This window comes from Citrifermentans bemidjiense Bem, assembly GCF_000020725.1.
GTDB classification, from domain to species: domain Bacteria; phylum Desulfobacterota; class Desulfuromonadia; order Geobacterales; family Geobacteraceae; genus Geomonas; species Geomonas bemidjiensis.
Genome location: NC_011146.1, coordinates 2,613,127 through 2,843,061, shown reverse-complemented (window position 1 = coordinate 2,843,061; position 229,935 = coordinate 2,613,127). Strand labels below are relative to the sequence as shown.

209 protein-coding genes, 3 tRNA genes, 1 pseudogene and 2 riboswitches (2 of these 215 cut by a window edge) are annotated in these 229,935 nt (G+C 60.3%); of the genes and pseudogenes, 155 read left to right on the top strand and 58 right to left on the bottom strand.

The genetic code is table 11. From position 1 onward, the window contains the following. The 5 genes in view from rnhA to GBEM_RS12240 are tightly spaced (at most 58 nt apart) and all read left to right on the top strand, a layout consistent with a single transcriptional unit that may run on beyond the window. A protein-coding gene (gene rnhA / locus GBEM_RS12260; RefSeq protein WP_012530884.1) for a ribonuclease HI crosses the window boundary here: on the top strand, positions 1 to 436 show its 3' portion. 11 nt of this gene lie to the left of the window's left edge; 436 of the gene's 447 nt are visible here — the last part of the coding sequence; its start codon lies beyond the left edge, outside the window; it ends in the stop codon at positions 434 to 436. Positions 437 to 465: 29 nt separating this feature from the next. Further along, positions 466 to 771, top strand: a complete 306-nt coding sequence (locus GBEM_RS12255; protein ID WP_012530883.1) for an HNH endonuclease — start codon at positions 466 to 468, stop codon at positions 769 to 771. 26 nt (positions 772 to 797) lie between these two features. Further along, the gene (locus tag GBEM_RS12250) at positions 798 to 1,418 is read left to right on the top strand and encodes an HAD family hydrolase (protein ID WP_148212911.1); all 621 of its coding nucleotides are present in this window, start codon (positions 798 to 800) and stop codon (positions 1,416 to 1,418) included. An 18-nt stretch (positions 1,419 to 1,436) separates the two neighbouring features. After that, positions 1,437 to 1,889: a tetratricopeptide repeat protein gene (locus GBEM_RS12245; RefSeq protein ID WP_012530881.1), complete on the top strand. Its 453-nt coding sequence runs from the start codon at positions 1,437 to 1,439 to the stop codon at positions 1,887 to 1,889. A gap of 58 nt (positions 1,890 to 1,947) precedes the next feature. Next, the gene (locus tag GBEM_RS12240) at positions 1,948 to 2,328 is read left to right on the top strand and encodes a VOC family protein (RefSeq protein ID WP_012530880.1); all 381 of its coding nucleotides are present in this window, start codon (positions 1,948 to 1,950) and stop codon (positions 2,326 to 2,328) included. Between the two features lie 85 nt (positions 2,329 to 2,413). On the opposite strand, the gene pfkA is transcribed toward GBEM_RS12240, so the two are convergent. From pfkA to GBEM_RS12225, 3 genes are all read right to left on the bottom strand, one after another. Beyond that, positions 2,414 to 3,373 carry a 6-phosphofructokinase gene (gene pfkA / locus GBEM_RS12235; RefSeq protein ID WP_012530879.1) on the bottom strand — a complete coding sequence of 320 codons (960 nt, stop codon included), beginning with the start codon at positions 3,371 to 3,373 and terminating at the stop codon, positions 2,414 to 2,416. Between the two features lie 142 nt (positions 3,374 to 3,515). Further along, positions 3,516 to 4,820, bottom strand: coding sequence for a replication-associated recombination protein A (locus tag GBEM_RS12230; RefSeq protein ID WP_012530878.1), 1,305 nt, complete (start codon positions 4,818 to 4,820; stop codon positions 3,516 to 3,518). Next, the gene (locus GBEM_RS12225; protein WP_012530877.1) at positions 4,820 to 7,318 is read right to left on the bottom strand and encodes a glycogen/starch/alpha-glucan phosphorylase; all 2,499 of its coding nucleotides are present in this window, start codon (positions 7,316 to 7,318) and stop codon (positions 4,820 to 4,822) included. The genes GBEM_RS12230 and GBEM_RS12225 overlap by 1 nt, the downstream gene beginning before the upstream one ends. 137 nt (positions 7,319 to 7,455) lie before the next feature. On the opposite strand from GBEM_RS12225, the gene GBEM_RS12220 reads away from it, so the two are divergent. The 4 genes from GBEM_RS12220 (at position 7,456) to GBEM_RS12205 (ending at position 11,857) form a co-directional block, all read left to right on the top strand. Further along, positions 7,456 to 8,322 (top strand): NAD(+)/NADH kinase, encoded by an 867-nt coding sequence (locus GBEM_RS12220; protein ID WP_012530876.1) that lies wholly within the window; start codon positions 7,456 to 7,458, stop codon positions 8,320 to 8,322. Positions 8,323 to 8,326: 4 nt separating this feature from the next. Next, entirely contained in the window at positions 8,327 to 9,988 is a 1,662-nt protein-coding gene (gene recN, locus GBEM_RS12215) for a DNA repair protein RecN (RefSeq protein WP_012530875.1), read from the top strand. Continuing rightward, a complete protein-coding gene (locus GBEM_RS12210) occupies positions 9,985 to 10,434 on the top strand; it encodes an N-acetyltransferase (protein WP_012530874.1) in 450 nt (149 codons plus the stop codon). The genes recN and GBEM_RS12210 overlap by 4 nt, the downstream gene beginning before the upstream one ends. A gap of 82 nt (positions 10,435 to 10,516) precedes the next feature. Next, positions 10,517 to 11,857 (top strand): TldD/PmbA family protein, encoded by a 1,341-nt coding sequence (locus GBEM_RS12205; RefSeq protein WP_012530873.1) that lies wholly within the window; start codon positions 10,517 to 10,519, stop codon positions 11,855 to 11,857. 66 nt (positions 11,858 to 11,923) lie between these two features. On the opposite strand, the gene GBEM_RS12200 is transcribed toward GBEM_RS12205, so the two are convergent. The 4 genes from GBEM_RS12200 to GBEM_RS12185 all read right to left on the bottom strand — a co-directional run bounded on the left by GBEM_RS12200 (position 11,924) and on the right by GBEM_RS12185 (position 16,408). After that, positions 11,924 to 12,208: an ArsR/SmtB family transcription factor gene (locus tag GBEM_RS12200; RefSeq protein WP_012530872.1), complete on the bottom strand. Its 285-nt coding sequence runs from the start codon at positions 12,206 to 12,208 to the stop codon at positions 11,924 to 11,926. A 68-nt stretch (positions 12,209 to 12,276) separates the two neighbouring features. Then, on the bottom strand, positions 12,277 to 13,257 hold the full coding sequence (locus GBEM_RS12195) for an ABC transporter ATP-binding protein (RefSeq protein WP_012530871.1): 981 nt from the start codon (positions 13,255 to 13,257) through the stop codon (positions 12,277 to 12,279). Beyond that, positions 13,254 to 14,216 carry an ABC transporter ATP-binding protein gene (locus tag GBEM_RS12190; RefSeq protein ID WP_012530870.1) on the bottom strand — a complete coding sequence of 321 codons (963 nt, stop codon included), beginning with the start codon at positions 14,214 to 14,216 and terminating at the stop codon, positions 13,254 to 13,256. The genes GBEM_RS12195 and GBEM_RS12190 overlap by 4 nt, the downstream gene beginning before the upstream one ends. An 80-nt stretch (positions 14,217 to 14,296) precedes the next feature. Then, positions 14,297 to 16,408 carry an HD domain-containing phosphohydrolase gene (locus GBEM_RS12185; RefSeq protein ID WP_012530869.1) on the bottom strand — a complete coding sequence of 704 codons (2,112 nt, stop codon included), beginning with the start codon at positions 16,406 to 16,408 and terminating at the stop codon, positions 14,297 to 14,299. Positions 16,409 to 16,743: 335 nt separating this feature from the next. Between GBEM_RS12185 and GBEM_RS12180 the strand changes: the two genes are divergently transcribed. The 19 genes from GBEM_RS12180 to GBEM_RS12095 all read left to right on the top strand — a co-directional run bounded on the left by GBEM_RS12180 (position 16,744) and on the right by GBEM_RS12095 (position 37,944). Next, entirely contained in the window at positions 16,744 to 17,853 is a 1,110-nt protein-coding gene (locus GBEM_RS12180) for a SpoIID/LytB domain-containing protein (protein ID WP_012530868.1), read from the top strand. 1 nt (position 17,854) lies between these two features. Beyond that, positions 17,855 to 18,880, top strand: coding sequence for a tRNA preQ1(34) S-adenosylmethionine ribosyltransferase-isomerase QueA (gene queA / locus GBEM_RS12175; RefSeq protein ID WP_012530867.1), 1,026 nt, complete (start codon positions 17,855 to 17,857; stop codon positions 18,878 to 18,880). 97 nt (positions 18,881 to 18,977) lie between these two features. Continuing rightward, positions 18,978 to 20,096: a tRNA guanosine(34) transglycosylase Tgt gene (gene tgt, locus GBEM_RS12170; protein WP_012530866.1), complete on the top strand. Its 1,119-nt coding sequence runs from the start codon at positions 18,978 to 18,980 to the stop codon at positions 20,094 to 20,096. Between the two features lie 146 nt (positions 20,097 to 20,242). Further along, complete coding sequence (gene yajC / locus GBEM_RS12165) at positions 20,243 to 20,563, top strand: preprotein translocase subunit YajC (RefSeq protein WP_012530865.1); 321 nt, start codon at positions 20,243 to 20,245, stop codon at positions 20,561 to 20,563. Between the two features lie 36 nt (positions 20,564 to 20,599). Beyond that, positions 20,600 to 22,198, top strand: coding sequence for a protein translocase subunit SecD (secD, locus tag GBEM_RS12160; protein ID WP_012530864.1), 1,599 nt, complete (start codon positions 20,600 to 20,602; stop codon positions 22,196 to 22,198). Positions 22,199 to 22,209: 11 nt separating this feature from the next. Next, entirely contained in the window at positions 22,210 to 23,115 is a 906-nt protein-coding gene (secF, locus tag GBEM_RS12155) for a protein translocase subunit SecF (protein WP_012530863.1), read from the top strand. 9 nt (positions 23,116 to 23,124) lie between these two features. Continuing rightward, complete coding sequence (locus GBEM_RS12150; protein WP_012530862.1) at positions 23,125 to 23,697, top strand: tetratricopeptide repeat protein; 573 nt, start codon at positions 23,125 to 23,127, stop codon at positions 23,695 to 23,697. A 251-nt stretch (positions 23,698 to 23,948) separates the two neighbouring features. Beyond that, on the top strand, positions 23,949 to 25,310 hold the full coding sequence (gene recJ / locus GBEM_RS12145; RefSeq protein ID WP_226373859.1) for a single-stranded-DNA-specific exonuclease RecJ: 1,362 nt from the start codon (positions 23,949 to 23,951) through the stop codon (positions 25,308 to 25,310). Continuing rightward, a complete protein-coding gene (locus tag GBEM_RS22195) occupies positions 25,273 to 25,659 on the top strand; it encodes a hypothetical protein (protein WP_226373858.1) in 387 nt (128 codons plus the stop codon). The genes recJ and GBEM_RS22195 overlap by 38 nt, the downstream gene beginning before the upstream one ends. Next, the gene (locus GBEM_RS12140) at positions 25,653 to 26,552 is read left to right on the top strand and encodes a cation diffusion facilitator family transporter (RefSeq protein ID WP_012530860.1); all 900 of its coding nucleotides are present in this window, start codon (positions 25,653 to 25,655) and stop codon (positions 26,550 to 26,552) included. Before GBEM_RS22195 ends, GBEM_RS12140 begins: the two co-directional genes overlap by 7 nt. Positions 26,553 to 26,688: 136 nt before the next feature. Continuing rightward, complete coding sequence (locus GBEM_RS12135; protein WP_012530859.1) at positions 26,689 to 27,531, top strand: cytochrome c3 family protein; 843 nt, start codon at positions 26,689 to 26,691, stop codon at positions 27,529 to 27,531. A 259-nt stretch (positions 27,532 to 27,790) separates the two neighbouring features. Further along, positions 27,791 to 29,170 carry a serine hydrolase domain-containing protein gene (locus GBEM_RS12130; protein ID WP_012530858.1) on the top strand — a complete coding sequence of 460 codons (1,380 nt, stop codon included), beginning with the start codon at positions 27,791 to 27,793 and terminating at the stop codon, positions 29,168 to 29,170. 232 nt (positions 29,171 to 29,402) lie between these two features. After that, complete coding sequence (locus GBEM_RS12125; RefSeq protein WP_226373857.1) at positions 29,403 to 30,170, top strand: metallophosphoesterase family protein; 768 nt, start codon at positions 29,403 to 29,405, stop codon at positions 30,168 to 30,170. 32 nt (positions 30,171 to 30,202) lie between these two features. Further along, positions 30,203 to 31,378 (top strand): glycoside hydrolase 100 family protein, encoded by a 1,176-nt coding sequence (locus GBEM_RS12120; RefSeq protein WP_012530856.1) that lies wholly within the window; start codon positions 30,203 to 30,205, stop codon positions 31,376 to 31,378. A 98-nt stretch (positions 31,379 to 31,476) separates the two neighbouring features. After that, positions 31,477 to 32,061 carry a LemA family protein gene (locus GBEM_RS12115; protein ID WP_012530855.1) on the top strand — a complete coding sequence of 195 codons (585 nt, stop codon included), beginning with the start codon at positions 31,477 to 31,479 and terminating at the stop codon, positions 32,059 to 32,061. A gap of 21 nt (positions 32,062 to 32,082) precedes the next feature. Continuing rightward, positions 32,083 to 32,946 carry a TPM domain-containing protein gene (locus GBEM_RS12110; protein ID WP_012530854.1) on the top strand — a complete coding sequence of 288 codons (864 nt, stop codon included), beginning with the start codon at positions 32,083 to 32,085 and terminating at the stop codon, positions 32,944 to 32,946. Then, positions 32,946 to 33,593 (top strand): TPM domain-containing protein, encoded by a 648-nt coding sequence (locus GBEM_RS12105; RefSeq protein ID WP_012530853.1) that lies wholly within the window; start codon positions 32,946 to 32,948, stop codon positions 33,591 to 33,593. Before GBEM_RS12110 ends, GBEM_RS12105 begins: the two co-directional genes overlap by 1 nt. A 151-nt stretch (positions 33,594 to 33,744) precedes the next feature. After that, positions 33,745 to 34,623 carry a response regulator gene (locus tag GBEM_RS12100; protein WP_012530852.1) on the top strand — a complete coding sequence of 293 codons (879 nt, stop codon included), beginning with the start codon at positions 33,745 to 33,747 and terminating at the stop codon, positions 34,621 to 34,623. A gap of 249 nt (positions 34,624 to 34,872) precedes the next feature. Then, complete coding sequence (locus GBEM_RS12095) at positions 34,873 to 37,944, top strand: ATP-binding protein (protein WP_012530851.1); 3,072 nt, start codon at positions 34,873 to 34,875, stop codon at positions 37,942 to 37,944. Here GBEM_RS12095 and GBEM_RS12090 read toward each other — a convergent pair. The 3 genes from GBEM_RS12090 to GBEM_RS12080 are packed head-to-tail and all read right to left on the bottom strand — an operon-like array spanning position 37,915 to position 41,782. Beyond that, positions 37,915 to 39,075: a DUF819 family protein gene (locus GBEM_RS12090; RefSeq protein ID WP_012530850.1), complete on the bottom strand. Its 1,161-nt coding sequence runs from the start codon at positions 39,073 to 39,075 to the stop codon at positions 37,915 to 37,917. The two genes, GBEM_RS12095 and GBEM_RS12090, sit on opposite strands and share 30 nt — an antisense overlap. After that, positions 39,072 to 40,178, bottom strand: coding sequence for a dipeptide epimerase (locus tag GBEM_RS12085; RefSeq protein ID WP_012530849.1), 1,107 nt, complete (start codon positions 40,176 to 40,178; stop codon positions 39,072 to 39,074). Before GBEM_RS12085 ends, GBEM_RS12090 begins: the two co-directional genes overlap by 4 nt. A gap of 35 nt (positions 40,179 to 40,213) precedes the next feature. Then, the gene (locus GBEM_RS12080) at positions 40,214 to 41,782 is read right to left on the bottom strand and encodes a hybrid sensor histidine kinase/response regulator (RefSeq protein ID WP_012530848.1); all 1,569 of its coding nucleotides are present in this window, start codon (positions 41,780 to 41,782) and stop codon (positions 40,214 to 40,216) included. A 408-nt stretch (positions 41,783 to 42,190) separates the two neighbouring features. Between GBEM_RS12080 and GBEM_RS12075 the strand changes: the two genes are divergently transcribed. Beyond that, positions 42,191 to 42,373, top strand: a complete 183-nt coding sequence (locus tag GBEM_RS12075; RefSeq protein ID WP_012530847.1) for a hypothetical protein — start codon at positions 42,191 to 42,193, stop codon at positions 42,371 to 42,373. Positions 42,374 to 42,468: 95 nt separating this feature from the next. On the opposite strand, the gene htpG is transcribed toward GBEM_RS12075, so the two are convergent. Next, positions 42,469 to 44,403 carry a molecular chaperone HtpG gene (htpG, locus tag GBEM_RS12070; RefSeq protein ID WP_012530846.1) on the bottom strand — a complete coding sequence of 645 codons (1,935 nt, stop codon included), beginning with the start codon at positions 44,401 to 44,403 and terminating at the stop codon, positions 42,469 to 42,471. 479 nt (positions 44,404 to 44,882) lie between these two features. Between htpG and trpE the strand changes: the two genes are divergently transcribed. The 6 genes from trpE to GBEM_RS12040 all read left to right on the top strand — a co-directional run bounded on the left by trpE (position 44,883) and on the right by GBEM_RS12040 (position 55,018). Then, the gene (trpE, locus tag GBEM_RS12065; RefSeq protein WP_012530845.1) at positions 44,883 to 46,358 is read left to right on the top strand and encodes an anthranilate synthase component I; all 1,476 of its coding nucleotides are present in this window, start codon (positions 44,883 to 44,885) and stop codon (positions 46,356 to 46,358) included. 320 nt (positions 46,359 to 46,678) lie between these two features. After that, on the top strand, positions 46,679 to 48,133 hold the full coding sequence (locus GBEM_RS12060; protein ID WP_012530844.1) for a sigma-54 interaction domain-containing protein: 1,455 nt from the start codon (positions 46,679 to 46,681) through the stop codon (positions 48,131 to 48,133). Between the two features lie 449 nt (positions 48,134 to 48,582). Beyond that, positions 48,583 to 51,597: an L-glutamate gamma-semialdehyde dehydrogenase gene (pruA, locus tag GBEM_RS12055; RefSeq protein WP_012530843.1), complete on the top strand. Its 3,015-nt coding sequence runs from the start codon at positions 48,583 to 48,585 to the stop codon at positions 51,595 to 51,597. Between the two features lie 528 nt (positions 51,598 to 52,125). Then, positions 52,126 to 53,106, top strand: coding sequence for a class 1 fructose-bisphosphatase (locus GBEM_RS12050; RefSeq protein WP_012530842.1), 981 nt, complete (start codon positions 52,126 to 52,128; stop codon positions 53,104 to 53,106). A 99-nt stretch (positions 53,107 to 53,205) separates the two neighbouring features. Then, complete coding sequence (locus GBEM_RS12045) at positions 53,206 to 53,448, top strand: hypothetical protein (protein ID WP_012530841.1); 243 nt, start codon at positions 53,206 to 53,208, stop codon at positions 53,446 to 53,448. A gap of 121 nt (positions 53,449 to 53,569) precedes the next feature. Then, positions 53,570 to 55,018: a sigma-54-dependent transcriptional regulator gene (locus tag GBEM_RS12040; RefSeq protein ID WP_012530840.1), complete on the top strand. Its 1,449-nt coding sequence runs from the start codon at positions 53,570 to 53,572 to the stop codon at positions 55,016 to 55,018. Positions 55,019 to 55,134: 116 nt separating this feature from the next. Here the strand turns inward: GBEM_RS12040 and GBEM_RS12035 are convergent, their stop codons facing one another. Continuing rightward, a complete protein-coding gene (locus GBEM_RS12035) occupies positions 55,135 to 56,178 on the bottom strand; it encodes an HD domain-containing phosphohydrolase (protein ID WP_012530839.1) in 1,044 nt (347 codons plus the stop codon). Further along, positions 56,175 to 58,496 carry a PAS domain S-box protein gene (locus GBEM_RS12030; RefSeq protein WP_012530838.1) on the bottom strand — a complete coding sequence of 774 codons (2,322 nt, stop codon included), beginning with the start codon at positions 58,494 to 58,496 and terminating at the stop codon, positions 56,175 to 56,177. Before GBEM_RS12030 ends, GBEM_RS12035 begins: the two co-directional genes overlap by 4 nt. Before the next feature lie 264 nt (positions 58,497 to 58,760). Between GBEM_RS12030 and fliK the strand changes: the two genes are divergently transcribed. Both fliK and GBEM_RS12020 read left to right on the top strand, forming a co-directional pair. Further along, positions 58,761 to 59,711, top strand: coding sequence for a flagellar hook-length control protein FliK (gene fliK / locus GBEM_RS12025; protein ID WP_012530837.1), 951 nt, complete (start codon positions 58,761 to 58,763; stop codon positions 59,709 to 59,711). Continuing rightward, positions 59,704 to 60,006 carry an EscU/YscU/HrcU family type III secretion system export apparatus switch protein gene (locus GBEM_RS12020; protein ID WP_012530836.1) on the top strand — a complete coding sequence of 101 codons (303 nt, stop codon included), beginning with the start codon at positions 59,704 to 59,706 and terminating at the stop codon, positions 60,004 to 60,006. The genes fliK and GBEM_RS12020 overlap by 8 nt, the downstream gene beginning before the upstream one ends. A gap of 112 nt (positions 60,007 to 60,118) precedes the next feature. Here the strand turns inward: GBEM_RS12020 and purN are convergent, their stop codons facing one another. Together purN and purM are read right to left on the bottom strand one after the other, a co-directional pair. After that, a complete protein-coding gene (purN, locus tag GBEM_RS12015; protein WP_012530835.1) occupies positions 60,119 to 60,733 on the bottom strand; it encodes a phosphoribosylglycinamide formyltransferase in 615 nt (204 codons plus the stop codon). 15 nt (positions 60,734 to 60,748) lie between these two features. Beyond that, on the bottom strand, positions 60,749 to 61,795 hold the full coding sequence (gene purM / locus GBEM_RS12010) for a phosphoribosylformylglycinamidine cyclo-ligase (RefSeq protein WP_012530834.1): 1,047 nt from the start codon (positions 61,793 to 61,795) through the stop codon (positions 60,749 to 60,751). 167 nt (positions 61,796 to 61,962) lie between these two features. Between purM and rimI the strand changes: the two genes are divergently transcribed. From rimI to GBEM_RS11985, 6 genes are all read left to right on the top strand, one after another. After that, positions 61,963 to 62,388 (top strand): ribosomal protein S18-alanine N-acetyltransferase, encoded by a 426-nt coding sequence (gene rimI, locus GBEM_RS12005; RefSeq protein WP_264175514.1) that lies wholly within the window; start codon positions 61,963 to 61,965, stop codon positions 62,386 to 62,388. Next, positions 62,378 to 63,187 carry a dihydroorotate dehydrogenase electron transfer subunit gene (locus tag GBEM_RS12000; RefSeq protein ID WP_012530832.1) on the top strand — a complete coding sequence of 270 codons (810 nt, stop codon included), beginning with the start codon at positions 62,378 to 62,380 and terminating at the stop codon, positions 63,185 to 63,187. The genes rimI and GBEM_RS12000 overlap by 11 nt, the downstream gene beginning before the upstream one ends. Before the next feature lie 2 nt (positions 63,188 to 63,189). Further along, positions 63,190 to 64,107, top strand: coding sequence for a dihydroorotate dehydrogenase (locus GBEM_RS11995; protein WP_012530831.1), 918 nt, complete (start codon positions 63,190 to 63,192; stop codon positions 64,105 to 64,107). Beyond that, positions 64,107 to 65,141 carry a KamA family radical SAM protein gene (locus tag GBEM_RS11990; RefSeq protein WP_012530830.1) on the top strand — a complete coding sequence of 345 codons (1,035 nt, stop codon included), beginning with the start codon at positions 64,107 to 64,109 and terminating at the stop codon, positions 65,139 to 65,141. Before GBEM_RS11995 ends, GBEM_RS11990 begins: the two co-directional genes overlap by 1 nt. 338 nt (positions 65,142 to 65,479) lie before the next feature. After that, positions 65,480 to 65,635: a hypothetical protein gene (locus GBEM_RS21480; RefSeq protein WP_012530829.1), complete on the top strand. Its 156-nt coding sequence runs from the start codon at positions 65,480 to 65,482 to the stop codon at positions 65,633 to 65,635. Positions 65,636 to 65,654: 19 nt separating this feature from the next. Continuing rightward, positions 65,655 to 66,047 carry a TraR/DksA family transcriptional regulator gene (locus GBEM_RS11985; protein WP_012530828.1) on the top strand — a complete coding sequence of 131 codons (393 nt, stop codon included), beginning with the start codon at positions 65,655 to 65,657 and terminating at the stop codon, positions 66,045 to 66,047. 89 nt (positions 66,048 to 66,136) lie between these two features. Here GBEM_RS11985 and GBEM_RS11980 read toward each other — a convergent pair whose 3' ends face one another. The 3 genes from GBEM_RS11980 to GBEM_RS11970 form a co-directional block, all read right to left on the bottom strand. Next, the gene (locus GBEM_RS11980; RefSeq protein ID WP_012530827.1) at positions 66,137 to 67,228 is read right to left on the bottom strand and encodes a dethiobiotin synthase; all 1,092 of its coding nucleotides are present in this window, start codon (positions 67,226 to 67,228) and stop codon (positions 66,137 to 66,139) included. 155 nt (positions 67,229 to 67,383) lie between these two features. Continuing rightward, positions 67,384 to 69,312 carry a SpoIIE family protein phosphatase gene (locus tag GBEM_RS11975; protein WP_012530826.1) on the bottom strand — a complete coding sequence of 643 codons (1,929 nt, stop codon included), beginning with the start codon at positions 69,310 to 69,312 and terminating at the stop codon, positions 67,384 to 67,386. A gap of 159 nt (positions 69,313 to 69,471) precedes the next feature. After that, positions 69,472 to 70,029: an HD domain-containing protein gene (locus tag GBEM_RS11970; RefSeq protein WP_012530825.1), complete on the bottom strand. Its 558-nt coding sequence runs from the start codon at positions 70,027 to 70,029 to the stop codon at positions 69,472 to 69,474. Positions 70,030 to 70,256: 227 nt separating this feature from the next. On the opposite strand from GBEM_RS11970, the gene GBEM_RS11965 reads away from it, so the two are divergent. After that, entirely contained in the window at positions 70,257 to 71,630 is a 1,374-nt protein-coding gene (locus tag GBEM_RS11965; protein WP_083770251.1) for a sigma-54-dependent transcriptional regulator, read from the top strand. On the opposite strand, the gene gptM is transcribed toward GBEM_RS11965, so the two are convergent. Then, positions 71,624 to 72,964 carry a geopeptide radical SAM maturase gene (gene gptM, locus GBEM_RS11960; RefSeq protein WP_012530823.1) on the bottom strand — a complete coding sequence of 447 codons (1,341 nt, stop codon included), beginning with the start codon at positions 72,962 to 72,964 and terminating at the stop codon, positions 71,624 to 71,626. The two genes, GBEM_RS11965 and gptM, sit on opposite strands and share 7 nt — an antisense overlap. 103 nt (positions 72,965 to 73,067) lie before the next feature. Next, positions 73,068 to 73,187: a geopeptide gene (gptA, locus tag GBEM_RS20755; RefSeq protein WP_012530822.1), complete on the bottom strand. Its 120-nt coding sequence runs from the start codon at positions 73,185 to 73,187 to the stop codon at positions 73,068 to 73,070. A gap of 187 nt (positions 73,188 to 73,374) precedes the next feature. On the opposite strand from gptA, the gene GBEM_RS11955 reads away from it, so the two are divergent. The 5 genes and pseudogenes from GBEM_RS11955 (at position 73,375) to GBEM_RS21795 (ending at position 77,643) form a co-directional block, all read left to right on the top strand. Beyond that, a complete protein-coding gene (locus tag GBEM_RS11955) occupies positions 73,375 to 75,156 on the top strand; it encodes a TonB-dependent receptor plug domain-containing protein (RefSeq protein WP_226373856.1) in 1,782 nt (593 codons plus the stop codon). Next, on the top strand, positions 75,144 to 75,995 hold the full coding sequence (locus GBEM_RS11950) for an ABC transporter substrate-binding protein (RefSeq protein WP_012530820.1): 852 nt from the start codon (positions 75,144 to 75,146) through the stop codon (positions 75,993 to 75,995). Before GBEM_RS11955 ends, GBEM_RS11950 begins: the two co-directional genes overlap by 13 nt. Before the next feature lie 8 nt (positions 75,996 to 76,003). Next, positions 76,004 to 76,621 carry a hypothetical protein gene (locus GBEM_RS21800; protein WP_226373855.1) on the top strand — a complete coding sequence of 206 codons (618 nt, stop codon included), beginning with the start codon at positions 76,004 to 76,006 and terminating at the stop codon, positions 76,619 to 76,621. Then, positions 76,585 to 76,665 (top strand): annotated as a pseudogene (locus GBEM_RS22035) (hypothetical protein); the annotation flags it as partial. The gene GBEM_RS21800 and the pseudogene GBEM_RS22035, both read left to right, overlap by 37 nt. 33 nt (positions 76,666 to 76,698) lie before the next feature. Beyond that, on the top strand, positions 76,699 to 77,643 hold the full coding sequence (locus GBEM_RS21795) for a sensor histidine kinase (protein WP_264175513.1): 945 nt from the start codon (positions 76,699 to 76,701) through the stop codon (positions 77,641 to 77,643). Here the strand turns inward: GBEM_RS21795 and GBEM_RS11940 are convergent. The 7 genes from GBEM_RS11940 to GBEM_RS11910 form a co-directional block, all read right to left on the bottom strand. Beyond that, positions 77,575 to 77,874: a hypothetical protein gene (locus tag GBEM_RS11940; protein ID WP_012530818.1), complete on the bottom strand. Its 300-nt coding sequence runs from the start codon at positions 77,872 to 77,874 to the stop codon at positions 77,575 to 77,577. The genes GBEM_RS21795 and GBEM_RS11940 overlap by 69 nt on opposite strands. Positions 77,875 to 78,136: 262 nt before the next feature. Beyond that, positions 78,137 to 78,508 carry a response regulator gene (locus GBEM_RS11935; protein ID WP_012530817.1) on the bottom strand — a complete coding sequence of 124 codons (372 nt, stop codon included), beginning with the start codon at positions 78,506 to 78,508 and terminating at the stop codon, positions 78,137 to 78,139. Further along, on the bottom strand, positions 78,483 to 79,592 hold the full coding sequence (gene cheB, locus GBEM_RS11930; protein ID WP_012530816.1) for a chemotaxis-specific protein-glutamate methyltransferase CheB: 1,110 nt from the start codon (positions 79,590 to 79,592) through the stop codon (positions 78,483 to 78,485). The genes GBEM_RS11935 and cheB overlap by 26 nt, the downstream gene beginning before the upstream one ends. A 28-nt stretch (positions 79,593 to 79,620) precedes the next feature. Continuing rightward, complete coding sequence (locus GBEM_RS11925) at positions 79,621 to 81,660, bottom strand: hybrid sensor histidine kinase/response regulator (protein ID WP_012530815.1); 2,040 nt, start codon at positions 81,658 to 81,660, stop codon at positions 79,621 to 79,623. Next, a complete protein-coding gene (locus GBEM_RS11920) occupies positions 81,661 to 83,397 on the bottom strand; it encodes a methyl-accepting chemotaxis protein (RefSeq protein WP_012530814.1) in 1,737 nt (578 codons plus the stop codon). It lies immediately after the preceding gene. A 44-nt stretch (positions 83,398 to 83,441) separates the two neighbouring features. After that, positions 83,442 to 83,975 carry a chemotaxis protein CheW gene (locus tag GBEM_RS11915; RefSeq protein ID WP_012530813.1) on the bottom strand — a complete coding sequence of 178 codons (534 nt, stop codon included), beginning with the start codon at positions 83,973 to 83,975 and terminating at the stop codon, positions 83,442 to 83,444. A gap of 34 nt (positions 83,976 to 84,009) precedes the next feature. Next, complete coding sequence (locus tag GBEM_RS11910; RefSeq protein WP_012530812.1) at positions 84,010 to 85,854, bottom strand: CheR family methyltransferase; 1,845 nt, start codon at positions 85,852 to 85,854, stop codon at positions 84,010 to 84,012. Positions 85,855 to 86,397: 543 nt separating this feature from the next. On the opposite strand from GBEM_RS11910, the gene wecB reads away from it, so the two are divergent. After that, positions 86,398 to 87,489 (top strand): non-hydrolyzing UDP-N-acetylglucosamine 2-epimerase, encoded by a 1,092-nt coding sequence (gene wecB, locus GBEM_RS11905; protein WP_012530811.1) that lies wholly within the window; start codon positions 86,398 to 86,400, stop codon positions 87,487 to 87,489. An 8-nt stretch (positions 87,490 to 87,497) separates the two neighbouring features. On the opposite strand, the gene GBEM_RS11900 is transcribed toward wecB, so the two are convergent. Then, positions 87,498 to 88,070 carry a class I SAM-dependent methyltransferase gene (locus GBEM_RS11900; RefSeq protein WP_012530810.1) on the bottom strand — a complete coding sequence of 191 codons (573 nt, stop codon included), beginning with the start codon at positions 88,068 to 88,070 and terminating at the stop codon, positions 87,498 to 87,500. 332 nt (positions 88,071 to 88,402) lie between these two features. On the opposite strand from GBEM_RS11900, the gene GBEM_RS11895 reads away from it, so the two are divergent. Together GBEM_RS11895 and GBEM_RS11890 are read left to right on the top strand one after the other, a co-directional pair. Beyond that, a complete protein-coding gene (locus tag GBEM_RS11895) occupies positions 88,403 to 88,963 on the top strand; it encodes a M23 family metallopeptidase (RefSeq protein WP_012530809.1) in 561 nt (186 codons plus the stop codon). A gap of 454 nt (positions 88,964 to 89,417) precedes the next feature. Then, the gene (locus tag GBEM_RS11890; protein ID WP_012530808.1) at positions 89,418 to 89,711 is read left to right on the top strand and encodes a hypothetical protein; all 294 of its coding nucleotides are present in this window, start codon (positions 89,418 to 89,420) and stop codon (positions 89,709 to 89,711) included. Between the two features lie 94 nt (positions 89,712 to 89,805). Here GBEM_RS11890 and GBEM_RS11885 read toward each other — a convergent pair whose 3' ends face one another. Next, positions 89,806 to 90,141 (bottom strand): GNAT family N-acetyltransferase, encoded by a 336-nt coding sequence (locus tag GBEM_RS11885; protein ID WP_012530807.1) that lies wholly within the window; start codon positions 90,139 to 90,141, stop codon positions 89,806 to 89,808. A gap of 139 nt (positions 90,142 to 90,280) precedes the next feature. Beyond that, complete coding sequence (locus tag GBEM_RS11880; RefSeq protein WP_012530806.1) at positions 90,281 to 90,799, bottom strand: nitroreductase family protein; 519 nt, start codon at positions 90,797 to 90,799, stop codon at positions 90,281 to 90,283. A gap of 253 nt (positions 90,800 to 91,052) precedes the next feature. Between GBEM_RS11880 and GBEM_RS11875 the strand changes: the two genes are divergently transcribed. The 10 genes from GBEM_RS11875 (at position 91,053) to GBEM_RS11835 (ending at position 103,394) form a co-directional block, all read left to right on the top strand. Beyond that, positions 91,053 to 91,934 (top strand): universal stress protein, encoded by an 882-nt coding sequence (locus GBEM_RS11875; protein ID WP_012530805.1) that lies wholly within the window; start codon positions 91,053 to 91,055, stop codon positions 91,932 to 91,934. 246 nt (positions 91,935 to 92,180) lie between these two features. Beyond that, complete coding sequence (locus GBEM_RS11870; protein ID WP_012530804.1) at positions 92,181 to 92,753, top strand: TetR/AcrR family transcriptional regulator; 573 nt, start codon at positions 92,181 to 92,183, stop codon at positions 92,751 to 92,753. A 207-nt stretch (positions 92,754 to 92,960) separates the two neighbouring features. Continuing rightward, positions 92,961 to 94,262: an efflux RND transporter periplasmic adaptor subunit gene (locus GBEM_RS11865; protein ID WP_012530802.1), complete on the top strand. Its 1,302-nt coding sequence runs from the start codon at positions 92,961 to 92,963 to the stop codon at positions 94,260 to 94,262. A gap of 130 nt (positions 94,263 to 94,392) precedes the next feature. Continuing rightward, positions 94,393 to 97,551 carry an efflux RND transporter permease subunit gene (locus GBEM_RS11860; protein ID WP_012530801.1) on the top strand — a complete coding sequence of 1,053 codons (3,159 nt, stop codon included), beginning with the start codon at positions 94,393 to 94,395 and terminating at the stop codon, positions 97,549 to 97,551. 2 nt (positions 97,552 to 97,553) lie between these two features. Then, a complete protein-coding gene (gene adeC / locus GBEM_RS11855) occupies positions 97,554 to 98,978 on the top strand; it encodes an AdeC/AdeK/OprM family multidrug efflux complex outer membrane factor (protein ID WP_012530800.1) in 1,425 nt (474 codons plus the stop codon). A gap of 139 nt (positions 98,979 to 99,117) precedes the next feature. Continuing rightward, entirely contained in the window at positions 99,118 to 99,249 is a 132-nt protein-coding gene (locus GBEM_RS21950; RefSeq protein WP_012530799.1) for a hypothetical protein, read from the top strand. 71 nt (positions 99,250 to 99,320) lie between these two features. Continuing rightward, positions 99,321 to 100,307 (top strand): TAXI family TRAP transporter solute-binding subunit, encoded by a 987-nt coding sequence (locus GBEM_RS11850; RefSeq protein ID WP_012530798.1) that lies wholly within the window; start codon positions 99,321 to 99,323, stop codon positions 100,305 to 100,307. A 22-nt stretch (positions 100,308 to 100,329) separates the two neighbouring features. After that, positions 100,330 to 101,622 (top strand): alpha/beta fold hydrolase, encoded by a 1,293-nt coding sequence (locus GBEM_RS11845; RefSeq protein WP_012530797.1) that lies wholly within the window; start codon positions 100,330 to 100,332, stop codon positions 101,620 to 101,622. Next, a complete protein-coding gene (locus GBEM_RS11840) occupies positions 101,619 to 102,407 on the top strand; it encodes an MlaA family lipoprotein (RefSeq protein WP_012530796.1) in 789 nt (262 codons plus the stop codon). The genes GBEM_RS11845 and GBEM_RS11840 overlap by 4 nt, the downstream gene beginning before the upstream one ends. 36 nt (positions 102,408 to 102,443) lie before the next feature. Next, positions 102,444 to 103,394, top strand: a complete 951-nt coding sequence (locus GBEM_RS11835; protein WP_012530795.1) for a hypothetical protein — start codon at positions 102,444 to 102,446, stop codon at positions 103,392 to 103,394. 24 nt (positions 103,395 to 103,418) lie between these two features. On the opposite strand, the gene GBEM_RS11830 is transcribed toward GBEM_RS11835, so the two are convergent. From GBEM_RS11830 to GBEM_RS11820, 3 genes are all read right to left on the bottom strand, one after another. Further along, a complete protein-coding gene (locus GBEM_RS11830; RefSeq protein ID WP_012530794.1) occupies positions 103,419 to 104,150 on the bottom strand; it encodes an SDR family oxidoreductase in 732 nt (243 codons plus the stop codon). A 76-nt stretch (positions 104,151 to 104,226) separates the two neighbouring features. Then, positions 104,227 to 106,149: an FUSC family protein gene (locus tag GBEM_RS11825; RefSeq protein ID WP_148212909.1), complete on the bottom strand. Its 1,923-nt coding sequence runs from the start codon at positions 106,147 to 106,149 to the stop codon at positions 104,227 to 104,229. Then, a complete protein-coding gene (locus GBEM_RS11820; protein ID WP_226373854.1) occupies positions 106,146 to 106,520 on the bottom strand; it encodes a MarR family winged helix-turn-helix transcriptional regulator in 375 nt (124 codons plus the stop codon). The genes GBEM_RS11825 and GBEM_RS11820 overlap by 4 nt, the downstream gene beginning before the upstream one ends. A 304-nt stretch (positions 106,521 to 106,824) precedes the next feature. Next, positions 106,825 to 106,902, top strand: a riboswitch (cyclic di-GMP riboswitch). A 109-nt stretch (positions 106,903 to 107,011) separates the two neighbouring features. On the opposite strand from GBEM_RS11820, the gene GBEM_RS11815 reads away from it, so the two are divergent. After that, positions 107,012 to 107,320: a hypothetical protein gene (locus GBEM_RS11815; protein WP_012530791.1), complete on the top strand. Its 309-nt coding sequence runs from the start codon at positions 107,012 to 107,014 to the stop codon at positions 107,318 to 107,320. Positions 107,321 to 107,478: 158 nt separating this feature from the next. Here the strand turns inward: GBEM_RS11815 and GBEM_RS11810 are convergent, their stop codons facing one another. After that, positions 107,479 to 108,858, bottom strand: a complete 1,380-nt coding sequence (locus GBEM_RS11810; RefSeq protein WP_012530790.1) for a rhodanese-like domain-containing protein — start codon at positions 108,856 to 108,858, stop codon at positions 107,479 to 107,481. Positions 108,859 to 109,040: 182 nt separating this feature from the next. On the opposite strand from GBEM_RS11810, the gene GBEM_RS11805 reads away from it, so the two are divergent. From GBEM_RS11805 to GBEM_RS11735, 15 genes are all read left to right on the top strand, one after another. Next, positions 109,041 to 110,390: an MATE family efflux transporter gene (locus GBEM_RS11805; RefSeq protein WP_012530789.1), complete on the top strand. Its 1,350-nt coding sequence runs from the start codon at positions 109,041 to 109,043 to the stop codon at positions 110,388 to 110,390. Positions 110,391 to 110,770: 380 nt separating this feature from the next. Then, on the top strand, positions 110,771 to 111,463 hold the full coding sequence (locus GBEM_RS11800) for a phosphoadenylyl-sulfate reductase (RefSeq protein WP_012530788.1): 693 nt from the start codon (positions 110,771 to 110,773) through the stop codon (positions 111,461 to 111,463). Positions 111,464 to 111,537: 74 nt separating this feature from the next. Continuing rightward, the gene (gene cysD, locus GBEM_RS11795) at positions 111,538 to 112,443 is read left to right on the top strand and encodes a sulfate adenylyltransferase subunit CysD (protein WP_012530787.1); all 906 of its coding nucleotides are present in this window, start codon (positions 111,538 to 111,540) and stop codon (positions 112,441 to 112,443) included. After that, the gene (gene cysN / locus GBEM_RS11790) at positions 112,443 to 114,098 is read left to right on the top strand and encodes a sulfate adenylyltransferase subunit CysN (RefSeq protein ID WP_012530786.1); all 1,656 of its coding nucleotides are present in this window, start codon (positions 112,443 to 112,445) and stop codon (positions 114,096 to 114,098) included. Before cysD ends, cysN begins: the two co-directional genes overlap by 1 nt. Positions 114,099 to 114,370: 272 nt before the next feature. Next, positions 114,371 to 114,673 (top strand): hypothetical protein, encoded by a 303-nt coding sequence (locus tag GBEM_RS11785; protein WP_041262740.1) that lies wholly within the window; start codon positions 114,371 to 114,373, stop codon positions 114,671 to 114,673. Between the two features lie 190 nt (positions 114,674 to 114,863). Then, a complete protein-coding gene (locus GBEM_RS11780) occupies positions 114,864 to 115,202 on the top strand; it encodes an ArsR/SmtB family transcription factor (protein WP_041262739.1) in 339 nt (112 codons plus the stop codon). 60 nt (positions 115,203 to 115,262) lie between these two features. After that, positions 115,263 to 116,318 carry an ACR3 family arsenite efflux transporter gene (gene arsB / locus GBEM_RS11775; protein WP_012530783.1) on the top strand — a complete coding sequence of 352 codons (1,056 nt, stop codon included), beginning with the start codon at positions 115,263 to 115,265 and terminating at the stop codon, positions 116,316 to 116,318. Positions 116,319 to 116,331: 13 nt separating this feature from the next. Beyond that, positions 116,332 to 116,760: an arsenate reductase ArsC gene (locus tag GBEM_RS11770; RefSeq protein WP_012530782.1), complete on the top strand. Its 429-nt coding sequence runs from the start codon at positions 116,332 to 116,334 to the stop codon at positions 116,758 to 116,760. Further along, complete coding sequence (locus tag GBEM_RS11765) at positions 116,757 to 117,392, top strand: cation transporter (RefSeq protein ID WP_012530781.1); 636 nt, start codon at positions 116,757 to 116,759, stop codon at positions 117,390 to 117,392. The genes GBEM_RS11770 and GBEM_RS11765 overlap by 4 nt, the downstream gene beginning before the upstream one ends. A 388-nt stretch (positions 117,393 to 117,780) precedes the next feature. After that, positions 117,781 to 118,083: a hypothetical protein gene (locus GBEM_RS11760; protein WP_012530780.1), complete on the top strand. Its 303-nt coding sequence runs from the start codon at positions 117,781 to 117,783 to the stop codon at positions 118,081 to 118,083. Continuing rightward, entirely contained in the window at positions 118,080 to 122,852 is a 4,773-nt protein-coding gene (locus tag GBEM_RS11755; protein WP_012530779.1) for an Ig-like domain-containing protein, read from the top strand. Before GBEM_RS11760 ends, GBEM_RS11755 begins: the two co-directional genes overlap by 4 nt. Before the next feature lie 45 nt (positions 122,853 to 122,897). After that, positions 122,898 to 123,392, top strand: a complete 495-nt coding sequence (locus GBEM_RS11750; RefSeq protein ID WP_012530778.1) for a pilus assembly FimT family protein — start codon at positions 122,898 to 122,900, stop codon at positions 123,390 to 123,392. Beyond that, on the top strand, positions 123,349 to 123,768 hold the full coding sequence (locus GBEM_RS11745; protein ID WP_012530777.1) for a hypothetical protein: 420 nt from the start codon (positions 123,349 to 123,351) through the stop codon (positions 123,766 to 123,768). The genes GBEM_RS11750 and GBEM_RS11745 overlap by 44 nt, the downstream gene beginning before the upstream one ends. A gap of 5 nt (positions 123,769 to 123,773) precedes the next feature. Then, positions 123,774 to 125,027, top strand: a complete 1,254-nt coding sequence (locus tag GBEM_RS11740) for a PilW family protein (protein ID WP_012530776.1) — start codon at positions 123,774 to 123,776, stop codon at positions 125,025 to 125,027. Then, a complete protein-coding gene (locus GBEM_RS11735) occupies positions 124,979 to 125,665 on the top strand; it encodes a hypothetical protein (protein WP_012530775.1) in 687 nt (228 codons plus the stop codon). The genes GBEM_RS11740 and GBEM_RS11735 overlap by 49 nt, the downstream gene beginning before the upstream one ends. 159 nt (positions 125,666 to 125,824) lie before the next feature. On the opposite strand, the gene GBEM_RS11730 is transcribed toward GBEM_RS11735, so the two are convergent. Then, positions 125,825 to 125,911, bottom strand: a tRNA-Leu gene (locus GBEM_RS11730). 191 nt (positions 125,912 to 126,102) lie between these two features. After that, positions 126,103 to 126,591 (bottom strand): ferritin-like domain-containing protein, encoded by a 489-nt coding sequence (locus tag GBEM_RS11725; protein ID WP_012530774.1) that lies wholly within the window; start codon positions 126,589 to 126,591, stop codon positions 126,103 to 126,105. A gap of 87 nt (positions 126,592 to 126,678) precedes the next feature. Here GBEM_RS11725 and GBEM_RS11720 point away from each other — a divergent pair, with 87 nt between their 5' ends. Continuing rightward, positions 126,679 to 126,897, top strand: coding sequence for a hypothetical protein (locus GBEM_RS11720; RefSeq protein WP_041262738.1), 219 nt, complete (start codon positions 126,679 to 126,681; stop codon positions 126,895 to 126,897). Between the two features lie 8 nt (positions 126,898 to 126,905). On the opposite strand, the gene GBEM_RS11715 is transcribed toward GBEM_RS11720, so the two are convergent. From GBEM_RS11715 to gap, 6 genes are all read right to left on the bottom strand, one after another. Next, positions 126,906 to 126,992: transfer RNA gene (locus tag GBEM_RS11715), tRNA-Leu, on the bottom strand. A 145-nt stretch (positions 126,993 to 127,137) separates the two neighbouring features. After that, a tRNA-Leu gene (locus GBEM_RS11710) sits at positions 127,138 to 127,224 on the bottom strand. A gap of 62 nt (positions 127,225 to 127,286) precedes the next feature. Next, positions 127,287 to 127,685 carry a preprotein translocase subunit SecG gene (gene secG, locus GBEM_RS11705; protein ID WP_012530773.1) on the bottom strand — a complete coding sequence of 133 codons (399 nt, stop codon included), beginning with the start codon at positions 127,683 to 127,685 and terminating at the stop codon, positions 127,287 to 127,289. A 67-nt stretch (positions 127,686 to 127,752) separates the two neighbouring features. After that, a complete protein-coding gene (gene tpiA, locus GBEM_RS11700; RefSeq protein WP_012530772.1) occupies positions 127,753 to 128,508 on the bottom strand; it encodes a triose-phosphate isomerase in 756 nt (251 codons plus the stop codon). Between the two features lie 193 nt (positions 128,509 to 128,701). Next, positions 128,702 to 129,901, bottom strand: coding sequence for a phosphoglycerate kinase (locus GBEM_RS11695; RefSeq protein ID WP_012530771.1), 1,200 nt, complete (start codon positions 129,899 to 129,901; stop codon positions 128,702 to 128,704). Positions 129,902 to 129,993: 92 nt separating this feature from the next. Further along, positions 129,994 to 130,989: a type I glyceraldehyde-3-phosphate dehydrogenase gene (gene gap / locus GBEM_RS11690; protein WP_012530770.1), complete on the bottom strand. Its 996-nt coding sequence runs from the start codon at positions 130,987 to 130,989 to the stop codon at positions 129,994 to 129,996. Between the two features lie 282 nt (positions 130,990 to 131,271). Between gap and GBEM_RS11685 the strand changes: the two genes are divergently transcribed. From GBEM_RS11685 to GBEM_RS11640, 10 genes are all read left to right on the top strand, one after another. Beyond that, on the top strand, positions 131,272 to 133,356 hold the full coding sequence (locus GBEM_RS11685; RefSeq protein ID WP_012530769.1) for an ATP-binding protein: 2,085 nt from the start codon (positions 131,272 to 131,274) through the stop codon (positions 133,354 to 133,356). A gap of 118 nt (positions 133,357 to 133,474) precedes the next feature. Further along, positions 133,475 to 134,248: an MBL fold metallo-hydrolase gene (locus tag GBEM_RS11680; RefSeq protein ID WP_012530768.1), complete on the top strand. Its 774-nt coding sequence runs from the start codon at positions 133,475 to 133,477 to the stop codon at positions 134,246 to 134,248. A 186-nt stretch (positions 134,249 to 134,434) separates the two neighbouring features. Then, positions 134,435 to 135,730, top strand: a complete 1,296-nt coding sequence (gene purB / locus GBEM_RS11675) for an adenylosuccinate lyase (RefSeq protein ID WP_012530767.1) — start codon at positions 134,435 to 134,437, stop codon at positions 135,728 to 135,730. Then, positions 135,723 to 136,811, top strand: coding sequence for a mechanosensitive ion channel family protein (locus GBEM_RS11670; RefSeq protein ID WP_012530766.1), 1,089 nt, complete (start codon positions 135,723 to 135,725; stop codon positions 136,809 to 136,811). Before purB ends, GBEM_RS11670 begins: the two co-directional genes overlap by 8 nt. Then, complete coding sequence (locus GBEM_RS11665) at positions 136,795 to 139,785, top strand: phosphoribosylformylglycinamidine synthase subunit PurS (RefSeq protein ID WP_012530765.1); 2,991 nt, start codon at positions 136,795 to 136,797, stop codon at positions 139,783 to 139,785. The genes GBEM_RS11670 and GBEM_RS11665 overlap by 17 nt, the downstream gene beginning before the upstream one ends. Before the next feature lie 87 nt (positions 139,786 to 139,872). After that, a complete protein-coding gene (locus GBEM_RS11660) occupies positions 139,873 to 140,697 on the top strand; it encodes a phosphoribosylformylglycinamidine synthase subunit PurQ (RefSeq protein WP_012530764.1) in 825 nt (274 codons plus the stop codon). Positions 140,698 to 140,865: 168 nt separating this feature from the next. After that, positions 140,866 to 142,290 (top strand): amidophosphoribosyltransferase, encoded by a 1,425-nt coding sequence (gene purF / locus GBEM_RS11655; protein ID WP_041263222.1) that lies wholly within the window; start codon positions 140,866 to 140,868, stop codon positions 142,288 to 142,290. After that, positions 142,290 to 142,838 (top strand): orotate phosphoribosyltransferase, encoded by a 549-nt coding sequence (gene pyrE / locus GBEM_RS11650; protein ID WP_012530762.1) that lies wholly within the window; start codon positions 142,290 to 142,292, stop codon positions 142,836 to 142,838. Before purF ends, pyrE begins: the two co-directional genes overlap by 1 nt. Before the next feature lie 220 nt (positions 142,839 to 143,058). Continuing rightward, complete coding sequence (locus GBEM_RS11645) at positions 143,059 to 143,748, top strand: YkgJ family cysteine cluster protein (RefSeq protein WP_012530761.1); 690 nt, start codon at positions 143,059 to 143,061, stop codon at positions 143,746 to 143,748. A 3-nt stretch (positions 143,749 to 143,751) separates the two neighbouring features. Then, the gene (locus tag GBEM_RS11640; RefSeq protein WP_012530760.1) at positions 143,752 to 144,297 is read left to right on the top strand and encodes a YaeQ family protein; all 546 of its coding nucleotides are present in this window, start codon (positions 143,752 to 143,754) and stop codon (positions 144,295 to 144,297) included. Positions 144,298 to 144,410: 113 nt separating this feature from the next. On the opposite strand, the gene GBEM_RS11635 is transcribed toward GBEM_RS11640, so the two are convergent. From GBEM_RS11635 to GBEM_RS11625, 3 genes are all read right to left on the bottom strand, one after another. Beyond that, a complete protein-coding gene (locus tag GBEM_RS11635; RefSeq protein ID WP_012530759.1) occupies positions 144,411 to 145,145 on the bottom strand; it encodes a DUF72 domain-containing protein in 735 nt (244 codons plus the stop codon). Positions 145,146 to 145,162: 17 nt separating this feature from the next. Beyond that, positions 145,163 to 145,711, bottom strand: coding sequence for a phosphatase PAP2 family protein (locus GBEM_RS11630; RefSeq protein WP_012530758.1), 549 nt, complete (start codon positions 145,709 to 145,711; stop codon positions 145,163 to 145,165). A gap of 240 nt (positions 145,712 to 145,951) precedes the next feature. Beyond that, a complete protein-coding gene (locus tag GBEM_RS11625; protein ID WP_012530757.1) occupies positions 145,952 to 146,974 on the bottom strand; it encodes a cytochrome c3 family protein in 1,023 nt (340 codons plus the stop codon). A 148-nt stretch (positions 146,975 to 147,122) separates the two neighbouring features. Between GBEM_RS11625 and GBEM_RS11620 the strand changes: the two genes are divergently transcribed. The 11 genes from GBEM_RS11620 (at position 147,123) to GBEM_RS11570 (ending at position 157,957) form a co-directional block, all read left to right on the top strand. Further along, complete coding sequence (locus tag GBEM_RS11620) at positions 147,123 to 147,662, top strand: DUF4124 domain-containing protein (RefSeq protein ID WP_012530756.1); 540 nt, start codon at positions 147,123 to 147,125, stop codon at positions 147,660 to 147,662. 87 nt (positions 147,663 to 147,749) lie between these two features. Then, entirely contained in the window at positions 147,750 to 148,580 is an 831-nt protein-coding gene (gene nadC, locus GBEM_RS11615) for a carboxylating nicotinate-nucleotide diphosphorylase (protein WP_012530755.1), read from the top strand. Beyond that, positions 148,577 to 149,560 carry a biotin--[acetyl-CoA-carboxylase] ligase gene (locus GBEM_RS11610; RefSeq protein ID WP_012530754.1) on the top strand — a complete coding sequence of 328 codons (984 nt, stop codon included), beginning with the start codon at positions 148,577 to 148,579 and terminating at the stop codon, positions 149,558 to 149,560. Before nadC ends, GBEM_RS11610 begins: the two co-directional genes overlap by 4 nt. 107 nt (positions 149,561 to 149,667) lie before the next feature. Next, positions 149,668 to 150,432, top strand: coding sequence for a type III pantothenate kinase (locus GBEM_RS11605; RefSeq protein ID WP_012530753.1), 765 nt, complete (start codon positions 149,668 to 149,670; stop codon positions 150,430 to 150,432). 150 nt (positions 150,433 to 150,582) lie between these two features. Then, positions 150,583 to 152,688: an elongation factor G gene (fusA, locus tag GBEM_RS11600; RefSeq protein WP_012530752.1), complete on the top strand. Its 2,106-nt coding sequence runs from the start codon at positions 150,583 to 150,585 to the stop codon at positions 152,686 to 152,688. An 87-nt stretch (positions 152,689 to 152,775) separates the two neighbouring features. Next, the gene (locus GBEM_RS11595) at positions 152,776 to 153,903 is read left to right on the top strand and encodes an SPOR domain-containing protein (protein WP_012530751.1); all 1,128 of its coding nucleotides are present in this window, start codon (positions 152,776 to 152,778) and stop codon (positions 153,901 to 153,903) included. Between the two features lie 6 nt (positions 153,904 to 153,909). Further along, positions 153,910 to 154,848 carry a hypothetical protein gene (locus GBEM_RS11590; RefSeq protein WP_012530750.1) on the top strand — a complete coding sequence of 313 codons (939 nt, stop codon included), beginning with the start codon at positions 153,910 to 153,912 and terminating at the stop codon, positions 154,846 to 154,848. Positions 154,849 to 154,864: 16 nt separating this feature from the next. Next, positions 154,865 to 155,734, top strand: a complete 870-nt coding sequence (locus tag GBEM_RS11585) for a GTP-binding protein (protein ID WP_012530749.1) — start codon at positions 154,865 to 154,867, stop codon at positions 155,732 to 155,734. Positions 155,735 to 155,741: 7 nt separating this feature from the next. Continuing rightward, the gene (locus tag GBEM_RS11580) at positions 155,742 to 156,425 is read left to right on the top strand and encodes an MgtC/SapB family protein (protein WP_083770312.1); all 684 of its coding nucleotides are present in this window, start codon (positions 155,742 to 155,744) and stop codon (positions 156,423 to 156,425) included. Between the two features lie 38 nt (positions 156,426 to 156,463). Then, positions 156,464 to 157,000, top strand: a complete 537-nt coding sequence (gene rbr / locus GBEM_RS11575) for a rubrerythrin (RefSeq protein WP_012530747.1) — start codon at positions 156,464 to 156,466, stop codon at positions 156,998 to 157,000. A 141-nt stretch (positions 157,001 to 157,141) separates the two neighbouring features. After that, positions 157,142 to 157,957 carry a cytidylate kinase family protein gene (locus GBEM_RS11570; protein WP_012530746.1) on the top strand — a complete coding sequence of 272 codons (816 nt, stop codon included), beginning with the start codon at positions 157,142 to 157,144 and terminating at the stop codon, positions 157,955 to 157,957. Between the two features lie 196 nt (positions 157,958 to 158,153). On the opposite strand, the gene GBEM_RS11565 is transcribed toward GBEM_RS11570, so the two are convergent. After that, positions 158,154 to 159,011 (bottom strand): PHP domain-containing protein, encoded by an 858-nt coding sequence (locus tag GBEM_RS11565; RefSeq protein WP_012530745.1) that lies wholly within the window; start codon positions 159,009 to 159,011, stop codon positions 158,154 to 158,156. Between the two features lie 142 nt (positions 159,012 to 159,153). Between GBEM_RS11565 and GBEM_RS11560 the strand changes: the two genes are divergently transcribed. The 6 genes from GBEM_RS11560 (at position 159,154) to GBEM_RS11535 (ending at position 164,454) form a co-directional block, all read left to right on the top strand. Beyond that, positions 159,154 to 159,378 carry a hypothetical protein gene (locus tag GBEM_RS11560; RefSeq protein ID WP_012530744.1) on the top strand — a complete coding sequence of 75 codons (225 nt, stop codon included), beginning with the start codon at positions 159,154 to 159,156 and terminating at the stop codon, positions 159,376 to 159,378. Position 159,379: 1 nt separating this feature from the next. Continuing rightward, entirely contained in the window at positions 159,380 to 160,042 is a 663-nt protein-coding gene (locus GBEM_RS11555; RefSeq protein WP_012530743.1) for an endonuclease III domain-containing protein, read from the top strand. A gap of 133 nt (positions 160,043 to 160,175) precedes the next feature. Continuing rightward, positions 160,176 to 161,033 carry an NAD(P)-dependent oxidoreductase gene (locus tag GBEM_RS11550; protein WP_012530742.1) on the top strand — a complete coding sequence of 286 codons (858 nt, stop codon included), beginning with the start codon at positions 160,176 to 160,178 and terminating at the stop codon, positions 161,031 to 161,033. Positions 161,034 to 161,563: 530 nt separating this feature from the next. Beyond that, positions 161,564 to 163,363, top strand: a complete 1,800-nt coding sequence (gene ftsH / locus GBEM_RS11545; protein WP_012530741.1) for an ATP-dependent zinc metalloprotease FtsH — start codon at positions 161,564 to 161,566, stop codon at positions 163,361 to 163,363. A gap of 194 nt (positions 163,364 to 163,557) precedes the next feature. Beyond that, the gene (locus GBEM_RS11540) at positions 163,558 to 164,034 is read left to right on the top strand and encodes a YehS family protein (protein WP_012530740.1); all 477 of its coding nucleotides are present in this window, start codon (positions 163,558 to 163,560) and stop codon (positions 164,032 to 164,034) included. A 24-nt stretch (positions 164,035 to 164,058) separates the two neighbouring features. Then, positions 164,059 to 164,454, top strand: coding sequence for a hypothetical protein (locus GBEM_RS11535; RefSeq protein ID WP_226373853.1), 396 nt, complete (start codon positions 164,059 to 164,061; stop codon positions 164,452 to 164,454). Here the strand turns inward: GBEM_RS11535 and GBEM_RS11530 are convergent. After that, positions 164,451 to 165,116, bottom strand: coding sequence for a hypothetical protein (locus GBEM_RS11530; protein WP_012530738.1), 666 nt, complete (start codon positions 165,114 to 165,116; stop codon positions 164,451 to 164,453). The two genes, GBEM_RS11535 and GBEM_RS11530, sit on opposite strands and share 4 nt — an antisense overlap. Positions 165,117 to 165,303: 187 nt before the next feature. Between GBEM_RS11530 and GBEM_RS11525 the strand changes: the two genes are divergently transcribed. From GBEM_RS11525 to gltX, 25 genes are all read left to right on the top strand, one after another. Next, positions 165,304 to 166,098 carry a dienelactone hydrolase family protein gene (locus GBEM_RS11525; RefSeq protein WP_012530737.1) on the top strand — a complete coding sequence of 265 codons (795 nt, stop codon included), beginning with the start codon at positions 165,304 to 165,306 and terminating at the stop codon, positions 166,096 to 166,098. Positions 166,099 to 166,417: 319 nt separating this feature from the next. Continuing rightward, entirely contained in the window at positions 166,418 to 167,683 is a 1,266-nt protein-coding gene (locus tag GBEM_RS11520) for a metallophosphoesterase family protein (protein ID WP_012530736.1), read from the top strand. Further along, positions 167,674 to 170,637 (top strand): AAA family ATPase, encoded by a 2,964-nt coding sequence (locus GBEM_RS11515; RefSeq protein ID WP_012530735.1) that lies wholly within the window; start codon positions 167,674 to 167,676, stop codon positions 170,635 to 170,637. Before GBEM_RS11520 ends, GBEM_RS11515 begins: the two co-directional genes overlap by 10 nt. A 13-nt stretch (positions 170,638 to 170,650) precedes the next feature. Then, on the top strand, positions 170,651 to 171,547 hold the full coding sequence (locus GBEM_RS11510; protein ID WP_012530734.1) for a DMT family transporter: 897 nt from the start codon (positions 170,651 to 170,653) through the stop codon (positions 171,545 to 171,547). A gap of 234 nt (positions 171,548 to 171,781) precedes the next feature. After that, complete coding sequence (locus GBEM_RS11505; protein ID WP_012530733.1) at positions 171,782 to 172,462, top strand: site-2 protease family protein; 681 nt, start codon at positions 171,782 to 171,784, stop codon at positions 172,460 to 172,462. A gap of 43 nt (positions 172,463 to 172,505) precedes the next feature. Then, entirely contained in the window at positions 172,506 to 173,489 is a 984-nt protein-coding gene (gene trpS, locus GBEM_RS11500) for a tryptophan--tRNA ligase (RefSeq protein WP_012530732.1), read from the top strand. 328 nt (positions 173,490 to 173,817) lie between these two features. Then, positions 173,818 to 174,675, top strand: a complete 858-nt coding sequence (locus tag GBEM_RS11495; protein WP_012530731.1) for a segregation and condensation protein A — start codon at positions 173,818 to 173,820, stop codon at positions 174,673 to 174,675. Further along, entirely contained in the window at positions 174,665 to 175,243 is a 579-nt protein-coding gene (scpB, locus tag GBEM_RS11490; protein WP_012530730.1) for an SMC-Scp complex subunit ScpB, read from the top strand. The genes GBEM_RS11495 and scpB overlap by 11 nt, the downstream gene beginning before the upstream one ends. Positions 175,244 to 175,305: 62 nt before the next feature. Beyond that, positions 175,306 to 176,106: an AmmeMemoRadiSam system protein B gene (gene amrB / locus GBEM_RS11485; protein WP_012530729.1), complete on the top strand. Its 801-nt coding sequence runs from the start codon at positions 175,306 to 175,308 to the stop codon at positions 176,104 to 176,106. Continuing rightward, positions 176,106 to 178,733 (top strand): A-adding tRNA nucleotidyltransferase, encoded by a 2,628-nt coding sequence (locus tag GBEM_RS11480; protein ID WP_012530728.1) that lies wholly within the window; start codon positions 176,106 to 176,108, stop codon positions 178,731 to 178,733. Before amrB ends, GBEM_RS11480 begins: the two co-directional genes overlap by 1 nt. 268 nt (positions 178,734 to 179,001) lie before the next feature. Further along, a complete protein-coding gene (locus tag GBEM_RS11475; RefSeq protein ID WP_012530727.1) occupies positions 179,002 to 179,385 on the top strand; it encodes a hypothetical protein in 384 nt (127 codons plus the stop codon). Between the two features lie 206 nt (positions 179,386 to 179,591). After that, a complete protein-coding gene (locus GBEM_RS11470; RefSeq protein WP_012530726.1) occupies positions 179,592 to 180,632 on the top strand; it encodes a DHH family phosphoesterase in 1,041 nt (346 codons plus the stop codon). A gap of 53 nt (positions 180,633 to 180,685) precedes the next feature. Beyond that, positions 180,686 to 181,828: an aminotransferase class V-fold PLP-dependent enzyme gene (locus GBEM_RS11465; protein WP_012530725.1), complete on the top strand. Its 1,143-nt coding sequence runs from the start codon at positions 180,686 to 180,688 to the stop codon at positions 181,826 to 181,828. A gap of 146 nt (positions 181,829 to 181,974) precedes the next feature. Continuing rightward, on the top strand, positions 181,975 to 183,297 hold the full coding sequence (locus tag GBEM_RS11460) for a PhoH family protein (protein ID WP_012530724.1): 1,323 nt from the start codon (positions 181,975 to 181,977) through the stop codon (positions 183,295 to 183,297). Positions 183,298 to 183,374: 77 nt separating this feature from the next. Further along, positions 183,375 to 184,403 (top strand): tRNA (adenosine(37)-N6)-threonylcarbamoyltransferase complex transferase subunit TsaD, encoded by a 1,029-nt coding sequence (gene tsaD, locus GBEM_RS11455; protein ID WP_041262736.1) that lies wholly within the window; start codon positions 183,375 to 183,377, stop codon positions 184,401 to 184,403. After that, positions 184,403 to 185,230, top strand: coding sequence for a 16S rRNA (adenine(1518)-N(6)/adenine(1519)-N(6))-dimethyltransferase RsmA (rsmA, locus tag GBEM_RS11450; protein WP_012530722.1), 828 nt, complete (start codon positions 184,403 to 184,405; stop codon positions 185,228 to 185,230). Before tsaD ends, rsmA begins: the two co-directional genes overlap by 1 nt. Positions 185,231 to 185,291: 61 nt before the next feature. After that, the gene (locus tag GBEM_RS11445; RefSeq protein WP_012530721.1) at positions 185,292 to 186,644 is read left to right on the top strand and encodes a UDP-glucose dehydrogenase family protein; all 1,353 of its coding nucleotides are present in this window, start codon (positions 185,292 to 185,294) and stop codon (positions 186,642 to 186,644) included. A 140-nt stretch (positions 186,645 to 186,784) separates the two neighbouring features. Beyond that, positions 186,785 to 187,720, top strand: a complete 936-nt coding sequence (locus tag GBEM_RS11440; RefSeq protein ID WP_012530720.1) for a UDP-glucuronic acid decarboxylase family protein — start codon at positions 186,785 to 186,787, stop codon at positions 187,718 to 187,720. Between the two features lie 3 nt (positions 187,721 to 187,723). Continuing rightward, the gene (locus GBEM_RS11435) at positions 187,724 to 188,110 is read left to right on the top strand and encodes an FtsB family cell division protein (protein ID WP_012530719.1); all 387 of its coding nucleotides are present in this window, start codon (positions 187,724 to 187,726) and stop codon (positions 188,108 to 188,110) included. Continuing rightward, on the top strand, positions 188,107 to 188,277 hold the full coding sequence (locus GBEM_RS21475) for a hypothetical protein (RefSeq protein ID WP_012530718.1): 171 nt from the start codon (positions 188,107 to 188,109) through the stop codon (positions 188,275 to 188,277). Before GBEM_RS11435 ends, GBEM_RS21475 begins: the two co-directional genes overlap by 4 nt. After that, positions 188,274 to 189,938 (top strand): arginine--tRNA ligase, encoded by a 1,665-nt coding sequence (gene argS / locus GBEM_RS11430; RefSeq protein ID WP_012530717.1) that lies wholly within the window; start codon positions 188,274 to 188,276, stop codon positions 189,936 to 189,938. Before GBEM_RS21475 ends, argS begins: the two co-directional genes overlap by 4 nt. Before the next feature lie 9 nt (positions 189,939 to 189,947). Further along, positions 189,948 to 190,718, top strand: a complete 771-nt coding sequence (locus tag GBEM_RS11425) for an SPOR domain-containing protein (protein WP_012530716.1) — start codon at positions 189,948 to 189,950, stop codon at positions 190,716 to 190,718. Between the two features lie 70 nt (positions 190,719 to 190,788). Beyond that, positions 190,789 to 191,631: a response regulator gene (locus GBEM_RS11420; protein WP_012530715.1), complete on the top strand. Its 843-nt coding sequence runs from the start codon at positions 190,789 to 190,791 to the stop codon at positions 191,629 to 191,631. Between the two features lie 83 nt (positions 191,632 to 191,714). Then, complete coding sequence (locus tag GBEM_RS11415) at positions 191,715 to 191,903, top strand: DNA gyrase inhibitor YacG (RefSeq protein ID WP_012530714.1); 189 nt, start codon at positions 191,715 to 191,717, stop codon at positions 191,901 to 191,903. A 68-nt stretch (positions 191,904 to 191,971) separates the two neighbouring features. After that, entirely contained in the window at positions 191,972 to 193,375 is a 1,404-nt protein-coding gene (gene gltX, locus GBEM_RS11410) for a glutamate--tRNA ligase (RefSeq protein WP_012530713.1), read from the top strand. A 195-nt stretch (positions 193,376 to 193,570) separates the two neighbouring features. On the opposite strand, the gene GBEM_RS11405 is transcribed toward gltX, so the two are convergent. Next, positions 193,571 to 193,738 carry a DUF362 domain-containing protein gene (locus GBEM_RS11405; RefSeq protein WP_012530712.1) on the bottom strand — a complete coding sequence of 56 codons (168 nt, stop codon included), beginning with the start codon at positions 193,736 to 193,738 and terminating at the stop codon, positions 193,571 to 193,573. A gap of 235 nt (positions 193,739 to 193,973) precedes the next feature. Here GBEM_RS11405 and GBEM_RS11400 point away from each other — a divergent pair, with 235 nt between their 5' ends. Further along, on the top strand, positions 193,974 to 195,239 hold the full coding sequence (locus tag GBEM_RS11400) for an acetate kinase (RefSeq protein WP_012530711.1): 1,266 nt from the start codon (positions 193,974 to 193,976) through the stop codon (positions 195,237 to 195,239). Between the two features lie 126 nt (positions 195,240 to 195,365). Here the strand turns inward: GBEM_RS11400 and pta are convergent, their stop codons facing one another. From pta to GBEM_RS11380, 4 genes are all read right to left on the bottom strand, one after another. Further along, on the bottom strand, positions 195,366 to 196,367 hold the full coding sequence (pta, locus tag GBEM_RS11395) for a phosphate acetyltransferase (protein ID WP_012530710.1): 1,002 nt from the start codon (positions 196,365 to 196,367) through the stop codon (positions 195,366 to 195,368). Between the two features lie 89 nt (positions 196,368 to 196,456). Continuing rightward, on the bottom strand, positions 196,457 to 196,954 hold the full coding sequence (gene mog / locus GBEM_RS11390; protein ID WP_012530709.1) for a molybdopterin adenylyltransferase: 498 nt from the start codon (positions 196,952 to 196,954) through the stop codon (positions 196,457 to 196,459). 23 nt (positions 196,955 to 196,977) lie between these two features. Continuing rightward, the gene (gene moaC, locus GBEM_RS11385) at positions 196,978 to 197,454 is read right to left on the bottom strand and encodes a cyclic pyranopterin monophosphate synthase MoaC (RefSeq protein ID WP_012530708.1); all 477 of its coding nucleotides are present in this window, start codon (positions 197,452 to 197,454) and stop codon (positions 196,978 to 196,980) included. A 1-nt stretch (position 197,455) separates the two neighbouring features. Then, positions 197,456 to 198,667: a molybdopterin molybdotransferase MoeA gene (locus GBEM_RS11380; protein WP_012530707.1), complete on the bottom strand. Its 1,212-nt coding sequence runs from the start codon at positions 198,665 to 198,667 to the stop codon at positions 197,456 to 197,458. A 74-nt stretch (positions 198,668 to 198,741) separates the two neighbouring features. Next, positions 198,742 to 198,862: riboswitch (molybdenum cofactor riboswitch) on the bottom strand. Between the two features lie 328 nt (positions 198,863 to 199,190). Here GBEM_RS11380 and moaA point away from each other — a divergent pair. Continuing rightward, positions 199,191 to 200,171 (top strand): GTP 3',8-cyclase MoaA, encoded by a 981-nt coding sequence (gene moaA, locus GBEM_RS11370; protein ID WP_012530706.1) that lies wholly within the window; start codon positions 199,191 to 199,193, stop codon positions 200,169 to 200,171. A 56-nt stretch (positions 200,172 to 200,227) separates the two neighbouring features. Then, entirely contained in the window at positions 200,228 to 200,659 is a 432-nt protein-coding gene (locus tag GBEM_RS11365) for an MOSC domain-containing protein (RefSeq protein WP_012530705.1), read from the top strand. Here the strand turns inward: GBEM_RS11365 and GBEM_RS11360 are convergent. Together GBEM_RS11360 and GBEM_RS11355 are read right to left on the bottom strand one after the other, a co-directional pair. Next, a complete protein-coding gene (locus tag GBEM_RS11360) occupies positions 200,656 to 202,641 on the bottom strand; it encodes a cache domain-containing protein (protein ID WP_012530704.1) in 1,986 nt (661 codons plus the stop codon). The two genes, GBEM_RS11365 and GBEM_RS11360, sit on opposite strands and share 4 nt — an antisense overlap. Continuing rightward, positions 202,638 to 204,008, bottom strand: a complete 1,371-nt coding sequence (locus GBEM_RS11355; RefSeq protein WP_012530703.1) for a sigma-54-dependent transcriptional regulator — start codon at positions 204,006 to 204,008, stop codon at positions 202,638 to 202,640. The genes GBEM_RS11360 and GBEM_RS11355 overlap by 4 nt, the downstream gene beginning before the upstream one ends. 268 nt (positions 204,009 to 204,276) lie before the next feature. Between GBEM_RS11355 and fdnG the strand changes: the two genes are divergently transcribed. The 6 genes from fdnG to GBEM_RS11320 all read left to right on the top strand — a co-directional run bounded on the left by fdnG (position 204,277) and on the right by GBEM_RS11320 (position 211,957). After that, positions 204,277 to 207,306, top strand: coding sequence for a formate dehydrogenase-N subunit alpha (gene fdnG / locus GBEM_RS11345; RefSeq protein ID WP_012530702.1), 3,030 nt, complete (start codon positions 204,277 to 204,279; stop codon positions 207,304 to 207,306). Next, a complete protein-coding gene (locus tag GBEM_RS11340) occupies positions 207,303 to 208,142 on the top strand; it encodes a 4Fe-4S dicluster domain-containing protein (RefSeq protein WP_012530701.1) in 840 nt (279 codons plus the stop codon). The genes fdnG and GBEM_RS11340 overlap by 4 nt, the downstream gene beginning before the upstream one ends. After that, a complete protein-coding gene (gene nrfD, locus GBEM_RS11335; RefSeq protein ID WP_012530700.1) occupies positions 208,143 to 209,354 on the top strand; it encodes an NrfD/PsrC family molybdoenzyme membrane anchor subunit in 1,212 nt (403 codons plus the stop codon). It begins immediately after the preceding gene. A 224-nt stretch (positions 209,355 to 209,578) separates the two neighbouring features. Next, positions 209,579 to 210,985: a formate dehydrogenase accessory sulfurtransferase FdhD gene (gene fdhD, locus GBEM_RS11330; protein WP_012530699.1), complete on the top strand. Its 1,407-nt coding sequence runs from the start codon at positions 209,579 to 209,581 to the stop codon at positions 210,983 to 210,985. Positions 210,986 to 211,078: 93 nt separating this feature from the next. Continuing rightward, entirely contained in the window at positions 211,079 to 211,252 is a 174-nt protein-coding gene (locus GBEM_RS11325; RefSeq protein ID WP_012530698.1) for a twin-arginine translocase TatA/TatE family subunit, read from the top strand. A gap of 246 nt (positions 211,253 to 211,498) precedes the next feature. Beyond that, the gene (locus GBEM_RS11320) at positions 211,499 to 211,957 is read left to right on the top strand and encodes a bacteriohemerythrin (protein WP_012530697.1); all 459 of its coding nucleotides are present in this window, start codon (positions 211,499 to 211,501) and stop codon (positions 211,955 to 211,957) included. Positions 211,958 to 212,052: 95 nt separating this feature from the next. Here the strand turns inward: GBEM_RS11320 and GBEM_RS11315 are convergent, their stop codons facing one another. Further along, positions 212,053 to 212,817, bottom strand: a complete 765-nt coding sequence (locus GBEM_RS11315) for an SDR family NAD(P)-dependent oxidoreductase (RefSeq protein ID WP_012530696.1) — start codon at positions 212,815 to 212,817, stop codon at positions 212,053 to 212,055. Between the two features lie 287 nt (positions 212,818 to 213,104). On the opposite strand from GBEM_RS11315, the gene GBEM_RS11310 reads away from it, so the two are divergent. From GBEM_RS11310 to GBEM_RS11285, 6 genes are all read left to right on the top strand, one after another. Beyond that, positions 213,105 to 213,947, top strand: a complete 843-nt coding sequence (locus GBEM_RS11310; protein WP_012530695.1) for a DUF302 domain-containing protein — start codon at positions 213,105 to 213,107, stop codon at positions 213,945 to 213,947. Positions 213,948 to 213,977: 30 nt separating this feature from the next. Beyond that, positions 213,978 to 214,328 carry a DUF488 domain-containing protein gene (locus GBEM_RS11305; protein ID WP_012530694.1) on the top strand — a complete coding sequence of 117 codons (351 nt, stop codon included), beginning with the start codon at positions 213,978 to 213,980 and terminating at the stop codon, positions 214,326 to 214,328. A 48-nt stretch (positions 214,329 to 214,376) separates the two neighbouring features. Next, positions 214,377 to 216,323 carry an aconitate hydratase gene (locus tag GBEM_RS11300; RefSeq protein WP_012530693.1) on the top strand — a complete coding sequence of 649 codons (1,947 nt, stop codon included), beginning with the start codon at positions 214,377 to 214,379 and terminating at the stop codon, positions 216,321 to 216,323. Then, the gene (pdhA, locus tag GBEM_RS11295) at positions 216,307 to 217,284 is read left to right on the top strand and encodes a pyruvate dehydrogenase (acetyl-transferring) E1 component subunit alpha (RefSeq protein WP_012530692.1); all 978 of its coding nucleotides are present in this window, start codon (positions 216,307 to 216,309) and stop codon (positions 217,282 to 217,284) included. The genes GBEM_RS11300 and pdhA overlap by 17 nt, the downstream gene beginning before the upstream one ends. A gap of 345 nt (positions 217,285 to 217,629) precedes the next feature. Continuing rightward, on the top strand, positions 217,630 to 218,070 hold the full coding sequence (locus tag GBEM_RS11290; RefSeq protein WP_012530691.1) for a response regulator: 441 nt from the start codon (positions 217,630 to 217,632) through the stop codon (positions 218,068 to 218,070). A gap of 243 nt (positions 218,071 to 218,313) precedes the next feature. Continuing rightward, entirely contained in the window at positions 218,314 to 218,724 is a 411-nt protein-coding gene (locus GBEM_RS11285) for a bacteriohemerythrin (RefSeq protein ID WP_012530690.1), read from the top strand. Here the strand turns inward: GBEM_RS11285 and GBEM_RS11280 are convergent. Continuing rightward, positions 218,721 to 219,947, bottom strand: coding sequence for a sensor histidine kinase (locus GBEM_RS11280; protein ID WP_012530689.1), 1,227 nt, complete (start codon positions 219,945 to 219,947; stop codon positions 218,721 to 218,723). The two genes, GBEM_RS11285 and GBEM_RS11280, sit on opposite strands and share 4 nt — an antisense overlap. Before the next feature lie 234 nt (positions 219,948 to 220,181). Between GBEM_RS11280 and GBEM_RS11275 the strand changes: the two genes are divergently transcribed. From GBEM_RS11275 to GBEM_RS11255, 6 genes are all read left to right on the top strand, one after another. Continuing rightward, positions 220,182 to 220,832: a response regulator transcription factor gene (locus tag GBEM_RS11275; protein ID WP_012530688.1), complete on the top strand. Its 651-nt coding sequence runs from the start codon at positions 220,182 to 220,184 to the stop codon at positions 220,830 to 220,832. 587 nt (positions 220,833 to 221,419) lie between these two features. Further along, positions 221,420 to 221,728, top strand: a complete 309-nt coding sequence (locus tag GBEM_RS20750; RefSeq protein WP_012530687.1) for a hypothetical protein — start codon at positions 221,420 to 221,422, stop codon at positions 221,726 to 221,728. Positions 221,729 to 222,225: 497 nt separating this feature from the next. Further along, positions 222,226 to 223,212: an alpha-ketoacid dehydrogenase subunit beta gene (locus GBEM_RS11270; RefSeq protein WP_012530685.1), complete on the top strand. Its 987-nt coding sequence runs from the start codon at positions 222,226 to 222,228 to the stop codon at positions 223,210 to 223,212. 9 nt (positions 223,213 to 223,221) lie between these two features. Continuing rightward, positions 223,222 to 224,664 carry a dihydrolipoamide acetyltransferase family protein gene (locus GBEM_RS11265; RefSeq protein WP_012530684.1) on the top strand — a complete coding sequence of 481 codons (1,443 nt, stop codon included), beginning with the start codon at positions 223,222 to 223,224 and terminating at the stop codon, positions 224,662 to 224,664. A gap of 254 nt (positions 224,665 to 224,918) precedes the next feature. Then, positions 224,919 to 225,314, top strand: coding sequence for a response regulator (locus GBEM_RS11260; protein ID WP_012530683.1), 396 nt, complete (start codon positions 224,919 to 224,921; stop codon positions 225,312 to 225,314). A 386-nt stretch (positions 225,315 to 225,700) separates the two neighbouring features. Continuing rightward, on the top strand, positions 225,701 to 226,198 hold the full coding sequence (locus tag GBEM_RS11255) for a hypothetical protein (RefSeq protein WP_012530682.1): 498 nt from the start codon (positions 225,701 to 225,703) through the stop codon (positions 226,196 to 226,198). Between the two features lie 8 nt (positions 226,199 to 226,206). On the opposite strand, the gene GBEM_RS11250 is transcribed toward GBEM_RS11255, so the two are convergent. Further along, on the bottom strand, positions 226,207 to 227,265 hold the full coding sequence (locus GBEM_RS11250) for a rhomboid family intramembrane serine protease (RefSeq protein ID WP_012530681.1): 1,059 nt from the start codon (positions 227,263 to 227,265) through the stop codon (positions 226,207 to 226,209). Positions 227,266 to 227,686: 421 nt separating this feature from the next. Here GBEM_RS11250 and GBEM_RS11245 point away from each other — a divergent pair, with 421 nt between their 5' ends. Then, entirely contained in the window at positions 227,687 to 228,082 is a 396-nt protein-coding gene (locus tag GBEM_RS11245) for a pyridoxamine 5'-phosphate oxidase family protein (RefSeq protein WP_012530680.1), read from the top strand. A 3-nt stretch (positions 228,083 to 228,085) separates the two neighbouring features. On the opposite strand, the gene GBEM_RS11240 is transcribed toward GBEM_RS11245, so the two are convergent. Further along, positions 228,086 to 228,271 (bottom strand): putative signal transducing protein, encoded by a 186-nt coding sequence (locus tag GBEM_RS11240; RefSeq protein ID WP_012530679.1) that lies wholly within the window; start codon positions 228,269 to 228,271, stop codon positions 228,086 to 228,088. Between the two features lie 476 nt (positions 228,272 to 228,747). Here GBEM_RS11240 and GBEM_RS11235 point away from each other — a divergent pair, with 476 nt between their 5' ends. Both GBEM_RS11235 and GBEM_RS11230 read left to right on the top strand, forming a co-directional pair. Next, positions 228,748 to 229,107, top strand: a complete 360-nt coding sequence (locus GBEM_RS11235; RefSeq protein WP_012530678.1) for a response regulator transcription factor — start codon at positions 228,748 to 228,750, stop codon at positions 229,105 to 229,107. A 559-nt stretch (positions 229,108 to 229,666) separates the two neighbouring features. Then, a protein-coding gene (locus GBEM_RS11230; protein WP_012530676.1) for a hypothetical protein crosses the window boundary here: on the top strand, positions 229,667 to 229,935 show its 5' end (the start). The gene runs 673 nt beyond the window's last position; 269 of the gene's 942 nt are visible here — the first part of the coding sequence; its start codon is at positions 229,667 to 229,669; its stop codon lies beyond the right edge, outside the window.

The following is a 229,935-nucleotide window of genomic DNA, read 5'->3' as shown; positions in this document are numbered from 1 at the left end:
GATCTTTTGCGACGGGGCCTGCAGCGGCAACCCCGGGGTTGGCGGGTACGGCAGCATTCTGCGCTGCGGCGAGACGGTGAAGGAGATCTCCGGCGCCGAGGGGGACACCACCAACAACCGGATGGAGATGAGCGCCGCCATCGCCGCGCTCGACGCGCTGAAGCGCCCCTGCCAGGTGGTGGTGACGACCGATTCCCAGTACCTGGCCAAGGGGATGACCGAATGGCTTTCCGGCTGGGTCAAGCGTGGGTGGGTGAACTCGAAAAAGGAGCCGGTCCTGAACCGCGACCTCTGGGAGCGGCTCCTGGAGCTCTCCCGGGTGCACCAGATCCGCTGGGTGTGGGTGCGCGGCCACAACGGCCACGTGGAAAACGAACGCTGCGACGAACTGGCGCGCGCCGCCATCGACAGCTACCGCGCAGGCAGCGCCAGGTAGCGCGGGAATCACCGAACAAAGGAAGCTGATTGGACTACTTCATCATCGAGGTCTCCGAGGAGGAGATCCGCAGGGAACGTGAGAAGGCGCGCGAACTGCGCCGCAGCCAGTGGTGGAAAAACCGGGTGGGCCGCGGCGCCTGCCACTGGTGCGGGGGGAAGTTCCCTCCGGCCGAGCTTTCCATGGATCACGTGGTGCCGGTGATTCGCGGCGGGAAGTCGACCCGCGGCAACGTGGTCCCCGCTTGCAAGGAATGCAACAACAAGAAGAAGCACCTGCTCCCCATCGAGTGGGAGGAATACCTGGAGACGCTTGCCGGGAATAAGCAGCAGTGAAACGGGCCATGCCCGCGGAGAATATCTTGAGAAAAGAAACCAAGGCGGTCATTTACGACTGCGACGGGGTGCTGTTCGACTCCTTCGAGGCGAACTACGCCTTCTACGGGCAGGTGGTAGAGCACTTCGGCAAGGCCCCCCTGGACCGCGGCGACGCCGAGCTGATGCGGATTCTGCACACCTACTGCAACAAGGACGTGCTGTCCCACATCTTCGCCGGAGAAGAGCGGATGGGCGAGGTGCGGGCTTTCTCGGCCAGTATCGACTACAGGAAGCTTTTCCCCCTGATGGTGATGGAGGAGGGGCTGCGCGAGACACTGGAGGCGCTGAAGGGGAGGGTGGAGCTTGCCGTCTGCACCAACAGGGCAAGCTCCATGGACATGCTGCTGGAAAGCTTCGGGCTTGCTCCCTATTTCAGCTGTGTCATGACCGCCGCGCAGGTGCAAAACCCGAAACCACACCCGGAGCCGCTTTGGAAGGTGCTGGCTCAGTTCGGGATCGCCCCTGAAGAGGCGCTCTTTGTCGGGGATTCCGAGGTGGACCGCCAGGCAGCCGACGCTGCCGGCGTCCCGTTTATCGCCTACCGCGGCGGGATGCGCGCGCTGGCCAGGATAGAGAAGCACCAGGAACTGCTGTTACTGCTGTAGTTGCCGGAGGTGGGACCGATGGAGCTTATGCCGCAGGATGATCAGGGGAGACTTTGCCAGCGTGCGCTGGAGGCGCTGTCGTCGGGGGACCCCCAGGCAGCCCTTCCCCTTTTGGAGCGGGCCTTCAAGGTGCAGGACAACCCAGCGCTGCACTCGTACCTGGGGTACTGCATCGCCAAAGAACGGGGGCAGGTGAGGAAGGGGCGCGACCTCTGCCTCGCCTCGCTGGAGATCGAGCCGCAAAACCCGGCCCACCACCTGAACCTCGCCAGAGTGCTCCAGATCGCCGGGCAGAAGCCCGAGGCGATCGCGGCCTTGAGAAAGGGGATGGAGTCAGGGGGAAGCCCCGAGATCGTGGCGCTTTTGAACGTGCTCGGCACCAGGAAGCCCCCGCCGCTTAGGTTTTTGTCGCGCGACAACCCGCTCAACAAGTGGATCGGCATCCTCTTGGGGCGGGTCGGGTTGCGCTGAGAGGCTCCTCCCATATACTTTGATGCGGCTTGACAGACCTTTTTAAGGGGGTGATCAAATGGCCGATCAATTCAAGGAGCAGGGGGCGTTCAGCTGGTTGGAGCTGAGCACGCCGGACCTAGCCGGGTCGCGGGCCTTCTACAGCCGGCTCTTCGGCTGGAAGACCGAGCCTTGGAGCGGAGCGGAGGATTACGCCCTGATCAAGGTGGGGAGCCGCGAGGTGGGTGGGATGACCCCGTTGCGCCCCGGTCAGCGCAAGCCTGCCGGCTGGGGGGCCTACGTGACGGTAACCGACGTGGACGCGACCGCCGCCAAGGCGGAGGAGCTGGGGGGGAAGGTGCTGGTCCCTCCCACGGAGATCACCCGGGTGGGGCGCTTTTGCGTGATACAGGATCCGCAGGGGGCGGTGATCACCGCCATCACCTACCGCCGCCCCTAGCTAGCCTAGGGGAATCTGAACAAAAAAGGGGAGCGCCGCTTGCAGCCGGCGCTCCCCTTTCGTTTGTGTCTCTCCCGAACCGCAGCTAGATGCCGAGGATCAGCGACATCTCGTGCAGCTCGTCTTGCTGCCTCTTCTCGCTTACCACCACCGTCTCCAAAAGGGTCGGCACGATCGCGTTGCAGCAAAGCCCCACCATCTTTCCCATCTGCCCGGCCAAGAGGTTCTCCACCGCAGCGTGCCCGAACCTGCTTCCCAAGAGCCGGTCGAAGACCGAAGGGGCGCCCCCCCTCTGGTAGTGGCCGAGCACGGTGACCCGGGTCTCGAAGCCGATGGCGTCCTTGATGTTGTCGGCTATGTTCTGGGCGCGCCCGGCCCCTTCGGCCAGGATGATGATGGCGTTGCTGCGCCCTTCCTCCCAGCGGTGCCTGAGCTGGTTGCAAAGATCGGCTACGTCGCACTCGACCTCGGGGACTATGGCGTACTCGGCGCCGGTGGCGATGGCTGCCATGCTGGCGAGATACCCGGAATTCCGCCCCATCACCTCGATGACGAAGGCCCGGTCGTGCGAGCTCGCCGTGTCCTTGATGCAGTCGACCGCATAGATGATGTTGTTGAGTGCAGTGTCCACGCCGAGCGCCATGTCGGTGAAGGGGATGTCGTTGTCGATGCTGGCCGGTATGCCGATTACCGGCACCCCCATGCGGTGCAGCGCCAGCGCGCCGTTCAAGGAGCCGTCCCCCCCGATGACGATCAGCCCCTCGACCCCGAACTCCTCCAGGTGGCGCACCGCCTTCTCCCTCCCCAGGACGGTGCGGAATTCCTCGCTTCTGGCCGATTGCAGGAAGGTACCCCCGCGGTGCAGGATCCCCGCCACGTCTTTGGTCTGCATTTCGAGGAAGTCCCCCTTCAATAGCCCCGCGTACCCCTTGCGGAAGCCGAGCACCTGTACCCCGTGCCCCAGGGCGGTCCTGGTCGCGGCCCTGATGGCCGCGTTCATGCCTGAACAGTCCCCGCCGCTGGTGAGTATCCCTATCTTTTTCATCCGTGACTCCGCCCGGAATTAATGGGCTCTCCCCAGCATCTTCATGATCCGCAGGAAAGCCTGGTTGAATATATCATGGGGGAAAACGATTACAACAGCGGGCGGGACTTTAATGAGTAACTCAAGACCGCCAGAAGAGGGGTCACCCCTTCTCCCGCTCGCCGCGGATCCACTCCATCCGCTCCTTGATGCTCTTCTCGTAGCCGCTCTCTTTGGGGGTGTAGAAGCGCCGCCCGGCGAGCGCCTCGGGGAGGTAGTTCTGCCGGACCACCCCTTGGTGGTCGTGGGGGTAGAGGTACCCCTTGCCGTAGCCCAAGCCCTTCATGAGCTTGGTCGGGGCGTTCCTGATCTCCATCGGGACCGGCTGCGCCCCGCTCTTTCTCACCTCGGCGAGCGCCTCGTTGATGCCGTTGTAGCTGGCGTTGGACTTGGGTGCGGTGGCGAGGTAGGTGACCGCCTGCCCGAGGATGATCCTTCCCTCCGGCATACCCACCAGTTGGAATGCCTGCAGCGCGGAGACTGCCAGCTGCAGCCCGCGGGGATCGGCGTTCCCCACGTCTTCCGAGGCGAAGATCACCATGCGCCGCAGTATGAAGATGGGGTCCTCTCCCGCCTCCAGCATGCGTGCGAGCCAATAGAGCGCCGCGTCCGGGTCGGAGCCGCGCATCGACTTGATGAAGGCGGAGATGACGTTGTAGTGCTCCTCCCCCCCCTTGTCGTAAAGGAGAGGCTTCTTCTGCACCGCCTCGCGCGCGCTCTCCAGGGTAATCTCCCCTTGGTGCGCCAGGCGCGACGCTGTCTCAAGCGTGTTCAAGGCCACCCGGGCGTCGCCTGCGGCCTGCTCCGCCATGAAGGCGAGCGCCTCGGCGGTGGCGCTAAGCTCCAGCTCCCCCAGCCCCCGCTCTCGGTCGGCGAGTGCGTTTTCCAGGATCTTCAGCAGGTCTTCGTCGGATAGCGGCTGCAGCACCAGGACCTTGCAGCGGGAGAGTAACGGTGCGATTACCTCGAAGGAGGGATTTTCCGTGGTGGCGCCGATGATGGTGAAGGTGCCGCGCTCGACGTGGGGGAGAAAGGCGTCCTGCTGGCTTTTGTTGAAGCGGTGGATCTCGTCCACGAAGAGGATGGTCCGCTTACCCTGGTACTTCAGGGTATCCTCGGCCTCCTTGACCACCTCGCGGATCTCTTTGATGCCGCTCATGATGGCGGAGAAGAAGATGAAGTGGGAGCGGGTGGCGTTGGCTATGATGCGGGCCAGCGTCGTCTTGCCGCTGCCGGGCGGGCCCCAGAAGATGAGCGAGGTGAGGCGGTCGCTCTCGATCAGCCGGCGCAGCATCTTCCCTTCGCCGACGAGATGCCCCTGCCCCAGGTACTCCGCCATGCTGCGCGGCCGCATCCGCTCGGCCAAAGGCGCGAACTCTTCCCTGTTGCCGTTGAAGAGATCCTCCATCAATGCCTCTGCAGCTCTACGGCACCGGGAAGGATGTCCACCGGCTTGATCCCCCAGATCTCGCGGGCGTACTGGTCTATGGTCCGGTCGCTGGAGAACTTGCCCATGCCGGCGCAGTTGAGGATGGCCTGCCGGGCCCACTCGTCCTTGCGGCGGAACAGCTCTCCCACCTCCTGCTGGCAGGCAACGTAGGCTGCGTAGTCGGCTAACAGCATGTAGTGGTCCCCCAGGTTCAAAAGCGATTCGGTGAGCGGGGTGAAGAGTTCGGGAGCCCAGGGGGAGAAGTACCCCGAGGCGATCATGTCCAAGACACGGCGCAGTTCGCGGTTGTTGTTGTAGTACTCGCGCGGGTTGTAGCCGCGGGCGCGCAGCTCCGCCACTTCCGCTGCGGTCATGCCGAAGATGAAGATGTTCTCCCTCCCCACCTCCTCCATGATCTCGATGTTGGCGCCGTCCAGGGTCCCGATGGTGAGCGCGCCGTTCAGTGCGAACTTCATGTTGCCGGTCCCCGACGCTTCGGTGCCCGCGGTGGAGATCTGCTCGGAGAGGTCTGAAGCTGGGAAGATCTTCTCGGCCAGGGTGACGCCGTAGTTGGCAAGGAAGACCACCTTGATCCTTCCCGCCACGTCCGGGTCGCGGTTCACCACGGCGGCGACCGCGTTGATGAGCCGGATGATCAGCTTGGCGGTGGCGTAGGCCGGTGCGGCCTTGCCGGCGAAGATGAAGGTGCGCGGCACCACGTCGGCCTTCGGGTTGTCCTTGATCCGGTTGAACAGGGTGATGATGTGCAAAACGTTCAAAAGCTGGCGCTTGTACTCGTGGATCCGCTTCACCTGCACGTCGAAGAGCGACTCAGGATCCACCTCGATCTGGTTATGCTGCAGGATGTAGCGGCAAAGGCTCTCCTTGTTGCGCCGCTTCGTCTGCTGCCAGCGCTCCAGGAACTCCGGGTCGGAGGCAATGGCGCGCAGCTTTTCCAGCTCGTATAGGTTTCTGGTCCACCCTGAGCCGATGTAGTCGTCGATCAGCGATGAGAGCAGCGGGTTGCTCATCTTGAGCCAACGCCTTTGCGTGATCCCGTTGGTCTTGTTGTTGAACCGCTCCGGGTACATCTCGTAGAAGTCGCGGAAAAGTTCGTTTTTCAGGATCTCGGTGTGCAGCGCCGCGACGCCGTTCACCGAGTGGCTCCCGACTATGGCGAGATGCGCCATGCGGATCTTCCTTTCCCAGTGCTCTTCCACGATGGACATGCGGGAGAGCCTTTCCGCGTCGCCGGGGAAGCGCTCTCGGATCTCCTTCAGGAAATACTCGTTGATCTCGTAGACGATCTGCAGGTGCCGGGGGAGTATCTGCTCGAAAAACCAGACCGGCCACTGCTCCAGCGCCTCGGGGAGTATGGTGTGGTTGGTATAGGCGAAGGTTTTCCTGGTGATGTCCCAGGCGTCCTCCCATTCCATGTTGTGCAGGTCGATCAGGACCCGCATCAGTTCCGGGATGGCGAGGGTGGGGTGGGTGTCGTTCAACTGGATGGCCACCTTTTCCGGGAGCTTCTTCATGTCCGAGTGCTTCTTCTTGAAGCGGTAGATCACGTCGTGCACCGTGGCCGAGGCGAGGAAGTATTCCTGCTTGAAGCGGAGCTCCTTTCCCTCGATGACGTTGTCTGCAGGGTAGAGGACCTTGGAGATGGTCTCCGACTGCATCTTCTTTTCCACGGCGCGGATATAGTTCCCCTCGTTGAAGAACTTCAGGTCGAATTCGCGGCTGGATTTGGCGGTCCAAAGCCTCAGCGTATTGACGCTGTGGGTCTGGTAGCCGGGGATGGGGGTGTCGAAGGCCATGGCCATGACGTCTTCGGTGTCGACCCACTCGCGCAGGAGCCTGCCGTTTTTATCGAAGGTGGTGATGACGCGCCCGTAGAATTTAACTGTGTGCAGGTGCTCCTGGCGGTCCAATTCCCAGGGGTTTCTGTAGCGCAGCCAGTTGTCGGGGATCTCCATCTGGGCGCCGTCCGCTATGTGCTGGCGGAAAATGCCGTACTCGTAGCGGATGCCGTATCCGTAGGCGGGTATGGACATGGTGGCCATGGAGTCGAGGAAACAGGCGGCGAGCCTTCCCAGGCCGCCGTTGCCGAGCCCCGCGTCCTGTTCCTCGTCGAGGGTCTCCTCAAAGTAGTTCTCGCCCAGCGAGTCGAGCGCTTCCTGGAAATCGTCCCACATCCCCAGGTTGATGAGACTGTTTCCCAGGGTTCTCCCCATCAGGAATTCCATCGAGATATAGTAGACTCGCTTGTTGTCGGAGTTGTAATATGCCTGCTGGGTGTCAAGCCATCGCTCAACCAGTTTGTCGCGCACGGCATAGGCTAAAGCATTGAATCTGTCGTACTTCGTAGCGGAGTACTTGTCCTTACCCAAGGTGTATTCCAAATGCTCAAGAAAGGATTTGATAATGAGCATCTTCTGGTCAAGGGTTTCGTTCAAGCCCATTTGATCTTCAGTCATGAGTCACCCTGCTTTTGCCTGTAGTTTGCTGTAGGAATGGTGTTTGTAGCTGTGTCTTTCCGTGCCAGTTTCCGTTGGACATGATACTACATCTGTGCTAGTAAATCCTAAATTACATTACAAGTAAAGGCCTCCTGATGAAAAAAATCGCCATTTTTGCCAAAGTCCACGACCCGCGTGCGCTGGCTGTAGCGGAGGAGCTGATCGAGTGGCTGGCGGCACGCGGCGTGACCGCGCACGTCGAGGAGCATCTTTCGAAAAGGCTCAGGCGCACCACCCTGGCCGAGAGTTCTGAGAGTACGGAAATCGCGGCCGACGCCGATCTGGTGGTGGTTTTGGGCGGCGACGGCACCCTCATCGCCGCGGCGAGGCTCGTCGGCGAGCGGGACGTCCCCATCCTGGCGGTGAACCTCGGGAGCCTCGGTTTTCTCACCGAGATCACCCTGAACGAACTCTACCCCTCGGTGGAGCGCTGCCTGGCAGGCGACTTCGAGGTGAGCGAGCGGATGATGCTGATGGCGAGCGTGGAGCGCTCCGGGGAAGTCGTGGAACTGCACCGGGTGCTGAACGATGTGGTGATCAACAAGGGGGCCTTGGCGAGGATCATCGACATGGAGACCTCGGTTAACGGCCGCTACCTGACCACCTTCAAGGCCGACGGTCTGATCGTCTCCACACCGACCGGCTCCACCGGCTATTCGCTCTCGGCGAACGGCCCCATCCTGCACCCGGAACTCGAGTGCATCTCGCTCACCCCCATTTGCCCGCATACCCTCACCAACCGCCCGCTGGTTATGGCCGCGGACGCGCACATCGCCATCAAGCTTAAGTACGCACCGGACGAATCGGTCTTTCTCACCCTCGACGGGCAGGTGGGGATGAAGCTCCTCTCAGGCGACGTGGTGCAGATCACCAAGGCGGCGCATGTGACCCGCCTGATCCAGTCCCGCAGCAAGGACTACTTCGAGGTCCTGAGGACCAAGCTCAAATGGGGCGAGAGGTGAGGCGTTGCTGAGAGAACTGCAGATAACGAACCTGGCCATTATCGAGAAGCTGCACGTCGAGTTCGCCCCGGGGCTAAACATCCTCACCGGCGAGACCGGCGCGGGCAAATCGATCATCATCGACGCGGTTAACCTGATCCTCGGCGGGCGCGCCAGCTCCGATCTGATACGCTCCGGCGCCAGGGAGGCCTCGGTCGAGGCCGTCTTCGACCTCGCCGGACGCGAGGCTCTGCTGGCCACGCTTTCCGACGCCGGGATCGATTGCGACGGCGAGCTCCTGGTGCGGCGCGTGGTGCAGCAGGGGGGGAAGAACCGCGTCTTCATCGGCGGCGGCCTCGCCACCACCTCGGTCCTCTCGGACCTCTGCCGCAACCTGATCAACATCTACGGCCAGCATGACGCGCAGACACTCCTTAAGACGGAGAACCACCTGCGCCTTCTGGACGGCTTCGCCGGGTCGCTTTCCCTGCGCGAGGAGTTCGCCTCCCGTTTCGAGGCCTACCAGGCGGCGAAGAACGAACTGGCGGCGCTGGAAGAAGGGGAGCGCGAGGCCGAGCGGCGGCTGGACCTCCTGACCTTTCAAAGCGCCGAGATCGGCGACGCGAAGCTCCACCCCGGAGAGGAGGAAGAGCTTGCCGAGGAGCGGCTGAGGCTCTCGCACAGCGGGAAGCTCCTCTCGGTAAGCCAGCAGGCGTTCGAGACGCTTTACGGCGACGACGCGGCCCTGCTGGGGGGGCTGCGCCGCATCATCGGGACCGTCGCCGAGGCGGGATCCCTGGACCACGCCCTGGCGCCGGTTGCCGAGACGCTGGAGGGGGCCTACGCGCAGCTGGAAGACGCGGCGCTCACCCTGCGCGACTACGCCGCGTCGGTCGAGGCGGAGCCGGGGAGGCTGGAGCAGTTGGAAGACAGGCTTGACGCCATCAACCGTTTGCAGCGAAAATACGGGGCTTCCATCGACGAGATCCTCGCCTACCAGCGCGACGTGGATGCCGAGCTTGAGACCCTTGGGAACCGTGAGCAGGCAAAAGGCGAGCTGCAGGAGAGGATCGCCGTCCTTGAACGAGAGCTCGAACTTTTGGGGGGCAAGCTCTCCAAGGCGCGCGAGAAGGGGGCTGCCGGGCTGAAGACGGGGATGGAGCGGGAACTCTCCGAGCTCGCCATGAAGAATGCCCTCTTCGAGACCTCCTTCGAGCGCAGCAGCGAGGCGAGGAACTACGGCTTCGAGCGCTGCGAGTTCCTCTTCTCCCCCAACCCCGGCGAGCCCCCGAAGTCGCTGGCGAAGATCGCCTCGGGAGGGGAACTTTCCCGGCTCATGCTCGCCTTGAAGCAGCTTCATCCCGACTCCGAGGTTCCGACCCTTATCTTCGACGAGGTTGATACCGGGATCGGGGGGGCCACCTCGGCGCTCATAGGCGAGAAGCTGAAGCGGGTGGCCAAGTCACAGCAGGTGCTGGCCATAACCCACCTGCCGCAAGTAGCAGCCTTCGCCGATATGCACCTTAAGGTGGAGAAGGGGGTGAGCGCTGGGCGGACCGCCACCAGCGTCGAGTACCTCGACCCCGAGGCGCGGGTGGCGGAAATAGCGCGCATGCTGGCGGGCGCGCGGGTCACCGAGAAGACCCTGGAGCACGCCAGGGAGATGATTCAGGAGGCAGTTAGATGATCAGAAAGGCAAAGATAAGCGACGTAAAAGAAATCCAGAAGCTCCTCACCAGCTTCGCCAGCCGCGGCGAAATGCTCTCGCGCTCCCTCTCCGAGTTGTACGAGGCGTTGCGCGATTTTTACGTCTTCGAGGAGGAGGGGATGCTTTTGGGAACCTCCGCCCTGCACATAGTCTGGGAAGACTTGGCCGAGGTCCGTTCCGTCGCCGTCGCCGAGAGCGCAGGAAGGCGCGGCATCGGCAGCCAGGTGGTCGGCGCCTGCATCGACGAGGCGCGTACGCTCGGCCTCAAAAGGCTCTTCTGCCTCACCTACAAGCCCGATTTCTTCGCCAAGTTCGGCTTCAAGATCGCCGACAAATCCGAGCTGCCGCACAAGGTGTGGGGAGACTGCATCAAGTGCGTGAAGTTCCCCGACTGCGACGAAATAGCCATGGTGCTGGATCTTTAAAGCAGAAGCGGGGCTAGGGGCTAAAAGGCCCCCAACCCCCAGCCCCTAGCCCCTGCCTTTGCCCCGCCTTCAGAGGTTAAACATGGAACTAGCCAAGCACGCAGACGCAGTCGAACTGCTCCTCAAGGGGCGCAACCTGGATGGGTACGAGATATTCGTGTCGCAGTCGCGGGACCTTTCCATCGAGGCCAAACAGGGGCAGGTGGACGCCTTCCGCGCCGCTGAGCCTTTCGGGGTGGCGGTCCGGTTGAAGGTCGGCGACGGACTCGGTTTCTCCTATTCCACCAGCATGGATCCTGCAGCGCTCGCCATGATGGTCGACGGCGCCCTGGTGGCGGCCCGCATGCAGACGCAGGATCCCGGCTACACCCTTGCCGCGCCGGCGATCAGCTACCCTGAACTACCCTGGCTTTACGATCCGGAACTTCCCGCCGTGGACGAGGAGCTCAAGGTGGCGCGCGTGTTGGAATTGGAGCGGCTGGTGCTGGCCACGGACCCGCGGGTAAAAAGGGTGAGAAAGTGCAGCTACGGCGAATCGGTCTACTCCAGCTTCATCAGGAATTCGCTGGGTCTTGAGAAGGGGTACCGCGGCAGCTACGTGACCTGCTCCGCCTCGGCCGTGGCAGAGGAGGGGGGCGACGCGCAAAGCGGCTGGGATTTCGCCTTCTCCCCCTCTTTCTCCGGCATCGACATCGAGGCGGTGGCCAAAGGGGCGGGCAGCAAGGCGACGGCCTTACTGGGGGCGCGCAGCATCCCCGGCATGCGCTGTCCGGTCGTCCTCGACAACCACGTCGCCGCAGGCATCGTCGAGCTCTTGGCCCCCTCCTTCCTCGGGGAGGCGGTCCACAAGGGGAAATCGCTCTTCATGGGCAAAGAAGGTGAGCAGGTATTCTCCGAACTGGTCACGCTGCACGACGACGGCCTTCTGCTCGACGGGACGGGAACCGCCCCCTGTGACGGCGAGGGTGTGCCGCAGCGGGATACGCCGCTTGTGACCGCCGGGGTGCTGCAGGGGTTTTTGTACGACAGCTACTGGGGGAAAAAGGCTGGGAAATCCTCTACCGGCAACGCCCAGCGCGGAGGCATTAAAGGGGCGCCCCGCGGCGGCGCCAACAACCTGATGATAGATCCTGGCCAGGCGAGCCTGGAAACGCTTCTGGCCGGTGTCGAGCGCGGGGTGCTGATCACCGAGGTGATGGGGATGCACACGGCCAACACCATCTCGGGGGACTTTTCCGTGGGGGCCTCGGGTTTCTATCTGGAGCGCGGGGAGATTCTCTATCCGGTGAAGGGTATGGCACTGGCGGGGAACCTGATGCAGCTGTTCAAGGGAGTGGACCAGGTGGGAAGCGACCTCCGCTTCTTCGGCGGTGCGGGGGCGCCGTCGCTTAGGATCGCGGAGCTGGAGATCAGCGGCAGCTAAGACGCATGAAAAGGCCGCACCTGTAAAGGGTGCGGCCTTTTTTCATTTCTTCAACCGCCGGGAAGCTTAGGGCTCTTGGTGCAGTATCTCGATCAACCTGCGCACGAACGGGCTCACCACGGCGTAACGGACCTCGACGCCGTCGCGGGTACCCTCTATGATCCCCTTGTTCTTCAAAAGCGCCAGGTGTTGGGAGACCGTCGCCTGCGGCAGCCCCAGGCACTCCCAGATGTGTTTGACGTTGCACTCCTGCGTGCAGAGTCCAGCCACTATTTTGAGGCGGATCGGGTGCCCGAGCACCTTCAGCATTTCCGCTTCCTTGCCATAATCCTTCGTCTTGTCGAATGCCACGTGTATCCTCCGGTAGATTCTTCTTGGGCTAATCTATATATACTGATGGGGCTTGTCAAGGAAAGCTTCTAGGAGCGGTAGATCCTTTTGCTGAAGTGGCAGGCGGCCCGGTGGCCGGGCTCCTTCTCCAAAAGCTCGGGGCGCTCCTCGCTGCAGATCGCCTCCGCATAGGGGCAGCGGGTATGGAAGGGGCACCCTGAGGGGGGGGAGAGCGGGGAGGGGAGTTCCCCGCGCGCTACGACGTGCCTGCTCTTTTTCTGCGGGTCGATGCTCGGTATGGCGCTTAACAGCGCCTCCGTGTAGGGGTGCAGCTGCTTCGACAGTACGTCGTCCCGGCTCCCGGACTCCACGATCCGTCCCAGGTACATGATGACTATCCGGTCGCTTAAGTGCCTCAACACCGAGAGATCGTGGGTGATGAAGAGAAACGACAGCCCCAGGTCCTTTTTCACTTCCTGGAGCAGGTTGATGATCTGAGCCTGGATCGAGAGGTCGAGCGCAGAAACGGGCTCGTCGGCGATGATGAGCCGGGGCGAAACAGCGAGAGCTCGCGCTATCCCGATGCGCTGGCGCTGGCCGCCGGAGAACTGGTGCGGGAAGCGCGAGAGCGCCTCCGGGGGAAGCCCCACCCGTTCCATCAGGCGGGCCACCCGCTCGCGCCGTTCGGAAGGGGTGCCGATGCCGTGGATGTCGAGCGGCTCCCCGATGATCTGTGCCACGCGCATCCTGGGGTTCAGCGAGGAGAAGGGGTCCTGGAAGATCATCTGCACTTCGCGGCGGTACTGGGCGAGCTCCTCCCTGTTCATGGCAAAGAGTTCGCGGCCGCCGTAGCGGATCGACCCCTCGCTAGGGGGGATGAGCCCGGTCAGAAGCCTAGCCACGGTGGACTTGCCGCAACCCGATTCCCCGGCAACCCCGAGCGTCTCGCCCGGGAAGATCTCGAGGTCGACGCCGGCTACGGCGGTCAACTCCCTTTTCTCAGCCAGGAAGCCGCCGCGCACCGGAAAGCGCTTGACCAGTTTTTCGGCCTGCAACAGGGGCGCGGTCATGGCGCTTTCAGGCAGCGGACCAAGTGGCCCGGGCCTGCCTCCTTCATCTCGATCATGTGTTTCGTGCAGCGCTCCTCGCCGATGGGGCAGCGCTCCCTGAAGGGGCAGCCGGTGAACTCGCCCTTTAAGTCCGGGACGTTTCCGGCGAAGGTGGCGAGCTTTTCGCCGGGCTTCCCGGACTCGGGGAGGGAGGCCAAGAGCCCACGGGTGTAGGGGTGCAGCGGGTTGGCGAAGAGATCCGCGGTGGGGGCGCTCTCGACGATCTCGCCGGCGTACATGATGGCGGTCCGGTCGGCGCGTTCGGCGACGATACCGAGGTTGTGCGTGATGAGGATCATCCCCATCCGGTGCTCCGCCATGAGCCGGTCCAAAAGCTCGAGGATCTGGGCCTGGATGGTGACGTCGAGCGCGGTGGTCGGTTCGTCGGCGATCACCAGTTCCGGCCTCAAGGCGAGCGCCATGGCGATCATGACCCGTTGCCGCATGCCGCCGCTTAGCTGGTGCGGGTAGTCCTTCATCCGCTCCATCGGGGCGGGTATGCCTACCTCGGAGAGGATCGCCGCCGCCTCGCGCTCGGCCTGCTTCTTGTCCAGCCCGCGGTGTACCCGGAGCCCCTCAGCCACCTGGTAGCCGATGGTGAAGACCGGGTTCAGCGAGGTCATGGGATCCTGGAACACCATGGCGATCCGGTTTCCCCTGATCTCCCGCATCCGGTCCTCGGAAAGATGCAGAAGCTCGATCCCCTTGAAGCGGATCGAGCCTGCCGTGATCCTACCCGGAGGGGGGACCAGGCGCAGCACCGAGGCCGCCGTGATGCTCTTGCCGCAGCCGGATTCCCCGACCAGGGCGAGGGTCTCCCCCGGCTCCATGGAGAGGTCGACCCCCCGCACGGCCCTGAGGACCCCGGACTTCTGCGCAAACTCGGTGCAGAGCCCTTCTATTTCAAGTAAAGGCGACAAAGGCACTCCCGTAGCCGGGCTTTCCCGTCAGGCGTCGCGGGAACCGGTATCGGCAAAAGTAAACTTTCTACAACTTGCCGTCAAGGGCCAACGGAGGTCAGGGGTCCGCCGGCAGGCTTGCCAGGGAAAGGAACCACGTTCAACCCCGGGGTTTCCTCGCGCTGCGGCAGGAAGTTGGGTGTCTTCAGGAGCTTGATGAAGATAGGGACCAGGGCGGGGTCGAACTGGGACCCGCTGTTTTCAGCCAGTTCCGCGATGGCGACCTCCAGCTTCAGCGCCTTGCGGTAGGGGCGGTCGGAGGTCATGGCGTCGAAGGCGTCGGCGATGGCGAGAATGCGCGACTCCAAAAGAAGCTCCTCGGCGCGCAGTCGGTTCGGGTAGCCGGTGCCGTCGTAGCGCTCGTGGTGCTGGCCGATGCAGAGCCTCACGTCGTAGAGAAACTCGATAGGTTCCAGGATCTTCATCCCGATGGTGGGGTGCTGCTGCAGCTCGGCCACATCCTCGCTGGTCAAGAGCGCCTCCTTGTGCAAAAGGGAGAGGTCGATCCCGATCTTGCCGATGTCGTGCAGGATGGCCGCACGCTCGATCACCTTGAGCCGGTTCTGCGGCAGTTCGAGCTTGCGCGCCAGGGCGAGCGAGAAGCGGGTGACCCGCTCGGAGTGGCCGCGGGTGTAGCTGTCGCTTGCCTCGATGGCGGAAACCAGCGCTTGGATGGTGTTCAAGTAGGTCTTTTGCTGCTCGTCGTAGAGCATCGCGTTTTTGATGGCGATGGAGGCTTGCGCTGCGATGGTTGACAAAAGCTCCAGTTCCTCGTGGTTGTAGACCGTGTTGTCCAGCTTGTTGACCACGGCGAGGGTGCCGATCATCTCGTCCTTCACCATGAGCGGCGCGCAGATCAGGGTCTTGCGCTCGAAGCCCAAGGGGCTGACCGGATCGAACTCCGGCATCTGCGCGATGTCGGTGATGAGCAAAGGCTTGCAGTTCTGGATCACCCAGCTGGAGACGCTGGAGGGCTTCATCGGCACGCGCATCGCCTGGACGTTGGGGTTTCTGTGCCCGACCAGGTTGATCACCTTCAGGTCGCCGTGGAGCGCGTCGTAAAGGATGATGTATCCCACCTGGGCCTGCAGGGTGTCCATAGTGGTCTTCACCACCAGCTGGTACAGGTCCTCGACCTCGATGGTCGAGTTGATGGCGAGCCCGAGCCGGTACAGGGTGGAGAGTTTCGCCACCGCCTTCTCCAGGTTGGTGTTCTTGTCCTCCAACTCCCCCGCAAGGTCCGCGATCTTGTAGTTCGCCTCCTCGATCTCCTCGATCCGCTCCTCCAGGTTCACGTTCAGGTTCTCGATCTCGCGGATCTGCTCCTCGAGCCTGCCGTTCAACTGGTGGGTCTCGCGGTGGAAGGCGAGCTTCTCCTGCGCCCGTGCCAGCTCCCGCTCATGCGCCACGGTGGATTCCATCAAGGAGGCGAGGGTCCTTACCATGTGGTTGAAGCTCTTGGCGAGAGTCTGCATCTCAAGGCTTGAGGTGAGGTTGATCTCCTGGCGGAAATCGCCACCCTCCACCTGCTGCATGCAGCGGATCAGCCTGCGGATCGGCTTCTCGACGTAGATGACCAGGAAGATGAAGATGGTGGCCACGGTCAAAAGGACCAGGAGCAGACTGGAGAAGACGGCCAGGTCCCTTTCGCGGGAGATGAAGCCGTTCATGTAGTCGAGGGAGAGCTTGATTTCCAGAAGCCCCAGGCTTTCCTTGCCGGCCGGGTGGCATCTGAAGCACTGGGGGGCGTTGAAGATACGGGCGTAGGAGACGAAGACCCCTTGGGAAGGGAAAAGGGTCATGTTGCGCGACTGCGATTGCTTCTCGCCCAGCTCGGGGATCTTGCTCCCGACCTCGGCGCGGTCAGCCGAGATGAGGATCTTTCCCTCTGCGTCGACGATCCTGATGGATTTGACGAACTCCCTGGACTTGATCCGCTCGAAGATGCTCCCCACTTCGTCGGAGCGGCCGGAGAGCATCGCGTTCGCCACGCTGCTTTTGATGGTTTCGATCAGTACCGAGGTGTTCCGGTTGGCGATCTCGTGCAGCATTTCCTTTTGCTGCTGGAAATTGAGGTAGGCGACAGACGAGATGATGAGCACCAGTATCAGGGCCACCAAGGTTAGGATCTTCATCTTTAGGGAGTTGAACATATATATCCGGACTTCTTGGTTGAACGCTAAATGACCAGTCTCATCAGCGATATAGCCTGTTTTTGCGTTTCTGGCAACAGTTATTTCCCTCTCCGGGTCCCGCTGGGAGGGCGAAAAGAGTGGCCAGTTCGCAGCTTTAGCCGCCCCTGGCACGACGGTGGAGCTGCCGGGGCGGGTCGCCGCGGCGCTCTAATGAGAAAGCAAGCAATTCACTTGCCAATCCGCGCTCCAGGCCGTTTCGTTAGAACGATAAAATTATTGACTTTGCCGGTGATTCCATGGTTTATATCTAGGGCTTTTCACGGTGGGGTAAACAGCTGTTGTATACGGAAAATATGAGTCTCTTTAGGGCGTTGATCATACTGGTAATTTGCCTCGCGGCCGGCGGCAGCGTGGCGGCGATGCGTCCGGAGACGGTCAGGGTCGCCCTCTCCAAGGGTGTCGATAGCGTCAGGATCGACGGCTCCGGCGTCCTTCTGACGGACGGCCGCGGCGAACCTCTCGACCTGGAAATGCCCCTTGAGGTGAAAAGATCTTTTAGCGGCGTGTCGGTCAACGGCAAGAGCGTCGACCGCCTGATCGCCGTGGCTCCCGGCAGGCTCAGCGTCAACGGCAAGGGTTACCGCGCTGTAGTGGAAGTGAGCCCCGCGCAGAAGGGGCTTTTGGTGGTGAACGACCTGCCGCTGGAGGAGTACCTGGTTGGCCTCATCAACTGCGAGATCTCCTCGGCCTGGCCCATGGAGGCCGTGAAGGCGCAGGCGGTGATCGCCCGTTCCTACGCCGTTTACCAGATGCAGGCCAGGCGCGGGGCTCCCTACCAGCTGGAGTCGAGCGTCATGGACCAGGTCTACGAGGGGGCGGATGTCGAGGACAGCCGTGCTGCCAGAGGCGTCGAGGAGACCGCCGGCCAGGTGCTCACCTACGAAGGCAAGACCATCCAGGCCTTCTACCATTCCAACTGCGCCGGGCACACCGAGAATTCCAAAAACGTCTGGGGGATGTCGATCCCGTATTTGCAGGGAGTCGCCTGCCTTTACTGCGGCGAGTCCAACCCCATCAAGTGGGAACTGAAGCTCCCCCTGAAGAAGGTTGAGTCTGCGCTCCGTGCGGCGGGGTACCAGGTGGCGGGGATAAGGGAGTGCCGGGTGCGCGGCAGAAACGATAGCGGGCGCGTGCAGGACGTCTTGGTCGACTCCTCCCGCAGCAAGGTAGCAGTCCCAGGCGTCGCCTTCAGGAAGGCGCTCGGCTACGGCGCCGTGAAGAGCACCAACTTCGAGCTGCGCCAATCGGGTGACGAGCTTTTGGTCGTCGGTTCGGGTTCGGGCCACGGCGTGGGGCTCTGCCAGTGGGGCGCCAAGGGGCGCGCCATCGAGGGGTTCGATTACCGCGAGATACTCAGTTACTACTATCCGGGCGTGAAGCTTGCGGGCGGGTACGGTCGATAGCATGTTTCTTTCCGATTTCGATTACGAACTTCCACCGGAGCTGATAGCGCAGCACCCGGCGAGCCGCAGGGACGCCTCCAGGCTTTTGACCCTTGACCGCTTAAGCGGCGCCATCGGCGAGGCAACCGTGGCCTCTATCGCCGCGCAGTTCCTCCCGGGCGATCTCCTGGTCTTGAACGACACCCGGGTCATCCCGGCGAGGCTGCACGGTCATAAGGAATCGGGGGGGGCTGTAGAGATCTTCCTGGTGCGCCGGGTCGCAGGGGAACCGGAGTGCTGGAGTTGCCTGATCAAGGCCTCCAAGAGTCCCAAAAACGGTTGCCGAGTGGTGTTTCCCGGCGGGGTGACCGCCACGGTGCTAGAGCGCGACGGCGGCGACTGGCGGGTCCTCTTCGAGGGGAGCGACGACTTCATGGCATGGCTGGAGCAAACCGGCAGCATGCCGCTTCCACCCTACATCAAGCGGGCCCCCGAAGGTGAGGACCTGGAGCGTTACCAGACAGTGTTCGCGCGCGAGAAGGGTGCCGTAGCCGCCCCGACAGCCGGGCTGCACTTCACCCCGGCGATCCTGGACGAGATCAGGGGGCGCGGCGTCGAGATCGTCTCCGTCACCCTGCATGTGGGGCTTGGGACCTTCATGCCGATCCGGGTGGAGGACCTCTCCGAGCACACCATGCACCGGGAGCTTTACCGGATCCCGCAGGAAACCGCCGCCGCGATCCGCCGCACCAAGGAGCGGGGGGGTAGGGTGGTGGCCCTGGGAACCACCTCGCTCAGGGCGCTGGAGCATGCGGCGGCCTCAGGGGAAGTAGCAGCCGGCGAGCGCGAAGCGGATATTTTTATCCTTCCCGGTTACCGGTTTAGGGTTGTCGACGCGTTGATAACAAATTTTCATCTCCCCAAATCGACTCTCTTTATGCTAGTGTGCGCATTCGCCGGGAAGGAGGCGATGCTGGAAGCCTACCGCGAGGCGGTTTCCCGGCGCTTCAGGTTCTTCAGCTACGGCGACGCCATGTTCATCGGTTAACGGAACTCTTCCCCACAGAGGGAAGCACTCCAACCCTTGCCCCCTCGCGCCGGGGGAGGGGGGAGTAAAACGAATACAAGCAGCAAACGGGATATTTTTGGCAGCTATCAGCTTCGAACTCATAAAGAAGGACCCGGGCTCTCTGGCCCGCCTAGGCTCTCTGACAACAACGCACGGCAGCATCCAGACCCCGATCTTCATGCCGGTCGGCACGCAGGCGACGGTAAAGGCGATGACGCCCGAGGAACTGGTCGAGGTAGGCTCCCAGATCATCCTCGCCAACACCTACCATCTGTACCTGCGCCCCGGCCATGAACTGATCGCGCGCCTGGGCGGCCTGCACCGCTTCATGCACTGGGACCGTCCTATGCTCACCGACTCCGGCGGCTTCCAGGTCTTTTCCCTGGGGGAATTGAGGAAGATCTCCGAGGAGGGGGTCAACTTCCGCTCCCACATCGACGGCTCCCGGCACTTCATCTCGCCCGAGGTCTCCATCGCCATCCAGGAGGCGCTGGGCGCCGACATAGCCATGTGCTTCGACGAATGCCCCCCGTATCCGGCCGAGTATTCCTACGTGCAGAAGTCTTTGGAACTCACCACCCGCTGGGCGCAGCGCTGCAAAAACGCGCACCAAAGGCCGGACCAGGCCCTTTTCGGCATCGTCCAGGGGGGGATGCACCCCGAGCTTAGGCGGGAGAGCGCCAAGCAGATCACCGACATCGGTTTCGACGGCTATGCCCTGGGGGGGCTCTCCGTCGGCGAGGAGAAGGAGGTCATGCACCGTATGATGCATGAATGCTCCGACATCCTCCCCGAGAACTCCCCGCGCTACATCATGGGGATCGGCGCACCCGAGGACCTGGTGGAGGCGGTGAACGCCGGCTTCGACATGTTCGACTGCGTCATGCCGACCAGAAACGCGAGAAACGGCGCGCTCTTCACCAGTTTCGGCAGGATCAACATCAAGGCGGCCGTCTTCGCGGAGGACCAGTCCCCGATAGACCCCGCCTGCAGCTGCTACGTCTGCAGGAACTACAGCAGGGCGTATCTGCGCCATCTGTACCGCAGCCAGGAGATACTGGCCTCCCGGCTGAACAGCTGGCACAACCTGCACTACTTCCTCGATCTGATGGCGCAGATGCGCGCCGCCATCGGGCGCGGCGAGTTCTCAAGCTTCAGGAAGGATTTCTACGCGGCGAGGAGTCAGCAATTGTAGTTCAACAAGAAACGAGAAAGGCCCTCCCCCTCCCTTGACGGGCCTGCGCGCCGAAGCGCTACGGCTCGCGAAGGCGGGAGGGGGCCAGAGCTTTATCGCCATTTGCTATGAAAAGAAGGATGTAATTCAAATCCAGGAGGTAACACATGTTTGGTGTGGCGGTTGCAAATGCGGCTCAGGACGCGGGCGCGCAGGCAGGAGGGATGATGGCGCAATTCCAGGGGTTGATCCCGCTGGTATTCATGTTCGCCATTTTCTACTTTCTGCTGATCAGACCCCAGCAGAAGAAGGCCAAGGAACACAGAGCGCTTTTGGACGCCCTGAAAAAAGGGGACCAGGTAGTGACCGCCGGCGGCATGCACGGCAAGGTGACGGCCCTCGACGACCAGGTGGTGACCCTGGAGATTGCCCCCGGCGTCAACGTCAGGATCAACAAGGGTTACATTGCATCTATCAAGCAGGACTAGTGCACTGATCCAATTTTTCCGAAAGGAGCTTTTCCCATGAAGGGTTATACCTGGCGCATCTCTTTAATTCTCGTCTTTATCATCGCCTCGTTCGTCTACCTGACGCCGACGCTTGTCGACACGCTCCCCTCCTGGTGGAGCGGGCTGCTCCCCAAGGACAAGATCCACCTGGGTCTCGACCTGCAGGGGGGTACCCATCTGGTAATGGGGGTCGAAACCGAGAAGGCCGTCGAAGGGTCGCTTGACCTGATCGCGACCGACCTGGAAGACTCGCTTACCCAGCAGAACCTCCGCTACAAGAGCATCGCCCGCGTCGGCAACGACAAGGTGCAGCTCACCCTGTACGATCGCAGCAGCGCCGACACAGCACAGGCGCTGATCAAGAAGAAGTACCCCGACATGCAGACCCTCCCCGCTACCGATGAAGGGGGCTTCATCGGGATGCAGGTCCGCATCAACGAGAAAGAGGCACAGGTGCGCAAAGACCGCGCCGTGGCCCAGGCCCTTGAGACCATCAGGAACAGGATCGACCAGTTCGGCGTCTCCGAGCCGGTGATCCAGCGCGAGGGGCTGACCAACATCGTGGTGCAGCTCCCGGGCATCAAGGATCCCAAGCGCGCCATCGACCTGATCGGCAAGACCGCCCGCCTGGAGTTCAAGCTGGTGGACGAGACCATCAACGCCGCCACCGCCACCGCTTCCGGCCTTCCGGCGGACGACGAGCTCCTCTACGAGAAGAAGACGGACGCGACGACCGGCGCGGTCTCCGAGACCCCGATTGTGGTCAAGAGGAAGGCGATCATCACCGGCGACCTCCTGACCGATGCCCAGATCCGCATCGACTCCCAGTACAACCAGCCCTACGTCGCCATCGACTTCAACTCGACCGGCGCCCGGCTCTTCGACCAGGTGACCGCGGCCAACGTCGGCAAGCGTTTCGCCATCGTGCTCGACAACAACGTCTACTCCGCCCCCGTGATCCGCGAGAGGATCTCCGGCGGCAGCGCCCAGATCTCCGGTTCCTTCACCGAGAAGGAAGCGGCCGACCTCGCCATCGTTTTGCGCGCAGGTTCGCTCCCCGCGCCGGTCAAGATCCTGCAGAACGTAACGGTAGGACCTTCCCTGGGTAAGGACTCGATCCACAAGGGGCTCATGGCCGGTCTCATCGGCGTTTTGCTGGTGGTCGGCTTCATGGCGATCTACTACAAGATTTGCGGCATGGTCGCCAACTTCGGGATGGTGCTCAACATCCTCTTCCTGATGGGTGCTCTCTCCGCGCTGGGCGCTACGCTCACCCTCCCGGGCATCGCCGCTATCGTCCTTCTGGTAGGCATGTCGGTCGACTCCAACGTCCTCATCTTCGAGAGGATCAGGGAGGAGCTGCGGCTCGGCAAGACGCCGCACGCGGCGCTCGACTCCGGCTACGACAAGGCGTTTCTCACCATCATGGACTCGCACGTGACCGCCCTGATCACCGCGGCAGTGCTCTTCCAGTTCGGCACCGGCCCGGTCAAGGGGTTCGCGGTCTCCCTGAGCCTCGGTATCATCATCAACCTTTTCACGTCGCTCGTCTCCACCAAGGTCATCTTTGACGCCTACCTGGAGCGTGCCCACGTGAAGAGACTCAGCATATAAGGGGGAGACCAATGGAACTTCTGAGAAATACCAACATAGATTTCATGGGGTTGAGGAAGATCTCCTTCATCATCTCCGGCATCGTCGCCATCGTCGGCATCCTCGGCGTCATCGCCATCGGGCGCGGCACGGCCAACATGGGGATCGACTTCTCCGGCGGCATCGCCATGCAGGTGAAATTCAACCAGCCGGTGACCACGCAGGGCGTGCGCGACGCGCTTAGCAAGGGTGGCATCCACGAAGTCGAGCTCCAGGAGATTACCGGCGGCAACCAGATCCTGGTCAAGATGCACAAATCCGAGAAGTCGGCGCAAAACGTCGAGGACGCGCTCAAACAGAATCTGGCCGGCAATGCCTTCACCGTGGAAAGCTCCACCGAGATCGGCCCCTCCATCGGTGAGAAACTGAAAAAGGACACCCTGATCGCCGTGGCGCTCTCGATGCTCGGGATCATCCTCTACATCGCCTGGCGCTTCGACTTCAAGTTCGGTGTGGGCGCCGTCGTCGCCACCATGCACGACGTTCTCGCCATGATCGCGGTCTTCTACGTGCTGCACAAGGAGGTCAACATCCTCCTGATCACAGCGGTCCTCACCATTGCCGGCTACTCGCTGACCGACACCGTCGTCGTCTTCGACCGTATCCGCGAGAACATGCACAAAAGCCTCAAGGATCCGATGTTCGTCATCTTCAACCGGAGCATCAACGAGACGCTTTCGCGTACCATCATCACCTCGGTCACCACTTTCCTGTCTGCTGTTTCCCTCTACCTCTTCGGCGGCGAGGTAATTAACGACTTCGCCTTTGCGCTCGTAATCGGCGTGCTGGTGGCAACCTATTCATCCATTTTCGTCGCCAGCCCGATCGTCGCGCTCTGGGAGAAATCTTCGGAAACGCCGGAAGCGAAGGCGGCCTAAGGAGGCATCGTGAGCAAGGAAAATTTACTCACCGTAGCAGTGGCTCTGATCGTCGGCATGCTCGGCGGCTACATCATCTTCAACGTGGCCGGCAACAAGAACCTTCCTTCCAACGCGGCTGTGCCGCAGGGAACAGGTTCCCCGACCGATTACCAGCGGCGCATCGTCGAGGCCGAGAAGATCGTGGCTCAGGACCCGAAAAACCTGCAGGCATGGTCCCAGCTCGGCAACGACTACTTCGACACCGACCAGCCCCAAAAGGCGGTCAACGCCTACGGGAAGGTGCTGGAGCTCGATCCCAACAACGTGAACGTCATGACCGACCAGGGGATCATGTACCGCAAGATCGGCTGGTACGACAAGGCGATCGCCAACTTCGAGAAGGCTCAAGCCATCGACCCCAAGCATCTGCAAAGCCTATACAACCTGGGCGTGGTCTACTACATGGACCTGAAGCAGTACGACAAGGCCAAGGCGGTCTGGACCAAGTATCTGCAGTTCGACTCCACGAGCCCCACCGCCCAGCAGATCAAGAACGACATGGCGAACCTGACCCAGATGCCTGGGAGCTTCAAGAAGTAGGCGATAAGGACCAAGAAGAAAACCCGCTCCGGCGGGTTTTTTTTTGCTCGTCTCAGTCACCTCGCGCCTGGAGGCACAGGCGACGCATAAGAGGACAGGCACCTTCGGCTGAAGGGGGACAGGCACCTGCGGAGCCTGTCCCCCTCGGCGAATATTTACACATTAAGTTCGCGCCCCCCAGGTCCTTATGCTATTATTCCCCCTGGCTTAAGGCCTGCTCACTCGCGGGTCCGCGGCACCACGGAGTTCCGATGCAACCAATCACCCACAAAATCTGGAGGCCGCGCGAGGCTGATCCCGGCGTCGTGGACGCGCTCACCCGTTGCGGTTTCCCGGCTCTTTTGGCGCGGCTTCTGGCCAACCGCGGCATCGACGGGGAGACAGGGGCGAAGGCCTACCTGTCGCCGGTACTTTCCGGTCTGGAAAACCCCTTGCTGATGAAGGGGATGGCAGAGGCGGTTGAGCGGCTCGCGCTGGCGCGCACACGCAGCGAGCGTGTTTGCGTGCACGGGGACTACGACGTGGACGGGGTAACCGCCTCCGCCCTTTTGATCAGCTTTTTCCGGGCCGTCGGCATCGACTGCTTTCCCTACATCCCGAAGCGCTTGACCGAGGGGTACGGCCTCTCCCCGCAGGGTGTCGCCGCTGCGGCCAAGGGTGGGGCGACGGTGCTGGTCACCGTGGACTGCGGCATCACCTCGATCGACGAGGGGCTCCTTTGCCGCCAAAGCGGCATCGATCTCATCGTTACCGACCACCACGCACCTGGCGAGCGGCTCCCCGAGGCCCTCGCCGTGATCAACCCGCTGCAGCCCGGCTGCCGTTTCCCGTTCAAGTCGCTTGCCGGCGTCGGGGTTGCCTTTCACCTTCTGATCGCGCTCCGCGCGAGACTGCGCGCCGACAACTGTTTCACTGCCGGAGAACCCGACCTCAAGGAGTATCTCGACCTGGTGGCGCTTGGCACCGTGGCGGACGTGGTGCCGCTATTGGGCGCGAACCGCATCCTGGTGAGCTACGGCCTGAAGCAGCTGTCGGCCGGGTCCCGGGTCGGTATCGCGGCGCTCAAGGAAGTGGCCGGCGTTACCGGGGAGGTCGGCTGCGGCGCCGTCGGTTTCCGGCTCGCGCCGCGCATAAACGCGGCCGGGCGCCTGGAGGACGCGGCGCTCGGGCTGGAGCTCCTTTTAACCGGCGACCGCGACCGTGCCCGCGAGATCGCGGCTCTCCTCGACGACAGCAACGGCGAGCGCCAGGCGCTGGAGCGAGCCACACTCGAAGAGGCGCGCGCCATGCTGGAGCAGGGGGCCTGCCGGGGGAGAAAGAGCATCGTCCTTGGCTCCGACCTCTGGCACCCGGGGGTGATCGGCATCGTCGCTTCCCGCATCGTCGAACTCTTCCACCGCCCGGTGATCCTCTTCGCTTTCGAGGGTGGGACCGGAAGGGGATCGGGGCGCAGCATCTCGCGGTTCCACCTGTTGGAAGCCATCCGCAGCTGCGGCCAGCACCTGCTCCGCTTCGGGGGGGCACAGCCACGCTGCGGGGCTTTCCATAGCCGAGGAGGCACTGGACTCTTTCAGCTTGAGCTTCGAGGAGGCGGCCCAGGCGCTCGACGATGAGGCCCTTACCCCCACCTTGGCCTACGACCTGGAACTCCTCCCGGGTGCGGTGGACGAGGCGCTCGTTTCCGAGCTGGAGCGGATGAAGCCGTTCGGCATGGGGAACCCCGAGCCGCTCTTCCTGATGAAAGGGGTGCGCGTGGAGGATTGCCGGGTTCTGAAGGGGGGGCATTTGAAGCTCAAGGTGGTGCACGGCGGGCGCGCCTTCGATGCGATCGCTTTCGGTCTTGCCGACAAGGGGGGGGCGCAGCGCGTCGACCTGGTCTGCTCCCCCGGGATCAACGTCTGGAACGGCAAAAAGAGCCTGCAATTGACCGTAAAGGATCTGCGCGAGGTGCATGAGTGCTGAGAGGGGAGCGCTTCAACAAGGCCGACCGCGCCATCAGGATCGGCTTCTGGCTCAACGCCGTGCTCATGGTCATGAAGCTGGCCGCCGGCCATTACGGCGACTCCGAGGCGGTCTTCGCCGACGGCGTCGAAAGCGCCTGTGACTTCATAGCGATCGGGATGACCCTGGTCGCGCTCAAGCTCGGGCGCAAGCCCTACGACGAAGACCACCCCTACGGCCACGGCAAGGCGGAAAGCCTCTCGGCCATCTTCGTCTCCGTCATCATCGGCGCTACCGGCGCCTGGATCCTCTACGGCTCCATCTCCACCATGGTGCACGGGACCTATCCCAAGCCCGCTTTGATCGCAGTCCTGGCTGCCGCGGTGACCATCGTTATCAAGGAACTCCTCTACCGCTACTCGGTGCGGGTGGGTCGCTCCCTGGGGAGCCCGGCGCTCTTGGCCATCGCCAAGGACCACAGAAAAGACGCCGTCACCTCGGTCGCCACCCTGATCGGCGTCAGTTTCGCCTACTTCGGCGCCTCCGTCATGGATCCCATCGCCGCCGGAATCACCTCCTTCTTCATCTTCAGCATCGGCTACCAGACCTTCCGCTCCTCGGCCCACGAACTGATGGACGGCCAACCCGAGCAGGAACTTTTGCGCGCCATAACGCTTTTGGCCGAGAGGGTGGAGGGGGTCGACCAGGTGCACGAAATAAGGGCCAGGCACTCGGGGCAGTTCCTCATCGTCGATCTGAAGCTGGACATGGACCCCGAGATGACGGTGAAGCGCTCGCATGCCATAGCCACCCAGGTGAAGGAGGAGATTTTCGACCAGTTCAACAACGTAGGCGACGTGATGATACACATAAACCCTTCCGACGAGCCGCACGAGGATCTTAACCGCCTCTAGAGCCTTTCTATCAGTCATCCCCACCGGTTTCTCAATCAATTAAGATTTACCCAAACAACTTTCTTGACACAGAGTCCGCTTAGGTAGTATTACGATCAGTCGGATTGTGAATACATTGTTATCTTTTGGAGGGGAGATGAAGAAAAAAGTATGTAGCGCGCTGGCGCTGTTGCTCCTGGGAGTGATATTCGCCGCTTCCACCGCCTTCGCAGCCAAGGTTGCGACCGTAGATATCCCGGTAAAGGCTGAGCTTTATGCCACCGCGCCGGCTCCGCTGACCCCCGACCAGTGCGCCCAGTGCCACACCTCGGTCTTCGGCGCATTGAAAAACGCAGGTGGGAGGCACCGCTTCGACTGCCAGCAGTGCCACAAGACCTTCCACGCGTACAACCCGAAGAAGGGGAACTACGACGAGATCATGCCCAAGTGCGCTTCGTGCCACACCGAAATTCACGGGCCTGCCAACAAGGACTGCTCCGCCTGCCACAACCCGCACAGCCCCGGCAAGGTAGCCATGACCCCGAGGCTCACCAACACCTGCGCCACCTGCCACCCGGCGCAGAAGGAAGAGCTGGTCAAGTTCCCCAGCAAGCACAGCAAGGTTTCCTGCGACAGGTGCCACACCTCGCACGGCTACATCCCCAGCTGCTTCAACTGCCACAAGCCGCACTACAAGGATCAGCCCATCGAGACCTGCGGCAAGTGCCACCCGGTTCACCAGCCGAAGAGCATCCATTACCCGACCAGCGAGCCGGCACAGACCTGCGGCTCCTGCCACGGCAAGATCTTCGAAAAGTGGAAGAAGACCCCGAGCAAGCATGCCAAGGTCAACTGCGCGACTTGCCACAGGGACAAGCACGGCTACGTGCCGCAGTGCACCGAGTGCCACAAGGCGCCGCATCCGAAGTCGATCCTGGATCGCTTCCCGAAATGCCTCGGCTGCCACCTCGACGTGCATGACCTCCCCAGCATGAAGTAAGGGGGCTGGCCACAGCCAAAGCAGCAAAAAGAGGCCCCGGGGCATGTTCCCGGGGCCTCTTTTATCTTCTCCCTCCTCAAGTACCCCTGTACCATGCCGATAAGTGACTCACGTCACATTATTTTCACGTCCGCTCCTGTATCGTAGCCGCAAGTCGATCACCTCACTCGGTGTTCTTCTTGCAGGGCATGACTGAAAGATCTTCTCGAAGGGTTACGCCGCTGCCGGCGACACAGACACAGAACATACAAGGAAGCACGTGCGCGCTATCATCCTGATACTCATGCTGTTCCCGTTGCTGGTTCCCCAGGATCTCCTCGCCGCAGTGGAGCCCATTCCCCCGGGGCTGGTCTCCAACATAGACCTGTTGCTGGAAAGGGCCATGTCCGAGAAACTCATCGTCGGCGGAGTCGTGGTGGTCGGCAATCATGAAGGGATATTGGCTACGGCCTCCCGCGGTCAGCTCAATTCCGACCCTGGCGCCGAGCCGATCACGGATCGCACCGTGTTCGACCTCGCCTCCCTCACCAAGGTGGTGGCCACAACCCCTGCCGTCATCAAGCTCCTCGACGAGGGTAAGATCAGCCTGACCGACCCGGTTTCCCGCTGGTTCCCCGAATTTGCCGGCTCTCAGCTCACCGTGCTGCACCTCTTGACCCACACCTCCGGCCTTGCCGACTTCCAGATCGGCTCCATCCAGGGGGCGATCCGCAAGGCCGCGGCGCAACTGGCCCGCAAGAGCCCGGGTACCTCTTTCGACTACGCCGACATCAATTTCATACTCCTGGGCGAACTGGTGCACAGGGTTTCCGGCGAGACGCTGGACCTCTTTTGCAAGGAGCAGATCTACGAGCCTTTGGGGGCCAAGGCGACCCAGTTCCTCCCGCCGGCAGGGCTCGTTCCCGAGATCGCCCCCACCTCCGGCAACCGCGGCGGAGTGGTGCAGGATGAGAACGCGAGGCGCCTCGGGGGGGTGGCAGGGCACGCCGGCGTGTTCAGCTCGGCGCACGATCTCTCCCGCTATGCGCGGCTATTGCTTGGCAAGGGGACCCTGGACGGAAAGCGCATCCTGTCCGAGCAGGTGGTCGCCCAGATGATCACTCCCTACCTCTGCAACAACGGGCGCGTAAAGCGCGGCCTGGGATGGGACATCTCCTCTCCCTTCTCGGCCCCGAAAGGGAACTTTTTCTCCGACGCCTCCTTCGGACACACAGGTTACAGCGGCTCCTCCATCTGGATCGATCCCGAGCAGGACCTCTTCGTGATCATGCTGACCAGAAGGTCGGATTACCACAACGTAAAAAATTTCAACCAGTTGCGCAGGGATGTCTCCACCTACGCCTCCGCAGATTTCAGGTCGCCAGGAAGCGGCGAGGCGCAGCCCGTGCCCGTGGCGGAACTGCCGCAGATCAAGAACCGCGTGCTGGTGGCGTCCGCGGCCGAGGCGATCGAAATCCCGGTCCGGCGCAGCAAGGTATCCGCACGCTCCAAGTGGGGCGTCGACCGGCGAGCCGCCAAGTGCGAAACCAAGAAGAAGGACCGGCACCTAGCCAAGGCGCGCTCCGGCCACAGGAACAGCCGCATCGCCAAGCTGGCCAAGAACGAGTCAGGGAAGAAGCGGCGCCTCGCCAAGAGCTAGCGGCCGCTCTCCCGGTAAATTTATGCCGACATAGGCGTTGCCTGCTGGTCCTATCTGTGTTACTTTTACCCTCCGTTAAAAAACACCTATTGAACCTGGGGCTTCGTCGTCAGTAGTATTTTCCACATCGACGCCCCTGCTTCAGTCACCCCTCGAAGGCTTCCTGACAACAATGACCTTCTCCTCCTTAAGAGCATCCGTACCTCTTTTAAAACGCCTCTTCCTTGCACTGTTGCTGGTCCTGCCCGCCTACCAAACCTGCCAGGGCCAGACGCTCTACGAGCATTCCAGCGAACTTCTGGCGGCAAGGGCACGGCAGGTCCTTCCTGACGACTACAGCTTCGTGGTCATGGGCGACAGCCGCGACGGTGAACGCACTTTTTTGCAGGTGCTGGCATTGGCGCGCTCCTACAGCCCTCTATTCATCCTGCATGCCGGCGACTACTCCAACAAGGGAAGCGAGGCTGAAACCGCCAACTTCCTGTCGCTGTTGCGGCGGAGCGTACCCGAGCTCCCGGTGTTCGTCGTGGTCGGGAATCACGAGGAGCGCGAAGTCTTTGCGAAAGAGGTAGGGCCGTTAAACTTCACGCTCGATATCGCCAGGCTCGGTCTCAGGCTGGTGGCGCTCGACAACGCTGACAGCGCGCTGCGCCCAGCCGAGCAGGAGCGCCTGCGCCGCGAAATCGCCTCCGGCCCGGCCACCGTTTTCGTTTCCATGCACGTCCCCCCTCAGACCGAGCGCTGGCGCGGGCACACTTTCACCCAAGGAGTTGAGCAACTCGAAAAGACCCTGGCGGGAAGCAGGGTGCAGGGACTCTTCTTCGCCCATTCCCACCTGTACGACCGCTCCGAGTTCGCCGGCATCCCCGCCTTCATCACCGGCGGCGCCGGCGCTCCCCTGGTCTGGTTCACCCGCCACGGGGTACCGGTCAACCACATCCTGTTGGTGCGGGTGAAAAAGGGTAGGGCGAGTTACCGGATGGTGCCGCTTAAGGGGTGACTTTTACTGCCGCTGGAGAAGAGGGAAAGGCGATGGACCATGAACTGCTGGCGGAGTGCTACCGCGAGGCGCTGGCGCTTTTGCGGGAAAATTCCACGCCGGCCGGCATCCTTGCCTCGGGGAGGAACCAGAGGTCCGAGGGGCGCAACTATACCAGCATCTTCGGCCGCGACGCTTCCATCTGCGCTTTGGGGATGGCGGTGTCGGGAGACGAGGAGTTGCGGCGCATAGCGGCAGAGGGGCTTCTGACCCTGGCCCGGTACCAGGCCGGCAACGGCCAGATACCGAAGTACGTGAAGCCGGAGCTGGGGGAGGCTGACTTCTGGTACTCCGGCTGCATCGACGCCACCTTGTGGTGGCTCATCGCCATTCGCTTCGTGGACCGCGTTCTTCCCGAAGGTGGGCTTGGAGCGCGGCTCGCCCCTCAGACCGACCTCGCCCTTTCCTGGCTCCAGTGCCAGGAACACCAGGTCTGGCGCCTGCTGCAGCAGCTGGACGCAAGCGACTGGGCCGACATCATGCCGCGGGCGGGTTACGTCCTCTACACCAACGTCCTTTGGTACTGGACCAAGACCCTCTACGGCCTCCCCTGCGCGGCAGAGACGAAAGAGTACCTGAACACGCTCCTTTCCCCCTTTGGCCGAGTGGTCCCTACACACAAGCGCGCCCGCCTGCTGGTCCACTACATCCGCAACCGCTGCAAGCCTTCCCCCTTTTATCTCAGCTTCGTCAACTTCTCCGACTGGGGCGAGGAGATCGACATCTTCGGAAACATCATGGCGCACCTGCTCGGGGTGAGCCCCCCCTCCACCGGCGACAAGGCGGTCGAAGCGATCTTGGCCCTGAAGGCGAACCAGCCGCACCCCGTCAGGGTGGTGGGAGACCCGATCCGGCCCGGCTCCAGGCTTTGGCGCCCCTACATGCAGCGCCACCGGCAGAACCTCGCCTGGCAGTACCATAACGGCGGCGCCTGGCCCTTCGTCGGGGGATTCTGGGTGCTGCTCCTGGCGCGCCTGGGGCGGACCAGGCAGGCGTGGTCCGAGCTGGAGAAGCTGGCCCGCTCCAACCGGGTGAACGGTTGGGAATTCAACGAATGGTTCCAGGGGGAGACGGGCGAGCCTATGGGCATGCCCCGGCAGTCCTGGAACGCCTCTCTCTACGTCCTCGCCTACCGCACCCTCGCCGACGGCACGCGCTACCTCCCCTGAACCCTCGCCGCGATCCTTAATAATTTTCTAGGAGAGGGTGGCTTTTCCTCCAGGTCATGATTATTATTGTGCTCATGATAATCAAGGAGGATGAAAACATGAAAAGACCGATCCTAATGATACTGGCCCTGCTGACGCTCCTGGGGCTTTCCGGTTGCGGCTACAACACGATGCAGGCCAAGGAGGAGGCGGTTTTCGCAGCCTGGGGGGATGTGGAGGCCTCATACCAAAGGCGCGCCGACCTGGTGCCTAACCTGGTCGAGGTGGTGAAGGGATATGCGAAGCACGAAGCCGAGACCCTTACCGCTGTCACGGAGGCCCGGGCCAAGGTGGGGTCGGTTCAGGTGACCCGCGACGCCGTCAACAGCCAGCAGGCGATGCAAAATTTCCAGCAGGCGCAGTCGCAGCTTTCCGGCGCCCTGTCCCGGCTGATGGTGGTCGTGGAGCGCTACCCCGACCTCAAGGCCAACCAGAATTTCATGGACCTGCAGAACCAGCTGGAGGGGACCGAAAACCGCATTAACGTGGCGCGGGTGCGCTACAACCAGTCGGTGCAGGATTTCAACACCACCATACGCAGCTTCCCCAATTCGCTCACCAACTCAGTCCTGTTGCACCTCGCACGCAAAGAGCCGTTCAAGGCCGAAGAGGGGGCCAAGACGGCCCCGAAGATCAAGTTCTAGACTCTCATCGATCGAGGCGGCATGAAAAAGTTCCTTTTCCTCATCTGCGTTCTTTTGTTCGCGACCCTTTGCCAGGGGGTGGAGGTTCCGCCGCTCAAGGGTTACGTGAACGATTACGCCGCCATGCTTTCGCCGGCGGCGGCGCAGCAGCTGGAAAGCGAGCTGGCCGCCTTCGAAAGAAGCGACTCCACCCAGATAGTGGTGCTCACCATCCCGAGCCTGGAAGGAGAGGTGCTGGAAGAGTACTCCATCAAGGTGGTGGAGAACTGGCGCATCGGTCAAAAGGGGAAGGACAACGGCGCCCTGCTCCTGGTGGCGAAAAATGACCGCAAGGTGCGGATCGAGTCGGGGCGCGGGCTGGAAGGGACGCTGACCGACCTCATTTCCGGCCGCATTATCCGCAACGAAATCACCCCTGCCTTCAAGAGGGGCGAGTATGACCTGGGCGTCACCCGCGGCGCGGAGGCCATCATGGCGACCGTGCGCGGCGAGTACCAAGCGGAACCAAACGACCTGCGGCACGGGAAGAGGGGGGCCAACCCCATTTTCACGCTGCTCATCTTCGTGCTGGTCGCCTCGGTGTTCCTGGGGGGGATCTCCAGGATCCTTGGCGGGATGGCGGGCGCAGTCGGCGTCCCGGTGGCGGCTTTGCTCTCCTTCGGGGTGACCTCCCTGCTCCTTCTGGGCGGACTTGCCGTTGTAGGCTTTCTCTTGGGGCTATTCGTCTCCTTTTTGTTCGGCTCAGGGGGTAGGGGAGGGTTCTCGGGTGGCGGGCCTTTCTTCGGCGGTTTCGGAGGCGGAGGGTTCGGCGGCGGTTTCGGCGGGGGGGGATTCTCAGGAGGCGGCGGCAGCTTCGGCGGCGGCGGCGCTTCGGGAGACTGGTAATGGACCTATCGCAGGCGCAACATGCAGAGGAGTTCTTCTCCCCCGAGGAGAAGGAGCGGATCCGCGAGGCGGTAGCGCAGGCGGAGAAACGCACCAGCGGCGAGATCGCCACCATGATCGTGTGGGCCAGCGACCGCTACCGGGAGGCCGAGGCGCTAGGTGCTCTGCTTTTGGCGGGGCTCGTCGCGGTGGTGGCGGCGGTAGCCATAAGGCACGTGACTATCTGGAGCTACATTCCCTTGGTTTTCCTGCTCTTTTACCCGGCACTGAAGCTCTTTCATCGTTTCCCAAGGCTGAAGCTTTCCTTCGCAGCCGCGGGGCGCGTGGCCGACGCGGTCAGCGAAAGGGCGCTGGTCGCTTTCTACCAGCAGGGGCTGTACCGGACCAAGGAAGGGACCGGCGTCCTCATCTTCATCTCCCTTTTGGAGCGCAAGGTCTGGATCCTGGGGGACCGCGGCATCGACCAAAAGATCCCCCAAGGGGAGTGGAACAACTTGGTGGACGAACTCGCCCAGGGGCTGCGCCAGGGGAAAGCCGCTGACAGCCTCTGCCAAGTGATCGCCAGCTGCGGCATTGAGCTGGCCAAGCATTTCCCCCGCCATAGCGACGACCAGAACGAACTCCCCGACGAGATCATCGCCTCGTGACCTTTCCCCTTTCCCACCAGCTGCAAAAATTGCATTGACTTTCCCTCGCTATCCCTCTCATTATGATGACTCGGGCCGCGCTGCCATGAGCGTAGCCGGCCGTGAAAATCACCGCGCGGTTGCCTGAGAGGCAGCTGCAGGAGCAGAAAGCATGTCCGCCGACATCGAGTCTTTGAACACCACGCCGCAAATCCGCAAGCCGCTGGGAGAAATCTTCGTGGAGCGGGGGCTTTTAACCAAGGTATCGGTTGATCGCCTGATCGATCATGCCAAGAGCAAAGGGATCCGTCTCGGTGAGCTCTTGGAGGTGATCGGGCTGGTTTCGCCCGAAGAACTGGCCGAGGCGCTGGCTATCCAGTACCGCTGCCGCAAGATCTCCGATTTTTCCAAGTACGCCTACTCCCCGGCAATGCTGCGTATGATACCGATGGAGATGGCGGTGAAGCACACCATTTTCCCGTTGAAGATGGACGACGGGCGCCTCGGGCTCGCAGTTGCCGATCCGACCACGGACGAGCTTTTCCAGCAGATCGCTGCCATGCACAAGGTCAAGCTGATCCTTTACGTCGCGACCCGCATGGAGATAAACCGCGCCATCGCCAAGCACTACCTGGGCCAGCCGGTAACGGGCCCAGAGGGAAAAACCATCCTGCTCGTCGAGGATGACCAGCTCTCCCGCGAGATGGTGGCCAAGATCCTGATCAAGCACGGATGCACCGTTGAGACGGCCATCGACGGCATGGATGCCTTCGCCAAGATCTTCGCCTTGAAGCCGAAGCTGGTGATCACGGACAAGGTGATGCCCAAACTCGGGGGTTACGAGTTCCTTTACGCCATCCGCAACATCCCGGAGTTCCGCTACATGCCGGTGATCCTGATGACTGCCGCCGCCACGCCGGACGAGGAAAAGGAGGCCCTGGAGAGGGGGTTCTTCGACTTCGTACTGAAACCGGTCAAGGAGATCGGGCTTATGACCCGGGTGAAAAGGGCCTTCCAGAGCAGGGAAGCCTTGTACGGCAAGACCGCCTAGCCTCCCGCCCCCCATTTTCCCGCCCAGCCTAGAGGGGCCGCGTCTTTTACGCGGCCCCTCTTTTTTCGCTCCTTTCCTCTTGTTTCCTTCCTTTTTTATCGGCTAGTACATCCCTCAGTCATGCATGCGATTTCTCCTAATGAGACAGCTTCCTGCGCCGATGAGTAGGTAAACGCGCAATTCCGTCAATTCTCGATCGACCGGCCGAAGCCGCGGCTCTTTGTAGCCGCGGCTCCATCGGAGTACTCCATGAACGCTGCACCATCGCAGAGAAACAACAGGCAATCCGGCAGGAACCTGGTGGTCTGGACCGCCTCGGTGGTCCTGCTGATAAACCTGTTCCTGGCGCTAACGGGTTTCTTCTCCCTCTGGCAGAGTAGGGAAACTTACCTCGGCAACGCACAGGTACAAAGCGACAACCTCTTGCAGGCGCTTTCCTACAGCATCGCAGGGGTACTGGAGTCTGCTGATATCGCGCTTTTGTCCATGGTGGATGAAGTGCAGCAGGAGCTGCAGCAGGGACGAGTCGAGGAAGGGGAGCTGAACAGTTTGCTGGCGGGGCAGCGTTCCCGGCTGCCGATGCTGGACAGCATGCGGATCGCCGATGCCCAGGGAAATATCCGCTACGGCACCGGGGTGCAGGCGGGCACCTTGAAAAACGTCTCGCAGAGAAGCTACTTCAAGAAACTGGCCACCGATCCGAGGGCGGGGCTGGTGATTTCGGAACCGATCCTAGGGCTAATCAGCGGCAAAAGGGTCCTTATCCTCGCCCGAAGGGTGGAGCGATCTGGCGGCGCTTTTGCCGGCGTGGTGTACTGTGCCATCGATTTGGAGCGTATCCGCGGCATGCTCCTGCCGATGAAGGTGGGCTCCCACGGCACAATTACTCTCACCGACGCGTCGCTGTCCGCCATCGTGCGGCATCCGCAGGGTACGGATGCCGGCGCCGTAACGGGGCGAAAGGGGGTGCCGGGCGAGATCTGGGACCAAATCGCCCGGGGGCGCGAGAGCGGGAGCTACTTTGGCGAAAGCGATGCTTGGGGCTCCCCCAGGCTCGCATCCTTCCGCAAGGTCGGCCGGTTTCCCCTGTACCTCTCCCTGGAGCTGGCGCCTGAAGACTTCCTGGCCCGCTGGCGCGGCGAGCTGCTCCAGATCAGCACCATGGTCTGCGTATTCCTCCTGGTCACCCTGATCCTTTCCAGGATCATCTACTTGAGGTGCCTTCGGCAGGCAGCGGCGGAAGACGAGCTGACTCAGGCCAAGGAGGAACTGGAGCTGCGGGTGGCTGAGCGGACGGCCGAGCTGCATCTTGCCAACCTGAAGCTTACGACCGAGCTAGCCGAGCGAGAGCGGGCTGAGAAGAGGGAGCGCGAAGGGCGCAACATGCTGGCACAGATCATCGACACCATCCCGCAGTCCGTGTTCTGGAAGGACCGGGAGAGCATCTACCAGGGATGCAACGCCGTCTTTGCCAAGGGGGCCGGGGTGGCACACACCGACGAGATCAGGGGCAAGAGCGACTTCGACCTTCCCTGGCTGCGCGAGGAGAGCGAGGCGTACCGCAGCGACGACCGCGCGGTCATGGGGCAAAACCGCGCCAAGTTCCACATCATCGAGCAGCAGCTGCAGGCGGGTGGGAGGCGTATATGGGTGGATACCACCAAGGTGCCGCTTCTGAACGAGCAGGGAGAGGTGGCCGGGATACTGGGAGTGTACGAGGACATTTCCGAGCGAAAGGCGGTCGAGGAGTCGCGCGACAAAGCGCTGGCACTGGTGGAGTCCCTCTTAGCCGCATCGCCCACCGGCATCCTGGTCTACGAGGGGGCAAGCGGCTGCTGCGTCATGGCGAACCAGGCGATGGCCGCGATGGTGGGGGGGACCCGGCAGCAGATACTGACCTTGAACTTCAGGGAGATTGAGCTCTGGCGGGAGGCGGGGATTCTCCAGCTTGCCGAGCAGGTCCTCTCCGACGGGCGGACACGGAGCATCGAAGTCTGCGCGCAAACGAGCTTCGAAAAGAGCATCCAGGCCGAGTTCCTCCTCTCGCGCTTCGAGGTGGAGGGGCGTTCGCACCTCATGTTCATCGCGGTCGACATAGCGGCGCGAAAGGGGCTGGAGGAGGAGAAGCGGCAGATCCAGGCCCAGATGCTACACGTGCAGAAGCTGGAGAGCCTGGGGGTTTTGGCCGGCGGCATAGCCCATGACTTCAACAACATCCTGATGGTGGTGTTGGGCAACGCCGACCTTGCCTTGATGCGACTTCCCGAAGGGACCCCGGTGCGGGAAAACCTGCAGCAGATCGAACAGGCCGCGAGCAGGGCCGCGGACTTGGCTCAGCAGATGCTGGCCTACTCCGGGAGAGGGAATTTCGTGATCCAGAAGCTGGATCTGGCCCAGACGGTCAAGGAGATGGCTCAGATGCTCGAGATCTCCATCTCCAAGAAGACGCAGTTGCATTACGATTTCGCCCCCGACCTCCCGGCCATCAGCGGCGACGCCACGCAACTGCGCCAGGTGATCCTGAACCTGGTGTTGAATGCCTCCGAGGCGATAGGCGACAACATCGGCGTGATAGCGATCAGGACCGGCTACCTGGAGTGCGACCGCGCCTACCTCTCCGAAACGTGGATCGATGACCGCCTCCCCGAGGGCCCCTACCTGATGCTGGAGATCTCCGACAACGGCTGCGGCATCAAGAAAGAGATCATCCCCAAGATCTTCGATCCGTTCTTCACCACCAAGTTCACCGGCCGCGGGCTCGGCATGGCCGCGGTGCTAGGCATCGTGCGCTCGCACAACGGCGCCATCAAGATCTACAGCGAGGAAGGGAAGGGGAGCACCTTCAGGCTGCTGCTCCCGTGCATGTCTGCGCAGGGAGAGGCCCTGCAACCGGCGGCGGAGGAGGGTCTTTGGCGCGGCAGCGGCACGGTGCTTTTGGCCGACGACGAGGAATCGATCAGGGCCCTGGGGCAGGAGATGCTGGAGACGCTAGGATTCCGGGTGCTGACGGCCTGCGACGGGCGCGCGGCGGTCGAACTCTTCAAGGAAAAACGGGAGGAGATCGTCTGCGTGGTCCTGGACCTTACCATGCCGGAGTTGGACGGCGAGCAGGCCTTTACCGTACTGCGCGAAATGGAGCCGGGGGTGAGGGTGATCCTTTCCAGCGGTTACAATGAGCTGGAGGTGAGTCGGAAGTTCGAAGGCTGCGGGGTTTCCGGGGTAATGCAGAAGCCGTACAAACTGGCGGAGATGAGCAGGAAGCTGCGACAGATACTGGAGCCGGAGGAGGGCTCACAGGAGGCGGCAGAGCTGGGCGGCTAGGATGCCGAGCCAGGTGCCGACGATGTTACCCAGGATGGCCAGAAGCAGCCCCACCGAGGCGAGGCCGGGATGGTACACCTCGGCCACCACCGGCGCGGAGGCGACGCCGCCGACGTTGGCCTGGCTTGCTGCGGCTACCAGGAACATAGGCGCCTTCAAAAGGCGCGCCCCGACCAGCAGAAAGACGGCGTGGACCGCGACGATGACGAGGCCCGCGCCGATAAGCACCAGCGCCGAGCCGATGTCCGCGACCGACGCCTTGGCCCCGATGGCGGTGAGGACGAAGTAGAGGAGATCGTAGCCGGTCCGCGAAGCGCCGGAGCGCTCCAGGCGGCGCAAAGGGGAGAAGGAGAGGAGTATCCCCAAGAGGGTCACGATCATGATGGTCCAGGTGTAGCCGGTCAAGATGTCCTTTACCCGGGGCATCTGTTCGCCGATAAGGTGCGCGCCCACCCCGCCTGCCAGGGCTACGGCGAGGGATATCGCTATCCCGCTCCAGGTGCGGCCGCCGGCGGTGGCGAGGTACTGCACCGCCTCTTCCCCCAGGTGATCCAGCGTGGCTCGGTTCGAGCGGTTCCAGCGGTCGAAGGCAGGCTGCAGGCCGACGATGGCGATCATGAACCCCATCCAGAGGTAGGGGACCACCGTGTCCACTATCACCATGGGCGCGAAGACCTCGTCGGGGACCGAAAGCGCCTCCTTCACCGCGATCATGTTGGCGCTGCCGCCGGTCCAGGAGGCGGATATCGCCCCGAAGCCGGACCAGAACCGGGCTCCGATCACCGGCTCGAAGAGGGAGAAGGAGAGGGCCGCGCCGGCGATGATCCCGGCCGCGCCGATGAAGAACATGGCGATGGCCGTGGGGCCAAGCCTCAGGATCGCCTTGATGTCCACCGGCAAAAGGAGCAGCACGAGACTTGCGGGGAGGAGCCAGCTGGTGATGAAGCCGTAGACCGGGCTCTTGGTTGCGATGAGCCCGAAGGTCGCCGCCAGCATGGGGAGAAAATAGATCCAGAAGACCGAGGGGAGCAGGTCGAAATAGCGCCTGGTCCGCTCGTGACGCGACAGCCACAGGACCAGGGCCTCGATGGAGATCAAGACGGCTACGATGAGAACCGGGTTGCTGATCATGAAAAACGGGGCTCGACTCCGATGCCGGGGCCGGCGTCGTGCAGGTCGAAGCGCCCGTGCTCGTCGAGGTAGGGGGAATGGGCCAGCTCACCCTTCAGGAAGAAGGTGGTGTCCATATCCAGATAATCGAAGCAGGCGAGCCCCGCTGCGAAGTGAGCCGACGCGGTAACCGCCAGTGCGCTCTCCATCATCGCTCCCAGCATGAGCCGGATCCCGCGGGAGGCGGCTAACCTCGCGATCTCGGCTCCTTCCAGAATCCCGCTTTTCATGAACTTCACGTTGATGGCGCTGACCGCGTTGCTGTCGATGGCGCGCCGGGCGTCGGCCAGGGAGCCTACGCTCTCGTCGGCGCAGACGAGTGTTTCGCTTCCGGTAAGCGCCGCGGTGATCTCGCTGAGACCGTCCCAATCCATTTTGGGCACCGGCTGTTCCAAAAGGACCGGCCGCACCCCTTTCGCGGCCAGCCGGTCCAGAAAGGCCAGCATGGAGCCGGCGCTGAACCCCATGTTGGCGTCCAGGATGATCTGGCTATCCGGCGCTATCTCGTGCACGGCAAGCACGCGTGCCAGGTCGAGCTGCTCGTCGCGGCCGATCTTGATCTTGAAGGCCTTGAACCCGCGCGAGGCGAACTCCCGGGCGGTGGCCCTGGCCTCGTCCAGCGAGCCGATGACGACCGTTATGTCGGTGGAGAAGGCGAGCCGCGGCTCCAGGGCCGCCACCGGGGCGAAGAGGCGGTAAAAGGGGATGCCGCGCACGCGCGAGGAGAGGTCCAATAGCGCCATCTCCAGCGCCGCGAGCCCTGCGTGGTTGCCGGCGAAGGCAGCCGCGAACTGCCGGCAGGCGCTCTCCGCGTCATCGACGGTTTGACCGCGCAAGGCGGCCGCTGCGTTTTGAAGGTTCGCCAGCGTTCCCGGCACGGTCTCGCCGGTGATGTGCGAGGCGACCGCGGCCTCGCCGTAACCCGACACGCCGTCCCGCGTGGTGAGCTTGAGGAACACGTTCTCCAGTTCGTCGTGCTGCCCTGTGGCGATCCTGAAAGGGGAGGCAAGCGGCGCCCGTATCACCGAGGCGACGGCATCTTGTATCTGAAAGGAAATATCCATCTCTGTGCCTCCTTGGATGTGGCTCCGGAAAACTCCTACCTGATAACCCTGCGCAGCGCGTCCATGTCGAAAGGTTTTTGCAGCACTCCCTTCACCCCTTTTCCTTCGAAGCGGCGCGCCACCTCGTTTTCGCTGTAGCCGCTGGTGATGACTACCCTCACCGACGGGTCGATTCCGCGCAGCTGCTCGTAGGTCTCCTCGCCGTCCATGACCGGCATGGTGAGGTCCAGCATGACGAAGGCCCAGTCGTCGCGCTGCAGGTAAAGCCCGAGAGCCTGATGGCCGTCGCTTGCAGGGATCACCTCGTACCCGAGCCGCTCCAGCATGGCGCCCACCAACAGGCACACCTCCTCTTCGTCGTCGACCAAAAGCACGGGGCCCATCCCCATCGGTTCGGAGGCACGCTCGGCGGGCTTGGCGGCCGTCAGCACATCCGCGTCCACAGGGATCAGCAGCGTGAAGGCGGAGCCTTTCCCCACGTCGCTTTGCAGCCGCATCCCTCCTCTGAGCCCCCTGACCACGCCGAGGATGGCCGCCATACCCAGCCCTCGTCCGGTAGCGGGGAACAGGCGGTCGAAGAACCGCGCCCTCGTTTCCTTGTCCATGCCGTAACCCGTGTCACTCACCGACAGGCTCAGGTAGCTGCCTGGGGCGAGTTCCTCGCTGCAGCGGAACTCGGCAAGCTCTTCCTCACGGTAGTGCCTTTGCGAGGTGGAGACTTTGATCTTGCCTACCTCGTTTCCGAGCGCTTCCGAAGCGTTCAGGACCAGGTTCATCACCACTTGGCGCACCTGGACCGGGTCGGCGCTGAAAAGGCCCAGCGGCCGGGAGAGCTCCAGGCGCAGCGTTGCCTTCTTGGAGATCGCAGCCTGCAGCATATCCGCCATCTCCTCCACCAACCGGTTCAGATCTATCGGTTCGGAGGAAAAGGTGCCTCTACCCAGGTAGAAAAGCATCTGCTTCAGGAGGGCCGCAGCGCGGTGGGAGGCCCGTTCCACCCGGCGCAAGTTTTCGCAGGCAGGGGCCCCGGGGGTGAGCTGCATCAGCGCAAGCTCGGTGTTTCCCATGATGGAGGTGAGTATGTTGTTGAAATCGTGTGCGATGCCGCCGGCGAGGACTCCGAGGCTTTCCAGCTTCTTGGCGTGGTGCACCTGCAACTGCTTTTGTTCCTGTTCCCGCTCGGCGGCCGTCGCGGCGACAGCCTGCTCCAGGCGCCTGAGCTTCGAGATGTCCCTCAGCGTGACCAGGACGGCGAGGGGGGCGCCCCCTTCTTCATCCCGCAGCGGTATCGCGTTCAGGTTGATCCAGAGCGGAAAAGGTTCTCCCTCCTGATGCACCGAGGCGACGAAATCCCGGACCTCCTGTGCGCTCTCGAGGGCGAGCGCAGCGGGGTGCTGGTCGGGCAAAAGCTCCTCGCCGCTCTCACCGGCCAGGTGCCAGCAAGGCGAGGGACCGCAGCCGGCAAGGAACTCCTCACGGGTCAATCCGAGCATGGATAAGGCTGCAGGATTGACGTCGACCATGGAGCCATCCGCGCTTTGCAGATAGGCACCCAATTCCATGTTCTGGAACAGCGTCTTAAACCCCTTCTCGATATCGCTCATTTCACCACCCTTTCGCTATCTGGCGTGATGGTACGGCTTGTCGCTGCCTGGACCGTATGAAAGCCAGAGGAATATATGGCAAATCTCATGGGTTGTAAATTAAAAACAATGGAAAGACAGGGGGATGAGGGCGTCCGATTTTTCATTATGTTCAATTTCCCGACACTTTAATGGGAGGGATGTGTCGGAATCTTTAACATATCGGCCGCGAGCTGCGGGAGGCTTCCTGCTTGGGTAGGGGAAAGCCCACATTTTCAGCCCCTTGAGAGGGAGCGAGGATCTTGGGGATAATATGATTTCTGGCACTGTCTATGCTGACTATAAATTCATTCTTGCCCGGGACCCTCGAAGTTGCCGGAGGGAATCAGCGACCAGAGTGATCTCTGGAGTGAAAAGGAGGTGGCCAGTATGAATCATCTAAGTTACGGCCACGAGTGCATCATCTACTTACTAGCAACAATGACCGCGTCTTACCTGTTCCTAGACGTGTTTCCTGCGCTGTTCCAGCGGCTGCGCAAAGCGTTTGTGACGGCGCCGATACCTGCCAGTGCAGCCTTCTTCCTGATGGTCTCGGCCTATTTTCTCCTGTAAGCCTGGCTGTCCGTCTCTATAGCCAAGGGGCTAGGCCCCTGAATATGGCAAAGCCGGAGGGACCTTGTGTCCCCCCGGCTTATTTTTATCTTCCCTTATTTCCCGCCGACGACCATCAACTCGCTCACCAGCTTGGTGAAGCGGAGCGGGTCCTTGATCGGGGACCCCTCGGTGAGGAGGGCCTGATCGAAAAGGAGCTCGCTGTAGTCCTTGAGCTTCGGGTCGGCCTTGTCCTTTTCGTACATCGCCGTCATGACCTGCAGGATCTGGTGGTCCGGGTTTAGTTCCAGGATCCTCTTCGCTTCCGGGACCTCCTGGTTCATCGCCTTGAGGATCTTCTCCATGTTGGCGTTCAGCCCCATCTCGTCGGCCACCAGGCAGCAGGCGCTGTCGGTCAAGCGGGAGGAGAGGCGGACTTCCTTCACCTTCTCCTTGAGGGTCTCCTGGATAAACTCCATGAGGCTCCCGTATTCCTTCTTCGCCTCCTCCTTCTTCGCTTCCTTCTCCTTCTTCTCCTCCTCGGTGTCTATCTCCAGGTCGCCGCGGTCGATCGCTTTCAGGTGCTTCTCCTGGTACTCGGTGATTGCCTGCACCACCCACTCGTCGACCGGGTCGATCATGTAGAGGACTTCGTAATCCTTCTTACGCAGCGCCTCCATATAGGGTGAATTCTCCACCGCCTCGCGGGACATGCCGGTGATGAAGTAGATCTCCTTCTGCCCCTCGGGCATGCGCTCCGCGTACTCCTTGAAGGAGACGTACTTCCCTTTCTCGGTCTTGGAGCTCTCGTAGAGGAGGAGGTCCTGGATCTTCTCCTTGTTGGCGTGGTCGAAGTGGATCCCTTCCTTGAGCACCGGGCCGAATTCCGCATAGAACTTCAGGTACTCCTCGAAGTTCTTCTCCTTCATTTCGGCCAGGGTGGAGAGGATCTTGCCGACCAGGGACTTCTGGATCCGCTTGATCTGCACGTCCTCCTGCAGGATCTCGCGGGAGACGTTGAGCGGCAGGTCCGAGGAATCGACCACACCCTTGATGAAGCGCAGGTAGTCGGGGAGCAGCGCCTCGCAGTTGTCGGTGATATAGACCCGCTTCACGTAGAGGTGCACCCCTTTCTTGTGGTCCCGCAGGAAGAGGTCGTAGGGTTTGTGCGAAGGGATGTAGACGATTGCCTTGAACTCGCTCACCCCTTCGGCGGAGTAATGGATGGTGGAAAGCGGCTTGTCGTAGTCGTGGGAGATGTGCTTGTAGAACTCGTCGTACTCCTCCTCGGTGATCTCGCTCTTGGACCTGGTCCAGATCGCCTTCATGGAGTTGAGGGTCTCCTCCGTGGTCTTCTCGATGGTCCCGCCACCCTCGATCACCTTACCTTCGGCGTCCTTCACCGGCTCGGTGCGGGTGATGTCCATGACTACCGGGTACTGCACGTAGTCGGAGTACTTCTTCACGATGGAGCGGATCTTCCACTCGTCGAGGAACTCCTTCATTTCGTCTTTGAGGTGCAGGACGATCTCGGTGCCGCGGGTCTCCTTTTCGCACTCCTCGATGGTGTAGCTGCCGTCGCCGGTCGACTCCCAGCGGCAGCCGAACTCCTTGCCGCCCGCTTTCCTGGTGGTAAGGACGACCTTGTCGGCCACCATGAAAGAGGCGTAGAAGCCGACGCCAAACTGCCCGATCAGCTCCGGGTTGTCGGCGAGGTTCTGCTCCTTCAGTGCCGCCACGAAGCTCTTGGTGCCGGATTTAGCGATGGTGCCGATATTTTCAGCCACCTCGTCCATGCTCATGCCGATGCCGTTGTCGGTGACGGTGAGGGTTCCCGCTTCCTTGTCCGCGTGGAGCTTGATCTTCCAGTCGGAGTTCCCCTCCAGGAGTTCCATGTTGGAATGGGATTCGAACTTTATCTTGTCAATGGCGTCAGAAGCGTTAGAGATCAGCTCCCGGAGGAAGATTTCCTTGTTGGAATAGAGGGAGTGGATCACCAGGTCCAGGAGTTGCTGAACCTCGGTCTCGAACTTTTTGACGGTCTTGGTCATGGTGGTAGTGATCTCCTTTGGGAAAGTAATTGGACCCGCAGAACCTAATCACTGCAGTTCCGTATTTCAAGGGGGGAGGAAAGAAAAACCGAAATACATAAGCAAACCATTGGCAAGGAGAAAATCTGAGGACATCTGAGAAACCTGACTGAAGGAGAAAACCTGACAAACCAAAACGTTTGAAAGTGAAAAACCTGAAGCTTCTGCGAACACAAGGGTTAAGGTTCCGGTTTTAACCCGCTGTTGAATTTGGGCATGTGGTTCTCTCAGATGTTGACGGTCCTCAGATTTCCTCAGATGTTCTCCTTGTTAACGGTTTTAAGGTTTGGTTCTCTCAGATTTTTCTCAGTGGCTAGAGGTTTGAGGGTTTTGGTTTTGACACTCCCCTGGCGAATATGTTAATAAAGTCGGGCTTAAATTCTTTCCCGGCAGGGAGATACGTCCCGTTCCTTCCTCCTTGCCCACCCCCAAGGAGCCCCATGTACTATCCCGATTTTGCCTCGTTCCAAACCCTTTCCACCAAAGGCAACCTCATCCCGGTCTACAGGGAAATCCTGGCCGACCTGGATACGCCGGTCAGCGCCTTCAAGAAGATCGACGACGGCCGCTACGGCTTTCTCCTGGAGAGTATCGAGGGGGGCGAGAAATGGGGACGCTACACCTTCCTCGGTTCTTCGCCGGCGGTCGTGATCCGCGGCAAGGACAATTGGGTGGAGATCGTGGAAGGGGGGGAGGTGCGGCGCGTCGAGGTGTCGGATCCCCTCAACTACATCCGCGACTACATGGCCCGCTATCAGCCGGTGGAGGTCCCTGGCATCCCGCGCTTCTTCGGCGGCGCGGTCGGTTATCTGGGGTACGATGCGGTCAGGCACTTTGAGACGCTTCCTGACAGCAATCCGAGCGACATCAACACCTACGACGCCAACTTCATCATCACCGACACCATCCTCATCTTCGATAGCCTGAGCCAAAAGATCAAGGTGGTATCCAACGCCCATGTCGACGGCGGTACCTCGCTTCAGGCCGCCTACGACGACGCCATAGCGAAGATCGAGGGGCTCATCGCCCGCCTGAAGGCGCCGCTTCCCCCGAATGAGAAGAAGCCTTTTAACGGGAAGGTGGAGTTCAGCTCCAACGTGAAACCGGAGGAGTTCGAGGCTGCGGTCACCCGCGCCAAGGAATACGTCAGAAACGGCGACATCATCCAGGTGGTACTCTCCCAGCGATTTTCCGGCGACCTCACCGTCGAACCGTTCGACATCTACCGCGCGCTCCGCACCCTGAACCCGTCCCCGTATATGTTCTTCCTCCGCCTGGACGAGACCCTGGTCGTGGGCGCTTCCCCCGAGGTGATGGTGCGTAAGGAAGGGGAGATGGTGGAACTAAGGCCCATCGCCGGCACCCGTCCCCGCGGCGCGACCACCGCGGCCGACGAGGAACTGGCGCGGGACCTCCTCGACGACCCCAAGGAGCGCGCCGAACACGTCATGCTGGTCGACCTGGGAAGAAATGACCTGGGGCGCGTCTGCAAGATCGGTAGCGTCAAGGTCACCGAGCTCATGATAATCGAACGCTATTCCCACGTGATGCACATCGTCTCCAACGTGCAGGGGGAACTCTCCCCGGGGCAGGATGCCTTCGATGTCGTGCGTGCGACCTTCCCCGCGGGGACCCTCTCCGGAGCCCCTAAGGTGCGGGCGATGGAGATCATCGACGAGCTGGAAGGAGTGCGGCGCGAGGTGTATGGCGGCGCCGTCGGCTACTTCTCCTTTTCCGGCAACATGGACATGGCTATCGCCATCAGGACCTTGGTCATAAAGGACGGCAAGGTGCATCTGCAGGCCGGCGCCGGCATCGTCGCCGATTCCGACCCCGCAGCCGAGTACGTCGAGACCGTCAACAAGGCGAAAGCCGTGGTCAAGGCCATCGAGATGGCGGAAAAGGGACTGGATTAGAAAAAAGGGGGACAGGCTACTTTTTCGAAAGATAAAGTAGCCTGTCCCCCTTTGGCTTTTAGGACTCGTCTATAACTCGTATAGCCCTGTTTTTCTTGTTATCCTCCGCCTCGCGACACTAGGGCGGTCTTTAAAAAGGCTATTTGCCTGCAAATTCAACAGTTTAGCCGGAAAAGGCTGAAAAGGGGACAGGCTACTTTTTGAAAAAATAAAGTAGCCTGTCCCCTTTTCCTTTTTTGTTGTTATTCGTTATTGCATATCTAATGCATTCATGCATAATGCCTGTCGGCGATACTCTCAGCCCCAGTTTAGGAGAGACGATGACTGACCCGGTTATGGAAAATCTTTCTACGCTCGATCTCGAGGAGATGGCGCGCCAGATGCGGGCGTTCCAGGATCTGACCCGCGAGCTGGATGCGATCATCGATTCGTCCTCGGACGGCCTCTGGATCTGCGACGCCGAGGCCCGAGTCATCCGCATCAACCCTGCCTCGGAGCGGATCAACAACATAAAGGCGTCGGAAGTTGTCGGCAAGAACATGCGGAAACTTCTGGATGAAGGTTTCATAGACCGCTCGGCGGCGCTCGAGGCGATCACCACCAAGAAGGTGGTCAGCCAACTGCAGAACAGGGAAGGGCGCAAGCTCATCTCGACGGGGACTCCGGTTCTGGACGCAAACGGCGAGGTGATCCGGGTCGTGGTAAGCGAGCGGGACATCACGGAGATCGATAACTTGCAGCGCGAACTGGAAGAGCAGGAGGCGCTGCGGGATCAGTTCCGTAACCACATGCTGGAACTTCAGCAGGCAGACGTGGCCTCCAAGAGCGTCGTCGCCCGCAGTCCGCTGATGGTGAACGCCCTGAAGCAGGCGCTTAAAGTGAGCGCGGTCAACTCGACGGTGCTGATTCTCGGGGAGTCGGGCGTTGGCAAGGGGCTCATTGCCGAGTTGATACACAAGAATTCCACCAGGGCCGACAAGCCTCTCATCGAGATAAACTGCGGTGCCATACCGGAGTCGCTGATAGAGTCGGAGCTCTTCGGTTACGAGAAGGGAGCCTTTACCGGTGCGCAGACGACTGGCAAACCCGGCTATTTGGAACTTGCCGACGGCGGCATCCTGTTCCTGGACGAGATCGCGGAGTTGCCGCAGTCGGCGCAGGTGAAGCTGCTGCGCTTCCTCGAAAACGGGAAGGTGATCCGCTTGGGAGGGACCAAGGCCAGGCATCTGGACGTCCGCATCCTGGCGGCGACGCACCGCAATCTGGACGAGATGGTGCGGCAGGGAAGCTTCAGGCTGGACCTTTATTACCGGCTCAACGTGATCCCCATCAGCGTTCCGGCTTTGCGCGAGCGGCGGGACTGCATTTTGCCGCTGGTAAGACACTACCTGGAACTTTTCGGCGCTCGCGACTCCATTCGCAAGCGTATCACCCGTGCCGCCTCCGATGCGCTTCTTGCCTACGACTACCCGGGAAACGTGCGTCAGTTGATGAACGTCTGCGAGCGGCTCGTGGTCATGGCGGAAACGGACCTGATCGACGTGAAGGATCTCCCTGCTGAGATCTCTGCCGGCGCCGGTAAGCCGACCGCGGTGGCCGGGGTCTGGCAGGAGGATGTGCCGCTGCAGGAGACGCTGGATCAGGTCGAGAAGGCCGTCCTGGAAAAGGCGCTGGCCAAACACCGCAACCAAATGCGCATGGCTGAGGTTCTTGGGGTGAACCAATCGACCATTGCAAGGAAACTTAGGAAATACAAGCTGATTAACCCCAATTGACCTGAACCCCAATTGACAATTGACGATTGACAATTGACAATTGACAAAGCAAGGCGAACACCACGAACTTCAATTGACAAAGTAAGACAACCACCATAGCTTTCTCAGCGGTTCACCTTTATTTGCTGGTTATGCATGCCTGCATAATGTTGTTTCCTCTTCCCCCCTTGATCCGCTCCCAGCGCTCTTCTCTCAGCCTCTCGCCTCCAATTTTTTCACAGTGGTTCTTCCTCAACAAGATCACATCACGTGACCTTTGCCGCGGCAACAACGCTGTTGCAGCAACGGGTTAGCCGAGAGGCGTCGGCTCGCCTTGGATTGTAACTACCCCGCGCTCGTCCTCTTTGACTTTCATCCCTCATTGGCCGTAAACGGCTGGCATGGCTTGTGCTCTTAATAAGAGAGTTTATGATTACCTTCAGAAATACCTGTCATAAAGGAGCCTTAGGATGAATAACAGCGAACTGAACAATCGAGTTGTGGCAAGGGGCAAGGAGTTTTTCTCGACCATCTCCGGCGAGAAGCCGTCTCTCTTTAATAAGGGCGCCTGGATGGGCAAGGTCATGGATTGGAGCATGCAGAACGAGACCTTTAAGATCCAGATGTTCCGCTTCGTCGACGTCTTCCCGTCTCTCACCACCGGGAAACTGCTGACGGACCACATCCGCGAATACTTCGGCGAGGAGAAGGATATGCCTCCGGTTCTCTCCACCGGCGCCAAGGTGGCGGGCATGCTCGGCTCCTTCGGCGGTGCGGTCCTCAACAAGTTCCTCACCACCAACATTCAGGAGATGGCCCGTCAGTTCATAGTCGGGGAGAACACGAAGGAAGCGATCAAGAACATGGAGCGCCTGAGAAAGGACGGCTTCGCCTTCGTCGTGGACGTGCTGGGCGAGGCGACGCTTTCGGAGAAGGAAGCGGATATCTACATGAACACCTACCTGGAGCTTCTGGACTCGCTCAAGAAGGAATATAAGGACTGGAAACCGCTGCCGGGCAGGGGAGGGGAGGCCGGCCTCGATTGGGGTCACGCTCCAAAGGTGAACGTTGCGGTCAAACCGACGGCGCTTTTCTGCCTCGCCAACCCGCAGGACTTCGAGGGCTCGGTGGTCGCCATTCTGGAGCGCGTGCGCAAGATCGCGGTGAAGGTCATGGAGCTGAACGGCTTCCTCTGCATTGACATGGAGTCTTACCGCCACAAGGACATCATCATCGAAGTCTACAAAAGGCTGAAGCTCGAGTACCCGGCATACCCCCATTTCGGCCTCGTGCTCCAGGCATACCTGGTGGACACCGACAAGGACCTTCCCGAACTCCTCGCCTGGGCGCGCCAGAACAAGGTGCAGATCTCGATTCGCCTGGTGAAGGGGGCGTACTGGGACTATGAAACCGTGAAGGCCAAGCAGAACGACTGGAAGGTTCCGGTCTGGACCATCAAGGCGGAGTCGGATGCGGCTTACGAGCGACAGGCCAGGATGATCCTGGAAAGCTCCGACATCTGCCACTTCGCCTGCGCCTCGCACAACATCAGGACCATCTCGGCGGTTATGGAGATGGCCAAAGAGCTGAACGTGCCGGACGAGCGCTACGAGTTCCAGGTGCTTTACGGGATGGCGGAGCCGGTCCGCAAGGGGATACTGAAGGTTGCCGGCCGCATCCGCCTCTACTGCCCGTATGGCGACATGGTCCCCGGCATGGGGTACCTGGTCCGGCGTCTGCTGGAGAACACGGCAAACGAGTCCTTCCTGCGTCAGAGCTTCGCCGAGGACGCGCAGATCGAGAAACTCCTGGAGGACCCGGAGGTGACCGCCGAGCGTGAGCGTAAAGCGCGCGCCGCGAAGCACAAGGCTATAGCGAAAGGCCCCGGCAACCTGGCGCCATTCAACAACGAGGCGATGGTGGACTTCACCAGGGCCGACCATCGCGCTGCGTTCCCGAAACAGATAGCGGAGGTGAGGAAGCAGTTGGGCAAAACCTACCCGCTCTTCGTCAACGGGAAGGAAGTGAAGACCGGCGACACCATCGCCTCGGTCAACCCGAACAACCCTTCGGAAACGGTCGGCATCGTCTGCCAGGCGGGGACCAAGGAAGTGGGCGATGCAATCGCCGCCGCCAAGGGTGCTTTCCCGGCATGGCGCGACACCGACATCAAGCTCCGCGCCGAGTACCTCGTCAAGGCTGCCGCCGCGGCGCGCCGCAGGATCTTCGAACTCTCCGCATGGCAGGTGCTGGAGATAGGCAAGCAGTGGGACCAGGCCTACGCCGACGTCTGCGAGGCGATCGACTTCCTCGAGTACTACGCCCGCGAGATGATTGCCTTGGGCGCCCCCAAGCGCATCGGCCACGCGCCGGGCGAATTGAACCACTACTTCTACGAGCCCAAAGGGGTGGCCGCGGTAATCTCTCCGTGGAACTTCCCGCTGGCGATCAGCATGGGCATGGTTTCGGCGGCGATCGTTGCCGGCAACTGCGTGGTCTTCAAACCCTCCGGCCTTACCTCGGTCATCGGCTACCACATCGTGGAACTCTTCCGCGAGGTAGGCCTTCCCGACGGCGTCTTCAACTACACCCCCGGCCGCGGCTCGGTGATGGGGGATTACCTGGTCGACAGCCCTGACATCAGCCTGATCGCCTTCACCGGATCGATGGAAGTCGGTCTGCGCATAATCGAGCGCGCCGCCAAGGTGTATCCTGGGCAGGAGAACGTGAAGAAGATCGTCTGCGAGATGGGAGGCAAGAACGCCATCATCATCGACGATGACGCCGACCTGGACGAGGCGGTGCCGCACGTGCTCTACTCCGCCTTCGGCTTCCAAGGGCAGAAGTGCTCCGCATGCTCCCGCGTCATTGTCCTCGACGCGGTCTATGACAAGTTCGTGGAGCGCCTGGTCTCCATGGCCCAGGCGACGCTTGTCGGCCCCTCTGAGGACCCGGCCCACTATATGGGTGCCGTAGCCGACGACAAGGCGATGAAGACCATCAAGGAATACGCGGAGATCGGCAAGAAGGAGGGTCAGCTCCTTTACGAGAGCAAGGTCCCGGCCGACGGCGGCTATTACGTCCCGATGACCATCATCGGCGGCATCAAGCCCGAGCACAGGATCGCGCAGGAAGAGATCTTCGGACCGGTCCTGGCCGTCATGCGCGCCAAGGACTTCGACCAGGCCATCGCCTGGGCCAACTCCACCAAGTTCGCACTGACCGGCGGCGTCTTCTCCAGAAGCCCCGAACATCTGGCGCAGGCTCGCAAGGAATTCCGGGTCGGCAACCTGTACTTAAACCGCAACAACACCGGCGCCCTCGTCGGCCGCCAGCCCTTCGGCGGCTCCAAGATGTCCGGCGTCGGCACCAAGGCTGGCGGACATGACTACCTGCTGCACTTCATGGACCCCAGGGTCGTCACCGAGAACACCATGCGCCGCGGCTTCGCACCGGTCGAGGAGGACGACGACTGGGTCGCATAACAGCTTCCGTCTAATCGGGGATAACGAAGCGCCTGCACCTTGTGGAAAGGGGCAGGCGCTTTTTCTTTGCCATTGCCTTTTCTGGCTCTCCCCCTCCCTTAACGGGAGGGGGCAGGGGGGGGGTGAACTTGCCGGCAGCGCAAAATGTGGCACCTACCCCCACCCCCTAACCCCCTCCCTCGAGGGGAGGGGGACTTGTTGATCTCGTTCCCAAGGTCCACCTTGGGAACGCAACGCCCGCCGAAGCTCAAGCTTCCCAAGATGCACTGCATTGAGAACACTCTTTGGTGCACCTACTCTCGAGGGAGAGGGATGAATGACACACAATGGAACTGCTTTCTCTCACAGTTTCATGCTTTGACTCAATCAGAGAAAAATGTAGACGGCATCGCAACAGATTCCTTTGTTTAATGCTGACTTAAGTGCTTGCTCTGCCTCGCGGTCCGGCCATTTTTTCCTTGATTTATACAGGCATTTGACATACTCTACGTGGCCGTAAAATAATTTTAATTTAATCTGGAGGGAGCCATGTCTAATGCACCGGGTACGTCCAAATTCCAAATAGATCTGCGCCGCCATCTGCGTGCCCAGAACATTTGCGATAACCTCGTTCACCTCATGTGCGAAATTGCCGAGGCCAGCAAGTACGTCATCAACGCCGTACGCACCGGTGACCTCGGCGTCGCCGGTACCTCCAACTTGTACGGCGAGGAGCAACTCGCGCTCGACGTACTCTCCGACCGCATCATGCGCAAGCGCCTGATCCACTCCGGCGTGGTCTGCAACATCGCCTCGGAGGAGATGGACGAGATCTACCAGTGTCAGGCCAGCGCCGACGGCCTCTATTCCGTCGCCTACGATCCGCTTGACGGCTCGTCGCTCGTGGACGTGAACCTTGCGGTAGGTACCATCGTCTCCATCTACGCCGGCTGCGATCTGCTCCAGCCCGGCCGCAATCAGGTCGCCGCCATGTACATCCTCTACGGACCGAGGGTTTCCCTGGTCTACACCGTGGGCGACGGGGTGCACGAGTTCACCATGAACAACCTGATGGAGTTCACCCTGACCCGCGAGAACGTCAAGATGGCTCCGGAAGGGAACATCTACGCCCCCGGCGGCCTGCGGAACAAGTACAACGCCGGCGACGAGAAGTTCATCCGCCATCTGGAGGAGAAAGGGTGCAAGCTTCGCTACTCCGGCGGCTTCGTTCCCGATATCAACCAGGTCCTGATGAAGGGGAAAGGGCTCTTCATGTACCCGGCGCTGAACGGTTCCCCCAACGGAAAGCTGCGCGTCCTTTTCGAACTGAACCCCATGGCTTTCATCATCGAGCATGCCGGCGGCGCCGCCAGCAACGGCAGCATCCCGATCCTCGACATCGTTCCCGAATCGCTCGACCAGAGGGCGCCGATCTACATCGGCTGCAGGGAAGACGTAAAGACCGCGACCTCGTTCGTCAACGGCGGCAAGCAAGAGGTCAAGATGGCAGGCTCATTTGTAAACGGGTAGAGCTTTGTTGTAAGATGGACCGTCCCGAGGCAACTTTTCCCTAAAGTTGTCTCGGGAAAGGTCGATAGTAATTAATTAGTAATTCTCAGAGGTAACATGATGGAAACACAACCCGCAACAAAGAGGCTCTGCAGCGAAATTCAACTCTTCGACCTTTGCGACCTTGACACCTGTACCTGCAAGGACGGCCGCTACTGCACCAACCCGGCGATCCTCGAACGCTTCGAGGCTATAAAGGAAGAAGACGAACGCACTCACTACGTAGCCGAAGAGTATGAAGAAGAAGACGAGGACGCTGAAGACCTTGACGGACATGATGACGACTACGAAGAGGATGAGTAGCAACAGCCTCGTTCATTGATCATGTAAACAAGAGAACCGCTTACCTCAGGCGGTTCTTTTGGTTACTGCCTGACACTTCCAATCCTAATGCGATCGTATAACAGCCCATCGGGGGACGGCCATGACTGCAAAATTGCTCATATTGGATGACGATCACGACATCCTGCTCATGCTGAAGAGCGTCTTCGCGGGCGAAGATTACGAGCTGCTGTTGGAAAGCGACAGCGAAGGGGCACTAAAGCGCGTCATCTCGGATCGTCCCAATGTGGCTATCATGGACATCAGCCTGCCGCAGAAGTCGGGCATCGAGGTGCTCAAGGAAGCGAAGAAGATCGACCCCGGCCTCGCCGTCATCATGGCCACCGGCTACAAGACCACGCAAAACGCCATCGAAGCGATGAAACACGGCGCCTTCGACTACGTCACCAAGCCCTTCGACATGACCAAGTTAAAAGGGGCGGTGAAGAAGGCCCTGGAGTGCAACCTTCTGAGCCGCAAGGTCCGTTACACCCGTGAACGCCCGCAGGTCGAGGAGGATCTCACCGAGGACCTGATGATAGGTTCCTCGCCGGAGATGATCGAGATCTGGAAGATGGTGGGGACCGTGGCCGATTCCGACGCGACCGTGCTGATCCAGGGCGAGTCCGGAACCGGGAAGGAACTGCTGGCGCGCGCGGTCTACAACAACTCCAAGAGAAAGAACCGCCCCTTCCTGGCGGTAAACTGCGCCGCACTCCCCGAGGCGCTGCTGGAGTCCGAGCTTTTCGGCCACGAGAAGGGAGCCTTCACCGACGCCCATTCCCGGAGGATCGGGAAGTTCGAGCAGTGCAACGGCGGCACCATCTTCCTCGACGAGATAGGCGAGATGAGCCAGGCGAACCAGGGGAAGTTCCTGCGGGTCCTGGAGAACCAGGAGTTCGAGAGGGTAGGTGGGAACGAGACCATCAAGGTGGACGTCCGTGTGATCGCGGCGACCAACAAGAGCCTCATCACCAACGTCAAGGAAAAGACCTTCCGGATGGACCTGTACTACCGCCTGCGCGTGGTGAACTTCTTTCTGCCGCCGCTGCGGGACCGTGCCGAGGACATACCGCTCCTGGTCGAGCTCTTCGTGAAGAAGTTCTCCAAGAAGTACGGCAAGAACATCAAGGCGGTGGCGCCCGAGACCCTGGCGATGTTGACCTCGCACCCGTGGGAAGGGAACATCAGGGAGCTGAAGAACGTCATCAACTCGGCCACCGTCTTCTGCCGCGGCGACATCCTGGTTCCCGGAGATTTCGAGTCGTTCCTGACCGCCAAGGCCGGCTTCAAGGAGGTCGACCTAGAGGCGGCCGGCGACGACTACTACGAGGTCTTCTGGAGCATGCTGGAACCGGTCTTTGACGGGATCTGCCAGAAGAACAAGGGGGCGATCTACGAGAGCGTCAACATGGGGCTGGAGAAGGCCCTGATCCACATGGCCATGGAGAAGAGCAACAACAACCAGGTCTTTGCCGCGAAGCTCCTGGGCATCAGCCGCAATACCCTGAGGGACAGGCTGGAGCGCTATCGCATAGGCGCCGCTGACTAGAAGCTGGCCGTAGCACTGCCGCAAGGCGGGTACCTGATAAAGAAAAGCCGGAATGAACCCCACACTGGGTTCGTTCCGGCTTTTTTCGTACTGCGCTCGGTAAGAAGGGAGAGTCGTTACAGTTTCTTCCCCGCCGCGCTTTCCCACTCGTCCTTCGGAATGCTGAGGAACAGATCGACCAGCTCGGGATCGAACTGCTTGCTGCGGCAACGCGTTACTTCGTCCAGAACCGCCTCGAAGGTCAATGCCTTGCGGTAGGGCCGGTCGGAAGTCATGGCATCGAGCGTGTCCACCAGGGCGAAGATGCGCGCGCTGATCGGGATGTTTTCCCCTTCCAGGTTGCCCGGATAGCCGTTTCCGTCCCAGCGCTCGTGATGATGCAGCACCAGTTCCGCCGCCCCGGCGAAGTACCGGATGCCGGACAGTATGTCGAAGCCGATGCTGGGGTGCTGGCGCATGATCTCCCACTCCGAGTCGTCTAGCTTCGCGGGCTTCAACAGGATGTTGTCGGAGACGCCGATCTTTCCGATGTCGTGCAAAAGCGCGCCTTTGCCTATGATGATCAGCTCGTCCTCGCTGATCCCCGCGGCTTTCGCCAAAAGCCTGGCGTAGGACATGACCCGCTCGGAGTGGGATCCCACTTCCTTTTCCCTCGCGTCCAGCGCCCTGATCAGCGCCACCAGCGTGTGTTCGTAGGCGAGGTTGATCTCCCCCATCACGGTGCGGATCACCTCGGTCTGCTCGCGCACCTTCTGTTCCAGGTTCGCCTGGTATTCCTTGTTCTCCAGCACCAGCCTGCGTTTTTCCAGGGTGTTCTTCACGGTGAGGAGCACCCGGTCCAGGTTGAACGGCTTGGTGATGTAGTCCTCGGCGCCGTAATGGATGCAGGAAAGGGCGGTGTCCATGTCGTTCATCGCCGTTATCATCAGCACCGTCGTGTCGGGGGTGGCCTCCTTGATGTCCTTCAAGAGGTCGATTCCCGAGCGGCCTGGCATCATGATGTCTAAAAGCGCCAGGTCCAGCTTGTGCTTGTTGATTATCTCCAACCCCTCCTCGGCGCTTGCGGCCTGGAAGCAGGTGAAGCCTTCCTTTGACAGGGTGATGTTGATCAGTTCCCTGATCATGTCCTCGTCATCGGCTATTAAGATGTTTCCTTTCAATCGCTACCTCCTGAAATCGCTCCTGCCGTCTTTGCAGTGCCTCCGTTCAGGGTGTCCCTCACCTTTCGGATCAGGGCGTCGCTGGCAAACGGTTTGGGCAGGAACTGCATCCCTTTTTCCAATATTTTCTCGAAACCTGCCCTGTCGTCGGTGTGCCCGGACGTGAACAGCACCTTCAATCCCGGTTTTTTGGAGAGCAACAGCTCAGCCAGGGCAGGGCCGCTCATGAACGGCATTACCACGTCGGTGAGGAGCATGTCAATCTCAGTGGCGTGCTTCTCGAAAAGGGTGATCCCCTGGTCCGGGTCCGTGGCTTCATAGACGGTGAAACCACGCATGCGCAAGGTGTGCACCACCAGGTTGAGCACCCCCGGTTCGTCCTCCACGACGAGTATGACGTGGGAGGAATCTATCTCTTCGTCGACCGGCGGCGCAGGCGGCGCGGGGGCGGGCTCCGAGGCGCGGGGGAGATAGATGTTGAAGCAGGCTCCCTGTCCCGGTTCGCTGACCACCTCGATGTAACCTCCGCTTTGCTTCACGATGCCGTACACGGTGGCGAGACCCAAGCCCGTGCCGCGACCCATCTCCTTCGTGGTGAAGAAGGGTTCGAAGAGGCGCTGCTTTACCTCCTCGGTCATCCCTTGCCCCTGGTCCGCCACGCTCAGCCTGACGTAGCTTCCGGGAACCGACCCGGGGTGCAGGTGTGAGAAATTCTGGTCCAGGTCGACCTTCTCCGTGGCCATGGTGATCACCCCGCCGGTCTCCGAGGCGTCGCGGGCGTTGACGATCAGGTTCATGACGATCTGTTCCATCTGCCCCGGGTCCATCCTGATGAAGCCGGCGTCCTCGGAGAGGGTGGTGACGAGCCCGATATGCTCCCCGATCAGCCGTTCCAGCATCTTCTGTACCGCTCTCACCTGCTTGTTGATGTCCAGCACCCTCGGCTCCATGATCTGCCTTCTGCTGAAGCTCAACAGCTGCCTGGTAAGATCTGCGGCACGCTCGCCGGCACGCAGGATCTGCTCCGCTTCCTTGTGCGTGGGCGAACCCTTGTCGAGGGATCTCACCAGGAGCGTCGAATAACCGTTGATGACGGTGAGGAGGTTGTTGAAGTCGTGGGCGATGCCGCCTGCCAGCTGGCCTATGGCCTCCATCTTTTGTACCTGCCTCAGCTGGTCGATGGCAAGCTTTCTCTCGGTTACGTCCTCCTTGACCCCGACGAAATGGGTGATCTGCCCCTCGGCGTTCTTGATGGCGGAGATATGCCCGTTTTCCCAGAATAGCTCCCCGTTCTTTTTCTTGTTGTGCAGCTCGCCGTGCCACTCCCGGCCAGAGGTTACTGTAGACCAGAGCTCCTCGTACACCTTGGCGTCGGTCATCCCGGATTTCAGGATGCTCGGGTTTTTCCCGATCAGTTCCTCCTCGGCGTAGCCGGTCACCTCGATGAACTTCGGGTTCACGTACTCGATCCTGCCGAAGAGATCTGTTATCACCACCGATACCGGGCTTTGCTCGACGGCGCGCCACAGCTTGCTCAGTTCCGCTTCGGCGCGTTTGCGCTCGGTTATGTCGAGCAGGGTCCCTATGATGGCAGCGCTGCCGTTTACCCTGGTCCGGGTGCCGTTCACCTCGAGATCGATCAGGGACCCGTCGCGGCGCTTGCCTCGGAAGAAGAAGTGCAGACTGTCGCTTTCCTCCATGAGGGGGCGCAGAAACCGGGTCATCACCCTGATCTGATCTTCCGGCGCCACCAGTTCCAGCAGAGATCTCGATTCGATCAGCTGTTGCGGCTCGTAGGCGAAGATCTCGCCGAACTTGGGGTTCACGTAGATGAAGACGTCGTCCTGCAGCATGAATATGCCGACCAGGGACTGCTCCACCAGGCTGTGGAAGCGCGCCTCCGTCGCCGAGAGGGCCTCCTCGGCCATTCTCCTCTCGCGGCGCACCACGGCGTCGTTCAATTCCCGCTTGATCGCGGGGATCAGCCTGGAGAGCCTGTCCTTCAGCAAGTAGTCATGTGCGCCGGCTCGCATCGCCTCTACGGCGGCGTCCTCTCCCATCTGCCCGGAGACCATGATGAAAGGGAGGTCCATTCCCCGGTCGTGAAGAAGCTTGAGCGCCGCGAGCCCGCTGAACTTGGGCATGACGTAGTCCGAGATGACGATGTGCCATCCCCCCTTGTCCAGTGCCGCCTCCATTTCGTCAGGGGTCTCGACGCGCTCGTAGCTAATAGAGAACTCTCCCTGCAGTTGACGCACGATGAGTGCGGCATCTTCGGGGGAATCGTCCACGATCAGGATACGCAGTGCGTGTTTCATCAATGGGCCTGCCTCTGAAGTACAGGTTGAAAATTGCGCTTTTCTTTCTTATCGGCGGCGGTTCCGGATATGTTTAGCGGCTTCACTGAAAAAAATAGCGATGCTGTACGGCGCAGCAGGGGATTTCTGTACTACTAATTGCCCGCAGAGTGTGCTATGAATCGAGCAGCCGCCATCTTCATGAACTTTTAAGCCCTCCCTGAATGGCTGGCTCCTTTTACCGTACAGCCGAAATAGCGCTTTCCTGCACCACAGGATTCGGACATGTTCATCAACGACGAAAGCCAGAAGCAGGTTCTTCCCATCCTCGCCAAGACCGCGGTCACCCCCGTTGTGGAGGTACAGCAGCGCGCGAGTCAACTGCTGCAGCTGAACCCCGGGCAGCAGGTGAAGGCCGAGATCATCTCCAACCTTCCTAACAGCCTCTACCTTGCGCGCGTGGCGGGCGAACTGTACCACCTTGAGATACCCCTGAACGTGGCGCCCGGCGAGACCTTGGAGCTTACCTTTCTCACCGCCGATCCGCGCATCACCTTCCAGGTGATGCGGCCGGAGGTAGGGGAGTCGGTGAAGCTTAGCTCGATGGGGAAGTGGCTGGCAGACGTGGTGAAGAACGCACCTTCGCTGCAAGCTCCCCAGGAGCCTCTACTGGAATCCCCGGAGCAGGCCTCTGCCCAACTGGCGGGCAAGCTGAAGAGCGCGCTCACCCAGTCCGGCCTTTTCTACGAGTCCCACCTGGCCCAATGGGCCGGCGGTGCGCTGCAGTTGAAAGAGCTTTTGAAAGAGCCGCAGGGGAAGCTTTCCCGTGCCGCTGCCGAGGTGGAGGGAGATGAGGGGGGAGGGAAGGAGAGCTCTGCTGCCGGTTTCGCCGACAGCCGCACGCTGCCGCTGATAAAAGAGCAACTGCTGCTTTTGAACTCCGGGGTGCTGGCCTGGCGCGGAGAGGCCTGGCCCGGCCAGGAGATGGAACTCGCCATCCGCGAGGGGGACGACGAGAAGTGGGAGCAGGGGGTCGAGGCTACGGTGTCACTCGAACTGCCGCGGCTGGGGGGGGTGGAGGCGACGCTGCGCTTCTCGGCCGAAGGGATCTCCATCGACTGCGTCTGCAGCAACCCCGGCGCCTCCGACCTGATGCGAAACCAGAGCGCGGAACTGCGGACGAGGCTTTCCTCGTGCGGGCTGCACCTGACCAGATTGGCGGCTAAAGATGGCTAAGCGTCCCAGCGAAATGAAGCGCGCGGTGGCCATGGCCTACAGCGGCGAAGACGGCGCCCCAAGGGTGGTGGCAAAGGGAAGCGGCGTCACCGCCGAAGCGATCGTCTCGCTGGCGCAGGAGCACGGCGTCTACGTGCACCAGTCGCCCGAGCTGGTGAGCCTCTTGATGCAGGTCGATCTGGACAGCGAGATTCCCCCCGAGTTGTACCAGGCGGTGGCCGAGCTCCTCGCCTGGCTCTACTCGCTGGACCAGGAACTCGCTGAGCGCTACAGTGGCGGCTCCGCCAGCAGGTAATCGGCGTCGGCCCCGGTGACGGCTTAGGGAAAACAATCAACAGGTTTAAGGCATAAAAAAATCCCCCTCGGCTACCGAAGGGGATTTTGTTTTAGGCGAAGTTGTCGGGGAATCAGGCGCCGACGCTGACTACGCGACCGCTGACCTCTAGGAGCCCCTCGGTGAAGAGCCGGATCGCCTCAGGATAGAGGCGGTGCTCTTCCTTCTGAATCCGTGCCGAGAGGGTCTGCTCGGTGTCGCTTGGAAGGACCGGCACCGCGGCCTGCATTATGATCGGGCCCGTGTCGGTGCCCGGGTCGACGAAATGGACGGTGCAGCCGGCGACCTTGGCGCCGTAATCGAGCGCCTGGCGCTGGGCGTGCAGCCCGGGAAAGGCAGGGAGCAGGGCCGGATGGATGTTCATCACCGCCATCGGGAAGGCCTCGAGTAGCACCGGCGTGATGATGCGCATGAAGCCTGCCAGCGCCACCAGCTCGACGTCGAATTCGCGCAGCGTCGCCACCAGGGCCTCGTCGTAGGACTCCCTGCCGGAGTAGGCGCGGTGATCCAGGTGCAGCGCGGGGATGCCGGCCTTGCGCGCCCGCTCCAGGCCGAAGGCGTCCGCCTTGTTGCTGATCACGCAGGCGACCCTGCCCTTGATCCTGCCGGCGGCGCAGGCGTCCATGATCGACTGCAGGTTGCTGCCGCTGCCGGAGATCAGTACCCCTATGTTGAGAGTTCTTTCCATATCTGACGCTTTACCCTAGACGAGGTCCACGCACTCCTTGCCGGCGTCGCACTTAGCCACTTCGCCGATGACGAACGCGGTCTCGTTTAGCCCGGAGAGCCTGATCATGATTTCTTCGGACTCTTTCTCGGGAACGACCAGCACCATGCCGATGCCGCAGTTGAAGGTCCTGAACATCTCGTTTTCCTCGATGTTGCCGGCCTTCTGCATGATCCGGAATATCTCGGGGACGTCCCAGCTGTCCTTCTTGATGACGGCCTTGCAGCCGTTGGGGAGCACGCGGGGGATGTTCTCCAGGAGACCGCCGCCGGTGATGTGTGCCAGGCCCGAGACGTTGAAGTCGCGCAGAAGGTTCATCACGCTGCGCACGTAGATGCGGGTCGGAGTGAGAAGTTCCTCGGCGACGGTTTTCCCAAGGCCGGGGAGTTGATCGTCGATGCCGAGCCCCATGTGCTCCAGGATGACCTTCCTGGCCAGGGAGTAGCCGTTGCTGTGCAGCCCGGAGGAGGCCAGCCCGATCAGGCGGTTGCCGACGGTGATGGAGGAGCCGTCGATGATTTTTTCGCGCTCCACCACGCCCACGGCAAAGCCGGCCATGTCGTACTCGTCGCCGGTGTAGAAGCCGGGCATCTCGGCGGTTTCGCCGCCGATCAGGGCGCACCCCGCCTGCACGCAACCCTCGGACACACCTTTGATGATGGAGGCGGCCTTGGCCGGGTCGAGCTTCGCGGTAGCAAGATAATCGAGGAAGAAGAGCGGCTCGGCTCCCTGCACGATGATGTCGTTCACGCACATGGCGACGAGGTCGATGCCGATGGTGTCATGGCGGTCGGCGAGGAAGGCGAGCTTCAGTTTGGTCCCGACCCCGTCCGTGCCGGAGACAAGCACCGGGTGCTTGTACTTGCCCATGTTGAGGGAAAACAACCCCCCGAAGCCGCCGATGTCTGCCAGCACTTCCGGACGAGAAGTCGCCTTGACCAGCGGCTTGATCATCTGCACGAAAGTGTTGCCTGCATCTATGTCTACACCTGCGTCTTTATAGGTAATCTTAGTCTCTTTCAAGGGAGAACCTCCGATAAAGTAAAGACGAAATCTAAACCATATACCTCGAAAAGTCAAAGCGAAAAAATTGTTTACTTCGCCTTGGCGTTTGCTTATGATGCCTTGCTGTGCCTGATCTCAGGGAGAAAATAACGCTCAGTCCAATGCGTTGCGATGAGCTCAAAGCGGTGCTCGAAATAGAGTCCGCATCGTTTTCGAGACCGTGGACCGAGCAGCACTTCCAGTACGAAATCGACTCGCCTTTCGGCCATCCAATGGTGGCCCTCGCCGATAACGGAACCCTCACTGGCTACCTCTGTCTCAAGCTTGTCCTGGACGAGGCCGAGATACTCGACGTCGCCGTCGGGAACTCTCATAGGGGGAAGGGGATCGGGAGACTCCTGGTGCAATGGGCGCTCGATTTCAGCCGCGAGCACGGGGCATCTGTATTGTTTCTGGAGGTGCGCGCCGGAAACGCGGAAGCCATCGCGCTCTACCGATCCTTCGGGTTCAGGGAATCGGGGCGCCGCAAGAACTATTACGACAATGGCGAAGACGCCATCTTGATGGAGATGCCGGTCTGCCGGCAGTCAGAGGAGAATCATGCAGTTTAAATCGATGGTAGTGTCGAACGTAGAGCTGTCGCCGAACTACTTCCGGATGAGGATGACCGCTCCGCAGGAATTGCTCGCTTCGGCGCCGGGGCAGTTTCTCATGCTCAAGGTGACCGATGCCATAGACCCGCTGCTCAGGCGCCCCTTCGGGCTTTTCGACGTCGGGACCTTCACCGCCGAGTACGCCGGGTGCGGCACGCAGGCGTACTGCGAGATCCTGTACAAGGTGGTGGGGAAGGGGACCAAGCTCCTCTCCGCGTTGCACCACGGCGACGTGGTGGACCTTTTGGCGCCCTTGGGCCGAGGGTTCGACCTGGGTCCCGCTGGCGAGGAAAAGGTGCTGGTAGGCGGCGGCGTAGGCCTTGCCCCCCTTTACTACCTCGCCAAGGCGCTGGTGGCGCGAGGCGAGAAGGTGCGCCTTTTCGCCGGCGGCAGGAACCGCGACGACATCCTCTGCATCACCGAGTTCGAGAGGCTCGGAGTCGAGACCTACGTGGCGACCGACGACGGCACTCTGGGCGAGAGCGGCTTCGTGACCCAGGTGCTGGAGAGGCACCTGAATAAAGGGATGCGCATCTTCGCCTGCGGCCCGACCCCGATGCTCGGCGCCGTCGCCAAGATGGCGGCTTTGCACGAGGTCCCCTGCCAGGTCTCGATGGAGGCGTACATGGCCTGCGGCGTGGGCGCCTGCCTTGGCTGCGTAATGAAGGGGGCCAACCACACCGAGGATACCCCCGACTACCGCTGTGTCTGCAAGGACGGCCCCGTCTTCGACAGCTTCGAACTGCAATGGAGTTAAACATGCAAAGACCTGACATGTCCGTGGCTGTCGCCGGGATCAAGATGCGCAACCCCGTGATGACCGCATCCGGCACCTTCGGATACGGCGCCGAGTTCGCCGACTACCTCGACCTTGAGTGCATCGGGGCGATGATCAGCAAGGGGCTGTCGCTGAAGCCCAAGGCCGGCAACCCCACCCCCCGCATCGTGGAAACCCCGGGCGGGATGCTGAACGCCATCGGCCTGCAAAACGTCGGCATCGACGCCTTCATCGAGCAGAAACTCCCGTATCTCAAGAACGTGAACACCCCGGTGATCGTGAACCTCTACGGCAACACGCTGGAAGAGTACGGCGAGGTCGCGGCCAGGCTGGATGGGCTTTCCGGCGTCGCCGGCATCGAGGTGAACATCTCCTGCCCCAACGTGAAGCAGGGGGGAATCGTTTTCGGCACCGACCCCGGCGCCGCGCAGGAGGTGGTGCGCCTGGTGAAGAAAAACACCACCAAGCCGATGATCGTAAAGCTCTCCCCCAACGTCACCGACGTGGTGCTGATGGCCAAGGCGTGTGCCGACGCCGGAGCGGACGCCCTCTCGCTGATCAACACCCTCACCGGGATGGCGATCGACCTGGAGCGCCGCCGCCCGGTGCTGGCCAACGTCACCGGCGGGCTCTCCGGCCCGGCGATCAAGCCGGTAGCGCTCCGGATGGTCTGGCAGGTGGCCAAGGCGGTTAAGCTGCCGCTGATCGGCATCGGCGGCATCATGAACGGCCGCGACGCCCTGGAGTTCATGCTGGCGGGGGCGACTGCGGTGCAGGTCGGCACCGCAAGCTTCCTCGACCCCTCCGCGGCTCAGCGGATCGCCCGGGAGATGGAGCAGTACCTGGTTGACCACAAGATAGAATCTGTCTCCTCGCTGATCGGTGCCCTAGAGCTCTGATGGAAGCGTGGGAGAAAAGCCTGAAAAACTGCATCACCAGCCCGGAGGAGCTTTCCGGGCTTTTTCGTCTGCAGGGGGGCGCGTTTTCGCCGGTGGTCGAGCGCTACCCCATGCGGATCACGCCCTACTACCTCGGACTGATCGAGGAGCCGGGCGATCCCATCTGGCGCCAGTGCGTCCCCGACCCTGCAGAGCTTGACGACCTGACCCAGTCCCCCGATCCCCTGGACGAGGAGCGGCTTTCCCCGGTCCCCGGGTTGATCCACCGCTACCCGGACCGGGTCGTCTGGATCGTCTCCTCTGCCTGCGCCGTCTACTGCCGCTTCTGCATGAGGAAAAGAGGGGTGGGGTGCGCCAGCATGGCGCCGGCCAAGGTTGACGACGCCATCGCTTACATTGCCGGCGACCCGCGGATCCGCGACGTCGTCCTCTCCGGCGGCGATCCGCTGCTCTTGCCGGATGACCGTCTCGCCGCGATACTCTCAGCGCTTTCCCGCATACCGCACGTCGAGATCGTGAGGATCGGGACGCGGGCCCCGGTGACCCTTCCGGAAAGGATCACCCCCGGGCTCACGCGCCTTTTGAAGCGCAGCCATCCTGTCTACGTCAACACCCACTTCAACCATCCCCGGGAGATAACCCCGCAATCGGCCAAGGCCTGTGCCAGGCTCGCCGATGCCGGGGTGCAGCTGGGGAACCAGACCGTGCTCCTCAAGGGGGTGAACGACGACCCCCAGACGATGCTGAGCCTGATGCGGCGTCTGCTCGCCATCCGGGTGCGTCCTTACTACATACATCAAATGGACCTGGTACAGGGGACCGCCCACTTCAGGACCCGCGTGGGGCAGGGGATCTCCGTGATGCAGGCGCTGCGCGGCCACACCTCCGGGCTTGCCGTTCCGCATTACGTCATCGACCTCCCTGGCGGCAAAGGAAAGGTCGATGTCCTTTCCGGTCGCCCTGGCAGTGGCGGCCGGACTCTGCTTTTCACCAACTACCTGGGAGAAGAGATCGAGTACCCAGAACCGGATTAACTGTTACTGCCGCGTCCGTTTTCCTTTCCATATTTGCAAACACGCAGGATCTTACTCCGAATATTAGCAAATCTCCCCCCAACGCTGAAGTAGTCGCTGCCTTAGTCGCGAACCTTTTCTATCTCCCTTGTTCAGTACTGATGACCGCTCTATGAGAGCCTTCTTGTGCCCACCCTCCGACTGTCTATGCCGTTAAGGGTGCAGGTTCATCGATGCGTCTGCACTTTTCGCAGCGGCTTATGCGGCAACGGAGACAGTTTTTTTGCAGCGGGGGCTTGCATCCGTTTTTAGGGTATACTATGGGCTGTTTTGACGCCGGAGCTGCAAAAGGAGGAGCCATGAGAAGAGTGAGCCTGGAAGAACAAATCCTCAAGGATCAGCCTGTGATCAAAGACAAAAAAGAAATCTGTGCCCTGTGCGGATCGCCGCTGGAACAGGACAAGGAAAGCGGAGAATTGCGCTGCCCTGTCTGCGACACCGAAGATGCGCCCTGACCGATCGAGGAGGTACGAGATGCCGGATAAACTGCAAGGGGACGAACTGGAATTCAGGAACCTTTTGGCCGAACAAAAGCGCAGGCTGTGGGCGGAGCTGAGGGACGAGATCTTTTCCCAGACCGGCAGCGATCTCGCCACGCAATACGACATCCCGCAGGACCTGGGGGAGAAGAGCATCCTCGACATGCTTTCCGATGCAGGGCTGGCCATAGCGGACATACGGCGCAACCAGCTGACCGCGCTGGAAGAGGCGCAAAGAAGGGTGGAGCAGGGGACCTACGGCAAGTGCGAGAACTGCGGGGAAATAATCGACATCCAGAGGCTGCGGTTGATGCCTTTCGCCGCCTACTGCGTCTCCTGCCAGAAAGAAAAGGAAGGCCCGGGCAAGCCGCCGGGAACTACGCTTTGAAGCAGGGGCTAGGGGGCGAGAATCAGGGGCTAGGGGCTAGGGGACAGGTTTTAACGTTGAACGTCGAACGTTGAACCGCCTTACATGCCTTACAGCAGCGCGTCTATTGCTTCGAAATCCATGCCCTTTTCGGCGTTGGCCATAATCCAGTTCAGCTTCTCCTGGTCCTCGAAGGTGATCTTGGCAACGTCGTCGGAAAGAGCGGTGAACACCTCGGCGGTGGTTTCTTCCACCCTGATGTAGGGGATGCCGGAATCGTTGAGGATCTGCTGGCTGATGTCGGAAACGGCGCAGTGCCCGGATACTACGAGGCCGGCGATCTTCTCTCTGTAGGAGGGGATGTGGTACAGGGAGGATAGGGTAACGATCAGCTCGTCTCTGGAGCTCGTGACTATCATCAAGGTCGAGTCAAGCAGTCCGTCGATCACACGTTGCGAAGAAGCCGCTCCCAACTGGATGTTGTGGATGATGCGGCTTTTTTCTTTGATGTCGCCGTGCAGCGGCAGGTCGAACAACTTCGAGATGTGGCTTAGCGTCGGGTTGGCCAGGATGGGGGAGTAGTTGAAACCGTCGGTCACCTTGACGTTGATAGGTTCAAAGGCTTGTTTGAGGTACTTGTTGGTGAGTTCCTTCTTCCCGGGAAGCATCTTGTTGACGATGATCCCCCGCACATCGGCCCCTTCGCGCTGGTACAGCGCCAGGTTCAAATGCACCGCATCGATCACCTTGCCGATGCCGCTTTCGGTGACGATCATGACCGGAGCGTCGATCAGCTTGGCCACTTTAGCGTTGCTCAGCCCGATCACCGAGCCGACCCCGCCGTGCCCCGCTCCCTCGATGATGAGGAAGTCGTATTTCTCCTCCAACTCCCGCACCGCCTCCACCACGCAATCGGCCAGCGACAGGTCGTCGAGTTTGCCGCTCAGGTAATCCTTGGTGAAATCCCGGTGCAGCGCCACAGGAGACATGAGGGCGATGTCGTCTTCCATGCCGAATGCTTTCGCCATCAGCAGAGCGTCCATGTCCACCATGAAGTCGTCATAAAGGAGCACTTTGGGCCCGAAAGGCTTTACAAAGCCGACTCGACGGTACTTTTTCCTGGCCTGGTGCATGAGCGAGATGCTGATGGTCGTCTTGCCACAGTTTTGCCCGGTCGCCGCAACGAAGATCTTTTTCGCCATGCCATACCCCTCGTTTAAATGCCGATCCACAACTCATAATCCCTCCTGCGCGCGAGCGCAGTGGGAGGAACGGGAAATGCCGCGCTGGGCGGCCATGTCCTGTGCAGGTGGCGTATGTTTACACAACGCACCGGGGGACGTCAAGTAAAGTCATCCTAAGAATGGGGGGTTACGGTGCCGAACTTGAGAAGAAGCATCGAGATGTCGTCGTTGAAGGTATCGCAGCCGGTGAAGGCCCTGACTGATTCCATGACTGCGGCGATCACTCCCGCTGCCGGTTTACTGTGCTCGCGCGCCACTACCTGCCGCAATCTATCCATGCCGAAGAACTCGCCTTCCGGGCTTTCGGCCTCGGTGATACCGTCGGTGAACAGCAGCAACAGGTCTCCGTCCTGGACCTGGAGCGAGGGCTCCTGGAAGGCGACCTGCCTGTGTACCCCCAGGATGAGCCCTTCGGCGTCCAGCTCGAAGAACCGGTCGGTTTGATGCCGGTAGAGCAGGGGAGGAGGATGGCCGGCGTTGGTGTAGCGGAGTGTCCCGGTGGGTATGTGGTAACTCAGATACGACATGGTGATGAAGAGTTCGGCCCGGCTCAGGTCCTCGTGCAGCAGTTCGTTCAGGGCCGACACGATCTGGGCCGGCCCCTTCAAGGTCGCAAGCTGCGCGCGCAGAACGCTGCGGGTTTCGACCATGATCAGCGCGGCTCCGACGCTGTGGCCGGAGACGTCGGCGATGACGAGGTCGAGTTCTTCTCCGTGCGGGAGGATGTCGTAGTAGTCGCCGCCGATGTCGTTGGCGGGGAAGCAGCTCCCGGCGCAGTCGATGCCCGGGAGGCAGGGGGGGGCGACCGGAAGCAAAGAACTCTGGATCTGCTTCGCAATCTCCATTTCCTTCAGCATGCTGGCGTTTTGCATCAGCGCCTGCTCGGCCTGCTTGCGCTCGGTGATGTCCTGCTTGATGCAGATGAAGTGGATGATGTGCCCGTCTTCGTCCAGGACCGGCGTGATGGTCTGCTCCTCGGGGTAGAGGGTGCCGTCCTTGCGCCGGTTGATCATCTCTCCGTGCCAGACCTCGCCGGCGCTGATGGTTTCCCTGAGGCCTCTGTAAAACTCCGAATTGTGCCGCTCCGATTTCAGAAAACTCAGATCGCGACCGAGGGCCTCCTCGCGGCTGTACCCGGTCATCCTGGTGAAGGCCTGGTTTACCGAGATGATGACCCCGCTGCTGTCGGTGATGACTATGGCGTTGGCCGCCGCCTCCAGCGCCGCGCTTTGCAGCTGCAGCGACTCTTCGGCGCGTTTTCGCTCCGAGATGTCCGAGATGAGGCCGTCGTAGGCGATCAGTTCGCCCTGTTCGCTGTAGCGTGGGACTATGGTGTTGATGACCCAGCGCAGGGAGCCGTCCTTGTGCCGTATCCGGTGCTCCAGCGAGGGGATGTCTATTCCGGCCCGCAGGTCCTCGGTGAGGCTCGTCACCGCGCCCCGGTCCTCCTCGTAGATCATCTGGTACCACAAAAACGGGTTGTCGACGTACTCCTCGTGGCTGTAGCCGGTCACCGAGAGGCATCCGGGGCCATGCGAGGTCTTCACCACGCCCCCTTTCTGAATAGTTACGGTGTAGATATAGTCGGTGACCGCCGACACCAGCCGCTTGTAGCGCCGCTCGCTTCTCACCAGCGCCGACTCGGCCTCGCGCCGCTTGCGCCTAACCTCGGCCTCCTGCATCTCCCGCTCGATGGCAGGGATAAGGCGCGAGGTGTTTCCCTTGATCAGATAATCGTTCGCCCCCTCCTTCATGGCCTTTACGGCATCTTCCTCGCCGATTTTTCCGGAAACGATGATGAAGGGAAGGTCCAGCCCCGAGGCCCGCACCAGCTTCAGCGCGTCTAGCCCCGAGAATCCGGGAAGGACGTAGTCGGAGATGACTAGGTCCCAGGTGTCCTCCTTGAGCGCATGGCGCAACGAGTCGGAGTTCTCCACGCGCTTGGTCACCGGAGCATAGTTGCCGCGACGCAGCTCGAAGACAAGCAACAGTGCGTCGTCCTCCGAGTCTTCCACTATCAGCACGCGAAGCGGTTTTCCCATGAATGCACCTAGTACTGGATCAGGTATTTGGCAGGTACTGCAGCTAGCGTCCCGGCACGGGACCCTGCCTCAGATTGGAAACATTTTACATCGTTTCTAATGAGTAAGGCGGCATCGAGTATATCATAAATCAGCAGCCGCGGCCCCGCGGGGGGCGGGCTAGGCTGATTCGCGGACTCCGAAATCGTTGAGCCAGTTCTCGAAGATCTGCACCTTTTCCGCGCCGAACCTGAGCAGGTCGCAGCGCACCTGCTGGGTGCTCTTCTCAAGGTCCAACTCCCCTCCCTTTTTGGAGAAGAAGAGATCGGCCAAGGCTACGATGCGCTCGCTGGTTGTGACCGGCGACATCTCCCGTACCGGCAGGCGCAGGTTTTGCGCCACGATGTCCGCCGCGGTGAGCCCGACCCCTATGTGCCGCTCGCAGACCATGGCGTGTCGCGGAAGCCCCTCGGCATCGAGGATCTCTCGGCCGATGACGCCGTGCCAGACGTAGGGCGCCTTGCCGAAGCAGTTGAGCTTTGGCGCATAGATGCGGGAGACGCCGATGTCGTGGAGCAGCGCGGCCTCCTCGATGAAGTCCAGCTCGGCCTGCGGCAGTCCCGCCGTGACGGCTATGGCAAGCGCCTTGTCCGCGACATTGCGACTGTGTCTGTACACGATCTCCAAGGCGGCGTCGTTGTCCTCATAGTATTTCTCAAGTAACGCTCTAGGGTTCAAATCTTCCTCCACTGCTATTTTACCTTTCCAGGTTCTAGATTATGCCGATTCGGCCTTTCATTGCAACCGTTGTCGCTGTCACACCCCGGGACGTCTGTCAGTTTTACCTATGCGCCGAGGCAATAAAGAGTTGAATAACAGGTTACGACCATATATGATGTGAATCCTTTAAGTAGACGGTACTTTTCAACGGAGCCATTACAGTGAGTTCGCCGACACAACAACATATGCTTTTAGTGGATGACGAGCCGGGCATTCTTACGGAGGTGTCGCTACTTCTCGCTTCAAGCGACGTGCAGCAGGTGGCAACCCTGTCGGACAGCCGGAACGTGCTTCAGTACGTGAAGGAACACAAGGTGACTTCGGTGATCCTGGACTGGGTGATGCCTCACGTAACCGGAGCCGAAATCCTGCACGCCCTGACCGCCGAGCACCCGGAGATTCCGGTAATCGTCATGACCGCCATGGGGGACGTGGAGACCGCGGTTGCCTGCATGCAGCAAGGGGCGTTCGACTTCCTTACCAAGCCGGTCGACCCGAGCAGGCTTGTGGCAAGCGTGAAAAAGGCGCTCCAGGTAAGCGAGCTGGGCCGGCAGAACCTGATGCTCAAGGACTACCTGCTGGCGGATACGCTGCGAAATCCCGACGCCTTCGCCGGTATCGTCACCACCTCGAAAAAGATGCGCGGCATCTTCCAGTACATCGAGGCGATCGCGTCCTCGCGCCTTCCGGTGCTGATCACGGGTGAGACGGGGGCGGGGAAGGAGCTGCTGGCGCGCGCGGTGCATGAAGTCTCCGGCGTCCCCGGCCCTTTCATCTCCCTGAACGCAGCCGGGCTCGACGACTTCATGTTCTCGGACACCCTTTTCGGCCACAAGAAAGGGGCCTTCACCGGCGCCGACAGCAAGCGCGACGGATTGATCGCCGCGGCAGCCGGCGGAACCCTTTTCCTTGACGAGATCGGGGACCTGAACCTCGCCTCGCAGATCAAGCTGTTGCGGCTTTTGCAGGAGCGGGAGTACTACCGGATCGGCTCCGATCTGCTCCTGAAAAGCGACGCGCGCATCGTCGCGGCCTCCAACATGGACTTCACAGCGCTCAGGGCCGCAGGGAGCTTCCGCAACGACCTCTACTTCCGCCTCTGCGCCCACGAATTCCGGGTGCCCCCCTTGAGGGAGCGTCTGGAGGATGTCGGCCCGCTGGTCGACTACTTCGCGCACAACATAGCGCTAGAGCAGGGGAAGGCGATCCCCGCCGCTCCGCACAGCGTCATCGCGGCCCTGGCGCAGTACCGTTTCCCGGGCAACGTCCGGGAGCTCTACAACATGGTGCACCACGCGGTTACCTGCAACGACGGGCAACCGCTCGCGCTCTCGGACTTTCCGGGGATAGCGGCGGCGCCGGCGCGTCCCCCCCAGAGTGTGGATGCAGCCAATCCGCTTTTTGCTTTGTTCGGGAAGTTTCCAACTGTGCTGCAGGTCGAGGAGTATCTGATCGCCGAGGCGATGAAGCTTACCGGCGGCAACCAGACACAGGCGGCGGAACTCCTCGGACTGACGCGCCCCACACTGAACAAGAGGTTGAAGCAGGAGCGTCAGTAGGGGGCGGACGCAGTGATGGAGTGGGAGGCCGGGGTGGTGGGCTTCTTCTTCGCGGAGTTGTGCGGGTAGGCCATGTTCTGCAGCAGCAACTGTTCCAACGCGGCGTCGAGGAACTTCCGCCTGCAGTCCACTTCGTCGAGGCTCTTTCCGTGCAGTTTGGTAAGGAAGCGGCAACCTCCGAAGCAAAGGGGAAGATAGCAGCAGTCCAGGCAGGCGTCGGCCTGCCAGTTCCCGATGCCGTGCGACTGGCGGTAGTCCTTAATCCCCTCGGCGAGGCTCCCCACGCTGTATCCTTCCCATCCCATGAGAGCCGGGCACTTGTAGTATCGACCCTCGCAGTTGACCACGATGTTGTCCTGGAATTCGACGATGCAGGCGGAGACCGAAGGTTTCCCGGTCCTGTACCCCCTGAAAAGTATCTCCTCCCTCAGGTAAAGGAGGGCCTCCACAAGCCACGGCTCGCTCGACGAGGCGCATCCCGAGCCATACTCGGAGCAACCGGCCTTCGGCGTCACCGGTGTGAACTGGACCAGTTGTAGCTTTTCTCCCGTGATGCCGCGAGAGGCGAGCTGGTCCAGAAGGCGCGGGAAGTCGCGGTAGTTCTCGCGCCGGAAGTTTCCGCCGATCTGGATCGGCAGGAGCTCGCAGATCTCAGAGAGGTTGTCCACGATGGCGTCGAAACTCCCAGCGCCGGAAGCGTAGGGACGCTCGCCGTCGTGGATTTCGCGCGGACCGTCCAGGGTGAACTTCGCTCCCAGCAACCCGAGCGGCATGAGCTCTAACGCAGTGTCACGGTTCAGGAGTGTGCCGTTGGTAACCAGGTTGAAGCCATACCGCACCCCGTGGTTGCGGGCCCCCTGCAATAGCGGCGCTGAGATTCGCCGGATCAGGTCCTGGGAGAGCAACGGCTCCCCGCCATAAAAAGATAGGGTAACGTCCCACTCCTTGGAGATCCTTTCCCGGAGCAGCGTCTCGACCAGAAGGTCCGCCGTGGCGTCGGACATGTAATGCCCGCCGCGGAATTCCCTTTCATAGCAGTAGCCGCAGTCGAGGTTGCAGTCGAGGTTCAAGACCACCATCGCCTTGAAATGGCGAGCACGCTCATTGGCGCGATCTAAAAAAAGCCGTATCCTCTCCCTCTCCGCTGCAGGGTCCGGGGTCAGCATCCCCAGTCGCACCAGCGCGTCGCGCTCGGCAGAAGGGGGGCCTTGCAGCGCTTCATCGAGGGTGGCGCGGGGAACGCGTGCAACAGAGAGCTGGAAGGTGGAGAACAAAAGCAGGTGATCTGGGCGCGTCTGGTCGGGATATATCTTTAAATACCTGGATAGTTCCATGTCGAGTTCCGGGTCGTATCTGGGGTGCTGGCGATGTCATAACTGGGTGTGCCGGGGCTGTAAAGGAGGCACGCCATCCACAGAGGGAGGCGTGCCATAGGCATTAAAAGTAATCGTAGGTATCGTAGAGAAAAGCGGTCCAGCAGCAGCTAAACAAATCGGTGCTTTCTTTGTCGGCAATTCCCTCGTCAATAATCTCGAATGAGACATTTTTTTTGGCCATCTCCGAACCCTCCATTTTTTAATGTCAAAAATCTTGTCCTTGCTCGATAGGTTATGGTAAGTTAACACGCCTTTAATCAGTTTGCAATAATATATTTTATTTTTTTAAGGTTGGAGGGGAATTGCAAAAAGCCATTGCCATTGTTCAGTCCGCTTTTGCCAGAGCTAAGGTCCCTCTGATAGTGCAGATGCTGTTTTTGATCATTGCCGTCTCTCAGGCGAGGGGGGACGAAGAGCTTCGTTCTTTGGAACTCTACAATGGCGACGAGGCCGAGATAGTGTCGGGGAGCAGGTCCCCAAGGCCGGCCTCCCAGACCGCCGAGAACATAACCGTGGTGACTTCCGAGGACATATTGGCGCTTAACGCCCACACCCTGGCGGACATACTCTATGCCGTAGCCGGGGTACAGGTGGAGATGATCCGCACGCCGGGGGCCTCCACCAACTTCAAGCTGCAGGGGGCCAACTTCAACCACGTGCTGGTATTGATAGACAACGTCCCCCTCAATACGCTCTCGGAGAATTACCCAGACATCGCCGCAGTCCCGGTGCAGATGATCGAGAGGGTGGAAATAGTGAAGGGAGCCGCGTCGTCTGCATGGGGCAACGCCTTGGGCGGGGTGATCAACGTCATGACCAAGTCCCCGGATCAAGAGCGTGCCATCGGCGGCATGGCGTCCGGGTCGTACGGCAAACGGGACACCGCGGACCTGCGGGGGGAGTTGAGCGGCACGGTGGACAGTTTCGGCTACTACCTGTCCGGCGGGAAGCTGCGGTCGGACGGCCTTCTTGCCAACAACGGGGTCGACAAGGACAACTTCTACGGCAAGTTGCTGTACGACCTCCCAAACGGCGGCTCTCTCGCCTTGACCACCTGGCTTAGCCAGGGCTTCAACGGCATGTACCAGGACGGTCCCGTCTCCACCAGCCAGAACACGCGGTATCTGATCAGCACCTTGGCCGCCAGCTATCAGCTGACCGACCACCTGCGTCTCGAAGCTGCGGCGGTAGCTTCGGAAACTGAGGGAACCCTTTTTCGCCGGACGGACCTGCAGGGCGTTTCCAAGACATTAACCGTTGCCCTGGACGAGTCCAGGGTAGGAGGGGGCTTCAAGCTCTCGTGGCTGGACGAGTTGCAGAGGGTGGTGGCCGGGGTCGATTACGAGCACGTGGCGGCGCAGGTGAGCAGCTCACAGATCAGGGCCGACATCCTGAACCGAGACGCCGATCGGTTCGGCGTCTACCTGAGCGACACGCTGACGCTCGGCCGCTTTGCCGTCACCCCCAGTGCGCGCTTTGACAGGACGGGCTCAGGAGGCGACCACTTCAGCCCAAGCTTCGGCGTTACCTACGCGCTCACCGACAACAGCATTCTTCGCGGCTACACCGCCACGGGATACAGCCTCACCTCGCTTAACCGCTCGGACTCCACGGAAAAGGTCTGGACCTCGCAGTTCGGCTTCGAGTCCGGCGACCTTCCCTACCTCTGGGTCAAGGGAACCCTGTTCAGAAACGACACCTGGGATGTCATCGCGCCGACTGCGACCGGCATTACTAAGGAGCGGCAGCTGAAGCAGGGTGTAGAACTTGAGGCGAAGACCCTTCCTCTGTACAACACCTCCCTTTCGGTTGGGTACACCTTCATCGGCGCCACCCTGGGCGTCAATGGCCCGGTCATCAAGGGGGTGCCCAAGCACACCGTCAACATCGGGCTCAGATACCAGGACCCCAGCCACTTTCGCGGAGAACTCACCGGGCACTACGTGGACTGGAACGAGGCTAGGCAAGGAGGTAGATACAGCGACGTCATATGGGACCTGCACCTAAGAAAGGAAATGCATTACGGGGAGAAGGTTTCCCTTGAGCCGTTTGTTTCGGTTCGCAACCTGTTGAACGGACACCAGTATGTGTACCGCGTATACCAGAATCCCGGGCGCTGGATAGAGCTGGGGGTAAGATGCAATTTCTGAGATTCCTCTTGCTCGCCTTGCTGTTGTTGATCCCGCTTCCCGCATTTGGCTACGACGTACTGGTGTTGCAGTCCCTGCACGAGAAGGGGTACGAAGAGGCCGTGAACGGCTTCAAGCGCGAGTGCCGTGCCAGCATGAGAAGGGTGGTCCTCTCTGAATATGCCGAGGCCGACGTGACCCGCATCACGCGCGAGGAACACCCCAAGCTGATCGTAGCGGTAGGCGACCGCGCCCTCGCTCTCGCCCAGAAGCAGAACAGCACGCCGGTTTTGTACATGATGGCCTTGAATCCCAAGCCGCGCAGATGGTCCACCGGCGTCAGCATGCTGCTCGACCCGTCCCGGTACCTCTCCGTCTTCGAGGCGTTGGGTACCCAGAAGGTGGGTGTGGTTTACGACCCTTCCCGCAGCGGTGCGTACCTGAAGCGCGCCCAGGCGTTGGCAGCCCGCACCCGGGTCGATCTCGTGCTGCGCGAGGTGCGCGCGGCCAAGGAGACCCCGAGGATGCTGCAGTCGTTGCGGGGGAAGGTGGACGCGCTCTGGATGCTCCCGGACGCTACGGCTGTCTCACCGGGCGCTACTGAAGCCTACTTCCTCTTCTCGCAGGGGGAGCGGGTGCCGGTGGTGACCTTCGCCGACGTCTACCTCACCATGGGGGGAGCGGTGGCGCTCACCATCGACCGTTTCGACATCGGCAGACAGCTGGGGGAAATGGCTCAGAGCGTTCTGGAGGGGAAGCCGGTCGAGGAGATCCCGCCCGAGCACCCGCGCCGGGCGATCACTAAGTCCAACGACGGTGTGGTGCGCCAACTGAAGCTCTCCAGCGTGACCGGCCGATGAAGAAAAGAGTGAAAAGGAAATTCCGGCTCTCCCCCTTCACCAAGAGTTTCCGGGTCCGCCTCTACTTGATCTTCACCGGGACCATTGCGCTTTTGACGGCGGCCTTCGTCACCTTTTACGTTCTGACCGAGATCAATGCCTACCGCAGCACGCTTGAGCGCGAGGGGAGGCTCCTTGCCACCATCCTCTCGCAAAACGCCCGCCTGCCGCTCTTCGCCGAAAACCGTGAGGCTCTTTCCGCGCTGGCCGAGGGCACCTCGCGCCAATCCTCCGTGGTTTCGGTCCTCATCATCGACCAGCAGGGAAGGGTGGCGGCCGAGGCGCGCAAGGTGGAGATTCCTCAGGGGGAGACTGTCAAGATGGAGGTGGAAATCACCTCTCCCAGCTCGGTGCTGTCGCCTGAATCGGTGCTCCTTGGCCACCAGGAGACCGACAAGCAGCGGGTGATCGGCAGGGTGCACCTGCTGCTCGACATGTCGGCGGTGCGGGAGCGGCTGGTGAACCTCGTCGCCGCCTCGCTTGCCATCGGGACGCTTTTCTGGGTGGCCGTTTCGCTTCTCAGCTACCAGGTGCTCAAGCGGGTCACCTCATCCTTCAACATGCTGATGGGGGGATCGAGGAGATAGGTTCGGGCAAACTTTCGGCGCGGGTCGACCTGGAAGGGGACGACGAACTGGCGCGCGCCGCCAACGCCATCAACGCCATGGCCGCCTCCTTAGAGCTGCGCGAGCTTGAGAACCTCGCCTTGCAGGAAGAGCTCCTGAAGGCGATGAAGCTCGAGGTGCAGGAAGAGAAAAAACTGGTCATGGCACGGCTGATCCAGACCAACAAGATGACCTCGCTGGGGTTGCTTCTCTCCAGCATGGCCCATGAGATCAACAACCCCAACGCCTCGATCCGCTTCTCCGGTTACATGATCGGGAAGGTGTGGAGCGATGCGGTGCCGCTTTTAGACCGCGTCCGTGAGGAGGAGGGGGATTTTTACCTGGGAGGAGTCCCCTTCGAGAAGGCGCGCCACGCGATGACTGACAACGCCGGAAAGATCGTGGAGAATTCGGAGAGGATCGCGCGGGTGGTGCAGGGGCTCAGGGACTACGGGGTGGGGGGCGACGCACATCTGCACCAGAAACTGGAGCTGAACGCCGCGGTGTCTGCGGCCTTGTCGGTGCTCGCCTGCCAGATCAAGAAGGACGTGCAGTTGAAGACCTCCCTTGGCACCGGGATCCCGGTGATTCCCGGAAGCCAGTCGCAGATCGAGCAGGTGCTCATCAACCTGATCCTGAACGCCATGCAGGCGCTTGACGACGGGGAGGGGGAGGTGCATCTGACCACCCGCCATGATGCCGATAACGGCGAGGTGGTGGTGGAAGTCAGTGACAACGGTGTCGGCATCAAGCCGGAAACCATGGAGCGCCTATTCGAACCTTTCTACTCGACCAAGCTGGACCGGGGGGGGAGCGGCCTGGGGCTCTACATCTCGCAATACATCGTCGTCGAACACGGCGGCCGGTTGCAGCTTACCTCTGCTCCGGGGAAGGGGACCATGGCCCGCGTGGTGCTCCCGACCGCGCATGCTGCCTCAGTGCGCGGCATGGTTTCCGCCCAGGACGGTCAGCATGCCGCCGATGCGCTCCATCAGGTCGGTTAACGCTTCTCCCTCGTACCTCCCGCAGCATATCCTGCGCATCTGGTTCAAGAGCCCCTCGAAAACGTCGTCCCCGCAACTGTTGTGCGTCAGGTCGCTGGTGAGGCTGTCGTTCAGAAGCAGCCGCTTCATCTGAATGAGCTGTATCTCCACGCGCAGCTTCTTTATGGTCGGCATGTCGCTTTGCTTCAGCAACTGCAGGCATTGATTGATGATGCTGTACTGGTGATCCATGGTGTCCCCCGGTGCTCGATATTGGCTCAGCTTAAACATTGCTTTCCAATATGCATGCCAAAAAGGCCAGGGGAAAAGTGACGCGTTTTCAACCGATTGGGAGCTGGCGCTGCAGCTCGTTTTGCGGGGCTTGGTGTGAAAAATTTTACAGTTCCAGGAGGGGGTGGGCAAAAGTGCGCTAAACCACGGCGGTTTTCCGCTAACTGTAAAAAAATTCACTGTTCGTTTTTTTACAATCGTGGTGCAGCGGCACCCGGCACGATCACCCTTCCAGGGACTTCTTCACCTTCGCGGTAAGCTCTTCTGCGCTGAAAGGCTTGAGGATGTAGCCGTTCGCCCCAGCCTCGGCCGCCAACTCGCGCATCTCGTTTTCGCTTTTGGAAGAAAGAAGCAGGATCGGGATGTCCTTGCTTACCTCGTTCTCCTTGAGCAGCTTCGCCTTTTTGTTGCCGTCCAGCATCGGCATCATGATGTCCATGATGATCAGGTCCGGCCTCTTTTTCGAGAAGATGAAGCGGTTCGCTTCGATGCCGTTGGTGGCGGTGAGCACCTCGTATCCTGCCTGAACCAGCGCGTCCATGGCCATGGTCAGGACCACCTCGCTGTCGTCAATGATCAGTATCGTTTTTGCCACAAGTTGCCTCCTTTATCTGCACTGAGGTTGTTGGTCGTGGTGCTTCGTTGCCGGCCGCAACGCCGAAAAGCTTCGCGATCGCCCCCGGCATGAGATCCAGGGGGAGCACCTGGTCCACTGCGTGAAGGGAGATGGCAGCTTTCGGCATACCGAAAACGGCGCAGCTCGGCTCGTCCTGCACGATGGTGGTGCCTCCGGCTTCCTTGATCCGGAGCATCCCGAGGGCGCCGTCGCGCCCCATCCCGGTCAAGAGGATGCTTACCACACGGTCGCAGCGCGCCCGGGCCAGGGAATTGAAGAAGACGTCGATGGAAGGCCGGCAGCAGTTGACCGCGGGGTCGCTGTCGAGCCTGATCTTCCCGTCGCAAAGCGTCATGTGCCTGCCGTCCGGCGCGATGACCGCCTCGCCCGGGAGATATCTCCCGCCGTCCACGGCGATCTTGACCGGCAGGGCGCATTCGCGGTTGAGCCATGAGGCGAAGCCCGGGGCGAAGCCCGCTGCTATATGCTGCACCACGAAGACGGTTGCCGGAAAACCGGCGGGGAGGCTCTTCAAAAGGGTCATCACGGCCTTCGGTCCGCCGGTCGAGGCCCCGATCGCCAGGATGTCGTGACCCGGCCCTAAAGAGGGGACTTCCAGGGAGACGGGGAGCCTCAGCTTGCGGCGCGGGTGCCTGATGACCCTGATGCGCGCCAAAAGCCGCACTTTCTGCAGCAGGTGGCAGCTGAACTCCTCCAGCGCTTCTGCGCTCCCCAGTTCCGGCTTTTCCATCACGTCGAGCGCGCCGCGCTTGATGGCGGTGAAGGCACGGTCCACCTCGCTTGCCTCCACCGCGCCGGAAAGGACCAGTACCGGGGTCGGGGCCTGCGCCATGATCTCCTCGATCGCCTCAAGGCCGTCCATGACCGGCATGCGGATGTCCATGAGCACCAGGTCGGGCTTGAGCCGGAAGGTCAGCTCGCACGCCTCCTTGCCGTCGCAGGCCTCGCCGGCCAGCTGGATATCCTCCTCCCCCTGCAGTATGTCCTTCAGGATCTGGCGCACCAAAGCCGAGTCGTCCGCCAGCACAATCCTTATGGTCATCGAAACCGTCCCCGCCGAATCGTTGCCGTCAGCCGATCAGCATCTGCACCGTCTCCAGGAGCATCCCCTGGTCGAAGGCACCTTTTACGATGTACGCCTGCGCGCCTGACTGCAGCGCCTGCCTCTTGTCCTCGTCGCGCGACAGCGACGAGACGATGATTATCGGGATCTCCCGGTAGCGCTCCGACTCCCTGAGGGCCCGTGTCAGCTCGAAGCCGTTGATACCCGGCATCTCCACGTCGGAGATGATCAGGTCGAAATCCTCATCCGCGCACTTTTGCAAGGCGTCCTCACCGGAGACGGCCGTCACCACGTCATACCCCTGGGTGAGGAGGATGCTCTGCTCCATGGTCCGGGTTGTGATGGAGTCGTCCACCACGAGCACCTTGAAACGCCGCTCCTCGTCCAGTTCCGCGCCGCTGCGGGTCGCTCTCCGCCCGTCGTTTGCCGCTGCCGAGAAGAGGTCGGGGACGTTCAGGATCAGGGCGGGGTTGCCGTCCCCCATGATGGTGGCGCCGAACAGGAACCTGACGTTGCGAAACTGCTTCCCCAGCCCCTTGACCACGACCTCCGAGCTTCCCAGGTGCGCGTCCACGAGGCAGGCCATGCGCTGGTCGGCCAGCTTCAGCACGATGACCGCCAGCGTCGCGCAGGATTTTGTCTGCCGCGGCAATTCCAGCATCGCGGCGAGGCTGTAAAGGGGAGTGGTAACCCCCCGCACCTTGATCACCTCGCCCGCTCCCAACACCGAGATCTCCTCAGGGCGCACCTTGAGGATCTCCTGTACGTAGTTGAGGGGAACCGCGAAGTCCTCTCCGCCGCACTGGATCAGGAGCGCCTCGATCACCGAGAGGGTGAGCGGCAGCTGCAGGGTGACGCGCGAGAAGCTCCCTTTCTCGCTGGTCAGGGTGATGTTCCCCTTGACCCGTTCGATGTTCCGCTTCACCACGTCCATGCCGACGCCGCGCCCCGAGATGTCGGTGACGATCTCGGCGGTGGAGAAGCCGGGCCAGAAGGTGAGGTAGAGGGCCTCCTCGTCGCCCATCGCCTCCGCTTCCCGGGGGTCGATGACCCCCTTCGCCAGGGCCGCCGCCTTGATCCTGGCCGGGTCCATCCCCTTGCCGTCGTCGGCGACCTCGACGATGACCGAGCGCCCCTCGTGGCGCGCCGAAAGCGATACCACCCCCTCGCGCGGCTTGCCGGCCGCGGTACGCTCGTGCGGGGACTCGATGCCATGGCAGACGGCGTTGGTAAGGAGGTGGATCAGCATCGGCTTGAGCCCCTCCAAAAGCACCCGGTCCATCTCGATGCCGTGCCCGGTGATCTGGAGCCGGACCTCCTTACCCAACTGCTGGGCCAGATCGCGCACCAGCCGCTCGAAGCCGTCGGAGATGCTTCTCAAGGGGAGCATCCTGAGCGCCATCGCCTTTTCGTGCAGCTCCTGGATCAGGTAGTCCTGGTAGAGGACGTCCTCCTCAAGGTCGCGGCGAAACAGGGTGAGGGACTGAGCCTGGTCGGCGGGAAGCGAGGCGGCGATCTCCTTGAGCGTTAAGAGCTTCGCCTCCAGCCGCTTTTTGTTGATGATCATCTCGCCGATCAGGTTCACCAGGTGGTCGAGGGTCTTGACGTTGGCGCGCACCGTCTCGCTTTGCTGTTCGGCCGCGGCCTCGCGGGTTTCGGAGGGCGCCGGGCGGGTAAGCTCGCCGCGGTCATACTCGGCCACGAAGCGCTCCACGTCGAGGTCCGGGACCTCCCCGCGCAAAAGCGCCGAGGTGATCAGCGCCACGGCATCGGCGCCTTTCAAAAGCAGGTCGATGGCGTCTGCGTCAACCTGCCGCTCCCCCCGCTCCATCCCCTTCAGCTGCTCCTCCATGGTGTGGGTGATGGCGCTTATGTCGGATAGCCCCACCATGCGCGCCGATCCCTTCAGGGTGTGCGCGTTCCTCAAGAGCTCGTGCAAAAGCGAGCTCCGCTCCGGGTTCCTTTCCAGGACCAGGAGCCCGCTTTGCAGCGAGGCAAGATGCTCTTCGGCCTCGCGGCAGAAGATCTCGAGGTAGCGGCTTCCCATCTACGCCTCTTCCTCCGTGATCTCCTTGAGCCTTTCGGCAAGTTCCAGGATTTCGGCGATGGCCCGTTCGGTTTCTGTCGCAGACATGGCGACCTGCTGCGCCACGTCGCGCACCTCGCTCATGGTCTCGGCCATCTGTTCGCAGGCCGAGGTCTGCTGCTGCGTCGAGAGCGAAATCTCCTTGGCGGTACGCGCCGTTTCCTGTGCCGTTCCCACAATGGAGGCGAAGGAGAGCTGCACCTTGTCCACGAGGCTGGAGGCGTAGTCGACCGCCTTGGTCCCTTCCTCGGTCACCATGATGGTGTTGTTGGTGGCGCTCTGGATCTCGCTGATCAGCCCCTTGATCTGCCGGGTCGCCTCGACGGTGCGGTCGGCGAGCCTTTTCACCTCGTGCGCCACGATGGCGAAGCGCTTGCCCGCCTCCCCGGCCCCTGCGGCCTCGATGGCTGCGTTCAAGGCCAAAAGGTTCGTCTGGTCGCTGATCTCGTCGATGATCTCCACGATGCCGCCGATCTTCTGGCTGTTGTCTCCCAATTCCAGCATGCTGCGGGCGATACTCTCTACCTGGCTGCGGACCCGCCCCATCCCCTCGATGGCGTTGGTCACGTCCCCGCGGCCGTTGTTGCAGTTGCTGGTGGTGTCCTCGGCCACGGTCTCGACGCTCCGCGCGTTGGCCGTGATCATCTTGGCGGTGATGGCGATCTCCTCCGAGGTGGTGGTCACCTCCTGGACCGCGCTTGCCTGCTGGGTCGACCCCGAGGCCTGCTGCGCCGAGATCGCCATCATCTCGTTGGCCGCGCTGGAAAGCTGGATCACCGCCTCTTTCACCGACGCGATCAGGCGCCCGCTGCGGCCGATCTCTTCCTTCAGGTCGCGCACGATCACCGTGGTCATGGTGTTGAAGGCCTCGGCCAGCGTCCCGATCTCGTCGTTGCTCTCCACGGGGATGGTCTCGTCCAACTCCCCGCCGGTGATGCGGTGGGCGGCCGCGGTCAGTTTGGCCAAAGGCCTCACCGCGCGGCTCACCACGAGGAGGATGGTGACCGAGCAGGCGATCAGCATGACCAGCATGCTGAGCACGATCTCGTTTCTGAGCTCCGCCCCTTTTTGCTCTGTCTTCTGCATCGAGAAGCCGATCCTGAAGGCCCCCCAGTGTTTCCCCTGGACGTTTACCGGTACCGACAGATCCCACATCTTCTCGCCGGTGTCGCGCTGGTATACCTGCTTCAGGAAGGGGGCGAGGCTCCTTGCCGCGGCAAGCCCCACTTCGTCCTGGAACAGGCGCTTGGTCCGGTTGGCGTTCTTGTCCCGCTCCCGGTCGCCGGTGAGCGGCGCGGAAAACTTGCTGTTGTGGGTCGGAAGGTAGCCGTTTCGGTCCACGACGGCGGCGAAGACGATCTGGTCGTCCTTGAGGAATTCATCCTCCAGGGCCTGGACCGCCTCGTCCAGAAACCTGTCGTACTTGGTGTGGTACTTCTGCGGCTCGGTGTTGGGGATCGGGACGTAGCGCTCGTCGAAGAGCTGTTCCATGGTGAGCTTCCGGTTGGCTATCGCCTCGGCCAGGATGCGCTCCATGGACTTGCCCCCCGTCTGTGCCAGGATCCGCCCCTTGGAGAGGAGCTCCTCCTCCATGTTCTGCCTGCGCGAGCGGACGAAGTACACCGAGAAGGCGGTCATGATGACGATCATGACCATGATCAGGACGCTGACGATCTTTACCGATAGCTTGTTGGACATATTCATCCCCGTTTAAATTGAAATCAAATGGAAAACCTTTTGCTTTATCCCTCGCCCACCACGATCTCCGGCGCGGCGAGGAGCGCCTCCATGTCTAAAAGGATGATGGAGCCGTCCTGCTCGTTGAAGTGCCCCCTGACGAAACGCTTCGCCCCTCCCGCCATGGCAGGCTCGAAACCGTCGCAGCAAAGCCCCTGCACCCCGTGTGCGGCCTCGATGAGGATGCCGGTGGCGAACCGGTCGCTTTTGACCACCACTATCCTTCCGGCGGCGCCGATCTCGGGCTGGGCGAGCCCCAGCATCGGGCGGATGTCCATGGCGGCGGTGATCTCGCCGCGCAGGTTGAAGATTCCGGCGATAAGCGTCTGCACCGCGGGCACCCGGATCAGCTTCGGTACCCGGATCACCTCGCAGGCATGCTGCGTCTCGAAGGCGAAGCGCTCGCCCCCCAAAGTAAAGACCAGGCACTCCAGCACTTCCCTGGCCTGCACCTCCTCTTCGGAAAGCGCCTGCCAGTACTCATCCCGCATCTGTCCCAGGATGCTGCGGATGTCGTAGGCTTCCTCTTTTCCCGTCATCTGGTACCCCTTGTGCCGCTAAAAGGTGAACGCCTCAGGCGACCTGCGCCAGGGCGTTTTGCAGTTGCATCATGCAGACGGCCCGGGTAAGGCCGCCCGAGAAGGGGACGGTATCGTTGCCGTCGTGCCGGGCGAGGATCCTGATGCTGTTTCTGATCTCGCGCGCCGCCTCCGCCTGGCGCCCCAGTCTCAGATGCAGCCTCCCCATGTGGTAGCGCGGCATGACGAACTCGTGCTCCAAAAGGAGCGCCTTTCTGTACTCGTCGGCCGCCTCGGCCAGGCGGTCCTCGGCATCGAGGATTACCCCTTTGAGAAAGTATGCTTCAGGCAGTAGGTCGTTCAGTTCCAGGGCTCTGCTGCAGGTCTTGAGCGCTTCTTGCAGTTCTCCCTTTCCCGCCAGGATGAAGGCAACCAGCACCAGCGCAGCGGCGTTAGACGGATCTTCCGCCAGTATCCGGTCCAAAAGCTCCTGTGCCCGGTCGAATTCCTCCTGGTCGAAGAGTTCGCGGGCCGCTGCGACGCCAAGCGCAGCAGGGGAGGGCGGGGCTAAGGGCGCCGGCAGGGGAGGTGAAACCGCCTTGGGCGCCGCCTGTGCCGGTACAGCCGGCAGTTCCGGCAGTTCCGGTATGGCTTGCGGCGCCGTTTTCGCGCAGGGCGGGGGCTGGGGCGTCTGAGAGGTGCGGGGCGCGGTTTTAAGGTAGAAGAAGGTTTTCCCCTGGCGCCGTATCTCAAGACCGCTGTCTTGCTGCAAGAGCGTCTCGGCGTGCCCAAGGAAGAGCTGGCCGGAAACCTTCAGCGCGCCGGCGAGGCACCGCAGCACCTGGTCGGCTGCCTGCGGCGTGAAGTAGATGAGCACGTTGCGGCAGAAAATGGCGTCAAGCGCAGAAAGATCCTGCCACATCTCGTCGCGGCCCGGACCAGATAGGTTCAGGTGACAGAAATGGACCAGCCGTTTCACCTCGTCCTTGATCAGGAAGCTCTGCCCGACCCGGTCGAAGTAGCGACCGATCTGCTCCCCCTGAGTAATGCGCAGCGACCAGGAGGAGTAAACCCCCTCGCGGGCCAGCTTGAGCGAACGGTTGTTGATGTCGGTGGCGATGATCCTGATGTCGCGGTCCCTCCAGTCCGGGAGCGCCTCCATCAGGGTGATCGCTATCGAATACGGCTCCTCGCCGGTAGAGCATCCGGCCGACCAGATCCTTATCGGCCGGTCTACGGGGGGGGGCGGGATGAAACGCTCTCTGAGGGCGGCGAAATGGGCTGGATAGCGGAAAAAGTAGGTTTCTCCCACCGTGAGGAACTGCAGCAGTTTCTGCAGTTCGTGGCGGTCTTCGCCGTGCAGCTTGAGGTAGGCCAGGTACTGGCGATAGCTGCCGATGCGCAGGGCGTGCATCCGCTTGGCGAGCCCGCGCAAAAGCGCGGCGCGGTTGCGTTGTTCGAAATGGAGTCCCGTGCAACTAAGGATGTGTTTGGAGAATTCGCAGCAAAGATCATCATCGATCTCGTGAGGCGTGCACGACGGCGCGCTTCTCTGCGCAAGGGAGGTGAGGTCGTCGAAAAGACGTTTTATCTGGAGTGGCTTGGGAATGAAATCGAATACGTGCAAGAGCTCTGCTTCCAGCCTCAGGCATTCCGAGATCACTATCACCGGGATGACTCTTGGTTTCGGCGTATGGACGCGGTGCTCGACCGCCAAAGGCGCAATCTTAGCCGGCTCAACGGCGAGGATGATCAGCTCCGGTTTTTGCCGCCGGACCTCGCGAAATCCCTGGCTTGGGTCGTCGAGCGTCGTCACCGCATGTCCCGCCTCGCCCAGGAGATGGTTCAAGTAGTCCGCAAAAGAAGCGTTGTCGCTTATGAGGAGAATCTGCAAAGGCAAATGGCTGTTCCTCTTGCGGAATAAAAGTGCCAGGGCTTCCTTGGGCTTCCTGATAAGCGGCAAAGCGGCGAGCCGTAAAACGCCGACTGCGGGACCAAGTGATCGACATCACGGATAGTATTTATTTGTCTCCCCTTGGTCAATAAAAAAATCTCCTTTTGTAAAATGTTGTTTGTGTCCTAATTAGATTCAAATAAGGGGGGGTGGCGGGTACCGCCCAGAGGGAGAGGGTGGGGGGGCTGTGCCATCTCAGGTCCTTCGTGAGAGCGCTTTTCACCCTCTGCTCATGATAGGAGAGTCGCTTGTTTTTTTATTATATCAATGAAAACCGCAACCGCTGCACCTTACTTTTACTAGAGGACCTGCACCTGCAGCCTAACCGACCGCCGGAGTCCGGGTTGCATTTACCTTCTTGAATGTTAAAACTCAGTAATGTTTTTCAGGGGTCAGGCTGCTGCGACCACGACGCCCGTCCCCTTGCACACCGTTTCGCCCTACCTAACTCTAACCCGGCTCTTGCCGCCGGATCTCGGAGGAAACCTAATGAACGTCCTTCTCATCGCAGGTGCCAGGCCCAATTTCATGAAGATCGCTCCTATTTACCGCGCTTCCCTTGACTACCCTTCGGTGGCATGCAGCATCGTTCACACCGGACAGCATTACGACAAGGAGATGTCCGGCACCTTCTTCGCTGAACTGGAAATACCCGAGCCGCGCTATTCGCTGAACGTCGGCTCGGGAAGCCACGCGGAGCAAACGGCTGCCATCATGGTCGCCTTCGAAGAGGTCTGCCTGCAGGAATCGCCAGACCTCGTGCTGGTGGTGGGTGACGTAAACTCGACCCTTGCCTGCAGTATCGTGGCGAAAAAGTGCGGGGTTGCGGTGGCGCACGTCGAGGCGGGGTTACGGAGTTTCGACCTGGCCATGCCGGAGGAGATCAACCGCATGGTGACCGACGCCATCTCCGACAGCTTCTTCGTTACCGAGGAAAGCGGCGTAGAGAACCTGCTTAGGGAAGGAAAACAACCGGAACGGATTCATGCGGTGGGGCACGTGATGATCGACAACCTGTTGCGGCAGGTGAAGCTTCTGGAGGGGATAGACTTATCCAGCTTCGATAGCCACCGTCTCAAGAAGGAGGCGGGGACCTATCTCTTTCTCACCCTGCACCGCCCCTCCAATGTGGACTCCAGGGAGACGTTCGCGGGGATCGCCGAGGCCATCAACGAGTTGGCCCGCCAAAGGACAATCTTCTTCCCGGTCCATCCTCGCACCAGGAATATGATGAGCGCACACGGCATCGAGTTGAGCGACAAGGTGGTCCTCCTGCCGCCGCTTGGCTATCGGGAGGCGCTCTTTCTCTGGAAAGACGCCGAAGCTGTCCTTACCGACAGCGGAGGGCTCCAGGAGGAAACCACCGCGCTTGGGGTTCCCTGCGTAACTATCCGGGAGAATACCGAGCGTCCTGTCACGGTAGAGATTGGGACCAATGTCCTTGCCGGTACGGCACCTGAAAAGATCCTCGCGGGATACCGGCTAAGCCTGGAGAAGCGGGGGCGGGCCAGGGTACCGCAGTTGTGGGACGGCAGGGCCGCCGAGCGCATCTGGCAGGTATTGGCTGGAGAAGGTCGATGAAACTCGCATCAGGGCTTTATGAAGATCAAGCCGTAGTGATAGGGGGGAAGGTCGTGGCTGCCACCTTGGTTGAAGCAAAATCCCGCCTCCTTTGCCCATGCGACGCACTGCTCCGGTTTCGGTCGAATCTCCAGGGAGGGGCCGCGCGGCGTGGTGGGATCGTAGTTCCAGTGGATGACGGCGAGCCTTCCGCCGGGACGCAGCACGCGGTAAGCCTCCCGCATCAGGGCCACCGGTTCATCGTGGTGCAGGATGTTGAAGAGCAGGGCGCCATCCATCGAACCCGCATTCAGCCCGCTTCCCTCTCCGATAAAATCGCGCAGCGTGGGGCTGACGTTGGTGATACCGGCCTCCGCGCATTTCTTTCTGAGCAGCTCCACCAGTTCCGGTTCTATATCTAGCGCGTGTACGATTCCCGTGACCATGCCCGCCGCGGCGAGGGTAAAGGTGCCGTAGCCGCAGCCGAATTCCACCAGGTCGTGCAGCCCCTGGTCCATCTGCAGCGTACCGAAGATGGCGGCGGGATCGAAAAAAGTGGTCCACATCTCCTCGTCAGGCATGCCGCTGTCACGAACCTTCATGTTTCTCTCCTATAGCCACTGCAGTTAATACCGAGACAGCTGAATATCAATGCCCAGCTTTTAAGTCAACATGAAAATCTAAAGGTTCCCCGGGGCCTAACTGTGGGAACCGTTTGAAAGCGGCCCGCTCTCTTGTGGAATATTCGTCAAGCGGGGAGCGAATATTCTTCAGCAGGCGTGCTTCCAGAGCCACAGCGGGCGCTGCTGCAGGTCGGTCTTCTACAGCAAAACAGCAGCTTGTCATTGCTGCTCCCTTCTGGGCACGGTACTTGATTAAGAGCTGTAACCGGTTTCGTTAGCGGAGCCGAAATTACGCCTCAGGAGCCGGTTGCATGAGGGTTTTGCCGATAGCCGCATTCGTTCTTTGCACTTTCCCCGCCGTCGCCCTGGCCGACCTCGCCCTGCCCGTGGACGGGGTCGTGACCTCAGGAGTTGGTTGGCGGGTCGATCCCTTTGGCAGCGGCAAGCTCGCTTTTCATCGCGGCATCGACATCGCAGTCCCCGTTGGCACCCCGGTCCGGGCTACCCGCAAGGGAAGGGTCGTCTTCGCAGGAGAGCGTCGCGGTTACGGCGCCACCGTCGTCGTCGAGCACGGCAACGGTGACAGAACCCTCTATGGCCACAATGTCTCAGTCAAGGTGAGCGCCGGCGAGTTGGTGAAAGCAGGCGACGTATTGTCTTATTCTGGAAACACAGGTAGGTCCACGGGTCCTCATGTGCACTACGAATTGCTCGCGAGCGGGCGTCCCTCAGTAGAAGAAGTCGCAGCTTTCGAAGTTGCGGAAGAAACGCCGGCCCCGACCGGCAGCCAGCGTCGAGCGCTGGAACAAAAGATGGAAGAGTCCCTTGAGTTGCTCCTCACGACTATTAGGGGGAATCTAACAGGCGGTTGACATGTTATCCGGCACATCCTGACCCTCCTCCAGGATGTGCCGACTTTTTCCCCGCTGACCCCCGTTGCCCCCCCGGCCGTCGTAAAAACCCTTTCTTTCCAGCCGCCCTCTTCTGTACCTGTCCATCCCCTGTCGCTATAGGTGTCGCCCTCACCCCCGCCCCTCTCCCAAAGGGCGAGGGGAGACAGGCCAATTCACCATCGCGCCTTGATTTTTTCTCTGGTTCCCAAGCTCCAGCTTGGGAACCCAAGGCAACCCAAAGCTCCAGCTTTGCACCCAGTGGTACTTGGAGCAGGTTAGAGAATATGCCACGTGACGTTGTAGAATATTCTCTATTCTTTGCCAGGCTTCCGGTTTGATCCTGGTCTTTTCAACTGGTTACGGTCTGGCATAGGCGATGCAAAGTTGTGGTTGTCGTGAAACTAGAACAGACAATCCAAAGGAGGATGTAACGATGAAAAAGAAACTGGCAATGCTTTTGGCGGTATCCATGTTTGCGGTGGCAGCTCCGGCTATGGCAGCTGAGGGACACAACGCGAAAATCCACGACGACCAATGCGCCAAGGAATGCGAAATGCTCTTGAAGGACTGCGGGCAGGAGGTGGACAGCATCCAGGACAAGATCAAGAAGCTGCAGGTGATGATCAACGAACAAGGGGCGACGACCTACACGAAGGACGATTTGAAGCTCCTGAACCGGAAGCTCCAGGAGGCGAACGAGACACTGCGCGTCCTCAACAGGCACTGACAACGGGGAAACAGCAGTGGAGTAAAAGAAGAAAGGCCCGCTGACGAGCGGGCCTTTTCTTGTAATCAAAGGCGGGCGGACGCCGTCTTCATCCTCATTCCGACGGCGGGCCGAAAGGGCGGTGCGGTTGAGCCCAGAATGCCATGGCCTCGGGGCTCTGGGTCTCCGGGTCGTCGTGCCAGTGGTTCTCAAGTTTCTTTAGGAATACGGATTCGGCGTACTGGTACATGGCGGTTGCGATCCCCCTGCGCCTGAACTCCGGCTCAACCTTCACATGGTGGCAGTAGGCCGAGTCGCCGTCATCGGTAAAGCATGCCTCCGCTACTATTGCCCCTTTGAACCTGACGCAGACGTCGAGATTCTTCAAAAACCTGTCCCGGTGGATGCTGTGAGAGACGACGTACCCCATCTCCCTGAGTTTTTCCCGCACCTTTATCTCCCTTTATGCAAACGACGCGTCGAAGTGCTCCTGCTGTAGAACTTGCTGATGGTGAAAGAAATTTAAGCTGCGCGACTGTAGTACCTTTCATAGGTGTTGTCAACGATCGTGCCGGCATCGCAATGCTATGTCACCAGTGATTCTTTCTGATCTTCTCCCTCTGCAGCTTGTCTGTCGCCAGTGGAATCTTCCGCTCGGCGGGGTGGCCGATTCCCAATATGCACTCAACCTTCACCTGCTCCGGTAGCCCCAGCAGTTGCTGCAGGTACTCTTCAGCGCTCCTGTTCGCATCGTGGTCGCGGTTTCTGATCTGTGCCCAGCAACTCCCAAGTCCCAGGGAGAGTGCCGTGAACTGGAGCAGTATGGCCGCGATGGAGCAGTCCTCCACCCAAACATCGGATTTGGAGCTGTCCGCGCAGACCACTATGGCGAGGGGCGCTCCCCCCACGAACTGCGAGCCGTGCTGCTTGGCTCCGGCCAGTTGCTTCAATAGCGCGGGGTCGTCCACGAAGATGAACTCCCATGGGTTGATCCCCCTGGATGACGGCGCGCGGAGCGCAGTTTCCCTGAGCGCCTCCATAGCCTCTGGCGACACCGGTTCCTGCGTGTATTTGCGAATGCTCCGCCGCTTGCGTAGCAGATCGATCATGCTATCCTCCCCATGCTTCGAAGTCGTTGTGGCGCGTGAATCTACCTGAAATTTTCCCTCACGTCAAACAGCAGAGTCAGTCAGTGGAAATAGCGAAACTCATGGGATACCTGTTGCGCTTGTCACATCGAAAGGTTTTGTTTCGGATGCTGTCAGTGGGTGAAAAGAGCATCCTCGCTCGTGCCGCCGTCACTTGAAAATTTGTCTGCATGGGGAGAAAATAGAAAGCGTAACAACTGTCATAGGAGGCGCCATGTTCTGGAAAATTCTTTTGGCCACCGATCTGACTCCAGCATCCGACGAGCTCATTGAGTGCGCCCGGGCATTCAAAGAGATAGGGACGGAGGAAGTCGTCCTCGTCCACGTTACCGAAGTAGTAGATGCCACCGGCGCGGTCGAGGTGCTGCCTGTGCAACCGGTCGATGTTGACGCGGTGCTGGGGAGGCAGAGGGATGCCTTGGAGATGCTTGGGATGAAGGTTGCGGTAGAGAGCCTATTGGGCCCGCCTGCCGCCATGCTGGAGCGGGCCGCGAAAGATCACGGCGTCAACGCCATCCTCGCCGGATCCCACGGCAAGGGGCTCTTCCTCTCGGCTGCGCTCGGCAGCGTCTCAAGGGAGCTTTTGAGGACAACCAGGCACCCCCTGCTTCTGGACCGTCTGGATCTCGGCAAAACCGGGGAGGAGGGTGCTTCCTGCCGCAAGATCTTCTCCCGCATACTTTTCCCCACCGATTACTCGGAGACAGCTGAGAAGGCGCTGGATTTCCTGGGCAAGGTCGCACTGGAGACCGGTTGTTCCGTGACGCTTATGCACGTCATGGAAGCAAGGGACGAAGAGCCGGAAACGGAGCGCCGCCGCGAGGAGGAGTGCTGGTACCTGCTGGAGGCGAAAAAGCGTCGACTCGAAAGGCTGGGGGCGGCAGAGGTAAGCATCGACCTCGTACACGGCAGGGCTTCGGAGGAGATTCTCTCCAGCATGAACAAGGGGACCTTCACCGCCATAGTTATGGGCGGAAAGGGGAAGGGGATGCTGACAGAACTGATTCTGGGGAGTACCGCCAATGAAGTAGCCCGACGTGCGACGATTCCAATTCTCTTTGTGCCTGCGGCTGTGACAGAGGCTCCCAGCTCATAGCTGCACGTTTGCTTTTCTTGGTACTTCCCTCTCTACTCCTGCACTGGCCCGTGAGCTTTCCTGCCACTTGCCGAAATCCCTCCAGCCACAATCGCTGCAGCGATGCCGATGCTGCGACAGTCACTAGCCCGCGCCTCATCATTCCTTATTATTTTTTAATTCTCGGCAAAGAGTAAACAGTCTTGACAAAGAATCGGCAACGGATTTATAAGGAATGAAGGTTCATTCCGCATTAAGGGAGTCAGGATGGAAAAGTGTGACAAGCGAGACCTGATAGTCCGGGCAGCGCTGGAACTGGTCGCGGAGCAGGGGTTCCATGGCGCGCCTATGGCGATGATCGCCGACAAGGCGGGGGTCGGGGCAGGGACCATCTACCGCTACTTCGAGAACAAGGATGCGCTGATCAGGGGCATCTACTGCATGGTGGAAGCGCGGGTGGTGGCAGCGATCCTGAAAGACTACCCCGACAACGGTCCGGTGCGCGAGCGTTTCATGCACTTCGGCACCGTGCTGGTCAACTACCTGGCCTCCGCTCCGCTGGAGCTGCGTTTCGTCGAGCAGTTTCACAACTCCCCGTTCGGCGTGGATCATCGCCGGGAGAAGATCTTCGGCAAGGGGGAGAAGGACATCATCAGCGAGCTGTTCCAGGAGGCGATCGAGCAGCAGATCTTTAAACCCCTTCCGCTGTCGATCCTTTTCGCCCTGTTCTTCTCGCCACTCATCGACGTTTGCCGCGATCAGATCCTTGGTTTCATCAACCTTGACCAGGAGCTGATTGAGCAGACCGTCGGCGCCTGCTGGGACGCCGTTCGCAGGTAGTGAATGAACATTCATTTTGGGGGGCTGAGCCGAAACATGCTGATGAAAATCTTCCTATTCCTGATTGCCCTGACCTGGGGCGGCATCATCGTTGTCGCCTCGTTCAGGCGCAAATGACGATGCGACGGCTGCCCTGCGCAAGCCGGCAAAATATTGAAACGGTTCCTGAATATAACGACGGAAGTATCATAAACTACGAGGTGTTTCATGCAGAGTAAGTACAGGGCGCATTTATTTACCGTTGTTCTTTTGAGCGGCATTTTGGGGCTGACCGGCTGCGGCAAAAAGGAGCAGTCCAAGGGGCCCCAGATGGGCCCGGCCGAGGTTGGCGTGATCGAGGTGAAGCCTGAGCGCATCGCCTTGACCACCGAGCTGCCCGGTCGTACCTCCCCGTACCTCATTGCTGAGGTGCGGCCGCAGGTAAGCGGCATCATCCAGAAACGCGTGTTCACCGAGGGTAGCGACGTGAAGGCGGGGCAGGTACTCTACCAGATCGATCCCGCAACCTACCAGGCTGCCTACGCCAGCGCCAAGGCCAGCGAGGCGCGGGCCGAGGCCAACCTCGTTCCGGCCAAACTCAAGGAAGAGCGTTTCCGCGACCTGGTCAAGATCAACGCGGTCGCCAAGCAGGACTACGACAACGCCTACGCCGCCTTGAAGCAGGCGGAGGCGGACGTGGCTTCAGCCAAGGCAGCCGTCGAGACCGCGAAGATCAACCTTGCCTATACCCGCGTGACCGCCCCCATCTCTGGACGCGTCGGCCGCTCCGCAGTGACCGACGGCGCGCTGGTCACCGCGAATCAGCCCGCGGCACTGGCGACCATACAGCAGTTGGGCAGCGTGTACGTCGACGTGACCCAGTCCAGTTCCGACATGCTGAAGCTGAACCGCAGCCTCGCCAGCGGACTCTTGAAAAGGGACGCGGCCGGTCAGGCACGGGTCAAGCTCCTCCTTGAGGACGGCACCCCGTACCCGGTGACGGGGTCGCTTAAGTTCTCCGACGTCACCGTGGACCAGAGCACCGGTTCCATCACGCTGCGCGCCGTCTTCCCGAACCCGAAACAGACGCTCCTCCCTGGTATGTTCGTGCGCGCCGTACTGGAAGAGGGGATCAACGAGGCGGCCATCCTGGTGCCGCAGCGCGGCGTCACCCGCAACGCGGCCGGACTGCCGATAGTGATGGTGGTAGGCGCAGACGGCACGGCGCAACCGCGCCCCATCCAGGTCGCCCGTACCGTGGGCGAAAGCTGGCTGGTGAGCGGTGGCTTGAACCCGGGGGACAAGGTGATCCTGGAAGGGCTCCAGAAAGCCCGCCCCGGCACCCCTGTGAAGGCGGTCCCGTTCCAGGCCCAGCCGCAGGGCGCACCCCAGGGTGCTCCGGGCGCCGCCCAAGGCGCTCCCGGTGCGGCCAAGAGCGCACCTCAGGCAGCTGCCCCTGGGGCCGCGGCTCCCGGTGCCAAGCCGGCGGCGCAGGGCTCGCCGGCAGCGGCACAACCACAGAAGAAGTAGCAGCGGCGCGGAGCGCCAAGGGGGACAGGCACCTGCGGAGCCAGTCCCCTTAGGCGACCCCGCACGGCGCTTGAAGTTGCACGCAAACGAACAACGTTAACCTACGGTTGCCAGTCAAGGAGCTTATTCCATGTCCAGGTTTTTCATAAACAGGCCCATCTTCGCCTGGGTCATAGCCATTGTCGTCATGCTGGTCGGTCTGCTCGCCATCAAGGCGCTGCCGGTCTCCCAGTACCCGCCGATCGCGCCGCCGCAGATCTCGATCAACGCCATGTATCCGGGCGCCTCAGCGCAGACGGTCCAGGACACCGTAACGCAGGTCATCGAGCAGAAGATGAACGGTATCGACAATCTGCTCTATATGGCCTCCACCAGCGACTCCGCAGGTGCGGTCAGCATCAACCTGACCTTCAGGGCGGGGACCGACCCCAATGTGGCCCAGGTACAGGTGCAGAACAAACTGCAGCTTGCCACGCCGCTATTGCCTCAGGTAGTGCAGAGGCAGGGGGTGCAGGTGGTGAAATCCACCCGTAACTTCCTCCTGATCGTGGGGCTCGTCTCCGAGGACGAATCGCTCAACCGGCACCAGTTGACCGACTACATGGTCTCCAACATCCAGGACATCGTAAGCCGGGTCCAGGGGGTAGGGGAGGTCACCGTCTTCGGTTCCCAGAACGCCATGCGCGTCTGGATGGACGCCGAGAAGATGAACAACTACAAGCTGACCCCAAACGACGTGGTCAACGCTTTGCAGGCGCAGAACGCCCAGGTCTCAGCAGGTCAGTTCGGCGGGCAGCCTGCCGTCCATGGTCAGCAGCTGAACGCCACCATTACCGCCCGGACCCTGTTGCAGAGCCCGGAAGAGTTCGACCAGATCGTGCTGCGCACCAACCCGGACGGGTCGACGGTGAAGCTCAGGGATATCGCCAAGACCGACGTCGGCACCGAAAACTACGACATCCTCGCCCGCTACAAGGGGAAACCGGTTGCGGCCATGGCGCTTAGGCTTGCCGCCGGCGCCAACGCGCTGGACACCGCGGACCGGGTGAAGGCCAAGATGGCCGAACTGGAGAAATTCGTTCCAGCAGGGGCGAAGGTGGTTTACCCCTACGACACCACTCCGTTCGTCAAGATCTCCATCGAGGAGGTGTTGAAGACCCTGATGGAGGCCGTGTTCCTGGTCTTCATCATCATGTTCCTGTTCCTGCAGAACATCCGCGCTACCTTGATCCCGACCATCGCGGTTCCGGTCGTTCTCCTGGGTACCCTGGGGGTTCTGTTCGCCGCAGGTTTCTCCATCAACACCCTGACCATGTTCGCCCTGGTCATCGTCATCGGCCTCCTGGTCGACGACGCCATCGTCGTGGTCGAGAACGTGGAAAGGATCATGACCGACGAGGGGCTATCCCCGCACGACGCGACGGTCAAGTCCATGGGGCAGATCACCTCCGCTCTTTGGGGCATCGCGACCGTCCTTTGCGCCGTCTTCATCCCGATGGCGTTTTTCAGCGGCTCCACCGGCGTCATTTACCGCCAGTTCTCCGTCACCATCGTCTCGGCGATGATCCTGTCGGTTCTGACCGCCCAGATCCTCACCCCGGCGCTTTGCGCTACGCTCCTCAAGCCGGTGCAGAAGGGGCACACCCCTGGGGAGGGGAGCTGGTTCAGTCGTTTCTTTAGCTGGTTCAACAAGGTTTTCGAGGCCGCACGCCACAGGTACGAGTCCATAGTCGGCAACTCCTTCGGGAAGCCTTTGCGCTACCTCTTCATCTACGGCTGCCTGGTCGGCATCATGGCCTTCTTCTTCCTGCGCCTCCCCACCGCGTTCCTGCCGGACGAGGACCAGGGTTTTATCGTCTGCCAGGTCCAGCTTCCGGCCGGTGCCACGCAGGAGAGGACGCTCAAGGTGCTGGAGCAGGTGGAGCACTACTTCCTGGAGAAGGAGAACAAGACGGTCGACTCGCTCATCACCGTCGCCGGCTTCAGCTTCGCAGGGCGCGGCCAGAACATGGGCCTCGCTTTCGTGAAGCTCAAGGACTGGAAGCTTAGGCCCACCCCTGACCTCAAGGCTCCGGCCCTGGCGGGACGCGCCATGGGCGCCTTCTCCAAGATCAAGGACGGCATGGCATTCGCCTTCTCGCCGCCGGCGGTAGTCGAGCTGGGGCAAGCCAACGGCTTCGACTTCCAGCTGCAGGATCGCGGGGGGCTGGGCCACCAGGCGTTGATGGACGCCCGCAACCAGGTCCTCGGCATGGCCATGAAGAACCCGAAGCTGATGGCGGTCCGCCCCAACGGCCAGGACGATACGCCCGAGTTCAAGCTGAACATCGACGACGTTCGCGCCGGGGCGCTCGGGGTATCTCTTGCCGACGTCAACAACGTCCTCGCCACCGCCTGGGGCTCCTCCTACGTCAACGACTTCCTGCAAAACGGCAGGGTCAAGAAGGTCTACGTGCAGTCGGACCCCAAGTACCGCATGGTCCCTGAAGACATCAACAGGTGGTACGTGAAAAACAACACCGGCGAGATGGTCCCCTTCTCCGCCTTCGCCACCGCGCATTGGGACTATGCCTCGCCGCGCCTGGAGCGCTACAACGGCATACCCTCCATGGAGATCATGGGGAGCGCCGCTCGCGGGATAAGCACCGGCGAGGCAATGGCCGAGATGGAGACCATCGCTGCCACGCTCCCGCCGGGGATCAGCTACGAGTGGACCGGCCTCTCCTACGAGGAGAAGGCGGCTGGCGCCCAGGCCCCGGCGCTTTACGCCATCTCGCTACTGGTCGTCTTCCTGGCGGTCGCCGCCCTCTACGAGAGCTGGACCATCCCGTTCGTAAACCTCTTGATGCTTCCGCTCGGCCTGGTCGGCGCCATCACTGCGGTCACCCTCAGGGTGCTCCCGAACGACATCTATTTGCAGATCGGCCTCTTGACCACGGTCGGTCTCTCCACCAAGAACGCCATCCTCATCATCCAGTTCATCAAGGACCAGATGCACCAAGGGCACGAACTGGTGGAGGCGACGCTCACGGCCGTGAAGATCAGGCTCCGACCGGTCATCATGACCTCGCTGGCGTTCTTCTTCGGTACGCTTCCCCTGGCGCTCACCAAGGGGGCAGGCGCCGGCGCCCAGAACGCGATCGGCACCGCGGTCACCGGCGGCCTTTTGTCGGCGACCTTCATCGACCTGATCTTCATCCCGTTCTTCTTCGTCATGGTGACCAAGTTCTTCATGAAGAAGAAGCCGGCAACCGAACCTGCTGCACCCCCCGTCTCGGAGGTACATTAGAGATGACACGTTTGACCGCTAGATCATTGACCCTGGGCGCGCTCCTCTTCCTTGCCGGGTGCGCCTCCATGGCTCCCAAATACGAAAAACCCGCTCCTCCCGTCCCCAACGCCTGGCCTACAGGCCCGTCCTATAAGGAAGGGCAGGCTGCCAAGGCTGAGCAAAAGCCTCTGGCGGAGGTCCCGTGGCAGGAGTTCTTCCTCGATCCGCAATTGCGCAAGGTGATCGGGATTGCCCTGAACAACAACCGCGACCTGCGCGTAGCCGTGCTCAACATGGAGCGCTTCCGCGCCCTTTACCAGATCCAGCGGGCCGACCTTCTGCCGCAGGTTAACGGCAACGCCGGCCTCAGCGTCCAGCGGACCCCGGACGACCTCTCCAACAACGGGAATGGTCGGACGGTGCACCAGTACGACGTTGGGGTGGGTATCAGCTCCTACGAACTCGACCTCTTCGGGCGGGTGAGGAGCCTGAAGGACCAGGCGCTGGAGGAATATCTCTCCACCGAACAGGCGCGCCGCAGCGTGCAGATCACCCTGGTCTCCCAGGTGGCGACCGCTTACCTGGCGCTGGCTTCCGACCTCGACCGGTTGAAGCTCGCCAAGGACACCCTGGCCAACCAGCAGGAGTCGTACAAGTTGAGTAACAGCCGCTTCCAGGCCGGGGTCGCCTCCGCGCTCGACCTGCAGCAGGCGCAGACCAGCGTCGACGCGGCCCGCGTGGACATCGCCCGCTTCACCACCTTCGTGGCGCAGGATATGAACGCGCTGAACCTGGTGGTCGGTTCCAGCGTCGGGAGCGATCTGCTCCCCGCCTCGCTCTCGGAAAACCTGACGCCGATCAAGGACCTCGCCCCGGGGCTTCCCTCCGACGTGCTCCTTGCGCGGCCGGACATCCTCCAGGCCGAGTACCTTCTGCGCGGGGCCAACGCCAACATAGGCGCGGCCCGGGCCGCGTTCTTCCCGCGCATAACTCTTACCTCCAGCGTCGGTTTCGGCAGCGACCAGTTGACCGGCCTCTTCAAGCCGGGGAACTTCGCCTGGAGCTTCGCCCCCAGGATCACCGTCCCCATCTTCGAGGGGGGGCGCAACAAGGCCAACCTCCAGGTGGCCCAGGTGGACCGCGACATAGCGGTGGCCCAGTATGAAAAGGCGATCCAGACCGCGTTCCGCGAGGTGGCCGACGCCCTGGCGCAGCAGGGGACCATCGACGAGCAGGTCTCGGCGCAGCACTCCTTGACCGGCGCCACGGCCGAGACCTTCCGCCTGTCCCAGGCCCGCTACCAGACCGGGATCGACAGCTACCTGAACGTGCTCGACGCCCAGCGCTCGCTTTACGCGGCGCAGCAGAACCTGATCACGGCGCGCCTGGTGCGGCTAAGCAACCAGGTTACCCTCTACAGGGTCCTCGGGGGGGGGAGCAAGTAGCTTTCCTCTTTGTCGAAGTCAGCCGTTACCGATGTTACTGAATATGCCGGGGAACCTCCAGTCAGAGGCTCCCCGGCATTTTGACTTGTGTCTTGAATTGTCCCGGTCCCAGCTAGTGGGCCGCTGCAGGAGGGAGCCAGTGTCCAGAAGCAGAATCACGCTTTACGTTTTCATCGCCTTCATCGCCTTGGTCATCGCTTACTACAATCTGGTGGATGAGCCGCAACCGGAGTGGCCGGTAAATCTGATTCACTTTATCTGCAGGCACTGACTTGAAGGAAAAAGATGCTATAACAGTTAGGTGTATTTAATCTGACATTGAACGGCAGGAGGGTGTTGCCTATGACCCGGCACCGGCGTTACCCGCGCTTAATGGCGCTCCTTGTGACAGTCACCGTCCTGTCCGTCCCCTGTTCTCTCACCGCCTTTCAGTATCCCTCCCTCACCATCTCCTCCGGGACCACCACCGGTTCCTACTATGCCGCCGCCAGCGCCATAGCTAAGGTGTTCAACCCCAGCAGCGGCCGAAACGGCGTGAGGCTCGCCACGGTCGCCTCGCCGGGGTCCGTGGCCAACATCGATCAGGTCGCCGACGGCAAGGCCGCTTTCGGCATCGCCGAGACCGAGCTTTTGAGGCGGGCCACGCAGGGGATCCGTCCCTGGGAAGGGAAGGCGCGCTCCGGCCTGCGCGCGGTGTTAGGCCTCTACGTCGAGAGCGTCACCGTCGTCGCCGCCGTCGACAGCGGCATCAAGCGGGTGAGCGACCTGAAGGGAAAACGGTTGAATATAGGCGCCCCGGGGTCGATAGACAACACCTATGCTAGAGCCTTCCTGCAGATGTCCGGGTTGAATCCCGGCGAGGTGGTCACCTCGCAGCACTCCACCGCCATCGCGCCTGAACTCTTGCAAAAAGGTGATATCGACGCCTACCTCTGCATCATCGGCCACCCGAACCTGACGGTGCTGGAGGCGAGCGCCGGCAAGCGCAAGGTGACCTTGATATCCCTGGATGACGCCCTGATCCAGCAGGTGGTCAGCCACAACCCGCTGCTCATGGCCGTCGCCATACCCACCAACTTCTATCCCAACGTCGAAGTGAGCGGCAAGGTCCCCACCATCGGCCTGCGCGCTGTTCTCTTCACCTCGGCCGATCAGCCCGAGGCAAACGTGTACGCGGTGGTGCGGGAGGTCATCTCCAACTTCGACCTGTTCCGCCGCCAGCATCCCATCCTGCAGGACCTTTCCCCGCGGGACGCCGCGAGGGTCGCGGTCATTCCGCTTCACCCCGGCGCCCTCCGATATTTCAAAGAGGCAGGCCTCGTCCCCTGACGCACAATTCGGGAGGTAGATCATGATGCGCTACATGGCGATAACGCTACTGCTCTGGTTCCTCTGCCTGACGCCGTTAGCTGCGGCTGCGCCGCCACCTTACTTCTACCCGTTCGTTAACCCTTACGAGGCGACGGTGATGGAACTCCCCAAGGAGTTCGAGGTCTCGCTCCCCAAGAAGGTGCCGCTGCGCGAGTTCGTGGTGCGCCCTTTCCCTAAAAGGGACATCCCCGAGGTCTTCTGGTACGAGAAGGGTCTTGACTGCAGCCTCGCCTACCAGGATCACAAGGCGCCGCTCGTATTCCTGGTCGCCGGTTCCGGCTCCCGCTACGACGTGCCGCGCATGCAGAAGCTGCAAAAGGCGCTGTACCAGGCGGGATTCCACGTCCTTTCCATCACCTCGCCGACCCACATGGATTTCGTGGTCAACGCCTCGTCGGGGCTTCCCGGAATAGCCGAGGACGACGCCAAGGACCTGTACCGGGTGATGGATCTGGCCTGGCAGGAGGTCCGCGGCGACATCGCGGTCTCCGACTTCCTCCTGGCAGGCTACAGTCTGGGCGCTTTCGACGCCGCCTTTGTAGCGAAGCTCGACGAGGAGCAAAGGCACTTCAACTTCAAGCGGGTGCTCCTGCTCAACCCGCCGGTAAGCCTCTACGATTCGGTCCAGGCACTGGACCGGCTGCTGGTCGACAACATCCCCGGGGGGATGGACAACTTCGACGCCTGGTTCCACGACATCTTCACCGAGACCATGCACATCACCGAGTCCTGGGAGCCGGGGGGGCTGAGCGGCGAATCGATGTACCGTACCTATAAGCGGCTGCAGCCAAGCGAAGCAAACCTCGCCGCCCTGATCGGCCTGACTTCCAGGATGAACGCCGCCGACATGATCTTCACCGCCGACGTCATGAACGGGGGAGGGTACATCGTGCCGAAGAACGTCCGGCTCATCTCCACCACCTCGCTCACCCGCTACGCCATCGTCGCCTACAAGACGCGGTTCATAGACTACTTTGACCAGTGGCTTTACCCCCATTACCAGAAGCACTCGCCCGGATTGACGCGCCAGGCCCTGTTGGCGCGGCAGGACCTGCACTACCTCGACCAGTACCTGAAAGGCTCCAAGAAATTCGGGCTGATTCATAACGAGGACGACGTCATCCTTGTCCCGGGAAACATAGGTTATCTAAAGGAGATTTTCGGGGACCGGGCGCGGATCTATCCCAGCGGCGGCCACATGGGGAACATGTTCCACCCGAGCGTGGTCTCTTCCATGGTCGAGCTTCTTTCCGGCAAGGAGGTGGCGCAATGAAAACGCGATGCGGAGCCACTATGCTGATCGCGGGAGCCGTATTGGCGCTCGTGCTGGAATCCGGCTGCAGCACGCTTCCCCAGGCTGGCCCCGGGCCGGTCGAGCCGCCGCTGCGCAGGTACGAGGACCTGGTCAAGCCGGGGACGCACAACATGCTCGACGTGAAGGACTCGGTCGAGGGGTTCAACCGGGGGAGCTACCGCTTCAACTACTACTTCGACGAGTATCTCTACCGCCCCGTGGTGCGCGGCTACGAGATCATCGTGCCCAACTACCTGGAGGACCGGGTATCGAGCGCCATCGACAACCTGAACGAGATTACGAACTTGACAAACAACCTGTTCCAGTTCAAGTTCAAGGCCGCCGGGGTTACCCTCGGCCGCTTCCTGATCAACTCCACGGTCGGTGTCGCCGGCTTGTGGGACCCTGCCACGACCTGGGGGCTGGAACGGAAAACGCAGGATTTCGGCCTCACCCTGGGGCATTACGGAACCGGCGACGGCTCGTACCTGATGCTGCCGGTCCTCGGGGCTTCCAACGTCCGGGACACCGGAGGGTTTGCGGCGGATACCGCAACCTTCGTCTACGCCGGACCGATTGCCTGGGCCAACAGCAGCACCTTCACCACGGCCTATACCGGCGTCAACGCGGTGGACCGGCGGCACCGGATTCCTTTCCGTTACCGCCAGACCGGGTCTCCCTTCGAGTACGAGTTGTTGCGGACGCTTTACACCATGAAAAGGGATTACGACGTGCAGCAAGGCAAGGGTAAGGGCAAAGATTGAACCTGCGCTTTAGCGGCGCCAGGTTGGAGGTAGCAGTTGTTGAGGTTCTTAAAATCGATTTTCGGCAGCAAGCGGAAGCTGGGAGGGGTTCCCGAATCCCTGGTGAAGGCCGCCATCGAGCGCGCCGTCGACGGCACCGACCCCTGGATACGCGCCGTTTCCAGCTATAAGAAGAAGCTGCGCCCGGCTGTCCTGCACGCCATCGATCACGTCATATCCCTGGTGGACCAGGCCGGCCCGCCGGTGACCCTCAACCGGAAAAGCTACGACAGCGAACCATTGCTGCGTAGCTTTTTCATTTCCGCCGCCGAGTTGGAGCGGTTCCTGGAAAAGAACCCGGCCCTGGTACAACTGAGGCAAAGAAACGGTGCGGGAACCGCCGCCTACGGGCTGCTGCTCATGGAAAAGCGGGAGAGGGCGACACTCGGGGCTGAGGTGTCGGGGGAAGTGGTGCTCCGCGACGTACCCCAGGTCAGCGTCAGCTTCGAATCGCACCGGCTGCTGGACGTATCCCTCGCCGAGGATGAGACCCGCTACCAGCTCAAGCGGCGCGCCTATGACCACCTGCTGGAGATAGCGCTGGGGATGATCACCGAGACCAAGACCAGGCGCGGCAGGCTGGAAAAGCACCGTGCCCTGCTTCAGTCCAAGCTTTCGCTCTTGCACCGCGGCGGCTGGGGGTTTGACGAGAACGATGGTGAAAAGATGGACGTCGGGGAGCTTGAAGGGAAGTTGGCGCAGATCGAGGCACAGCTCCTGGAGATAGGGAAGGAGGACAAGGTGCTGGACGTCTACCTCGCCCTGGTTGCCGACGTACTGGGGCGGGCCGAACGACATATCTGGACGGTCCGCGAAGCGGTGGTTGTGGATCGGATGGGAATAAAGCGCAAGGAAGCCGCCGGGGGCGCCGTCGAACTCCCGCTCCAGGTGATGGGGGACTCGCAGGGAAGGAGGCGGGTGGTCGCGCTGGTCGCCGTAGCACTTTAGCGGACCCCCGTCTGACCATTTCCTCTAGGCGGGGATCATGGCGGAGAACTGCCGCTCGACCTCTTTGGGCGCCTGCAGAAGCGCTGCGGAAACCTCTTTCGACATCGCGTCGGGATAAATCTCCTCCTGCTCTTTTTCGATCCCTTCCAGTATCGCTTGCACCACTTCCTCGGTAGTCGCCTTGGGCATCTCCTGGCCTGAGGTCATCCTGGTGTCGACCGGGCCGGGATAGATCCCCAGCACCTTCACGCCGTGCGGCGCCAATTCGGCCCGGATCCCCTGCAACAGAGAGTGTCCCGCAGCCTTCGAGGCGCTGTAGGTGCCGTTAACCGGGAGGTTGACCAGCCCGATGACGGAACAAACGTTGACGATGCATCCTTTGCGCTCGATGAGGGCCGGGGCGAAGGCGCGGCACATGGCCAGCGTCCCCAGGTAGTTGACCTTGATTTCCTGGCGCGCGTTCTCCATGGCGTTTTCAGCCATAAAACCCGCGCAGCGGTTGATCCCTGCGTTGTTGATGACGAGGTCGACCTCCGGGCAGTGCTCCGCTGCTGCAGCCACGCTGGTGGCATGGGTGACCTCAAGCCTTACCGCCGCCACTCGCTTGTCGATTTTGGAAAGTTCCGCCACGGCTTCGATGGTCCTTGCCGCTGCGTAAACCTTGGCGGCCCCTTTTTTGAGCAGTCCCTCGACCAGAGCACGACCGATCCCGCCGTTCGCGCCGGTCACCAAAACTGTTTTTCCTGCGATTTCCATTTCTTGCTCCTTTTTCGTTGTCTACCTTCACGCGGCTCGCTGTCCGCCCCCAGGTTCGAAGTTCATCTTTGTTATGTCAGGAAGCCGGCACCATCACGGCGCCCATGGCAGCCCCTTCGTCTGTTGCCCCAACTCTATCCTCTGTGGGGGGCAAGGGTTTCAGGACAGCCGAAAGGTCATCTGCCCACCCCTGAAGCAGGCGGCTTTCGAGGGCCGGGGTCTGTGCCATGCAGGCGATCCGGTCGAGCGTCTCCCGCAGCTGCCGCGCGGACTCCGGGGATAGCTCTTCGTACTCCAGTTTCTCGCGCAACCGCTCGATGGTGGCGGTAAGCGCAAGGACGCCGATTGCTCCCGATACCGCAGCTGCCGGGGTGATGTCGAAGTTTCTGGCCAATGCCACCAGCCGTATCACCCGATGCTGCAATTTGCCACGGATGCGTACCCGAGAACCGCGGTTTGCCTGCGCCGACATCTGTGCGATGTCTTTTGCCATGGCAGCCAAGAGTGAGCGCATGCGCAGGGCGGGATTGACGGGAACGAGGAAGGTGTAGCCCATCCAGGCGGAGGCTACCCCAAGGACCATGGCGACGGCTCCGATGGCGAGGTCGTTCGCGGCGACTGTGACGGAGACCCCCGGCTGGATCACGAAGATGAAGAAGAGGGTGGCGTCCGTCGCGGGTATCACGGTGCGGCGATGCTGCATGGCGTAGGCGCCCAGAAGTATGAAAGGGGCGATGACGGCGGCGGTGACGGCGAAGTCGCCGACCCCGTGGAGCAGCACCAGCCGGCAGAATACGGCCAGCGTAGACCCGGTCGCCGCCCCTATGAAGATAAGGCCGACGAACCTGGCGGGGTGCTCCTTGCTGGAAAAAATGCTGATCATGATGGAGAGCGCCATGAGCATGAGCGGACCTTTGCTCCATCCGGTCAGCGACCAGACGAGACCGACGACGGCGATGACGATTCCGCCGCGAAAGGCGGCGCGCCCTGCCTGTTGCCAGTCACGGTGGCGGATCAGGTGCAAAGTTGCCTCGTTGGCGCCGTCGTCCGCATGGCTGGCCAGCGCGACCTCCAGGGTACCGGTTAGATGGTACAGTGCCCGCCCCAGCAGTGGGAGGTGGAGCGTCGTCTCGGCTGCCAGGGCTTTCGCCTTGCCGCACCATTCAGGCCCCGGGTCGCGTTCCAGCCCGGCTGCCAGTTCCTGAAGCCGCCGGGTCAAAGCTTCGCTCCACCCTGAAGCTGCTCGCTGCAGCAGTTGCAGTCTCTCCGGCGATTCCGTGTCGAGCTTCCCCGCGGCCAGCATGGAAAGGAGGGCGCCCAGCACGTTTCTGGCGTTCCGCCTGTGGCTCCTGAAAGAGGAGCTTATCCCGCCGGCATCCAGGAGCGCCTCTATTTCAGCTGCCTCGCAAAGGATCTCCTGTTCCAAGTCGGTGCCAGCCTGCTTGCCGGCGCCTTCTGCGAGCTGTGCCAGCCAGCGCACCGCATCTGCGGCGACCTTATTGAGCCGGTCGCCCAGCTCGTCCATGCTGTGGCTCGGAGTGAAAAGGGCGGTGACGCAGGTGGTAACGAGGATGCCGACGATGATGCAGGCGACCCGGCCGAAGGCCATGCCGCCCAAGTGGCCGGGGTTTTGATAGCCGCTCATGGCGATGACGGCGCAGGTGCAGGCTGCCATCAATGCGGCATACGAGCGCAGGCCGTGCAGCAGGTTGCCGATGCCGACACAGGCGGCGATCCAGATGGAGAGGGCGGCGGTAAGGGCGAGCGGGGAGGTGGTCTGGAGCAGCAATAGCCAGGCGGCTGCGGAACCTATGGCGGTGCCGACCAGGCGGTAATAGCTCTTCTCGAACAAAAGCGTCCTCGTGGGCTGGACGACTATCAGCGCGGTCATGGCGGCCCAGTAGGGGTTTTCCAGGCGGAGCAGATGGGCGACTACCAGCGCGGCGAGTGCGGCGGCGGTTGCTCTGAGAGCGGGGAGCAGTCTAGGCCACTGCATCATCTTCCTTTCCGTCTGGCATCTGTCACCGCCGACTCGAGCCTTTCCATGAAACCGGCCAGTTGCTCCACCTCATCTTCGGTAAAGATGTTCAGCAGTTGCTCCTCGCGAAGCAGCACGGTCTCCCTGATGCGCGCGACCATGGAATGCCCCTTGTCGGTCAGCGAGAGCAGTTTCGCCCGGCGGTCGGTGCTGTCCTCGGCCCTGTCCACCAGACCTTTCGCAATCAAGGTCTCAACGAGTCGGACCATGGATGGCCCCTCGATGCCGACCGAGGCCGCGAGATCCTTCTGGCGAATGCCGTCGCCCAGGTGACTTAGGTGCAAAAGCGGCCGCCAGGTGGCCTCCGTCAAGCCGCAGTTCTGGAATTCCACATCCAGGACTTTGCGCCAGTGCCGGGTGAGTAAGCCAATGTGGAAAAGGAGATTGTTCTTAGCGATCTTATTTCGTGAATAGCTCATATCATAATAGGTAGCATACTATCTATTTTAATTCTACCTATTTTTGGATGGTGCTTGAGGGGCGGGGACTCAGGAGATATGGGCTTGATTTGCCGGAGTCAGCTGAAGAGCTTCGCTGTGAGTACCAAAACGAAGAGAGGCTGTCTTAAAATGAATCAATAATCTCATTGACAATCGCTGCCAGTTATCGTAACAGTATTTACGCACTCTGTTTACACACACGAAAAGGCAAACCCAGGGTAACCTGGGGACGCAAAGCCACCTGTCCAGCATTCTGGAAAGAGGGGTTGTCGAAGTGGCTAGTCAGAAGCCTGCCATTTCATTTATGGCAGGCTTTTGCTGTTTCAGTGCCGCTGCGGACCATATTCAGGATGTTGGCGACAATAATCCAGGAGGTCGGGCCTATGAGAACGTGCTGTTACACTGCAATGAATGGCGAAGCGAAAGTGCTGAAACTCGACTCTGCGATCGACATAGCTGTCGGGCACAGCTCCCGCCGAAGCGGGTGGTCTGCAACTCTCCTTTTCAATCCGGCGACTCTTTCCTTCATCGAGTACCGCTGCTCCCCCCCGGACCAGTTCGGGCAACGGAGGGAGGAGGCGGAGGAAGTGACCAGCCACTACATCTACAAGAACTTCAAGCTCGATCCCATCCTGCTCCTGGCGATACAGCAAAACCCGCAAGAGTGGAAAGCGGCGAACCACGCAGAGTGACGCTGGTCAAAAAAGGTTCACCCGGTAATTTCGTGAGAAGAGTTCCCCCTCCCGCAAGGGGAGGGGGAACCAAGAGCGGCTTTCCCCGGTATTTTCCGATGAACCAAAAAAGCCCCGACTGGTAACCGCCGGGGCTTTTCTAACTTCGCAGACAACTTTTATTTGATCCGGAATCCGCCGTCACTGGCGACGGTGATATCTGCATCCAGGAACCGAGCCTTGTACCCCTTCTCCTTCAGTATGTTGTACGCCATCTCGGCGCGGGCGCCGGTTGTGCAATGCAACACCAATTCCTTGTCCTTGGGGATCTCGGCCAGGCGCGAAGCGACTTCGTCGGCAGGGATGTTTTTTGCCCCCTTGATCATCCCTTTCTCGACCTCGTCATCACCCCGGACGTCGACTATCACCACGTTGGCAGGGATTGCCTTGGCCAGAGCCTTGAATTCTGCTGCCGATATGGCGCCCGCCTTGGGCTTGGGGACATAAGCAACTTTGGTAGCCGGCGCGCCTCCCTCCACGGAAAGCTTCGCCCCCTGCCAGGCTGCAAACCCGCCGGAGAGCACCCGCGGTCCGGGGAAGCCAGCTTTCACCAGTGTCATCGCGACCTTCTCGGCACTGCCGTCCCCGTTTGCGTCGTACAGCACGATAGGGGGCTTTTGTTCCTTGAACGGCTTGAGAGCCTCATTGATGCCGGCAGCCGTAAGGTTGACGGCCCCCTTGATGTGGCCAGCCTTCGCTTCTTTTTCGGAACGCAGGTCCACAAGCACGAAGGAGAGTTCTTTGTCCAGCCATCCCTCCTTGAGGGACTGCGCGCTCAGCACGGTGAAGTTTCTCTTGTTCCACTCGGGCATCCCGTCGTGGAAGATCTTTACGTTGGTGTAACCAGCTTTTTCCGCCTCACGGGCGGAAGAGGGACTGAGCGCTCACGTGACTCCGGCGCAGAAGTAGACCAGCAGTTCCCCCTTGTCCTTCGGAAGCTTGTCGAGGTTCTTCTGGAATGCCGGCAGCGGGATGTTGATGGCAGTCGGGATGGACCCCTCCAGGAACTTCACGGGCGGACGGGCGTCTACCAGGGTGTATTTCGTCTTTCCCGAGAGCAATTTTTCCAACTCTTCGACCTTAACCTGCTTTTCCGCCGGCACCTTCATGGCGGGTTTGATGGAGATCTCCGAGATGTTCTTCATCCCGTCGCTTCCCACAGTGTAGGCCACCCTGACTTCGTGCCCCTTCTTGATCTCTTTTAGTGATTTTTTTACGTTGCCGGGATCGGAACCGTTGATGACCTTGAGGGCGTCTACGTCGAATTTCACCACCTCGAAGGAATTGTCGAGCTTGAGCTGAATGCTGTCGGACTTAAGCGCGACCTGGTCGAAGAAGGCGCGCATCTGCCCGTCCACGGGCTTGTGGCAGACCGAACAGGATTTCACGTCCTTCTGCTTTGCGGGCGGCGCCGGTTCTGCTCCCCACAGCGCCGGTGTCATAGTCAGCGCCGCCAGTGACACAGCGGTCAGCGTTTTCCTCATAATCCCACTGTCCATACTTGTCATTTCCTCCTTTTATGTGTGAGTCTGTTGTTTAACTTTCTTTAGCATATTGTGGGAGATTATCTGAATTGTGTCGGGATGGCAATGCAAAATCTTTATCTATGGAAATCGGCATGCTCATAGGGAACAGCCTTAGTGCTCGACAGTGCTTTACCTCATGAGGTACATTGGCCTCTATGAGACAGAACCATATCCCGCGCCTGCTGAAACTGGCAGGCCCCATGATCCTTTCCACTTCCACCATAACCTTGATGCAGATTATCGACGCCCTGATCCTGGCACGGCACTCCAGCGAGGCTGTGGCGGCGATCGGTCCTTCCGGTCTCGCCGTCATCCTGTTCCAGGGCTTTCTCTTCGGGACCGCCGGCTACGCTGGAACCTTCGTCGCGCACAACCATGGGCGAGGCGACGCCCGCGGGGTCCGCAGGTCCGCTTGGCTCGGCATCCATACCTCGCTCGCCTCCGGAATCCTGGCCCTTGCCATTGCCTGGCCGCTGGCGCAACTTTTCCTGCTGGCGGGGCACGAGGCGCAGGTCGCACGCGACGAGCAGGTTTACTTCCTGCTTTGCATGGCCGGCTCCTTGTTCCCGGTTCTTAGCTCGGCATTGGGGGGGTGGCTCTCGGGCATAGGGCGCCCCGCTTTGGTAACGGCGGTGACCTTCATCTCCCTGATTGTGAATGCGCTTCTTGCCTGGGGGCTCGTCCTCGGTGCGTGGGGCTTCCCCCGGATGGGGATTGCCGGCGCCGCGGTTGCCACCGTCAGCGCCCAAGGGGTTGCCGCCGCGCTTTACCTGGGCATCTTCGCCATAGGCGGTGGGTTCACCGACCGGATCGCCCGGCGGCTGGACTGGGCGGAGTGGCACCGTTTCCTCGCGCTGGCGACCCCGATGGGGCTCAGGATCAGCGGCGAACTCACCGCATGGACCCTTTTCCTCGTGGCGATCGGCCGCCTGGGCACGGTGGAGCTTGCCGCCTCCAGCATCGCTTTCCGGATCAACGGGCTGGCGTTTTTCCCGGCGCTGGGGCTAGGACAGGCCGCGGGAATTCTGGTGGGCCATGCTCGTGGGGGAGGGGAAGACGATCAGGTACCGGCCATCGCGTGGCAATCCCTTTTGATCTGTGAGGTATGGATGCTCGCTATGGCTATCCTCTTTGCCACGGCGTCGGCGCCTCTCATGTCCGTCTTTGCAGGGTATGGGGGCGACGCCGCGCGCATCGTGGCCGCAGGCTCCCTGATCATGAAGTTCGTCGCCTTCTACTGCCTCTTCGATGCCGCCAACGTCATGATAGGCTGCGTGCTGGCCTCGGCGGGGGACACCTGCTGGATCGCCCGTACCTTCCTCTACTCATCTGCCGGATTCCTGGTTTTCTTGTGGCTCATCGACCGCACCATGCCGGGGCTGGTTGCCGAGTGGACCCTGGCCACCTTCTTCGTATTCGTCACCGCAATCATCTGGTCGCTGCGTTTTCGTTTCGGCGCCTGGAGGCGGACCCGAATTCTGCACGAACCCGAGCTGCCGGCTTAGCCGCAGCTGGGGTTCCCTGTACAACCATTGTTTACCTCGATACAGGGGTACTCTCTTGCCTCTGCTGCACGTCTATCGCCGCAATTCACCCCGCTTCAAGTGTGAAATATCTGCCCGACTTGACCCTCCGGAAGCTCTTTCGCTCAGGAAGAGCTTCGTCCTTTCTCTGTAGTAAATCATTTGGAAATAACATGTTATCCCGTCTAGTCAGAACACACCCACATCCCAGAAAACATTTTGTATGAAAAACACTACCGCGGTGTGAGACAATACAATAAATTTTTCTTGACTGCTTTGGTTATATATTGTACAAGGTGGACAACGAAATTAATGGGTGTGGCGATCGCCGCTCCTGTAACGACCTTGCAAAGGAAGCCGCTATGAAATCTGTTCCTGAAGTCCCCTCGAACGCATCCCCGCAGGATATTCTTCGGCTCGGCTTGGAAGCCGCGGAAGGCCCGGTTAAACTGGCGTGCTCCTTTTCGTTGGAAGACGTCGCCATCATCGACCTGGCCAAAGCTGCCGGCCTGGAGATCGGCGTCTTCGCGCTGGATACCGGAAGGCTCAACGAGGAGACTTACGAGGTTGCCGACGCCATCTCGCAGCGCTTCGGCATCTCCATCGACTGGTACTTCCCGCGGCATGAAGCGGTCGAAAAACTGGAAAGGGAAAAAGGGCTTTTCTCGTTCAGGGAATCGCTCGATAACCGCCACGAGTGCTGCCACATCAGAAAGGTGGAACCGCTGGGCCGGGCCCTTCAGGGACTCTCCGGGTGGATCACCGGGATGCGCAGGGAGCACAACGTGACCCGCATCGACCTGAAATCGATCGAGCTCGACCAGTTGAACGGCGGCATCCTCAAGTTGAATCCGCTGCTGGACTGGAACGAGGAACAGCTTCTCGCGTACGTGCAGCAGCAGCGCCTGCCGCAGAACCGCCTTCTGAAAGAGGGTTACCGCTCCATCGGCTGCGCCCCCTGCACGCGCGCCGTGCAGCCGGGGGAGGACGCTCGGGCCGGCCGCTGGTGGTGGGAGAACCCGGAGCACAAAGAGTGCGGGTTGCACAGAAGATAGGACGCTAACGACAGGGGGGATTGCCCGGTGGCAGCATCGGGCAGCCGTTACACAGCTTTGAAATGGGAACTCATATGACCACACAATTGACCCATCTGCAGCAACTCGAAGCGGAAAGCATCCACATCATCCGTGAAGTGGTAGCCGAATTCGACAACCCGGTGATGCTGTACTCCATCGGCAAGGACTCGGCCGTCATGCTCCATCTAGCCCGCAAGGCCTTTTATCCTGCTCCGCCGCCGTTTCCCTTGCTGCACGTGGACACCACCTGGAAGTTCCGTGAAATGATCCAGTTCCGCGGCCGGATGGCCAAAGAGTCCGGCATGGAGCTCCTGGTGCACGTGAACGAGGACGGCGTAAAGAGGGGGGTCAGTCCCTTCACCCACGGCTCCGCGCTTTACACCGACGTGATGAAGACCGAAGGGTTGAAGCAGGCGCTCGACCACTACAAGTTCGACGCTGCCTTCGGAGGCGCCCGCCGCGACGAGGAGAAGTCCCGCGCCAAGGAGCGTATCTTCTCCTTCCGCAGCGCGAACCACCGCTGGGACCCGAAGAACCAGCGCCCCGAGCTCTGGAGCCTCTACAATACCCGCATCAAGCCGGGCGAGAGCATCCGCGTTTTCCCGCTCTCCAACTGGACCGAGCTCGACATCTGGCAGTACATCCACCTGGAGCAGATCCCGATCGTTCCCCTTTACTACGCCGCCGTCAGGCCCGTGGTTGAGCGCGACGGCATGCTGATCATGGTGGACGACGACCGGCTGGAGCTTAAGCCCGGCGAGAAGGTGGAGCAGAAATCGGTCCGCTTCCGCACCCTGGGATGCTACCCCCTTACGGGCGCGGTCGAATCCGAGGCCGACACTCTTCCCGAAATCATCCAGGAAATGCTCCTCACCCGCACCTCCGAGCGCCAGGGGCGCCTGATCGACCACGACCAGGCCGGCTCCATGGAGAAGAAGAAACAGGAGGGGTACTTCTAATGGCACATCAATCGGAACTGATCGAGAAGGACATCCTCGCCTACCTGAAGAGTCAGGAGGAGAAATCCCTGCTCCGTTTCATCACCTGCGGCAGCGTGGATGACGGCAAAAGCACCCTGATCGGGCGTCTCTTGTGGGACTCGAAGATGGTGTTCGAGGACCAGCTGGCAGCGCTTGAGGCGGACAGCAAGAAGGTGGGGACCCAGGGGGGCGCCATCGACTATGCCCTCCTTCTGGACGGGCTGCAGGCCGAGCGGGAGCAGGGGATAACCATCGACGTCGCCTATCGCTTCTTCTCCACCGACCGCCGCAAGTTCATCGTCGCCGACACCCCGGGCCACGAGCAGTACACCCGCAACATGGTAACCGGCGCCTCCACCGCCAAGGTGGCGGTGATCCTGGTGGACGCCCGCAAGGGGCTTTTGACCCAGACCCGGCGCCACAGCTACCTGGTGTCGCTGGTGGGGATCCGACACATCGTCTTGGCCATCAACAAGATGGACCTGATCGATTTCGACGCCGAGAAGTTCGCCGCCATCGAGAAGGATTACCGGGAATTCGCCGCTCCGCTCGGCTTTAGCTCCATCACCGCACTCCCGATCTCGGCTTTGAACGGCGACAACATCATCGAGAAGAGCGCCAACACCCCCTGGTACCAGGGGCCGCCGCTGCTGCACTTCCTGGAGACCGTGCAGGTCGAGGACGATCGCGCCGATCAGGCCTTCCGGCTGCCGGTGCAGTGGGTGAACCGCCCCAACCTCGATTTCCGCGGGTTCTGCGGCACCGTCGCCTCCGGCGTCATACGTCCCGGCGACGAGATCCGGGTCGCTTCATCGGGGCTGGTCAGCAAGGTCTCCAGGATCGTCACCATGAACGGCGACCTGAAAGAGGCCGTCGCCGGCCAGGCCGTGACGCTCACTTTGGAAGACGAGATCGACATCAGCCGCGGGGATATGCTGACCCGCGCCGAAGCGCCGCCGCTTTACACCAGGCATCCCGAGGCGCAGCTCGTCTGGCTTCACGACGAGCCGCTGCAGCCCGGGCAGCTGTACCTGGTTAAAACTGCCACCGGTGTGACTCCCGGCAGGGTGACCGCGGTCCACTACGCGACCGACGTCAACACCTTGGAGCAGAAGCAGGTGGCGACGCTGGGGCTAAACGAGATCGGCCTGGCGCGGCTGGAACTCGACCGCCCGGTCTCCTTTGACCCGTACCGCGAGAACAGGGATATCGGCAGCTTCATCCTTATTGATCGTTTCACCAACGCCACGGTCGCCGCCGGCATGGTGGTCGAGGCTCTCCCGCAGGACGCCGCCGAGTTGACCGAGGGCGGGGCCGGAACCGGAAGCTCATGGGTCCGGCGCATCAGCCTCGGCGAGTTGGCAGCTACCAATCTGAACCTTGTCGACCTGAGAGAGGAGAAGGGCGCTTTCGTAATCGACGTACCGCGGGCGACCCTGGAGCACCTTGAGAAAGGGAACCGGCTCCTTTTCAGGCTGCGCGATCTGGGGCAGTTGGAGCCGGTGGCGTTCGTAGCCTACGAGAACTGCCTTGCCTTCGAGTTCGACCGGACGCCTGAAGGGATAAGCGTGCTGCTTTTCAAGAGGAGCAACAACCCCCAAAAGAACTGCGGGGATGACGGGATAGGGATCTAGGGAGAAACCGGGACTGGGGGCTGGGGGCTAGGGGCTAGGGGCTAGGGGCTGGCGGCTTTCAGCAAAACTGACTTGACTGTTTCATCTTGCCTTGTCCTCTGCTCTCATCGGCCTGCTTGGAAGTTACTGTCGATGGCTCAGAACGACAGGAAACTGTCACAGGCTTGACATAAATAGTGGCTGTGCCATTATTCCAACTGCCTCGCAGCAGGGATTGACGGCGGAGGCCAGGAGCTTATACAACTCAGATAGTAAATGTGAGGTGGCAAGTGATGGTAAAGATGTTGGGCGCGCACTTCGCTGTGGCTCTTTCGTTGGTCTCAAGTTCTGCCTATGCCGACCAAATGATCATCAGCTACAGTTCCGGCAAGACTCAAACAATCACCCTTGATGAGCCGATTGAACAGGTGAAGGACATGAGGCTTGACAGGAACGCAGACTCTGTCTCCGGAAAGGTAAAGGGGTTGCTGACCGGGAAGCCGGTGAGTGAAAAGCTGGGCGCGAAAAAGGAGCAACCTGCGACGAAGCAAAACTCTCTTCCCAGAATCGAATGGGCAGCGCCAGTATCAGAATGAGTGAGGGAAAGTGAAAAGAAAAGGGTCGAGGCTTCATGCCTCGACCCTTTTTTTGTCTCTGTCTCGCAGGCCAGGGGAGGGACGCAGGATAGAGGATGTGCGGCAGTCGCCTGGCTGCCTGTCAAAGCGGCAGAGGGTGAACCGTGAAATAACTCTTGACGCATCCGCTCATCCGGATATAATCGCGCCCATGAAAACGACCGTACAGTACTTCAAGGCTCTCGCCGATGAGACCCGCCTCCGTATTGTGGCGCTGCTTCTTTGCTCCAGGGAGCTTTGCGTTTGCGACATCACGGCCACCCTGCAACTGCCGCAATCTACCGTTTCCAGGCACCTCGCCTACCTGAAGAACGCCGGATGGGTCACCGACCGCAGGGAAGGGGTCTGGATCGTCTACACCCTTTCGACAGATTCACCGATCAAGTTCCAACTTGCCGGCGTGTTAAAGCAACTGCTGACCGAGTTGCCTGTCGTCGCTGCGGACCTGAAGAAGATCTCCTCTTTTGCCAAGGGCGCCAACTGCGCCTGATTTTTTTTCTGCCAGACATCCGCTCATTCGGATGTGAAGAACTGTCTGTAAGGAGGACGCATGTCTACCGGAGTTTCCCCAAAGCTGTCGTTTCTCGACCGCTATCTTACCCTTTGGATCTTCCTCGCCATGTTTGCAGGGGTGGGAGCGGGGTACTTGTTTCCGGGAGTTGAAAGTTTCATCAACAGCTTCCAGGTAGGGACCACCAACATCCCTATTGCCGCCGGCCTCATTCTCATGATGTACCCTCCCTTCGCCAAGGTGAAGTACGAGGAGATGCCGGAGGTCTTCCACAACAAACGGGTTCTCGGGCTTTCGCTGGTTCAAAACTGGCTGATAGGGCCGGTTCTGATGTTCATCCTGGCTGTCGCCTTTCTTCCCGACAAGCCTGAGTACATGGTGGGACTCATCATGATAGGGCTCGCCAGATGCATCGCCATGGTCATCGTCTGGAACGATCTGGCAAAGGGAAACACCGAGTACGCTGCGGGGTTGGTCGCCTTCAACAGCATCTTCCAGGTCCTCTTCTACAGCGTCTATGCCTGGTTCTTCATCACGGTCCTCCCGCCTCTGATCGGCCTGTCGGGCAGCATCGTGGAAGTCGGCATAGGGCAGATCGCCAAGAGTGTCTTTATCTACCTTGGCGTCCCGTTTATCGCCGGGGCCATCACGCGCCTGGTCGGCGTCAAGGTAATGGGGAAGGAACGCTACCACAGGGAGTTCGTGCCCAGGATCGGCCCGATCACACTGATTGCGCTTCTGTTCACCATCGTCGTCATGTTCAGCCTGAAGGGGAACCTCATCGTTCAGCTTCCTCTCGACGTCGTCCGGATCGCGGTACCGCTGCTCATCTATTTCGTCGCCATGTTCTTCGTCTCCTTCTGGATGGGGAAAAAGCTTGGGGCTGACTACAGCAAGACGACGACTCTTGCCTTCACCGCCGCGAGCAACAATTTCGAATTGGCCATCGCCGTTGCGGTCGCCGTTTTCGGACTCAATTCCGGCGCCGCGTTTGCCGCGGTGATCGGCCCATTGGTGGAAGTGCCGGTCATGATAGCCCTCGTGAATGTGGCTTTCTGGTTCCAGCGCCGCTACTTTTCCGGTTCCAGCCTTTGACAGGAGACAGACGATGCAACAAAAAGTAAGGGTCTTGTTCGTTTGCATACATAACAGTGCCAGAAGCCAGATGGGCGAGGCGTTTCTGAAGCAAGCCGGCGGAGAACGGTTCGAGGTGCGAAGCGCCGGTATCGAATCGGGCAGGCTGAACCCTCTCGTGGTCCAGGCCATGAAGGAGGTCGACATCGACATCTCAGGCAACAAGACCAAGCAGGTTTCCGATTTCATCGACAGCGGTGAGCTTTTCGATTACGTCATCACCGTTTGCGACGAAACCAGTGCCGAGCGCTGCCCGCTTTTCCCGGGGCAGGCGCTGAGGCTTCATTGGGGCTTCCCGGATCCCTCTGTGCTGCAGGGGACAGATGAGGAAAAACTGTCCGCGATCCGCAGCATAAGGGACGCCATCAAAGAAAAGGTTAAAACCTGGAGTGTCACGGTATGAGATCATCCGGCTACAAGCGCGCGAGCTATCTCGCCCTGTTCACTATTTTCTACAACGTCCTAGAAGGTCTCGTATCCATGTGGATAGGGGCAGCCGACGAGACGCTGGCGCTCTTCGGCTTCGGGGCCGACTCGTTCATAGAGGTCATCTCCGCGGTGGGCGTCTGGCACATGCTGCAGCGGATCAGGGCGAATGGTGGGGAGAGCCGCGACGAGTTCGAGCAGCGCGCCCTGAAGATCACCGGCGTCTCCTTCTACCTGCTGACGGCAGGGCTCGTGGCGACCGCTTTCCTCAACCTCTACCAGCACCATAAGCCGGACACCACCTTTTGGGGCGTCGTCGTCTCCCTGGTCTCCGTCTCTTTCATGTGGTACCTCATCCGGCAGAAGACCGCCGTGGGGATAGCGCTCAATTCGCCTGCGATTATGGCCGACGCCGCTTGTTCCCGCGCCTGCCTGTACTTCTCCCTGGCTTTGTTGGTCTCCAGTGCAGGATACGAACTGACCGGTGTCGGAAGCCTGGATGCCATTGGAGCCATGCTCATCGGGTACCTGAGTTTCAAGGAAGGAAGGGAGGCTTTTGCCAAAGCCAAGGGGATGTCATGTTCCTGCGGTTGCAGTTGCAGCCCATAGTTCATCCTTCAGTTGATCTGATTCTGCCGCGCCATGCTGTAGCAGCACTTCCCTTAGTTGCCACCCCTGTGGCGTTCCCCGCAGTACCCCCCCCCTGAAGCCCCTGTTGGTTCTTACTGACTTTTTTCACCTCTTGCAATCCGGCTTAGATTTAGCTAATAAACAACGTTATTTGACCGAATGCCGTGATATGGCGTTATGAAATTATTTAGATGACGGGTCTTGATTGATGTGGTATACGACTGAAATAACAGCACAATATTTTTCTCTATTTTTAACTTTGCTGGTTTTTTGTGACTTCCTCAGCCAGGTATGCCGTTAAATAGCTGAATAGCTGCCCGGCGCCGGCGGTCGGCTTCTGTGATCCGCTACTGTTATTGGAGCAAATATGTACCGTTTGATACGGCTCTTTCCCATCTTTCTGACTATCTACGTCCCCACCTTGTTTGTCGCCGCCCTCTGCCATGCAGAAGAGGAATTTCTCGGCACCGTCACCGGTCGCAACGCAGGTTATCTGTCGGTGCGGCTTGCTGACGGCGACACCCGCCGCATCAGAGTCGATGACCATACAAGGTTCTTCAACGAGGGAGCCCCTGTCCCTCAACGCCGCGTCCTGCCGCACACCTTGGTGCGCATCGCCCCCAAGGACGGCACTGCTCTCACCGTTACCATACTGGACGCACCCAAATGAAGACGCTGTTCGCCACCTTAGTCACCTGCCTCATTTTCGGATGCCTGGCGGCGTCGGCGTTTGCCGCACCCCAGATCCTCGGCAGTTCCCTTTCCCCGGCAAGCGGTGCCACCAATGTTGACCCAGCTGTGGTCGACACCATATGGGCTGAGTTCGATGATGCCCGAATGGACAAGGACAGCTTCTCCGGCAGGATCAGCGTCGACAACGGCGCCAAGTATTCGGTGAGCCTGGTTAACGACTCAAAGGGGGACTGGGTCAAGATCAGCCTGAAGAACAACCTCCAGTACAGTACCACCTACACGGTCAGCATCGATTACAGGGTGCAGAACAAAAGCGGCACTAAGATGGGTTCCAATTACAGCTGGAGTTTCACCACCAAGGCGAAACCTTCCACGGACACCACTGCTCCTGTGGTTACGGCAACCTTCCCAGCCAGTTCCGCCACCGACGTTCCTATTGCCTCCGACATCAGCATCACCTTCAGCGAGGTGATGGACCCTCTCAGCATCACCACCTTCAGCATCAGCGTCAATAACGGCACTGTCAGCGGCACGGTTTCCCTCGACGACACCCAAAAGATCGCCACCTTCCATCCCACCTCCAGCCTCAATCCCGACACACCCTACACCGTCACCGTCAGCAGCACAGTCGGTGATGCAGCGGGGAACAGGTTGCCTGGAGATTACACCTTTACCTTCCGCACCCTCAAGGTAGACAGCATCGCTCCGAGGGTGGTTTCCGTCACCCCTGTCTCCGGCGCCACCGGTGTCGCAACCGGCGCGTCCATAAGCGCCACCTTCAGCGAGGCCGTCAGCGCCGGCACCATATCGTCCAGCAGCTTCAGCGTAAGCGGTGTGAGCGGCACGGTGAGCTATAACCCCTCCACCTGGGTCGCCACCTTCACACCTTCCGCGCCGCTTGCAGCAGGTTCCACCTATACGGTGACCATTTCCACTGCGGTGCAGGACCTCTCCGGCAACTCCCTCGCCGGCGCGAAGGTCTGGACCTTTACTACTGCCGGGGCGACCCCGCCACCTTCTCTCAACGACTACTGCCAGGTTCCCCCCTACGTGAGCAACGACGGAACAGGGGTCAAGCCGAACCTGCTCCTCATCGTCGACAACTCGGGGAGCATGTACGAATTCGCCTACAAGGCGCCCGGTACCGGTACCAGCTCATACGACACCAGTTACGATCCGGCCTTTCCCTACTTCGGCTACTTCGACAGCGCCAGGATGTATAAGTACAGCGGCTCCTACTTCGAGCCCGATACTGCCGCCGCCGTCAACAAGAGCTCCTTTTGGTCGGGCAACTTCCTGAACTGGCTCACCATGCGCCGCGTCGACATCATTCGCAAGGTGCTCGTGGGAGGAAAGGCGCTGTCGCGTTCCACCAACACGACCAACTACCTCATCGCGGCGGAGGACCCGGACCGCGACTTTTACAAGAGCTACAACAACGTTCGCTACACCGTCCGTGCCGGTACTTCGACCGAGGTGATCAGGGACACCACCAACAACAGAAGCTATGACGTCAAGGTCTACGTCGGCCAGAATCCGCCGCAGGACGGCCTGATCACGGGCTACCGGGACAAGATAAATTTCGGCCTCATGTTCTTTAACGACGGCTACCGCTACGAAAGCGGCGTTACCGCGGTGAAGGACGGCGGTCACGTTGCTGTCGATCTGGGGACAACCGGCACCAACCTGGTCACGCAGATAGAGAATACCGATCCCTCCACCTGGACCCCGCTCGCGGAAACGCTCTTCGAGGCCAGCCGCTACTTCGAAGCTGCCGACAGCGCCTACAACGGCGGGACCTACTCGGGGAGGGATCCGATCCAGTACCCCTGCCAGAAGAACTTCGTGATGATCCTGACGGACGGGGAGTCGACCCAGGACGAGAACCTTCCGGGCGCCTCCACCAACCTGGCCGGCAAGGTGACAGACCCAAGCCTCGACGTGAAGAGTTGGATGGACAGCATCGCCAGCCAGGAAAGGTATCCCAGCCAGTACGCGGCGAGCGCCAACACCCAGTCGGGGAGCTACTACCTGGAAGCGGTAGCCTACTGGGCTCATAACACCGATCTGCGCTCCTCCACCCTGGGGAAGAATGCCCTTCCCGGCAAGCAGAACATCACGGTCTACACGGTCTTCGCCTTCGACGATTCCGCCATCGGCCGGGAAATACTTCAGAAGACGGCCAAGTACGGAGGGTACGACGACTACGACTCCACCGGCAGGCCGGACAAAACCCGCAAGTGGGACAAAAACGGCGACGGCATACCGGACACCTACTTCGAGGCCCAGACCGGCTCCGTCCTCGCCGAATCCTTGCAAAACGCCTTCAACGACATCCTGGCCCGGGTCTCCTCCGGCACAGCCGCCTCCATCCTCAGCAACAGCGAGGGGAGCGGCGCCAACGTGCTGCAGGCCCTCTTTTACCCGAAACGCTTCTTCGGCGCCCAGACCTCTGTGGATTGGATCGGGGAGCTGCATAACATGTGGTACTACGTCGATCCCTTCATCAGCAACAGCACCATGCGGGAGGACAGCGACTACGTCGAGGCGACGCCCTCGCCGGCGCACTACCTGAACCTCGGCCGGGATAACGTGGTCGGGTTTCGCTACAACGCCTCGCTCGACCGGACCACGGCGCGGCGCTTCAGCGATGCCCAGGGGGACGGCAGGCCCGACGTCGACAGCAACGGGGACGGTGTCGCCGACAGCTACACCTTCCTCGATGAGGTGGATGCCGACTCGGTGAAGAGCATCTGGCGCGCCGGAAAACTTCTCTGGGAGAGGAGCGCGCCGCGCACCATCTACACCCAGACTGTCGGCACCCTCACCAGCTTCACCGGCCTGGACACCTCGCTCGCCTCCACCCGCAGCCTGCTCCAGGCGGCCAATCAGACTGAGGCGGACAAAATCATCTCCTATATTGCGGGGACCGACCAGGGGGGGTACCGAAACCGCACCGTGAACATAGGCGGAACCCCAGGGGTCTGGCGCTTGGGGGACATCGTTGCCTCGACGCCAAAGCTGCAGTCCACGATGAAGCTAAATGCCTATAACACCCCTGTCCCTGGAGGATACGGCGACACCTCCTACGGCGATGACCGGCACAAAACAGGCTTCATCTACAGTTCCGCCTATGCCAATCGTGGCATGGTGTACGTCGGGGCCAACGACGGAATGTTGCACGCCTTCAAGCTTGGGAAACTCGATGTCAGCAGTTCCGGGGACCGTCGGGCCTCTCTCTCCGGCACCGGTTTGGGGGAGGAGCAGTGGGCCTTCATCCCCAAAAACGCGCTTCCCTATCTAACCTACTACGCGGACCCGGCATACAAACACCTTTACTACGTGGACGGGTCAACCATCATCAACGACGTGAGCATGGGTAAGCCTGCCGGCTGCAGCAGCGACTACTGGAACTGTGCCAAGGCCACGGACGGAAGCAACTGGCGCACCGTCTTGGTGGGGAGCATGGGGCTTGGCGGGGCATCCAAGATGAAAGGTGCGGGGTGCAAGGGTACCGACTGCGTCGAGACCCCGGCCCTCGACCCGCTCGATGTCACCAAAGGTGTCGGGTACTCCTCCTACTTCGCCCTCGACGTCACGCAGCCCGAGTCGCCGTCGCTTATGTGGGAGTTCGGGCACCAGAACCTCGGCTTCTCCACCGCAGGGGCGGCACTCGTGAAGATCAGCGCCCGCAAGGCGGACAACGTCACCCCCGACAAGTCCAAGAACGGGAAGTGGTTCGCCGTGCTCGCCTCGGGCCCTACCGGTCCCATTGACACCTCCAGCCACCAGTTCAAGGGGACCTCGACCCAAAACCTCACCATCTACGTGCTGAACCTTGAGGACGGCACGGTTGCCGCGGTGCTCGACACCCTGGTCGATGGCAGCAAGATAGCAAACGCCTTCGCCGGCACCATCACGAGCGGCGTCTCCGACACGGACCGGTGGAACACCGCCTCGCCTGGGCACTACCAGGACGACGCCATTTACATCGGCTACACGCAGCTCTTAGGCACCACCTGGACCGGGGGCGGGGTGCTGCGGGTTGTTACCGGCGAGGACCCGAATCCCCGGAACTGGAAGCTCAGCAAGGTGATCGACGGGACCGGGCCTGTTACCACCAGCGTGATCCGGCTCCAGGACCGCAAGAACCACAACCTCTGGCTCTACTTCGGCTCCGGGCGCTACTACTACAACCAGGACGACAACGACGGACAGCGCCGGCTCTACGGCGTGAAGGATCCGTGCTACACCTCAGCGGACCGCCTCGATGCCTCCTGCAGTTCAGGAACTTCACTGTCGCAGCTGACCAACCAGTCAAGCACCATATCGAACAGCATCAGCAACCAGGGGTGGTACATAAATCTCGCCGGTGAGCAGACTGCCGCCTCGCTCGGCGCCGAGCGTGTCGTCACCGATCCTGTGGCGCTTACCAACGGGGTGGTCTACTACACCACCTACGCACCCACCTCCGACCCCTGCGGGTTCGGGGGGACCACGGCGCTATGGGCGGCGAAGTTCGATACCGGGGGGAATCCCCCGGCCGCGGCACTGCAGGGCAAGGTGCTGGTTCAGCTCTCCACCGGGAGCTTCGAGGAGCTAGACCTGGAAAAACGGCCGCCGCACACGGACCCGCGCGAGGTGTTCGATTCCCTGGTCGGGAAAGCGTCGGCGGATTCACCCCCCATCTTCACCAAAAGCAACCTGAAGCCGGTGAAGCGGATCATGCACATCAAGGAACACTAGCGGCACCTCCTGAAGCGGGAAGGGCACAAGAGGCGAGGGGGAAGCTTGAAACGCAGAATATCCGCAGACAAGGGGTTCACCCTCTTGGAACTCCTGATCGTGCTGGCGATGCTGACAGTGCTCCTGAGCCTGGCGACGCTCCAGTTCAACCGCTACTCCAGGAAAAGTTCCATTGAGGCGCAGGTGAAGACCCTGCACGCCGATCTTCTAGCGGCGCGCAGCCAGGCTCTTTTCGAGAAGCGGGCCCGGGCTGTGTCGCTCACCCCCACCGGCTTCGCGGCGTACTCTTCGGGGAGCGCCACCGGCAACCCGCTCCAGAGAAAGACACTACGGCACAGGCTCTCGCTCAAGTCGGATCCTTTCGTGGTCGTGTTCAATGCGGCCGGCGTCAGCGACAGCGCGGACAGCGACGCCGTTTGCACCGAACCAGCCGGCAACGAGGCTGCGGCCGACACCTTGGTCATCACGCCAACGCGCATAGAAACGGGGAAAAGGAATGCTTCAGCAGCATGCAGTTCGGAAAACATCACCATCCGGTAGCGCCGGTTTCACCCTTGTGGAGGTCGTGGTCGCCATGGGGGTGGTGATCGTGAGCCTCTTCGGCCTGCTCCAGGTGGTAGGGTTCAGCACCGCCAGCAACGTCAAGAACCAGCTGCGCGACGAGGCGGTACTTATCGGTGAAAGCCAGATGGCGCAGTTGATGCGCCTGCCGCAGTCGGCGGTAACTCCCCTGCAAACTATCACGGTTGCGAGCCAGCTGCGAGGAGGGGACAAACAGTACACGGTGATACGGGAGGCGCTTCAAATCCCTTCAAGCGACAGCTACCGGTTCATTGTGAAGGTTAAGTGGGCCTACAAGAACATGACCTCCTTCCACGAGGTAAGGACGGTTCGCAGCTATAAGGACGGCAAGTGAAGCTGATGCGAAACGACAACGGCTACACCCTGGCGGAGATGCTGGTCGCCATGGGGATCTTCCTCTTCGTGATCCTGGCGGCAAACCAGGCGTTCCAGCGCATTGTCGCGCTCTCCTCCCAAAACTCGTCGTCATTGGTCAGTAACATCGAGGGGGTCGTGGGGCTGGAGCTATTGCGCTACGACATCGAGCACGCCGGCTATGGCCTCCCCTGGCGCTTTCAGAGCTACACCGGGGCCATTGTCTTTCGAAACCTGGGGGGAAGCGCTAATGCCGAGGTGATTGCGGCGAACGGGGCGCTGGCGCAGGGGATGGATTCCGCCTCCCTCAACGCCGTCGACAGCGGCGACATCCGGGCCCTGGCGGCCGGAACCTGCAGCAAGGAAGTAAACGGCAGCGATACGGCCAACGTCAGCGGCGGTCCGGACTATCTCGTGGTCCGCTCGGGCATGGCGGCCCTCAACCGGGGCACCGGCGATGTGAGCCGCAAGTGGAGCTACCTGAACTATTCCTCGACCGGTACGGAAAATCAGAGCTACCTCAAGAAGTGGTACAACGCCGAGGATCTCGGCCCCGGCGACCGCGCCACCGCCATCCTTTCCATCTTCACCACCTCGGGTGCCGAAGAGAAGATCCTGCTCATGGACGGACTCGATTTCGAGGTCAAGATCGGAGCAGGCGGAGCGCTCCCCGCCGGCGAGTCCTTCAAACCGGCTGACGGTTCCCATATCGTGACCGCCTACGGTCTCGCCAACAGCCCCGGCCTGGGGAGTGTCTTGCGCATGCCTTACCACCGCACCGACTACTACTTGTCCCGCCCGGCATCGGCGCCTCCAACCTGCAACCCCGGCACAGGCATCCTTTATAAGGCGGTCGTCGACCAGGCCACCGGCCGTTTCGCGACGCCGTACCCTCTGTTAAACTGCGTGGCCGACCTGCAGGTCGAATTTGAATATGACGCTAAGGACGACGGAGATATAAGCTACCTTTCCGGCTCCACGCTCAACTCATACGACGCCGCCGACATCAGGGACCATGTCAAAGTTGTGCGGGTTTACCTCCTGGTGCAGGAAGGGCGGCGGGACGACTCGTTCAAATATTCCGGGGATTCGATACAGGTAGGCGACCGTGCCAGGCCCACCACCTCCGGCAGGACCCTGAGCGCAACCGAAATGGCGACCTTATTCACCAATGACTGGAGAAAATACCGTTGGAAGCTCTACACCATAGTGACGCGCCCGAAGAACCTGGTTCAGTAAAGAAGGGGAGCTGGAGCAACCCCGTCACCGTACTCGGCAACGAACGGGGCATTGCCCTGGTCACGGCGTTGCTGCTGGCGCTGATATCGCTGGCGATCGCCCTCGCTGTTCTCTACCTGGTACTGATGCAGACCAAGGTCTCCGCCGCCCACAAGCGCTACAAGACCGCTCTTGAGGCATCCCACGGCGGTGTCCAGCTCATCACCAAGGAACTCATCCCCCGCATGTTTGGCTCCTCAACCCCCGGAGCCGCCATCAAGAACGATTTCATTACGCTATCCCTGGAGCTCAGTTCGGATGCTTGCCTTGGGCAGAAACTTTCCCTCCGTTCCTCTGGATGGGCTGCCTGCCAAGCCGGAAACCAGAGCCCCGACCCCAAGCAAGCCCCCGATATGACCTTCAAATTGCCGGGCCTTAAGGGGCCGGGTTACCAGGTCTACGCAAAGATCGTCGACACCCAGCCCGGCAACTCCGACACCTCAGGAGTCGAGCTTCTCGACAGCGCCGCCGGAGTCACAGGCGCTTCCTCCGGCGTATCCCCGAAACACGTGCCGGCACTGTACCGCATCGAGACGCAAGGCGAGAGCATTGCAAACCCCAGGGAAAAAGCCGCGCTCACCGTGCTGTACTCGTACTGATCTTCTCCTATCGACCTCAACGGAGTCGGCTTCGCGACGGATTTCAAGCGGGCTGGGGCAGGCCTTTGGTGAACTAAGAAGGGGCCGACGAGTTGCCGTCAGGCGGGGGAGGGGAGAACGAAAAAAGGGTTACGGAATAATCCGTAACCCTTGAATCTTTGGTGCCGAAGACTGGAATCGAACCAGCACACCCTTTCGAGTACTAGAACCTGAATCTAGCGCGTCTACCAATTCCGCCACTCCGGCTTGCGAGAGACCTACTTATAGCATTGGAGGGCTCTCCGTGCAAGAAAAAAATTGTCAAAGACAATATTTTTTTCTTCCTGTTTCCGCTATTGACGGGCTTCTACGTGTAAATGCCTAAACGGCCGCTGGATATGACTTGGAGCTTATTATTGCCATTGTCATAGCGGCAAAAAGCCACTCTGTCGGGACCATTACTCCCTTACAAAGGTGTCCATGTCTGACTCGTCTACCATAGCCATAATGCGGGAATACTCTGACTCGATGGTCAGGTAGTGGTTGTGGGTCTCATTCGCGTTAAGAATGAAGATCTCTTTGATGGCTGGGTCGGTGATCCTCGCGGCTGTTTCCCTGAGCGCCTTCTCCAGGTGGGTCTCTTTCTCCATGGCGTACTCAAGGGCTTTCTGCTCGGTGAAGTCGGGGCCGATCACCTTCTGGATGGAGTTGACCCACAACGCCTCGTTCTGCGGGGGAGAGGCTATGAACTCGTCAAAGCTACCGAGGTCGGTGCCGGTGTAGGCCCGGAAGAACTGTAAGGCGTGCTCCTTCTCCTCTCTGGCCAGCTGTTCGAAGAGCCTTTTCGCCTCCTTGTCTTTCATCTGCTTGGCGCCGATTTCGTAGAAGTTCATTGCGTTCTTCTCTGTCTGAATTGCCTGCCTGATCGCCTCTTGTGTGTCTTTCATATATCCTCCCTGCCTCCTTTTCCCATTAAACTCAAAGTGTAAACATTATATGGGGTGTAATTGACTTGTCAACGTATGGAGGTTGACTTGTTGAAACTGGTAACTGCTGAAAAAATCGAAGTATTGGCAGACGCTGAGCGAGAGTTAATGCAGTTCTGGTCCAACTTGTGGCATACCAGCTTGGATGAGAGGGGGGATTTGGGGATGCCTGTGACTTTGGCGGGTGCATCTGAAAGCAGGGGGGAGAAAGTAACCTGCCCCTCAATAGAAAAAGCGCCTTGGCTCATACTGAACCAAGGCGCTTAGATTTTCGATGGTGCCGAAGACGAGACTCGAACTCGTACAGGCTGTCGCCCGCCACCCCCTCAAGATGGTGTGTCTACCAATTCCACCACTTCGGCAAGAAGAACCACATTACTAACATTTGTTCTGAAGCAAGTCAAGACAGAAACTTTAATGATACTGATTTTGTTTGCTGCAGGGGAGGAGTCTACTGATTGAAAAAACGCCTTGACTCAATTTGAGTCAAGGCGTTTAGGTTTTCGATGGTGCCGAAGACGAGACTCGAACTCGTACAGGCTGTCGCCCGCCACCCCCTCAAGATGGTGTGTCTACCAATTCCACCACTTCGGCAAGAAGAACCAACTTTCTATCATCTGCTGACAGAGATGTCAACAGTTAATCTCTGTTCGACGCTACTTCTGTGCCGGTGCTGCGGGTGCTGTAGGTACTGCGGGAGCAGCGGGGGCTGCAGGTGCTGCTGTTTTACCCGGTGCTGCCGGTGCGACCGGCTGCTGCAGCGGCAAGCCGCCCATCGGTGCCGGCTTAGCCTTGGGGGCTTTCGACATGATGGAAGAGCCGCCGCCTTTGCCGGAAGCAAAAGCCAGTGCCAGGGAGGTAAGCATGAAAATGATTGCTGCACTTGTGGTCAGTTTGCTCATGAAGGTGCTGCCGCCGCCAGCGCCGAAAACCGACTGGCTGCCGCTGGCGCCAAAGGATGCACCCATCTCGGCCCCCTTGCCGGACTGCAGCAGGACCACGACGATGAGGGCAAAACATACCACGATATGCAGGGTTACCAGTAGAATTGTCATTTAAAGCCTTACCTCCGAGAGTGTTCAAAGAGACTTTCTAGCATATTTGATGTAAATAACCAAGAATTTATTCACTGTAACGCACGATTGAGGCAAAAGATGCGCCTTTGAGACTTGCGCCTCCCACGAGCGCACCGTCTATGTCAGGGCGCGACATGAGTCCTTTCACGTTATCCGGCTTCACGGAGCCGCCGTAGAGAATCCTCACTTTATCCGCCGCCGACTTGCCGAAGAGTCCTGCGATGACCCCGCGAATGAAGGCATGTGCCTCCTGCGCCTGGTCGTCGGAGGCGACCTTGCCGGTGCCGATGGCCCAGACCGGCTCGTAGGCTACGATGACCGGCGCGAACTGTGTCCCTGTCAGCCCCTCGAGCCCACCCTTCAGCTGGCGCTCCAGCACCTTGAAGGTATCGCCAGCTTCGCGCGCTTCCAGGGTTTCGCCGATGCACACGATGGGGACAAGCGCCCCTTTGAGTGCGGCCTTCACCTTCTTGTTGACCGTTTCCTCGGTCTCGCCGAAATACTGCCGGCGTTCGGAATGGCCGATGATGACGTGGCTTGCACCGGCATCGAGAAGCATGCGCGGCGAAACTTCGCCGGTAAAGGCGCCTTCTTCTTCCCAGAATACGTCCTGGGCGGCAAGGCTTATGCCGGTGCCGGCGAGCGCAGCGGGGAGGGTGGGGAGCACGGTGAACACCGGCGCCACCACGATCTCCACGCTGTCCACGCCGGAAACCAGCGGTGCCAATTCTTCTATCAGTGCGAGCGCCTCGTTCTTAGTCTTGAACAGTTTCCAGTTGCCTGCTATGACCGGCTTGCGCATCTAATACCTCCAGGAGAAATACATTGAGATAAAGATAAAGATAAAGATTAAGGAAAGACGGAAAAACCTAAATACAGATTGAGATAAAGATTAAGATTGAGGAAAACCAAAAACCATTCTCACGACCTTAGCCTTAATTCTTAATCTTAATCTTAGTCTTAATCTCCATCTTTATCTTTATCTTTATCTGTTTTTATTGGTGCCCCTTGTCTTCCAGGACCTTTATGCCGGGGAGCTTCTTCCCTTCGAGTAGTTCGAGGAACGCGCCGCCGCCGGTGGAGATGTAGCTGATCTTTGCGTACTCGCCAGCGCGATGCACAGCGACGTCGGTGTCACCGCCGCCGACGATGGTAAGCGCGTAGGAGTTGGCTACGGCGGAGACCATGGCGAAGGTGCCGCGGGAGAAGGCATCCATCTCGAACACCCCCATCGGCCCGTTCCAGACGATGGTCTTCGCGTTTTGCAGCGCCTCGGTGAAGAGGGTGACGGTGGCGGGGCCGACGTCGAGCGCCATCCACCCTTCAGGGATCTCCTGGATCGGGCAGACCTTGGTCTCGGCTGCCGGATTGAACTGATCGGCCACGACGCAGTCTACGGGAAGGTAGAACTTGACCCCCTGGGCGCGCGCCTTCTCGTAGGTCTTCATCGCCGTATCTATCAGGTTGTCCTCTACCAGCGATTTGCCCACGTTGTAGCCCATCCCCTTGAGGAAGGTGAAGGCCATGCCGCCGCCGATGATGATCTTGTCGACCTTGTCGCAGAGGTTCTCAAGCACCTCGATCTTGCCGGAGACCTTGGCGCCGCCCAGGATGGCGACCAGGGGGCGGATCGGGTTCTTCATGGCCTTTTCGAAGTAATTCATCTCGTTTTTCATCAGGAAGCCGGCAGCCACCACGGGGAAGCAGTTGGTGATGGCCTCGACCGAGGCGTGGGCCCGGTGGGAAACTGCGAAGGCGTCGTTGACATAGACGTCGCAGTCGTTGGCGAGGGCCTTGGCGAAGTCGGCGTCGTTTTTCTCTTCGCCGGCGTAGAAACGGACGTTCTCCAGCATGATCACGTCGCCGGGCTGCATGGCGTTGATCATAGCCTTCACCTCGTCCCCGATGCAGTCGGACGCCAGTTTCACTTCCTTGCCCAGAAGCCTGGAGAGGCGCTTGGCTGCGGGAGCCATGGAGTATTTTTCCTTGCGCTCACCCTTGGGGCGCCCAAGGTGCGAAGCGAGGATGATCTTGGCCTTTTGGTCGAGGGCATAATTGATGGAGGGGAGGACGGCGCGAATCCGTGTGTCCTCGGTGATGTTCTGGTGGTCGTCCAGCGGCACGTTGAAGTCCACGCGCATGAAGAGCTTCTTGCCGGACAGGTTTTCGATCTCATCGATATAGCGGATTGACATGACACCTCCTGAATCAATAAAAATAAATACGGGGAGGAGCAGCCTCCCCCCCGTCTACTTATCACATCTACCCTTCCAAGTACCACCTTTTCCTAAAGGAGTATCTTCATCAGTCCGACTACCCTGGTGGAGAAGCCCATTTCGTTGTCGTACCAGGAGATCACCTTCACCATGTTGCCGCCGATCACCTTGGTGGAGGGGGCGTCGACGATCGAGGAGAGCTTGTTGCCGTTGAAATCGATGGAGACCAGCTGCTCTTCGCAAAAACCGAGGATTCCCTTGAGAGGACCGTCGGCCGCAGCCTTCAGGGCCGCGTTCACCTGCTGCGCGTCGGTCTCCTTGGAGAGGGTAGCCACCAGGTCGACCACCGAGACGTTCGGTGTCGGCACCCGGATGGCCATACCGTCCAGTTTCCCCTTAAGGGCCGGAAGCACCAGCGCTACCGCCTTGGCGGCGCCGGTGGTGGTGGGGATCATGGAAAGGGCGGCTGCCCTGGCGCGGCGCAGGTCCTTGTGCGGAAGATCGAGGATGTTCTGGTCGTTGGTGTAGGAATGGACCGTGGTGACAAGCCCTTTTTCGATGCCGAAGCTCTCCTGCAGAACCTTGGCGACCGGGGCGAGGCAGTTGGTGGTGCAGGATGCGTTGGAGACGATGTGGTGCTTGTTCTTGTCATATTCCTTGTCGTTGACACCCAAGACTATGGTAAGGTCCGGGTCGGTGGCGGGGGCCGAGATGACAACCTTTTTCGCGCCTGCGGTCAGGTGCTGCGCCGCCTTGTCCCGGGCGGTGAAGAGGCCGGTCGATTCGAGCACGATGTCGACCTTCATCTCCTTCCAAGGGAGTTCTGCGGGGTTTCTTACCGCGAGTACCTTGATCGCCTTGCCGTTGACGATAATTTTGTCGCCGTCCACCGATACTTCACCGGGGAAAGTTCCATGAACCGAATCATACTTTAACAGGTGTGCCAAGGTCTTCGCATCAGTAAGGTCATTGATGGCGACGAACTCAAAACCCTGCTCCAGTGCAGCTGCCCTAAGTACGCAACGTCCGATTCTGCCGAAACCGTTAATAGCCACTCTTAAAGCCATTGCGCTCCTCCTGTTAATTAAGTAATCCTTCACAATTGGCGATATTAACAACGTGAGAGAGGGGCGTCAACAATTTTAATTCAAGATATTCACGCTATCGCCGAAGAACGAATGGCGTGATAAACAGCTGTGACACAGGCCTCTGAGCCGGGTTGGCGGCAGTTAAGACATCGGCAAATAAATCCATATAATAATTGACTTTTCCAAAGCGGATAAATTACTCTTGCGTGGACCATGATGCGCACTTCCTTTGCCCACGATAGATGTCGGATTGACTAATAGATGAAAATGACCCTGGAAAAACGCATCTTACTGTTCTCTTTCCTGATCCTGTTCCTAGCGATTTCAATCGGTTCCGGAATGGATATCATGGCGCTGCGTCGAGATCACGTCAACGCGCTCAACCTTCGGTCCAAAGGCCTCGCCACCGCACTCAAATCCAATATCGAAAAAGTCCTCAACCTGGGTCTGGAACTGAAGGATATGACCGGGGTCTCCGAGAAGTGCCGAGAGATCATCGAGGGAAACCAGGACATAGCCTACTGTCTGGTTTCCGACCTCTCCGGCAAGGTTCTTTTTGCCAGCGATCCCCGCTTCATGAATTTTCCTGCGCGTCTGCTGCAATCCGACCAAAAGAAAGAAGGAGACCGTCCGGAATCCGGAGTCTACAAGAACCGGATTTCCATGCCGGTCGACGGCGTAGATACCTCCTTTTACGATTCCGCCGTCTCCGTCGTCGGCCCCTACGGCAAACCGATCGCCATGGCGCACGTCGGCTTCAGCGAGCAGGTGGTCTCGGACAAGATGAAGGGAATGGTGTTGAAGACCCTATTCCTTTTGGCCGTCTCGCTCTTCACCTCCTTCTCGCTCATCATGCTCTTCATGAAAAAGTACGTGATGCAGCCCATCTCGATGCTTCTCAAGGGGGTGAAACAGATCTCCGAAGGGGCTTTCGACACCCACATCGGAGAGGTTGAGGTCTACGAGTTCAACGAGCTTGCCCGCAACGTCAACATCATGTCCCAGTTTCTCAAGAACAGGGACGCCGAGATCAAAAAGAACTACCAGGACATGGAGCGGACCTTCGAAGAGCTCCAGGCGTCCTACCGGAAGCTGGAGCGACTCTCCAACGACCTTGAGCGTTCCGAGGAGCTTTACAAGTCGCTGATGGAAGACGCAAGCGACGCTATCGTCGTCATCGGCGGCGACGAGTCCGTCCGCATGGTCAACAAGATGGCGGAGGAGTTCTTCGGCTACGAGGCGAAGGAGCTTTTGGGTCTGCCGCTCACCAAGATGCTGCTCCTTTTGAACATCAGCAACATCCCCAAGGTGCACCGGATCTTCCGGGAGGCGGCGCAAGGTGCGCACATAGCTGAGGAGATGCAGCTCTGCAAGAAGCAAGGCGGCGCCATGGTCGCCATGCTGCACGCCTCCAGCATCAAGAGCGGTTCTGAGAACGTGGTGCAGGCGATCTTCCGCGACGTGACCCGCGAGCGCGAGATCATCCTGAACCTGGAGAAGAGTTCCGCCGACCTCGCGCGGCTGAACCGCATGAAGGATTCCTTCCTGGGCCTTGCCTCCCACGAGCTGAAAACGCCGCTTACCGTCATCATGGGGTACTCCGAGCTGATCACCACCGACCTTGCCGACCGCATGGACAAGACCGTGCTGGAGATGGTGGTGAACATCGCCAACGCCGCCTCGCGCCTGGACAACATCATCAAGGACATGGTTGACGTTTCCATGATCGACGAGAAGAGGCTGCAGCTGAAGGTGGAGGACATCCAACTAAACCGGCTCATCGAAGCCTCGGTGAACGAGCTCCGCTTCTTCTTCTCGATGAGGAAGCAGGAGGTGGTGGTAAACCTGGACGAGTCGATCCCCACTATTCGCGGCGACGCGCTGCGCCTCATGCAGCTCCTCTCCAACATCCTCGGCAACGCCATCAAGTTCACCCCCGACGGCGGCAAGATCACCGTCAGCACCTCGGCAAAATACCTTTTGCGCGGCAAGGGTGGTGCCGAGGGGGGCGGGGAAGGGCACGAGCACCATCTTTTCCTGGAGATCACCGTCACCGACACCGGCATCGGCATAGACCGCGAGGACCAGCTGAGGGTTTTCGAAAAGTTCTACGAGGTGGGGAACATCCAGGAACATTCCAGCGGCAAAGTCGCCTTCAAGGCGAAGGGGGCGGGCCTCGGCCTCTCCATCGCCAAGGGAATCGTCGACATGCACGGCGGCGAGATCTGGGTGGAGTCCACCGGGTACAACCCGGAGCGCTTCCCGGGATCCACCTTCCATATCCTGCTGCCGCTGGCGCCCGGGCTCGGCGAGAACGCGACCGACTACAGCAGACTTCTGCGTTAATCAAATCTCAGCAACTTCATCTTGAATCTGCCACCCGTTTCCTGTATAAAAATAAGGTTTTTCTGCCGTTCTTGAGCCCCCGTTTCCGGGCTTGATCTGCGCAACTTCGGAGGGATGCATGAGGCTCAGCCTCTTGGCGAGTGGCAGCAAGGGTAATTCCCTTTTCATGGAAACCGACGGCTGCCGCCTGCTGATCGACGCCGGGCTTTCCGGGCGCGAGACCATCGCCAGACTTTCCTCCATAGGTGTCGATGCGGCCACCTTGGACGGCATCCTGATCACCCATGAACACACCGACCACATTCGCGGGGTGGGAGCGACGGCAAGGCGCCTGAAGCTCCCGGTGCTTGGCTCCGCCCGCACGCTCCAGGCTGCGCGCCACGTGATCGGCCGTGTCGATTACGTCGAGTTCGAACCCGGCACATCCTTTGTCTTCAAGGGGGTCTCCATCGATCCTTTTCCCGTCACCCACGACGCCTGCGACCCGGTCGGATACCGGATCGAGAGCGGGGAGGGGGGGATCGGCTTCGCCACCGACCTCGGTATCGCCACAAGGCTCACCCACGACAAGCTGAAAGGTTGCCGCGCCCTGGTCCTTGAATTCAACCACGACGAGCGGATGCTGCAGGACGGGCCCTATCCGTGGCATCTCAAGCAGCGCATCCGTTCCCGCCACGGCCATCTTTCCAATGCCGAAGGCGCGGCGCTCCTGGAGGAGCTGCTGCATCCGGGGCTGCAGGGTGTTTTCCTGTCCCATCTGTCGGAGGTCAACAACGATCCTCAGCTCGCCATGGCCGCTGCGAGGAAGCTCGTCGATAGCCAGAACGTCTGCAGCCCGGATCTCTTTCTCGGCTGGCAGCACCAGGCAAGCGGAGTCTTTGAGGCAGATTAGAACTACAGATAAAGATAGAGATAGAGATAGAGACTAAGGTCAAGACCAAGATTAAGACAATCATCTCTTGACCTTTTACTTCTTTGGTTCTTTAAGCTTTGCAGTTCTTTATCTTTATCTTTATCTTTATCTCGATCTTAATCTCAATCTTAATCTTAATCTGTTTATTTAAGGGGGAAATGACTAGTGATAGAACGTTACAGCCGTCCTGAAATGGCCCGTATCTGGGAACCTGAAAACCGCTACCGCAAGTGGCTCGAAATAGAAATTTACGCCTGCGAGGCTCACGCCGAGATGGGACGCATACCGAAGGACGCCGTGGCCCGCATCAAGGCGAAAGCCAACTTCGACGTACCCCGCATCGACGAGATCGAGCGCACCGTCAAGCACGACGTCATCGCTTTCCTCACCTCCGTCGCCGACTACATCGGCGAAGATTCCCGTTTCGTCCACCTGGGGCTTACCTCTTCCGACGTCCTCGACACCTCCTTCGCCATGCTCCTGAAGGAAGCGGGCGAGCTGATCATCGTCGACATCAAGCGTCTCATGGCCGTCATCAAGACCCGTGCCTACGAGCACAAGATGACGCCGCAGATGGGGCGCTCGCACGGCATCCACGCCGAGCCGGTCACCTTCGGCCTGAAGATGGCGCTTTGGTACGACGAGATGGCCAGGAACCTGAAGCGTATGGAAGCGGCCCTGGAAACCATCTCCTACGGCAAGCTCTCCGGCGCGGTCGGTACATTCGCCAATATCGATCCGCAGGTCGAGGCTTACGTCTGCAAGAAGGCGGGATTGAAGCCCGCCCCCTGCTCCACGCAGGTGCTGCAGCGCGACCGCCACGCCGAGTACTTCACCACCCTGGCGATCATCGCCTCCTCCATAGAGAAGTTCGCCGTCGAGATCAGGCACCTGCAGCGCACCGAGGTGCTCGAAGCTGAGGAGTTCTTCAGCAAGGGGCAGAAAGGCTCCTCCGCGATGCCGCACAAGCGCAACCCGGTCCTCTCCGAAAACCTGACCGGCCTGGCGCGCCTGATCCGCGGCTATGCGGTCTCCGCCATGGAGAACGTCCCGCTGTGGCACGAGCGCGACATCTCGCACTCCTCGGTCGAGCGCATCATCGGCCCGGACGCAACCGTAATGCTCGACTTCATGCTGAACCGCGCCATCGGCCTCATCGAGAACCTGGTGGTCTACCCCGAGAACATGATGCGCAACCTGAACCAGATGCGCGGCCTCATCTTCTCGCAGCGCGTACTCTTAAAGCTCGCCGAGGCGGGCGCTTCCCGCGAGAAGGCCTATTCGCTGGTGCAGAGAAACGCCATGAAGGTCTGGGAAGAGGGGAAAGACTTCCAGACCGAGCTTCTGAACGATGCCGATGTCGCCGGGTTCCTTCCCGCCGAGGAGATCAAGGAAGCCTTCGATCTCGGTTACCATTTGAAACACGTCGACACTATTTTCACGAGGGTCTTCGGTGGATAGCCTTTTGTACTACCTGACGCCCAACGAGATGGATCCCTTCTATCTCTTCTGGGCCAAGCAACTGTTCATATCGGTCGGTATCATCGCCGGCTTTTATCTCCTATCGAGGCTCCTGCAGCGGGTCCTGGCCAAGGTCGGGACTCGCCTGTGCGCCTATACGGAGACGGACCTCGACGACCGGATACTGGAGATCGTCTCCGGCCCGGTCATGGTCCTGGTCAACTGCGCCGGCCTCTACTTCGCCATCAAGCGTCTGCCGCTCCCCGAAAGAATCGGGGTGATAGCGGCCGGCATCCTGTTCGTGATCAACATCGCCATCATCACCACGGTCGCGTTCCGGATCGTCAACGAGATGCTTGAGCGTTTCGGCGACCGGGTCGCCGGCCCGGAGATGAGCCGCCAGCTGATGCCGCTGATCGAGAAGCTCTGCACCATCTTCCTGATCATCACGGCGCTCATCATCACCCTCAAGCACTTCAACTACGACATCCTCTCCCTGGTGACGGCTCTGGGGGTCGGCTCTCTGGCCATCGGTCTCGCCGCCAAGGACACGCTGGCCAACATGATCTCCGGGTTCACGCTGATGCTCGACCGTCCCTTCCGGATCGGCGACAGGATTCAGGTTGCCTCCCAGACCGGCGACGTGGTCGACATCGGCCTTCGCAGCACCAAAATCAAGGCGCTGGACAACACCTTCCTGATCATCCCCAACGCCGACCTGTGCAACTCCACCGTCATCAACCAGGCTTTCCCCGACGTCCGCGGCAAAGGCAGGATCAACATCGGCATCGGCTACGACTGCGACCCGGAGCGGGCCAAGGAACTCCTGGTCCGAACCGCCAAGTCGGCGCCGAACGTTCTTGCCGAACCGGCTCCCGAGGCGTACTTCATGAATTTCGGCGACAGCGCCCTGAACCTCTCGCTCTTCTTCTGGGTCGCCGACTACACCCATCTCGTCAAGGCGACCGACCAGATCAACTGCGCCCTGGTGAAATGCTTCCAGGACAACGGCGTCAACATACCGTACCCGACGCGGACGGTCATATATGAAAAGGACACAGACCATGCCCCACAGGATTGAAATCACCCTAAAGGACGAGGTCCGCGACCCTCGCGGCGAACGGATCAAACGGGAGATCGAGCACTTTCTCCATCTCAACGTGGACCAGGTCCGGACCATAGACGTATATACGGTCGACGCGCAGCTCTCCCCTGAGGAACTGGGGCAGGTCGCGGCCGGCCCCTTCAGCGACCCGGTCATCCAGAATTACAGCGTAGGCAAGCCCGCCGCTTCCGGCTTCGACTACCTGGTAGAGGTCGGTTTCCGTGCCGGCGTCACCGACAACGTCGGCCGCACAGCCGGCGAAGCGATCGGCTACCTCCTGGGCCGCCCGCTCGCTTCGGGCGAAGGGGTCTACACCTCGGTGCAGTACCTGATCTCCGGGAAGCTCTCCCGTGAGGACGCCGAAAGAATAGCCACCGGGCTTTTGTGCAACACGCTGATCCAGCGCTACCAGATCCTCGATGCCGCTTCCTTCAAGGCACAGGGGGGTGTTGCTCCCTTCGTGCCCAAGGTGCAGGGGGAGGCGAAGGTCGCTGTCAACAGCGTAAACCTCGAGGTCTCCGACGAGGAGCTGATGCGCATCAGCCGCGACGGCGTGCTGGCGCTCACCCTGGACGAGATGAAGATCATCCAGGCGCACTACCGCGACGCGAAGGTTCTTGAGGCGCGCAAAAGCGTCGGCCTTGGCGCGGCGCCCACCGACGTTGAGCTCGAGGCCTTAGCGCAGACCTGGTCCGAGCACTGCAAGCACAAGATCTTCTCCGCCGACGTCTCCTACGAGGACGGCGAGGGGAACCGCGAGGAGATCAAGTCGCTCTTCAAGAGCTTCATCCAGAAGACCACCGCCGACGTGCGCGCGGCCCTGGGCGAGAAGGACTACTGCCTCTCCGTCTTCAAGGACAACGCCGGGGTCATCCGCTTCAACGACGACTGGTCGCTGGTCTTCAAGGTCGAGACCCACAACTCCCCGTCCGCGCTCGACCCCTACGGCGGGGCGCTGACCGGCATCGTCGGCGTCAACCGCGACCCGTTCGGGACCGGCAAGGGTGCCAAACTCATCTTCAATACCGACGTCTTCTGCTTCGCCGATCCTTTCTACGGGAAGGAACTCCCCAAGCGCCTCTTGCACCCGCGCCGGATCTACGAGGGGGTAGTTGAAGGGGTGGAGCACGGCGGCAACAAAAGCGGCATCCCGACCGTCAACGGCTCGCTGGTCTTCGACGACCGCTTCGCCGGAAAGCCGCTGGTATTCTGCGGCACCGCTGGGATCATGCCCGCGAAGATCAAGGACGAGCCCTCGCACCAGAAAAGGATCGTCCCCGGCGACCTGATCGTCATGACCGGCGGCAGGATCGGCAAGGACGGCATCCACGGCGCCACCTTCTCCTCCGAGGAGTTGAACGAGAATTCGCCGGTCTCCGCGGTGCAGATTGGCGACCCGATCACCCAGAAGAGGATGTTCGACTTCCTGATCCGCGCCCGCGACAAGGGTCTGTACCGCTTCATCACCGACAACGGGGCGGGGGGGCTTTCCTCCTCCATCGGCGAGATGTCCGAGGAGTGCGGCGGCTGCCAGCTCGACCTCTCCCTGGCGCCCCTCAAGTACCCGGGTCTCGCTCCCTGGGAGATCCTGATCTCCGAGGCGCAGGAGCGCATGAGCCTCGCGGTCCCGCCCGAGAACATCGACGCGTTCATGGAGATGGCCAAGCGCTTCAACGTGGAAGCGACCGTGCTCGGGAGCTTCACCGATTCCGGCATCTTCCATATGCTCTACGGCGAGAAGACCGTGGCCTACCTGCCGCTTTCCTTCATGCACGCGGGGCTGCCGCCGATGCAGATCCCGGCCCGCTGGGCAAAGCCGGTTCATGAAGAACCGGCAGTCGCCGAAGCAGCTGACTACACCGGCGATCTGAAGGCTCTCCTCTCCTCGCTCAACATCTGCTCCAAGGAGAGCGTGGTGCGCCGCTACGACCACGAGGTCCAGGGCGGTAGCGTCGTGAAACCCTTCACCGGCGTCGACAACGACGGCCCGTCCGACGCCGCCGTGGTGCGCCCGATCCTTGACTCCTTCGAAGCGGTCGTGGTGGGTCACGGCATCTGCCCGCGCTACAGCGACATCGACGCCTACGACATGGCCGCCAACGCCATCGACGAGGGGCTCAGGAACTACGTCGCCGTGGGCGGCTCGCTCGACCTTCTGGCCGGCCTGGACAACTTCTGCTGGTGCGACCCGGTCCTTTCCGACCGGACCCCGGACGGGCCGTACAAGATGGCCCAGCTGGTGCGCGCCAACAAGGCGCTCTACGACTACTGCACCGTCTTCTCCATGCCGCTCATCTCCGGCAAGGACTCCATGAAGAACGACTTCTACGACGGCACCACCAAGATCTCCATCCCGCCGACCCTGCTCTTCTCGGTCATCGGCAAGATGGAGGACGCGCGCCTCGCCGTCACCATGGACGCGAAGCGCGCAGGCGACCAGGTGTACCTCCTGGGCACTACCGCGAACGAGCTGGGCGCCTCCGAGTACCTGGCGCAGAAGGGGTACGTCGGCAACAACGTCCCCAAAGTGGACGCCAACGCCGCTCTCGCCACCTACCGCGCCTACCACGGCGCGTTGAACGCCGGGCTCGTGGCGTCCTGCCATGACCTCTCCGACGGCGGGCTTGCCGTGGCCGCAGCCGAAAGCGCCTTTGCCGGCGGTTTCGGCATGGAACTCGATCTGGCCAAGGTCGCCTTCAAGGGGGATGCCGCAGACAAGAAGGACGCGGTGCTTCTCTTCTCCGAGTCCGCATCGAGGCTTCTGGTGACGGTGCGCCCCGAGAAGGCCGCGGCGTTCGAGAAGGCGCTGGCCGGAACCACCTTCGCCAAGATCGGCGCGGTGACCGAGTCGAAGAACGTTTCGGTGAAGGGGCTTTCCGGCAAAGTGGTGGTCAACTCGGCTATTTCCGAGCTGAAGGCCGCTTGGCAGGAGCCGCTGAAGGATCTGTAAAATCTTTATATGCAGAAAAAATGCGGGTTATGCCATAATGAACGGCGTTGCTTCCCGCTACCAATCTTTTCATAGAGGACTTATTTGATGACAAAGGCTAAAGCGCTAGTCATAACAGGCAACGGCACCAACTGCGAAATGGAGGCGGCCCACGCCTGCCGCCTGGGCGGCTTCGACGAGGCGCGCATCGCCCATATATCGGAACTTATGTCCGGCGAAGTGAGCCTGGACGATTACCACTTCCTCAACTTGACCGGCGGCTTCCTCGACGGCGACGACCTGGGGAGCGCCAAAGCGCAGGCGAACCGGCTGCGCTACGCAGCGGTAGAAGGGAAGGGGGAGCTCCTGGTGGACCAGATCTCCCGCTTCATCGCCGACGGCAAGCTTATCTTGGGCGTCTGCAACGGGTTCCAGCTCCTGGTGAAGATGGGGATGCTCCCGGCTCTGGGGGGCAATTATCTGAATCAGACCGCGACGCTGACCTACAACGCCAACGGCCGTTTCCAGGACCGCTGGTGCTACCTGAAGTGCGACGCGGCTTCCCCGTCGTTGTACACCCGCGGCATCGAGGGCGGGGTCTACCTTCCCGTGCGCCACGGCGAAGGTAAGTTCCTGGTGGACGACGCCAATACGCTCGAAGCGATCGAGACGAAGCACCTCACCTGCCTCAAGTACTCCGACAAGCACTACGCGGCACCGACCATGGAGTTCCCCGAGAACCCCAACGGCTCCGTCAACGCCATCGCCGGCATCTGCGACGAGACCGGCAGGGTCATGGGGCTCATGCCGCACCCCGAGGCGTTCGTGCACCGGACCCAGCACCCGCGCTGGACTAGAGAGGACCTGCCGGAAGAGGGCGAGGGGCTGATTTTCTTCAAGAACGCGGCTAAGTACGTGAAGGAAAACTTCTAGATAAGTCTTCCCCCCACCGAAAGGGGACTGGCTCCGCCAGGTGCCTGTCTCCCTTCGGGGATGGACTGATCTCCCCACCGAGGGGAAGAATGGTGGACGATCCCTTCGGGGATACAAAGAAGGATCGACAGGTAAGCAGTTCTTTTATAAGGAGCAGTCGTGGAAGAAATGATGATGCGCAGGCCCGAAGAAGAGTGCGGCATTTTCGGTGTATTCAACCACCCGGAGGCCTCGAACCTCACCTACCTCGGACTCTACGCCCTTCAGCACAGGGGACAGGAAAGTTGCGGTATCGTCTCCTCCGACGGAAACAACCTGCACTCCCACAAGAGCATGGGACTTGTCGCCGACGTTTTCGGCAATCAGGAAATCTTCAAATCGCTGCCGGGCAAGGCTGCCATAGGCCACGTCAGGTACTCCACCACCGGCTCGTCGGTGATCAAGAACGTGCAGCCGATCATGGTGGACTACTCCCGCGGCTCCATCGCCGTGGCCCATAACGGCAACATCGTCAACGCCCAGATCATCAAGGATGAGCTCGAAGCGTACGGATCGATCTTCCAGACGACCATGGACACCGAGATCATCGTGCACCTTCTGGCAACCTCGAAGGCCATCTCGCTGCAGGACCGGCTCACCGACGCGCTCAGCCGCATCCAGGGGGCCTACTGCCTGCTCTTCCTGACCGAAACCCGCATGGTCGCCGTCCGCGACCCCAACGGTTTCCGTCCGCTTTGCCTCGGGCGCCTGGGGGGCTCCTATGTGGTGGCTTCCGAGAGCTGCGCCCTCGACCTCATCGATGCCGAATTCATCCGCGAGATCGCGCCGGGCGAGATGATAGTCGTCGATAAAAACGGCATGTCCTCCTTCTTCCCGTTCAAGAAGGTCGATCCCACCCCCTGCATCTTCGAATTCGTCTATTTCGCCCGTCCCGACTCCCACATCTTCGGGAAAAACGTGTACCAAGTGCGCAAGGAGCAGGGGCGCCAGTTGGCCCGCGAACACAGGGTGGACGCCGACATCGTCATCCCGATCCCCGATTCCGGGGTTCCCGCGGCGCTCGGCTACGCCGAGGAGTCCGGCATCCCGTTCGAGCTGGGGCTGATCCGCAACCACTACGTGGGGCGTACCTTCATCGAGCCGCAGCAGGCCATCCGCCACTTCGGCGTCAAGATCAAGCTGAACCCGGTGCGCGAGGTGCTGAAGGACAAGCGCGTGGTCGTCATCGACGACTCCATCGTGCGCGGCACCACCTCCAGGAAAATCGTCAAGATGATCCGCAACGCAGGCGCGAGGGAAGTGCACGTGCGCATCTCTTCGCCTCCGACCAGCTACCCCTGCTACTACGGGATCGATACCCCCAACCGTAAAGAGCTGATCTCCTCGTCGCACTCGCTCGACGAGATCCGCCGCTACATAACGGCCGACTCGCTCGGCTATCTTTCCGAAGAAGGTCTCATGTCATCCGTCGGCGCGGAAAATGCCGGCTTCTGCACTGCCTGCTTCACCGGGGGCTACCCGGTAAAATTCCCGCGGCTTCTCGACCAGGACGAGCCGCAGATGGGGCTATTCGAAAAGGAGATCGAGAAATAATGAGCGAGAAGGAAAGGCTGAAGAAGATCATCATAGAGCTGTCCTACGAGAAGAGGAACGTCACCCTGGCCTCCGGTCGCCAGAGCGATTTCTACTTTGACGGCAAGCAGACCACGCTGCACCCGGAAGGTGGCTACCTCACCGGCAAGCTCTTCTTCGACGCGATCAAAGACGTCGAAGGGGTGGAAGGGGTAGGGGGGCTCACCCTCGGCGCCGACCCGATCGCGACCGCCACCTCCATCGCCAGCTTCCTGGCGGGGAAACCGGTTCCCGGCTTCATCATCAGGAAGGAGCCCAAAGGTCACGGTACCGGCGCCTGGCTGGAAGGAAGGAAGAACCTGAAGCCCGGCTCCAAGGTCGTCATCGTCGAGGACGTCGTCACCAGCGGCGGTTCCTCCATCAAGGCGATCAAGCGCGCCGAAGAGGAAGGGCTTGTGGTTCTGGGTGTAGTCACCCTGGTCGACCGTGAAGAAGGGGGCCGCGAGAACATCGAGGCCGAAGGGTACTGGCTCAAGTCCATCTTCACCAAGTCCGAGATCCTTGCCTAACAAACGGTAGATAGTATTTCACCGAAGGCGGCAATGAAACTATTGCCGCCTTTGTTTTTAGACAAATGCGAACTGCGGAACACAGAGGTCCCGGAGGTTCACTGAGGGCACAGAGGAAAATCTTCAAACGGGGGAGAACCCGGTTTTCCCCTTTCTTTTAGCCTTTCCTTTGTGTCCTCCGTGTACCACTGTGACCTCTGTGGTAATGCTTAAAGGTTCTATGCAAGAAGTACTGACTAAATTTCGGATTTTGCTCGATAAGGTCGATGCCTGGTTCGCCCGCTCGATGGAGCTCTACCCGGAGAGCATCGCCTGCAAGAGCGGCTGCTCTGCCTGCTGCCGCTCCACCTTTGACATCACGCTCCTCGACGCCTATTACCTGAAGCTCGGGTTCGACCAGCTCCCCGAGGCCACCAGGGAGACGGTGCTGGTCAAGTGCCGCGACAGGCTCGCCCTGATGCGCGAGGCATGGCCCGAGTTCGACCACCCGTACCTCTTGAACTACCGCGACGAGGAGGAGTGGGAAGTTCTCATGCCCGACGAGGATGAGACCCCCTGTGTGCTGCTGGGAGATGACGGCCGTTGCCTGGTCTACCAAACCCGCCCCATGACCTGCCGGCTGCACGGCATACCGCTGGTCGATACCGGCGGCGAGGTCATGCACGACGAGTGGTGCACCATGAACTTCACCGATGCCGACCCGCTCCGGATGGACGGGCTCAGGGCCCCCTTCGACGAGATGCTGCACGAGGAGGTGGCGCTTTTCAGGGAGTTTACGACGGCACTTGTAGGCGAAAGGCTTAGCGAAGTGGACACCTTGATACCGACCGCGCTTTTGATCGATTTCGAGAACTGCGACTGGCGCGGCGTGCTGAAAAGCGATACCGGACAACCTCAAGGATTGGATTAACTAATGGCACTTCCCTCTACGATTTACCGCGCTTCAGTGCAGCTTTCCGATCTCGACCGCCAGATCTACGAGCAACTGCAGACCACCATCGCGCAACACCCCTCCGAAACTGCGGAAAGGCTCTTGGCTCGCCTGCTGGCGTATGCCCTGTGCTTCCGCGAGGAGCTCGTCTTCACCAAGGGGGTCGGCTCCGGCGACGAGCCGGATCTCTGGAGCAAGGGGCCCGATGGGAGGGTGCAACTGTGGGTCGAGGTGGGGCTCCCCGATCCCGAAAAGCTCGCCAAGTCCTGCCGGCACGTCGAGCGCGCCATCCTCTTTGCCTTCGGTTCCGGGCTGAACCGCTGGCTGCCGCAGCATCAGGTGAAGCTCGCCTCGATCCCCAACCTGACCGTTGTCGCTCTCGATTTCGGTTTCCTTTCACAACTTGCCACAGACCTGCAGCGCGTCATCTCCTGGTCCCTCACCGTCACCGAAGGGAACCTCTATCTCACCGTAGGCGATCAGACTCTGGAGAGCGCTCTGCAGCAGGTAAGCGGTCCGCCGCTTTGAATCATGGTGGGGGTAGAGGAATTACCTTTCCCCTCTTTGTGGAGGAGTTGCTATTGTGCTCACCCCTTTGAGAAGGGGGGACGGGGGGGATTTAGCTCTGGGGGAGGCGGGGCCTAGTCGGGTTCCTTCAGCATGGAAGCCAGTTCCTGCGCGTTCTGGGGTGCAGCTCCGCCCATGTCGTTGTTGTAATAGATGTACACGTCGAGCTGCCGGTCCAGGTAGCTCCTGATCCTCGCCGCATCCTTTTCCAGCTGTTCGCTCGTATAGAACCCGTTGTAGCTCCCCTCCATGCCGTGCCTGCGGATGTAGACGAAGTCCGCCGTGACGGGGAGGGTGTCGATGAACGGGGGGTGGTCCGCCATGCACAGTGAGATGTTGCGGCTCTTGCAAAGGGCTACCACTTCGTCGGTGAGCCAGCTCTGGTTCCTGAATTCAAGCGTGTTTCTGACGTGATACTGCGCCACCTGATCCAGAAATCTTTCCAGCGCGGGAAGATCCGCTTTGAATTGCGGCGGGAACTGCCAAAGTACCACCTGCAATTTCTCCTGAAGCTCTTGCGCGGCTCCGAAGAATCTGGCCAGCGCGCTCTCGACGTCCACCAGCCTTTTTATGTGGGTGATGTACCGGCTCCCCTTGACGGCAAACGAGAAGTTCTTGCCGCTTTGCTCGTACCAGTGCCTGAAGGTTTCCTGCGTGGGGATGCGGTAGAAGGTTACGTTTAACTCGACCGTAGCAAAGACCGAGCGGTAGAAGGCGAACCACGCCTTTTGCGAGACGTCGTCCGGATAGAAGTTGCCCCGCCAATGCTTGTAGCTGAAACCGCTGCACCCCAGGTTTAGCTTTGCCATGTCCTTTCCCCCCTGGTTTAGAAGGATCGTTCCCACCTTAGTCCCAGCCAGTCCGGCCCGATCACCGGGGCTACGTAGCTCGCGTTTTCGGGCGTCACGAAGAGCTTGCCCACCCCGTAGGATAGCGCCATCGACGCTATGACGTCGCGCCAGTGATGGTCGTGGTTCTGAACCCGGTTGTTGGCCACGTATGCGGTGGCGAGCCAGGCTGGGACCCCGTACATCCAGCCGTAGCGCTCGCTGTAGAAGGCGGCACCGGAAGCGGCGAAGGCGACGTGCCCGGATGGGAAGCCGTAGCCGTTGCCTGTGGGGCGCCTACCGAGGCTGGTCTCGTTGAAGCCGAGCCGCGCGATGGAGGTGAGGGTCTGGTTGGCGATCGTGTTGCGCAGCCATTGCTTTTCGCCTTCCACGTCGTGTCTGAAGTAGGCGACGGCGATGGCTGACACTGGTATGGCTGTCATTACGGCATGACCTACTATTTCCGATGAGATGCTCATTGCCGGAGCAGGTCTGAAGAGTGTAATCAGGAGGGCGAACAGGGCTGCGCAATGCGGTAGTCTGAACATTGGTGGCCTCCTTGCGGCCGCGCTTTCTGGCGCTGCCGGCTGTCGTTTTATGACTGTAACCACTCGACTGCGACTGTCTCTGGTGTTTATTGGAAATTTCAAACTCGGGAAGTATACCCTAAGCTTTGAGGCGGGCTAGGAGCTCAACTGTTTTCTTGGCTGCGGGAATGGGCAATGAATAAAAAAAGGCGGAGCCTGATAGCAGGCGCCGCCTTTTGCGTGTGAAAATGTGTCAGTCTGTTACATCTTGTGGCACTTGTCGCAGTCGCCGTTGGAGGAGAATGCGTCCTTGCCGTTGTGGCAGGCGCCGCAGGATTTGCCATGCTCCATGTCGCCCATGGTGGAGTGCTTGGCACCGGCCTTGAACGGGAAGAGCTTGGTGTGGCAGTCAGCGCACTTGTAAGCTTCCAGGTGGAAGTCGTGGCTGAATTTCACATCGCCGCTCTCGGTCTTGAAGGTGACCGTGCCGGGCTTGTACCCTTTGTGGCACTTGTTGCAGTCGCCGTTGGAGGAGAAGGCCTCTTTGCCGTTGTGGCAGGCCCCGCAGGACTTCCCTTTAGCCATGTCAGCCATGGTGAAGTGCTTCACGCCGGCCTGGAAGGGGTAGATCTTGGTGTGGCAATCCTTGCAGGAGAACGCTTCGATATGGAAGTCGTGGCTGAACACCGCGTTGGTGACGCCCTTTGACTTGAAGCTGATCTCGCGCGGCTTCATCCCTTTGTGGCAGTTGCCGCAGTTGCCGGCTACCGTGAAGGCCCGCTTGCCGTTGTGGCAGGCGCCGCAGGTTTTGCCTTTCTCCATCTGGGCCATGGTGACGCGCCCTTCCTTGCCGGTGATGACCACGCCGTTATGGCAGGCTCTGCACTCGCCCTTCAGTTTGGCAAGGTGGTTGCTGTGGCTGAAAACGGTCTGCCCTGCGTTTTTCACTTTAAACTGAATGTCACGCGGCTTGCCTTTGTGGCATTTGACGCAGCTCTTGTCGTCCGCTACGCTGAAAGCCTTGACACCGGTATGGCAAGCGCCGCAGGACTTAGTCTTTTCCATCTCGGCCATGGTGAAATGACGCTTTAACTTAAGATTGAAGATAGCGTTGTGACAGATCCTGCAATTGTTGTTATATTTCTTCAGGTGGACATCATGGCTGAAAACGACAGCGTCAGCATTCTGAAGAGGGAATTTGATGTCCTTTGTCTCCTTTGCCAACACTGCGACTGGCAGAAGGCAGACAATGAGAAGCGTAAGGGTGGCGAGGCGAAACTGCATGGTACACTCCTTCTAGCTTGGTATTTGCTCTGCCGACCGAGGCATTAGCCGGGATAATATACACATCGACAAGGTGGCCGTCAATTCAAAAGTATTGATTGTTTTTTATGTTTTATGACTGCAATGACTGTGTTTAAGAGGGAAACCAATGAAAACTTGCCTGCCCTTTTTCCTGACTATTTCCCTGCTGATCCCAGCCCCCGCTAGTTCCGCTTTTTACCAATGGACCGATGCCAAAGGTGTCGTCCACATGACCGACGATGCCCACAAGGTGCCCAAGCAGTATAAGGGAAAGGCGACGCGCATCGAGGTGAAGGAACCGGCCCGGCTCCCGGAGGCTGCGCCCCCCGAGCCGGGCCCTGCCGCGGATCTCGCCGCGCCTGCTGCCGGCAGGGGGGAAGCGAGCGTTCCCGGGGGGCACGACGAGACATGGTGGCGCGCCCAGTTCGGAGAGCTTAGGTCGGAGCTGAAAACGCTGCAGGCGGCACGCAGCCAAAAGGAGCAGAAACTGGTCGAACTGAGGCGGCGCAGGGCCATCTTCCAGCGTTCGCGTGACCGGGCGGCGATAAATGAGGCGGAGGCGCAGGCCTCGGCTGACGACGCCCGCATCGGCGATCTGTTGAACCGGATAGCCGCCTTGGACCTAGCAGCGTCCAAGGCAGGGGTCCCCGCGGAGTGGCGACAGTAGCTTTTATAGCGGAAGTATTAGCGGTTGCGGGGCTAGTTAAGCTGTGCTATAAAAAAATGCCGCTTTTCGAAGGAGATGCCCGATAACATGAACCAAATTGACAAGATAATCGATAACGCCCTCGCCGAAGACATCCACACCGGTGACATAACCACCCTCTCAGTTTTACGCAAGCCGCGCCAGATGCGCGCCAGATTGGTCGCCAAGGAACCGATGGTCCTGGCGGGGATCGCCGTGGCCGAGCGCGTTTTCTCCCGCATCGACGCCAGTGTCAGCTTCAAGGCGGAGTTCTCCGACGGCGATAGCCTCGCCAAGGGGGACGTCATCGCCCGCATGGAAGGAAACGCCGCCTCGCTTTTGCAGGGGGAGCGGGTCTCTCTGAACCTCTTGCAGCGCATGTGCGGCATCGCCACCCAGACCGCAGCCTACGTGAAGGAGCTGGAAGGAACCGGCGCCCGCGTCGTCGACACCAGGAAGACCACCCCGGGACTGCGCGTGCTTGAGAAATACTCGGTAAGGGTAGGTGGGGGGACCAACCACCGCACCGGGCTCTACGACGGCGTGCTCATCAAGGAAAACCACATAGCAGCCGCCGGCGGGATCCTCCAGGCGGTGAGCGCCGCCCGCGCCTACATCGCGCACACCCTCAAGGTCGAGGTGGAGACCGAGAATCTCGACCAGGTGGCGCAAGCGGTTGAGGCCGGCGCCGACATCATCATGCTCGACAACATGGGACTCGAAGAGATGACGAAGGCCGTCCAGATGATCGGCAAAAGGGCGCTGGTCGAGGCCTCGGGCGGGGTGAATCTGCAGACCATCAAATCCATCGCCCAGACCGGGGTGGACATCATATCGGTCGGGGCCTTGACCCACTCGGTCAGGGCCACCGACATCTCCATGCTGATGGAGGAAGTTTGAAAGAATCCGGAGTAGACGGGAAAATCCTGGAACTGTTCCGCTCCGGAGACGGTGTGGTATCCGGCGCCGCGCTCAGCAAGGCGCTGGGGGTTTCGCGAACCGCAGTCTGGAAGCACGTCAAGGGGTTAAGGGGCAAAGGGTACCAGATCGAAGCTGTCCCCTCCAAGGGGTACCGGCTGCTCTCCTCCCCCGAAATTCTCACCAATCTCGACATCACCGCCGGCCTCGGCACCAAGAGGGTCGGCTCCTCGGTCATCTGCCTCAAGGAGACCGATTCCACCAACTCCGTCGCCTTCAAGATGGCGGAGGAGGGGGCTCCCGAAGGGACCGTGGTCATCGCCGACACCCAGTCGGCCGGCAAGGGGCGGCTAGGTCGGATCTGGCTCAGCCCCCCCGGAGTGAACCTTTACTGCTCCGTGGTACTGCGCCCGGCGATAGCCCCGGTGGCTGCCTGCCAGCTCACCTTCCTCTCGGTGGTCGCCGTGGCCCGCGCCGTCGAGCGCTGCACCAACCTTAAGCCGCAGATCAAGTGGCCCAACGACATCCTGATCAACGGGAAAAAGGTTGCCGGGCTTCTGAACGAGATGAATGCTGAGACCGAGAAGGTGAACTTCGTGGTTCTTGGCATCGGGGTCAACCTTAACCTCCGCATGGCCGTCATCAGCGAAGGACTTTTGCGCCACCCCGCGACCTCGCTCCTGGAGGAGGGGGGAGAGGAGGTGGACCGGCTGAGGTTCACCCGCGCCCTTTTAGAGGAACTGGACCAGCTGTACGACAATTTTCTGGTGCAAGGGGACGGACCGGTCCGGGCCGAGTGGCTGGCGCGTTCCGCTATCAAGGGGCGCAGCGTAAGGGTGAGCCAGCAAAACCGCGAATTCAGCGGCGTGGTGCAGGGTGTGGATTCCTTCGGGGCGCTCCTGGTGCTCCTGGGCGACGGCACCCTGGAAACGGTGCTGTCCGGGGACGTCGCGTTCATCTAAAAACGCCTCACGCAAAGCCGCGAAGGCGCAAAGAAAGACGAAACTAAATGAGTAGGTCTCGAAGGTTTGCTTTGCGCCTTTGCGGCTTTGCGTGAGGAGGTTCGGGTTTGCTTTTGGTTATCGACGTCGGGAACAGCAACATCGTTCTCGGGATATACGATGAAGAACGCCTGGTCCGGGACTGGAGGGTATCCACCGACAAGTCCAAGACTATCGACGAGTACGGCATCTTGTTCCACGACCTGTTCCGCCTGGCGGACATCGTCTTCACCGACGTGAAGGACATCATCATCTCCTCGGTGGTGCCGACCCTAACCGGCGTGCTGGAGAAGCTCTCCCGCCAGTACTTCAAGATTTCGCCTTACGTGGTCGGCCCCGGCATCAAGACCGGCATGCCGATCCACTACGATAACCCCAAGGAAGTCGGGGCGGACCGCATCGTTAACGCCATCGCCGGGTTCGAGAAGTACCGCACGGCGCTCATCATCGTCGATTTCGGCACCGCCACCACCTTCGACTACGTCAACAAGAAGGGTGAGTACTGCGGCGGCGCCATCGCACCGGGGCTCGCCATCTCCATGGAGGCCCTGTTCATGAAGGCGAGCAAGCTGCCGCGGGTCGATATCGCCCGCCCCCCCAGCATCATCGCCAAGAACACGGTGAACTCCATGCAGGCCGGGATCTTCTTCGGCTACGTGGGGCTTGTGGACGGGATCGTGCAACGGATGAAAGGGGAGGGGAAGGAGAACCCCAAGGTAATCGCCACCGGGGGGCTCGCCTCCCTGATAGCGCCTGAGTCCGTCACCATCGAGGAGGTGGACGAGTTCCTCACCTTGGAGGGGCTGCGCATCATCTACCAGAGGAATAAATAAGTAACCAACGCCCTCAGGGCACAAGGAGGAGGTCCCCCCATCGAGATTCGTACCGCCGGGTAGTTTGTTGTTGGTTTCGTCTGCTTTACTCAAGTCAGATCTCGTTTCAGAGTAGGTCATCACTGATTTTCTATTCTAAGGGAGGGCACTATGGGAAGGTATGAAACGGCAAAACTGCGGAACCTCGGAATTGTAGCCCACGGCGGTGCGGGCAAGACCTCGCTCGCCGAGGCCATCCTGTTCGACACAGGCATGATCGACCGACTGGGCCGCGTCGACGACGGCACCTCCACCATGGATTACGAGCCCGAGGAGGTCAAACGACGCATCTCCATCACCTCCTCCCTGGACCACTGCGAGTGGCACGGGTGCTCCATCCATCTGGTCGACACCCCGGGCTACGGCAACTTCATCGCCGACACCCGCGCCTGCATGAGAACCCTCGACTGCGCCGTCGTGATCCTCTCCGCCATCTCCGGCGTCAAGGTCCAGACCGAGGAGGTCTGGCAATGGGCCAATGAGTTCGAGATCCCGCGCATCGCCTTCGTCAACAAGATGGACCGTGAGAGGGCCAACTTCTTCCGCGCCATCGATGATATGGAGAAGGCGCTGGGGGCGCGCGGCGTGGCGGTGCAGATACCGCTTGGGTCCGAGGAGAACTTCGAGGGGGTCATCGACCTGGTGCGCATGAAGGCGTACCGGTATCAAAAAGACGGGTCGGGGAAGTTCAGCGAGGGGGAGATCCCTGCCGACGACCTTGCCGAGGCGCAGCGCCTCAGGGACCTGATGGTCGAGACGGTGGCGGAGGCGTACGACGCGCTCACGGAGAAGTTCCTGGATACTGGGGAACTGACCGAGGAAGAGATCCTGGACGGGCTCAGGGTCGGTACCCTGAGAAGCACCTTTACCGCCGTCTTCTGCGGTTCGGCTACGGCAAACATAGGGATCGCCCAGCTTCTGGACGGGATCTGCGCTTACCTCCCGTCCCCCTTGGACCGCACCAAGGCGGTGGGAATCGATCCCAAGACCGAGCAGGTCATCGAGCGCGCCCCCTCGGAGAGCGAGCCGTTATCCGCGCTGGTGTTCAAGACCACCTCCGACCCCTACACCGGGAAGATCACCATCTTCAGGGTCTATTCCGGGGTGCTCAACTCCGATTCGCTGGTGTACAACTCCACCAAGGAAGTGCAGGAGAGGATCGGACAGATCTACGAGCTTGAGGGTAAAAAGCAGCACCCGATCAAGCAGGCCGTGGCGGGCGACATCGTCGCGGTGGCGAAGCTCAAAGAGACGGTCACCGGGGACACGCTCTGCGACGAGACGAAGCCGATCGTCTACGAGCCGGCCCAGCCGCTCCAGCCTGTCATCTCCTACGCCATCGAGCCCAAGACCAAGGCCGACGAGGACAAGATCCACTCGGCCCTGCAGCGCATGATCGAGGAGGATCCGACCATAGAGTCGCACCGCGACCCTCAGACCCGCGAGTTCATCATTTCGGGGATGGGGCAGGTGCACCTCGAGGTGATAGTCGAGAAGATGAAGCGTAAGTTCGGCGCGGACGTCCTCTTGAAAACCCCCAAGGTCCCGTACCTGGAGACCATCCGCGGCAGCGCCAAGGTGCAGGGGAAATACAAGAAGCAGTCCGGCGGCCGCGGCCAGTACGGCGATTGCTGGATCGAACTCTCCCCGTTGCCGCGCGGCGAGGGGTACCTGTTCGAGGACAAGATCGTCGGCGGCGTCATTCCGCGCCAGTACATCCCGGCGGTAGACAAGGGGATCCAGGAGGCGGCCAAGGAAGGCTTCCTCGCCGGAAACCCTGTGGTGGACTTCAAGGTGGCTCTCTACGACGGCTCGTTCCATACCGTCGACTCGTCCGAGATGGCCTTCAAGGTGGCGGGTTCCATGGCCTTCAAGAAGGCGATGGAACAGTGCAAGCCGGTCCTTTTGGAGCCGATCGTCAACATGAAGATTACGGTCCCCGACGAGAACATGGGGGACGTCATCGGCGATCTCAACTCCCGTCGCGGCAAGGTAGTCGGTGTCGAGCCCAAGGCGAACTCGCAGATCATCAGGAGCGTGGTCCCCATGTCCGAGGTGCTCACCTACTCGAACGACCTCCGTTCCATGACCAGCGACCGCGGCATGTTCACCTCCGAGTTCTCTCACTATGAGGAGGTCCCGAGCCACCTGGCGCAGAAGATCATCCAGGAGGCGCTGGATCAAAAGGGTAACGGCAACAACCATAAAAGCGCTTAGTTTGCGCTTAGCATAACGTGCCCGGTCGCTTCGAGACCGGGCACCGCCTTAATTCAACAGCAGATGCAAAAAGGGAGGATGAGCTAGATGCAGAATCAATTCACACCGGACGCGGACGAACACGACGAGACCCAAGCGAAGAAGAGTTCGCAGCAGCGGCTCCTCCTGCTTCTCTTGCTGCTCATTGCCCTTTTTGCCTACCTTTACTTCTTTACCGGCTTGATCAGGCCCCGTGCCGACCAGGCCGCGGCACCCGCACCGGAACCGGCAGCCCAGCCGGCGCCTGGCGTAGTGAAAAAACCGCTGCCGCCCAGGCCGGAAGCTTCGGCCTCCGCCAAGACTACGGCCGACAAGTCAGCCTCCGCCCAGGCTACGGCCGGCACGCCGGCAACCGACAAGGCTACGGCCGGCAAGTCGGCAACCGCCCAGGCTCCGGCCGGCACGCCGGCAGCGGGGAACACTCCGGCTCCGGGGGCGACGCCTGCTGCTCCGGCTAAGCCCGCGGCTGCTGCCAAGCCTGCCGCACCTGCTGCACCCGCTGCTCCGGCTAAGGAGGCGAAACCGGCTACTGCGGCCAAGCCGGCTGCCCCCGCTAAAGAAACGAAGCCGGTCGCCGCTGCAAAGGAAGCAAAGCCCGCTGCAAAGGAGGCAAAATCTGCCTCGGCTGCCAAGGCTGAGAAGGCTGAGAAGGCTGAGAAGGCTGAGAAGGCTGAGAAGGTGGCTTCGACAAAGAGCGCGAAACAAGCGGCTAAGGCCGCGGCCTATGCCCTGGACATCAACGGCGATCTCGCCGAAAGCGAGATGGGACCGGTGACCGCCAAGCTGAAGAAAGCCGGTATCGCCCACGTGGTGAAGACCAAGGCGCAGAAAGGGGAGCCGATGCACCGCCTGTTCTTGGCCGATTTCGGCGACAGGAACGAGGCCATCGAGCAGCTGGACCGCCTGAAACAGGTGGCCCCCAACGCCTTCATGCTGAAAGAGAACGGCCGGTACGCGGTGTACGGCGGGTCCTTCCTGCGCGAAGGGAAAGCCGCCGTGGAGCAGGACCGCCTCTTCGACAAAGGGGTCAAGCTCATGCTGCAAAAAGCCACCATACCGGTCCCGGTGGTTAAGCTGCGTGCCGGGAGCTTCGCCGATCAGGCCAGCGCCAAGAAGGCGGCTGCCAACCTGAAAAGCGCCGGGCTCTCCGCCACAGTGGTCAAGGTCGGGAAATAGAGCTGCGTGTCGGGCAAGGTTACCTTCAGGATCTCGGCGGCGGCAGCCCCGTACGTCGGTGCGGATAAACCCCGGCAGCAGAGGCTAGAGGCTGCTTCGGGCAAGGTGACGCTTCCGCCTGCCGATTTCGTGCTGCTCATCTATTACCTTTGTCATGACCAGGACCCGGAGGTTAAGCGGAGCGCCGTGACGACGCTGCGTGCCCTGGGTGCCGGCTTGCTGAAGCAGGTGTTGGCCGATCCCGAGTTGCATCCGCGCATCCTGGACGCCCTGGTGCAACTGCACGGCAAGAACCCTGACCTGGCTCCCCTCTTTGCCAAGCATCCTAGTCTTTCCAGCACCGCCGCAGCCGCGCTCGGCCTGCAAGAAGGTGCTTCGGCAGCACCTGCCCCGTCCGGCGCGCCGCCGGTCTCCCCGCAGGAGGAGATCGTTCCCCCCCGGCAGATCCGCAGTGAGGATGACGACGTAGCCGACGAGGAAGAGGGTGCGGTGCAACCGGACGAGGACGAGCCGATCGATGAGGAGGAGTACCAGTCCAAGTACCAGATGGCCCAAGGCATGGGGGTCAGCGACAAGATCAAGATCGCTATGACCGGCGATAAGGAATGGCGCTCCATCATGATCAAGGACAACAACAAGCTCGTCTCGTCGGCGGCGATCAAGAACCCGCGCATGACCGAGTCGGAGGTCCTTTCCATTGCCAAGTCGGTGGTGGGAAACGACGAGATCATGCGGGTAATCTGCACCAACAAGGAATGGATAAAGAACTCGCAGATCAGGAAGGCGCTGGTGATGAACAGCAAAACGCCGCTGCCCCACGCCCTGCGTTTCGTGGCGACACTCCCCGAAAAGGAACTTGCTCAGTTGGCCAAGAGCAAAAATGTGAACACGGCCATCTCTTCGCAGGCGCGCAGGATGCTGATGAGCAAGAAAGACAGCAGATAAACTAGGGGGAATCCAGATGGCTCTGGTTAACCAGGCAAAACGTGAAATTAATGCGAAGATCGTCTTTTTCGGACCGGCGCAGGCCGGCAAGGCGACCAGCTTGAAGCATGTCTTCAATAAGCTCAAGCCGGAATTCCGCGGCGCCATGAAGGTGATGAACGTCCAGGACGCCCGGATGCTGTTTTTCGACTTCACCCCGCCGGGGGAAGGCAATGTCGACGGCTACAAAGTCCGTTTCCACCTCTACACCGTTTCCGGCAGCAACGTCGATCCTGCCGCCTGGAAGATGGTGCTCAAGGGGGTGGACGGGGTGGTCTTCGTGGCCGACTCAGCGCCGCAGCAGCAGGAGCAGAACCGGCGTTCCATGGACGACCTCGTTGCCTTTCTGCAGAGTTACGGGCAGAGCCTCGTCTCGGTCCCGACCGTGCTGCAGTTAAACAAAAGCGATCTCCCGGATGCGGCTGCCGTGGCCGATCTGGAACGGAGCCTGAACCCGTCCCGGCTCCCCAGTTTCAGGGCCAGCAGCCAGAATGGGGAGGGCGTGCTCCAGGCGCTCATGTCGTTGGTCAAGACGGTGCTGACCGGGCTAAAGTCTTCTGGCGCCGAAGGAATCACCGGGAGCGAGGGATTGCAGCGGGTAGTCGAGGAGCCGGTAGCGTCTTCTGCGGCCAAGCCCCAGCCCCCCACTACCGCGCCGCAGCCGTCACAGGCCCGCGCCACGGAGCCCCCAGCAGGCGCTGGCGAGGAAGAACCGCTCTCCCTCGAACTGTCAGGAGCGCCCACCGCGGCAGGGGGCGACGTCATCAGCGTTCCGCTCACCATCCGCAGCGGTTCCCGCAGCAAGCAGGTCGTTTTGACCCTGTCGCTTGCTGTAGAGAAGGGGTGACGGCTTGTTGGGACCGGAGTTGCATCTGCATCTGTTCGCACGCCTGCTGCTGGCCTCTATTCTCGGCGGCCTGATCGGTCTGGAGCGCGAGGTTCACGGCCGGCCGGCGGGGTTCAGGACGCACCTGCTGGTATCGCTTGGCTCCTGCCTATTCTGCCTCACTTCCATCGAGGTGTACCAGTTATACGGGAATTTCAGCGGCGTGGTTCCGGTTGGTATCGACCCCGGTCGCATCGCGGCGCAGGTCGTGACCGGCATAGGTTTCCTTGGCGCCGGCGCCATCATCAGGGAGCGGGCCTCCATCCGCGGACTCACCACAGCTGCCTGCCTGTGGGTGGCTGCCGGGCTCGGCATCGCCTGCGGTTTGGGGCTCTTTCAGATGGCGATCGTGGTTACCGCCATCGCCCTCATCAACCTGCTGCTGCTCAAGCAGGTGGAAAAAAGGCTCAACCGCGACATCTACGTCGTGGTCAAGGTGTGGGGCGATGATCGCCCTGACTTCATTCAGCAGGTGTATCAGCTTCTTGGGGAAACTGGCATAGAGCGCGTGGAGGCCAAGTTCGAAAGAGACTTGGAGAGGAAGTTGATGTTCATCGAGTTCCAGATGAAGCGAGGCAATAAGATAACTTCTCCCGATCTGCTCGCCAAATTGAGCGAACTTCAGGGGGTCAAACGGGTAAGTGTCGATTGAGCGAATTAAAACTGGCAACAGGAAAGGAGTTACTGAGCATGACTGAACTTAAAGGAAGCAAAACGGAAAAGAACCTGCTGGAGGCTTTTGCCGGCGAGTCGCAGGCGCGCAACAAGTACACCTATTACGCATCGGTCGCTAAGAAGGAAGGGTACGAGCAGATAGCGTCGCTCTTTCTGGAGACGGCCGAAAACGAGAAGGAGCACGCGAAACTCCATCTGAAAGCGCTCGGGGGAATCGGGGATACCATCACCAACCTGAAAGCCGCAGCCGCAGGGGAGTACGCCGAGTGGGTGGACATGTACCCCCGGATGGCCAAGGAGGCCAAGGAAGAAGGGTTCACCGCCATCGCCGCCGTGTTCGAGGGCATCGCTAACATCGAGAAGGCGCACCAGGAGCGTTACAAGGCATTGCTTGCCTCCATAGAGGACGGGACCGTCTTCAAGGAAGAGGAGCCTACGGTCTGGAAGTGCCGCAACTGCGGTCACCTCCACGAGGGGGTCGAGCCGCCGCAGGGTTGTCCTGTATGTCATCACCCGAAGGCCTACTTCGAGCGCAGCGCTGAAAACTACTAGAGTTCACCAGGGGGGGATCATTCCCCCCTGCATCTTTTACCCAGGCCTCGCATTCCTATCTTTCCGCGCCAAAATCCCTTGTATACAGAGTGATTCGCATGATATGATGCCCTGGTTTCTCATTAGCAATAGGAGGCATGCATGGCAATCATCACAATTTCCAGAGAGATGGGTACCGGCGCCTACGCCATTGCCAAGGAATTGGCAAAGAAGCTCAAGTACACGCTCGTCGATCGCCTGAAGATCGAAGAGCTTGCACCGGCATACGGCCTGACGCCCGAGATCCTGGAGAGGGTCGACGAGAAGCCGCCTTCATACCGGACCGCAGAGGACCGGTTGCAGGCAGCGCATCTCGCCACCATGGAGCTGATCCTCCTGGACAACGCCAGGAAGGGAAACGTGATTCTCTACGGAAGGGGGGCTCAGGACCTGATCAAGGGCGTCACCAACGTGCTCAAGGTCCGATTTATTGCGCCTTTTGAAGACCGCGTGGAAAAATTCGCGGAAAGGGAGTGGATCGATCCCGATCTGGCCCGGGAGCTGATTAGAAAGAGCGACCACCAGTTGGGAGGGTTCATCCATTTCTACTTCGACCGCGACTGGAATGACCCGATGGCCTACGACCTGATCCTCAACACCAGCAAGTCCAGCCATAGCGCCATGATCGAGTCTGTCATAGCAGCCTCCAAGGATCCCCGTCTCAAAGCAGGCGAGGGTGAGTCCATGGCGCTTCTTGACGACTGCATCCTTGCCAAGCGCGTCGAAGCAGAAATTCTCAAGTCGTCCCTTGAGCGCAGGCTGCGCATCACTGCCAAAGACGGCGTCGTCACGCTTTCCGGTCACGTACAGGCAGAAGGGCAGATCGAAGAGGCCGTTCGCATAGCCGGTTCCGTCTCCGGTGTGACCGACGTGGATTGCGACTTGGATGTGGTCAGCTACAAACCGGTGAAGGACTAAAGGCAGGGGAGAGGCAGGGACTAGGGGCTAGGGGCTGATGGACCCTGTGGACCCTGTGGACTCCATGGACAATATTAAAACTACAAAGGGGCTGGTGGCGTTTCAACGCCCCAGCCCCTGTTTTTTCCAGCCCCAAGCCCTAGCCCCTGTTTTTTCCAGCCCCAAGCCCTAGCCCCTGGTGTTCCAGCCCCCAGCCCTAGCCCCAGGTTTTCCCCTGCTTCTTCAGTTCTTCCACGCAGCTGTACGGCACTGCCATCGAACCTTTGCCGGTCCCCATGCAGATCCCTTCCTCGATGCCGTGGTAGTCGGACCCTCCGGTCCAGACCATCCCCCTTTTTTCGGCGAAGCTGCGCAAGTAGGCGCTGTCCTGTTCGCTGCAGACGTTGTTGTAGACCTCAAGACCGGCGAGCCCCATCTCCATCAGCTGCTCTATGGCCTTGGAGAGTGCTTCGCGCTCGTTGGTGATGGTAGTGGGATGCGCCAGCACGGCGACCCCTCCCAGCCTCTTTATCGTCCCCAACGCCTCGTCAACGGGGAAGTAACGCTTGGGGACGTCGCAGGGGAGCAGGTAGCGGACGAAGGCATCCTGCATGTCGCGGACATATCCCTTGGCCATGAGCACCTGGGCTATGTGCGGGCGTCCCAGCGCTCCTCCCGCCAAGGCCGCCGCTTCCGCGCTGGCGATGGTGGCTTTTCCCTCCAACGTGAGCTTCTCGTTGATGCGGCCTATGATCGCCTCGCCGCGGGTCTCACGTTTTTCCCTGAAATCCTTGAGTATGGCGAGAAGCTGCGGGTCGCGGTGGTCGAGCAGGTACCCCAGCAGGTGAACGTCGCGGTAGGAACCGAAGGCGACTGAGAACTCTATGGCGGGGAGCACTTCGACTCCCTGTGCGCTTCCGGCTGCCATCGCCTCGTCTATGCCGTCGACTGTGTCGTGGTCGGCCAGGGCGATTGCTTTGAGTCCAAGCTCGGCTGCCATGGCAACTAGTTCAGCCGGGGTGCGTACCCCATCTGAGTAGGTAGAGTGAAGATGCAGGTCAACTAGATTTGTCATTGTGTCTCCATTTTGGTCAGAGGGTCATTATAGGGGGTTTCCTCTTTTGTGCAACCGCTAACTCTGCATATATCAGTTGCCTTGACACATAGCATCTTGTATAAGTAGGCATTACTTTTTTAAACAATAACAAGAGGTGTTTGTGGCACAGATAAGAGGAATGGGCGGCGCTATCTTCGCTATTTCCACCTTCGTTCTTGGGGGGATCTTAACCTTCTCCGGACTTGGGCTGATAGCTTTTATGAAATACAAGGACCTGTGGGGACTTGGTGAGGGAAGAAGCATCGGCATTCTCTTTGTCTGCGTGGGACTTCTTCTGTCAATCCTGGGAGTGCTGGTGATGCGTCTCGTGCGCAACAGGATCTAGCATGAAGGACGATCAGATACACCAGGCCATCGCCATCCTCAAGGATGCGGTGCTGACAAAAGGGTGGGTGACTCCGGCGGTCACTATCGTGGCTACGCAGGACCGCGACCCCTACAAGGTGCTGGTCTCCTGCATTCTATCCCTGCGAACCCGCGATCAGACCACAGCCGAGGCTTCCCAGCGCTTGTTTGCGCTTGCCGATACACCGCAGAAGATGACGGAACTCAGTGTCCCCGAGATCGAGCAGGCCATCTACCCCGTCGGGTTTTACCGGGTCAAGGCACAGCAGATTTTAGAACTCTCGTTCCAAATCGGTGAGCTGCACCAGGGGAGGGTGCCCGACGAATTGGAGACCCTGCTGACTTTCAAGGGAGTGGGGCGCAAGACGGCGAACCTGGTGCTGACGCTTGGATACGGCAAGCCCGGCATCTGCGTCGACATTCACGTGCACAGGATCTGCAACAGGTGGGGGTATGTAAAAACAGTCAATCCTGAGCAGACAGAGGGTGCTTTGAGAAAGAAGCTCCCGCCCGAGTACTGGATCATAATCAACGATCTTCTAGTGACTTTCGGGCAAAACCAGTGCACACCTGTCTCACCGCGCTGCTCCACCTGTCCCCTCTATGCGCTCTGTGACAGGGTCGCTGTTACTAAGTCTAGATAAAACAGTGTTGCACTAAAGCGCTCTTTGAGTATAATGAGTCCTTGAGTTTTTTAAGCCACATTCTCACCGCCAGTTAGACGCGGTGGAAAATGTTATCCGCTGATGACACGCATCAGCTACTTTCGGGGGTATTATGCTGAAGAAAATCGGTTTTGTAGGTCTGGGTACCGTGGGTGTCCACATGGCCGCCAACCTGGCCAAGTCGGACTACCAGTTAACGGTGTTTGATCAGGATGCCAAGGCGGTTGCGGAACTGGCGACCTTGGGCGTCAAGGTCGGCGAGTCGCCCATGGCGACCGCAAAAGGGCAGGACCTCGTCATCGTCATCGTGCCTGATAGCGACTTCCTAGTCTTCGGCCAAGATGGCGTTTTTGAAGGTATAGACCCCGGTACTATCCTCGTCGACATGGGAACGCACTGCATCGAGACCATCCAGCGCATGGCCCAGGAGGCCGTGAAGCACCGCGTCATGTTCCTTGAGGCTCCGGTATGGGGAAGCAAGGAGCACGCGGCCAACGGTCTGCTGACCATTCTCGCCGGCGGGGACGAGGCGCTTCTGGGCCGCTGCCGCGAGCCGTTCTCCTATTTCGGTCTCAACATCATCCACATCGGCAAAGTCGGCGACGCCACCAGGATGAAGCTGATCGTCAACCTGCTGCAGGCCGAGATGATGCAGTCCCTTTCCGAAGGTCTCGTGTTCGGCGAGAAGATGGGATTCAAACCGGACAAGATCCTCGAGGTGCTGGACTCCGGCGGTGTCGCCTCTCCGCTGTTCCACTCCAAGGGGCGCTCCATCGCCCGCGGCGATTTCAGCCGTAACCTGGCGCTCAAGTACGTTCACCTCCAGATGCTGAGGGTGCTCGAGACGGCCGAGAAACTTGGCCTGGAGCTTCCTGCCGCCAAGACCGTCTCCGGCATTTTCGCCCAGGCGGTGGCCGACGGCAGGGGAGAAGAGGATTTCTCCGCCATCGTGAAACTGCTGAGGAAATAGCAGGCGGCTCTTCAATCAGAATATCAAAAAGGGGCATCCCATCACGGGGTGCCCTTTTTTTTTAGACTCTATTGGCGATGCGTGTTGGTTTCACACCTATAGAGCTGAGGGGACTGGCTCCGCCAGATGCCTGTCCCCTTGGTGACTAAGCTGAAAGGAGCGTTCTGCTAGAGGGACAGGCACCTAAGGAGCCTGTCCCTTCTGCCGTGCATCCTCTCTCCCGAAGTCCCTCGGAATCCCTGAAGAGCCTTTGCGAAGGGGGGGCAGAGGGGGGGGTCGTAACTGAATATTTTCACGCGCCGTAACTACCTGAATGTTAGAAAAATTTTCCTATACAAAAAAGTTTCCGATGGAGTAAAACTAGATGTCCACTTTTTGACGAATACGAATTTCGCAGTTTCCGCATTGTATTAGCCGCCGATCATGTTGCTGATGATCGTCTTTGAAAACCTGAACAACATCTCTATAAACATCAAGAACAAACCTCATCACCGCAACCTTTCTACTACTTCAGTAGTAATAGGAGCATTATGACGAGCACGAGCAAGAAGAAGTTACTGATAATAGTTGCCGCTTTGGGCATTGTGGCGGGAAGCTGCTACGGTATCTACGCCTGGAAGGACGCTCATTCGGACCAGGGCAAACAGATCAGCTACACCGCTTTCATGGAGAAGGTCAATGCCGGCGGCATAGCAAAGGTGAAGATCGCCGGTGACCAGATCAACGCTGTAGGAAAATCGGGCGAAAAATTCCAGTTATTCCTTCCTGCAGGAGCCGAACTGGCCGACACCCTGGTAGCCAAGAAGATTGACTTCTCCTCGAATCCCGCCGCGTCCGAGCCCAAGTGGTTCGAGATCAGCATCATACTTCTGGTCGCGTTATTTCTAGTCATGGTGCTCAAGAGATACGGCGGGGTGGGGCGGAGCAAGGCGAGAATCATCGACTGTTCCGAGTCTCTCACCCGGTTTAACGACGTCGCGGGCGCCGAGGAGGCAAAGGCCGAACTGCTCGATACGGTCGAGTTCCTGAAAGACCCGGCGAAATTCAGCGCCCTTGGCGGCAAGATGCCGACTGGCGTGCTTTTGGTGGGCCCTCCGGGCACCGGCAAGACGCTCCTCGCCAGGGCTGTAGCGGGCGAGGCAGACGTTCCCTTCTTCTCCATATCAGGCTCCGAGTTCGTCGAGATGTACGTCGGCGTCGGCGCTTCCAGGGTGAGGGACCTCTTCGCGCAGGCAAAAAAGGCCGCCCCTTGCATCGTCTTCATCGACGAGATCGACGCGGTCGGCCGCAAGCGTGATGCCGCGGTGGGGGGGGGCGCCAGTGACGAGCGCGACCAGACCTTGAACCAGCTCCTGGTTGAGATGGACGGCTTCGCCGTCAACTCCGGCATCGTGGTTCTTGCTGCGACCAACCGTCCCGAGATCCTCGATGCTGCGCTGCTTCGCTCCGGCCGCTTCGACCGCGAGGTGACCGTGGGCGCGCCCGATATCCGGGGACGCGAAGCGATACTGAAGGTTCACTCGAAGAACGTACCCCTGAGCCCCGAGGTCGACCTGATGGTGATCGCCCGCGGGACGCCTGGCATGTCCGGCGCCGATCTTGCCAACGTGGTCAACGAGGCCGCTATCCTGGCGGCGAGGTCCAACAAGGACTTCGTCGAGATGCTCGATTTCGACAACGCCAAGGACAAGGTGCTGATGGGGGCCGAGAAGAAGTCGATGGTGCTCTCCGACAAGTCCAAGCTTTCGACCGCCTACCACGAGGCGGGGCACGTGCTGGTGGCAAAGCTGGTGCCGGGATGCGACCCGGTGCACAAGGTCTCCATCATCCCGCGCGGCAGGGCCATGGGGGTCACGCTCCAGATCCCCGAGGAAGACATCTACTGCTACACAAAAGAGATGCTGTTGGCCCACCTCAAGGTGCTCATGGGCGGTCGGGCCGCCGAGGAGATCATCTTCCACACCACGACTACCGGCGCCGGCAACGACCTGGCGCGCGCCACCGACACCGCAAGGAAGATGGTGAGCGAGTGGGGTATGTCCAGGGCCTTCGGTCCGGTCGCTTTCGGCCATCAGGAGAACACCGACGGCGGCGGCAAGAAAGGGTTCAGCGACAGCACCGCACTGGAGATGGACAACGAGATCAGGTCCATCGTCACCACCTGCTATGCCGACGTGCGGACGCTCCTGGAGGAGAATCTCGACGCCCTTGAACGGCTTACCCAGGAACTGGTCGTCAAGGAGACGCTGGACGCCGCCGAGATCGACACCATCCTGGGCCTCACCACGGCGGACGATGCCGCCAATGCATCCTGTTGCGCCGCTGCATGATCAAAAAACGCCGCTTCACTATCTAGCATAACCCTCCTCACTTCGCCGCTGCCGCCTTGCTTGTTACCAGAGGGCGGCAGCGGCACTCTAACTCCCTGCCAACGTGTCACTCTGTCATATCAAAAGCTTGCCCGCTTCAGCATTAAATGCTATGTAGTATCAGGCGCTAGCCTATGCCTTCAGGGAGCTATTAGATGACCAACAATGACGTATTCCGCAGATTGCGCTATGCCATGAATATGAATACACAGGCAGTGGTGGAGACTTTCAGACTGTCCGGCATGAAGATGGGGCAGGCCGATATCACCTCGCTGGTCAAGAAAGAGGACGAAGAGGGATACAAAGAGTGCAGCGACGAGGTTCTGGAAGCATTCCTGGACGGCTTCATAGCCCTTAAGAGGGGGAAGAGAGAGGGAGAACCGGAAACACGGAAGGATGAGGTCCTGTTGACCAACAACGACATCCTGAAAAAGATCCGAATTGCTTTAGCCCTTAAGGAAGATGAGATGCTGATGCTGTTCAAGCTGGCGCATTTCCCCGTTTCGAAATCGGAGCTATCGGCCGTTTTTCGCGCCAAAGGGCAGGAGAACTACAAGCCGTGCGGCGATCAGATGCTGCGGAATTTTCTGAAGGGGCTTACGGTCAAATATCGGGAGACCCCGGCGAAGTAAGGGACTCGCGTTTGGAGTTTGGTTGTGGACGATCAGTCGATGGAAAAAGAGAAACTGCAGGAGTCGGGAAGCGAGATGGCTGAAGCCCCGGTTGACGTCGTTGAAGCCGAGATCGACCCGGCGGTCATCAGTGCCGGGCTTTCGAAGGTTCGCCGGCGTCGTTGGGTGGTGTGGAGCGTGATGATCGTTTACCTTCCCACCATGTGGACCACGCAGAAAATCACTCACTCATTCAGCGGGTCTATGCCCGTGTTCTTCATCTGGTTCCTGCTACTTCTGGCCGCCATGGGATACTCGGCGGTGGCCCGGTGCCCGCGCTGCGGCAACTACTACCATGTGCACGGGATGATCTTGCTCTATCTGCGCAGGTGCCTGCACTGCCAGCTTCCCCTCAACGACGACCAAAAACCGCGATTCTAACGCGTCTCCCCCCCATCCGGCAGAGGTGTCGCCGCTGCTTTTTCTGCATCCTGCACCAAAGCTTGCGCTTGCTCCAGCGCCTCGGTCAGACTCTCCTCGTCTACCGCTGCTTTCTTGATGAAAATATCTACCACCTCGATCCCTTTCGTGGTCTGGTGGGTGGAGAGGATCGACCTGATGTTGCTCAGGTCCGACTCGTATGCCCGGTAAGCGCGGCGGACCGAAATAGCTTTGGCTGCAATCGGATCGAACGCCGGCCCCAACTCCAAAGGCTTCGTCCTCCCCGTGTTGGACAGTCGCGGGAATTGGCACTCTGTCGCCGATTTTTCCGGCTCTACCAAGTAACTGCTTCCCTGGTACTCCATGCTGTCGGCATGTCTCACCAACCGCTCTCCAACCAGGTTCATACTCATCGCCTTGTCGGCAAAATCCCGATAGGCGCGCTCCAGGTCGGGGGGATTGGCGAACACCAGTTCATCCAGCGCCTCGCGGGTGTTCTCTGCCTGCAAACGGGCGTATTCGAGATCCGCCTCCACCGTCTGCAGCGAGGCGCTGTTGTTCGCACGGAAAGTGAACCGGCCTCCGGCGCACCCGGCGAGGCAAAGGCTCGAAAAGACAAATCCCACCACTAAAACTAAATGAATCGGGTTCGGTTGTCTCATGACACGCTCCTGTTATGATTTTGCGATTGGTTAATGTTACTTAAGGTGTCTATGCTGTCAATGTGTCTTAACTTGCTAGATTCCAAGTGTTTTTATTTCTGATAAACTAATGATAGAAATTCCGCAGCTAATGAGAGGACAACGCCGGTCACAAAATGACAGGCATTTCAGCAGCAGGAGGTTGATCATGAAACAGTACCTTTTTGCACTGATGATAGGAATGGTGGCCCAGAACGCGTTCGCCGGCGTGGTCGGCAAGACGGTCGATTACCGCCAGGGCGATACCGTCCTGGAAGGGTATGTGGCGTATGACGATTCGGTGAAGGGGAAACGGCCGGGGGTTCTGGTCATCCACGAGTGGACCGGGTTGGGGGCATACGAGAAGTGGCGCGCCGACCAGCTGGCGAAGCTGGGGTATGTCGCCTTCGCGGCCGATATCTATGGCAAGGGAGTCCGCCCGGCGACCCAGGAGCTAGCGGCAAAGGAAGCCGCCAAGTATCGCGGCAACGACCGTAGTCTCATCCGGGCGCGTAGCGCCGCGGGTCTGGAGGCGCTATCCAAATTGCCGCAAGTGGATCCCAAGCGACTGGCGGTGATCGGGTATTGCTTCGGCGGGACCGCGGCGTTGGAACTGGCCCGCAGCGGTGCTGCAGTCTTGGGTACGGTCAGTTTCCATGGCGGCCTGAGCACCCCGGTTCCCGCGGATGCCAAGAACATCAAGGGGAAGGTATTGGCGCTGCACGGGGCGGACGACCCTTATGTCAAACCGCCCGAAGTGGAGGCATTTCAGCAGGAGATGCGCCAGGCGAAAGTAGATTGGCAGATGAACTATTACGGTAGTGCCGTTCACAGCTTCACCAACCCCAAGTCCGGCAACGACCCGAGCAAGGGAGTCGCTTACAACGAGAAGGCCGACCACAGGTCGTGGGAAGCGATGAAGATCTTTTTTGACGAGATATTCGGGCAGAAGCAGAAGCATTGACTACCTCTGCTATACGGGCGGAGTCAAGGGAAACGAGCCCGAGAGTCCCCCCTCCCCCTCCGGGGGGAGGAGACAGACAGGCGGTGACCTTCCTTCTTCGACCTGCGCAACATGGCTGATCGGCTGGAGGGATTGGAGCGGGACCCCTGGGAGGGGTACTTCGAACTGCGCCAAAAGCTTCCCGGCGAAGGAGGGGGACCGGCAGGAAAGTAGCCTTGACTTGAGGCGGCAAGCGGCGGTATACCTGTTCAATTCAAAAAGGGGGACAGGCTACTTTTTCAAATCAAAAAGTAGCCTGTCCCCTTTTCCCGGAGCCGTCATGCCCGTCAGATTCATCCACACCTCAGACATACACCTGGGAAAAACCTACCGCTGCCTGGGCGGCGACGCCGAGCGCTATCAGGACTTTTTCACCACCTTCGCAAACATCATCGCCGACGCCGTCAAGGAGCAGGTCGACTTCGTCCTGATCGGCGGCGACCTCTTCCATACCGGACAAATCCTCCCTAAGACTTTCGCCAAAACCATCGAGATCCTGCAGCCGTTGAAAGACGCGGGGATCCCCTGTCTAGCCGTCGAAGGAAACCACGACTGGATCCATCGCCGCGACAGCGTCTCGTGGATGGAGGCGCTTTCCCAACTCGGGTACATCCGCCTGCTGCGCCCGTCGCGTACCGGCGAGGGTGACTACCTCTTCGAGCCCTTCGATCTGGAGCAGGGAGCGGGGGGGCATATTGAAATAGGCGGGGTGAATATCTACGGCCTCGGGTATATCGGCTCCCAGGCGGCCAACCACGTGGCGCGCATCTGCGAGGCGGTCGACACCCGTCGCAACATCCTACTCTTCCACGTCGGCGTCTGGAGCTACTCTCCCGTGGAGATCGGGAACATCCGTCCCGAAGAGGCGCTCCCTTTGTCGGAGTGCTTCGACTACGTGGCACTGGGGCACGGCCACAAACCTTACGTCGTCAGTACCCCCGACGGGCGTCCCTATGCCTTCAACCCCGGTTCGCCCGACTGCGTCAACTTCGGCGAGGAGCGCTACGACAAGGGGTACTACCTTGTCTCGTTGGAAAACGATGGGGAGGTCCGCCACGAATTCCGGCGCTGTTCCCCCCGCCCGATGCTGGTTCTCACGGTCAATCTGGAAGGTGCCAACAACGCCGACGAGGCGCTGCAGCGGTTCGCCGCCGGGGTCGCCGAGAAGCTCGCCGGCGGTTCAGACCCGCGCTCGCCGCTGATCGAGGTTCGGCTCTGCGGCAAGGTCGGTTTCCACCCCTTCGAGCTCAGCCGCGACCGCCTGCGCCTGGCCCTCTTCGAGGTCTGCCAACCGCTGCACCTGGAGATAAAGAACCACCTCTCCCAGGTCTCGGGGGGGGGAGGGGAGGAGAAGGTCAAGAAGAGCCTCGCCGAGATCGAGCGGGATGTGTTGGCTGAACTGGTAGGGGCTAACAGCCAGTATCAGGGTAGGGAAGAGGAGCTGGTGCGTCTTTCCCTGGCTCTTCGCGACCTGGTGCTCAAGGGGGAGGTAGAGGGTGAGGAACTGCTGGCCCTGCTTCCGTCTGGAGGTGCCGGATGCGCATAATCTCGGTCCAGCTGAAGAACATCAAGTCGCACCGCGACAAAGAGATTGCCTTCTCCCCCGGTATCAACGTCCTCTCCGGCGCCAACGGTTCGGGCAAAAGCACCATCTTCGAGGCCATCGGCTACGCCCTCTTCGGCGTCTCTGCGCAGGACTTCGTCTCCAAGGCCGACCGCTTCCTCACCATCGGCGCGAAGAAGGGAGAGATCAGCGTGGTGTTCGAGCCCGCCTCCGGTGAGACGTACCGGGTGACCCGCACGGTGGGGGGCGCCGGCAAATGGCTCCTGGCCAAGGACAACGGCTGTGGCTTCGAGATAGAGGAACACGCGAACATCCAGGAGACGGAGCAGCGCATCGCCTCGCTTTTGGGGCTTGCCACCGGCCGGCCGCTGGCGGAACAGTTCAAGCTGGTCATCGGCCCCTTCCAGAACGACTTCCTGGGCCCGTTCGTCATCAAACAGCCGACCAAGCGCCAGGACGCCTTTGACGAGATCCTCGGCATCGACACTTGGCGCAAAACCTTCGACGGTACTAAGTCTCTCGCGAGCGCCATCATCGCCAAGACGGAAACCATCCAGGCTGAGGTCGCCGCGAAGATGGAGCAGGTTTCTGTGCTTCCGGCCAAGGAGCAGGAACTGCGTGACCTGCGCGAGCAGGGGGTGGCGAAAGAGGCGCAACTGCGGCAAAAGCTTGCCGAGCAGGAACAGGTTAACCAGCTTTTCGCCGGACTGGAGGCGCGGAAGGAGCGGATCGATGCGGTCGGGCGCGAGGTGCAAGCCCTGGAAGATCGATCAGTCTCCGGCAAGGAGTACATCTCCACCCAATTGCTGCTGGTCGAGCAATCGAAAACGGCGGCAGCGCTCGTGGCGGAAGCAGCCCAGGGGAAGCATGCCTACGACGCAGCCGAGGCGAAGCTCAAGCGTTTGCGCGATGAAGAGCAGCAAAAGCTCGCTCTGGAGCGAAAGCTGGGAGAGTTGGATAAGGAACAGGCTGCCCTTCAAAGCACGCTGGCAATTGAGAACCGCGAGCTGGCCGAGACGCGGGCCACGATGGATACCGAACGAGAGCGCCTGGCACTGGAAAAAGCCGCGCTTGCAGATGCTCTTATCGAACTGAAGAGCGCGGAAGCGGCTACCGGAGAGGCGCTGGCGGTGGTCAACCGCAGTTGCGCGCAATTCCGCGAACTTCCCGTGCATCGCATCGATCAGGCCCTGCCTTATCTCTTCGTCGCCTTGGACCGCATGGCGGCCATAGACGAGCAGTCCCTGGAGAGAAAGAAACTTATCTCTGCCGGCGCCGCGCTCAAGACTGAAGCCGCCGAACTAGTCGCTCGGCAGGCCCTTTTGGAAAAGGTTCAAGCTGAGCGCTCCGAGCTGGCCGGGCGCAGGCTTTCGCTGGTCGAAGGGCAGGAAAAGCTGGGAGCGGGGGATTGCCCGTTCTTCCATGAGCCGTGCCGGAACCTCGCCTCGGGTGACGCTTCCGGCGTCTTCGAGGCGCGCATCCAACGGATCGATGCGGAAATCTCGCGTCTCGACCAACAGGCGGTGGAACTCGCCGCCCAGGTTGCCGCTGCGCAGGCTGCGGCGCGAGAACTGGCGGGAGTAGAGCAGGTGGCGAGCGAGCTGGAGAAGGCTGGTCGCGAGCGCCAGAAGCTGGAGCAGGATTTCACCAACGGTTTTTCCGAAATCGCGCCCGCCTTGCTGGTCCCAAGCCTTCGGACCTGGCTCGATTCGGCAGAATTGGGAATCGATCTGGCTGCGGAACTTCCGGGCCTGCAGGTAGAGCTGGCCGCGGCGCCGCTGCAGCAAAGGGCTGCACTCTCCGAAGCGAGCGACGCTTGGCGGCGTGTCGTTGTTTTGATCGAGGAAGGTCTGGATGCCAGGCTCAAGAAAGCTCAGGAGCCGGTCCAGGAGTGCGCGCTGAAACTGGTCCAGCTTGCCGAGAAAGGGGAGAGCCTTGCCGCAAAGGAGCGGGAACTCGCCGCCTATGCCGAGAAGTTGGCCTTCCGCGAGCGGGCGATAGCCGAGCATGGCAAGCGGTTGGCGGCCTTGGTCGAAGCCATAGGCGCGGTGAAGAAGGATCTCGCCATTCATGCTGGCCTTGACCAAGCGATAAAGGAGGCGGGAGAGGAACTGGTTCGTTTCCAGGCAGACCGCGACCGCTACATCGCCAACGAAAAAGCCGCGCAAGAACTGGAAAAGCGCCAGGAGACGCTGGCGAAATACCAGGCGAAGCTCAAGGAAATAGAAGGATCGCTGGCCGCAAAGAGGGAAGAGCTGCGCCAGTCGGTGGAGGGGTACGACCAGGCGCAGCATGAGGCCGTGAAACAGCAGCAGGTGGAGTTGGTCTCGGCAGTGGCGACGCTCACCTCAGAGATCGGAGCGGTAGGCGAAGGCATCTCACGTCTGGAAGGGGAGACCGCCGCGCTTAGGGAAATTGCAGCGGAGATCGAGAAGAAGCTCTCCGCCATCGAGGCGTTGAAGGAACAGGGGATTCTGGTCAAGTTCCTGCGGAACCAGGTGTTCAAGAACGTCTCAACGCAGCTCTCCGAGCGTTTCCGGGAGGAGATCAGCTTCCGCGCCGACCGGATCTACCGCAGCATCTGCGCATCCGACGAGGAACTGGTCTGGGGCGAGAATTATCAGGTCGTGTTGAAGGACATGGCGGAGGGCCAGGTCCGGGAGCGAAGCGACGACCAACTCTCAGGTGGTCAGATGATGAGCGCCGTGGTGGCGCTACGTCTGGCGCTTTTGCAGACCATCGGCGCGCGCATCGCCTTCTTCGACGAGCCCACCTCGAACCTCGACGCCGAGCGGCGCGAGAACCTGGCGCGCGCTTTCCGCGCCATCGACGTGGGACAGGAGGAGGTGACCGAGCACTGGTACGACCAGCTCTTCCTGGTCAGCCACGACGTGAGTTTCACCGAGATTACCGATCAGACCATCCAGCTCGACTAGAGGAATTTGCTCCATGTCCCCAAAACACTACGGCGCCTGGTTGATCGCCGCCTCCGCAGCAGGTTTTGCTACCCTCGGCATCCTCATCAAGAGCGCCTTTTCCGGCGGCGCCAACATCACCACGGTACTTGCCGGGCGGTTCCTGGTAGCGTCGTTTTTTCTGTTCATCTATCTCAGGGTGCGCAAGACCCCGCTTGTCATCGGGCGCAAATCCTCGCTGCAACTGCTGCTCATGGGAATGATCGGCTACGGCGGCATGTCCATGCTCTACGCCAACGCCATCCACTACCTCCCAGCGTCCCTGACCGGGATGCTTCTTTACACCTACCCGGCGCTCGTCACCGTCATCGCGCTGATCGTGGGTGAAGAGCGCTTCAACGCCGCCAAGGGTGTGGCGCTGGTGGTCTGCAGTGCCGGTCTGGTGCTGCTATTGGGTGCCTCGTTCGATGGCGCGCGGCTGGAGGGAGTACTCTGCACTTTGGGGGCGGCCGGGATTTACAGTTGTTACATCATCATCGGCAACCGGATTCTAAAGGACATCGACCCGCTGGTCACCTCATTGTGGGTCTGTGCCTCCGCAGGATTTACCTTTCTCTTCTATGGTGTCGCTACCGGCGGCCTCACCCTGGACCTCGCGCCCGTTGGGTGGCTTTCCATCCTGGGGATCGCCCTGTTCCCAACGCTAATTGCGGTCGTCGGTTTCTTTGCCGGGCTACGCTACGTCGGCGCCACCAACGCCTCCATCATCAGCATGCTTGAGCCGTTGATCACCGTGCTTTTATCGGCGCTTCTTCTGGGGGAGCGGATCACCGCGCTGCAAGGTTTCGGCGGAGCGGTCCTTTTATTCGGCGGCCTTATCCTGCAGCTCTGGGGAAACGAAGCGCGTCGCGAGACGGTCATCGAAGTCTAAAGCCGTTACCTCGCCTTACCTTATAGGAGTAGGTTGCCCGGGCTCTCTCTCAGTGACGGAGGCGAATGAGTCCACCCTGCGCACCATAGGTTATTCGAAGGTGCAGCCTGCGCGCCGAAGCCTTGGCGAAGGTACAGCTTGCGCACCGTAGCCTTCGGCGAAGGTGCGTTGACTTTCCTCCCTCGATCTGCTAGAGACATAGGGCTTGTACCCAACGCAAACTTGAAGGATTTCATGGAACAGTTCTTTCTCAAGCTTTCCATCATGCTGGTTCCCGCGCTCATGGCCATCACCTGTCACGAGGTGTCCCACGGCTACATAGCAGACCGGCGCGGCGATAATACCGCCAGATACTTGGGACGCCTGACGCTCAATCCTCTAAAACATCTGGATCTCTTCGGCACCCTGATGATATTCATCGTCGGGATAGGGTGGGCGAAACCGGTACCGGTCAACTTCAACAACCTCAGACACCCGAAGACCGACATGATCTGGGTCGCCGCTGCCGGCCCCATCACCAACTTCCTGCTTGCGACGTTTTCCGCATTCGCCATGCGTGCACTCATCGGCGCGACGCAGGGGTTGCCGGATGCTTCCCCGCTGGCAGCCTTCGTCGACCCCGTCACCCTGATGCTCGCCTTCTCCGTGTACATTAATCTGCTGCTCGGCATCTTCAACCTGATCCCGGTGCCGCCGCTGGACGGCGGGAGGGTGGCGGTCGGCCTATTGCCGCTGCGCCCCTCGATGGCGCTGGCAAGGCTGGAGCCGTTCGGCATGATCATAATCATCGTCCTGGTCTTTTTCACCAATGCTTTCAGCTACGTGATCTCGCCCGCCCTGAGCTTCGGGGTGAACCTTTTGGCGGGGCCACACAGCAACCTCGTTTTCGGAGTAACCAGGCTCATGCTGAAATAGCAGGGCCAAGTAGATAGAGAAATCCAAAAGGAGTCCGCATTCTATGAGCAATAACCGTATCGTTAGCGGCATGAGACCGACTGGTAAACTGCATCTGGGCCATTACCACGGGGTGCTCTCCAACTGGCTTGAGTTGCAGCGTAACTTCGAGTGCTTCTTCTTCGCTGCCGACTGGCATTCGCTGACCACGGAATACGCCACTACGGACGGTATCAAGGACAACATCAAAGAGATGGTGCTGGATTGGCTCGCTTTCGGGATCGATCCCGAGCAGAGCGTCATCTTCGAGCAGAGCAGGGTTCCGCAGCATGCCGAATTGAACCTGATCCTCGGCATGATCACTCCGGTCTCCTGGCTGGAGCGCAACCCCACCTACAAGGAGATGCAGGAGAACCTCACCACCAAGGACCTCTCCACCTTCGGCTTCCTGGGGTACCCGGTGCTGATGGCCTCCGACATCATCGTCTACAAGGCCTCGCGCGTCCCGGTAGGCCAGGACCAGATCCCGCACCTGGAGATCACCAGGGAGATCGCCCGCCGCTTCAACTACCTCTACGGCGAGGTCTTCCCCGAACCGGCCGCGCTCCTCACCGAGACCCCGAAGGTGCTCGGCACCGACGGCAGGAAGATGAGCAAGTCCTACGGCAACGCCATCTTCCTCTCCGACGACGCCGAGGAGACCAGGAAGAAGGTGATGTCTTACGTGACCGACACACAGCGTCCCTTCAAGAAGGACCCGGGCGAGCCGGACCGCTGCGTCGCTTTCACGCTGCACTCGCTTTACGTGGATCAGGCCAAACGCGAAGAGATCGTCGTCGGCTGCCGCGGCGCCCAGCTTGGCTGCGTGGATTGCAAGAAGATCCTGGCCCAGGCTATGGTCGATACCCTGGCGCCGCTCAGGGCCAAGCGCGCTGAGCTGGCCGAGAAGCCGGGGCTGGTGAGCGAGGTGTTGGCAGAGGGAAGCCGTAAGGCCGAGGTAGTCGCCCGCCAGACCATGGAAGAAGCACGCGCGGCGCTCAAGGTTTAAACCGCCAAACGGCCGTTCAACGTTCCAGGTTCAAGGTTCAACTTTCTGCTCACTTCAAGGGGGCGGCATCTTGACGGCACCGGTCGAACTGCCGTTCAAGGTTCAACGTTCAAGGTTCGACTTTCAGCTCGCTTCAAAGGGGCGGCATCTTGACGGCACGGTTGGTTGCGCTCCCAGGCAGAAGTCGCTGGTCTTGTTCCGGAGGCCGTCAGGGTGGCGAGGACCACTTGTCACCAAAGCCGCTCGAACGTAGAACGTAGAACGTTGAACCGTTTTCCCGCTGCTCGAACGTTGAACATTGGACGTTGAACGGCCTTTAGGAGATTTCTTGTCGCTGGATACGATGCAAAGCAACCTTTTTTCTGACGCTCTGGAGCAGTCGTACCGGGTTCAGATCGAGGAGTTCGAGGGTCCGCTCGATCTCTTGCTCCACCTCATCAAGAAGAACGAGGTGGACATCTACAACATCCCCATCGCCGCCATTACCAGGCAGTACCTGGAATACATGGAACTGATGAAGGAGCTGAACCTGGATATCGCTGGGGAGTTCCTGGTCATGGCGGCGACGCTCCTGCAGATAAAGTCGCGCATGCTGCTTCCGGCGACCCAGGAGGAGGACGGGGAGGCCGAGGTGGAGGACCCGCGCGCCGAACTGGTCCGCCGGCTCCTCGAGTACCAGCGCTACCGCGACGCTTCACAGCTTCTCTCCGCCCGTAACCTCCTCGGGCGCGACGTCTTCGCCAGAACCTTCGATTCGCCGGAACTGGCAGAGATGGAGCCGCAGGAGGAACCTGCCGACGTCGAGCTCTTCGAGCTGATCGAGGCGTTCCAGCGCGTGCTGGCGCGGGTTTCGGTCGATACCTTCCATGACGTCGTGGCTGACGGCATCTCCATCGCCGACCGCATCGGCGTGGTGCTCTCGGTTCTGCATGCGGAAAAGACGGTCTGCTTCGACGCCCTCTTTACCACCGGGATGACGCGCGACCTTTTGGTGGTCACCTTCCTTTCCATTCTGGAACTGGCCAAGATGAAGCTGATCAGGGTTGTCCAGGTCGAAAGCCTCGGTTCCATCTGGCTGACCCTCAGCGCGGATCAGCAGGAGAGCGGGCTCGAGCAGGAAGGCGGGGAGCCGCAAGTGGAAAACCAGAACAGTTTGGAATCAGCGGAGGATGCAGTTGTCGGGTAAGCCCTTGAAATCGATCGTAGAGAGCCTCCTGTTCGTGTACGACCAGCCGCTTTCGCTGGACCGGCTCGCCCTGATCCTCGAGGAATTCGAGCGGAGCGATCTGCGCGCCGCACTGGACGAGTTGATGGAGGAGTACGCCGGCGCCGAGCGCGGCATCGTCCTTTCTTATGTGGGCGGTGGCTACCAGCTCCGCAGCCGTCCGGAACACGCCGATTACATCCGGAGGCTCACCAAGTCCAAAGGCGTCAAGTTCAGCCAGTCCGCACTGGAAACGCTCTCCATCGTCGCCTACCGGCAGCCCATCACCAGGGCGGAGGTCGAGTACCTGCGCGGCGTCGATTCCGGCGGGGTGATGAAGAGCCTCCTGGAGAAGAAACTCTTGAGAATACTGGGGAAAAAGGACGTTCCCGGCAAGCCGCTCATCTACGGGACCAGCCGCGAATTCCTGGAGCTCTTCGGCCTGAAGGACCTAAACGCGCTCCCGACGCTCAAGGAGATCCAGGAGCTGGTGCCGCCGGATCCCTTCGCCGACCAGCCCGCCCTCCCGTTGGGCTCGGTTGAAGGGTAGCCTTTGCTGCGTTAAAATATCGCCTGGCGCGCGGTAATGAGAACGCCGCCCTAGGAGGCCCCATGATACGTCAGCCCGCAGTAGCAGGTAAGTTCTACAGCGCCGACCCGGAGCAGCTCCGCGAGGAGCTTTCCCGGATGATTCCGCGGGAGGAACCCGCCAAGGCGATCGGGGTGGTCGCCCCCCATGCAGGCTACGTCTACTCCGGCGGCGCCGCCGGTAAGGTCTACGCTGCTGTCGAAGTCCCCGATGCTGTCATCGTGCTCGGCCCCAATCACACCGGCATGGGCGCTGCCGCAGCGCTCGCGCCGTCCGGGGAGTGGCTGACCCCGCTCGGCCCGGTCCCCGTCAACGACCGCCTTTCCCAGCTCATCATGAAATATGCCCCCCTGGTCCGCGAGGACAGCGCGGCCCACCGCTTCGAGCATTCGCTGGAGGTGCAGGTGCCTTTCCTGCAATACCGAAATCCCCAAGTTTCCATCGCAGCACTTTGCCTTTCCCTCCCCGACTTCGACTCCATCTCCCGCGTCGGGACAGGTATCGCCCACGCCATAGCCGAGTACGGCTCGGAGGTGCTGATCGTGGCCAGTTCCGATATGACCCACTATCAGTCCGCTGCCGAGGCCAAGGCGAAGGACGAGCTGGCCCTGGAACGGCTGGCGAACATGGACCCTGAAGGGCTCCTGCGGGTTTGCCGCGACAAGGACATCTCCATGTGCGGCGTCATTCCCGCGACCGCGATGCTCGTCGCCGCCAAGACGCTGGGGGCTACCTCCAGCAGGCTTATCTGCTACACCAACAGCGGCGAGGTGAACGGCGACCTCAAGGCAGTAGTGGCGTACGCCGCAATCACGGTCTCTTGATGGATGTAATCACCACGCATCTAAACGCCGACTTCGACTGTATCGGCTCCATGGTTGCCGCGAAGAAGCTTTACCCCGAGGCGCTCCTGGTCTTCTCAGGGGCCCAGGAGAAATCGGTTCGGGATTTCTTCCAGAAGGGGCATCCCCAGGACCTCGAATTCGCCCGCATCAAGGAGATTGATTTCTCCGCCATCACCCGCCTCATCGTAGTCGATTGCCAGCACTCCTCCCGCATCGGCAAGTTCGGCGAACTCGCCAAAAGCGGCAGCGTCGAACTCCACATCTACGACCATCACCCAACCAGTTCCGGCGATATGGAGCCCACCGGCGGCGTCATCCGCCCCTGCGGTTCCACCACGACCATCCTGGCCGGCATGTTGATCGAGCGCGACGTCCAAGTTACCCCCTTTGAAGCCACCGTGATGATGCTGGGGATCCACGAGGACACCGGCAACCTGACGTTCCCCTCCAGCACCGCTGAAGACTACACCGTGGCCGCGTGGCTCCTGGAGCGGGGCGCTTATCTCAACGAAGTGGCCGACTCCATCGGGCGGGAGCTGACCGTCGAGCAGGTGTCGCTTCTAAACGACCTGCTGGTGTCGCTTAAGACCACCACCCTAAAGGGGGTCGACGTCTCGATAGCCCACGCCTCGGTCGACCGCTACATAGGGGACATCGCCACCCTGGCGCACATGATCCGCGACATGGAGAACCTGCAGGCGCTTTTCCTCGTGGTCGGGATGGAGGACCGGGTCTTCGTCATCGCCAGGAGCCGGGTGCCGGAGGTGCGGGTAGGGGAGATCCTGCATGAACTGGGCGGGGGAGGGCACGCCACGGCCGCCTCGGCCACGGTGCGCGGGCTCACCCTGATCCAGGTGCTGGAGCGGCTGGACGCGGTGCTCAGGCGCCGGGTGGACCCAAGGCGGGTGGCGCGCGACATCATGTCGTCGCCGGTAAAGACCATATCCCCCGACTGCAGCATCGAGGAGGCGCGGGAGCGCCTGGTGCGCTACAACGTAAGCGCCATGCCGGTCATATCAGAAGAGGGGGTGCTCGGGATCATCTCCAGGAAGACTGTGGAGAAGGCGCTCTACCACAACCTGAACCAGGTGCCGGTGTCGGATTACATGCACTCCGAGTTCCACGTCGCCTCGCCCGATACCCCCATCACCGAGATCCAAAGTTACATGGTCGGGGGGGACGCCCGCCTGGTCCCGGTGGTCTCCGAGCTGGGGTTGATTGGAGTGATCACTCGCACCGATCTGCTCCGCTACAGCTTAGGGGGCGAGGCGCTTTACGATCTGTCGCGCGACGCACTCCAGGTGAAGAGCCGGGAGGTGGAGGCGCTGATGAACAAGCACCTCCCGCAGCGCACCACCGTCATCCTGCACGACCTAGGGCGCGTCGGGGACCAGCTCGACCTCACCGTCTACGCGGTCGGAGGCTTCGTCCGCGACCTGCTTTTAGATATCCAGAACATGGACATCGACGTGACGGTGGACGGCGACGGCATCCTCTTCGCCGAGACCTTCGCCTCCCAATTCGGCTGCCGGGTGAAAAGCCACCAGAAGTTCGGCACCGCGGTGATCGTCTTCCCGGACGGCTTCAAGATCGACGTCGCCAGCACCCGTCTGGAATACTACGTCTCCCCCGGCGCGCTCCCTACCGTGGAGCGCTCTTCGCTCAAGATGGACCTGTATCGGCGCGACTTCACCGTCAACACCCTCGCCATTGCCTTGAACGGCGACTCCTTCGGCAAGCTCATCGATTACTTCGGGGCCTACCGGGACCTGCAGTCGAGGGTGATCCGGGTGCTGCACAACCTCTCCTTTGTCGAGGACCCGACCCGCGTCTTCAGGGCCATCCGTTTCGAGCAGAGGCTTAACTTCAAGATCGCCAAGCACACCGAGGACCTGATCAAGAACGCGGTGAAGATGGAATTCCTGGAAAAGCTCGGAGGGCGGAGGCTCCTCGCTGAGCTGGTTCAGATCCTGAGGGAGAAGGAGCCGCTCAAGGGAGTCGGGCGCATGGCGTCGCTTGGGCTTTTGCGTTTCATTCACCCGGGCGTCGAACTGACCCCCGCCATGCAGGTAGCGCTGGAGGAAACCCGCTACGTCGTCTCCTGGTTCGATCTCCTCTACCTGGAACGCCCTTACGAAAGCTGGTCGGTCTATTTCCTGACCCTGTGCGAGGGGCTCACCGAAGAACAGTTCTGGGGAACCTGCACCCGCCTCGCCGTCGCCGAGCATTACAAGGAGAGGCTGGTGGAGATGCGCCGGCAGAGCGAGGAGCTGATCGGAAACCTGGAAAGAAAGCTGGCGCGTTCCGAGAAGGTCGACAACAGCGAGATCTACTTCACGCTCAGGGGGCTTCCAGTCGAGGTGCTCCTCTACCACATGGCCAAAAGCCGTAGCGCCGAGGTAAAGCGGTGCATCTCACTTTACTTCACCAAGCTCGACGGCATGCATCCCCAGATCGGCGGTGAGGATCTAAAGGAACTCGGCGTAGAACCGGGACCGCTGTACCGGGAGTTGCTGGACCTGGTTTTGAGCGCGCGGTTGAACGGTAAGGTCGCGAGCCGCGAAGACGAGATCCAGTTGGTGCGCGAGGTGTTGGAGGGGGTGTAGCTTTTTTGCCACAGTACCGCTTTTTCACGTTATTTGGCCAAGTGGCCGTTTTGTAACCGTTTTGACCGAACAGCGCCCGCAAGGTGTTGCGATTAGGGCACATTAGCGATATTCCACCCTGCTGCTAATTAATATCCCTTTCATGCCGTTCTAATTTTTTTCCCACCAGATAACAGCAACTTAACCCCGCTTGGCATCTTGAGTAGCCCGTATTGGCCCCGTGTTTGCTTTAATCCGACTGAACTTGCACACACAGGAGCGTGATTCTATGAACAAATTGAAGCGTTGCATTGCTGTCGTCCTCACGCTAGTTTTCATGGCAACTCCCTGCCTAGCCGCCGAAAACGCTTTCAAGACGGTCTTTGAAGACTCAATGTACGGCGGTCTCGCCGGTGGCTTGGTCGGCGCCGCGCTCGTGGTCTTCGCCAAAAAGCCCGCTGACCATCTCGACTACATCGCCTACGGCGCCGCCAGTGGCGTCTTGGTCGGCGCCGCCTACGGGGTGCTAACCACTTCCAGGTCGTTCGCTGAAATAGAAAACGGCAAGGTGAAATTTGCCATCCCGACCATAAAGCCTGAGTTCCGCGAAGGAAACGTGAAGGGGCAGACCACGCTGGTCGCCGTCGCCGAACTGATCCGCGGCAAGTTCTAACCAAAGCTGAATTTATATGACCACCGAAAAAGGGGCGCTCCATGCGCCCCTTTTTTAATGCGCCCGAGGCAGGCAGGGGAGCCCCCCCTGGTTCCCAAGCTCCACTGCCGCTTTTGCCACCGTCTCAACCAAGCCGTTTTCTTGCCTTAGCGCCGCCCCTGGTATAGACTTCACAAGTTTTTGAGCTTAGAAAACGGGGGTGCCATATGGAAACCAGTACGAAGCCGCCCGACCTTTTGGCCTATACCGACTCTCTGCTGACCTGGGTCAGCGGCCGGGGGCGCATCCTGATAGTGGTGCACGACAACCCCGACCCCGATTCGCTCGCCTCAGCCATGGCGTTGCGGCACTTTTTTGCGGTGAAGCTGAACCGCGAGGCGGTGATCGCCTTCTCCGGCATGATCGGCAGAAGCGAAAACCTCGCCATGGCGAAACTGCTCCAGATTCCGCTCACCCCGCTGCCCCTCATCGACCTCAAATGTTTCCAGGTTGTCTGCCTGCTGGACACGCAACCCGGCACCGGGAACAACTCCCTCCCCGCAGGGATGCGCACCGACATCGTCATCGACCACCATCCCATGCGTGAATCCAGTGCCGCCTGCCGGTGGGTCGATATCCGCCCCGATTACGGGACCACGGCGACCATTCTTTTCGAGTACCTGAAGGTGCAGGGGGTGTCGATCGGGACCAAGATGGCCACAGCGCTCTTCTACGCCATCAAATCCGAGACGCAGGACCTGGGGCGTGAGGCGAGAAGGGCGGACCGGGACGCCTACCTGGATCTTTTCCCGCTGGCCAACAAGACCCTTTTAAACAGCATCACCCGCCCAAGCCTTCCCCGCGAATACTTCATCTCGCTGCATAACGCGCTGGAGCACGCGGCGCTCTACGGCAAGGTGCTGGTGGCGTCGCTCAAGGGGATTCAGTTCCCCGAGGTGGTGGCCGAGCTAGCCGACCTCCTGGTGCGGCTGGAAGGGACCGATACGGTGCTTTGCCTCGGGCACTACAGCGCCGAACTCGTTCTCTCCATCAGGACCTCGAACGAGGAGATAAACGCCGGCGAATTGATCCGCAAGCTGGTCGCCGGTATCGGCGCTGCAGGCGGCCACGGCATGATGGCCGGCGGCAAGATCGACTTGAGCGACAACTCGGAGCAGGCCATTCATGAGCTGGAGAACCTGCTCACCGAACGGCTGCTGGCCGAGCTGAAGATTTCCGATCTGAAACCGGTGCCGCTGGTCCCCTGAAAGGTTCATGAAAGCGGTTGCCAAACGACCCTCAAAATGCTAGTAGATACCCTATGCCCGTCTTCCTTGATAACGCCGCGACCTCATTCCCTAAACCGGAAACGGTCTACCTGGCCATGGACGCCGCCCTGCGGGAAGTCGGGGTAGCGCCTGGAAGGGGGGGGTACCGGCAGTCCCTCGCTGCAGCCCGCATTGTCTACGAAGCCAGGTCGGCCCTGGCGCGTTTTTTCGGCGTCTCGGACTCATCCCGCCTGATCTTCACCCACAGCGCAACGGAATCCATCAACATCGCGGTCAACGGGCTTTTGAAGCCGGGCGACCATGTGGTATCCACCCGCGTCGAGCACAACGCGCTGCTGCGTCCGCTGCACTTGGCGGCAAGCCGCGGCGTCGAAGTTACCTACGTCCCCTCGGACCGCTTCGGGGTAGTGTCGGAGCGGGAGATAGAGCGGGCGATGCGCCCCGGCACGAGGCTCGTGGCGCTGGCGCACTGCTCGAACGTGACCGGAGCGGTGCAGCCGATCGAGGCGATTGCGCGGGTGGCGCGGCAAAATGGCGCGGTTTTTCTGGTGGACGCGGCGCAAAGCGCCGGCTTTTTCCCCATTGAGGCGGAGCGGACCGGCATCGACCTCCTCGCCGCACCTGGGCACAAGGGGCTCTATGGACCTCCCGGCACCGGCGTCCTCACCATTGCGGAGGGGCTCAACCTGGAACCGCTGCTGGTGGGAGGGACCGGAGGAAGCGCAAGTAGCCCCGAGCAGCCCGACCAACTCCCCGAGCGGCTGGAGAGCGGCACCATCAACACCCCTGCCATCGCCGGCCTTAAGGCGGGGGTCGAATTCGTACTCACTACCGGGATCGATGTGATCCGGGCCAAGGAAGAGCTACTGGTCAACCAGCTTTTGGAAGGGCTGCGAGCCACGCCTCACGTCGAGGTCTACGGGCCGCTGGAGGGGGCGCGGGGCGCCGCGGTTTCCTTCAACGCGGCAGGGCACGATCCGGCGGCGCTCAGCTTCCTTCTCGATTCCGATTACGACATAAGCGTCCGAGCCGGGCTCCACTGCGCCCCGGACACGCACCGCAGCATCGGGACCTACCCGACCGGAACGGTCAGGGTCAGTCCCGGGTTCTTTAACACAGAGGCTGACATAGACTTTTTCCTCAAAGCCCTGCACGAGATAGCGGCGCGCGGCTAGTCCGCGCCTCAACTGCAGGGATACTCACCAACTCTACGAAAGCGGCGCAAGCCGGGAAGGGGATTGATCCTACGAAAAGCTCAAACTTAGCGGTTATTGATCGGGATAAACCGACTGTTCATCATGATGCAGCGCAGGGGGGGGATGTGAAGAAAATCTACGTGCTGGACACCAACGTTCTTCTGTACGACCCGCAGGCTCTCACCAAGTTCGAGGACAACTCCATCGTCGTGCCCATAACGGTGATCGAGGAGATTGACCGGTTCAAGAAGGACATGAACGAGACCGGCCGCAACGCCAGGCAGGTTTCCCGCCTCATGGACGCCTTCAGGAAGGAAGGGTCGCTCTCGCAGGGGCTCGCTCTGGAGAGCGGCGGTACGCTCAAGATCGAGATCTACGAAGAGAAGGTGATGAAGAGGCTCCCGCCGGAGCTGCGCGAGGAGCGTGGCGACAACCGCATCCTGGCGGTCGCCGTCGACCTGATGGAATCCCAAAGCGAGATGCCGGTCATCCTGGTGACCAAGGACACCAACCTCCGCATCAAGGCCGACGCGCTCGGGCTCGATGCGCAGGACTACGAGTCGGACAAGGTGGCCATCGACGACCTGTTCGACGGTTTCGTGAGCCTGGAGGTCGGGGCCGAAGTGGTCGACCGCTTCTACAGCCAGGGTTGGCTGGACACCGAGCTGGAGCTGCAGCCTAACGAATACGTCCTACTGGCCCAGGCGGGAAATCCCTCGCACAGCGCCATCGGCCGCTTCGACCGGGTTTCCCACCGCATCGTGCCGCTGGGGAAACTGGACAAGGAAGGGGTCTGGAGCGTATTCCCGAGGAACCTGGAGCAGTCCTTTGCGCTCGACGCTCTTTTGGACGACAACATCAAGATCGTGACGCTGGTGGGGAAGGCGGGTACCGGCAAGACCCTCCTCGCCATCGCCGCGGGGCTGCAGAAGACCGCGGAGGAGAACGTCTACAACCGGCTCCTGGTTTCGCGCCCGGTGTTCCCGATGGGGCGCGACCTGGGCTTTCTCCCCGGCGACATCGAGGAGAAGCTCACCCCCTGGATGCAGCCGATCTTCGACAACGTCGAGCTTCTTTTGAGCGGGCACGAGGGCGAGAAGCGCCAGCACAACAAGGGGTACAAGGAGCTGATGGCGATGGGGATCCTCGAGATCGAGCCGCTCACCTACATCAGGGGGCGCTCGATTCCGAACCAGTACATGATCGTCGACGAGGCGCAGAACCTCACCCCGCACGAGATCAAGACCATCGTGACCCGCGCCGGCGAGGGGACCAAGATCGTCCTCACCGGGGACCCGTACCAGATCGACAACCCGTACGTGGACGCGGAAAGTAACGGCTTGACCTACGTGGTGGAGCGGCTCAAGGAGCAGGCCATCTCGGGTCACGTCACCATGACCAAAGGGGAGCGAAGCGAGCTCGCGGAGCTTGCCGCGAACCTGCTCTAACCCTACCGGCTCACACCGGCAACACCTCACATCAGGAGAACAAAGGGGGGGCACGTCCAGTGCCCTCTCTATTTTTTATGCTAGTTCTTGCTTTGGAATCATCCTGCGACGAAACGGCAGCCGCTGTGGTCAAGGACGGCCGCACCGTCCTCTCCAGCATCGTCGCCTCTCAGATCAGCGTCCACGCCGAATACGGCGGCGTGGTCCCCGAGATAGCATCCCGAAAGCACCTGGAGTCCGTCTCCTTCGTGGTGGAACAGGCGCTCGCCGAGGCTGGCGTTGGTCTCGACCGGATCGAGGGGATCGCCGTGACCCAGGGGCCGGGCCTTGCCGGAGCGCTCCTGGTGGGGATCTCCGTCGCCAAGGGGCTCGCTTTCGGCCGCTCGCTCCCGCTTGTTGGGGTGAACCACATCGAGGGGCACCTTTTGGCCGTCTTCCTGGAGGCGCCGGTGCAGTTTCCCTTCATCGCGCTCGCCGTCTCCGGGGGGCACTCGCACCTGTACCGGGTCGACGGGATCGGGCGCTATCAGACCCTGGGACAGACGGTGGATGACGCCGCCGGCGAGGCCTTCGATAAGGTAGCGAAGCTGATCGGGCTCCCTTACCCGGGGGGCGTGGCCATCGACCGGCTGGCCGTGTCGGGCGATCCGCGGGCGATCAAGTTCCCGCGCCCGCTTTTGCACGATGGGACCTTCAACTTCAGCTTCTCCGGCTTGAAGACTGCGGTGTTGACCCATGTCGGCAAGCACCCGGAGGCTAAGGAAGCGGGGATCAACGACCTCGCCGCCTCGTTCCAGGCGGCGGTCTGCGAGGTGCTCACCAAGAAGACGGCGGCCGCCATCGCCGCCACAGGGATAAAAAGGCTGGTCGTGGCCGGCGGTGTCGCCTGCAACAGCGCGCTGCGCCGCTCCATGGGCGAGTATGCCGCGGCGAACGGGGTGGAGCTTTCCATTCCCTCGCCCCCCCTTTGCGCAGACAACGCCGCGATGATAGCGGTCCCCGGCGACTACTATCTGGGCCTCGGGATGAAGAGCGGTTTCGATCTCGACGCGCTTCCGGTGTGGCCCCTGGACAAGCTGGCCGCACGGCTGAAGGAGCATTGCTGATGGAGAAGATCCGCGCCAAGAAGGAGTTCGGCCAGAATTTCCTGGTCGACGACAGCGTACTGACCCGCATCGTCGCCTGCGTCGCCCCCACGAAAGACGACTGCATCCTCGAGGTGGGACCGGGGCGGGGCGCGCTCTCGCGGCTTCTGGCGGAAAGCGGCGCCAGGTTTCTGGCCGTGGAATGGGACCGCGAGCTCTTGCCGCTTTTAAAGGCGGAGTTTGCCACCAATCCCAACGTGGAAATAGGCCACGGCGACATCCTCAGGGTCGACCTCCCGCTTTTGCTCGGATCCCGCGCAGAAGGGAAGAAATGGAAGGTGGCGGCGAACCTCCCCTACAACATCTCGTCGCAGGTCCTTTTCCGTTTCATGGAGCACAGCGAGCTCTTCGAAAAGCTGGTGCTCATGCTGCAAAAGGAGGTGGGGGACCGGCTGACCGCCCCCCCCGCCTGCAAGGAATACGGCGCGCTCACCGTACTTCTTAGGCTGCACTTCGACATCCGCCGGGAGTTCATAGTGAAGCCCGGCTCTTTCCGGCCGGTCCCTAAGGTCGACTCGGCGGTGCTGAGTTTTCTCCCACTGTCCGGGCCGAGGGTGGAGGTAGGTGACGAGGAACTTTTCCGCCGCGTGGTGAAAGGGGCGTTTTTACAACGCAGGAAAACCCTCCTTAACTCGTTGCGCTCCTCCGGTTTCGACGATGCCGACGGCTTTCTTTCCGCAGCCCTCTCAAGAAGCGGCATCGACGGCGGCAGGCGCGGCGAGACCCTGTCGCTGGAGGAGTTTGCCTGCCTCACCAGGGAACTTTCGGCCGGGAAAACTCTGGCGTAACCCCACTGGTGTGTGCTATATAAGAACGCTAATTTTTTATCTCCATGGAGGATGACGCAACATGAAAGTATGTGTGGTCGGATCAGGCTACGTGGGTCTCGTAGCCGGCACCTGTTTTGCCGAAAGCGGTAACGACGTCATCTGCGTCGACGTCGATAAAGATAAGATAGACGGCCTGAAGCGCGGCGTCATACCCATTTACGAGCCCGGCTTGAAGGAAATGGTCTTAAGGAACTGCGAGGAGGGGAGGCTTAACTTCACTACCGACCTCGACCTGGCCGTGAAGGAGTCGTTGGTCTGCTTCATCGCAGTCGGCACCCCCCCCGGCGCCGACGGCTCAGCCGACCTGCAGTACGTCCTCTCCGTTGCCCGCTCCATCGGCCGTGCCATGGAGAGCTTCAAGATCATCGTCGACAAGTCCACCGTCCCCGTAGGGACCGCCGACAAGGTGCGCGCTGCCGTGAACGACGAGCTCGGCAAACGCGGGACGCATATAGAATTCGACGTGGTGTCCAACCCCGAGTTCTTAAAGGAAGGGGCGGCAATCGACGACTTCATGAAACCCGACCGCGTCGTCATCGGTACCGACAACGTGAGGACCGCCGAGATCATGAAGGAGCTCTACTCGGCCTTCATGCGCAAGTCTAACCGCCTGCTGGTGATGGACATCAGAAGCGCCGAGATGACCAAGTACGCCGCCAACGCCATGCTCGCCACCCGCATCACGTTCATGAACCAGATCGCAAACCTCTGCGAGGTGATGGGCGCGGACGTCATGGCGGTCAGAGAAGGGATCGGCTCCGACTCCCGCATCGGTTACGACTTCCTCTTCCCCGGCGTCGGCTACGGCGGCTCCTGCTTCCCCAAGGACGTCAAGGCCCTGGTGAAGACGGCGGACGAGTGCAGCTACGACTTCGTCCTCTTGAAAGCGGTAGAAACCGCCAACGAGCGGCAGAAGGCGATCCTCTCCGACAAGATACTGCGCCGGCTGGGAAGCGCCGGGGACAAGCCTCTGGCGGGCAAGCGTTTCGCCATCTGGGGGCTCTCCTTCAAGCCCCGCACCGACGACATGAGGGACGCCCCATCGCTCACCATCATCAACAGGCTTCTGGAAATGGGAGCCAGCGTGCACGCCCACGACCCTGAGGCGATGAACGAGGCGAAGAAGCATTTCGGCGACCGCATCAGCTACAGCGTGAACAAGTACGACCTGATGAGAGGGGCCGATGCGCTGGTCATCATCACCGAGTGGAACGAGTACAGAAACCCCGATTTCGACCGCATCAAGGAACTCCTGATCAACCCGATCATCTTCGACGGCCGGAACCTCTACCACCCTGCCCGCATGAAGGAGGCCGGGTTCGAGTACCTCCCCATCGGCAGAAACGGCAACGTCGTCTGCGAAATGAACTAAAAAGGCTGTTTTAGAGGCTGTTCTACGTTCTATGTTCTACGTTGAACACCGAACCCGGTCACACCTCTTGAATCGCGACAATGCTGAAACGAACATATAACGTTGAACGTAGAACGTTGAACGGATACTGAGAGGTTTCAATGCGCGTGCTAGTTACCGGCGGCGCCGGTTTTATCGGTTCACATCTATGCGAGAGGTTGTTGAGGGAGGGGCACGACGTCATCTGCCTGGACAACTTCTTCACCGGCAGCAAGCTCAACATCGCGCATCTCCTCGACAACCGCAACTTCGAGCTGATCCGCCACGACGTGACCCAGCCGATACTTTTGGAGGTGGACCGGATTTACAACCTCGCCTGCCCGGCGTCCCCGATCCACTACCAGTACAACCCGGTGAAGACCACGAAGACCAGCGTCATGGGGGCGATCAACATGCTGGGGATCGCCAAACGGGTGCGGGCCCGCATCCTCCAGGCCTCGACCTCCGAGGTCTACGGCGATCCGCAGGTGCACCCGCAGACCGAGGCCTACTGGGGCAACGTCAACACGCTCGGGGTGAGAAGTTGCTACGACGAGGGTAAGAGGGTTGCCGAGACGCTGATGATGGACTACCACCGCCAGAACCACGTGGACATCCGCATCGTAAGGATCTTCAACACCTACGGTCCCAAGATGGCTGAAAACGACGGCAGGGTGGTCTCCAACTTCATCCTGCAGGCGCTCAAGGGGGAGGACATCACCGTATACGGCGAAGGGGAACAGACCCGGTCTTTCTGCTTCGTCTCCGACCTCGTGGAAGGTTTGATCAGGATGATGGAGTGCCCCGGGTTCATCGGCCCGGTCAACCTGGGAAACCCCACCGAGACCACGATCGTCGAGTTCGCCAAGAAGATCATCGCGCTGACCGGCTCCAGTTCGCGCATCGTCTACCGGCCGCTTCCCGCCGACGACCCGAAGCAGCGCCAGCCCGACATCTCGCTTGCGAAGCAGATGCTCGGCTGGGAGCCCAAGGTGCACGTGGACGAGGGGCTCAAGCAGACCATCGACTATTTCAGCTCGCGTCTCAATACGGCGTAAACCATGCAGAAACGGCTATTTTTCGTACCGCTGGCGGTCATTATTTTCATCCTCTACTTCACGGTTTTCGGTGATCGCGGACTTTTGCGCATCAACCACCTGCACCGGGATCTGGACGACACGCAAAAGCGTCTGTCCGAGCTGAAGGAGGAAAACGACCAGTTGAAGAGGGAGATAGCTGCCCTGCAGTCGGACCGCCGTTACCTGGAGAGCATCGCCAGGCGCGACTTCGGCCTGGTGCGCAGCAACGAGGTCGTTTACCAGTTCCCGCCCCAGGCGCGGAGCGCGGCGCCCCAGGCACCGGAGCCTGCAGCGGCCACCCGGCAAACGGCGCCCCCTGCGGCCGCCGCCAAAAATCCGCCCGCGGGCGGACCGAGGAGCAGGCAATGAAAGAGACAACCGGTAAACAGCATTGCGTGGTCTGCGCCTGGCGCGAGCACTGCAACAAGAAATTCTGCGTCGCCGACGGGGGAGCACGCTGCCCCGACTTCACGCGCGACGTCACCATAAAGTCCGTGCCAGCCACGGAGGAAGAGAAAAGGGAGGAGAAGATATGAAGGAGCAGCTGCGCGCATGCATCCTGAAGGGAATCGAGGGGTGTTTCGCCGACGGCACGCTCACCTCTGGTGAAGTACCGGCTATCAACGTGGAGAAGCCGGCGCATGCCGAGCATGGCGATTTCGCCACCAACGTCGCCATGCAGATGGCCAAGCAGCAGAGAAAGGCGCCGCGCGCCGTGGCCGAGATCCTGGTGGCGAAGCTCGCCGGCGCCTCTGACCTGATCGAGAGCCTTGAGATCGCGGGCCCTGGCTTCATCAACTTCTTCATAAAAGACAGCGCCTGGAGAAGGACCCTCACCGAGATCGACCGCGCCGGCGACGCCTGGGGCAAAAGCGGCATCGGCCGCGGCAAGAAGGTGCAGGTCGAGTTCGTCAGCGCCAACCCGACCGGGCCTTTGCACATAGGGCACGGTCGCGGCGCCGCGACAGGGGACGCCGTTGCCTCGCTTTTATCCGCGGCGGGCTTCGACGTGCAGCGCGAGTACTACATAAACGACGCCGGGAACCAGATGAACACCCTGGGGCTTTCCGGGCTTTTGCGCTACAAGGAACTCCTGGGGGAGAAGATCGACTTCCCCGAGACCTGCTACCAGGGCGACTACATGAAGGATATCGCCCGTGACGCGGTCACCAAGTACGGGGACCGGTTCCTGAAGGTATCCCAGGAGGATGGGGTAGCCTTCTTCTCTAAGATGGGGGGGGACCTGATCCTCGCCGGGATCGACCAGGACCTGCAGGACTTCGGCATCCGTTTCGACCACTGGTTCTCCGAACAGTCGCTCTTCGACGAGGGTAAGGTGAAATCCGCCATCGAGGAGATGCAGGCCAAGGGGCTCATCTACGAGCAGGAGGGGGCGCTCTGGTTCCGCACCACCGACTACGGCGACGACAAGGACCGCGTCGTGGTGAGGAGCAACGGGGTCACCACCTATTTTGCCTCCGACATCGCCTACCACAGGGACAAGTTCGCCCGGGGCTTTGACTGGGTCATCGACGTCTGGGGCGCCGACCATCACGGCTACGTCCCGAGGCTTAAGAGCGTGGTGCAGGGGCTTGGGCGCGACGCCTCCGACCTCGGCATCATTTTGGTGCAGCTCGTTTCGCTTTTGCGCGACGGGGTGCCGGTTGCCATGTCCACCAGAAGCGGCGAGTTCGTGACACTGAAGGAGGTCGTCGACGAGGTCGGGCGCGATGCGGCCCGCTTCTTCTTCCTGATGCGCCGCTCGGACAGCCAGCTCGATTTCGACCTGGAACTTGCCAAGCGCCAGAGTAACGACAACCCGGTCTACTACGTACAGTACGCCCACGCGAGGATCAAGAGCATCTTCGACACCGCTAGGGAAAGGGGGGTGGAGCCGCGCTTCGACAGCGTGAAGCTGGAACTCCTGCAGACTCCCGAGGACCTGAGCCTGGTCAAGAAACTCTCCGTCTACCCGGAGATCCTGGAAGGGGGCGCGGTGAACTTCGAGCCGCACCGGATCACCTACTACCTGCAGGAGCTTGCCGGCGAATTCCACAGCTTCTACAACAAAAGCCGCGTGATCACCCCCGAAGAGCCGGAGCTGACCCAGGCGAGGCTTTTCCTGCTGCATTGCGTCGCCATCACCCTCAAAAACGCGCTCACCGTCCTCGGCATCTCGGCGCCGGAAAGGATGTAGGGGAGTTTCATGCGGCTTGATTACAGCGATAAGGTCGCGGCCCTGAGGGAGAGCCCTGAGCGAAAACCGGTGCAGAAACCTGCACCCAAGAACCGGCCGCGCAAGGCACCGCTCGGGCTCTTCGCCTTCCTGTCGGCGCTGGTTTTCCTGGGGGCCACCTTCGGCGCCGGCGTTTTCACCGGCTGGGTCCTCTTCAGAGGGAGTGCACGTCCCCCTGTTGCAGCTAATGCGACCACTGCGGCCCAGGCGAAGCAGGTACCGGTTACGCCGCCGGCCGTTCCCGGCACCCCCGGCGCCCCGGTCCCCGAGACCCCGCTCACTTTCTACAAGACCCTCCCCTCCGGGGGGCACGGCGCGATGGGAAGCGGGGTGAATCTGAAGCTCTCCGATCCTCCCCCGCGGTCAAAGGCTGCGCCGGCCGCTCCCGCCGCGAAAGCCGCGGAGGCGAAGCCGGTCGAGACGAAACCCGCGCCGGAGAAGGGAGCTGCCGAGAAGCCCGCTGCCGACAAGCCGGAGGGCCAGAAGCAGGAAGCTGCGAAGGCGCCATCCGCGGCCGAGGTGCGCTACCTGGTGCAGATCGCCTCCTACCGCGACAAGAAAGAGGCAGACGCAGCCCAGTCGAAGCTTTCCGCCAAGGGGGTTGCCGCCTATCTCTCCGAGTCGAAGGTGCAAGGCAAGGGCGTCTGGTACCGCCTGCGGGTGGGGCGGCACTTAAGCAAGGCCGAGGCGGACCAGTTGGCCGCCAAGTTGGGGAGCGGCGCCACGGCTCTCCCCGAATAGCTTTTTTCCAGGCGCGCATGGTTTTTCGTTTCGCCGATGCTACAGTTATCCCTTGTGTGGGGACCCCGCTATGGAAAAAAGAAAGAAACTAGGCGAAATATTTGTGGAAACCGGTGTGGTCACCGAGAAGACGGTGGAGCGGATGCTCGCCGTTTCCAAGCGCTTCAACAAGCGTTTCGGGACCGTGCTCGAAGACCTGGAGCTTGTCACAGGGGAGGAACTGGCCGCGGCGCTCGCCGTCCAGTACGGCTGCCGGGTGGCCAGCAACTTCTCCGGCTACTCCTTCGCCCCAGATCTTCTCGCCACCATCCCGGTCGACGTTGCGATGCAGAACAACATCTTCCCGCTCAAGCTCGACAACAAGAGGTTGGCGCTGGCCATGGCCGACCCCACCGAGACGCGGGTGGTGAGAAACATTTCCGCCAACCACGGCTTGAGCATCACCCCCTTCATCGCTACCCGCAAGGAGATCTACTCCGCCATCTGCAGGAACTACCTGCAGAAAGAGGTCTGCTCCTCCGCGGCGCACACGGTGCTCGTGGTCGAGGACGACAAGCTGATAGGGACCATGTTCGGCGACTTCCTGAGCCGCCAGGGGTACCGCGTCGTTTTCGCCTCGGACGGGCTTGAGGCTTACAAGGCCGTATTGACCGAGAAGCCGCAGGTGGTCCTGACCGACCTGATGATGCCCAAGCTCGACGGTTTCGGCCTCTTCGACGCGTTGCGCAGTGTCCCGGATTTTTCCTCCATCCCGGTGATACTGATCACCGGCTCCATGCGCCCGGAGGACGAGGTGAAGGCCTTCGAGAGAGGGTTCTTCGACTTCATTGAAAAGCCGGTAAAGGAAGGGACCCTCATCACCCGGGTAAAAAGGGCGCTCCAGTTCCACCAGCGGAAATACCTGATCCCATAAACGCCGCTACTTAGCGCAGTTTAGATTCGACCACCGACCCTCCAGGGCGCAGGCTTTGGAGGGATTTCTTTGCAGGAAACGCCATGAACGCTATCACCACCATAAAATGCCCGCAGTGCCGCAAGGAGACCACCCTCGCCGGCAATCCCTACCGTCCCTTCTGCTCGCAGAGGTGCAAGATGATCGATCTCGGCACCTGGGCGGACGAAGGTTACCGTATCCCCGGTGAAAAAGCCCCGGAATCTGGGGACGAGGAGCCCGGGGACGAGTAGTCCAGGCATTTGCAGCAAACACATTTTTTGCAGCCATGCAATGATCACAGCAAAGGAAGGAGCTTTTCATGTCACAAGTACGCCTCCGTTTCGCACCCAGCCCGACCGGGTACCTCCACGTGGGGGGAGCGCGCACCGCGCTTTTTAACTGGCTTTTGGCGAGGAAGCAGCAGGGGAAGTTCATCCTCAGGATCGAGGACACCGACGTCGCCCGCTCCACCCAGGAGTCGGTCGACGCCATCCTGGAAGGGATGACCTGGCTCGGACTGGACTGGGACGAGGGGCCTTTCTACCAGTCTGACAACTTTCCTCTCTACAAGGAGTACGTCGAGAAGCTGATCGCCGCCGGGAAAGCGTACAAGTGCTACTGCAGCGCCGAAGAACTGGAGGTCAAGCGCGAGAAGGCGCTCAAGGAAGGTGGCAAGCCCAAGTACGACGGGACCTGCCGCAACCTGCCGCAGGGCGCGGACGACGGGCGCCCCTACGTGGTCCGTTTTAAGGCGCCGCAGGAAGGGACCACCTACTGGAACGACCTGATCAAGGGGAAGATATCCTTTGAGAACGCCGAACTGGACGACCTGATCATCCAGCGCACCGACGGGACCCCCACCTACAACTTCGTGGTGGTAATCGACGACGCCACCATGGGGGTCACCACCGTCATCCGCGGCGACGACCACGTGAACAACACGCCGCGCCAGATCCTTCTGTACGAGGCCCTGGAGGTGCCGGTTCCCCAGTTCGCCCACGTCCCGATGATCCTTGGGGCGGACAAGGCGAGGCTCTCGAAAAGGCACGGCGCCACTTCGGTCATGGCCTACCGGGACATGGGCTTTCTTCCCGAGGCGATGGTCAACTACCTGGTCCGCCTGGGCTGGAGTTACGGCGACGAGGAGATCTTCTCGCTCGAAGATCTGGTCCAGAAGTTCTCCATCGAGAACGTGGGTCGGTCCGCGGGCGTTTTCAACCCGGACAAGCTCCTGTGGTTGAACGCGCACTACATCAAAAACGGCGACCCTGTGCGACTGGCCGGGCTCCTGATTCCTTTCCTGAAGGAGCGGGGGGTAACCGATACCGCAGGTGGACCTGAGCTTCCGGCCGTGGTGAAGACACTGCAGGAAAGGGCTAAGACCATGCTGGAATTGGCTGACGGAGCGCTGTTCTACTACCAGCAGGAGCTCTCCTACGACGAGAAGGGGGTAGCCAAGTTCTTCAACCCCGAGACCCCGGCGCTTCTTAGGGGGCTGTTCAAGAAATTGGGCGCGGTGGGTGAGCTCACTACCGTCGCAATAGAAGGCGTTTTCAAGGAGCTTTGCGAGGAGAAGGGGATCAAGCTCGGGCAGGTAGGGCCCGCGGTGAGGCTAGCCCTGTCGGGCTCCACCGCTTCGCCGGGGATCTACGAGATGATCGAGGTGCTGGGGCTGGAAGAGACCGGGAAGCGCCTGGAGCGGGCCATAGCCAAGCTCTGCTGATAACGGCAGCAGGTAAAAGAAAGAGGGGAAGCTCCAGGGCTTCCCCTCTTTTTCGTGGTGCGGATGTAGAGGGAGGTTCCGCCCCTAACGCTTTTTGACTTTGAGAGCCCCGGCCGGTTTTGCTGCAGACAAAAAAATAGGCCTGCAAGCGGACGAGCCGCTGCAGGCCATGGCATTTCATGAATCTGGTGTTGGTTAGGCCGAGATTGCGCTCACCGGGCAGGTGTCTACGCAAGCGCCGCAGTCGATGCAGGTATCTGCAGCGATGGTCCTTTTGTCGCCAGCCTCGCTGATTGCGTTGACCGGGCAGGAATCGTCACAGGCGCCGCAGTTGATGCATTCGTCGCTGATGGTATGTGCCAAAGTATTCACCTCCTTCATGTTTACTTAAAATCGCGGTCGAAAACTACCATAGGACATAAAAAAAGTCCACCATAAAGCTGTATGACATTTGTCGCAAGGATGGGAGGGAGAAAATCCTTGAACTGTAGACCAGTCTACGGTATATTTAAAAAACAGTTTTATTTGTAAACTTTTTTTGCCGGACTAAAGTACCCAGCTTGCCCGGTTAAACTACAATGACGGGGGATGCAGATCGATGGATATACTCGCACTTAACTGCGGAAGTTCTTCTGTAAAATACCAGTTGTTTGACTGGGACAAAAAAGTCGTGGTCGCCAAGGGTATGGTGGAGCGCGTCGTCATCGGCGATTCGTTCATCCTGCACGAAGTCCCGGGCCGCGAGACCTACCGCGAGGATTCCGACTGTCCCGATCATAAGACCGCCGTCGATCTGATTCTGCGCACCCTGACCTCTCCCGGACACGGCGTGCTTACCGATATCAAACAGATAGCCGCGGTTGGGCACCGCGTGGTACACGGGGGGGAGCGTTTCACCAAGTCCGTGCTCATCGATGATGACGTGCTGGCCGCGGTTACCGAGGTGCAGCATCTGGCGCCTTTGCACAACCCGCCCAATATCGCAGGCATCGAGGGGGCCATGGCCGTTCTTCCTGGCGTCCCCCAGGTGGCAATTTTCGATACCGCGTTTCACCAGACCATGCCCGAACACGCCTATCTCTACCCGCTTCCCTACGAGTGGTACGAGAAGTACGGGGTCAGGCGGTACGGCTTCCACGGCACCTCGCATCTCTACGTCTCCAAGCGCATCGCCGCCATCCTCGGCAAACCTGCGAACCAGTGCAACGTCATCACCATGCATATCGGTAACGGCGTATCGCACTGCGCCATCAAGAATGGGGTGTCCGTCGACACCAGCATGGGGCTCACCCCGCTGGAAGGCGCCATGATGGGTACCCGCTGCGGCGACATCGACCCGGCCATCCCCGCCTTCATGATGCAGAAGGAAAACCTCTCCGCCAAGGAGATCGACAGCATCCTGAACAAGAAGAGCGGCGTCATCGGCATCACCGGCCGTTTCACCGACCGGCGTGACGTGATCGAGCACGCGAACGGGGGCGACAACCTCTGCCGACTCGCGCTCGACATCGAGGCTTACCGTCTCAAGAAGTACATCGGCACCTACATGGCCGTGGTGGGAAGGCTCGACGCGGTCGTCTTCACCGCCGGGGTGGGGGAGATGGGGGCTCCGATCAGGGAGCGCGCCATCGAGGGGCTCGACCACCTGGGCATCGTCCTCGACCGCGAGCGCAACGCCTCCGCCATGACCAGGAAGCGCGAGACGCTGATCACCACCGACGACTCGCCGGTGAAGGTGTACGTGATACCGACAGACGAGGAGCTGGTCTTCACTGAAGACGTGGCGGCGATCCTGGACGGGACCTACACGGACCACATGCACTTCGAGTACAGTTTCTCCAGGCCCGACTTCGTCAGGAAGTAAGGCGCGGCAGAGCGTAAGGCAACAAAAAGGCCGGCGGGGTAACCCGCCGGCCTTTCTTTTTGTTCTTTGTGTAAGCGAGCCGCCGCCAGTGGTTGACAGGTCCGACAGGTCCGACGGGTCGGGTGTCTACCCCTGCGCCTGCACCGCGGTGATGGCGGTTACGTCCACGATGTCCTGGACAGAGCAGCCGCGGGAGAGGTCGTTGACCGGCTTTGCCAGACCCTGGATCACTGGGCCGATCGCCTTGGCGCCGGCGATGCGCTCCACTAACTTGTAGGCGATGTTGCCGGCGTCGAGGTCGGGGAAGACCAGGACGTTGGCCTTGCCGGCCACGTTGCTGCCGGGGGCCTTCTTGCCGCCTACGGCGGGGATGAGCGCAGCGTCGGCCTGAAGTTCGCCGTCGATGCTGAGGTTGGGATCCATCCCCTTGGCCAATTCCAGCGCTTTAAGCACCTTGTCGGCGTCGGGGTGGCTCGCGCTCCCCTTGGTGGAGAAGGAAAGCATGGCGACGCGCGCCGGGACGTCGAGGAAGGACTTGCAGTTCCTCGCGGTGGCGATGGCGATCTCCGCCAGGGCCTGTGCGTCGGGGTTGGGGTTGACGGCGCAGTCGGCGAAGAGGATGACGCCGTTCTCGCCGAACTCGGGGCTCTTGGTCGCCATCAGGAAGAAGGAGGAAACCGTCTTGATGCCGGGGGCGGGGCCCACGGTCTGAAAGGCTGCGCGCAGCACGTCGCCGGTGGTGCCGGTGGCGCCTGCCACCTCGCCGTCGGCGTCACCCTCGCGAACCATCATTCCGGCGAAGTAGAGGTTGTCCGCGCCGCAGAGAAGCTCGCGCGCCTGCTCGGCGGTGAGCCCCTTCGACTTCCTCAGTTCCACCAGTTTCGCCACGTAACCCGCGAGCTTGTCGGAAACGGCCGGCTCGATGATTTCGACACCGGCCAGGTTGATCCCTTTCTCAGATGCGGCGGCCTTGATCGCCTCAGGCTTCCCCAAAAGTATAATGTGCGCCAAACCCTGTTCCATGATGGCCTGGGCGGCGAACAACATCCTCTCGTCATAGCTTTCCGGCAAGACAACCGTCTTCTTGTTGCCCCTTGCCTTATCGTGAATCTGCTTTACCAACGGCATGATGATCCCTCCGTATTAAATTTTCAAACCGTGTTAGTTGTATAACCCAGCAGGTCGGATCGGTCAATAAAAAAGGGTACGGATATGCATCACTTGGATAGCGGCGTGCCGCATTCCTCCGGGTCTCCCTGCAGCTTGGCGACGGCGTGGGGAACGGCGGCCCAGACGAAACTGATGTTTTCCGTCGCCCCTTTGGGGCTCCCGGGGAGGTTGATGATCAGGGTGTTTTTCCTGATCCCGGCGATGGCGCGGGAGATGATGGCGTGCGGGGTTTTTTTCAGACTCTCCGCGCGCATCACCTCGCCGAAGCCGGGGAGCACCCGGTCGACCACCCGTTCGGTCGCCTCTGGCGTCACGTCGCGCGGGGAGACGCCGGTCCCACCGGTGGTGAGGATGAGGTCGAAGCTTCCGCTATCGGACCAGGCCGCCAGCTTTTCCGAGATGAGGGACGCCTCGTCCGGGATCACTTCGGTGCAGGTGACGGTCACCCCGTGCTCTTCCAACCAGCTTCTCAGGGCGGGGCCGCTGCCGTCCGCACGCTCGCCGGTGGAGCAACGGTCGCTTAAGGTCAATATCGCTGCTCGCATGGGAAAATCTCCTTTGGAAATCCTTACGCTTCTCTTTTGAAGACGCCGCTCTTGCCGCCTTCCTTGTAGTGGAGCTTCACGTCGGAGATCACGATCCCCTTGTCGCTCCCCTTGCACATGTCGTAGACGGTGAGGGCGGCGACCGTGGCCGCGGCCATAGCCTCCATCTCCACCCCGGTCCGCTCGAAAGCGCGCACCGTCGCCATAACCGCGATGGTCCCCTCTCTCTCGTCCACCTCGAACTCGATGGAGACGTGGTGCAGCGCCAGCGGGTGGGAGAGGGGGATCAGCTCCGGGGTCTTCTTGGCCCCGGCTATCCCGGCTATGCGGGCCACGCCGATAACGTCCCCCTTGGCGACCCGCCCGGAGACGATCGCCTGCACCGTTTCGGGCTTGAGCTTCAGTACCGCTCCGGCTATGGCGGTCCGCATCGTCGGGACCTTCTGGCTGACATCGACCATGATGGCGTTGCCGCTGGCATCAAAATGATTAAAAGACATCTCAGGCCTCCATTTCCAGGGTGGGATCCAGCAGGTGCAGCTCGACCTCTTCGCCTGCGGCGAATTCGATGCGGTCGGCGGGGAGCAGCGCCAGCGCGTTGCAGCGGAGCATGGTCTTCAGGATTCCGGTGTTCTGGTCGCCCGCCGTGCTGGCCAGGTAACGGCCGTCCTCGATGGTGACCTGCACCCGCAGGAAGTTCAGTTTCCCCGCCTTTTTGCGCGTCCCTTCCTTGAGATAACCGCGCACGGTCCGCCTCAGCGCCTTCTCGTGCCCCATCATCCTCAAAAGCGCGGGCCGAACGAACTCGTCGAAGGTGATCATGGTGGAAACTGGGTTTCCGGGAAGCGAGAAGACAGGCGTATTCCCCCTGAGCGCGAAGGCGGTAGGGCCGCCGGGCTTGACGCCTGGTTTCCAGAACTGCTCGACCACCCCGAGTTCAGCCAGGATCTCGCGCACCAGGTCGCGGTCCCCGGCGGAAACGCCTGCAGAGGTGACCAGTACGTCCGCCTTCAAACCCTCGGTTAAGAGGGCCAAGTGGCTTTCGCGGTTGTCCCTCGCGATGCCGAGGATGACCGGTTCGGCGCCGCAGAGCTTGATGGCGCAGGCGAGGGCCAGGGCGTTACTGTTGACGATCTGGCTCTCTTTTGGTTCCGTGCCGATCTCCACCAGTTCGTCCCCGGTGGAGAGAATGGCTACCCGCACCCGGCGGTAGACCGGGACTACGGCGGCGGAGAAGGAGGCAAGCAGGCTTACCTGCGGCGGCCCGATCAGCGTCCCCTTCGGCATGATCAGGTCGCCGCGGCCGACGTCCTCGCCCTGGAAGCGGATGTGGTCCCCCTTTTTCACCTGCTGCAGCAGCTTCACGCTTTGCTCGCCCGCTTCGGTCTCCTCGATGGGGACCACGGTGTCCGCCCCCGGGGGGATGGGGGCACCGGTCATGATCCTCGCGGCACACCCTTCAAGAACGGCGTCCCCGGAGCTTACTCCGGCAGGGATGTAGTCGGTCACCTTAAGGACGGTCCCGGGCGCGCAGCCGGCGCTTCTCACGGCGAAGCCGTCCATGGCGGAGTTGTCCCAGCGGGGCATGTCGCTGGGAGCGGAGTAATCCTCGGCCAGTATCCTCCCGGCGGCTTCCAACAGGAGTACCCGCTCAACCCCCGCGGGGGCGACTTTCTCAAGGATCGTTCGCCGCGCTTTTTCGTAGTTCATCATCGTCACCTCTTATTGCTGTGGAGTGGGAATAGAAAAGGGTCCTGCATCCCAAAAAGGAGAGGACCCCGTGCGCTGAAAGCGGCGGCGGTTCTCCTTTCCAAAGGGGAGGCGGCGCCGTTTCCGGCGGCACCCAACGGCCAAAGCTTCGTGGGGGTACTCCCTTTAGAAGGCTGCGGCTCGGAGACTATCTGCTTATTTTGCTTAAGCCATAACACAATTGCAGGAAAATAAAAAATTATATTATTCCCAGAATTACCACTCCGTATTTTCCATCGCTGCGCCTGCCAAACGAACAGCTCGTAAAATCGCATTCTTATACGATTTTAGACGGTCCCTCTCCTGTGCGTATACGTTTTCTCATCACTCGCCTGCCGGTAGTCCGCGCTTTTTTAAGGGGTTGCATTACCACCATCAAACAGGGTATGGTTTTTCGCATGCTGCCGGAACCCGACTGGGAGAGGGCGGCGACATTCGTATTCCAGCCGTCGGCTGCAGCCGGCGGCTTCAGGGAAGAAGCTCAGCTATGGCACTGATAGATACCTACGGCAGGCGCATCAACTACCTTCGGCTCTCCGTCACCGACCGCTGCAACCTCCGTTGCCGCTACTGCATGCCGGAAGAGGGGGTCGAGAAGCTGGACCACTCGCAGGTCCTCTCCTACGCCGATTTGTTGCGCATCTCGACCGAGGCGGTTGCCGCCGGCATCGAGAAGATCCGCGTCACCGGCGGGGAGCCCCTGGTCCGCAAGGGGATAATCTCCTTCCTGGAGCGCCTGGGCGCGCTCCCCGGGCTCAAGGAGCTGGTACTGACCACGAACGGCCTGCTCCTTAAGGAGATGGCGCAGGGATTGCGGGAAGCGGGGGTGCAGCGCTTGAACATCAGTCTCGATTCGCTGAAGCCCGAGACCTTCGCGGCAATCACCCGCGGCGGAGAGCTTAAGCGCGTCTTGGACGGCCTTGAAGCCGCCGAGAAAGCTGGTTTCCCGCCGCACAAGATCAACGTGGTGGTGATGCGCGGTGTAAACGACGACGAGATCCTCGACTTCGTGGAACTGACCATGAAGCGCCCCTACGCGGTCCGATTCATCGAGTACATGCCCACCTGCGGCGACGCCGACTGGCGCGAACTCTGCGTGCCGGGGGCCGAAATCAGGGAGCGCATCGGCGAGCGATACCTCATCGAGGAAGTGAGCAACAGCGAGCTCTCCGGCCCTTCGAAGAACTTCAAGGTGCAGGGGGCGCAGGGGTCGCTCGGGATCATCACCGCCATGACCGGGCACTTCTGCAACGGCTGCAACCGGTTGCGGGTGACCGCCTCCGGGATCGCCAAGGGGTGCCTCTTCTCAGGCGACGGGGTGGACCTGCGGCCGGTTTTGGCCACAGGGGACGACGCCCTTTTGCGCCAGGAGGTGCAGCGCATCGTGGCCGCGAAACCTGGCCGGCACGAGGTGACGGACGAGGGCGCGGAAACGGTCCCCTTCGCCATGTCCAGGGTTGGCGGATGATCAAGCGGCAGGTTGAGATTGTTTGGATATAGATTTGATTCAACAAGGAGTTAGCTATGACTGGAAAAATCATCGCGGTGAACGTGAGCCTCAACAAGGGTGAGCGGAAGACACCCGTTCCCGAGGTCATGCTGCGGGAAAACCACGGCATCGAAGGGGACGCGCACGCAGGCGACTGGCACCGCCAGGTGAGCCTCCTGGCTCAGGAGAGCATTGCCAAGATGGTGGCCATGGGGCTCGACGTGAAAGAGGGAGACTTCGCCGAGAACATCACCACCGAAGGGGTGGACCTGGTGCATCTCCCGATCGGGACACGGATGCAGCTGGGGGAGACGCTTTTGGAGGTGACCCAGATCGGCAAGGAGTGTCATAACCGCTGCGCCATCTACTACCAGGCCGGCGACTGCGTCATGCCCAAGGAAGGGATCTTCGCCAAGGTGCTGAAGGGGGGCGTGGTGCGCCCCGGTGATGCGGTGGCGATACTCTAGGCCCCCGGCGTTTGGGAGCGCGGGAGCACCACGGTGAAGGTGCTCCCGCCGCCCGGGACGCTCTCGACGTCGATGCGCCCTCCATGCTCCCGGACGATGCCGTAGGATACGGAAAGTCCGAGGCCGGTGCCGTTGGCCTTGGTGGTGTAGAAGGGGTTGAATACCTGTCTCAGGTTCTCCAGCGCGATGCCGACCCCGGTGTCGCCGACTTTTACCTCGTAGCTCCCCGCGGGCTCCACCTGCTGGGTCCTCACCGAGAGAACGCCCCCTGACGGCATCGCCTGCACCGCGTTCAAGACCAGGTTGGTGAACACCTGACGCAACTGGTCCGCATCCCCCTCCACCTGCGCCACGCTCTCCGCATACTGCTCCGCTATCTCTATCCTCTCAAGCGACACCTGGTGCCCGATCTGGCCCACGATCTCGTGCAAGAGCTCGTTCAGCCGCACGGCTCCAGCTTCCATCTGCTCGCGCCTGGCGAATTTCAACAGGTTCGATACGATCCGCTCCACCCTTTTCACCTGCTGGAAAATGGTGTCCACTTCCTCACGGATCGGGGCTTCCTCCGGCACCGAGAGCTGCAACAACTCCGTGTTGCCGCGGATGATCGCCATCGGGTTGTTGATCTCGTGCGCGACCCCCGCAGCCAGCTCGCCTATCGCCGCCAGCTTCTCCACCCGCAACAACTCCTCGCGGGTCTGCACCAGGAGCCGGTTCTTCTCCTCCAGTTCCGCCGTTCTCGACTGCACCTTCTCTTCCAGGTTGCGGTTCAGTTCGATGATCGAGTCCTCGCGCTCCACGAGCGAACGGCTCATGTCGTTGAACCGCACCGCCAGGTCGCCGATCTCGTCCCGGGAGTCGATGCTGCTTTTCACGTTGCGCTCGCCTGCGGCTACGCGTCGCGCCAGAAGGTCCAACTCCCGTATGGGCTGGGAGAGCTTCCTCCCCAGGAACCCGGCCATGGAGACCCCCACCAGGCCGCTCACCAAAAGGACGAAGCTCAAAAGGACGGCCATGTCGATCTTGACCGCCGAATACTGGCTCTCCAGCATCCCCACGTAGAGGGCGCCGATCGGGACCCCCTGCAGCGAGAGGATCGGTTCGTAGGCGGTCAGGTACCAGTCGTTCACCACGAAGGCGCGCCCGACCCACTTGGCCCCCTTGAGGAGCACCCGCTCCTGGACCGGCGCGGAGAGCCTGGTGCCGACGGCCCGGCTGCCGTCGGTGTTGGGGACGTTGGTGGCGATCCTTATGTCCCCCTGGAAGATGGTGGAGTTACCAACGTCCCGGCCGTTTTTCCGCGCCCCCTCGTAGACCACGGAGCGGATCCGGTCCACGAGCTTCTGGTTGTTGTTGAGGAGCACCCCGCCGTAGAGCGCCCCCAGCAGGTTCCCCGCCTTGTCCCGCACCGGTGCCGCGACCAGGAGGAACATGGCGCCGTTTAGCTGCACCGGGGTTCCTGCGGCGGGGAAGATGCGCGCCTGGCGCACCAGGCTGTCTCCTTCGAGCTCAAGCTCGGAAGAGGGGAGGATGGTGGTGCCGCTGGCGATCTCCCCCTTCAAAGCGCGCGCTACGAACTGGTTGCGGGTCTTGTCGTCGCCGCGCAGCTCGGGGTTGTTGGCCCTGAAGATCACCTTTCCCGAGGCGTCTACGGCGGCGAGGATGTCCAGGCGCTCGCTGGCGCGCAATGAAGAAAGCGACTCGCTCACCGCCCGCCGGTCGCCGGAGGCGATGGTCTCGGCGGTCCTGCCGAAGGAGGCGGTGAGCTTCACCACGTCGTAGATGCGCGAAAGCTCGCTCTGGTAAGCCTCGCGGGCGACACTCAGGTCGTAGCGGACCTTCTCCTGGGCCTGGGCGGCGACCTTGGAGCTCAAAATGAAGACCCCGGCCATCCAGCAGATGAGGATCGCTATCCCCAGCGGGATGAGCGTCGCCACGGTGAGCTTGGTCTTTATGGGAAAGCGCAGCTTGGGAAGAGTCATGAGGGAATGGTGATGCGGTATTCGACGATCTTGCGGTCCAGGGTTTTTCTGGAGATGCCCAGGATCTCGGCCGACCTGCTCTTGTGGTACCCGGTTCCGGACAGGGTCCGCTCGATGGCTTCCTTCTCCACGTTTTCCAGCGAGACGAACTGCGCCTCGCCGCGCGGCGCTTCAACCTTTTGGGGCTGTTTGCGCCAGATGGGAAGCTCCTTCGCGGTGACCGTCTGGGTCCGGGCCAGGATGACTGCGCGCTCCATGACGTTTTCCAGCTCCCTGATGTTGCCGGGCCAGTCGTAGCCGTAAAGGAGCTGCAGCGCCTCGGGTGCCAAGGTGGTTACCTGCTTCTTCATCTTCAGGCTGTACTTCTTCAGGAAATGCAGCGCCAGGGGTTCCACGTCGTCCTTTCTCTCCCTAAGCGGCGGCAGCGGGATGTTGATCACGTTCAGACGGTAGAAGAGGTCCTCGCGGAATCGCCCCTCCTGAACCTCCTGCTCCAGATTCTTGTTGGTGGCTGCCACGAAGCGGATATCGGCGCTTTTCGGGCGGGTCGACCCAACCGGGATGAAATCACGCTCCTGGATCACGCGCAAAAGCTTTGCCTGGATGGGGAGGGTCATGTCGCCGATCTCGTCCATGAAGAGGGTGCCGCCGTCGGCCTCCTCCAAGAGTCCCTTCTGCGCTGCGACCGCGCCGGTGAAGGCGCCCCGGACGTGCCCGAAGAGCTGGCTCTCCAGGAGCGTATCGGTGAGGGCCGCGCAGTTGATGGAGAGAAAGCGCCGGTCGCGCCTTAAGCTGTTGTAGTGGATGGCGCCGGCAATGAGCTCCTTGCCGGTCCCCGATTCGCCCAGGACCAGGATGTTGGCTTCGCTGGCCGCGACCTGCAGGGTGAGGTCGTAGATCTCCTGGAAGGCGGCGCTTCTGAAGATGATCGATTCCTGCAGGATCGGCTTCTCCAGCTCGCTCTTGAGCGCCCGGTTCTCCTGCAAGAGCTGCTCCTTTTCCAGGGCGTTTTTGAGGACGCTCAGGATCTTCTCCTTGGGAAAGGGCTTGGTGACGTAGTCGTAGGCGCCCATCTTGATCGCCTCGACCGCCGCGTCTATGGTCCCGAAGGCGGTCATGATGACGATGGGAAGCGAGGGGCGGAGCGCCTTGACCTCCTTGAGCACGGTGATGCCGTCCATGTCCGGCATCCTTACGTCCTGCAAAAGGAGGTCCGCGTCCGAGGGGTCCCCCTCCTTAAGGCGGCGCAGGAGCGCCGCGCCCCCGTTGAAGGTCTCCACCTGGTAGCCCTGGGTCTGCAGCAGCTTCTTCAGATAGATGAGGATCCCTTCCTCGTCGTCGCAGATAAGAATCTTTTCCTGTCTCATTTCCCGGTGTTCCTCATGCTGCTCCTGCCACGGCGCTACCTGTGTGACCTGGTCAAAATGTCACACATCACGACAAAACGGCACATCTTTAAGCGTTGTTTAATGTTTAATGAGCTTCCTTCCGGCGCTGACAACAGTATCATTTCAAACCCTTACGGTACAAACTATTTTTTGATATTTGCGTAAACGCGCTGGCATGGCAATTGCCGTATACGCCTGCTTACTAACGGTGGCACGACGTTTATCATGGAAAAAGGAGAGATTCAACATGGCTGTTTCACGGAGGGAGTTTCTGCAGGGAGGGGCGCTGGCTACGGCACTGGTCCTTTCCGGCAAAAAAGCGGAAGCGGGCGGAGCCGATGCCCCGCAGATGCGCACCAAGGGGCTGAAAAGCTCGACCACCATCTGTCCTTTCTGCGCGGTAGGTTGTGGGCTTGTGGTGCATACCAAGAACGGCAAGATCGTCAACATCGAGGGGGACACCCAGCATCCGATCAACCAGGGTGCGCTTTGCTCGAAAGGTAGCGCGCTGTTCCAGGTCGCCAACAACGAGCGCCGCCTGCAGAAGGTCATGTACCGTGCTCCCGGCAGCGACAAGTTCGAAGAGAAGAGCTGGGATTGGGCGCTGGAGCGGATCAGCCAGAAGATGAAGGAGACCCGCGACAAGACCTTCAAGGCCAAAGAGATCAACAAGAAGGACAACAAGGAATACGTCGTGAACCGCACCGAAGGGATGGCTTTCCTGGGCGGCGCCGGTCTCGACAACGAGGAGTGCTACCTCTGGAGCAAGTTTGCCCGCTCTATGGGGGTCGCGAACCTCGAACACCAAGCCCGAATATGACACTCCGCTACAGTCGCCGGTCTGGCGGCTTCGTTTGGACGTGGGGCAATGACCAACCACTGGATTGACCTGAAGAACGCCGATGCCATCCTGGCCATCGGTTGCAACCCTGCAGAAAACCACCCGATCTCGATGAAATGGATCGAGGCGGCTATGGATAACGGCGGCAAGCTTCTCGCCGTCGACCCGCGCTTCACCAGGACCGGCTCCAAGGCCGATCACTACGCGCAGATCCGTCCCGGCACCGACATCGCCTTTTTGGGCGGGATGATCAACTTCGCGCTGCAGAACAACATGATCCACGAGGAGTACGTCCGCGAGTACACCAACGCCTCCTTCATCGTAAACGAGAAGTACGACTTCAACGAGGGTATCTTCTGCGCCTTCGACGACCAGGAGAAGACCTATGACCCGAAGGCCTGGGCCTACGCGGTCGACGGCTCCGGCAACCCCAAGCGCGACAAGTCGCTGAAGGACCCGCGCTGCGTCTACCAGCAGCTGAAGAAGCACTACTCCCGCTACACCGTCGACATGGTCTGCTCCATCACCGGCACCAAGAAGGAAGACTACGTCGCCGTCGCCAAGGCATTCTGCTCCACCGGGCGCGCCGACAAGGCCGGCACCATCCTCTACGCGATGGGTATCACACAGTCCACCCACGGCACCCAGAACGTCCGCGCGACCGCCATGCTGCAGATGCTTTTGGGCAACATCGGCATCGCCGGCGGCGGCGTGAATGCGCTGCGCGGCGAGAGCAACGTACAGGGCTCCTCCGATTACGGCCTGCTCTTCCACCTGCTCCCGGGCTACCTGAAGTCCCCTGAGTTCGACAACGTCGACCTGAAGGCCTACCTGGAGAAGTGGACCCCGAAGACCAAAGACGCAAAGAGCGCCAACTGGTGGGGGAACACCCCGAAGTACACGGTGAGCCTCCTCAAAGCCTGGTACGGCGACAACGCCACCGCGGAGAACGGCTTCTGCTACGACTACCTCCCCAAGAGAAGCGGCAACTACTCCTTCATGAAGCTGATGGAGAAGATGGGCAAGGGCGAACTGCAGGGCCTCGTCTGCATGGGGCAGAACCCGGCGGTAGGCGGCCCGGATTCCCTGAAGACCCGCGAGGCGCTGGGAAAACTCGACTGGCTCGTCACCGTCGACCTCTGGGAGACCGAGACCTCCATCTTCTGGAAGCGCCCCGGCGTGAACCCGAAGGACATCAAGACCGAGGTCTTCATGCTGCCGGCAGCCTCCTCCGTCGAGAAGGAAGGCTCCATCTCCAACTCCGGCCGCTGGGCCCAGTGGCGCTACAAGGCTGCGGAACCGGTAGGGGATGCGAAGAGCGACCTCTGGATCATCGATCAGTTCGCGAAGCACGTGAAGAAGGCGTACCAGAAAGGGGGAACCTTCCCCGAGCCGATCACCAAGCTCTCCTGGAACTACGGCGAAGGCCACGAGCCTGAAGTGCACCTGGTCGCCAAGGAGATCAACGGCTACTTCACCAAGGACATGACCATCGTCGACAAGGACAAGACCCTCGAGTTCAAGAAGGGTGACCAGGTCCCGATGTTCAAGTACCTGCAGGACGACGGCTCCACCGTCTCCGGCTGCTGGATCTACTGCGGCTCCTACACGAAAGACGGCAACCAGATGGCCCGCCGCGACGCCACCGACCCGACCGGGCTCGGCATGTTCCCGAAGTGGTCCTGGTGCTGGCCGGTCAACCGCCGCATCATCTACAACAGGGCCTCCGTTAACCCGGACGGCGCGCCGTTCAACCCCAAGCGCGCGGTCATCGCCTGGGACGCGCTGGAGAAGAAGTGGAAAGGCGACGTGCCCGACGGCCCCTGGCCGCCGATGAACGACGCGAAGGAAGGGAAGTACCCCTTCATCATGGTTCCTGAAGGTCACGGCCGCCTCTACGCGCTAGACATGAAGGACGGTCCGTTCCCCGAGCACTACGAGCCGATCGAAAGCCCGGCCAAGAACCTCTTGTCCAAGGTGCAGAGCAACCCGGCGGTCAAGGTCCCGGCCAACATGTCCAGCGACCTGAACAAGTACCCGTTCGTCGGCACCACCTACAGGATGACCGAGCACTGGCAGGCAGGCGCCATGACCCGCAGCCTTCCCTGGCTGGTGGAGCTGGTCCCGACCATGTTCGTCGAGATCTCCCAGACCCTCGCCTCCTCCAAGGGGATCAACAACGGCGACCAGGTGAAGATCACCACCGAGCGCGGTTCCATCGAGGCGAAGGCCCTGGTCACCACCAGGCTCAAGCCCTTCAACGTGCAGGGGAAAATGGTAGAGCAGGTGGGCCTTCCCTGGCACTTCGGTTATGCAGGTCTCGCTACCGGCGACTCGGGCAACGTCCTGACCCCGTCCGTCGGCTGCGCCAATACGAGCATCCCCGAATTCAAGGCATTCCTCTGCAACATCGAGAAAGGGGGTAAACGCGCATGAGCGAGACCAACCAGGATTTCAACAAGAGCAAGGCGTTCTTGATCGACATGACCAAGTGCACCGGCTGCCGCGGCTGCCAGGTCGCCTGCAAGCAATGGAACCAGCTCGACGCCGAGAAGACGGAGTTCTTCAACGGCGAGGGTTACCAGAACCCGCCGCTTATGTCGGAGCACACCTTTACCCGCATCAAGTTCCGCGACTACGAGAAGAACGGGCAGAACGAGTTCGCCTTCTACAAAGAGATGTGCATGCACTGCAACGAGCCGGCGTGCGCCTCCGTCTGCCCGGTCGGCGCCTTCAAGAAGACCAAGGAAGGCCCCGTCGTCTACGACGCCAAGCGCTGCATCGGCTGCCGTTTCTGCATGGTCGCCTGCCCGTTCGGGGTTCCCAAGTACGAGTGGAGCAAGGCATTTCCGCTGGTGAGAAAATGCACCGGCTGCTACTCCAGGATCAAGGAAGGGCTGAAGCCCGCCTGCGCCACCACCTGCGTCTCCGCCATCACCTACGGCGACCGCGGGGAGATGATCAAGGAGGCGAACAAGCGCATCGCCACCCGCCCCGAGAAGTACCTGAAGAAGCTCTACGGAGCCGAAGAGGCGGGTGGGACCAGCGTCATCTACCTGACCGCGCTCCCCTTCGACGAGCTAGGGTTCAAACCGGTCACCAAGAGGCCGCTCCCGTCCTACACCTGGCAGGCGCTGCGCCTCGTGCCGGGGATCTTCCTGACTGTCGGCAGTTCGCTCTCGCTCCTTTCCTGGTTCAACCACAGGAAAGAAAGGATCGCCAAGGAAGAGGAACAGAGAAAATCCGGCGCAACGCCTAAGGAGGAGAGCTAGATGACCGCTGCAAAGATAATCATCAACGAGATCAAGGGATACCACCGCTTCGTGAAATTCCTGATCGTCCTGGTATCGCTGGGCGCGCTAGCCTCCCTGGTCCGCTTCGTGTTCGGCCTCGGGGTCACCACCAACCTGAACGACACCTTCCCCTGGGGGCTTTGGATCTCCTTCGACGTCGTCACCGCCGTACCACTGGCGGCGGGCGCCTTCACCCTCGGGGCCATCGTGCACTGCTTCCACATCAAGAAGCTTGAGCCGCTGGTGCGTCCGGCCATCGTGACCGGCTTCCTCGGCTACTCCCTTGTCTGCGTGGGGCTTCTGCTCGACCTGGGGCAGCCGCAGCGCTGCTGGCACACCATGGTGTACTGGAACCCGCACTCCCCGATGTTCGAGGTTTCCATGTGCATCGCCGCGTACACCACGGTGCTCTTCCTCGAGTTCCTGTCGCCGGTCTGCGAGAAGTTCGGCTACCACGTGCCGTTGAGGCTGCTCCGGACCATCGAGATGCCGCTCGTCATCGCGGCGGCCTCCATCTCGACCTTGCACCAGTCTTCGCTCGGGACCTTCTTCCTGATCGCGGTCGATAAGCTGCACAGCCTCTGGTACAACCCGCTCCTGCCGCTGCTCTTCTGGGTTTCGGCCATGTGCGCCGGCATCTCCATCATCATCGTGGAAGCGACCATGAGCCACAAATGGATGGGGCAGCCCGACGAGAGCGAGCTTTTGGAGACTCTGGCGAAGATCCTCCCCTGGGTCATCACCGCGTACCTGACCCTGAAGCTCTTCTCCCTCTTCGCGCTGACCGAGGGGCCGCTCTTCAACCGTCCGGGGCTGGTGGCGCTTTTCGCTGTCGAGATGCTGGGCGGGGTGATCGCGCCCCTGGTGATGCTGATGAACGGCAACGTGCGCGAGAACAACCGCCTGCGCGCTACCGCCGCCTGGCTCGTCATCGCAGGCGTCATCTTGAACCGCTTCAACGTATCGATGTTCGGGATGGAGGCTCCGGGAACCTTCTACTACCCCTCCTTCATCGAGAGCCTGGTGACCGTCGGCATCATCGCGGCGCACATCCTGTTCTTCGTTCTGATCGCGAAGTACTTCCCGATCTTCGAGCACCATCCGGAGACCGTTGACTACTCGATCCCGGACAACTTCCACAAGACCGACAAGGGTCCTGCAGTACACGGCAAGGTCGCCGGCGAAGCCTAGCCGCAAGCTGGCTTGAGACGAACCGCAAGTGAAGCAAGTGAACGGAAGTAATTGAAGTAAGTTAAGTGAAGAAGTACGAGGACACCCTCCGAAAGCCCCTCTCCCTCTGGGAGGGGGGCAGGGGTGAGGGTAACAGAACGTCACACAGCAGCGCCCTCACCCCGCCCTCTGCCAAAGGGCGAGGGAGAGTGGACGCGAGTCGGCTGACAGCGAGGAGCAACCCGGTGGCTAGCAAGATCTACAGTTTCAATAAAGGCGTGCTGGAGCAGGAAGAGGGCGGGGTAGTCAACGAATACCCGCTGCAACTGGTGGTGAACGGGCGTGAACTGGCGACCCTCATCGCCTCGCCTCACGATCTCCGCTTCCTGGTGGCGGGCTTTCTGCGCCTGCAGGGGTTCGTCTCACAGGTGGAGGACTTCCAGGCCTTGGCCATCTGCCAGGATTTCGGTGCCGCCAGCGTCACCATCCGGGGAGAGCTCCCCGAGCGCCTGAAGCCGGTGCTCACCTCCGGCTGCGGCACCGGCATCAGCTTCAACATGCCCAAGCCCGTCGAGAAAAAGGGGCCCTCCCGGGTCCATTCCACCGCCTCGATCTTCACGCTGATGAACCAACTGGCGCAGAAGGCGGAAGGGTACAAAAGCCATGGCGGCATGCACTCGGCAGGGGTCGGCGATACCGAACTCATCCTGCACGCAGAAGATATCGGCCGCCACAACACCATCGACCGTATAGCAGGAGAGGCCCTCTTGAAGGGGATTTCGCTGGAAGGAAAGATTCTGGTCACTTCGGGACGCGTTTCGACCGAGCTGGTGGCAAAGGCTTCGCTTCTCGGCATCGACGTGATCGCTTCCCGCACCTCGCCTACCGACATGGCGATCAAGATGGCCGAAGAGGCCGGCATTACGCTGGTCGGCTACGTCAGGGCCATGAGCTTCAAGCTCTACACCCACGTCGAGGGGATCGATTTCCGCGCCGGCGACGGCAAGATCCAGGGGGTGACCGGCGTTATCCTTGCCGGTGGCGCCTCCAGCCGTATGGGGAGCAACAAGGCTCTGCTGCCGCACAAGGGAGGGCGCTTCATAGAAAGCATCTACCGGGAGCTTTGCGAGATCTTCCCCGAGGTGATCCTGGTAACCAACGCCCCGGAGCAATACCAGTTCCTGCCCTGCCGGAAGGTCCCCGACCTGTACGAGGGGATGGGTGCCCTGGCGGGTATCCACGCGGGGCTTTCCCAGAGTTCGAACCCGGCCGTCTTCACCGTGGCGTGCGACATGCCGCACCTGAATCCGGCGCTGATCAGGCACATCGCGAGCCACCGCTACGGCTGCGACTTGGTGCTCCCCATGAGCCCGCAGGGCTACGAGCCGCTGCACGCGCTGTACAACAAGGGGTGTCTGCCGGCCATGGAGTCTTCGCTCAAAAACGGCAAGCGCCGCATCGTTTCCATCCTGCCACGGGTGAACGTGCGCGAAATAAGCCCCTCGGAGGTGGCCGGTTTCGACCCCCGCTTCGATTCCTTCAGCAACATCAATACGCCGCAGGAATACTACGACTTAAGAAACGCCGACAAGGAAAAGGCGGCCTCAGGCGAGCCCTATTCCGATGCAGCTCAGCAAAAACTGCAGGCTTGAATTTGAAAGCGACCCCGGGCCAAAGGCATCGGGGCTCACATAAAACCAACGAAACATCGAACCGGTAAGGCGGTTCTTTAAAGGAGAAGTTAAATGTTTGGATTCGGTATGCCGGAAATGATCATCGTCCTCGTCATAGCACTGGTCGTGGTAGGACCGGCGAAACTTCCGCAGTTGGGGCAGGCACTGGGAAGCAGCATCAAGAACTTCAAGAAGGCATCCTCCGGTGAGGACGTGGTCCAACTGAACGAGGAAAAGAAGGCGTAACGGTTGGAAGCGAGAGATCGTTGTCAAAGGCCGCAGGCGAAATGTCTGTGGCCTTTTCTGCTCAGCACCAAAGCTTGTGTCGGTGCCGGCAGATTGCATTGGTTCCTTTGCCGAGATCCTAGTGCACCGACGGCAGAGCGATGTTATTGCTAAAGTTGCATGGAGTTTTGCCGATAATTAACCACAGAGGGCGATAAAACACTCTCACACTCCCACAAGGAGACAGGCGGTACAGGAGAGAGATGCATGTTGACGCAGTGGCGTGATGAAATGATTACGGGGAACCATGAAATCGACGGACAGCACCAGGAGCTGTTGCGCCGTGTGGACGATTTGTTGAAGGGCGCCAGGGCGAAAAAGGGTAGCGAAGAGATCGGAAAGCTGATGTGGTTCCTGAAAAAGTACGTGCGCAGGCACTTCAAGGACGAGGAAAAGATTCAGCTGGAATCGGGCTATCCCGGGTACGAGGCGCACAAGGCCCAGCACGAGATGTTCTTTCGCGAGGTGCTCAGGTTGGAGGCGCTGCATGCCGAGCAGGGGGAGAACACGCTGATGATAGTTGCCGCCGTCAACGCCATGTGCGAGTGGCTGCGCAGCCATTTCAAAAGGATGGACATGGAGTTGATCCAGTTCCTGCAGGACAACAACATCACCCGCCCTGCGCTGGACCCCGACGACCTGAGCGAGGATTCCGAGGACTACTGACCGTCCGGAAACTTAAGCGAGCTGAATGAACAAAAGGAGCAACTTCCCTAGGGCGGTTGCTCCTTTTTTGTTTTCCGGCCGGCTTTTATCGACCTTTATCCGGCGGCGCCGCGGTGGACTGCCAGCGGACCCCATGCCTGACAAACCGACATCACCTCTACGCTGTTGATGTTGACCCGTTGCGGCACCGACGCCACCCACGCAACAATCTCCGCTATGTCTTCGCCCTGCAGCGGCTCCGTGCCGGCATAGACGCGATGCGCCTTTTCGTCCTCCCCCTTGAACCGCACCTTGGAGAACTCGGTCTCAGCCATGCCGGGCTCGATGTTGGTTACCCTGACGGCGGTCCCCAAAAGGTCCGCGCGCAGATTCCGGGAGAACTGCTGCACGAACGCCTTGCTGGCGCCGTAGACGTTCCCTCCGGGATAGGGCCAGCTACCCGCGACGGAGCCGATGTTGATCACGTGCCCGCGGTTGCGGGCCACCATCCCGGGGAGGATGGCGCGGGTGCAGTACATGACCCCCTTTATGTTGGTGTCGACCATGGTTTCCCAGTCGTCCAGCGAGGCCTGGTGGGCAGGCCCAAGCCCTAGTGCCAGCCCGGCGTTGTTCAGCAGCAGGTCTATGTCGGCAAACTGAGCCGGGAGGGAGGCGAAAGCGGCGGAGACAGCTTCCCGGTCGCGGACGTCCAGAGTGATGCAAAAGACCCTGGAGTCGCCGCCAAGTTCCTCCTTGAGTTGCTCCAGCGCTTCGCGGCGCCGGGCGGCCAGGACCAGCTTCCATCCCTGGTCCGCGAAGGCGCGGGCACAGGCGGCTCCGAACCCCGACGAGGCCCCGGTTATCAGCGCAGTCTTACTCATCGATTCCTCCTCATTATTTCTGTTTTTCGTCAGGCTTATTAGAAGACAGGCTATCTTAAAGGAGATCACCGGTCTTTACAAGTGCAGCTGGTGAGGGTCTAGCCGTTCAAGTGTTAATCGGGAAAATTCGGAAGCTCATTCCCATTAAAAAAGTGTCCTCCATTGCCTCCCAAAAACAATAGGGTAAAGTTGGTGATGTTTTTTCCTGCTGCTTTTCGCTTGCTTTTGTCAAGCCGCTTTTCGCTTACTTTGGCTTCTTTTCCGCCAACGGCAGGAGGTGCCAGGTCATGCGCAAGATCAGTTATAGCTGCGAGGTGCATGCAGCGTTCGACACCATCTGGAAACTCATCATCGAAAAGGTTGAGCAGCCGCAAACGTACCTGCCGGGCGCGGTCCAGTCGCGCATCCTGCAGCATTACGGCAACGGGCTTTTACGGGAGGTTCGCGGGGAGGGGCTGCTGATCAAGGAGAAGGTGGTGATTGACAAGACCCACGGCGAGGTGCACTACTTCCTAATGGAGCACCCGCTCTTTACCGGGCGCGTCATCAACCGTGTGGTTCCTTCCTCGGTGCAGAGCCCTGTGGCCCCGCAGATCCTCAGCATCGAGGTCGACTGGACGCCGAAGGATGATGAGGCCGAGAGAATGATCCAGGCGACGATACCGGAGCAGATCCAGCGGGAGGTGCTGAGCCTCAAACAGCTGGCAGAAGCCATGGAAAAAGAGGAATCGCTGCCGTTGCACACCCCTTATGCTTTCGGCATCACCATGACCCTCACTTTCAGCGACGCGCTGGAAAAGGTGCAGCAGGAGCTGCAGAAAGAGGGCTTCGGCATCATCTCTTACATAGACATCAAAAAGAAATTCCAGGAGAAGCTGCACAAGGATTTTCGCAACTACCAGATCCTGGGAGCCTGCAACCCCGGTCTCGCCTACCAGGCGTTCGGCATCGAGATCAACATCGGCACCCTGCTGCCGTGCAACGTCGTGGTCTATTCCCTTTCGGAGGGGCGTACCGTGGTGATGGTCATGGACCCGGTCGCTGCGCTCTCGTTGGTGGGGAACAGCCAGTTGACCGAACTGGCTGAGACGGTCAAGCAGAGCATGCAGAGGGTGATCGCCGCCCTTTGACGCTGCGCAGCTATCGTAACGGGGGATGCCATGCTTAAGATAAAGCGCATATACGAGGAAGCCGACCCTAAAGACGGGCTGCGCATCCTGGTCGACCGCCTCTGGCCACGCGGAATTTCGAAGGAACGGGCGCATTTCGACCGCTGGGAGAAGGAGCTAGCACCAAGCGACGAGTTGCGCCGCTGGTTCGGGCACGATCCTGAACGCTGGCAGGAATTCAGGAGCCGCTATCGTGAAGAGCTGGAAGGGCAGGGGGAACTGCTACAGGAAATTGCGGCAGCGGCCGCCAAGGGGCCGGTGACGCTTTTGTACGCCGCAAAAGACGAGGAACATAACAACGCAGTGGTGCTGAAAGAGCTTATCGACAAGGCGCGCAAGTGATCTAGCGTCAGGGTTAGCAACCGGCAGGTGAGGGGGCGAGGAGGCAGCATGGGCGACAATGTGGCGATGAAAATATTGAAAGAGCACCTGGTCGAAGGGAAGCTGGTGCCGGGGCAGGAAATAGCCTTGAGGATCGACCAGACGCTGTTGCAGGACGCGACGGGGACCATGGCGATGCTGGAGTTCATGGCGATGGGTCTTCCGCGGGTGAAGGTGGAACTGGCGGCGCAGTACGTCGATCACAATCTGCTGCAGACCGACAACAAGAACGCCGACGACCACGCCTTTTTAACCAGCGCGGCCCAAAAGTTCGGCGTCTACCTCTCCAAGCCGGGGAACGGGGTCTCGCACCAGGTCTCCCTGGAGCGCTTCGGCGTCCCTGGCACCACCCTTTTGGGCGCGGACTCGCATACGCCTACCGCGGCTGGCCTTGGTCAACTCGCCATCGGCGCCGGGGGGCTGGATGTCGCGCTCGCCATGGCGGGGCACCCCTTTCATCTCACTTGCCCACGCATCTGGGGGGTAAAGCTGACCGGGCAGCTGCAACCCTGGGTCTCAGGGAAGGACGTGATCCTGGAGATGCTAAGGCGCCACAGCGTGAAGGGAGGGGTGGGGAAGATCATCGAGTACTACGGCCCAGGGGTCGCCACCCTTTCCGCCACCGACCGCGCCACCATCGGCAACATGGGGGCCGAGCTTGGCGCAACCAGCACCGTTTTCCCGAGCGACCAACACACACTTGCCTTTCTTAAGGCCCAGGGGCGCGGCGAGGTGTGGCGCGAACTATTGCCGGACCCGGACGCGACCTACGACGACCACGACGAGATAGACCTGAGCCAGGTGGTCCCGCTCATCGCCTGCCCTTCGTCGCCGGACAACGTGGTGCCGGTCTCGGAGATCGAGGGGTTGAAGGTGGACCAGGTCATCGTCGGCAGTTCGGTCAACTCCTCTTTCCGCGACCTGATGACCGTCTGCCGCATCCTCGACGGGCGCAAGGTTGCGCCGGGCGTCGCCTTCCATATCAACCCCGGCAGCCGACAGGTGCTGGAGAACGTGGTGGCGCAGGGGGGATTCATCATGCTCCTTCTGGCCGGAGGCCAGGTGCACCAGCCCGGCTGCCTGGGCTGCATCGGCATGGGGCAGGCCCCCGGAACCAACCAGGTGTCGCTTCGGACCTTCCCGCGCAATTTCCCTGGGCGAAGCGGCACCAAGGAGGACCGGGTCTACCTCTGCTCCCCCGAGACCGCTGCTGCGGCCGGGATATTCGGGGTGGTTACCGATCCGCGCAAACTTTCCGACCTCCTCTTCTGGCCCGCGGTGCAGAACCCCGAGCAGTACCTGGTGGACGACGCCGGCATTATCGTGCCCCCCGAGGGCGGCAGCGCCGTGGAGATCGTCACCGGCCCCAACATCGTTCCTTTCCCGGAGTTCCCCGCTCTGCCGGACCAGCTCGATGTCGAGGTGATCATCAAGGTCGGCGACAACATCTCCACCGACTCCATCATGCCGGCAGGAAACAAGGTGCTCCCGTTCAGGAGCAACATCCCCGCCATCAGCAAGTTTGTCTTCGAACAGGTCGACCCCGAGTTTGCCGACCGAGCCTCACAAAAAGGAGACGGGGCGGTAATCGGCGGCGAGAATTACGGGCAGGGGTCGTCGCGCGAGCACGCCGCCCTGGCGCCGCGCTACTTAGGCATCAGGGTGAAGATCGCCAAAGGCTTCGCCAGGATCCATCGCTCCAACCTGATCAACTTCGGGATACTGCCGCTCACCTTCAAGAACAAGGAAGACTACGACCGGATTAAGCAGGGAGACCGCCTGCAGTTAACGAACCTGCGCGAATTGATCCAGGGGGGCGCGACCGAGATACCGGTCAAATTCAACGGAGGCGAGATCCTTACCCAGCTCACTGTTTCGGAGCGGGAGCGGGAGGAACTTCTGGCCGGGGGGCTTTTGAACAAGGTGAAGGAGGAGACCAATGGCGGACAATCTTAACGACCTGCTTCCCGAGGAGGATCTGCTGAAATTCTACGAGCAGATGGTGCTTTGCCGCGAGTTCGAGGAGAGCTGTGCCGAGCAGTACTCCAAGGGGCATATCACCGGCTTCCTGCATCTCTATAGTGGCCAGGAAGCGGTCGCCGTCGGCTGCACCGCCGGGCTGCAGCCTGCCGACTACGTGCTGTCGGCCTACCGCGACCATGCCCAAGCCATCGTAAGGGGGGCCGATCCCAAGAGGGTCATGGCAGAACTCTTCGGCAAGGCGACCGGCCTTTGCAAGGGTAAAGGGGGGTCGATGCACCTGTTCGCGCCCGAGCTGAACTTCATGGGGGGGTACGCCATCGTGGGTGGGCAGTTCCCCATCGCCATCGGGCTTGCCTGGGGGAGCCAGCTCCAGGAACAGGACCGCATCACCGCCTGTTTCTTCGGCGACGGCTCGATGAACCAGGGGACCTTCCACGAGTCGCTTAACTGGGCGCGGCTTTGGGACCTCCCAGTACTCTTCATCTGCGAGAACAACTTCTACGGCATAGGGACCGAGGTGCACCGCGCCTCCGCCCAGGCAGCACTGCACCGGCGTACCTGTGGCTATGACATACCGAGCGAGAAGGTGGACGGCATGGACGTGGTAGCCATGTACCAGGCGACCAAGAGGGCGGCGGAGTGGGTGAGGGAGCACCAGCGCCCCTACTTCATAGAGGCGGTCACCTACCGGTTCCGCGGCCACTCCATGTCTGACCCCGCCAAGTACCGTAGTTCCTCCGAGGCCGAGGTCTGGAAAAGCCGCGACCCGATACCGAACCTCTCGCGCCGCCTGCAGGAGGAGGGAATCGCCGATCAGGCGCGCCTGGACGAGATAAACAGGAATGCCCTGGCCCAGGTCCAGGAGGCCGTCCGCTTCGCCGAGGATTCCCCCTGGCCTGAGGACTCCGAAATCTGGAGCGATATCTACGTGTGAAAAGGCCTGGCGAATACGGAGGGCCCCTCCTGATACAATATCCATCCATTACTTCGTAAAGGCCAGCCAATCAAGCTGGTCTTTTTTTATACACATACTTGGAAACATGTCATGGTGCGGGATTGTCACAGGGAAACCGGGCTTCATGAGGCGACGCGCATGACGCATAAGAAAAAGACCTGCATTGATACGGTATTTTACCTATATAAGGCTAAGGCAAATCTTACTTCGGCTAGTACGAATGGAGCGGTGTATTTATGTAATTTCCTTAACTATAAGAAAATGCTAATTGCAGCGTTAGAATCTGTGATGTTCCCTTTGGTATGTGTTTTATCGGAGGTCGCAATGTACAAAAATAATGATGATATTTGCAGGATGAATATCTTGGTTGTTGACGATGACCTGGACATCGGCAAGATGATTTGCACTATGTTGACGAAAAATTATCCGACACAGAACGTATTATATGCTGAAAACGCTTACGCTGTTTCGAAAATCACCGATAGCGTAAGTATAGACATATACATACTAGATGTACTAATGCCTGTTATCAATGGAATTGAACTTTCCTTCATGTTATCAAAACGAAGTCCTAACCATGCAGTAGTTTTGATGTCTGTTTGTAAGGAGTATGAGTTGATACAAAGATGTTACGAAACTGGTGCAAAATTTTTTATACATAAGCCATTAGACTTCGATAAATTTTTTTCCAATCTCGATTCGTTGATGATCGAAACATTTTATAAACGCTTCTACAGAGATAAGAGGTTGCGACACATGCTCTGATTTTTTTAAAAACAAATTTCACTGTTGTTGAATGTACACATAGACAGTTGTTGACATTCTGGGCTATCTGAAATATTATCTCTTCTATCGATTCATCAATTAAACCAAGTACAAAGTTATAATACTAACCCATCCGTGAGGATGTGATGGAAGGCCTAGTGGGTCTCACAGAGGCAGATGGGGCGCGGATGTTCATATTTTGGGCTCCCGCTTGTTTGTCTGACGGCCCGGAAAGGGTGACCTATGCTGCTGATCAGTTGGCATGCTGATTTTTCTGTTGGAATTCCGATAATCGATGAACATAATCAGCAGTTTATTAAGCTGATTAACATGGTCTCTGAACAATTCGGCCAGGGGTTTTGTACTGAAAGCCGCACTGTCCTTTTAAAGACTGTTGTTTCCCTGAGTCGCTTCTATTTTGAATATGAAGAGCGTTGGATGGCTAAAGTCGCTTTTTCAGAATTGTCCGGGCATAAAAGGGACCATGACGCATTCATGGCGCGTATCCTCCCGTGTGTTGAAGGTGATGCAGGTGACGATGCTCAGTTACTGCAGTTCTTGAACGACTGGAGCCTTGAGCACTTCAACTTGCACAACCCCAAGGTTAAACGATATGTCTTAGAGTATAGTGAGCGGCTAAATAAAATTAATTAATTCGGGCCGGGCGCAGGGATTTCGACTGTCACAACAGTCTTTTTGTCGGGTCCTGAGGAGATGCTCAGGTTCCCTTTGAGGAAGGCTACCCTTTGCTGAATATGTGACAACCCAAAACCCTTCTTGCAAGAAGATAAGAAGCCAACTCCGTCGTCGGTTACCGATAGCCTGACCAATTCGTCACTTTTTGTTATGGTTACCAATATTTGGCTCGCAGTTGCATGTTTTATCACATTAGTAAGCAACTCTTTGGCCGTTTGATACAGTACAGTGCATATATGATTTGGTAATTCAAGCTTTTCCTGGTCGTGTTGAAATGAAAATTGTAAAGCGGCTGCCTGGGTCATTGTTTCTCCGAGATTTTGCAGCGCTTTAAGAATTCCAAAATCGTACAGCACTGGAGGGCTTAGGTCGTAGCAGATGCGTCTGATCTGTTGCATTGTCCTTACAAGTTCGCCGACAAGTTCTTCCTGCAATACACGCGAGGGAGTCCCGTCCTTGAGTCCCATATCGAGTCTGAGTTTGCAAAGCGCCAGATGCTGCACCACATCATCATGCAATTCTGTTGCAATTCTTCTCCGCTCTCGTTCTTCCGAGAAGACTAGATTCGCGGCAAGCAAAGACAAAAGCTCATACGATTCTTTTAGACTTTTCTCTAGTTTGACGCGCTGGTCAATCTCTTCTCTTATCTCCTGGTTTAGGGCGTGCAGTTTTGTGTTGGCTTTAGTCAGCTTATGGGTCCGTTCCTCTATCAGCCGCATTAAGTCTTCCTTAGCTTTCCTTAAATCCTGCTCCAATACCTTTCTCTCGCTTATCTCTCTCGCATACCCACTCCACAAGTAACTACCATCCTTTAGCAAGATTGGAGTGGCCGCTGCCTCTATCCAATATTGCCGCTCCATTTTGATACGAAACTCCTGTTGCCAAAGAGATAGGTTCTCTGCCGAGTCGGCGAGTGACGCAATGACAATACCCACATCATCGCAGTGAAGCTTTGAAAAAAAACCAGAAGCATCTGTTGGCGCCTTGCAGGAACGAACATGAAAAAGTTTCGTCAAGCCGTCGCTGATATACGGAAAGCTATGACGACCGTCGCCATGCTTTTGGTACTGAAACAGCACTACCGGCACGTGTCGTAAAAGGTTATGGAGCTTCCTATCTGACGGGAATTGCTTTTTGGAAACTGTCTTTTTTTTGCTTTGGATGTCCTCGATACTGTCCATTGTCAGCCCTTGACTCGGTAGCGATCGTGTCTTGTATGACAGCAATATAATTTATATTGTTAAATTTTAAAAGTTTTTTTATGAGCGGCTGTTTCAGCACAGAAACAGTCTCGTTGTAACACTCTGATTGTCTTATATATTGTTGACCTTTATCTTTGACTGTGGTACCTATTGCAACGATACATAAGTCAATGTTAATACGGGTGGCGGGTCCCATCTGGTAAGGGGGGAGGAATGGGCATCAGGATAATATTAGCTGATGATCACGTCATGTTTAGGGAAGGAATGCGTGCGCTTTTGGAACGCGAAGAAGATATGGTGGTGGTTGCAGAGGCCGGTGATGGGGTCTCGGTGGTCGAGAAGACTCTTGAAAATATGCCGGATGTAGTGGTTCTGGACTTGAGCATGCCAGGTATGAATGGGACCGAGGCTGCCAGCGTCATTCACCAAAAAGTTCCGGGGATAGGAATAATCATCCTCTCAATGCACAGTGACCGACAGTATGTCATCGAGGCTCTAAAGTTAGGGGTTAAATCGTTCATTCTGAAAGAGTGGGCTTTTCAGGAATTGGTAACTGCAGTTCGCTGCGTTTTTAAAGACACTTCATATCTAAGTCCCCGTCTGAGTGACATAATAATTTCTGGCCTTGCTGATGAGGGAAAGCCTCTCGGCAAGTATAGCCTAACCCCACGTGAGGAGCAGGCATACCGGTTGCTGGTCGCGGGCAAAAATTGCAAAGAGATCGGCTATGAGCTCAAAATTTCTAGCAAAACAGTCGAGACTTACAGGCTGAAGGTCATGAAAAAGCTAAATATCTCGAACATAGCACAGCTCGTCAATCACGCAGTGCAAGAGGGCATAGTCGGAAGACCTGAATCCTTTTGACTGCACAACCCCTCATAGAACTTCTGAACCGTCACGTCCTGCATGCTCGCTGTCGCCTGGCTTAAACCTGTTTCAGCTGCCTTATGACACTGTGGAGATAGCGGATCGTAATATCCTAGATTATGATTGTGTGGAGTACCTCTTTCGGCCGTGTACCGTCCAAAGCCCCCTCCTTTGCCCTTGACTCTCGCTCAGCCCAGTTGCACGCCTCTTCCAGTCTTAGGCGCACTCCCTGAACAATGTGCATGCAGGAATGCCGTCTAGTCAGCAACCAAGCATCTAGAAGGATCACGTCAGCTTCAGCATGATCCACACCTCAAACGCTTGCTGCGCCTCCGAAGCCTCACCCAATGGTTATACCAATCCAATATCTGATTCAGTAGGAGATTTATCCTTACCACATGGTGAGCAGTAAACTGCATAAAGACTCAGAAATTAACGGTAATGACAAATTTATCTTATTGTAATAATCTAACGGTAATGCTGGTAATCTCTTAGGAGTGCTCAAATAAGGCATCTCCGAATTACACTGACCCCAAATGTCTTATTTAGTTTGCAGATGTGCCAATATCACGGAGGGGATAATCATGGATTACAGGTACAGCATCATTAACGAATGTCTCGGAATCGTTCGGCAATCAAATATGCCAGTAAACAACATGCTATACCTGGAAACGTTGCTTTACCGAGTGAAATTATCACTGTTAAAAAGTGCAAACAATAAACGCACTGCGGAACCCTCCGGTGACTATAAAGAACTTATCAGTCAAGCCCATGCTGCGTGTGACAGTGATTTCGATGAACAAACAGTTCGTGATCTAGCCGGTAGTATTCACGTAGTGATCTCACAGTTTAACACCGAACCTACCATGTCACACAAGGGGCATGCAGGTTGATTATCCAAATGCATGGTTTAAATAATGTTGCGAATCATGATGAAGCCATTTCGGAATTTATGTGCCACTGAGGTAGGAAGCTCTTTGGGGAGGTTTTATGCCATACAGGAAAAGGGTGTCCTATAAACCGCTGACCCGACCCGGTTGCTGCATCCCAGATTTTATCTTGAATGAGATTGCAGAACAGGCGAGAAAAAAACATCATTCCAACGCTTGCACTAAAGTGCAAGGGATCATGTCGACTGTCGCGTTTGTTGTCGCTGTATGTATCGCCTGCCTAGCTTGGCAATAGATGTTATAGATTTAAGGCTGATTGCTTGCTAATATAACAGCTTTTTCTCTGCAACATCCCCTCAGTTGAATCCCTTCCCCCTTATTTCGCTGCACAGCAATCCTTTGAGATGCCACAAATCCGTTGTGATCAAGATGGAGTTTGATAATATTTTGAACTTGTGACTCTTGGTATTAATCTAAAACTAGCATGACTGGAGCACCAAATGCCTGAAATGACCTACCGCGACGCCATTAACCTGGCGCTTAAAGAAGAGATGCGGCGTGACAAGAAGGTGGTGGTCTACGGTGAAGACGTAGCCCTCTACGAGGGGGCCTTCAAGGTGACCCGCGGGCTGCTCTCCGAGTTCGGCGAGCTGAGGGTCCGAGATTGCCCGATTTCGGAAAACACCATCGTCGGGGTGGCCGTTGGCGCCGCCATGGCTGGGGTTCGGCCGGTAGCCGAACTGATGACGGTAAACTTCGCGCTCCTTGCCATGGACCAGATCGTGAACCACATGGCGAAGGTCCGCTACATGTTCGGCGGCCAGACCTCGGTCCCGATGGTGATCAGGATGCCGGGCGGCGGGGGGAGCCAGCTGGGCGCCCAGCACTCGCAGAGCCTGGAAAGCTACTTCATGCACTGCCCCGGGATGCTTGTTGCTTATCCCGCGACCCCGGCCGACGCCAAAGGGCTCCTCAAGAGCTCGATCCGTACCGATAACCCGGTGATATTCCTTGAGCACGAGCTTCTCTACAACAGCAAGGGAGAAGTTCCCGAAGACCCCGAGCACCTGGTTCCGTTCGGCAAGGCCTCCATCATGCGCGCAGGCGACGCGGTGACGCTCATCGGCTACGGTCGCATGTCCATCCTGTGCCTGCAGGCGGCGCAATTGCTCGAGAAGGAAGGCGTCTCCTGCGAGGTGATCGACCTGCGCACCCTCACCCCGCTCGATAGCGAGACCTTCCTTAGCTCCGTGTCGAAGACCGGCCGGGCGGTCGTGGTGGAAGAGTGCTGGAGGAATGCGGGGCTTGGGGGGGATATCGCGTCGCGCATCTACGAGCGCTGTTTCGATACCCTGCTGGCGCCGGTCAGGCGCATCTCCGGGCTCGACGTGCCGATGCCCTATTCGCGCAAAATCGAGAAGGTCTGCATCCCGCAGGTCGAGGGGATAGTGCAGGGCGTCCGGGATCTTCTAAACGAATCATACTGAGGAGCCGCCATGAACGAGATCGTCATGCCGAAACTGTCCGACACCATGACCGAGGGGAGGCTAGTCTCCTGGAAGAAGAGAGTAGGGGAGACGGTGACCCGCGGCGAGGTGATTGCCGAGGTCGAGACCGACAAGGCGAACATGGAACTGGAAGCCTACGTCTCGGGCGAGTTGCTTGAGATAAGGGTGCAGACTGGGGACCTGGTGCCGGTAGGAACGGTGATCGCCGTCGTCGGCAAGGCCGGTGAAAAGGGAGCTGGCGCTACGCAGCAGTCGGCACCGGTGCCGCACGTGGAGCCTGAACCGGCAAGGCCGCAAGAGGAGGCTCCCGCCGGACCCCCGGCCGCGCCGAAACCAGAGCCAGGTGGGGGAGAGCCTGTATCGTCAGCCGCAGAGCCGCCTGGCGCGAAAGGGGCGAAACCTGGCACGGCCGTCGACCTTGTTCCACCGGAAGGGGAAAAACAGGCCCCGGCCGCGCCTCCCTGGCCCGGCGCTGAAGAGTCGCAGCCTGCCGGCGAGCCGAAAGAACCGTACCGCCCGGAGTCTTTGCAGGAGGGGGCCGCCCCGAGCGCTGAGCTTGCAACCGGAGCCGGGCGGGAAAAGGCTGCACCCATGGTCAGACGCTGTGCCCGTGAGCTGGGGGTTGATCTCGCCCAGGTACAGGGAAGCGGTCCTGAAGGGCGCATTCTGCTCACCGACCTGAAGTTGCAAAAGAAGGAATCTGCGCCGGCTGGTCAAGCTCCCCAGGCTGCCGCTGAAGCGGCGCCCGCGCCTCAGGGCGAGGGGCCGAGGCCGATGTCGCGGCTGCGGAGCGCTGTCGCCAGGACGGTGACCGAATCCTGGCATAACATCCCGCACTTCACAGTCACCGTGGATGTCGAGATGGACGAGGCTGAAGCGGTCCGGCGCCAGTTGAAGCAAGGCGGCATGCCGGTCAGCGTCAACGATCTCATCGTGAAAGCGGTGGCTCTGGCGCTCTCACAGTTCCCGCAGCTGAACGCGAGCTTTACGCCGGAAGGGCTGCAGTTCCATAGCGACATCAACATAGCGATAGCGGTAGGTATGTCTGATGGCGTTCTCATGCCGGTGCTCTCGGCTTGCCAGAAGCGCTCGTTGCTGGATATCGCACAGGAAGCAAAAAAGCTCGTGGAACGTGCCCGCTCCGGCAGCCTCAGCGAACAGGAGATGCACGGCGGGACCTTCTCCATTTCCAACCTCGGCATGTTTGGTGTCGGTAGTTTCAGCGCCATCATCTATCCCTCCCAGTCGGGAGTACTTGCCGTCGGGACCGTCTCCGAAGTCGCCAGGGTAAATTCAGGCGTGCTGAACAGCACAAAGGTCATGAAGGTCACCCTTTCCGCCGACCATCGTGTGGTTGACGGCGCCTATGCCGCACAATTTCTGGCCGGATTGAAGGAAATCCTGGAGAACCCAGTCCGGCTTCTCATCTGAACCTGCAACCGTCCACGTTTGTTCCTTTGCAAAGGGGGGTAGCCTGAACGCTGCCCCCTTTGCTTTGTCGCCTTCCTCGACTCATGCAACGTCCCTTCGCCCCCTCCTTAGGTACCCGCATACACGCCATCGGCTTTTTTCATTGAGATGCTAAAGTACCGTCCCAATGAGCCGATAGGAATCCTAGCTGGACATTCCGATGGCCAGATGTTCCTGGGAGCCCAATACTCGACCTGTAACAGTGGGGGAAGATTATGAAGTGTTTGATAGTAGACGACGAAGTCTTTTGCCGCGATTTCGTGGCCACCCTCCTCAGTGCGACGGCTGATTGCCATCAGGCGGGCAACGGCGTCGAGGCGCTTGAGAAGTACAACGCGGCGTTGACGGCGGATGACCCCTTCGACCTCGTCATCATGGACATCATGATGCCCGGCATGAGCGGCCATGATGCAGCGAAGGCAATCCGGCATATCGAGAAGGAGCAAAAACCGACGAAAAGGGTAAATATCGTCATGCTGACTGCACTCAACTCCTCCAACGACGCCATGGAGTCCTTTTGCAACGCGCAGTCCGCTGCGTACCTGGTCAAACCGGTCTCCAAGGATGGGCTTTTCAATGTGCTTTCGAAGCTGGGGCTTATGAAGCGATAGGGACCGGCAGGTCATTTCAAAAAGAGCGGCATCCGATACGGCCACCTGGACCGGAAAGGATGCCGCTTCTCGTTTGGGGGATCAGTTAGAGTTATAAGCACCAAGCGCACTGCGACCTGTGACATTAGGGTCTGCGATAAGGACGGAGTACTGATTGCGGTGCGCCAGGCACTGGCATATCGAACAGGAAAGCCGCTTCCCTTTCTCTGAGAGGCACCCGGTTGCTGCACGAGCCTGTAGCAGAATGTTGAATTCGAAGCCACTGAGTATTAAAATATATGCTGAACCCATGGCTCGGTTTCCGGTTGGCACGACTTGATCCAGTGGCAAACCTTCTTATGAGCATGGGTGCTTTTTACTGCTACTAGTTTTCACGAGGAGGTCTCATGGAAAGACATCATCAGATCCATTTCTTTCGCCAGGCAATCTTTCTTCCCGTACTGCTTCTGGCCGTTATGACCTGCAGCGCTGCGGCAGGCGTCAACCTGAGCGTCAATATCGGCCCGCCCATAGTGATTGCCGAGCCCCCTGCCGTGGCGGTGGTGCCCGGCTCCGGCGTTTATTTCGTCCCGCAATTCGACGTCGATCTCTTCTTTTACAGCGGCTACTGGTGGTCCCCCCGCGGGGATCGCTGGTACCGTTCGCGCGAGTACAACGGCCCCTGGCGCGTGGTGTCGCGTAGCGCCGTGCCACGGCCGGTGTATCGCGTACCCGGCGACTACCGCAGCGTCTACGTGAAAGAGCGTCACATACCGTACGGCCAGTGGAAGAAGGAGAGAAACGAGTATCGCGGCGGCAAGGGTGGGAGAGGGGAGTATCGCGGACATGGGGAACACAAGGGGGAAGGTCATCGTGATGACCACGGTCGCGGCGGGCACGACTGAACCAGGTGCTACCCCTGAGAACTAAGTGCTGATATCCAGGCGGCGATGACTACTGAGGCGCTGGCCAGCGCGAGGAGCGCGTTGACCAGCCGCTTCGGCTGCCCCAGATATCCCATCAGAAGTTCCGCAACCACACCGAATAGGGAGCCGAAGCAGAAGCCGAAGAGGTGCGAACCCAGGTCGGTCCGTTCCCCTTCGGTGCCCAGAAGCACCAGCAGCGCGAGCGCCGCAGCGACCGGCAGGGGCCAGCGTCTGCGCAGGTGGTGCCGGTAGCGCATCATGGAAATCGCCCCCAGGATGCCTACCGCCCCGAAGACCGCTGTGGAGGAGCCGACCGAATTGTGGCTTGGGAGCTGAATATAGGCGTTGGCGAGGTTCCCACAGGCCCCTGAGGCCAGAAGCAGAGTCCAGGCGAGCCCTGAGCCGAGGTCCCGGCAGAGGTAGATGACGAAGAACCCGCCGATGGCGAGGTTGCTCATGAGGTGCAGCGCGTCCGCGTGCAGGGTTAGCGCGGTGATGACGCGCCACCACTCGCCACGCAGGATGGCGCTGGCATGAGCGCTGCCAATCTCGGCCCAGTCCACCGGTTGGCGCCCCATCAGGGTCAGGTCGAGGTTGGTCAGGTTGTGGAAGGTGGCGAGCAGCAGCAGTAAGCACAGGGTGGGGAGCGTGTTTTTAGCCATCGGGCGGACCGGAGGCAGGAAAGGAGGCCAGTTGCGGTTCTCCTCGACGTAAAGGCGCAGTTCGCGGCAGGCGTCCTCCAGCCGTGATTTTGGGACCAGTACTTGCCATCCTCCCCCTTCAAGCTCGACCCGGTTTTCGATGTAGCGCGCTTCCAGCACCAGAGCCCAAAGCCGAGCACGGCGCTGGGCAAGGCGCGTCCCGGCCTTGGCTTCCACCTTGGTCGGCGGCACCGCCACCCACTCTTCCACACTCTCCGAGTTTTCTTCCTGCTCGTTTTCCATGGCGGCAAGTATGTCAGATCCTTCACCCGGAGTCACTTGGAAAGCGGATTCCGGGGGAATCGGCGCCGCCTCCTTGACGCAGCCTCCCTCGTCGCGCCCCATCGAACCTCGTCCTTCACTCTGCATCGCGTCTCCCTGACCGGCTCCAAATCTTCAAAACCCACCGTCTTGACTAATTTTTACTCAGTGCTACAAGAAGCTAGTGCTGACGCCTGGTTAAATCAAGAGGCACGCTCAAAAAAGACAGCTTCGTGTTTGCCGTCGCATGTTTCACGGTTTGATTTCAGGGTCGGCTATCGGCATTTTCTGCAGGTGGTATCGGAGTTTGGCGGCCCCGAAGGGCCATCGCAACTCCGAAAGGGGAAATGTAATGCGAGGCAGGAAGATCTGTTTGAAACAAACCGCTGCCGCTCGAAATAGTAGCTGTCTCATGGCCAACAGCGGGCATCCTTCCCGAAGGGTGCCGATTCGGGTCCGGTGGCACCGGAGGCTGGTCCGCATTGGCAAAAGGAGGTATGTCTACATGATCAACGAAGAGATCAGGCATTTCGTAGATAGGGTAGGGCATGCCTTTGTGGCTACTGCCGATGCCGAAGGGAATCCACACCTGGCGGCGGGTCGGGGCATCTCCATTATGGAACCGGACAGATTGGTGTTCGAGTCGTGGTTTTGCCAGACCAGCCTGAAGAATTTGGATGAAAATGCCAGCGTGGCGGTCGTCATCGCCGACCCGGTTACCGGAAACGGGTTTCAGTTCCTGGGGCGGGTGGAAAAGACGGTGGACACTGCGGTGCTGAATGGCTATGCGCCCGAACTGGAGCCCACCGGTCTCCCCCAAGTACAGTGGAGGCTGGAGATCCGGGTGGAGAAAGTAATGGTCTTTACGGCCGACGCCCACTCGGACCGCCCCCTGGGGTAGTGCTTACTTACTTGTTTTATCCTGCAGCATCAATTCCTCTGCTTTAGGCACATCCTCTTCTGCCACCTCTATTTCCTTGGCGGCGCCTGCCTTTGCATCTCGCAGGAAATACTCGATCCCTCCTTTGCAGAGAATAGCCTCCACGCGCGCCAGATCCGCTTCATCCTTCGGGTTGTAGAACCTCACCATGACATCCTCCTTGTGGTTCCTGGTATCTTCAGGAGCCGGTGCTTTCGAAAACCTTGCAAAGTCTAGTCGTCAGCCCTTCAAAATCAAGTAACCCTTCAGCACCGCAAAACCGCAACGATACCAAGATTTCCGCCATTTCGCGTTGATTTCTCCAAAAATCCGGTGAAAAGACTGAGTAACTCCACTTGTCCCCGTGCCCGGTGCGCGCACGACTGAGGGCGATGTAGGTGCCGTTATGCCGGCATGTGCCGGACGGGGCTGGAGAATTTAATAGTGGGCGAGGTTCGCAGCATAACCTGAATAATTGCGGTAGGTTCGGAAGCTTAACCTATCCTGGCTCTTTAATAAAACTGCTCTTATCTCTTCTGCTTGTGAGAAGGAATACGAAACTAGGGGTTTGGGCATGCCTTAAGCAAGTAGTGGAGCATCGCGGGTTGAGGTGCCGAGCCCGGTTTTCCAATGCAATGAGGTTTGATATGAAACGAAGGGTTCTGATCGTAGACGATGTAGAGGACATAAGGGTGATGCTCCGTCACATGATTGAAAAGCAAGGGCACACCATCGTTGCAGAGGCCGCTAACGGCATCGAGGCTGTGGAGAAGTTCCGCGCGCACCGTCCCGACGTCACCATCATGGACATCGACATGCCCCTGAAGACCGGGGTGGAGGCTGCCCGCGAGATCCGTGAATTCGCCCACTCTTCCCGGATCGTCTTTTGCAGCGGTGGTTTCTCGAAATTCGAGACCCCCCCGGCCGAACTCCGTACCGGTCGGAGCAGCCTGCTAAGAAAACCGTTTCTGCCGTCCCAGTTGTACGAGGAGTTGTGCGCTAGTTAGTTGAATTGCAATCAGCGTGTTCTTTGACTGCTATGTTATGTGAATTGACTTTGTTATGTTCTTGCTTGTATGTGGTTTCTCTGCATGTGATGCTATGCGAGTGTTGTGTAATGGATGCAATCATTTGTATGTGATCTTTTTTTTCTGATGCTATGAGCGATGCGATGCTATGTTTGCTGATGGAATGACGTAGTCGACAAGGAGTGGATCTAAGCCGTTAAGCGGCCTGTATCAGTTGCAGGCCACAGGTTTTCTTTAGGATGAATCTTCGCCGCAAGGCGAGTGGGAGCCAAAAACGGCTCCCATTTTTTTCTGCTAGCTTTTGCGGTTTCAGCGAGACAGACGGCCACCGAATCATCACGAGCCTTCCGGGTTCGGAGACGCGCGTCGAGCAGTATGAGACAGAGAAGTCGTTGCCGCTGCAAGGCTCCCAGAAAATGATGTATGCGTTTGAGGGCTGCTTGTGCTAGGGTATGTGGTCGCCGCGTTGATCAACCGGCACATCTGTTGGCACAGACCGAAGTTCAAAATAAAGAATGGCTACAAAAACGGGTAACTCATGACACCACAACTGCATAACGTAACCTCTCAACTAGCCCAACTGCACGGCCATGCCTACTTCAGGGTGGACGAAGGCCCTCTCAAGGAGAGCATCGCCCGGATTATCCTTGACGATGTCGAGGAGGACCTGGTCGAGTTACTGTCGGACTCCGCGTTCGGACTCGAAGTGAGCGTCGGCCAGCAGGAAGGGGAGAGTGAGCCGACAGTGAACTACAGTGTCGATCACCCCGGCGTGGTCTACCGGTCGGAGATCGGACTTTCGCGCCT

Coding starts and splice junctions, on each gene's coding strand:
- cysN (WP_012530786.1), top strand. CDS start 112,443: ATGGCACATCAATCGGAACTGATCGAGAAGGACATCCTCGCCTACCTG.
- GBEM_RS11310 (WP_012530695.1), top strand. CDS start 213,105: ATGCGCAAGATCAGTTATAGCTGCGAGGTGCATGCAGCGTTCGACACC.
- GBEM_RS11260 (WP_012530683.1), top strand. CDS start 224,919: ATGAAGTGTTTGATAGTAGACGACGAAGTCTTTTGCCGCGATTTCGTG.
- rbr (WP_012530747.1), top strand. CDS start 156,464: ATGACTGAACTTAAAGGAAGCAAAACGGAAAAGAACCTGCTGGAGGCT.
- GBEM_RS11965 (WP_083770251.1), top strand. CDS start 70,257: ATGCTTTTAGTGGATGACGAGCCGGGCATTCTTACGGAGGTGTCGCTA.
- fusA (WP_012530752.1), top strand. CDS start 150,583: ATGGGAAGGTATGAAACGGCAAAACTGCGGAACCTCGGAATTGTAGCC.
- GBEM_RS11285 (WP_012530690.1), top strand. CDS start 218,314: ATGCTGCTGATCAGTTGGCATGCTGATTTTTCTGTTGGAATTCCGATA.
- GBEM_RS11380 (WP_012530707.1), bottom strand. CDS start 198,667: ATGATGAACTACGAAAAAGCGCGGCGAACGATCCTTGAGAAAGTCGCC.
- GBEM_RS12040 (WP_012530840.1), top strand. CDS start 53,570: ATGACTGCAAAATTGCTCATATTGGATGACGATCACGACATCCTGCTC.
- GBEM_RS11825 (WP_148212909.1), bottom strand. CDS start 106,149: ATGATGCAGTGGCCTAGACTGCTCCCCGCTCTCAGAGCAACCGCCGCC.
- GBEM_RS11665 (WP_012530765.1), top strand. CDS start 136,795: ATGCCCCACAGGATTGAAATCACCCTAAAGGACGAGGTCCGCGACCCT.
- yajC (WP_012530865.1), top strand. CDS start 20,243: ATGTTTGGTGTGGCGGTTGCAAATGCGGCTCAGGACGCGGGCGCGCAG.
- GBEM_RS11840 (WP_012530796.1), top strand. CDS start 101,619: ATGAAAACGCGATGCGGAGCCACTATGCTGATCGCGGGAGCCGTATTG.
- queA (WP_012530867.1), top strand. CDS start 17,855: ATGTTTCTTTCCGATTTCGATTACGAACTTCCACCGGAGCTGATAGCG.
- GBEM_RS11305 (WP_012530694.1), top strand. CDS start 213,978: ATGCTTAAGATAAAGCGCATATACGAGGAAGCCGACCCTAAAGACGGG.
- GBEM_RS11265 (WP_012530684.1), top strand. CDS start 223,222: ATGAACGAGATCGTCATGCCGAAACTGTCCGACACCATGACCGAGGGG.
- GBEM_RS12095 (WP_012530851.1), top strand. CDS start 34,873: ATGAACGCTGCACCATCGCAGAGAAACAACAGGCAATCCGGCAGGAAC.
- GBEM_RS11875 (WP_012530805.1), top strand. CDS start 91,053: ATGTTCTGGAAAATTCTTTTGGCCACCGATCTGACTCCAGCATCCGAC.
- moaC (WP_012530708.1), bottom strand. CDS start 197,454: ATGTCTTTTAATCATTTTGATGCCAGCGGCAACGCCATCATGGTCGAT.
- GBEM_RS11565 (WP_012530745.1), bottom strand. CDS start 159,011: ATGACAAATCTAGTTGACCTGCATCTTCACTCTACCTACTCAGATGGG.
- ftsH (WP_012530741.1), top strand. CDS start 161,564: ATGACGAGCACGAGCAAGAAGAAGTTACTGATAATAGTTGCCGCTTTG.
- GBEM_RS12060 (WP_012530844.1), top strand. CDS start 46,679: ATGACTGACCCGGTTATGGAAAATCTTTCTACGCTCGATCTCGAGGAG.
- GBEM_RS11920 (WP_012530814.1), bottom strand. CDS start 83,397: ATGTCCAACAAGCTATCGGTAAAGATCGTCAGCGTCCTGATCATGGTC.
- GBEM_RS11815 (WP_012530791.1), top strand. CDS start 107,012: ATGAGAACGTGCTGTTACACTGCAATGAATGGCGAAGCGAAAGTGCTG.
- GBEM_RS21475 (WP_012530718.1), top strand. CDS start 188,107: ATGAAAGAGACAACCGGTAAACAGCATTGCGTGGTCTGCGCCTGGCGC.
- GBEM_RS21480 (WP_012530829.1), top strand. CDS start 65,480: ATGAGAAGAGTGAGCCTGGAAGAACAAATCCTCAAGGATCAGCCTGTG.
- GBEM_RS11845 (WP_012530797.1), top strand. CDS start 100,330: ATGATGCGCTACATGGCGATAACGCTACTGCTCTGGTTCCTCTGCCTG.
- GBEM_RS11425 (WP_012530716.1), top strand. CDS start 189,948: ATGCGGCTTGATTACAGCGATAAGGTCGCGGCCCTGAGGGAGAGCCCT.
- gptM (WP_012530823.1), bottom strand. CDS start 72,964: ATGGAACTATCCAGGTATTTAAAGATATATCCCGACCAGACGCGCCCA.
- GBEM_RS11950 (WP_012530820.1), top strand. CDS start 75,144: ATGCAATTTCTGAGATTCCTCTTGCTCGCCTTGCTGTTGTTGATCCCG.
- GBEM_RS11940 (WP_012530818.1), bottom strand. CDS start 77,874: ATGGATCACCAGTACAGCATCATCAATCAATGCCTGCAGTTGCTGAAG.
- pdhA (WP_012530692.1), top strand. CDS start 216,307: ATGGCGGACAATCTTAACGACCTGCTTCCCGAGGAGGATCTGCTGAAA.
- GBEM_RS11365 (WP_012530705.1), top strand. CDS start 200,228: ATGACTGGAAAAATCATCGCGGTGAACGTGAGCCTCAACAAGGGTGAG.
- GBEM_RS11660 (WP_012530764.1), top strand. CDS start 139,873: ATGACAAAGGCTAAAGCGCTAGTCATAACAGGCAACGGCACCAACTGC.
- GBEM_RS11900 (WP_012530810.1), bottom strand. CDS start 88,070: ATGAAGGTTCGTGACAGCGGCATGCCTGACGAGGAGATGTGGACCACT.
- cheB (WP_012530816.1), bottom strand. CDS start 79,592: ATGACCATAAGGATTGTGCTGGCGGACGACTCGGCTTTGGTGCGCCAG.
- GBEM_RS12245 (WP_012530881.1), top strand. CDS start 1,437: ATGGAGCTTATGCCGCAGGATGATCAGGGGAGACTTTGCCAGCGTGCG.
- cysD (WP_012530787.1), top strand. CDS start 111,538: ATGACCACACAATTGACCCATCTGCAGCAACTCGAAGCGGAAAGCATC.
- GBEM_RS11625 (WP_012530757.1), bottom strand. CDS start 146,974: ATGCAGTTTCGCCTCGCCACCCTTACGCTTCTCATTGTCTGCCTTCTG.
- GBEM_RS11640 (WP_012530760.1), top strand. CDS start 143,752: ATGGCACTTCCCTCTACGATTTACCGCGCTTCAGTGCAGCTTTCCGAT.
- GBEM_RS11415 (WP_012530714.1), top strand. CDS start 191,715: ATGAACGCTATCACCACCATAAAATGCCCGCAGTGCCGCAAGGAGACC.
- GBEM_RS11755 (WP_012530779.1), top strand. CDS start 118,080: ATGAAGACGCTGTTCGCCACCTTAGTCACCTGCCTCATTTTCGGATGC.
- GBEM_RS11890 (WP_012530808.1), top strand. CDS start 89,418: ATGAAAAAGAAACTGGCAATGCTTTTGGCGGTATCCATGTTTGCGGTG.
- GBEM_RS11620 (WP_012530756.1), top strand. CDS start 147,123: ATGAAAACTTGCCTGCCCTTTTTCCTGACTATTTCCCTGCTGATCCCA.
- GBEM_RS11255 (WP_012530682.1), top strand. CDS start 225,701: ATGGAAAGACATCATCAGATCCATTTCTTTCGCCAGGCAATCTTTCTT.
- GBEM_RS11800 (WP_012530788.1), top strand. CDS start 110,771: ATGAAATCTGTTCCTGAAGTCCCCTCGAACGCATCCCCGCAGGATATT.
- purN (WP_012530835.1), bottom strand. CDS start 60,733: ATGGAAAGAACTCTCAACATAGGGGTACTGATCTCCGGCAGCGGCAGC.
- pruA (WP_012530843.1), top strand. CDS start 48,583: ATGAATAACAGCGAACTGAACAATCGAGTTGTGGCAAGGGGCAAGGAG.
- GBEM_RS11860 (WP_012530801.1), top strand. CDS start 94,393: ATGTCCAGGTTTTTCATAAACAGGCCCATCTTCGCCTGGGTCATAGCC.
- GBEM_RS11695 (WP_012530771.1), bottom strand. CDS start 129,901: ATGTCAATCCGCTATATCGATGAGATCGAAAACCTGTCCGGCAAGAAG.
- gap (WP_012530770.1), bottom strand. CDS start 130,989: ATGGCTTTAAGAGTGGCTATTAACGGTTTCGGCAGAATCGGACGTTGC.
- GBEM_RS11740 (WP_012530776.1), top strand. CDS start 123,774: ATGCGAAACGACAACGGCTACACCCTGGCGGAGATGCTGGTCGCCATG.
- GBEM_RS11245 (WP_012530680.1), top strand. CDS start 227,687: ATGATCAACGAAGAGATCAGGCATTTCGTAGATAGGGTAGGGCATGCC.
- tpiA (WP_012530772.1), bottom strand. CDS start 128,508: ATGCGCAAGCCGGTCATAGCAGGCAACTGGAAACTGTTCAAGACTAAG.
- GBEM_RS12085 (WP_012530849.1), bottom strand. CDS start 40,178: ATGGATATTTCCTTTCAGATACAAGATGCCGTCGCCTCGGTGATACGG.
- GBEM_RS11480 (WP_012530728.1), top strand. CDS start 176,106: ATGGATGTAATCACCACGCATCTAAACGCCGACTTCGACTGTATCGGC.
- GBEM_RS11235 (WP_012530678.1), top strand. CDS start 228,748: ATGAAACGAAGGGTTCTGATCGTAGACGATGTAGAGGACATAAGGGTG.
- GBEM_RS12090 (WP_012530850.1), bottom strand. CDS start 39,075: ATGATCAGCAACCCGGTTCTCATCGTAGCCGTCTTGATCTCCATCGAG.
- gltX (WP_012530713.1), top strand. CDS start 191,972: ATGTCACAAGTACGCCTCCGTTTCGCACCCAGCCCGACCGGGTACCTC.
- pfkA (WP_012530879.1), bottom strand. CDS start 3,373: ATGAAAAAGATAGGGATACTCACCAGCGGCGGGGACTGTTCAGGCATG.
- GBEM_RS11805 (WP_012530789.1), top strand. CDS start 109,041: ATGAGACAGAACCATATCCCGCGCCTGCTGAAACTGGCAGGCCCCATG.
- GBEM_RS11595 (WP_012530751.1), top strand. CDS start 152,776: ATGCAGAATCAATTCACACCGGACGCGGACGAACACGACGAGACCCAA.
- GBEM_RS11865 (WP_012530802.1), top strand. CDS start 92,961: ATGCAGAGTAAGTACAGGGCGCATTTATTTACCGTTGTTCTTTTGAGC.
- secG (WP_012530773.1), bottom strand. CDS start 127,685: ATGACAATTCTACTGGTAACCCTGCATATCGTGGTATGTTTTGCCCTC.
- GBEM_RS11525 (WP_012530737.1), top strand. CDS start 165,304: ATGAAACAGTACCTTTTTGCACTGATGATAGGAATGGTGGCCCAGAAC.
- GBEM_RS11435 (WP_012530719.1), top strand. CDS start 187,724: ATGCAGAAACGGCTATTTTTCGTACCGCTGGCGGTCATTATTTTCATC.
- GBEM_RS12080 (WP_012530848.1), bottom strand. CDS start 41,782: ATGAGCGATATCGAGAAGGGGTTTAAGACGCTGTTCCAGAACATGGAA.
- mog (WP_012530709.1), bottom strand. CDS start 196,954: ATGCGAGCAGCGATATTGACCTTAAGCGACCGTTGCTCCACCGGCGAG.
- nadC (WP_012530755.1), top strand. CDS start 147,750: ATGAACCAAATTGACAAGATAATCGATAACGCCCTCGCCGAAGACATC.
- GBEM_RS11300 (WP_012530693.1), top strand. CDS start 214,377: ATGGGCGACAATGTGGCGATGAAAATATTGAAAGAGCACCTGGTCGAA.
- GBEM_RS11290 (WP_012530691.1), top strand. CDS start 217,630: ATGTACAAAAATAATGATGATATTTGCAGGATGAATATCTTGGTTGTT.
- GBEM_RS11990 (WP_012530830.1), top strand. CDS start 64,107: ATGGAAGCGTGGGAGAAAAGCCTGAAAAACTGCATCACCAGCCCGGAG.
- GBEM_RS20750 (WP_012530687.1), top strand. CDS start 221,420: ATGGATTACAGGTACAGCATCATTAACGAATGTCTCGGAATCGTTCGG.
- GBEM_RS12020 (WP_012530836.1), top strand. CDS start 59,704: ATGGCTAAGCGTCCCAGCGAAATGAAGCGCGCGGTGGCCATGGCCTAC.
- GBEM_RS11520 (WP_012530736.1), top strand. CDS start 166,418: ATGCCCGTCAGATTCATCCACACCTCAGACATACACCTGGGAAAAACC.
- htpG (WP_012530846.1), bottom strand. CDS start 44,403: ATGACCAAGACCGTCAAAAAGTTCGAGACCGAGGTTCAGCAACTCCTG.
- GBEM_RS11340 (WP_012530701.1), top strand. CDS start 207,303: ATGAGCGAGACCAACCAGGATTTCAACAAGAGCAAGGCGTTCTTGATC.
- GBEM_RS11915 (WP_012530813.1), bottom strand. CDS start 83,975: ATGACGGGAAAAGAGGAAGCCTACGACATCCGCAGCATCCTGGGACAG.
- GBEM_RS11745 (WP_012530777.1), top strand. CDS start 123,349: ATGCTTCAGCAGCATGCAGTTCGGAAAACATCACCATCCGGTAGCGCC.
- GBEM_RS11325 (WP_012530698.1), top strand. CDS start 211,079: ATGTTTGGATTCGGTATGCCGGAAATGATCATCGTCCTCGTCATAGCA.
- GBEM_RS12110 (WP_012530854.1), top strand. CDS start 32,083: ATGAAAAAGTTCCTTTTCCTCATCTGCGTTCTTTTGTTCGCGACCCTT.
- GBEM_RS11400 (WP_012530711.1), top strand. CDS start 193,974: ATGGATATACTCGCACTTAACTGCGGAAGTTCTTCTGTAAAATACCAG.
- GBEM_RS11770 (WP_012530782.1), top strand. CDS start 116,332: ATGCAACAAAAAGTAAGGGTCTTGTTCGTTTGCATACATAACAGTGCC.
- GBEM_RS12225 (WP_012530877.1), bottom strand. CDS start 7,318: ATGACTGAAGATCAAATGGGCTTGAACGAAACCCTTGACCAGAAGATG.
- GBEM_RS12230 (WP_012530878.1), bottom strand. CDS start 4,820: ATGGAGGATCTCTTCAACGGCAACAGGGAAGAGTTCGCGCCTTTGGCC.
- GBEM_RS11550 (WP_012530742.1), top strand. CDS start 160,176: ATGCTGAAGAAAATCGGTTTTGTAGGTCTGGGTACCGTGGGTGTCCAC.
- GBEM_RS12220 (WP_012530876.1), top strand. CDS start 7,456: ATGAAAAAAATCGCCATTTTTGCCAAAGTCCACGACCCGCGTGCGCTG.
- GBEM_RS11780 (WP_041262739.1), top strand. CDS start 114,864: ATGAAAACGACCGTACAGTACTTCAAGGCTCTCGCCGATGAGACCCGC.
- adeC (WP_012530800.1), top strand. CDS start 97,554: ATGACACGTTTGACCGCTAGATCATTGACCCTGGGCGCGCTCCTCTTC.
- GBEM_RS11870 (WP_012530804.1), top strand. CDS start 92,181: ATGGAAAAGTGTGACAAGCGAGACCTGATAGTCCGGGCAGCGCTGGAA.
- secD (WP_012530864.1), top strand. CDS start 20,600: ATGAAGGGTTATACCTGGCGCATCTCTTTAATTCTCGTCTTTATCATC.
- GBEM_RS11505 (WP_012530733.1), top strand. CDS start 171,782: ATGGAACAGTTCTTTCTCAAGCTTTCCATCATGCTGGTTCCCGCGCTC.
- GBEM_RS11355 (WP_012530703.1), bottom strand. CDS start 204,008: ATGAGACAGGAAAAGATTCTTATCTGCGACGACGAGGAAGGGATCCTC.
- pyrE (WP_012530762.1), top strand. CDS start 142,290: ATGAGCGAGAAGGAAAGGCTGAAGAAGATCATCATAGAGCTGTCCTAC.
- GBEM_RS11270 (WP_012530685.1), top strand. CDS start 222,226: ATGCCTGAAATGACCTACCGCGACGCCATTAACCTGGCGCTTAAAGAA.
- GBEM_RS11760 (WP_012530780.1), top strand. CDS start 117,781: ATGTACCGTTTGATACGGCTCTTTCCCATCTTTCTGACTATCTACGTC.
- GBEM_RS12240 (WP_012530880.1), top strand. CDS start 1,948: ATGGCCGATCAATTCAAGGAGCAGGGGGCGTTCAGCTGGTTGGAGCTG.
- GBEM_RS11540 (WP_012530740.1), top strand. CDS start 163,558: ATGACCAACAATGACGTATTCCGCAGATTGCGCTATGCCATGAATATG.
- GBEM_RS11830 (WP_012530794.1), bottom strand. CDS start 104,150: ATGGAAATCGCAGGAAAAACAGTTTTGGTGACCGGCGCGAACGGCGGG.
- secF (WP_012530863.1), top strand. CDS start 22,210: ATGGAACTTCTGAGAAATACCAACATAGATTTCATGGGGTTGAGGAAG.
- GBEM_RS12210 (WP_012530874.1), top strand. CDS start 9,985: ATGATCAGAAAGGCAAAGATAAGCGACGTAAAAGAAATCCAGAAGCTC.
- GBEM_RS11585 (WP_012530749.1), top strand. CDS start 154,865: ATGGCTCTGGTTAACCAGGCAAAACGTGAAATTAATGCGAAGATCGTC.
- GBEM_RS12205 (WP_012530873.1), top strand. CDS start 10,517: ATGGAACTAGCCAAGCACGCAGACGCAGTCGAACTGCTCCTCAAGGGG.
- GBEM_RS11280 (WP_012530689.1), bottom strand. CDS start 219,947: ATGGACAGTATCGAGGACATCCAAAGCAAAAAAAAGACAGTTTCCAAA.
- tsaD (WP_041262736.1), top strand. CDS start 183,375: ATGCTAGTTCTTGCTTTGGAATCATCCTGCGACGAAACGGCAGCCGCT.
- GBEM_RS11240 (WP_012530679.1), bottom strand. CDS start 228,271: ATGGTGAGGTTCTACAACCCGAAGGATGAAGCGGATCTGGCGCGCGTG.
- amrB (WP_012530729.1), top strand. CDS start 175,306: ATGATACGTCAGCCCGCAGTAGCAGGTAAGTTCTACAGCGCCGACCCG.
- GBEM_RS11570 (WP_012530746.1), top strand. CDS start 157,142: ATGGCAATCATCACAATTTCCAGAGAGATGGGTACCGGCGCCTACGCC.
- argS (WP_012530717.1), top strand. CDS start 188,274: ATGAAGGAGCAGCTGCGCGCATGCATCCTGAAGGGAATCGAGGGGTGT.
- GBEM_RS11850 (WP_012530798.1), top strand. CDS start 99,321: ATGACCCGGCACCGGCGTTACCCGCGCTTAATGGCGCTCCTTGTGACA.
- fliK (WP_012530837.1), top strand. CDS start 58,761: ATGTTCATCAACGACGAAAGCCAGAAGCAGGTTCTTCCCATCCTCGCC.
- GBEM_RS11725 (WP_012530774.1), bottom strand. CDS start 126,591: ATGAAAGACACACAAGAGGCGATCAGGCAGGCAATTCAGACAGAGAAG.
- GBEM_RS11515 (WP_012530735.1), top strand. CDS start 167,674: ATGCGCATAATCTCGGTCCAGCTGAAGAACATCAAGTCGCACCGCGAC.
- GBEM_RS12180 (WP_012530868.1), top strand. CDS start 16,744: ATGAGTCTCTTTAGGGCGTTGATCATACTGGTAATTTGCCTCGCGGCC.
- GBEM_RS11465 (WP_012530725.1), top strand. CDS start 180,686: ATGCCCGTCTTCCTTGATAACGCCGCGACCTCATTCCCTAAACCGGAA.
- GBEM_RS11315 (WP_012530696.1), bottom strand. CDS start 212,817: ATGAGTAAGACTGCGCTGATAACCGGGGCCTCGTCGGGGTTCGGAGCC.
- GBEM_RS11645 (WP_012530761.1), top strand. CDS start 143,059: ATGCAAGAAGTACTGACTAAATTTCGGATTTTGCTCGATAAGGTCGAT.
- GBEM_RS11630 (WP_012530758.1), bottom strand. CDS start 145,711: ATGTTCAGACTACCGCATTGCGCAGCCCTGTTCGCCCTCCTGATTACA.
- GBEM_RS11895 (WP_012530809.1), top strand. CDS start 88,403: ATGAGGGTTTTGCCGATAGCCGCATTCGTTCTTTGCACTTTCCCCGCC.
- GBEM_RS12115 (WP_012530855.1), top strand. CDS start 31,477: ATGAAAAGACCGATCCTAATGATACTGGCCCTGCTGACGCTCCTGGGG.
- purF (WP_041263222.1), top strand. CDS start 140,866: ATGATGATGCGCAGGCCCGAAGAAGAGTGCGGCATTTTCGGTGTATTC.
- GBEM_RS12030 (WP_012530838.1), bottom strand. CDS start 58,496: ATGAAACACGCACTGCGTATCCTGATCGTGGACGATTCCCCCGAAGAT.
- GBEM_RS11765 (WP_012530781.1), top strand. CDS start 116,757: ATGAGATCATCCGGCTACAAGCGCGCGAGCTATCTCGCCCTGTTCACT.
- pta (WP_012530710.1), bottom strand. CDS start 196,367: ATGCCGTTGGTAAAGCAGATTCACGATAAGGCAAGGGGCAACAAGAAG.
- GBEM_RS11420 (WP_012530715.1), top strand. CDS start 190,789: ATGGAAAAAAGAAAGAAACTAGGCGAAATATTTGTGGAAACCGGTGTG.
- GBEM_RS11980 (WP_012530827.1), bottom strand. CDS start 67,228: ATGGCGAAAAAGATCTTCGTTGCGGCGACCGGGCAAAACTGTGGCAAG.
- GBEM_RS12195 (WP_012530871.1), bottom strand. CDS start 13,257: ATGACCGCGCCCCTGTTGCAGGCCGAAAAACTGGTCAAGCGCTTTCCG.
- trpE (WP_012530845.1), top strand. CDS start 44,883: ATGTACTATCCCGATTTTGCCTCGTTCCAAACCCTTTCCACCAAAGGC.
- GBEM_RS11320 (WP_012530697.1), top strand. CDS start 211,499: ATGTTGACGCAGTGGCGTGATGAAATGATTACGGGGAACCATGAAATC.
- GBEM_RS11360 (WP_012530704.1), bottom strand. CDS start 202,641: ATGACTCTTCCCAAGCTGCGCTTTCCCATAAAGACCAAGCTCACCGTG.
- GBEM_RS11685 (WP_012530769.1), top strand. CDS start 131,272: ATGAAAATGACCCTGGAAAAACGCATCTTACTGTTCTCTTTCCTGATC.
- GBEM_RS12050 (WP_012530842.1), top strand. CDS start 52,126: ATGTCTAATGCACCGGGTACGTCCAAATTCCAAATAGATCTGCGCCGC.
- GBEM_RS12105 (WP_012530853.1), top strand. CDS start 32,946: ATGGACCTATCGCAGGCGCAACATGCAGAGGAGTTCTTCTCCCCCGAG.
- GBEM_RS11985 (WP_012530828.1), top strand. CDS start 65,655: ATGCCGGATAAACTGCAAGGGGACGAACTGGAATTCAGGAACCTTTTG.
- trpS (WP_012530732.1), top strand. CDS start 172,506: ATGAGCAATAACCGTATCGTTAGCGGCATGAGACCGACTGGTAAACTG.
- GBEM_RS11530 (WP_012530738.1), bottom strand. CDS start 165,116: ATGAGACAACCGAACCCGATTCATTTAGTTTTAGTGGTGGGATTTGTC.
- GBEM_RS11995 (WP_012530831.1), top strand. CDS start 63,190: ATGCAAAGACCTGACATGTCCGTGGCTGTCGCCGGGATCAAGATGCGC.
- GBEM_RS11555 (WP_012530743.1), top strand. CDS start 159,380: ATGAAGGACGATCAGATACACCAGGCCATCGCCATCCTCAAGGATGCG.
- GBEM_RS12075 (WP_012530847.1), top strand. CDS start 42,191: ATGAATCATCTAAGTTACGGCCACGAGTGCATCATCTACTTACTAGCA.
- GBEM_RS11440 (WP_012530720.1), top strand. CDS start 186,785: ATGCGCGTGCTAGTTACCGGCGGCGCCGGTTTTATCGGTTCACATCTA.
- GBEM_RS11475 (WP_012530727.1), top strand. CDS start 179,002: ATGAACAAATTGAAGCGTTGCATTGCTGTCGTCCTCACGCTAGTTTTC.
- GBEM_RS21795 (WP_264175513.1), top strand. CDS start 76,699: ATGGCCGCCTCCTTAGAGCTGCGCGAGCTTGAGAACCTCGCCTTGCAG.
- arsB (WP_012530783.1), top strand. CDS start 115,263: ATGTCTACCGGAGTTTCCCCAAAGCTGTCGTTTCTCGACCGCTATCTT.
- GBEM_RS11250 (WP_012530681.1), bottom strand. CDS start 227,265: ATGGGGCGCGACGAGGGAGGCTGCGTCAAGGAGGCGGCGCCGATTCCC.
- GBEM_RS11880 (WP_012530806.1), bottom strand. CDS start 90,799: ATGATCGATCTGCTACGCAAGCGGCGGAGCATTCGCAAATACACGCAG.
- moaA (WP_012530706.1), top strand. CDS start 199,191: ATGGCACTGATAGATACCTACGGCAGGCGCATCAACTACCTTCGGCTC.
- GBEM_RS12120 (WP_012530856.1), top strand. CDS start 30,203: ATGGACCATGAACTGCTGGCGGAGTGCTACCGCGAGGCGCTGGCGCTT.
- GBEM_RS11955 (WP_226373856.1), top strand. CDS start 73,375: ATGCTGTTTTTGATCATTGCCGTCTCTCAGGCGAGGGGGGACGAAGAG.
- GBEM_RS11510 (WP_012530734.1), top strand. CDS start 170,651: ATGTCCCCAAAACACTACGGCGCCTGGTTGATCGCCGCCTCCGCAGCA.
- GBEM_RS12100 (WP_012530852.1), top strand. CDS start 33,745: ATGTCCGCCGACATCGAGTCTTTGAACACCACGCCGCAAATCCGCAAG.
- GBEM_RS11975 (WP_012530826.1), bottom strand. CDS start 69,312: ATGGGAAAACCGCTTCGCGTGCTGATAGTGGAAGACTCGGAGGACGAC.
- wecB (WP_012530811.1), top strand. CDS start 86,398: ATGAACGTCCTTCTCATCGCAGGTGCCAGGCCCAATTTCATGAAGATC.
- GBEM_RS11925 (WP_012530815.1), bottom strand. CDS start 81,660: ATGGGAAGCCGCTACCTCGAGATCTTCTGCCGCGAGGCCGAAGAGCAT.
- rsmA (WP_012530722.1), top strand. CDS start 184,403: ATGGAGAAGATCCGCGCCAAGAAGGAGTTCGGCCAGAATTTCCTGGTC.
- nrfD (WP_012530700.1), top strand. CDS start 208,143: ATGACCGCTGCAAAGATAATCATCAACGAGATCAAGGGATACCACCGC.
- GBEM_RS12185 (WP_012530869.1), bottom strand. CDS start 16,408: ATGTTCAACTCCCTAAAGATGAAGATCCTAACCTTGGTGGCCCTGATA.
- GBEM_RS12045 (WP_012530841.1), top strand. CDS start 53,206: ATGGAAACACAACCCGCAACAAAGAGGCTCTGCAGCGAAATTCAACTC.
- gptA (WP_012530822.1), bottom strand. CDS start 73,187: ATGGCCAAAAAAAATGTCTCATTCGAGATTATTGACGAGGGAATTGCC.
- recJ (WP_226373859.1), top strand. CDS start 23,949: ATGCAACCAATCACCCACAAAATCTGGAGGCCGCGCGAGGCTGATCCC.
- GBEM_RS11275 (WP_012530688.1), top strand. CDS start 220,182: ATGGGCATCAGGATAATATTAGCTGATGATCACGTCATGTTTAGGGAA.
- GBEM_RS11470 (WP_012530726.1), top strand. CDS start 179,592: ATGGAAACCAGTACGAAGCCGCCCGACCTTTTGGCCTATACCGACTCT.
- GBEM_RS12000 (WP_012530832.1), top strand. CDS start 62,378: ATGCAGTTTAAATCGATGGTAGTGTCGAACGTAGAGCTGTCGCCGAAC.
- GBEM_RS11445 (WP_012530721.1), top strand. CDS start 185,292: ATGAAAGTATGTGTGGTCGGATCAGGCTACGTGGGTCTCGTAGCCGGC.
- GBEM_RS11680 (WP_012530768.1), top strand. CDS start 133,475: ATGAGGCTCAGCCTCTTGGCGAGTGGCAGCAAGGGTAATTCCCTTTTC.
- GBEM_RS11785 (WP_041262740.1), top strand. CDS start 114,371: ATGGTAAAGATGTTGGGCGCGCACTTCGCTGTGGCTCTTTCGTTGGTC.
- GBEM_RS12135 (WP_012530859.1), top strand. CDS start 26,689: ATGAAGAAAAAAGTATGTAGCGCGCTGGCGCTGTTGCTCCTGGGAGTG.
- GBEM_RS11635 (WP_012530759.1), bottom strand. CDS start 145,145: ATGGCAAAGCTAAACCTGGGGTGCAGCGGTTTCAGCTACAAGCATTGG.